Origin of the sequence: Solirubrobacter soli DSM 22325 (assembly GCF_000423665.1) — a bacterium.
Lineage (GTDB): Bacteria > Actinomycetota > Thermoleophilia > Solirubrobacterales > Solirubrobacteraceae > Solirubrobacter > Solirubrobacter soli.
Genome location: NZ_AUIK01000016.1, coordinates 1 through 222,349 on the forward strand (window position 1 = coordinate 1; position 222,349 = coordinate 222,349).

At 71.5% G+C, this 222,349-nt stretch carries 221 protein-coding genes, 1 tRNA gene and 3 pseudogenes (1 of these 225 cut by a window edge); 119 read left to right on the forward strand and 106 right to left on the reverse strand.

Translation table 11 applies throughout. The features are described 5' to 3' along the window. Both G569_RS0112015 and G569_RS65930 read left to right on the forward strand, forming a co-directional pair. Window positions 1-810, forward strand: a pseudogene (locus tag G569_RS0112015) (hypothetical protein); the annotation flags it as partial. Further along, a complete protein-coding gene (locus G569_RS65930) occupies window positions 807-2,099 on the forward strand; it encodes a transglycosylase SLT domain-containing protein (protein WP_053226238.1) in 1,293 nt (430 codons plus the stop codon). The pseudogene G569_RS0112015 and the gene G569_RS65930, both read left to right, overlap by 4 nt. Here G569_RS65930 and G569_RS0112025 read toward each other — a convergent pair. After that, complete coding sequence (locus G569_RS0112025; RefSeq protein WP_028063599.1) at window positions 2,092-3,285, reverse strand: aminotransferase-like domain-containing protein; 1,194 nt, start codon at window positions 3,283-3,285, stop codon at window positions 2,092-2,094. The genes G569_RS65930 and G569_RS0112025 overlap by 8 nt on opposite strands. Window positions 3,286-3,544: 259 nt before the next feature. On the opposite strand from G569_RS0112025, the gene G569_RS0112030 reads away from it, so the two are divergent. The 5 genes and pseudogenes from G569_RS0112030 to G569_RS65245 all read left to right on the forward strand — a co-directional run. After that, window positions 3,545-4,333, forward strand: a complete 789-nt coding sequence (locus tag G569_RS0112030) for a thermonuclease family protein (RefSeq protein WP_028063600.1) — start codon at window positions 3,545-3,547, stop codon at window positions 4,331-4,333. 161 nt (window positions 4,334-4,494) lie between these two features. Further along, on the forward strand, window positions 4,495-6,582 hold the full coding sequence (locus G569_RS47685; RefSeq protein ID WP_157591979.1) for a M14 family zinc carboxypeptidase: 2,088 nt from the start codon (window positions 4,495-4,497) through the stop codon (window positions 6,580-6,582). Window positions 6,583-6,698: 116 nt separating this feature from the next. Then, a complete protein-coding gene (locus G569_RS0112040; RefSeq protein WP_157591980.1) occupies window positions 6,699-7,103 on the forward strand; it encodes a hypothetical protein in 405 nt (134 codons plus the stop codon). Further along, on the forward strand, window positions 7,100-8,323 hold the full coding sequence (locus G569_RS57785) for a hypothetical protein (protein ID WP_053226240.1): 1,224 nt from the start codon (window positions 7,100-7,102) through the stop codon (window positions 8,321-8,323). The genes G569_RS0112040 and G569_RS57785 overlap by 4 nt, the downstream gene beginning before the upstream one ends. A gap of 140 nt (window positions 8,324-8,463) precedes the next feature. Further along, window positions 8,464-9,696, forward strand: a pseudogene (locus G569_RS65245) (MFS transporter); the annotation flags it as partial. 151 nt (window positions 9,697-9,847) lie between these two features. On the opposite strand, the gene G569_RS0112055 reads toward G569_RS65245, so the two are convergent. Genes G569_RS0112055 through G569_RS0112065 form a run of 3 tightly spaced genes read right to left on the reverse strand, consistent with a single transcriptional unit; the run spans window position 9,848 to window position 12,741 of the window. Beyond that, window positions 9,848-10,765, reverse strand: coding sequence for a VOC family protein (locus G569_RS0112055; RefSeq protein WP_028063603.1), 918 nt, complete (start codon window positions 10,763-10,765; stop codon window positions 9,848-9,850). Beyond that, window positions 10,762-11,778, reverse strand: a complete 1,017-nt coding sequence (locus G569_RS47695) for a threonine aldolase family protein (protein WP_037496216.1) — start codon at window positions 11,776-11,778, stop codon at window positions 10,762-10,764. Before G569_RS47695 ends, G569_RS0112055 begins: the two co-directional genes overlap by 4 nt. A gap of 24 nt (window positions 11,779-11,802) precedes the next feature. Further along, complete coding sequence (locus tag G569_RS0112065; RefSeq protein ID WP_169542129.1) at window positions 11,803-12,741, reverse strand: glycosyl hydrolase; 939 nt, start codon at window positions 12,739-12,741, stop codon at window positions 11,803-11,805. A 70-nt stretch (window positions 12,742-12,811) separates the two neighbouring features. Between G569_RS0112065 and uvrC the strand changes: the two genes are divergently transcribed. Together uvrC and rapZ are read left to right on the forward strand one after the other, a co-directional pair. Beyond that, window positions 12,812-14,707, forward strand: coding sequence for an excinuclease ABC subunit UvrC (gene uvrC / locus G569_RS47700; protein WP_053226241.1), 1,896 nt, complete (start codon window positions 12,812-12,814; stop codon window positions 14,705-14,707). A 3-nt stretch (window positions 14,708-14,710) separates the two neighbouring features. Next, window positions 14,711-15,634, forward strand: coding sequence for an RNase adapter RapZ (gene rapZ, locus G569_RS47705; protein ID WP_053226242.1), 924 nt, complete (start codon window positions 14,711-14,713; stop codon window positions 15,632-15,634). Here rapZ and G569_RS0112080 read toward each other — a convergent pair. Together G569_RS0112080 and G569_RS0112085 are read right to left on the reverse strand one after the other, a co-directional pair. Further along, window positions 15,624-16,910 (reverse strand): DUF1254 domain-containing protein, encoded by a 1,287-nt coding sequence (locus G569_RS0112080; RefSeq protein ID WP_028063605.1) that lies wholly within the window; start codon window positions 16,908-16,910, stop codon window positions 15,624-15,626. The two genes, rapZ and G569_RS0112080, sit on opposite strands and share 11 nt — an antisense overlap. A gap of 34 nt (window positions 16,911-16,944) precedes the next feature. Beyond that, window positions 16,945-17,463, reverse strand: a complete 519-nt coding sequence (locus G569_RS0112085; protein ID WP_028063606.1) for a TetR/AcrR family transcriptional regulator — start codon at window positions 17,461-17,463, stop codon at window positions 16,945-16,947. A gap of 31 nt (window positions 17,464-17,494) precedes the next feature. On the opposite strand from G569_RS0112085, the gene G569_RS0112090 reads away from it, so the two are divergent. The 10 genes from G569_RS0112090 to G569_RS0112135 all read left to right on the forward strand — a co-directional run bounded on the left by G569_RS0112090 (window position 17,495) and on the right by G569_RS0112135 (window position 28,801). Beyond that, complete coding sequence (locus tag G569_RS0112090) at window positions 17,495-18,490, forward strand: medium chain dehydrogenase/reductase family protein (RefSeq protein WP_028063607.1); 996 nt, start codon at window positions 17,495-17,497, stop codon at window positions 18,488-18,490. Window positions 18,491-18,544: 54 nt separating this feature from the next. After that, window positions 18,545-19,564: a type I glyceraldehyde-3-phosphate dehydrogenase gene (gene gap, locus G569_RS0112095; protein WP_028063608.1), complete on the forward strand. Its 1,020-nt coding sequence runs from the start codon at window positions 18,545-18,547 to the stop codon at window positions 19,562-19,564. Then, window positions 19,551-20,681 carry a phosphoglycerate kinase gene (locus G569_RS0112100; RefSeq protein ID WP_028063609.1) on the forward strand — a complete coding sequence of 377 codons (1,131 nt, stop codon included), beginning with the start codon at window positions 19,551-19,553 and terminating at the stop codon, window positions 20,679-20,681. The genes gap and G569_RS0112100 overlap by 14 nt, the downstream gene beginning before the upstream one ends. Window positions 20,682-20,745: 64 nt before the next feature. Further along, window positions 20,746-21,507, forward strand: coding sequence for a triose-phosphate isomerase (gene tpiA / locus G569_RS0112105; RefSeq protein WP_028063610.1), 762 nt, complete (start codon window positions 20,746-20,748; stop codon window positions 21,505-21,507). Beyond that, window positions 21,504-22,949 (forward strand): 2,3-bisphosphoglycerate-independent phosphoglycerate mutase, encoded by a 1,446-nt coding sequence (gene gpmI / locus G569_RS0112110; RefSeq protein WP_028063611.1) that lies wholly within the window; start codon window positions 21,504-21,506, stop codon window positions 22,947-22,949. Before tpiA ends, gpmI begins: the two co-directional genes overlap by 4 nt. Window positions 22,950-23,029: 80 nt before the next feature. Then, complete coding sequence (gene fucP / locus G569_RS47710) at window positions 23,030-24,406, forward strand: L-fucose:H+ symporter permease (protein ID WP_053226243.1); 1,377 nt, start codon at window positions 23,030-23,032, stop codon at window positions 24,404-24,406. Next, window positions 24,403-25,689, forward strand: a complete 1,287-nt coding sequence (locus G569_RS47715) for an ABC transporter substrate-binding protein (protein ID WP_037496219.1) — start codon at window positions 24,403-24,405, stop codon at window positions 25,687-25,689. Before fucP ends, G569_RS47715 begins: the two co-directional genes overlap by 4 nt. Window positions 25,690-25,744: 55 nt before the next feature. Then, entirely contained in the window at window positions 25,745-26,218 is a 474-nt protein-coding gene (locus G569_RS0112125; RefSeq protein WP_028063612.1) for a MarR family winged helix-turn-helix transcriptional regulator, read from the forward strand. Between the two features lie 47 nt (window positions 26,219-26,265). After that, the gene (glf, locus tag G569_RS47720; protein WP_053226244.1) at window positions 26,266-27,378 is read left to right on the forward strand and encodes a UDP-galactopyranose mutase; all 1,113 of its coding nucleotides are present in this window, start codon (window positions 26,266-26,268) and stop codon (window positions 27,376-27,378) included. After that, window positions 27,371-28,801, forward strand: coding sequence for a glycosyltransferase (locus G569_RS0112135; RefSeq protein WP_157591981.1), 1,431 nt, complete (start codon window positions 27,371-27,373; stop codon window positions 28,799-28,801). Before glf ends, G569_RS0112135 begins: the two co-directional genes overlap by 8 nt. Window positions 28,802-28,852: 51 nt before the next feature. Here G569_RS0112135 and G569_RS0112140 read toward each other — a convergent pair whose 3' ends face one another. Beyond that, window positions 28,853-29,386: a COG4315 family predicted lipoprotein gene (locus G569_RS0112140; RefSeq protein ID WP_028063614.1), complete on the reverse strand. Its 534-nt coding sequence runs from the start codon at window positions 29,384-29,386 to the stop codon at window positions 28,853-28,855. Window positions 29,387-29,571: 185 nt separating this feature from the next. Here G569_RS0112140 and G569_RS0112145 point away from each other — a divergent pair, with 185 nt between their 5' ends. The 3 genes from G569_RS0112145 to G569_RS57790 all read left to right on the forward strand — a co-directional run bounded on the left by G569_RS0112145 (window position 29,572) and on the right by G569_RS57790 (window position 32,228). Further along, on the forward strand, window positions 29,572-30,054 hold the full coding sequence (locus tag G569_RS0112145; RefSeq protein ID WP_028063615.1) for an Hsp20/alpha crystallin family protein: 483 nt from the start codon (window positions 29,572-29,574) through the stop codon (window positions 30,052-30,054). Window positions 30,055-30,153: 99 nt separating this feature from the next. Further along, the gene (tgt, locus tag G569_RS0112150) at window positions 30,154-31,365 is read left to right on the forward strand and encodes a tRNA guanosine(34) transglycosylase Tgt (protein WP_053226245.1); all 1,212 of its coding nucleotides are present in this window, start codon (window positions 30,154-30,156) and stop codon (window positions 31,363-31,365) included. After that, the gene (locus G569_RS57790) at window positions 31,338-32,228 is read left to right on the forward strand and encodes a class I SAM-dependent methyltransferase (protein ID WP_053226246.1); all 891 of its coding nucleotides are present in this window, start codon (window positions 31,338-31,340) and stop codon (window positions 32,226-32,228) included. Before tgt ends, G569_RS57790 begins: the two co-directional genes overlap by 28 nt. Window positions 32,229-32,243: 15 nt before the next feature. Here the strand turns inward: G569_RS57790 and G569_RS47730 are convergent, their stop codons facing one another. The 3 genes from G569_RS47730 to G569_RS0112170 are packed head-to-tail and all read right to left on the reverse strand — an operon-like array spanning window position 32,244 to window position 34,664. After that, window positions 32,244-33,437 (reverse strand): protein kinase domain-containing protein, encoded by a 1,194-nt coding sequence (locus G569_RS47730; RefSeq protein ID WP_053226247.1) that lies wholly within the window; start codon window positions 33,435-33,437, stop codon window positions 32,244-32,246. After that, window positions 33,437-33,919, reverse strand: a complete 483-nt coding sequence (locus tag G569_RS0112165) for a hypothetical protein (protein WP_157591982.1) — start codon at window positions 33,917-33,919, stop codon at window positions 33,437-33,439. The genes G569_RS47730 and G569_RS0112165 overlap by 1 nt, the downstream gene beginning before the upstream one ends. Before the next feature lie 13 nt (window positions 33,920-33,932). Then, window positions 33,933-34,664, reverse strand: coding sequence for a metallophosphoesterase family protein (locus tag G569_RS0112170; protein WP_028063618.1), 732 nt, complete (start codon window positions 34,662-34,664; stop codon window positions 33,933-33,935). Window positions 34,665-34,681: 17 nt separating this feature from the next. Here G569_RS0112170 and G569_RS0112175 point away from each other — a divergent pair, with 17 nt between their 5' ends. Then, window positions 34,682-35,863, forward strand: coding sequence for a M48 family metallopeptidase (locus tag G569_RS0112175; RefSeq protein WP_053226248.1), 1,182 nt, complete (start codon window positions 34,682-34,684; stop codon window positions 35,861-35,863). Here G569_RS0112175 and G569_RS0112180 read toward each other — a convergent pair. Continuing rightward, complete coding sequence (locus G569_RS0112180; protein WP_028063620.1) at window positions 35,850-36,140, reverse strand: DUF3467 domain-containing protein; 291 nt, start codon at window positions 36,138-36,140, stop codon at window positions 35,850-35,852. The two genes, G569_RS0112175 and G569_RS0112180, sit on opposite strands and share 14 nt — an antisense overlap. A gap of 20 nt (window positions 36,141-36,160) precedes the next feature. On the opposite strand from G569_RS0112180, the gene G569_RS0112185 reads away from it, so the two are divergent. The 5 genes from G569_RS0112185 to G569_RS57800 are packed head-to-tail and all read left to right on the forward strand — an operon-like array spanning window position 36,161 to window position 41,077. Further along, complete coding sequence (locus tag G569_RS0112185) at window positions 36,161-36,568, forward strand: 23S rRNA (pseudouridine(1915)-N(3))-methyltransferase RlmH (protein WP_028063621.1); 408 nt, start codon at window positions 36,161-36,163, stop codon at window positions 36,566-36,568. A gap of 8 nt (window positions 36,569-36,576) precedes the next feature. Further along, on the forward strand, window positions 36,577-37,770 hold the full coding sequence (locus tag G569_RS57795) for a calcium-binding protein (RefSeq protein WP_053226249.1): 1,194 nt from the start codon (window positions 36,577-36,579) through the stop codon (window positions 37,768-37,770). Between the two features lie 2 nt (window positions 37,771-37,772). After that, window positions 37,773-39,386 (forward strand): arginine--tRNA ligase, encoded by a 1,614-nt coding sequence (gene argS, locus G569_RS0112195; RefSeq protein WP_053226250.1) that lies wholly within the window; start codon window positions 37,773-37,775, stop codon window positions 39,384-39,386. Then, window positions 39,387-39,707: a hypothetical protein gene (locus tag G569_RS0112200; protein WP_028063623.1), complete on the forward strand. Its 321-nt coding sequence runs from the start codon at window positions 39,387-39,389 to the stop codon at window positions 39,705-39,707. Beyond that, on the forward strand, window positions 39,704-41,077 hold the full coding sequence (locus G569_RS57800; RefSeq protein ID WP_053226251.1) for a hypothetical protein: 1,374 nt from the start codon (window positions 39,704-39,706) through the stop codon (window positions 41,075-41,077). The genes G569_RS0112200 and G569_RS57800 overlap by 4 nt, the downstream gene beginning before the upstream one ends. Here the strand turns inward: G569_RS57800 and G569_RS47745 are convergent. Genes G569_RS47745 through G569_RS47750 form a run of 3 tightly spaced genes read right to left on the reverse strand, consistent with a single transcriptional unit; the run spans window position 41,064 to window position 42,792 of the window. Then, window positions 41,064-41,798: a cytochrome c biogenesis CcdA family protein gene (locus G569_RS47745; RefSeq protein ID WP_053226252.1), complete on the reverse strand. Its 735-nt coding sequence runs from the start codon at window positions 41,796-41,798 to the stop codon at window positions 41,064-41,066. The two genes, G569_RS57800 and G569_RS47745, sit on opposite strands and share 14 nt — an antisense overlap. 8 nt (window positions 41,799-41,806) lie before the next feature. After that, window positions 41,807-42,256, reverse strand: a complete 450-nt coding sequence (locus tag G569_RS0112215; RefSeq protein ID WP_028063624.1) for a cytochrome c-type biogenesis protein — start codon at window positions 42,254-42,256, stop codon at window positions 41,807-41,809. Further along, the gene (locus G569_RS47750; RefSeq protein ID WP_053226253.1) at window positions 42,253-42,792 is read right to left on the reverse strand and encodes a TlpA family protein disulfide reductase; all 540 of its coding nucleotides are present in this window, start codon (window positions 42,790-42,792) and stop codon (window positions 42,253-42,255) included. Before G569_RS47750 ends, G569_RS0112215 begins: the two co-directional genes overlap by 4 nt. A 45-nt stretch (window positions 42,793-42,837) precedes the next feature. Here G569_RS47750 and G569_RS0112225 point away from each other — a divergent pair. Further along, window positions 42,838-42,909: transfer RNA gene (locus tag G569_RS0112225), tRNA-Gly, on the forward strand. A gap of 27 nt (window positions 42,910-42,936) precedes the next feature. On the opposite strand, the gene rsgA is transcribed toward G569_RS0112225, so the two are convergent. Both rsgA and G569_RS0112235 read right to left on the reverse strand, forming a co-directional pair. Then, a complete protein-coding gene (gene rsgA / locus G569_RS47755) occupies window positions 42,937-43,863 on the reverse strand; it encodes a ribosome small subunit-dependent GTPase A (protein ID WP_084284802.1) in 927 nt (308 codons plus the stop codon). Between the two features lie 149 nt (window positions 43,864-44,012). Next, window positions 44,013-44,324, reverse strand: a complete 312-nt coding sequence (locus tag G569_RS0112235; RefSeq protein ID WP_028063625.1) for an MTH1187 family thiamine-binding protein — start codon at window positions 44,322-44,324, stop codon at window positions 44,013-44,015. Between the two features lie 110 nt (window positions 44,325-44,434). Here G569_RS0112235 and G569_RS0112240 point away from each other — a divergent pair, with 110 nt between their 5' ends. Next, window positions 44,435-45,286 (forward strand): flagellin N-terminal helical domain-containing protein, encoded by an 852-nt coding sequence (locus G569_RS0112240; protein WP_028063626.1) that lies wholly within the window; start codon window positions 44,435-44,437, stop codon window positions 45,284-45,286. Here the strand turns inward: G569_RS0112240 and G569_RS47760 are convergent. Both G569_RS47760 and G569_RS0112250 read right to left on the reverse strand, forming a co-directional pair. Further along, the gene (locus G569_RS47760) at window positions 45,283-46,374 is read right to left on the reverse strand and encodes a CapA family protein (RefSeq protein WP_157591984.1); all 1,092 of its coding nucleotides are present in this window, start codon (window positions 46,372-46,374) and stop codon (window positions 45,283-45,285) included. The genes G569_RS0112240 and G569_RS47760 overlap by 4 nt on opposite strands. An 87-nt stretch (window positions 46,375-46,461) precedes the next feature. Beyond that, window positions 46,462-46,692, reverse strand: coding sequence for a hypothetical protein (locus tag G569_RS0112250; protein WP_028063627.1), 231 nt, complete (start codon window positions 46,690-46,692; stop codon window positions 46,462-46,464). A gap of 100 nt (window positions 46,693-46,792) precedes the next feature. Between G569_RS0112250 and G569_RS47765 the strand changes: the two genes are divergently transcribed. The 5 genes from G569_RS47765 (at window position 46,793) to G569_RS47770 (ending at window position 51,691) form a co-directional block, all read left to right on the forward strand. Beyond that, window positions 46,793-47,197 carry a cytochrome c maturation protein CcmE domain-containing protein gene (locus G569_RS47765; protein ID WP_084284805.1) on the forward strand — a complete coding sequence of 135 codons (405 nt, stop codon included), beginning with the start codon at window positions 46,793-46,795 and terminating at the stop codon, window positions 47,195-47,197. Window positions 47,198-47,241: 44 nt separating this feature from the next. After that, window positions 47,242-49,434: a heme lyase CcmF/NrfE family subunit gene (locus G569_RS0112260; RefSeq protein ID WP_028063628.1), complete on the forward strand. Its 2,193-nt coding sequence runs from the start codon at window positions 47,242-47,244 to the stop codon at window positions 49,432-49,434. Next, the gene (locus tag G569_RS0112265; protein ID WP_028063629.1) at window positions 49,434-49,724 is read left to right on the forward strand and encodes a hypothetical protein; all 291 of its coding nucleotides are present in this window, start codon (window positions 49,434-49,436) and stop codon (window positions 49,722-49,724) included. Before G569_RS0112260 ends, G569_RS0112265 begins: the two co-directional genes overlap by 1 nt. A gap of 8 nt (window positions 49,725-49,732) precedes the next feature. Further along, window positions 49,733-49,957, forward strand: coding sequence for a preprotein translocase subunit SecG (gene secG / locus G569_RS0112270; protein ID WP_028063630.1), 225 nt, complete (start codon window positions 49,733-49,735; stop codon window positions 49,955-49,957). A 309-nt stretch (window positions 49,958-50,266) separates the two neighbouring features. Further along, window positions 50,267-51,691 carry a sensor domain-containing protein gene (locus G569_RS47770; RefSeq protein ID WP_053226256.1) on the forward strand — a complete coding sequence of 475 codons (1,425 nt, stop codon included), beginning with the start codon at window positions 50,267-50,269 and terminating at the stop codon, window positions 51,689-51,691. On the opposite strand, the gene G569_RS47775 is transcribed toward G569_RS47770, so the two are convergent. Next, complete coding sequence (locus tag G569_RS47775; RefSeq protein WP_053226257.1) at window positions 51,642-52,286, reverse strand: SDR family NAD(P)-dependent oxidoreductase; 645 nt, start codon at window positions 52,284-52,286, stop codon at window positions 51,642-51,644. The genes G569_RS47770 and G569_RS47775 overlap by 50 nt on opposite strands. A gap of 11 nt (window positions 52,287-52,297) precedes the next feature. Next, complete coding sequence (locus G569_RS63780) at window positions 52,298-52,519, reverse strand: hypothetical protein (protein ID WP_028063631.1); 222 nt, start codon at window positions 52,517-52,519, stop codon at window positions 52,298-52,300. 46 nt (window positions 52,520-52,565) lie between these two features. Here G569_RS63780 and G569_RS0112290 point away from each other — a divergent pair, with 46 nt between their 5' ends. Next, window positions 52,566-53,357 carry an SDR family NAD(P)-dependent oxidoreductase gene (locus G569_RS0112290; protein WP_028063632.1) on the forward strand — a complete coding sequence of 264 codons (792 nt, stop codon included), beginning with the start codon at window positions 52,566-52,568 and terminating at the stop codon, window positions 53,355-53,357. A gap of 44 nt (window positions 53,358-53,401) precedes the next feature. Here the strand turns inward: G569_RS0112290 and G569_RS0112295 are convergent, their stop codons facing one another. The 4 genes from G569_RS0112295 to hppD form a co-directional block, all read right to left on the reverse strand. Beyond that, window positions 53,402-54,337, reverse strand: a complete 936-nt coding sequence (locus G569_RS0112295; protein ID WP_028063633.1) for a dehydroquinate synthase/iron-containing alcohol dehydrogenase family protein — start codon at window positions 54,335-54,337, stop codon at window positions 53,402-53,404. 145 nt (window positions 54,338-54,482) lie between these two features. Beyond that, window positions 54,483-55,664, reverse strand: coding sequence for a homogentisate 1,2-dioxygenase (locus G569_RS0112300; protein ID WP_028063634.1), 1,182 nt, complete (start codon window positions 55,662-55,664; stop codon window positions 54,483-54,485). Further along, a complete protein-coding gene (locus tag G569_RS0112305) occupies window positions 55,664-56,527 on the reverse strand; it encodes a serpin family protein (RefSeq protein ID WP_028063635.1) in 864 nt (287 codons plus the stop codon). The genes G569_RS0112300 and G569_RS0112305 overlap by 1 nt, the downstream gene beginning before the upstream one ends. Before the next feature lie 6 nt (window positions 56,528-56,533). Next, window positions 56,534-57,652, reverse strand: a complete 1,119-nt coding sequence (gene hppD, locus G569_RS0112310) for a 4-hydroxyphenylpyruvate dioxygenase (RefSeq protein ID WP_053226258.1) — start codon at window positions 57,650-57,652, stop codon at window positions 56,534-56,536. Between the two features lie 18 nt (window positions 57,653-57,670). Here hppD and G569_RS0112315 point away from each other — a divergent pair, with 18 nt between their 5' ends. Next, window positions 57,671-58,168: an Lrp/AsnC family transcriptional regulator gene (locus G569_RS0112315; RefSeq protein ID WP_053226259.1), complete on the forward strand. Its 498-nt coding sequence runs from the start codon at window positions 57,671-57,673 to the stop codon at window positions 58,166-58,168. Window positions 58,169-58,240: 72 nt separating this feature from the next. Then, window positions 58,241-59,179, forward strand: a complete 939-nt coding sequence (locus G569_RS47780; protein WP_064750334.1) for an acyl-CoA desaturase — start codon at window positions 58,241-58,243, stop codon at window positions 59,177-59,179. Here the strand turns inward: G569_RS47780 and G569_RS47785 are convergent. After that, the gene (locus G569_RS47785) at window positions 59,176-60,024 is read right to left on the reverse strand and encodes a TIGR03619 family F420-dependent LLM class oxidoreductase (protein ID WP_053226260.1); all 849 of its coding nucleotides are present in this window, start codon (window positions 60,022-60,024) and stop codon (window positions 59,176-59,178) included. The genes G569_RS47780 and G569_RS47785 overlap by 4 nt on opposite strands. Window positions 60,025-60,089: 65 nt before the next feature. Here G569_RS47785 and G569_RS62485 point away from each other — a divergent pair, with 65 nt between their 5' ends. Then, a complete protein-coding gene (locus G569_RS62485; RefSeq protein ID WP_157591985.1) occupies window positions 60,090-60,245 on the forward strand; it encodes a hypothetical protein in 156 nt (51 codons plus the stop codon). On the opposite strand, the gene G569_RS0112335 is transcribed toward G569_RS62485, so the two are convergent. Continuing rightward, on the reverse strand, window positions 60,242-61,174 hold the full coding sequence (locus tag G569_RS0112335; protein ID WP_064750335.1) for an EamA family transporter: 933 nt from the start codon (window positions 61,172-61,174) through the stop codon (window positions 60,242-60,244). The two genes, G569_RS62485 and G569_RS0112335, sit on opposite strands and share 4 nt — an antisense overlap. Continuing rightward, a complete protein-coding gene (locus G569_RS0112340) occupies window positions 61,171-61,473 on the reverse strand; it encodes a GNAT family N-acetyltransferase (RefSeq protein WP_157591986.1) in 303 nt (100 codons plus the stop codon). The genes G569_RS0112335 and G569_RS0112340 overlap by 4 nt, the downstream gene beginning before the upstream one ends. 62 nt (window positions 61,474-61,535) lie before the next feature. Between G569_RS0112340 and G569_RS47790 the strand changes: the two genes are divergently transcribed. Beyond that, window positions 61,536-62,465: a LysR family transcriptional regulator gene (locus G569_RS47790; protein WP_064750336.1), complete on the forward strand. Its 930-nt coding sequence runs from the start codon at window positions 61,536-61,538 to the stop codon at window positions 62,463-62,465. A gap of 77 nt (window positions 62,466-62,542) precedes the next feature. Further along, window positions 62,543-63,967 (forward strand): choice-of-anchor D domain-containing protein, encoded by a 1,425-nt coding sequence (locus G569_RS65935; protein WP_053226262.1) that lies wholly within the window; start codon window positions 62,543-62,545, stop codon window positions 63,965-63,967. On the opposite strand, the gene G569_RS0112355 is transcribed toward G569_RS65935, so the two are convergent. Then, window positions 63,954-64,916 (reverse strand): D-2-hydroxyacid dehydrogenase family protein, encoded by a 963-nt coding sequence (locus G569_RS0112355; protein WP_028063640.1) that lies wholly within the window; start codon window positions 64,914-64,916, stop codon window positions 63,954-63,956. The two genes, G569_RS65935 and G569_RS0112355, sit on opposite strands and share 14 nt — an antisense overlap. Before the next feature lie 131 nt (window positions 64,917-65,047). On the opposite strand from G569_RS0112355, the gene G569_RS47800 reads away from it, so the two are divergent. Further along, a complete protein-coding gene (locus G569_RS47800; protein ID WP_064750337.1) occupies window positions 65,048-67,243 on the forward strand; it encodes a M64 family metallopeptidase in 2,196 nt (731 codons plus the stop codon). On the opposite strand, the gene G569_RS0112365 is transcribed toward G569_RS47800, so the two are convergent. Both G569_RS0112365 and G569_RS57810 read right to left on the reverse strand, forming a co-directional pair. Beyond that, window positions 67,218-67,871, reverse strand: coding sequence for a response regulator (locus G569_RS0112365; protein ID WP_211232973.1), 654 nt, complete (start codon window positions 67,869-67,871; stop codon window positions 67,218-67,220). The genes G569_RS47800 and G569_RS0112365 overlap by 26 nt on opposite strands. Next, a complete protein-coding gene (locus tag G569_RS57810; protein ID WP_084284818.1) occupies window positions 67,868-68,974 on the reverse strand; it encodes a sensor histidine kinase in 1,107 nt (368 codons plus the stop codon). The genes G569_RS0112365 and G569_RS57810 overlap by 4 nt, the downstream gene beginning before the upstream one ends. A 133-nt stretch (window positions 68,975-69,107) precedes the next feature. Between G569_RS57810 and G569_RS0112375 the strand changes: the two genes are divergently transcribed. From G569_RS0112375 to G569_RS47810, 3 genes are read left to right on the forward strand one after another with little or no spacing between them, the layout of a single operon-like run. Further along, window positions 69,108-70,022 carry an ABC transporter ATP-binding protein gene (locus G569_RS0112375; RefSeq protein WP_037496389.1) on the forward strand — a complete coding sequence of 305 codons (915 nt, stop codon included), beginning with the start codon at window positions 69,108-69,110 and terminating at the stop codon, window positions 70,020-70,022. Continuing rightward, window positions 70,019-70,798, forward strand: coding sequence for an ABC transporter permease (locus G569_RS0112380; protein ID WP_028063643.1), 780 nt, complete (start codon window positions 70,019-70,021; stop codon window positions 70,796-70,798). The genes G569_RS0112375 and G569_RS0112380 overlap by 4 nt, the downstream gene beginning before the upstream one ends. 11 nt (window positions 70,799-70,809) lie before the next feature. Beyond that, a complete protein-coding gene (locus G569_RS47810) occupies window positions 70,810-72,408 on the forward strand; it encodes a glycoside hydrolase family 13 protein (protein WP_037496227.1) in 1,599 nt (532 codons plus the stop codon). Here the strand turns inward: G569_RS47810 and G569_RS0112390 are convergent. Continuing rightward, complete coding sequence (locus G569_RS0112390) at window positions 72,350-73,621, reverse strand: uracil-xanthine permease family protein (protein ID WP_028063644.1); 1,272 nt, start codon at window positions 73,619-73,621, stop codon at window positions 72,350-72,352. The genes G569_RS47810 and G569_RS0112390 overlap by 59 nt on opposite strands. Window positions 73,622-73,723: 102 nt before the next feature. Here G569_RS0112390 and G569_RS0112395 point away from each other — a divergent pair, with 102 nt between their 5' ends. The 6 genes from G569_RS0112395 (at window position 73,724) to G569_RS0112420 (ending at window position 78,950) form a co-directional block, all read left to right on the forward strand. Continuing rightward, a complete protein-coding gene (locus tag G569_RS0112395; RefSeq protein WP_064750338.1) occupies window positions 73,724-74,668 on the forward strand; it encodes a D-isomer specific 2-hydroxyacid dehydrogenase family protein in 945 nt (314 codons plus the stop codon). Then, a complete protein-coding gene (gene vanA, locus G569_RS0112400; protein WP_028063646.1) occupies window positions 74,661-75,647 on the forward strand; it encodes a D-alanine--(R)-lactate ligase in 987 nt (328 codons plus the stop codon). The genes G569_RS0112395 and vanA overlap by 8 nt, the downstream gene beginning before the upstream one ends. Then, window positions 75,644-76,252 carry a D-Ala-D-Ala dipeptidase VanX gene (gene vanX, locus G569_RS0112405; RefSeq protein ID WP_028063647.1) on the forward strand — a complete coding sequence of 203 codons (609 nt, stop codon included), beginning with the start codon at window positions 75,644-75,646 and terminating at the stop codon, window positions 76,250-76,252. Before vanA ends, vanX begins: the two co-directional genes overlap by 4 nt. Further along, window positions 76,233-77,534 carry a UDP-N-acetylmuramoyl-tripeptide--D-alanyl-D-alanine ligase gene (locus tag G569_RS0112410; RefSeq protein ID WP_028063648.1) on the forward strand — a complete coding sequence of 434 codons (1,302 nt, stop codon included), beginning with the start codon at window positions 76,233-76,235 and terminating at the stop codon, window positions 77,532-77,534. The genes vanX and G569_RS0112410 overlap by 20 nt, the downstream gene beginning before the upstream one ends. A gap of 38 nt (window positions 77,535-77,572) precedes the next feature. Further along, the gene (locus tag G569_RS0112415) at window positions 77,573-78,112 is read left to right on the forward strand and encodes a LytR C-terminal domain-containing protein (RefSeq protein WP_028063649.1); all 540 of its coding nucleotides are present in this window, start codon (window positions 77,573-77,575) and stop codon (window positions 78,110-78,112) included. Window positions 78,113-78,179: 67 nt separating this feature from the next. Then, the gene (locus tag G569_RS0112420; RefSeq protein ID WP_028063650.1) at window positions 78,180-78,950 is read left to right on the forward strand and encodes a phytanoyl-CoA dioxygenase family protein; all 771 of its coding nucleotides are present in this window, start codon (window positions 78,180-78,182) and stop codon (window positions 78,948-78,950) included. A gap of 6 nt (window positions 78,951-78,956) precedes the next feature. Here G569_RS0112420 and G569_RS65940 read toward each other — a convergent pair whose 3' ends face one another. Next, window positions 78,957-81,890, reverse strand: coding sequence for a helix-turn-helix transcriptional regulator (locus tag G569_RS65940; protein WP_037496230.1), 2,934 nt, complete (start codon window positions 81,888-81,890; stop codon window positions 78,957-78,959). Between the two features lie 114 nt (window positions 81,891-82,004). On the opposite strand from G569_RS65940, the gene G569_RS0112430 reads away from it, so the two are divergent. Continuing rightward, on the forward strand, window positions 82,005-82,649 hold the full coding sequence (locus G569_RS0112430) for a hypothetical protein (RefSeq protein ID WP_211232974.1): 645 nt from the start codon (window positions 82,005-82,007) through the stop codon (window positions 82,647-82,649). Here the strand turns inward: G569_RS0112430 and G569_RS0112435 are convergent. Beyond that, on the reverse strand, window positions 82,630-83,736 hold the full coding sequence (locus G569_RS0112435; protein WP_084284820.1) for an acyltransferase family protein: 1,107 nt from the start codon (window positions 83,734-83,736) through the stop codon (window positions 82,630-82,632). The genes G569_RS0112430 and G569_RS0112435 overlap by 20 nt on opposite strands. Window positions 83,737-83,752: 16 nt before the next feature. Here G569_RS0112435 and G569_RS0112440 point away from each other — a divergent pair, with 16 nt between their 5' ends. Genes G569_RS0112440 through G569_RS0112450 form a run of 3 tightly spaced genes read left to right on the forward strand, consistent with a single transcriptional unit; the run spans window position 83,753 to window position 87,397 of the window. Next, window positions 83,753-85,792, forward strand: coding sequence for a RecQ family ATP-dependent DNA helicase (locus G569_RS0112440; protein ID WP_028063653.1), 2,040 nt, complete (start codon window positions 83,753-83,755; stop codon window positions 85,790-85,792). A 27-nt stretch (window positions 85,793-85,819) separates the two neighbouring features. Next, the gene (locus G569_RS0112445) at window positions 85,820-86,461 is read left to right on the forward strand and encodes a cobalamin B12-binding domain-containing protein (RefSeq protein ID WP_028063654.1); all 642 of its coding nucleotides are present in this window, start codon (window positions 85,820-85,822) and stop codon (window positions 86,459-86,461) included. 15 nt (window positions 86,462-86,476) lie between these two features. Beyond that, on the forward strand, window positions 86,477-87,397 hold the full coding sequence (locus G569_RS0112450; protein ID WP_028063655.1) for a PfkB family carbohydrate kinase: 921 nt from the start codon (window positions 86,477-86,479) through the stop codon (window positions 87,395-87,397). Here the strand turns inward: G569_RS0112450 and G569_RS47820 are convergent. Next, complete coding sequence (locus G569_RS47820; protein ID WP_037496235.1) at window positions 87,374-88,828, reverse strand: MFS transporter; 1,455 nt, start codon at window positions 88,826-88,828, stop codon at window positions 87,374-87,376. The genes G569_RS0112450 and G569_RS47820 overlap by 24 nt on opposite strands. A 59-nt stretch (window positions 88,829-88,887) precedes the next feature. Here G569_RS47820 and G569_RS0112460 point away from each other — a divergent pair, with 59 nt between their 5' ends. Continuing rightward, window positions 88,888-89,313: a MarR family winged helix-turn-helix transcriptional regulator gene (locus G569_RS0112460; protein WP_028063656.1), complete on the forward strand. Its 426-nt coding sequence runs from the start codon at window positions 88,888-88,890 to the stop codon at window positions 89,311-89,313. On the opposite strand, the gene G569_RS62495 is transcribed toward G569_RS0112460, so the two are convergent. From G569_RS62495 to G569_RS0112475, 3 genes are all read right to left on the reverse strand, one after another. Next, window positions 89,303-89,449: a hypothetical protein gene (locus tag G569_RS62495; RefSeq protein ID WP_157591987.1), complete on the reverse strand. Its 147-nt coding sequence runs from the start codon at window positions 89,447-89,449 to the stop codon at window positions 89,303-89,305. The genes G569_RS0112460 and G569_RS62495 overlap by 11 nt on opposite strands. Before the next feature lie 124 nt (window positions 89,450-89,573). After that, window positions 89,574-90,353 (reverse strand): mycofactocin-coupled SDR family oxidoreductase, encoded by a 780-nt coding sequence (locus G569_RS0112470; RefSeq protein WP_028063657.1) that lies wholly within the window; start codon window positions 90,351-90,353, stop codon window positions 89,574-89,576. Beyond that, window positions 90,350-90,871: a carboxymuconolactone decarboxylase family protein gene (locus G569_RS0112475; RefSeq protein WP_028063658.1), complete on the reverse strand. Its 522-nt coding sequence runs from the start codon at window positions 90,869-90,871 to the stop codon at window positions 90,350-90,352. The genes G569_RS0112470 and G569_RS0112475 overlap by 4 nt, the downstream gene beginning before the upstream one ends. Window positions 90,872-90,894: 23 nt before the next feature. Between G569_RS0112475 and G569_RS0112480 the strand changes: the two genes are divergently transcribed. The 3 genes from G569_RS0112480 to G569_RS0112490 all read left to right on the forward strand — a co-directional run bounded on the left by G569_RS0112480 (window position 90,895) and on the right by G569_RS0112490 (window position 93,630). Next, entirely contained in the window at window positions 90,895-91,608 is a 714-nt protein-coding gene (locus tag G569_RS0112480; protein WP_157591988.1) for a protein kinase family protein, read from the forward strand. Between the two features lie 87 nt (window positions 91,609-91,695). After that, a complete protein-coding gene (locus G569_RS0112485; protein WP_028063660.1) occupies window positions 91,696-92,457 on the forward strand; it encodes a CpsB/CapC family capsule biosynthesis tyrosine phosphatase in 762 nt (253 codons plus the stop codon). A 39-nt stretch (window positions 92,458-92,496) separates the two neighbouring features. Next, the gene (locus G569_RS0112490; protein ID WP_028063661.1) at window positions 92,497-93,630 is read left to right on the forward strand and encodes a PucR family transcriptional regulator; all 1,134 of its coding nucleotides are present in this window, start codon (window positions 92,497-92,499) and stop codon (window positions 93,628-93,630) included. A gap of 108 nt (window positions 93,631-93,738) precedes the next feature. On the opposite strand, the gene G569_RS0112495 is transcribed toward G569_RS0112490, so the two are convergent. The 7 genes from G569_RS0112495 to G569_RS47840 are packed head-to-tail and all read right to left on the reverse strand — an operon-like array spanning window position 93,739 to window position 101,682. Continuing rightward, window positions 93,739-94,164: a methyl-accepting chemotaxis protein gene (locus G569_RS0112495; RefSeq protein ID WP_028063662.1), complete on the reverse strand. Its 426-nt coding sequence runs from the start codon at window positions 94,162-94,164 to the stop codon at window positions 93,739-93,741. Between the two features lie 45 nt (window positions 94,165-94,209). After that, complete coding sequence (locus G569_RS47825; protein WP_053226265.1) at window positions 94,210-95,181, reverse strand: NAD-dependent epimerase/dehydratase family protein; 972 nt, start codon at window positions 95,179-95,181, stop codon at window positions 94,210-94,212. Next, window positions 95,174-96,841, reverse strand: coding sequence for an ABC transporter ATP-binding protein (locus G569_RS47830; protein ID WP_053226266.1), 1,668 nt, complete (start codon window positions 96,839-96,841; stop codon window positions 95,174-95,176). The genes G569_RS47825 and G569_RS47830 overlap by 8 nt, the downstream gene beginning before the upstream one ends. Continuing rightward, window positions 96,838-97,908, reverse strand: a complete 1,071-nt coding sequence (locus tag G569_RS47835; RefSeq protein ID WP_053226267.1) for a glycosyltransferase family protein — start codon at window positions 97,906-97,908, stop codon at window positions 96,838-96,840. The genes G569_RS47830 and G569_RS47835 overlap by 4 nt, the downstream gene beginning before the upstream one ends. After that, entirely contained in the window at window positions 97,905-98,873 is a 969-nt protein-coding gene (locus tag G569_RS0112515) for an aminoglycoside phosphotransferase family protein (protein ID WP_028063663.1), read from the reverse strand. Before G569_RS0112515 ends, G569_RS47835 begins: the two co-directional genes overlap by 4 nt. Continuing rightward, window positions 98,870-100,387, reverse strand: a complete 1,518-nt coding sequence (locus G569_RS0112520; RefSeq protein ID WP_028063664.1) for a heparinase II/III family protein — start codon at window positions 100,385-100,387, stop codon at window positions 98,870-98,872. The genes G569_RS0112515 and G569_RS0112520 overlap by 4 nt, the downstream gene beginning before the upstream one ends. Window positions 100,388-100,407: 20 nt before the next feature. After that, on the reverse strand, window positions 100,408-101,682 hold the full coding sequence (locus G569_RS47840; RefSeq protein ID WP_053226268.1) for a glycosyltransferase family 4 protein: 1,275 nt from the start codon (window positions 101,680-101,682) through the stop codon (window positions 100,408-100,410). Window positions 101,683-101,732: 50 nt separating this feature from the next. On the opposite strand from G569_RS47840, the gene G569_RS47845 reads away from it, so the two are divergent. After that, complete coding sequence (locus G569_RS47845) at window positions 101,733-102,407, forward strand: polysaccharide deacetylase family protein (protein ID WP_053226269.1); 675 nt, start codon at window positions 101,733-101,735, stop codon at window positions 102,405-102,407. 150 nt (window positions 102,408-102,557) lie between these two features. Here G569_RS47845 and G569_RS47850 read toward each other — a convergent pair whose 3' ends face one another. Further along, a complete protein-coding gene (locus G569_RS47850) occupies window positions 102,558-103,316 on the reverse strand; it encodes a gamma-glutamyl-gamma-aminobutyrate hydrolase family protein (protein ID WP_053226270.1) in 759 nt (252 codons plus the stop codon). A gap of 164 nt (window positions 103,317-103,480) precedes the next feature. Here G569_RS47850 and G569_RS0112545 point away from each other — a divergent pair, with 164 nt between their 5' ends. Beyond that, window positions 103,481-104,023 (forward strand): response regulator, encoded by a 543-nt coding sequence (locus G569_RS0112545; protein WP_028063665.1) that lies wholly within the window; start codon window positions 103,481-103,483, stop codon window positions 104,021-104,023. Here G569_RS0112545 and G569_RS0112550 read toward each other — a convergent pair. Together G569_RS0112550 and G569_RS0112555 are read right to left on the reverse strand one after the other, a co-directional pair. Beyond that, window positions 104,007-104,465, reverse strand: coding sequence for a GNAT family N-acetyltransferase (locus G569_RS0112550; protein WP_028063666.1), 459 nt, complete (start codon window positions 104,463-104,465; stop codon window positions 104,007-104,009). The two genes, G569_RS0112545 and G569_RS0112550, sit on opposite strands and share 17 nt — an antisense overlap. Then, window positions 104,462-104,914: an Lrp/AsnC family transcriptional regulator gene (locus G569_RS0112555; protein ID WP_028063667.1), complete on the reverse strand. Its 453-nt coding sequence runs from the start codon at window positions 104,912-104,914 to the stop codon at window positions 104,462-104,464. Before G569_RS0112555 ends, G569_RS0112550 begins: the two co-directional genes overlap by 4 nt. Window positions 104,915-104,996: 82 nt before the next feature. Between G569_RS0112555 and G569_RS47855 the strand changes: the two genes are divergently transcribed. Continuing rightward, on the forward strand, window positions 104,997-105,695 hold the full coding sequence (locus tag G569_RS47855) for an AzlC family ABC transporter permease (RefSeq protein ID WP_053226330.1): 699 nt from the start codon (window positions 104,997-104,999) through the stop codon (window positions 105,693-105,695). Further along, window positions 105,695-105,982 (forward strand): AzlD domain-containing protein, encoded by a 288-nt coding sequence (locus tag G569_RS0112565; RefSeq protein ID WP_037496240.1) that lies wholly within the window; start codon window positions 105,695-105,697, stop codon window positions 105,980-105,982. The genes G569_RS47855 and G569_RS0112565 overlap by 1 nt, the downstream gene beginning before the upstream one ends. On the opposite strand, the gene G569_RS57815 is transcribed toward G569_RS0112565, so the two are convergent. Beyond that, the gene (locus tag G569_RS57815; protein ID WP_169542130.1) at window positions 105,966-106,718 is read right to left on the reverse strand and encodes an alpha/beta fold hydrolase; all 753 of its coding nucleotides are present in this window, start codon (window positions 106,716-106,718) and stop codon (window positions 105,966-105,968) included. The two genes, G569_RS0112565 and G569_RS57815, sit on opposite strands and share 17 nt — an antisense overlap. 35 nt (window positions 106,719-106,753) lie before the next feature. Between G569_RS57815 and G569_RS0112575 the strand changes: the two genes are divergently transcribed. After that, window positions 106,754-107,482: a penicillin-insensitive murein endopeptidase gene (locus tag G569_RS0112575; protein ID WP_028063670.1), complete on the forward strand. Its 729-nt coding sequence runs from the start codon at window positions 106,754-106,756 to the stop codon at window positions 107,480-107,482. Here the strand turns inward: G569_RS0112575 and G569_RS0112580 are convergent. Then, window positions 107,479-108,948, reverse strand: coding sequence for a glycosyltransferase family 39 protein (locus tag G569_RS0112580; RefSeq protein ID WP_028063671.1), 1,470 nt, complete (start codon window positions 108,946-108,948; stop codon window positions 107,479-107,481). The two genes, G569_RS0112575 and G569_RS0112580, sit on opposite strands and share 4 nt — an antisense overlap. Window positions 108,949-108,999: 51 nt before the next feature. After that, window positions 109,000-109,896 carry a mechanosensitive ion channel family protein gene (locus G569_RS0112585; RefSeq protein WP_028063672.1) on the reverse strand — a complete coding sequence of 299 codons (897 nt, stop codon included), beginning with the start codon at window positions 109,894-109,896 and terminating at the stop codon, window positions 109,000-109,002. A gap of 72 nt (window positions 109,897-109,968) precedes the next feature. Between G569_RS0112585 and G569_RS57820 the strand changes: the two genes are divergently transcribed. From G569_RS57820 to G569_RS47875, 5 genes are read left to right on the forward strand one after another with little or no spacing between them, the layout of a single operon-like run. Then, a complete protein-coding gene (locus G569_RS57820; protein WP_053226271.1) occupies window positions 109,969-111,099 on the forward strand; it encodes a trypsin-like serine peptidase in 1,131 nt (376 codons plus the stop codon). Between the two features lie 59 nt (window positions 111,100-111,158). Next, window positions 111,159-111,413, forward strand: a complete 255-nt coding sequence (locus G569_RS47870) for a hypothetical protein (protein ID WP_053226272.1) — start codon at window positions 111,159-111,161, stop codon at window positions 111,411-111,413. Between the two features lie 9 nt (window positions 111,414-111,422). Next, window positions 111,423-114,065, forward strand: a complete 2,643-nt coding sequence (locus tag G569_RS0112600; protein WP_028063673.1) for an ATP-binding protein — start codon at window positions 111,423-111,425, stop codon at window positions 114,063-114,065. A gap of 38 nt (window positions 114,066-114,103) precedes the next feature. Then, a complete protein-coding gene (locus G569_RS0112605) occupies window positions 114,104-114,706 on the forward strand; it encodes an alpha/beta hydrolase (protein ID WP_028063674.1) in 603 nt (200 codons plus the stop codon). Continuing rightward, window positions 114,694-116,838, forward strand: a complete 2,145-nt coding sequence (locus tag G569_RS47875) for an alpha-1,6-glucosidase domain-containing protein (RefSeq protein ID WP_053226273.1) — start codon at window positions 114,694-114,696, stop codon at window positions 116,836-116,838. The genes G569_RS0112605 and G569_RS47875 overlap by 13 nt, the downstream gene beginning before the upstream one ends. On the opposite strand, the gene G569_RS0112615 is transcribed toward G569_RS47875, so the two are convergent. After that, window positions 116,798-117,709 (reverse strand): glycoside hydrolase family protein, encoded by a 912-nt coding sequence (locus tag G569_RS0112615; RefSeq protein ID WP_028063675.1) that lies wholly within the window; start codon window positions 117,707-117,709, stop codon window positions 116,798-116,800. The two genes, G569_RS47875 and G569_RS0112615, sit on opposite strands and share 41 nt — an antisense overlap. Before the next feature lie 17 nt (window positions 117,710-117,726). Here G569_RS0112615 and G569_RS47880 point away from each other — a divergent pair, with 17 nt between their 5' ends. Beyond that, a complete protein-coding gene (locus G569_RS47880) occupies window positions 117,727-118,572 on the forward strand; it encodes a hypothetical protein (RefSeq protein ID WP_157591991.1) in 846 nt (281 codons plus the stop codon). Here G569_RS47880 and G569_RS0112625 read toward each other — a convergent pair. Continuing rightward, entirely contained in the window at window positions 118,559-120,319 is a 1,761-nt protein-coding gene (locus G569_RS0112625; protein ID WP_084284832.1) for a hypothetical protein, read from the reverse strand. The genes G569_RS47880 and G569_RS0112625 overlap by 14 nt on opposite strands. Before the next feature lie 41 nt (window positions 120,320-120,360). Here G569_RS0112625 and G569_RS65945 point away from each other — a divergent pair, with 41 nt between their 5' ends. Further along, window positions 120,361-121,863 (forward strand): hypothetical protein, encoded by a 1,503-nt coding sequence (locus tag G569_RS65945; RefSeq protein ID WP_157591992.1) that lies wholly within the window; start codon window positions 120,361-120,363, stop codon window positions 121,861-121,863. On the opposite strand, the gene G569_RS62500 is transcribed toward G569_RS65945, so the two are convergent. Next, entirely contained in the window at window positions 121,845-122,000 is a 156-nt protein-coding gene (locus G569_RS62500) for a hypothetical protein (RefSeq protein WP_157591993.1), read from the reverse strand. The two genes, G569_RS65945 and G569_RS62500, sit on opposite strands and share 19 nt — an antisense overlap. Before the next feature lie 91 nt (window positions 122,001-122,091). Then, window positions 122,092-124,269: an MMPL family transporter gene (locus G569_RS0112640; RefSeq protein ID WP_028063678.1), complete on the reverse strand. Its 2,178-nt coding sequence runs from the start codon at window positions 124,267-124,269 to the stop codon at window positions 122,092-122,094. A gap of 157 nt (window positions 124,270-124,426) precedes the next feature. Between G569_RS0112640 and G569_RS62505 the strand changes: the two genes are divergently transcribed. The 4 genes from G569_RS62505 to G569_RS57825 all read left to right on the forward strand — a co-directional run bounded on the left by G569_RS62505 (window position 124,427) and on the right by G569_RS57825 (window position 128,558). Further along, window positions 124,427-125,488: a DivIVA domain-containing protein gene (locus tag G569_RS62505; protein WP_028063679.1), complete on the forward strand. Its 1,062-nt coding sequence runs from the start codon at window positions 124,427-124,429 to the stop codon at window positions 125,486-125,488. Window positions 125,489-125,552: 64 nt separating this feature from the next. Then, window positions 125,553-126,038 (forward strand): GNAT family N-acetyltransferase, encoded by a 486-nt coding sequence (locus tag G569_RS0112650; RefSeq protein ID WP_028063680.1) that lies wholly within the window; start codon window positions 125,553-125,555, stop codon window positions 126,036-126,038. 40 nt (window positions 126,039-126,078) lie between these two features. After that, complete coding sequence (locus G569_RS0112655) at window positions 126,079-126,345, forward strand: anti-sigma factor family protein (RefSeq protein ID WP_157591995.1); 267 nt, start codon at window positions 126,079-126,081, stop codon at window positions 126,343-126,345. A gap of 110 nt (window positions 126,346-126,455) precedes the next feature. Further along, window positions 126,456-128,558 (forward strand): chorismate-binding protein, encoded by a 2,103-nt coding sequence (locus G569_RS57825; RefSeq protein WP_084284836.1) that lies wholly within the window; start codon window positions 126,456-126,458, stop codon window positions 128,556-128,558. On the opposite strand, the gene G569_RS0112665 is transcribed toward G569_RS57825, so the two are convergent. Next, entirely contained in the window at window positions 128,458-128,949 is a 492-nt protein-coding gene (locus tag G569_RS0112665; RefSeq protein ID WP_028063682.1) for a methyltransferase family protein, read from the reverse strand. The two genes, G569_RS57825 and G569_RS0112665, sit on opposite strands and share 101 nt — an antisense overlap. After that, on the reverse strand, window positions 128,946-129,308 hold the full coding sequence (locus tag G569_RS0112670; RefSeq protein WP_028063683.1) for a nuclear transport factor 2 family protein: 363 nt from the start codon (window positions 129,306-129,308) through the stop codon (window positions 128,946-128,948). The genes G569_RS0112665 and G569_RS0112670 overlap by 4 nt, the downstream gene beginning before the upstream one ends. A gap of 50 nt (window positions 129,309-129,358) precedes the next feature. Here G569_RS0112670 and G569_RS0112675 point away from each other — a divergent pair, with 50 nt between their 5' ends. After that, window positions 129,359-130,078, forward strand: coding sequence for a helix-turn-helix domain-containing protein (locus G569_RS0112675; RefSeq protein WP_053226276.1), 720 nt, complete (start codon window positions 129,359-129,361; stop codon window positions 130,076-130,078). On the opposite strand, the gene G569_RS0112680 is transcribed toward G569_RS0112675, so the two are convergent. Further along, on the reverse strand, window positions 130,060-130,359 hold the full coding sequence (locus G569_RS0112680) for an ArsR/SmtB family transcription factor (RefSeq protein ID WP_028063685.1): 300 nt from the start codon (window positions 130,357-130,359) through the stop codon (window positions 130,060-130,062). The genes G569_RS0112675 and G569_RS0112680 overlap by 19 nt on opposite strands. A 5-nt stretch (window positions 130,360-130,364) precedes the next feature. Continuing rightward, window positions 130,365-131,627 carry an NAD(P)/FAD-dependent oxidoreductase gene (locus G569_RS47890; protein WP_037496245.1) on the reverse strand — a complete coding sequence of 421 codons (1,263 nt, stop codon included), beginning with the start codon at window positions 131,625-131,627 and terminating at the stop codon, window positions 130,365-130,367. Window positions 131,628-131,644: 17 nt separating this feature from the next. On the opposite strand from G569_RS47890, the gene G569_RS47895 reads away from it, so the two are divergent. After that, window positions 131,645-132,181, forward strand: coding sequence for a DoxX family protein (locus G569_RS47895; protein WP_037496248.1), 537 nt, complete (start codon window positions 131,645-131,647; stop codon window positions 132,179-132,181). On the opposite strand, the gene G569_RS0112695 is transcribed toward G569_RS47895, so the two are convergent. The 4 genes from G569_RS0112695 to G569_RS47905 all read right to left on the reverse strand — a co-directional run bounded on the left by G569_RS0112695 (window position 132,159) and on the right by G569_RS47905 (window position 135,801). Then, window positions 132,159-133,151: a substrate-binding domain-containing protein gene (locus G569_RS0112695; protein WP_028063686.1), complete on the reverse strand. Its 993-nt coding sequence runs from the start codon at window positions 133,149-133,151 to the stop codon at window positions 132,159-132,161. The genes G569_RS47895 and G569_RS0112695 overlap by 23 nt on opposite strands. Continuing rightward, the gene (locus G569_RS57830) at window positions 133,148-134,656 is read right to left on the reverse strand and encodes a sensor histidine kinase (RefSeq protein WP_053226277.1); all 1,509 of its coding nucleotides are present in this window, start codon (window positions 134,654-134,656) and stop codon (window positions 133,148-133,150) included. Before G569_RS57830 ends, G569_RS0112695 begins: the two co-directional genes overlap by 4 nt. Further along, a complete protein-coding gene (locus G569_RS0112705; RefSeq protein WP_084284837.1) occupies window positions 134,653-135,366 on the reverse strand; it encodes a DUF4097 family beta strand repeat-containing protein in 714 nt (237 codons plus the stop codon). The genes G569_RS57830 and G569_RS0112705 overlap by 4 nt, the downstream gene beginning before the upstream one ends. A gap of 114 nt (window positions 135,367-135,480) precedes the next feature. Continuing rightward, on the reverse strand, window positions 135,481-135,801 hold the full coding sequence (locus tag G569_RS47905; protein ID WP_037496251.1) for a hypothetical protein: 321 nt from the start codon (window positions 135,799-135,801) through the stop codon (window positions 135,481-135,483). An 83-nt stretch (window positions 135,802-135,884) separates the two neighbouring features. Between G569_RS47905 and G569_RS0112715 the strand changes: the two genes are divergently transcribed. The 6 genes from G569_RS0112715 (at window position 135,885) to G569_RS0112740 (ending at window position 141,986) form a co-directional block, all read left to right on the forward strand. After that, window positions 135,885-136,613 (forward strand): SDR family oxidoreductase, encoded by a 729-nt coding sequence (locus tag G569_RS0112715; protein WP_028063688.1) that lies wholly within the window; start codon window positions 135,885-135,887, stop codon window positions 136,611-136,613. Window positions 136,614-136,629: 16 nt separating this feature from the next. After that, window positions 136,630-139,296, forward strand: coding sequence for a helix-turn-helix transcriptional regulator (locus G569_RS65950; RefSeq protein WP_028063689.1), 2,667 nt, complete (start codon window positions 136,630-136,632; stop codon window positions 139,294-139,296). A gap of 146 nt (window positions 139,297-139,442) precedes the next feature. After that, complete coding sequence (locus G569_RS65955; protein WP_306765008.1) at window positions 139,443-139,568, forward strand: hypothetical protein; 126 nt, start codon at window positions 139,443-139,445, stop codon at window positions 139,566-139,568. Between the two features lie 75 nt (window positions 139,569-139,643). Then, window positions 139,644-140,507, forward strand: coding sequence for a hypothetical protein (locus G569_RS0112730; RefSeq protein WP_157591996.1), 864 nt, complete (start codon window positions 139,644-139,646; stop codon window positions 140,505-140,507). A 100-nt stretch (window positions 140,508-140,607) separates the two neighbouring features. Then, window positions 140,608-141,540, forward strand: a complete 933-nt coding sequence (locus G569_RS0112735) for a zinc-binding dehydrogenase (protein WP_028063691.1) — start codon at window positions 140,608-140,610, stop codon at window positions 141,538-141,540. Between the two features lie 2 nt (window positions 141,541-141,542). Further along, window positions 141,543-141,986: a YdeI/OmpD-associated family protein gene (locus G569_RS0112740; protein WP_064750339.1), complete on the forward strand. Its 444-nt coding sequence runs from the start codon at window positions 141,543-141,545 to the stop codon at window positions 141,984-141,986. On the opposite strand, the gene G569_RS47910 is transcribed toward G569_RS0112740, so the two are convergent. Next, complete coding sequence (locus G569_RS47910; RefSeq protein ID WP_053226279.1) at window positions 141,970-142,368, reverse strand: NUDIX domain-containing protein; 399 nt, start codon at window positions 142,366-142,368, stop codon at window positions 141,970-141,972. The genes G569_RS0112740 and G569_RS47910 overlap by 17 nt on opposite strands. Window positions 142,369-142,468: 100 nt before the next feature. On the opposite strand from G569_RS47910, the gene G569_RS0112750 reads away from it, so the two are divergent. Beyond that, a complete protein-coding gene (locus tag G569_RS0112750) occupies window positions 142,469-143,467 on the forward strand; it encodes an NADP-dependent oxidoreductase (protein WP_028063693.1) in 999 nt (332 codons plus the stop codon). Here G569_RS0112750 and G569_RS47915 read toward each other — a convergent pair. Further along, on the reverse strand, window positions 143,414-145,465 hold the full coding sequence (locus G569_RS47915; protein ID WP_037496432.1) for a molybdopterin-containing oxidoreductase family protein: 2,052 nt from the start codon (window positions 145,463-145,465) through the stop codon (window positions 143,414-143,416). The genes G569_RS0112750 and G569_RS47915 overlap by 54 nt on opposite strands. 28 nt (window positions 145,466-145,493) lie before the next feature. Between G569_RS47915 and G569_RS0112760 the strand changes: the two genes are divergently transcribed. After that, window positions 145,494-145,808, forward strand: a complete 315-nt coding sequence (locus G569_RS0112760; protein ID WP_157591997.1) for a hypothetical protein — start codon at window positions 145,494-145,496, stop codon at window positions 145,806-145,808. Here G569_RS0112760 and G569_RS0112765 read toward each other — a convergent pair. Beyond that, window positions 145,778-146,152 (reverse strand): hypothetical protein, encoded by a 375-nt coding sequence (locus G569_RS0112765; protein WP_028063695.1) that lies wholly within the window; start codon window positions 146,150-146,152, stop codon window positions 145,778-145,780. The two genes, G569_RS0112760 and G569_RS0112765, sit on opposite strands and share 31 nt — an antisense overlap. Window positions 146,153-146,185: 33 nt before the next feature. Then, entirely contained in the window at window positions 146,186-147,067 is an 882-nt protein-coding gene (locus G569_RS0112770; protein ID WP_028063696.1) for a type IV toxin-antitoxin system AbiEi family antitoxin domain-containing protein, read from the reverse strand. A 111-nt stretch (window positions 147,068-147,178) separates the two neighbouring features. Here G569_RS0112770 and G569_RS47920 point away from each other — a divergent pair, with 111 nt between their 5' ends. Then, complete coding sequence (locus G569_RS47920) at window positions 147,179-148,063, forward strand: aminotransferase class IV (RefSeq protein ID WP_053226280.1); 885 nt, start codon at window positions 147,179-147,181, stop codon at window positions 148,061-148,063. Next, window positions 148,060-149,175 (forward strand): hypothetical protein, encoded by a 1,116-nt coding sequence (locus tag G569_RS0112780; RefSeq protein WP_028063697.1) that lies wholly within the window; start codon window positions 148,060-148,062, stop codon window positions 149,173-149,175. Before G569_RS47920 ends, G569_RS0112780 begins: the two co-directional genes overlap by 4 nt. On the opposite strand, the gene G569_RS0112785 is transcribed toward G569_RS0112780, so the two are convergent. Continuing rightward, window positions 149,172-149,936 (reverse strand): pyrroline-5-carboxylate reductase, encoded by a 765-nt coding sequence (locus G569_RS0112785; protein ID WP_028063698.1) that lies wholly within the window; start codon window positions 149,934-149,936, stop codon window positions 149,172-149,174. The two genes, G569_RS0112780 and G569_RS0112785, sit on opposite strands and share 4 nt — an antisense overlap. Next, window positions 149,933-150,388: a MarR family winged helix-turn-helix transcriptional regulator gene (locus tag G569_RS47925; protein ID WP_037496254.1), complete on the reverse strand. Its 456-nt coding sequence runs from the start codon at window positions 150,386-150,388 to the stop codon at window positions 149,933-149,935. Before G569_RS47925 ends, G569_RS0112785 begins: the two co-directional genes overlap by 4 nt. Before the next feature lie 61 nt (window positions 150,389-150,449). Between G569_RS47925 and G569_RS0112795 the strand changes: the two genes are divergently transcribed. Next, window positions 150,450-151,436: an LLM class flavin-dependent oxidoreductase gene (locus G569_RS0112795; RefSeq protein ID WP_028063699.1), complete on the forward strand. Its 987-nt coding sequence runs from the start codon at window positions 150,450-150,452 to the stop codon at window positions 151,434-151,436. Here the strand turns inward: G569_RS0112795 and G569_RS0112800 are convergent. Genes G569_RS0112800 through G569_RS0112810 form a run of 3 tightly spaced genes read right to left on the reverse strand, consistent with a single transcriptional unit; the run spans window position 151,423 to window position 153,845 of the window. After that, window positions 151,423-152,430, reverse strand: coding sequence for a hypothetical protein (locus G569_RS0112800; RefSeq protein WP_028063700.1), 1,008 nt, complete (start codon window positions 152,428-152,430; stop codon window positions 151,423-151,425). The two genes, G569_RS0112795 and G569_RS0112800, sit on opposite strands and share 14 nt — an antisense overlap. Before the next feature lie 50 nt (window positions 152,431-152,480). Next, the gene (locus tag G569_RS0112805; RefSeq protein ID WP_028063701.1) at window positions 152,481-152,882 is read right to left on the reverse strand and encodes a hypothetical protein; all 402 of its coding nucleotides are present in this window, start codon (window positions 152,880-152,882) and stop codon (window positions 152,481-152,483) included. Between the two features lie 48 nt (window positions 152,883-152,930). Beyond that, window positions 152,931-153,845, reverse strand: coding sequence for an alpha/beta fold hydrolase (locus G569_RS0112810; RefSeq protein ID WP_053226331.1), 915 nt, complete (start codon window positions 153,843-153,845; stop codon window positions 152,931-152,933). Window positions 153,846-153,896: 51 nt separating this feature from the next. On the opposite strand from G569_RS0112810, the gene G569_RS47930 reads away from it, so the two are divergent. Continuing rightward, entirely contained in the window at window positions 153,897-154,289 is a 393-nt protein-coding gene (locus G569_RS47930) for an NUDIX hydrolase (protein ID WP_211232976.1), read from the forward strand. On the opposite strand, the gene G569_RS65960 is transcribed toward G569_RS47930, so the two are convergent. Genes G569_RS65960 through G569_RS0112835 form a run of 4 tightly spaced genes read right to left on the reverse strand, consistent with a single transcriptional unit; the run spans window position 154,280 to window position 157,196 of the window. Next, window positions 154,280-154,867 (reverse strand): sugar O-acetyltransferase, encoded by a 588-nt coding sequence (locus G569_RS65960; protein WP_028063703.1) that lies wholly within the window; start codon window positions 154,865-154,867, stop codon window positions 154,280-154,282. The two genes, G569_RS47930 and G569_RS65960, sit on opposite strands and share 10 nt — an antisense overlap. Before the next feature lie 9 nt (window positions 154,868-154,876). Next, the gene (locus G569_RS0112825; RefSeq protein WP_028063704.1) at window positions 154,877-155,935 is read right to left on the reverse strand and encodes an ABC transporter permease; all 1,059 of its coding nucleotides are present in this window, start codon (window positions 155,933-155,935) and stop codon (window positions 154,877-154,879) included. Further along, window positions 155,932-156,807: an ABC transporter ATP-binding protein gene (locus G569_RS0112830; RefSeq protein WP_028063705.1), complete on the reverse strand. Its 876-nt coding sequence runs from the start codon at window positions 156,805-156,807 to the stop codon at window positions 155,932-155,934. The genes G569_RS0112825 and G569_RS0112830 overlap by 4 nt, the downstream gene beginning before the upstream one ends. After that, window positions 156,804-157,196 carry a GntR family transcriptional regulator gene (locus tag G569_RS0112835; RefSeq protein WP_028063706.1) on the reverse strand — a complete coding sequence of 131 codons (393 nt, stop codon included), beginning with the start codon at window positions 157,194-157,196 and terminating at the stop codon, window positions 156,804-156,806. The genes G569_RS0112830 and G569_RS0112835 overlap by 4 nt, the downstream gene beginning before the upstream one ends. Window positions 157,197-157,259: 63 nt before the next feature. Here G569_RS0112835 and G569_RS0112840 point away from each other — a divergent pair, with 63 nt between their 5' ends. Genes G569_RS0112840 through G569_RS0112870 form a run of 7 tightly spaced genes read left to right on the forward strand, consistent with a single transcriptional unit; the run spans window position 157,260 to window position 166,469 of the window. Further along, entirely contained in the window at window positions 157,260-158,552 is a 1,293-nt protein-coding gene (locus G569_RS0112840; RefSeq protein WP_028063707.1) for a hypothetical protein, read from the forward strand. A gap of 28 nt (window positions 158,553-158,580) precedes the next feature. After that, window positions 158,581-159,495 carry a hypothetical protein gene (locus G569_RS57835; RefSeq protein ID WP_053226281.1) on the forward strand — a complete coding sequence of 305 codons (915 nt, stop codon included), beginning with the start codon at window positions 158,581-158,583 and terminating at the stop codon, window positions 159,493-159,495. Continuing rightward, window positions 159,492-161,261, forward strand: coding sequence for an ATP-binding protein (locus tag G569_RS47940; protein WP_037496256.1), 1,770 nt, complete (start codon window positions 159,492-159,494; stop codon window positions 161,259-161,261). The genes G569_RS57835 and G569_RS47940 overlap by 4 nt, the downstream gene beginning before the upstream one ends. A gap of 15 nt (window positions 161,262-161,276) precedes the next feature. Then, on the forward strand, window positions 161,277-162,485 hold the full coding sequence (locus G569_RS62510) for an exonuclease SbcCD subunit D (protein ID WP_169542131.1): 1,209 nt from the start codon (window positions 161,277-161,279) through the stop codon (window positions 162,483-162,485). Further along, window positions 162,482-165,808, forward strand: a complete 3,327-nt coding sequence (locus G569_RS47945; RefSeq protein WP_037496258.1) for an AAA family ATPase — start codon at window positions 162,482-162,484, stop codon at window positions 165,806-165,808. The genes G569_RS62510 and G569_RS47945 overlap by 4 nt, the downstream gene beginning before the upstream one ends. A 17-nt stretch (window positions 165,809-165,825) precedes the next feature. Next, on the forward strand, window positions 165,826-166,119 hold the full coding sequence (locus G569_RS47950) for an ArsR/SmtB family transcription factor (protein ID WP_037496260.1): 294 nt from the start codon (window positions 165,826-165,828) through the stop codon (window positions 166,117-166,119). Continuing rightward, complete coding sequence (locus tag G569_RS0112870; RefSeq protein WP_028063709.1) at window positions 166,116-166,469, forward strand: VOC family protein; 354 nt, start codon at window positions 166,116-166,118, stop codon at window positions 166,467-166,469. Before G569_RS47950 ends, G569_RS0112870 begins: the two co-directional genes overlap by 4 nt. Here G569_RS0112870 and G569_RS47955 read toward each other — a convergent pair. Both G569_RS47955 and G569_RS57840 read right to left on the reverse strand, forming a co-directional pair. Next, window positions 166,466-167,971: a M1 family metallopeptidase gene (locus G569_RS47955; RefSeq protein WP_169542132.1), complete on the reverse strand. Its 1,506-nt coding sequence runs from the start codon at window positions 167,969-167,971 to the stop codon at window positions 166,466-166,468. The genes G569_RS0112870 and G569_RS47955 overlap by 4 nt on opposite strands. Before the next feature lie 159 nt (window positions 167,972-168,130). Continuing rightward, a complete protein-coding gene (locus G569_RS57840) occupies window positions 168,131-169,078 on the reverse strand; it encodes a GGDEF domain-containing protein (protein WP_053226282.1) in 948 nt (315 codons plus the stop codon). Between the two features lie 158 nt (window positions 169,079-169,236). Between G569_RS57840 and G569_RS57845 the strand changes: the two genes are divergently transcribed. From G569_RS57845 to G569_RS0112900, 5 genes and pseudogenes are all read left to right on the forward strand, one after another. Beyond that, window positions 169,237-171,009 (forward strand): esterase-like activity of phytase family protein, encoded by a 1,773-nt coding sequence (locus tag G569_RS57845; protein ID WP_084284852.1) that lies wholly within the window; start codon window positions 169,237-169,239, stop codon window positions 171,007-171,009. 52 nt (window positions 171,010-171,061) lie between these two features. After that, complete coding sequence (locus G569_RS0112890) at window positions 171,062-171,691, forward strand: hypothetical protein (protein ID WP_028063710.1); 630 nt, start codon at window positions 171,062-171,064, stop codon at window positions 171,689-171,691. Window positions 171,692-171,722: 31 nt separating this feature from the next. Beyond that, window positions 171,723-171,860 (forward strand): annotated as a pseudogene (locus tag G569_RS66330) (FG-GAP repeat domain-containing protein); the annotation flags it as partial. Window positions 171,861-172,126: 266 nt separating this feature from the next. Beyond that, window positions 172,127-172,573 (forward strand): FG-GAP repeat domain-containing protein, encoded by a 447-nt coding sequence (locus G569_RS0112895; RefSeq protein WP_028063711.1) that lies wholly within the window; start codon window positions 172,127-172,129, stop codon window positions 172,571-172,573. Then, window positions 172,570-173,220: a response regulator transcription factor gene (locus G569_RS0112900; protein WP_028063712.1), complete on the forward strand. Its 651-nt coding sequence runs from the start codon at window positions 172,570-172,572 to the stop codon at window positions 173,218-173,220. Before G569_RS0112895 ends, G569_RS0112900 begins: the two co-directional genes overlap by 4 nt. On the opposite strand, the gene G569_RS0112905 is transcribed toward G569_RS0112900, so the two are convergent. Then, entirely contained in the window at window positions 173,195-174,196 is a 1,002-nt protein-coding gene (locus G569_RS0112905) for a sensor histidine kinase (RefSeq protein WP_028063713.1), read from the reverse strand. The two genes, G569_RS0112900 and G569_RS0112905, sit on opposite strands and share 26 nt — an antisense overlap. Before the next feature lie 28 nt (window positions 174,197-174,224). Between G569_RS0112905 and G569_RS0112910 the strand changes: the two genes are divergently transcribed. Continuing rightward, window positions 174,225-174,482, forward strand: a complete 258-nt coding sequence (locus G569_RS0112910; protein WP_028063714.1) for a hypothetical protein — start codon at window positions 174,225-174,227, stop codon at window positions 174,480-174,482. Here the strand turns inward: G569_RS0112910 and G569_RS57850 are convergent. Genes G569_RS57850 through G569_RS0112945 form a run of 7 tightly spaced genes read right to left on the reverse strand, consistent with a single transcriptional unit; the run spans window position 174,479 to window position 179,348 of the window. Continuing rightward, a complete protein-coding gene (locus G569_RS57850; RefSeq protein ID WP_053226284.1) occupies window positions 174,479-175,252 on the reverse strand; it encodes a class I SAM-dependent DNA methyltransferase in 774 nt (257 codons plus the stop codon). The genes G569_RS0112910 and G569_RS57850 overlap by 4 nt on opposite strands. A 40-nt stretch (window positions 175,253-175,292) precedes the next feature. Beyond that, window positions 175,293-175,661, reverse strand: coding sequence for a hypothetical protein (locus G569_RS0112920; protein WP_028063715.1), 369 nt, complete (start codon window positions 175,659-175,661; stop codon window positions 175,293-175,295). Between the two features lie 19 nt (window positions 175,662-175,680). Continuing rightward, window positions 175,681-176,175, reverse strand: coding sequence for a methylated-DNA--[protein]-cysteine S-methyltransferase (locus tag G569_RS0112925; protein WP_028063716.1), 495 nt, complete (start codon window positions 176,173-176,175; stop codon window positions 175,681-175,683). Window positions 176,176-176,191: 16 nt separating this feature from the next. Continuing rightward, the gene (locus G569_RS0112930) at window positions 176,192-177,130 is read right to left on the reverse strand and encodes a VWA domain-containing protein (RefSeq protein ID WP_028063717.1); all 939 of its coding nucleotides are present in this window, start codon (window positions 177,128-177,130) and stop codon (window positions 176,192-176,194) included. Continuing rightward, window positions 177,127-178,080, reverse strand: coding sequence for a DUF58 domain-containing protein (locus tag G569_RS47975; RefSeq protein WP_084284857.1), 954 nt, complete (start codon window positions 178,078-178,080; stop codon window positions 177,127-177,129). The genes G569_RS0112930 and G569_RS47975 overlap by 4 nt, the downstream gene beginning before the upstream one ends. Beyond that, entirely contained in the window at window positions 178,081-179,091 is a 1,011-nt protein-coding gene (locus G569_RS47980) for an AAA family ATPase (RefSeq protein ID WP_053226285.1), read from the reverse strand. After that, complete coding sequence (locus tag G569_RS0112945) at window positions 179,091-179,348, reverse strand: hypothetical protein (protein ID WP_028063718.1); 258 nt, start codon at window positions 179,346-179,348, stop codon at window positions 179,091-179,093. The genes G569_RS47980 and G569_RS0112945 overlap by 1 nt, the downstream gene beginning before the upstream one ends. Before the next feature lie 84 nt (window positions 179,349-179,432). On the opposite strand from G569_RS0112945, the gene G569_RS0112950 reads away from it, so the two are divergent. Beyond that, window positions 179,433-180,086: a response regulator transcription factor gene (locus G569_RS0112950; protein ID WP_028063719.1), complete on the forward strand. Its 654-nt coding sequence runs from the start codon at window positions 179,433-179,435 to the stop codon at window positions 180,084-180,086. Then, complete coding sequence (locus tag G569_RS47985; protein ID WP_157591999.1) at window positions 180,083-180,988, forward strand: sensor histidine kinase; 906 nt, start codon at window positions 180,083-180,085, stop codon at window positions 180,986-180,988. Before G569_RS0112950 ends, G569_RS47985 begins: the two co-directional genes overlap by 4 nt. On the opposite strand, the gene G569_RS0112960 is transcribed toward G569_RS47985, so the two are convergent. Both G569_RS0112960 and G569_RS0112965 read right to left on the reverse strand, forming a co-directional pair. After that, window positions 180,969-181,394: a GNAT family N-acetyltransferase gene (locus G569_RS0112960; protein WP_211232977.1), complete on the reverse strand. Its 426-nt coding sequence runs from the start codon at window positions 181,392-181,394 to the stop codon at window positions 180,969-180,971. The genes G569_RS47985 and G569_RS0112960 overlap by 20 nt on opposite strands. Further along, window positions 181,382-182,140, reverse strand: a complete 759-nt coding sequence (locus G569_RS0112965) for a class I SAM-dependent methyltransferase (protein WP_028063721.1) — start codon at window positions 182,138-182,140, stop codon at window positions 181,382-181,384. Before G569_RS0112965 ends, G569_RS0112960 begins: the two co-directional genes overlap by 13 nt. 112 nt (window positions 182,141-182,252) lie before the next feature. Here G569_RS0112965 and G569_RS47990 point away from each other — a divergent pair, with 112 nt between their 5' ends. After that, a complete protein-coding gene (locus G569_RS47990) occupies window positions 182,253-183,920 on the forward strand; it encodes an LVIVD repeat-containing protein (protein ID WP_371683464.1) in 1,668 nt (555 codons plus the stop codon). A gap of 37 nt (window positions 183,921-183,957) precedes the next feature. Here G569_RS47990 and G569_RS0112975 read toward each other — a convergent pair whose 3' ends face one another. The 4 genes from G569_RS0112975 to G569_RS0112990 all read right to left on the reverse strand — a co-directional run bounded on the left by G569_RS0112975 (window position 183,958) and on the right by G569_RS0112990 (window position 187,447). Further along, window positions 183,958-184,977: a WD40/YVTN/BNR-like repeat-containing protein gene (locus G569_RS0112975; RefSeq protein ID WP_371683465.1), complete on the reverse strand. Its 1,020-nt coding sequence runs from the start codon at window positions 184,975-184,977 to the stop codon at window positions 183,958-183,960. Between the two features lie 73 nt (window positions 184,978-185,050). Further along, window positions 185,051-186,061: a YihY/virulence factor BrkB family protein gene (locus tag G569_RS0112980; protein ID WP_028063723.1), complete on the reverse strand. Its 1,011-nt coding sequence runs from the start codon at window positions 186,059-186,061 to the stop codon at window positions 185,051-185,053. Beyond that, window positions 186,061-186,447 carry a hypothetical protein gene (locus G569_RS0112985; protein WP_028063724.1) on the reverse strand — a complete coding sequence of 129 codons (387 nt, stop codon included), beginning with the start codon at window positions 186,445-186,447 and terminating at the stop codon, window positions 186,061-186,063. Before G569_RS0112985 ends, G569_RS0112980 begins: the two co-directional genes overlap by 1 nt. A gap of 148 nt (window positions 186,448-186,595) precedes the next feature. Beyond that, a complete protein-coding gene (locus G569_RS0112990) occupies window positions 186,596-187,447 on the reverse strand; it encodes a sugar phosphate isomerase/epimerase family protein (protein WP_028063725.1) in 852 nt (283 codons plus the stop codon). A gap of 66 nt (window positions 187,448-187,513) precedes the next feature. Between G569_RS0112990 and G569_RS47995 the strand changes: the two genes are divergently transcribed. Next, on the forward strand, window positions 187,514-188,491 hold the full coding sequence (locus tag G569_RS47995; protein ID WP_037496271.1) for an AraC family transcriptional regulator: 978 nt from the start codon (window positions 187,514-187,516) through the stop codon (window positions 188,489-188,491). Here the strand turns inward: G569_RS47995 and G569_RS0113000 are convergent. The 3 genes from G569_RS0113000 to G569_RS48000 form a co-directional block, all read right to left on the reverse strand. Next, window positions 188,488-189,126 (reverse strand): class I SAM-dependent methyltransferase, encoded by a 639-nt coding sequence (locus tag G569_RS0113000; protein WP_028063726.1) that lies wholly within the window; start codon window positions 189,124-189,126, stop codon window positions 188,488-188,490. The genes G569_RS47995 and G569_RS0113000 overlap by 4 nt on opposite strands. Before the next feature lie 74 nt (window positions 189,127-189,200). Next, complete coding sequence (locus G569_RS65290; protein ID WP_245602478.1) at window positions 189,201-190,232, reverse strand: alpha/beta fold hydrolase; 1,032 nt, start codon at window positions 190,230-190,232, stop codon at window positions 189,201-189,203. 70 nt (window positions 190,233-190,302) lie between these two features. Then, window positions 190,303-194,178 (reverse strand): immunoglobulin-like domain-containing protein, encoded by a 3,876-nt coding sequence (locus G569_RS48000; RefSeq protein ID WP_053226288.1) that lies wholly within the window; start codon window positions 194,176-194,178, stop codon window positions 190,303-190,305. A gap of 172 nt (window positions 194,179-194,350) precedes the next feature. Here G569_RS48000 and G569_RS48005 point away from each other — a divergent pair, with 172 nt between their 5' ends. The 5 genes from G569_RS48005 (at window position 194,351) to G569_RS48010 (ending at window position 203,502) form a co-directional block, all read left to right on the forward strand. Then, on the forward strand, window positions 194,351-198,352 hold the full coding sequence (locus tag G569_RS48005; RefSeq protein WP_064750340.1) for a glycoside hydrolase family 3 C-terminal domain-containing protein: 4,002 nt from the start codon (window positions 194,351-194,353) through the stop codon (window positions 198,350-198,352). Window positions 198,353-198,435: 83 nt separating this feature from the next. Next, window positions 198,436-200,451 (forward strand): hydantoinase/oxoprolinase family protein, encoded by a 2,016-nt coding sequence (locus tag G569_RS0113020; protein ID WP_028063728.1) that lies wholly within the window; start codon window positions 198,436-198,438, stop codon window positions 200,449-200,451. Next, window positions 200,451-202,400 carry a hydantoinase B/oxoprolinase family protein gene (locus tag G569_RS0113025; protein ID WP_028063729.1) on the forward strand — a complete coding sequence of 650 codons (1,950 nt, stop codon included), beginning with the start codon at window positions 200,451-200,453 and terminating at the stop codon, window positions 202,398-202,400. The genes G569_RS0113020 and G569_RS0113025 overlap by 1 nt, the downstream gene beginning before the upstream one ends. A 118-nt stretch (window positions 202,401-202,518) precedes the next feature. Continuing rightward, window positions 202,519-202,938: a hypothetical protein gene (locus G569_RS0113030; RefSeq protein WP_028063730.1), complete on the forward strand. Its 420-nt coding sequence runs from the start codon at window positions 202,519-202,521 to the stop codon at window positions 202,936-202,938. 144 nt (window positions 202,939-203,082) lie between these two features. Then, window positions 203,083-203,502 carry a hypothetical protein gene (locus G569_RS48010; protein ID WP_053226289.1) on the forward strand — a complete coding sequence of 140 codons (420 nt, stop codon included), beginning with the start codon at window positions 203,083-203,085 and terminating at the stop codon, window positions 203,500-203,502. A gap of 3 nt (window positions 203,503-203,505) precedes the next feature. Here the strand turns inward: G569_RS48010 and G569_RS0113040 are convergent, their stop codons facing one another. Beyond that, entirely contained in the window at window positions 203,506-203,976 is a 471-nt protein-coding gene (locus tag G569_RS0113040; RefSeq protein ID WP_028063731.1) for a hypothetical protein, read from the reverse strand. 181 nt (window positions 203,977-204,157) lie between these two features. Between G569_RS0113040 and G569_RS0113045 the strand changes: the two genes are divergently transcribed. Beyond that, the gene (locus G569_RS0113045) at window positions 204,158-205,777 is read left to right on the forward strand and encodes a pentapeptide repeat-containing protein (protein ID WP_157592001.1); all 1,620 of its coding nucleotides are present in this window, start codon (window positions 204,158-204,160) and stop codon (window positions 205,775-205,777) included. A 6-nt stretch (window positions 205,778-205,783) separates the two neighbouring features. On the opposite strand, the gene G569_RS48015 is transcribed toward G569_RS0113045, so the two are convergent. The 4 genes from G569_RS48015 to G569_RS0113065 form a co-directional block, all read right to left on the reverse strand. Beyond that, window positions 205,784-206,359, reverse strand: a complete 576-nt coding sequence (locus G569_RS48015; protein WP_053226290.1) for an HD-GYP domain-containing protein — start codon at window positions 206,357-206,359, stop codon at window positions 205,784-205,786. A gap of 39 nt (window positions 206,360-206,398) precedes the next feature. Then, window positions 206,399-208,837 carry a S8 family peptidase gene (locus G569_RS48020; RefSeq protein WP_053226291.1) on the reverse strand — a complete coding sequence of 813 codons (2,439 nt, stop codon included), beginning with the start codon at window positions 208,835-208,837 and terminating at the stop codon, window positions 206,399-206,401. A 78-nt stretch (window positions 208,838-208,915) separates the two neighbouring features. Then, window positions 208,916-210,274, reverse strand: coding sequence for an SH3 domain-containing protein (locus G569_RS0113060; RefSeq protein WP_028063733.1), 1,359 nt, complete (start codon window positions 210,272-210,274; stop codon window positions 208,916-208,918). Between the two features lie 10 nt (window positions 210,275-210,284). Next, window positions 210,285-210,941, reverse strand: coding sequence for a TetR/AcrR family transcriptional regulator (locus tag G569_RS0113065; RefSeq protein WP_028063734.1), 657 nt, complete (start codon window positions 210,939-210,941; stop codon window positions 210,285-210,287). A 55-nt stretch (window positions 210,942-210,996) separates the two neighbouring features. Between G569_RS0113065 and G569_RS48025 the strand changes: the two genes are divergently transcribed. Next, a complete protein-coding gene (locus G569_RS48025) occupies window positions 210,997-213,015 on the forward strand; it encodes an MMPL family transporter (RefSeq protein ID WP_064750341.1) in 2,019 nt (672 codons plus the stop codon). Here the strand turns inward: G569_RS48025 and G569_RS48030 are convergent. Then, window positions 212,974-213,411: an HIRAN domain-containing protein gene (locus tag G569_RS48030; protein WP_037496279.1), complete on the reverse strand. Its 438-nt coding sequence runs from the start codon at window positions 213,409-213,411 to the stop codon at window positions 212,974-212,976. The genes G569_RS48025 and G569_RS48030 overlap by 42 nt on opposite strands. A 20-nt stretch (window positions 213,412-213,431) precedes the next feature. On the opposite strand from G569_RS48030, the gene G569_RS0113080 reads away from it, so the two are divergent. Then, complete coding sequence (locus G569_RS0113080) at window positions 213,432-213,617, forward strand: hypothetical protein (protein WP_028063735.1); 186 nt, start codon at window positions 213,432-213,434, stop codon at window positions 213,615-213,617. 6 nt (window positions 213,618-213,623) lie between these two features. Here G569_RS0113080 and G569_RS0113085 read toward each other — a convergent pair whose 3' ends face one another. The 3 genes from G569_RS0113085 to G569_RS48035 are packed head-to-tail and all read right to left on the reverse strand — an operon-like array spanning window position 213,624 to window position 215,986. Beyond that, a complete protein-coding gene (locus tag G569_RS0113085; RefSeq protein WP_028063736.1) occupies window positions 213,624-213,842 on the reverse strand; it encodes a hypothetical protein in 219 nt (72 codons plus the stop codon). Between the two features lie 34 nt (window positions 213,843-213,876). Then, entirely contained in the window at window positions 213,877-214,803 is a 927-nt protein-coding gene (locus tag G569_RS0113090) for a VWA domain-containing protein (RefSeq protein WP_028063737.1), read from the reverse strand. A 37-nt stretch (window positions 214,804-214,840) separates the two neighbouring features. Then, entirely contained in the window at window positions 214,841-215,986 is a 1,146-nt protein-coding gene (locus G569_RS48035) for a S1C family serine protease (RefSeq protein ID WP_053226293.1), read from the reverse strand. Between the two features lie 117 nt (window positions 215,987-216,103). Between G569_RS48035 and G569_RS63785 the strand changes: the two genes are divergently transcribed. The 4 genes from G569_RS63785 to G569_RS0113120 all read left to right on the forward strand — a co-directional run bounded on the left by G569_RS63785 (window position 216,104) and on the right by G569_RS0113120 (window position 220,032). Next, window positions 216,104-216,910 (forward strand): sigma-70 family RNA polymerase sigma factor, encoded by an 807-nt coding sequence (locus G569_RS63785; RefSeq protein ID WP_169542135.1) that lies wholly within the window; start codon window positions 216,104-216,106, stop codon window positions 216,908-216,910. 935 nt (window positions 216,911-217,845) lie between these two features. Next, complete coding sequence (locus G569_RS0113110) at window positions 217,846-218,907, forward strand: PucR family transcriptional regulator (RefSeq protein ID WP_028063738.1); 1,062 nt, start codon at window positions 217,846-217,848, stop codon at window positions 218,905-218,907. A 12-nt stretch (window positions 218,908-218,919) separates the two neighbouring features. Next, on the forward strand, window positions 218,920-219,318 hold the full coding sequence (locus G569_RS0113115) for a PPOX class F420-dependent oxidoreductase (protein ID WP_028063739.1): 399 nt from the start codon (window positions 218,920-218,922) through the stop codon (window positions 219,316-219,318). Window positions 219,319-219,387: 69 nt separating this feature from the next. Next, window positions 219,388-220,032, forward strand: coding sequence for a glycoside hydrolase family 16 protein (locus G569_RS0113120; protein WP_028063740.1), 645 nt, complete (start codon window positions 219,388-219,390; stop codon window positions 220,030-220,032). On the opposite strand, the gene G569_RS0113125 is transcribed toward G569_RS0113120, so the two are convergent. The 3 genes from G569_RS0113125 to idi are packed head-to-tail and all read right to left on the reverse strand — an operon-like array spanning window position 220,033 to window position 221,767. Further along, window positions 220,033-220,500, reverse strand: a complete 468-nt coding sequence (locus tag G569_RS0113125; protein WP_028063741.1) for a hypothetical protein — start codon at window positions 220,498-220,500, stop codon at window positions 220,033-220,035. A gap of 56 nt (window positions 220,501-220,556) precedes the next feature. Continuing rightward, complete coding sequence (locus G569_RS48050) at window positions 220,557-221,252, reverse strand: cupin domain-containing protein (RefSeq protein WP_037496292.1); 696 nt, start codon at window positions 221,250-221,252, stop codon at window positions 220,557-220,559. Continuing rightward, the gene (gene idi / locus G569_RS48055) at window positions 221,243-221,767 is read right to left on the reverse strand and encodes an isopentenyl-diphosphate Delta-isomerase (RefSeq protein ID WP_053226295.1); all 525 of its coding nucleotides are present in this window, start codon (window positions 221,765-221,767) and stop codon (window positions 221,243-221,245) included. Before idi ends, G569_RS48050 begins: the two co-directional genes overlap by 10 nt. A gap of 95 nt (window positions 221,768-221,862) precedes the next feature. Here idi and G569_RS48060 point away from each other — a divergent pair, with 95 nt between their 5' ends. Beyond that, window positions 221,863-222,349 carry the beginning of an LVIVD repeat-containing protein gene (locus tag G569_RS48060; RefSeq protein WP_157592002.1) on the forward strand. The gene runs 1,088 nt beyond the window's last position, so only the first 487 of its 1,575 coding nucleotides appear in the window; its start codon is at window positions 221,863-221,865; the stop codon falls past the right edge of the window.

Sequence of the window (222,349 nt, forward strand, 5' to 3'; positions counted from 1 at the left end):
GCGCCCGCGGCGCCGCGCGGTTCGTCGGGCGCGCCCGCGCCGGCAGCGCCGCGTGACCCGTCCGCGCTCTCGCCGGGCCCGCGGCGCGGTTCGTCCGGCGCGCCCGCGCCGGCGGCCCCGCGCGGTTCGTCCGGCGCGCCCTCGCGGGCCCCACGCCGCGGGTCGTCCGGTGCGCCCACGCCCGCGGCGCCGCACGGCTCGTCCGGCGTGCCCGCGCCGGCGGCCCCGCGCGGCTCGGCCGCCCCGCGCGACCTCCCCGCCACCATCACCTCGGCGGCCGTCCTCGGGAGAGCGGGGGAGGTGGAGCCGGTCGCGGCGGCGCTCGCGCTCGCGCTGCGGCGGGAGACGCGGGCGAAGGCGGCGGCGGTGGCGCTCGTCGGCGCCGAGCCGCCGGTCGTCGAGGGCGCGAGCTCGGCTCCCGCGGCTCGCAGGCTGGCTGCGCGGCTCGAGGCGCACGGGCACGAGCCGCAGGTGCGCGGGCGGATCGCGTGGGTCGCGCTCGAGGCGGCTGACGCGCAGTTCGCGGCGGTCGTGCGTCAGGTGACCGTGATCGGCGCGCCCGCGGTGCTGGCCGTCGCCGCTGCGCGGACCACCGCGGTCGACGAGGCGCTCAATGAGCAGGACCTGCTGATCCTCATCACGACCGACCCGGAGGGCGCGCTCGCGCAACTGGCCGTCGCAGGCCTCACGGACGTCCCGATCCTCGCCGCCCGGCCGTTGCGCCGCGGCCCGGCGCGCTCGCTCGCGCGCGCCGGAGTCCGCGCAGCGCGGCCGATCCGCCAGCTCCTCACGCCGGAGGTTGCCCGATGACCCAACGCCACAACGACTCGCGCGGTCAGGCGGCGATCCTCGTCATCGGGGGCCTCGCGGGCCTGCTGATCGCGACGGTGATCATCGGCGCGGTCGCCCGCGCGGTGGGGAAGGAGGCGGCGGCGCAGCGGGCGGCCGACCTCGCCGCGGTCGCAGCCGCGCGGGTCATGCACGACAACTACGGCCGCCTGTTCGAGCCGGCGTTCATCCGCCGGCGCCCGAACCCGAACCACCTCGAGAAGGCGGAGTACCTCGAACTCGGCCGCACCGCTGCCGGGAACGTCGCCGAAGCCAACGGCGCCGCCCACACGACGGTCAGCTTCCCCGACGAGGCCACGATCGCCCCGGTGCGCGTGCGGGTGGCGATCCGCGCCAGGCTGCACAAGAGCACGAGCGTCGACGTGATCGCCGAGGCCGAGCTCGGCCCCGCCGACGAGCTCACGTTCGACAACGGCGGCGGCTACGACGGCCCGCTCGCGACCCGCCAGGGCGAGCGGATGCGCCCGGACGTCGCGCTCGCGTTCGACCGCATGGACGCCGCGGCGCGAAGAGACGGCATCACCCTCGTGATCAACAGCGGCTACCGCTCGGACGCCGAGCAGGCCGTCCTGTGGGCCCGCAACCCCGATCCGAAGATGGTCGCCCGTCCCGGGCAGTCCCTGCACCGCAACGGCACGGAGCTCGACCTCGGCCCACCGTCCGCGTACGCCTGGCTCGCCGCCAACGCGCCGCGCTTCCACTTCCTGAAGCGATACGAGTGGGAGCCATGGCACTTCGGATTCACGCTGAATCCGGGATCGAGCCCGAAAGGCCAGGCCGACGGTAGAGCCGATGTCTCGCACGGCGCCGTCCCGGGCTTCGTTCCCGCCGAGTACGCGCCGATGCTGCGCAGCGCGGCGATCCGGTGGAACGTCTCGGCGAAGCTGCTCGCCGCGCAGATCTACGCCGAGTCGACGTTCAACCCGTTCGCGGTCTCGAAGGCGGGGGCGCAGGGCATCGCGCAGTTCATGCCCGAGACCGCGCGCGGGATGGGGCTCGATGACCCGTTCGATCCGGAGCAGGCGATCGACGCCCAGGCACACCTGATGCGCGATCTCCTCAGGCAGTTCGGCTCGGTGCCGCTCGCGCTCGCCGCCTACAACGCGGGCCCCGCACCGGTCCAACGCTGCGGGTGCGTGCCGAACAACGGCGAGTCGCCGGGCTACGTCGCCCGCATCCTCGGGCTGATGGGCGGCGCCGGCGTCCCGATCGCCACCGGCAACTACCTGGAGGTGCGCCTTGTCAAGTGAACGCCATCGCCGACGCGATCACGCCCGCGAGGCGGCGGCCCGCCTCGCCCAGGTCGTCCTCGTTCAGGCTCGAGTACGACAGCCGCATCTCGCTGCGTCCCTGGTCGCCCACGTAGAACGCGCTGCCCGGCACGTACGCGACCTGTGCGGCGGTCGCCGCGGCGCGCAGCTCGAGCACGTCCAACCCGTCCGGCACGGACAGCCACGTGAACATCCCGCCGGTCGGCCGGCTCCACTCGACGCCCTCCGGCATCGAAGAAGACAGCGCGGCCGACAGCGCCGCCCAGTGCGAGGAATACAACGCCTGCGCCCGTGCGACACCCGCGTCGAAGTGGCCCGCGCGGCCGTATTCCTCGACCATGCGCTGCCCGAGCGCGCCCGCGCACTGATCCGTGTTCTGCTTGGCGTCGGCGAGCGGAGCGACGAGCGCGGCGGGCCCGAGCGCCCACCCCATCCGGAACCCGGGCGAGAAGACCTTGGAGAACGTCCCCGCCTGCAACACGACATCGGGGCCGAGCGACCACAGCGTGGGCAGGGAGGAGCCGTCGAAGGAGAGCTCGCGGTAGGCGACGTCCTCGAAGATCAGGACCCCGTAGCGGCGACACACGTCCACCAGCGCCGACCGGCGAGCCAAGGAGAGCGTCCGCCCCGACGGGTTCTGGTACTCGGGGATCACGTAGACGAACTTCGGCCGGTAGCCGCCCGCGAAGCGCGCTTCGAGCTCGTCGACGAGCATCCCCTCCTCGTCCATTCCGATCCCGGTCAGCACCGCCTCGTAGCCGGTGAAAGCGAGGATCGCGCCGAGATAGGTCGGCGCCTCGATCGCGACGCCGTCGCCCGGCTCGAGCATGGTCCGGCACAGGAGGTCGATGCACTCCATCCCGCCCGAGGTGACGATCAGCTCGTCCTCGGCGGGAGCGACGCCCTGCGTCGAGGCGACCCGCGAGCGCAGGTACTCACGCGTCGACGGCAGCCCCGCCGAAGGCCCGTACTGGAGCGCGACGCCGGGGTCGGAGGCGATCACGCGCGCGGCGATCTCCCCGAGCACCTCGGTCTGGAACGTCGCGACGTTCGGGAACCCGCCGGTCATCGCCAGCACGCCGGGCCCGGGCCCGGAGAGGATCGCGGCGAGCTCCGCGCCGCCGCGGTTGCGGGCCCGTTCAGCGAAGCGCGAAGTCCAGTCCATGACACACATCTTGAACCGTCGCGGCCGTGCTTCCAGGCGCCAGATCGTCAGATTTCACCCCTCAGCGGCCGGATTTCACCCCCAGGAGTGATGGATCCCGTCACAAATCCAGGCGATGATGCAACTACAAGGAAGAGGCTGACCACCTCTCCTCGCTTGGCCCCCGGGCAGTTCCCTCCTCCTCGACACCCGCCGGCCGGAGCACCTGTAGGGCCGCCGCGTCTGACCAGCGCGGCGGCCCTCTCTTTCCCTGAGGACCATGCGCGCCCTGCTCACCCTCCTGACCGCGACCGCCGCCCTCGGCCTGGCGGACAGCGCGGGAGCGGCCACGGTGGCGAAGGTGATCGACGGCGACACCGTCGCGCTCAAGGACGGCCGCAAGGTCGACCTGCTGGGCGTCACGGTCCCCTCCTGTTACGCGAGCCAGGCGCGCGCGAAGCTTCGGCAACTGCTGCCCGCGAGGGCCAAGGTGCGCGTGCAGAGCGACCCCGGGCATCCCGGCCGCTACGTGTTCCGCGGCAGGACGCTCGTCAACGCGGAACTGATCCGCGCGGGCGCGGCCCAGGCGGCCGCCACCGATCTCAAGCAGGCCGCGAAGCTCACGGCCGCCGAGACCGCGGCGAAGTCCGCCGCGCGCGGCCTCTGGACGACGTGCGCGCCGGCGCCCACGCCCACGCCCACGCCGACCCCGGCGCCGCCGGCACCCGATCCGAAGCAGCGCGCACTCGCGGACCTCCGCGGCCGCGACTTCATTCACATCACGACGACGACCTTCAGCTCCTCGGAGAGCCACCTGAACCTGTGCTCGGACGGCTCGTACGTGGAGGACGTCTCGACCTACAGCGACTTCGGCGGCAGCACGTCAGGCCGCTATACGGGCCGCTGGGAGGTCGTGAGCGCGACCTACGACGCCACCGGCGCTCGCGCGACCGTGCGCCGCGACAACGACGACGGGACCACCGGCTGGGTCGAGTTCACGGCCACGGCCACCCAGGTCACGGTCAACGGCAATGTCGTGAGCGTGCAGCCGAGCAGCACCTGCACCTGACCACGCCGACCCGCGGCGCGGGTGGCGGAGCGGTGAGGCGCGGCGGAGCGCTGAGACACATCCACGGCCGGGCGTTTTCATTTCGGCCACACCTTCCCTAGCGTCCATTGCTGCCGGCTCGGCAGTCAGGAGGGGACTTGACACGAGGGGGGAAGGGTTCAGTGCAACACGGCCGATGGAGGCTCGCCGCGAGCCTTGCGTGCGTCGCGGCGTTCGCCGCGCCAGCCGCCGCGGAGGCGAAGACGACGCTGGTGGAGGTGCATTCGACCTCGCACGCGGTGCTCAACCAGTTGGAGTCGCTGGGGCTCGACGTCACGTACGAGGGCGACAAGCGGACCGAGCTGATGTTGCACGGCCCGGAGGACGTGCAGATCCTCAAGGACACGGGGCTCGCGTACGACGTGCTGATGGAGGACATGGACGGCGCGAACGACGCGCGGTTGAAGTCCGAGGAGGACCACCAGACGCGGGTGGACAAGGGCATCGCGCCGCTGTCGACGCTGCCCACGGGCCGCGTCGCCTATCGCGATCTGGCGACGATCAACGCGGAGCTGCAGCAGCTCGCGACCACGTACCCGGACAAGGTCAAGCTCTTCACGCTCAACAAGACGTCGCTGCTGGGCAAGACGATCTACGGCGTCGAGGTGTCCACGAACGTCGCGCAGAACGTGGGCAAGCCGACGTTCCTGCTCACCGGCGCCCACCACGCGCGCGAGTGGCCGACGGCCGAGTTCACGATGGAGTTCATCTGGGACCTGCTGCTCAACTACGGAAATGACGTCGACGCGAAGACGCTGCTCGACACCGGCAAGTTGATCGCGGTCCCGGTCGTCAACGTCGACGGCTACGACCTCAGCCGCAGCCTGCAGAACGAGCAGAAGCGCAAGAACTGCCGGATCACCTCCGGCGTGATCCCGACGCTGGCCGACTGCACGGCGTCCGCGAACGTCAACCGCGGCATCGATCTCAACCGCAACTACCTCCCGTTCTGGGGCGGGCCGGGCTCGAGCACCAGCGCGACCGCGTCCAACACGCGCGGTGAGGCGCCGGCGTCGGAGCCCGAGATCCAGGGCATGATCGACCTCCTCAACCGCAACCCGGCGACGGTGGCGATCAACAACCACACGCCCGACCAGCGTCTGCTGCGCGCGCCGTCGAGCTCGAACGAGCCGGACGTCCTGGCCGACCAGACCGCCTACCAGGGCCTGCTCGACCGGCTCTCCAAGAACCTCCCGGGCTGGCCCGCCGGCCCGTGGACCGACGTCTACTACGAGGCGTCCTCCACCGCCGAGCAGCAGGCCTACTACGCGTACGGGGCGTTCGGCTTCACGCCCGAGGCGACGCCCGGCTTCAGCGGCAATCAGACGTTCCACCCGCCGTACCAGAACGTGATCGACAACTACCTGGGCACGGGCACCCGCTACGCGGGCCAGACGATGCGCGGCCTCTACTACGACGCGTTCAAGGCCGCGACCGAGCCGAACCTCCACAGCGTCATCGCCGGCACGGCGCCGGCGGGGGCGAAGCTCACGCTCACCAAGACGTACAGCCTCGACAGCTCGCTGACGGTCTTCACCACGGGCCAGCCGGCGGAGGTCCGCGCGTTCCCGAACGGGATCAACGCGTCGATCATCGTTCCGGCCACGGGCAAGTTCGAGTGGCACGTCAACCCGTCGCTGCGGCCGAGCCAGTACACGGACCAGTTCGTCGACGAGTCCTACACGCTGACCTGCACCGCGCCGGACGGGACGGTGCTCGAGACGACCACGGTCAAGATCGCCCGCGGCCAGCTCGTCAACCGCAGCCTGTGCACGCAGGGCGGCGTCGGCGGCAGCGTCCCGAGCACGCTCGCGCTGACGCTCGGCGCACCCGCGAGCTTCGGCGCCTTCACGCCCGGCATCGCCAAGGAGTACGACGCGGGCGCGACGGCGACGACGACCAGCACCGCGGGCAACGCGCTGCTGACGGTCGCCGACCCGGACGGCACCAACACGGGCAAGCTCGTCAATGGCGCGTTCGCGCTCGCCACGACGCTGCGCGCGGCGGCCACGAGCCCCGCCGGCACGGGCGCGCCGCTCGCCCCGGTGGGCGGCTCGGCCAGCCCGACCTCCCTGCTGACCTACACCGGCCCGGTCAGCAACGACCCGGTTGCCGTGGCCTTCAAGCAGGCCATCGGCGCCAACGATGCCCTGCGGACAGGGACGTACAGCAAGACGCTGACGTTCACGCTCTCCACCACGAACCCGTAGGGAGCACGTCCGCACCGATCACCCGCCGGCTCTCATGTCGGCGGGTGATCGGTCAGGCACGCGACCAACGGGGAGGAAAGGAGAGCGCGACCCCCGGCTACGCTGACCTTGGTCACTTGTCCGAGTCCTTGATGTCATCGCCGCGCCGACTGCTCCTGCTCGGCGTAGTCGTCGCTGCCGGCGCGCTCTTCTACTCGGTGCTCGAGCGCCGGGACAGCGCGCCGCGCGCCGCCACGGGCGGGAACTTCGGGCTGTGCTCGAAGCAGAGGGGTGACACCGCGCGCAACTGCTACCAGCGCGAGGTCGGGCGCGAGCTCGCGGTGGTCGGCTCGGCGGCGATCACGTTGGTCGCGCCGTCGGACTCCTCCGGCCAGGTGACGTTCACCTCCGCGGACGCCGAGGCCGCGCAGCAGCAGCCGCTGCTCTGCGACCTGCACACCCGCGTCGGCGTCACCGATCAGCAGGTTCCGTCGTGGCTCGGCTGGACGGAGCCGCTGGCGGAGGCGGCCCCCGTCTCATGAACCGCAAGACGCTGCTGGCCGGGCTGGGCACGGTCGTCGTGCTCGTCGCGGTCGGCCTCGCCGTCATCCTGGCGACCGGCGGCGGCTCCGGTGACGCGAACCCGCGCGCCGCCGAGCGCACCGCCGCGTCGGCCGAGGCCGAGCAGGCCACCGGCGACCTGAACACCTGCGCCGGTCTGATCCAGGACGAGGGCCGCGCGTGCTACTCCCGCGAGCTGGCGAAGATCGTCAACGACGCCGCGGACCCGCTCGCGGCCGTCGAGGGGATCACCGCCGCGGCCTACGCCGACAAGTCCGGCTTCCTGCTCGCCAACTGCCACGGGATCATGCACACGGTCGCTCGCGAGTACGCGCTGCGCACCCACCTGACGCTCGCGAAGCTGATGGACAACCTGCCCGCGACGAACGACCCGGGCTGCTCGGCCGGCTACGCCCACGGCCTGGTCACCGCGGTCGCGCCGCAGATCGAGCAGGCCGGCCCGAAGGTCGCGCTCACCTTGTGCGAGAAGGCCGCGACGCGCTACCAGCGCTACTCGTGCGTGCATGGCTTCGGGCACGCGTTCATGCGGCTCAACAACGACAACATCGCGCCCGCGCTGCAGATGTGCGAGCAGCTCGGCTCAGGCGCGGCGCCGGATTGCTCGCAGGGCGTCTACCACGACTACTGGTTCGCCGTGAACGGCCTCGACGCGACCAGCAAGCCGAAAGAGGTGACCAAGGACCCGCGCGAGCTGTGCGGCGCGCAGCCCACGCAGTTCGTGCGCACGTGCTGGTACCGGGCGTTCGTCGAGACCCAGCAGGGCCGGCGCGTCCAGCAGCCCGCTGACTTCGAGGATCTCTGCGGCGGACTCGAGGGCCTCCAGCGCCAGGCGTGCGTGACCGGCGCGAGCGTGATCGGCCCGCCCGACCCGCGCAACCAGCTGATCGTCTGCAACGCGCTCGAGGCCGACACGGACATCGCCGCCTGCATCCGCGGCACCAAGGTCCAGAACCTCCTGCAGTTCCCGGACAGCATGAAGGTCGACCTGATCAAGGACTGCAAGATCTTCAAGGGCTCGATGGCGGAGACGTGCTACCGCTGGCTGGGCAAGACGCTCGGCGTGGTCAGCGACGGCAAGCTGCTCGAGTACGGGTGTCCCGAGCTCCCGAAGGGCGCCGCGCGCAAGGCCTGCGCGGCGGGCGTGAAGAGCATGAACGGCCCGCTGGTGACATTCAGTTAAAGGCGATGCAGCCCCTCCGCCCCACCCCGATCATCCGACCTTAACGCGCCACATCCGGGCGCGGCGGCGTGGGCGACCGTCGGCGCGCCGAGCCGCGCGGCCGCGGTATCTGACCTGTCCCGGCGGCGCTCCATGCTGGAGTGTCCGTCATCCGGCTCACGCGCGACGCGCTCGCGACGCGCGACCTCCGCAGGCTCCAACTCGCCTCCCTCGCCGCGGGCGTCGGCGGGTGGGCGTTCATGGTCGCGCTCGCCGTCCACGCCTATGCGGTCGGCGGCGCCGCCGCGGTCGGCCTCGCCGCGCTCGTGCGGATGGCGCCCGCCGGCCTCGCGGCGCCGCTGACGGGCCTCGCGGCCGACCGCTTCCCGCGCCGCGACGTCCTGCTCGCGGCGACCGCCGTCCGCGCCGTGCTGCTGTGCGCCGCGGCGCTCGCGGTGGCCGCGGACGCCCCGTTCGCGCTTCTCCTCGTGCTCGCGACGCTGTTCACGGTCGCCGCGACCGCCCACAAGCCCGCCCAGGCCGCCCTGCTCCCGCACCTGACGCCGAGCCCGACCCGCCAGGCCGCGGCCAACGCCCTCTGGACCGCGATCGACAACGGCGCCTTCGTCGCGGGAGCGATCGCGGGCGGCGTCCTCGTGGCCGCGCTGGGCACGGCCCCGGCGTTCGCGGCCGCGGCGCTGGCGTTCGCGCTGGCGACGCTCGCGCTCGCACGGGTGGGAACGCGCGGCGAGGCGCGGGTGGGCGCGGGCGGCGAGGCGGTGCCGGGCGGCGCGCGGCCGGCGGCGAGCGGCGAGGTGCGCGTTGGCGCGGACGGCGAGGCCGTGCGTGGCGGCGCGCGCGGCGAGGCGCGGGTGGGCGCGGGCGGCGAGGCGGTGCGGGGCGGCGCGCGGCCGGCGGCGAGCGGCGAGCCCGCGCGGCGCGGGGCGGTCGCGCGGGGCGTGGCGGGGGCCGCCGTCGCCGGGGCGCTCGGCGGCGTGCGGATCGTCGCCCGCGACCGGCGGTTGCGGCTGCTCGTCGGCGTGCTCTCGGCGTCCACGTTCGTCGAGGGGATGGTCGACGTGCTCGTGGTCGTCACCGCGCTCGAGCTCGTCGGGCTCGGGGACGCGGGGGTCGGGTGGTTGAACGCGGCGTGGGGGATCGGTGGGCTCGTCGGGGGCGCCGCGACGATGAAGCTGATCGCGCACCAGCAGCTGCGCCTCGCCCTGCCCGCGGGTGGTCTCCTGATCGGCGCGCCGCTGCTCGCGCTGGCGGCGCTGCGGTACACGGCGATCGCGCTCGTCGCGTTCACGATCCTCGGCGTCGGCTACGCGCTCACGGAGTCGTCGGGCATCACGCTGCTCCAGCGCCTCGCCCACGACCGCGTCCGGGCGCGGGCGTTCGGGGTCGTGGAGAGCTCCTACTGGCTGACGACCGGGGCGGGAGCGATGGTCGCGCCCGCGATCGTGGCGCTGGCGGGTCCGCGGGCGGCGCTCGCGCTCGTCGGCTCGGCGCTGCCGCTCATCGTCCTGACCCGCTACGCGGCGCTCAGCCGACTGGCGCCGGTCGCCACTGCCGCACGTCCGGCAGCGGTGTCAGGACCGGCTCGACCTGAGCGCGGACATGCTCGAAGTCCGGCGGGAGCGCCAGGTGCTCTCCCAGCGACTCAGCCGGCTCGTCCGTCGTGAAGCCGGGGCCGAGGGTGGCGAGCTCGTACAGCACGCCGCCCGGCTCGCGGAAGTAGACCGAGCGGAAGTAGAAGCGGTCGATCACGGGGGTGATGGAGCGGCCGGCCTCGACGATCCGCTCGCGCCACGCGACGTGCTCGTCCATCTGCGCCGCCCAGGCGATGTGGTGGACGGTGCCCGCGCCGCCCACGCCGCGGCCGGCGCCGTCCGACAGATGGATCAGCGAACCGCGCCGCGCGCCGCGCACCTCGAACGTCGAGCCCTCGCCGACCGCGCCCATGACGGACGTCAGAAGCGCCGCCGACCGCCCGACGTTCGGCACCTGCGCGTACACGGCGTGGAAGCCCTGCAGGGCGTGCTCGTCAGGGATCTCGGTGGAGCGGGCGCGCAGCGGCTCGTCGGGGACGTCGACCTCGACCAGCTCGTGCTCCAGCCCTTCGGGATCGCTGAACCGCAGGGCGCCGTCGACCGATTCGACGGCGACCCCCTCGCTCCCGAGCCGGTCGGCCCAGAACTCGACCGACGCGACCCGGTGGGCGATGCGGCACACCATCCCCGCGCCCGCCTTGCCCGGCCGTGCGTTCGGATACTCGAAGAACGTCAGGTCCGAGCCCGCCGAGCCGTGCTCGTCGGCGTAGAACAGGTGGTAGACGGTCGGGTCGTCCTGGTTGACGGTCCGCTTGACCAGCCGCAGGCCGAGCACCCGCACGTAGAAGTCCACGTTGCGGGGCGCGTCGCCGGTGATGGCGGTGATGTGGTGGAGGCCTTCGAGCTTCACAGGGCGTTGCGGACGGCTTCTACAGCACGTTCTATCCCATCCGCGTCCACATCCAAATGGGTGACGGCTCTGATCTGACGCTGACCGACTACCCCCATCCGCACACCGTCACGCTCGATCCGTTCACAGACCCCATCGGGATCGTCGACTTCGAAGATCACGATGTTGGTCTCGACCTCGTCCGGGTCCAGCGTCACGCCCTCCACGTCGGCGAGGCCACGGGCCAACGCCGCCGCGTTCTCGTGGTCGACCGCGAGCCGCTCGACGTTGTGGTCGAGCGCGTAGAGCGCGCCCGCGGCGACGATCCCCGCCTGCCGCATCGCCCCGCCGAGCATCTGCTTGTAGCGCCAGGCCTCCTCGATCAGGTCGCCCGAGCCGGCGAGGCACGCCCCCAGCGGCGCGCCCAGCCCCTTCGTGAAGTCCAGCCACGCGGTGTCGAACCCGCGGGTCATCTCGGCGGCCGGCACGCCTGAGGCGACGACCGCGTTCATCAGCCGCGCCCCGTCCATGTGCAGCCGCAGCGAGAACTCCTTGCCGGCCTCGACGACATCGCGCAGCAGCTCCAGCGGCCACACCCGCCCACCGGCCATGTTCGTCGTCTGCTCGACGCTGACCAGCCGCGACCGCGGGGAGTAGCGGTCGGGGTAGCGGATCGCGCCCCGCACGTCATCGCCGGAGAACATGCCGCGAGGCGTGTCCAGCGGCTGCATCATCGCGCCGGCGAACGCGGCGGGCCCGCCGGCCTCGGCGATGATCGGGTGCGCGGTCCGGTGCAGGATCGCCTCGTCGCCGCCCGGCCGGATGTGCAGCCGGAACGCGATCTCGTTGCACATCGTCCCGGAGGGGAGGAAGACGGCCGCCTCGAAGCCCAGCAGCGAAGCGACCCGCGAGCACAGCGCGGTGACCTGCGGGTCCTCGAAGCGCTGCTCGTCGCCCACCTCGGCCTCCGCCATCGCGCGACGCATGGCGGAGGACGGGCGGGTCTGCGTGTCTGAGTAGAGGTTTACGAACATAAAGGGGTCAGGCCCCTTTAAGTTCTACTTCAGACGGTGCTTCGCGAACTTCGCGAACTGTGTGAACGCCGGGCGCGGGGAACCGTCGGGGTTCACGAGGCCGGAGTCGAACGTGCCGTCGGGCTCGCCCCACCAGCGGTAGACGTAGATCCGCGTGACCTTGGACTTGTAGCCGCGGCGGGTCGAGTCGTACTTGTCGGCGAGCTGGAACATGTACTTCGTCGCCGACGCGGCGCGCGAGGGCGACGTCTTGAAGCCCGAGGTCAGGAACGTCGTGATGCCGCCCGTCTCGGTGAGCCAGACCTGGCCCGGGACGGTCTTCAAGACGTTCGTCAGACCCTTGGACTGGTGCCGGTTGACGTCCTTGTAGTTGTGCAGGCCCCAGATCCGGGCCTTGTTGTGCGAGTAGCGGATGAAGCTCTTCAGCCACGTCTTGACGTTGCTCTGGTCGAGCACGTCGGCGCCGAGGATCGTGCAGCCCTTGCAGTTCGCGCGCAGGGCCGCGTAGTAGTCGGCGGCGCGCTTCGGGTTCTTGGAGGTCGGCTGGGAGAGGTGGTTGGCCTCGTTCCAGGGCGCGTAGGTCTTCACCCACGGGAACGCGGTCTTGAACTTCTTGAAGGCCGTCGTGTAGGCCGCCTTGGAAGGAGCGCGGCATGCGCTCGACTTCGAGTACTTGCCGCCGGAGTAGCAGCCACGGCGCGCCGTGAACATCACGAGCACCTCCTGCTTGTGCGCCCGGGCGGCGTTCATGAAGCCCGTGACCTCGGCGGTCCCGTCCCCCTTGTAGAAGTCCCACGGGACGATGTAGCGGACACGCTTGAGCTTGAGGCCCTGCCACAGCGGCTGGTCGAAGGTAGCTGCGCTCTGCTCGGAGAGCCCGACCCGGTAGTTCGCCGAGGCGGGAGCACACAGGACGAGGGCCGCGATCGCGGCCAACAGCAACGTCATTGTCTTTCGGTGCATTCCTCTCGGAACCACTGACCCGGACGTGAGTTGCGCTCCGGTGCGAGTTCTAACCTCGTACTGACCCGCCATGGCGATCGACGCACCCCCCGCAGAGCAGCGCCTCCAACGACTCCGGGAACAGCGTCGCGCGCTCCCGGATCAGCCTGGCGTCTACCTGTTCCGCGACGCCCGGGGGCGGGTCGTCTACGTGGGCAAGGCGAAGTCGCTCAAGAAGCGCATCGCCAGTCACTTCTCCAACCCGACGGTCTACGGGACGACCGCGCTGACGGAGGAGATCGACCACATCGAGTACCTCGTCGTGGTCACCGAGTCCGAGGCGCTGCTGACCGAGCAGAACTTCATCAAGCAGTACAAGCCGAAGTTCAACATCCGGCTGCGCGACGACAAGTCGTACCCCTACATCGCCATCAGCCTCGACGAGGACTTCCCACGCGTCTACTTCACGCGGGAGAAGCACAAGCGGGGACGCGCCTACTTCGGCCCCTATAGCTCCGCCAAACGTGTCCGCGGCACGCTCGACCTGTTGGGCAAGATCTTCCTGTTCCGCTCGTGCGAGGGCCCGGAGCCGGGCCGCCACTCGGGCTCGCCCTGCCTGGACTACTTCATCAAGCGCTGCGGAGCGCCGTGCGTGGGCTACGTCAGCAAGGAGGAGTACCGCGAGGGGATCGACGGCGTCGTGTCGTTCCTCTCCGGTCGCTTCAAGCAGATCGAGCGCGACCTCGAGCGCAGGATGTACTTCTCGGCCGGCGAGCGCGACTACGAGCAGGCGACGGTCGAGCGCAACCGCCTCCAGGCCGTCAAATCGCTGCTCGAGCGCCAGCGGGTCGCCGAAGGCGGTTCCGGGACCTACGACGCGGTCGCCGTGGCCGTGGAGGGCACCGAGGCCAACGCGCAGGTCTTCCAGGTGCGCGACGGCGTCCTCAGCGACCGCCAGTCGTTCTACCTGGAGAACCAGGCTGAGCAGGACCCCGCGATCGTCGCCGAGGAGTTCATGCTCCAGTACTACGCGAGCGCGCTCTCGATCCCGCCGCTGATCGTCGTCCAGGGCACGATGGCCGAGGGCTCGGCGCTCGACGTGCTCGGCGCGCTGCTGGCCGAGCGGCGCGACGGCGCGGTCGAGATCCGCGCCTCCGAGCGCGGCGGCAAGCGCCGCATCCTCGACCTCGCGGAACGCAACGCGCGGCTCGCGCTCGACCAGGAGAAGCTCAAGTCCGAGCGCCGGCGTCAGCAGCGGGTGGACGCGCTGAGCGGCCTCCAGAGCGCGCTCGGCCTCGACGCGCTGCCGGTGCGGATCGAGTGCTTCGACATCTCCCACGTCGGCGGCACGCACACCGTCGCGTCGATGGTGGTCTTCGAGGGCGGGGCGCCGAAGAAGTCCGATTACAGGCGTTTCACCATCCGCGAGGTCGATACCGGCGATGATTTCGCGGCGATGGCGGAGGTCTTGACGCGCCGCTACGCGCAATTCGAGCGTCAGGCGGAGCGCTCACCGTACGACTCCGAGCGCGATGCGTCGTTCGCCGCGCTGCCGAACCTGGTGATCATCGACGGCGGCAAGGGCCAGCTCGGCGCGGGCCTGAGCCCGCTGCAGGGCTTCCGCGACCGCGGCGTCGCCGTCGTCTCGCTGGCGAAGCGGATCGAGGAGGTCTTCCTCCCCGGCAACCCGACACCGGTCGTGATGGCGCACGACACGCCGGAGCTGCAGCTCGTCCAGCGCGTCCGCGACGAGGCGCACCGCTTCGCCATCACCCACCACCGGATCCGCCGCGACAAGGCGATGACGGAGTCGATCATGGACGAGCTGCCCGGCATCGGCCCGGCGCGCAAGCGCGCGCTGCTCAAGCACTTCGGCTCACCCGACGCGGTGCTGCAGGCGACGCGTGAGCAGCTGGAGAACGTGCCAGGGTTCCCGCAGAAGGTCGCGCGCGATCTCTTCAACCACCTCAACCGGACGGGGCGATAACCAGTGGGCAACGCGGTCCGCGACGCGGACACGAACGGCCGGGGCTCGAACCTCGAGGACCTCGTCGTCATCTCGGGACTCAGCGGCGCCGGGAAGTCCAGCGCGATGAACGTCTTCGAGGACGCGGGGTACTTCTGCGTCGACAACCTGCCGGCGGAGATGATCCGCTCGCTGTCGGAGCTGTTCATGCACGAGGGCTCGAAGGTCGAGCTCGCGGCGGTCGTGTGCGACTCGCGCGGCGGCGAGTACCTGGCGGCGCTGGCGGGCGTGATCGACCAGCTGGCGTCCGTCGGCGTCGTCCACCGCGTCGTCTTCCTCACCGCCGACGAGGAGGCGCTCGTCAACCGCTACAAGGAGACCCGCCGACGGCATCCGCTCTCGCCCCACGGCAGCGTGCTCGACGGCATCCGCGCCGAGCAGGAGCTGCTGGCGCCCGTGCGCCAGCGGGCGGACATCGTGATCGACACGTCAGGCCTCTCAGCGGCCGCGCTGCGCCGCAAGGTCGCCGACGAGCTGCTCGAGCCCGCGCAGCCCGGCAAGCTCGCGGTCACGTTCACGTCGTTCGGCCACAAGCACGGGCCGCCGCGCGACGCCGACCTCGCCTTCGACGTCCGCTTCCTGCCGAACCCGCACTACGACCCCGATCTGCGCCCGCTGACCGGGTTCGACCAGCGGATCGTCGACTACGTCGGCCGCGACGGGCGGCTCGAGGTCTTCTACTCGCACCTGATCCCGCTGCTGGAGTTCGTGCTCCCGCAGTACGTGGCCGAGGGCAAGGCGCACCTGATGGTCGCGATCGGCTGCACCGGCGGGCGGCATCGCAGCGTCGCCATCACCGAGCACCTGGCGAAGCTCTTCCGCAACCGCGACGAGTACTTCGTCGAGGTCGCGCACCGCGACGTCGACCGGCTGCCGATCAGGCGCTGACCCGCGTGATCGGGGGGAGCGCGTAGCTCCCGTCGAACACGGACGCCTGCGGCTGGTACATGCGCAGGATCGGGCGAAAGCGACCCGACGGCGCCGGGAGCCAGTTCGCCGGGTCCTCGGGCTCGTCGTGCTGGATCGTCAGCGTCAGCGACCCGTCCGCGCCGTAGCGCAGGCCGGGCGTGCGATCGCCGATCGAGTAGCGGCCGAGCGGGTTCTCGACGAGGTAGAAGTCCGGCAGCGAGTACATCGTCACCGACCAGAACGCGTCGACGGGCGGCTGGGTGTCGAACCGCAGCTCGTAGCGCCGGTCGCCTTCGAGCAACTCGCCCGCCGCGTCCTTGTAGGTCATCGAGTACGCGGCCTCGTACGCGTGGTTGCCCCACAGCCCGCCGCGCGCCGCGAGCGTCCGCACGAGATAGCGCGCCGGGCCGGCGATCTTCCACTCGGGGGCGTCGATCGCGCCGACCTCGAAGAAGTCGAGGTTGTAGTCGAACATGTGGTTGTTCACGTGCCAGCCGGTGTCGGCGTCACCGGCGTGCTCGAGCGCGGTCTCCATCTGCTCGCGGCCCGCGGCCAGGCCGGCGGCGAGCTCGGCGTCGGGCGCGGTGTACGGCGAGGTCTCGTCGAGCAGGCCGATCGCGGCGAAACGCTGCTGATACTCGATGTCGCGCGGCGCCGGCGGGAACGCTCGCATCCAGACGCGCAGCCGCTCGAGGAAGCGCAGCTCGTGCGGGACGTCTTCGGCCTGCGGCAGGCCGCGACCCGGCGCGGTGGGCGTGAGCGTCAGCCCGGACTGGAGCGCGCGCACGGCCGGGAGGTCGTCCTCGCCCGCGACCGCCCAGCGGCCGACGATCGAGGCGACCGTCGTCGGGCAGTGGATCACGGTCTCCTCCGCCTCGCCCGCCCAATCGGGCGCGACGAGCAGGTACGACCCCGCCTTGGTGCCGGTGGCGCGGTGCCCGACGTACGCGAAGTTGTTCGTCCAGGCGTCGACGAACTGCAGCACGTAGTAGCGGCCGTCGGCGTCCGGGACCTCGAGGCGGACCGGGCCGCCGCTGACGTCGACCTGCGCGATCGAGTAGATCGTGTCGTTGTTGATCGACACGAACGTGTCGTCCGGCCCGGCGAGCGCGCCGGCGTGCCCGAAGACGTTGAACGGGGTGGGGGGAACGCTGCCCATCCCGTTCTTCGTGAAGCGGTCGACCTCCTCCAGGTCGAAGACGAGCGGGAAGCCGTAGATGAACGCCTCGGCGGCGAGGTCGGTGCGCGTGCTCATCCCACCAGCCTGTTGCGCCACGGCCCCGCCGACATCACCCGAAGCGGATGGTCGCCGCGTAGAGCGCCTCCGGGTCCAGCCCCATCGAGGCGAAGTTCCCTTCGATCTCGAGGCTCACGTGGCCGTGCATGCGCGACCACATGACCACCGCGCGCTCCGGGTCGGGCTCGACCTTCAGCAGCAGGTCCATGCTGCGCTGCGCGGCCGCGACCAGCGCGGGCTGGTGGGCGTCGTAGCCGGGGAACGGGGCGGCGAAGAGGAGCCGGTACCGATGCGGCTGGGCGAGCGCCCACTGTCTATACGCGGGCGCGAGTGACTGTGCGTTCGTGAGCGCGTCGGCCAGGTCGTTGTACGCGTCGAGCACGAGCTCGGTCATCAGCGCGTCGCGGTTGCGGAAGTAGCGATACAGCGCAGGGCCGGAGACGCCGAGCTCGCGCGCGATCGCGTTCAGCGCGACCGCCGACGGGCCGCCCGCCTCCAGTTGCGCCGATGCGACGCGCTTTACGGCTGCCCGTACTGTGTCGGCGCGTGCGCTCGTTAGAGTCTCTAACATCAGTTAGAGCTTATAACGCAGAGGGGATGACATGCAAGCACGAGAGATCGAACTGCCTGGGATCGGCGAGCCGGAGACGCTCCGGCTGCGGACCCGCGAGCTGGGTGAGCCAGGACCGGGGCAGGCCGTCGTGCGGGTCGAGGCGACGGGCGTCTCGTTCGCCGAGCAGCAGATGCGGCGCGGCAAGTACTACGACCAGCCGAACTTCCCGTTCGTGCCGGGCTACGACCTCGTCGGGGTGGATGAGGCCACGGGCGCGCGGGTGGCGGCGCTGACGAAGGTCGGCGGCTGGGCGGACCACGTGATCCTCGACCGCGCGGACCTCGTCCCGGTGCCGGAGGGTCTCGATCCCGAGGCGGTCGAGACCGTGATCGTCAACGGCGTCACGGCCTTCCGGATGCTGCACCGCAGCGCGAAGGTCAGGCGCGGGCAGACGATCGTCGTGCTGGGCGCCGCCGGCGGCGTCGGCTCCGTGCTCGTGCAGCTCGCGCGACACGCGGGCATCCACGTGATCGGGACCGCGGGGCCGAAGCAGCAGGAGTGGCTGCGCGAACTCGGCGCGACGCCGATCGACCACCGCTCCGAGGACGTCCCGGCGCGCGTGCGCGCGCTGGCGCCGGAGGGCGTCGCGGCCGTCTTCGACCACGTCGGCGGGCCGGGCATCGCGGACTCGTGGCGGATGCTCGCGCGCGGCGGGACGCTCGTCTCCTACGGGACGCTGGCGACCAAGGACATCCCCGGAAACCCGCAGGTTCCGGTGCTCAAGCTGCTCGCGAAGCTGGCGGTTTGGCAGATGCTGCCAAACGGTCGCCGGGCGACGTTCTTCAACCTGTGGAAGGGCGCCCGCTTCCGGCGCGAGCGTTTCCGCGCGCAGTTGCGGGAGGACCTCGGCCGGGTGCTGGCGCTGCTGCAGGAGGGCGCGATCCGGCCGCAGATCGCCGCGCGCTTCGAGCTCGAGCAGGCCGCAGAGGCGCTCCGCTTCGCCGAGGCCGGTGGCAATGCGGGGAAGGTTTTGATCCTCCCCTGAAGACGTTCGGTAGCCTCACCCACCGTTTTCTCAAAACGGGAAAGGGTTCGAGACATGGCTGTACGCGTCGGGATCAACGGCTTCGGCCGGATCGGCCGCAACGTCTTCCGCGCCGCATATGCGCAGGGTGCGGACGTCGAGATCGTTGCCGTCAACGACATCACGGATGCCGGCACGCTTGGCCATCTGCTCAAGTACGACTCGGTATTCGGCCGGTTCCCGGGCACGGTCGAGGTGGGCGAAGGCGCGCTGATCGTCAACGGGACCGAGATCAAGGTGCTCGCCGAGCGCGACCCGGCCAACCTGCCGTGGGGCGAGTTGGGCGTCGACGTCGTGATCGAGTCGACCGGCTTCTTCACCAAGCGGGCGGACGCCGCCAAGCACCTCGAGGGCGGCGCCAAGAAGGTCATCATCTCCGCCCCGGCCACCGAGCCGGACGCGACCGTGGTCCTGGGCGTGAACTTCGACGAGGTCTACGACCCGGAGAAGCACGACGTCATCTCCAACGCGTCCTGCACGACGAACTGCCTCGCGCCGGTCGCCAAGGTCCTCAACGACCTGGTCGGCATCGAGAAGGGCCTGATGACGACGATCCACGCCTACACGGCGGATCAGCGCCTCCAGGACGCACCCCACAAGGACCTGCGTCGCGCTCGCGCCGCCGCGGTCAACCTGGTCCCGGCGTCGACCGGCGCCGCCAAGGCGATCGGCCTCGTCATCCCGGAGCTCAACGGCAAGCTCAACGGCTTCGCGGTGCGCGCCCCCGTCCCGACCGGCTCCGTCGTCGACCTGACGATCGTCGCCGGCCGCGACACCTCCAAGGAGGAGATCAACGAGGCCGTCAAGGCCGCCGCGGCGACCGACGGCTTCAAGGGCATCCTCGCCTACACCGAGGACCCGATCGTGTCCTCGGACATCGTCCAGGACCCGCACTCCTCGATCTTCGACTCCCAGCTGACCTCGGTCCTCGAGGGCAACCTGGTGAAGATCGTGACCTGGTACGACAACGAGTGGGGCTACTCGAACCGCTGCGTGGATCTCGCGCAGAAGGTGCTGGTGCGTGCGCACGCTTGATGATCTGAGCGTCGAAGGGAAGCGCGTCCTCGTCCGGGTGGACTTCAACGTCCCCCTGGACGAGGCCCGCAACATCACCGACGACGCTCGCATCCGGGCTGCGCTGCCGACCTTGACGGAGCTGCGCTCGAAAGGGGCGAGCGGGCTGGTCCTGCTCGCCCACCTGGGGCGCCCCAAGGGCCGTGACGAGAAGTTCTCGCTCAAGCCCGCGGCGGACCGCCTGGCGGAGCTCCTGGGCGTCGAGGTGACGCTCGCGCCCGACCTCGACGACGTGCCGGAGAGCGACGTCGTGATGGTCGAGAACGTGCGCTTCTTCGAGGGCGAGACCAGGAACGACGCGGCGCTGGCCGAGCGCTACGCCAAGCTCGCCGACGTCTACGTCAACGACGCGTTCGGCGCCGCCCACCGGGCGCACGCGTCGACCGAAGGCGTGGCGCACCTGCTGCCGAGCGCGGCCGGGCGCCTGCTCGAGCGCGAGGTCACGACCCTCAACGGCATCCTGTCCAACCCCGCGCGTCCGCTCGTCGCGGTCGTCGGGGGCGCGAAGGTGACGGACAAGATCGGCGTGCTGGAGGCCTTCCTGGAGAAGGCCGACACGGTGCTGATCGGCGGCGCGATGTGCTTCCCGTTCTTCAAGGCCCAGGGCCACGAGGTCGGGTCGTCGCTGTGTGAGGAGGCGGGGCTGGAACCGGCGAAGCAGCTGCTCGGGAACCCCAAGCTCGAGCTGCCGTCGGATCTCGTCGCCGGACGTGCGTTCTCCGCCGACACCGAGGTGTCGGTGCTCGACGGGATCGACGTCGCCGAGGGCTGGATGGGCCTCGATGTGGGCGAGGGCACCGCGCAGCGCTACAGCGCGACGATCGCGGCGGCGGGCACGGTGTTCTGGAACGGGCCGATGGGCGCGTTCGAGCTGGCCCCGTTCGCCGCGGGGACGAAGGCGGTGGCCGAGGCGATGGCCGCGACGTCGGCGACCACCGTCGTCGGCGGCGGCGACTCCGCCGCGGCGCTCGCGCAGTTCGGCCTCGCCGACAAGGTCACGCATCTCTCGACGGGCGGCGGCGCGTCGCTCGAGCTGATCGAGGGCAAGTCCCTGCCGGGCGTGGAGGCCCTCTCATGAGGAGCCTGGCAACCGGTTGCTTCGGAACAACTCGCAGGTTTCAGGCATCCCGGGGGTGGATCGGATGAGCCATCGCAGACCTTTCATCGCCGGCAACTGGAAGATGAACGGCACGATCGCCGAGGCGGAGGAGCTCATCCAGGCGCTCCTCCCGCGGGTCGGTGCGGTCGAGGACGTCGACGTCGTCGTCGCGACCCCGTTCCTCGCGCTCCAGGCGGTCGTGGACTCCGCCCGCGGCTCCGCGGTCGCGGTCTACGCGCAGAACATGCACGAGAAGGACTCGGGCGCGTTCACGGGCGAGGTGTCGGCGCCGATGCTCGCCGAGGTCGACGTCCAGGGCGTGATCCTCGGGCACTCCGAGCGTCGCCAGTTCTTCGGCGAGACCGACAAGGCGCTGCAGCAGAAGGTCCCGCGTGCGCTCGAGGCGGGCCTGATCCCGATCCTCTGCGTCGGCGAGACCGAGGAGGAGCGCGAGCGCGGCGACACCGAGCGCAAGCTCCGCCACCAGGTCCAGGAAGGCCTCGAGAAGGTCCCGAAGGACCGGCTGCACGAGGTCGTCGTGGCCTACGAGCCGATCTGGGCGATCGGCACCGGCCTGACCGCGACGCCCGAGATGGCGCAGGACGCCTGCGGGTTCGTCCGCGCGCTCGTGCAGGGCTTCGACAAGGAGGCCGGGAACGCCGTGCGCATCCTCTACGGTGGCTCGATGAAGGCCGACAACGCGCCGGAGCTGCTCTCCCAGCCCGACATCGACGGCGGCCTGATCGGCGGTGCTTCTTTGGACGCTGAGTCGTTCGCGGCAATTGTGGAGGCTGCACGCGCATGAGCGTTCCCGCGGTCACGCTGATCGTGCTCGACGGCTGGGGCATCGCTCCGGACGGGCCGGGCAACGCGGTGTCGCTGGCGAGCACGCCGGTGTTCGACGAGCTGTGGGCGAAGCACCCGCACACGCAGCTGATCGCGATGGGGCCGAGCGTCGGCCTGCCCGAGGGGCAGATGGGCAACTCGGAGGTCGGGCACCTGAACTTGGGGGCCGGCGCGATCGTCCCCCAGGACCTGGCGCGGATCGACGCCGCGGTGCGGGACGGCTCGCTCGCGCAGAACGAGGTGCTGCGGGCGGCGATCGACGGTGCCGAGCGCGTGCACCTGATCGGGCTCGTCTCCGACGGCGGCGTGCACTCCTCCGATCGCCACCTGAAGGCGCTCGTCGAGCTGGTCGGCGACAAGGGGATCGTGCACGCGTTCACCGACGGCCGCGACACCTCGCCGACGGGCGGCGCCGGTTATCTCGCCGAGCTCGAGTCGTGGGGCGCGCGCGTCGGGTCCGTGATCGGCCGCTACTACGCGATGGATCGCGACAAGCGCTGGGAGCGGATCGAGAAGGCGATGGACCTGCTCGTCGAGGGCAAGGCCCCGTATCACGCGGCCACCGCCGAGCAGGCCGCCCGCGACGCCTACGAGCGCGGCGAGACCGACGAGTTCATCGAGCCGACGCTGGTCGGCGAGGACGCGCGGATCCGCCCCGGCGACTCCGTGCTCGCCTTCAACTTCCGGCCCGACCGGATGCGCGAGATCACCGAGAAGCTCGCGCCGCTGGTCGCCCGCTACACGACCCTCGCCGAGTACGACGAGGACTGGACGTATCCGGTCGTGTTCCCGCCCAAGCGCCCGGCGCTGACGATCGCCGAGGTCATCGCGCGTCGCGGGCTGGGTCAGCTGCACGTCGCCGAGACCGAGAAGTACCCGCACGTGACGTACTTCTTCAACGGCGGCGAGGAGCACCCGTACGAGGGCGAGGTGCGCGAGCTCGTGCCGTCGCCGCGCGACGTCCCGACGTACGACCACAAGCCCGAGATGAGCGCGCGCGAGGCGACCGACGCCTTCGTGAAGCACTTCTCCGCCGAGCGGCCGGCGTTCAGCATCATCAACTTCGCCAACCCGGACATGGTCGGCCACACCGGTGTGATCCCGGCGGCGGTGAAAGCGGTCGAGACCGTCGACGAGTGCCTGGGCCGCGTCGTCGAGGCCGTGCACGCCGTCGGCGGCGCCTGCATCGTGACCGCCGACCACGGCAACTGCGATCACATGCTCAACGAGGACGGCTCGCCGAACACGGCGCACTCGCTGAACCCGGTGCCGTTCATCGTCACCAACGGGGCCGAGTCGCTCGACGGCGAAGGCATTCTCGCCGACGTGGCGCCGACGGCGCTCGAGCTGCTCGGGATCGAGCAGCCGCCCGAGATGACCGGGCGCTCGCTGCTCGGTTGACGTCATGAAGATTTCCGCGCCGCCTGTCAGACGTCCGCGGAGAACGGGTAGGGCACGTCTGTTACGAGAGGGCGTGCGCCATGAGCAGTATCGCCAAGGACTCCGTGAAGGAGGCCGAGAGCACCAAGAGTGAGCCACTGGTCGGGAAGGGCATGCTCGTGCTCTTCATCGCCCTCATCTCCTGCTTCACCGCGTGGGGCGTGGCGCAGGACCTGACGACCCCGATGGTCGCGGGGTTCAAGCGCATCTTCGACATGAGCACGTTGCAGGCGTCGCTCGTGCAGCTCGCGTACTTCGGCGCCTACTTCCTGCTCGCGCTGCCGGCGGCGTTCATCAACCAGCGCTTCGGCTACAAGGCGGGCATCCTCACCGGGCTCGCGCTGGCCGCGCTCGGCGCGTTCCTGTTCTACCCGGCGAGCAAGATCATGACCTACGAGGCGTTCCTGGTCGCCCTGTTCGCGATGGCCGCGGGCTGTTCGATCCTCGAGACCTCGGCGAACCCGTACGTGATGTCGCTCGGGTCGCCGGCGACGGCGACGCGGCGCCTCAATCTCGCCCAGGCGTTCAATCCGGTCGGGACGAACATCGGCGTGCTGCTCGCGTCGGCGTTGATCCTGCCCAAGCTCTCCGACCCGGTCGACGTCTCCTCGCTCACGCCGGCCCAGTTGCACACGATCCGCGCGGGCGAGCTCGGCGCGGTGATGGGCCCGTATCTCGGCCTGGCCTTCGTCTTGAGCCTGATCGCCGTCGCGATCGCCAGTCAGAAGGCGCCCAAGATCATCGAGGAGTTCCCGGACACCGGCACCCACGCGGGTGGCACCGGCAAGCTCTTCGGCGTGCTGTGGAGCAGGAAGCGCTACCGCTACGGCGTCGTCGCGCAGTTCTTCAACGTGGCGGCGCAGGTGTGCACGTGGACGTACCTGATCCAGTACGTCGAGCAGGCCCTCGGAGGGAGCCTGGAGAAGGGCGGCGCGTTCCTGCAGGCGAGCCTGCTCGTCTTCCTCTTCTCGCGGTTTCTGATGACGTGGGTGATCGGCCGCGTACGCGCCACCATCGTGCTCGCGATGCTGGCGTTCCTCGCGGTCGGTCTGTGCGTGTTCGCCATGGCGAGCCCGAACCTGGCGGGCGTGCTCGCGGTGGTCGGCCTGTCGTTCTGCCTCTCCCTGATGTTCCCGACGATCTACGGCGTCGCCCTCGAAGGCCTTGGACCGGCGACGAAGTTCGGCGCGGCCGGCCTCGTGATGGCGATCGTGGGCGGCGCGATCATGCCGCTGGTGCAGGGCGCTCTCGTGGACGCCACGAGCGCGGCCATCTCGTTCATCGTGCCGGCGTTCTGCTTCGCCGTCGTCGGTCTGTACGCGCTCTACGACCTGCGCACCGACCCGAACGTGAGCGGCGGCGTCCCGGTCCCGGTGCCGCGCCCGGCGGCTCCCGCACCCGTGGGCGGCGCGGCATGACCGGCCGCCGCCGAGCGGCCGCGGCCGTGGCGGCGCTCGCCCTCGCGCTGACCGCCTGCGGTGATGACGCCCCGACCAGCGCCACGACGAGCACGAAGCAGCTCGAGGTCGTGTCCTGGTGGACGTCCGGGTCCGAGGCGGCCGCGCTCGACACGCTCTTCACCGCGTTCCGTGACAGCGCTCCGGGGGTCGACGCGATCAACGGCGCGGTTCCCGGCGGCGCGGGGTCCAACGCGATCGTGGCACTCGCCAAGCGACTTCAGAAGAGCGATCCGCCTGACGTCTGGCAGACGTTCGCCGGCAAGTCCGTCCAGGAGTACGCGCGGCGCGGCCAGGTCCGGAGTCTCGCGTCCGTGTTCAGCAGCGAGGAGCTGCCGGCGCGGATGCATCCGGCGATCCTCGCGTCCGTCAAGCGCAAGGGCCGGCCGTACGGCGTGCCGACCGGCGCGCATCGCAGCAACGTCCTGTGGTTCAACCGGCAGGCGCTCGAACGGGCGGGGGTCGCGCCCCCGGCGAACGGGTACACGCTCGCCGCCTTCCTCGCCGACCTGGCCAAGGTCAAGGCGTCCGGCGGGGTGCCGCTCTGCCTCGGTGGGCGTGACCCGTTCACCACGGTCGAGTTGTTCGAGAACACCTTGTTGAGCTCGATCGGCGTCGGGGGCTGGCGGGACATGGTCGATGACAAGCTCGACTGGCGCGGCAACCGGGTGCAGGCGGCGCTGCGCAGCTTCGGCACGATGCTCGGCTACGCCGATCCTCAGGCCGGCGGTCTGACCTGGGACCAGGCGACGAAGAAGCTCGCCGGCGGCGGCTGCGCGTTCGAGTCGATGAACGATTCCGCGTTCGGCGAGTTGATCGCGGCGGGGGCGAAGGAGGGCGAGACGTTCGGTGCGACAGGGTTCCCCGGCACCGACAAGACCTTCCTCGCGGTCATCGACGTGTTCGTCGCGGCGACGAAGGCGAAGAACGCCAAGAACGCGCTCACGTTCCTCGGCGGGATCAGCGAGCCATCCACCCAACTCGCCTTCAACCAGGCCAAGGGCTCGATCCCCGTCGTTCGCGACGTCGACGTCGCGTCGCTTCCGGCCTACCAGCGCGCGTCGTCGGGGGCGTTGTGGAGCTCGCCGGTCCTGCTGTCGGTCGCTCACGGCGAGGCGATGAGCCCCGAGTTCCAGGAGGGCTTCTACGACGCGGTTTCCACGTATGTGCGAACCCGTGACACGGAGTCGTTCGCCGACGACCTCGAGGACGCCGTCACGAGGGACCGGATCCCGCAGCGCTGAAGGCCCTTTTCGGGTCCTGTTGTTCGCGCAACTACCAGCCGCTAATATGAGCGGCATGGCAACGCCCGATACCACTGTGAACCTCACGGCCGAGGAGCTCGCCGCGTGGCGAGGCCTGCTGCGCGTGCACACAGCCCTGGTCAAGGCGCTCGACGCGGAGCTCGCCGCCGCGCACGATCTTCCGCTGTCCTCGTATGAGGTCCTGATCACGCTCGAGTCCGCTCCCGGGCGCAAGCGCCGGATGGCCGAGCTGGCCGACTCCGTGCTGCTCTCGCGCTCGGGCATGACGCGGCTCGTCGACCGGCTCGCCAAGGAAGAGCTGCTCGAGCGCGACCTCTGCACCGACGACGGCCGCGGCTGCTACGCGGTGCTGACCGAGAAGGGCGCCGAGCTGCTCGCGACCGCGCGGCCGACGCACCTCGACGGGGTCCGCGAGCGGTTCCTCCGGCACTTCTCGCAGGACGAGCTCGTGATGCTCGCGGGCATGTGGGAACGCGTCCTCCCGGGCGCCGCCGCCACGCCTGAATGAGCTGACGCTCATCAAGGTTGCCGCGCGATTGCCCGATGTGAAAGGGCGTGAGCGCCTTTGACGTCCTGGTGGTGGGTGCCGGCTTCGCCGGCGCCGTGATGGCCGAGCGCAGCGCCGCGCGCGGCCTGCGCGTCCTGGTGATCGACCGCCGCTCCCACATCGCGGGCAACGCCTACGACGAGCGCGACGAGCACGGCGTGCTGATCCACCGCTACGGGCCGCACATCTTCCACACGAACGCCGAGAAGGTCTTCGACTACCTGTCCCGGTTCACCGACTGGCGGCCGTACGAGCACCGCGTGCTGGCGGACGTCGAGGGGCGGCACGTGCCGATGCCGATCAACCGCTCGACGCTGAACGCGCTCTACGGGGCGGGATTGCGCGACGAGGCTTCCGCGCAGGCGTTCCTCGACGCGCGGGCGGAGCCGCGGGCGCGGGTGGAGACCTCCGAGGACGCGGTCGTGGCGAAGGTGGGACGCGAGCTCTACGAGACGCTGTTCCGCGGGTACACGCGCAAGCAGTGGGGGCTCGACCCGTCGCAGCTGCACGCGCAGGTCTGCGCGCGGATCCCGGTGCGGGTCAACGACGACGACCGCTACTTCGGCGACACCTTCCAGTACATGCCGGCCGACGGCTACACGGCGCTCTTCGAGCGGCTGCTCGACCACCCGCGGATCGAGGTGCGCTGCGGGGTGGAGTTCGCTTCCGTGGACGACTCGTACGACCACCTGGTCTGGACCGGGCCGATCGACGAGTACTTCGGGCACTGCTTCGGCGCGCTGCCCTACCGGTCGCTGCGGTTCGAGACGGCGTCTCACGACACGCCGGGCGGAGCGCTCGTGCAGCCGGTCGCGGTGATCAACCATCCCGCCGAGTCGGTGCCGTACACGCGGGTCACCGAGTACCGGCACCTGACCGGCCAGGTCGCGGACGTCTCGACGCTGCACTACGAGTACCCGAGCGCGGTCGGCGATCCCTACTACCCGGTGCCGCGGCCCGAGAACCGGGCGCTCTACAACCGGTATGCCGCGTTGGCGGCTCGCGAGAAGGGCATCACGTTCGTGGGGCGTCTGGCGCGCTACCAGTACCTGAACATGGACCAGGTCGTGGCGCAGGCGCTGGCCGCCTCGGCGGCCTTGTCGAGCCTCACGCGTGTGTGAGCCGTTCGTCAGCGCCTTGATGGCGGCCTACAACGCCGAGGCGTTCGTGGGCGAGGCGCTGGAGAGCGCGCTGGCGCAGGACTGGCCCGCGGATCGGCTCGAGGTCGTCGTCTGCGATGACGGGTCGACCGACGGGACGGCCGCTGTGGTGCGGGGCTATGAGACGCGCTTTCCGGGGCGGGTGCGGCTGATCCGGCAGGCCAACGGTGGGCCGTGCGCGGCGGTCAACACGGCGCTGGCGGCCGCGCGGGGCGAATGGCTCGGGCTGCTGGATGCCGACGACGCGTGGCCGGTCGACAAGCTGCGGGTGCAGGGTGCCGTGTTGGCGTCGCGGCCGTCCGTCGGGCTCGTCTACGGCGACATGCGCGTGGTCGACGCGGCCGGCGACGTGATCCAGGAGTCCTGGCTCGCCGACGAGCCGGTGATCCCCCGCGGGCCGAGCGCGGTCGGCGAGCTGCTCGCCGGCAACGTGGCCACGGCGTCGTCGCTGCTGATGCGCCGCTCCGTCGTGTCGCCGATCCCGGCCGAGATCCCCTACACCGACTGGTGGTTCGCCGCCCGCGCCGCGCTCCTCGGCGAGATCGAGTACGTGGCCGAGCCGCGAACGCTGTACCGCTTCCACGGCGGCAACATCACGCTGGGCGTCGAGGGCGCCGCGAAGGTCCGCGAGCTGCGCAAGGCGCTCACGTTCGTCCGCTGGTTCCTGCGCCGGATGCCCGCGGGCGCGGCGTCGCCCCGCGGTCTGGCGACGGCCTGGTCGTACTTCGAGCACTGCGAACGCGAGCTGGCCGCGGTTGACGAGAACCCGTGGGACGCCGCGGCGGAGACGCCGGGTGAGCCGGTTTCGTCTGGCGAGGCCAGACGAAACCGGCGCACCTCGAGTGGCGTCCCCGCGGGCGGCGAGGTCGCGCCCCTTGCGGGCGACGCGGCCACGCCCCTCGCCGGCGCCCGGCGCGGCGTCGTGGCGGCGGGCGGCGCGCCCCTTGCGAGCGACGCGGCGCGGCTCGCCGCGCTCGTGCGGGCCGCCGCCGGCGACCCCTCGTCGCGCGCCGCACGCGACGACCTCGCCGTGGCGCTCGCCGCCGCGTTGCCGGCCGAGGCCGCCGCGTTGGCCGGCGCGGGGCCGAAGGTCGCGGTCGCGTACGCCGGCGAGCTCGTCGCCGACCCCGCGCTCCTCGCGGCGTGGGCGCGGGAGTTGCGGGGCGTGCCCGGCGTCACGCTCGCGGTCGTCACGCCGCCGGAGGCGACGGATGCGCTCGCCGCCGCGGCGGCTGCGCTGCCCGACGAGCTCGACGTCGTCGCGGTCGGCGCGGTCGACCGCGACGTCGTCAGCGCGATCGTCAGCGAGCGGCCGCGCGTCGAGCCGCCGGCGCCGTGGTTCGGCGCCGACGCGCTGGCGCGGCTCGCTGCCGCCTGGGCCTGAGGAGGGGGTGGTCTACGAAACGCCCCTGTGCAGGGGCGTTTCGTCACACACCTAGTGGTCGATGGCGGCGCCGTCCGCCGCGACCGGCCACCACTTCGCGCCGAAGCCGTCGCTGCCCTTGCCGTTGACGTCGCCGGCGGCCTGGTCGCCGGAGAAGTAGTAGACCGGGTGGCCGGCGTAGGTGACGCCGGTCGAGCCGTCGGCGCGCTTGCTCGTGCCGAGGAGGCTCGCGTCGACGCCGGAGCCCGCCTCGGGCTTGACGTTCGTCGTCAGCGGCGGCCAGGCCTGGGCGCAGGCGCCGTCGCAGGCGCTCTGGTCGCCTTGATCGGCCTCCCACACGTACAGCGTGCGGCCGGTCGCGTCGACGAGCCGGCCGTCGGCGATCGAGAGCTTCGCGGCGATGCCGGTCTTGGACTCGGCGCCCGGCTTCTCCTCGGTCTTGGACGTCCCGTAGTCGTAGCCGTACGGGTCCGACTTCTTCGCGGAGGCGGGCGAGCTGGTCGTGGCCGAGTCGTCTGAGCCGCATCCGGCCACGACCAGCGTGGCGGCGAGGGCGGCGAGGGCGGATGCGGTTCGGAGCTTCATGCCCCGTTAGACGCCGGCACCTGCCCGTTTCATTCCCCTCAACGCAACCCACAGGCGCATCGGGTGACGGTCGCAGATCAATCATCTCGCTCGTCATGTCGAACTCGAGACTTGACAATGAACGACTTAGATCTCATACTGCTTTGCAACGCAGTATTCATCACCGCAACACCAGGAGGATTAACATGGCCATCGTGCGCTGGGAGCCGCTTCGCGAGTTCGCGACGCTGCAGAACGAGATGAACCGCCTGTTCGGCAGCGTGTTCGACACGCCGCCGCAGGGCAACGGCGGCACGCTGCGCCGCTGGATGCCGGCGATGGATCTCATCGAGACCGGCGACCACTTCGTGCTGCGCGCCGACCTCCCCGGCCTGTCTGAGGAGGACGTCAACATCGAGGTCGAGGAGCGCGTGCTCACGATCTCCGGCGAGCGCAAGGCCGAGCACGCGGAGAACAAAGACGGCTACCACCGCGTCGAGCGCGCCTTCGGCTCGTTCTCGCGGTCGCTGACGCTGCCCGAGGGCGTGAACGCCGAGGCCGTCGCGGCGACCTTCGATCGCGGCGTGCTCGAGGTGCGCATCCCGAAGCCCGAGCAGCGCAAGCCGCGCAAGATCTCGATCGGCGTCGGCGGCCAGCCGAAGACGATCGACGCCGAGAGCTCCAACTAGCTCGGTCACACACTTGGGCGCGCGGTGGCATGGACGCGCGCCCAGGGATTTCCGTGGGGCGGCTCCGGTCGCCCCGCGGTCGTTCTAACCTCGGGCGCCGTGTTCTCGATCCGCACGCGCGATCCCGGCTCCTACGCCCGCACCGGCACCCTGAAGCTCGCCCACGGCGACGTGCGCACGCCCGCGTTCGTGCCGTTGGCGACCAAGGCCGTGGTCAAGACGCTCGAGGTCCGCGAGGCCGCTGACCTGGGCTTCGACATGGTCCTCGGGAACACGTTCCACCTGTTCCTCACGCCCGGCCAGGACCTGATCAAGCAGCTGGGCGGCCTGCACCGCTTCCAGCGCTGGGACCGGCCGATCATCACCGACTCGGGCGGGTTCCAGGTCTTCTCGATGGGTCACGGGACCGTGGCCGACGAGATCAAGGGCCGCGCCGCCCAGTTCTCGGGCGAGCGCTCGGGCGCGATCCTGGCGATCGAGGAAGAGGGCGTGCGCTTCCGTTCCTACCTCGACGGCTCGACCAAGTTCATGGGCCCGGAGACCTCGATGGAGGTCCAGGCCGCGCTCGGGTCCGACATCGCGCTGGTCTTCGACGAGTGCACCCCGTTCCACGCGGATCGCGAGTACACGGCGCGCTCGACCGAGCGCACCCACCGCTGGCTCGACCGCTGCATCGCCTGGCACGAGCAGCACGGCCCCGAAGGGCAACTGGTCTACGGCATCGTCCAGGGCGGGACCGACGAGGAGCTGCGCCGCTGGTCGGCGCAGGAGGTCGCCGCGCGCGAGGCGCTGGGCGGGATCGCGATCGGCGGCACGCTCGGCGAGAACAAGGACCAGATGTTCGAGGTCGTCGAGTGGACGATCGAGGAGCTGCCGGAGGCCAAGCCGCGCCACCTGCTCGGCATCGGCGAGGTCGACGACCTCGTCCGCGGCGTCGAGCTCGGCATCGACACCTTCGACTGCGCGATGCCGACCCGCATCGGCCGCCACGGCATGGCGCTCGTCCCCGACCCGGAGCGCCGCTGGCGCGTCGACCTCGCCAAGGCCAAGTGGCGCCTCGCCGACGAGCCGCTGCTCGAAGGCTGCCCCTGCCCCGCCTGCGAGCACGGGTACTCCCGCGCCTACATCCACTACCTCTTCAAGGCGAAGGAGCAGACCGCGATGCGCCTGCTCACGATCCACAACCTCGCCTACCTCCAGCGCCTGATGGCCGAACTGCGCGCCGCGATCGACGAGGACCGCCTGGCGGCCGCGGCGAAGGCGGTGCGCGAAGGCGCGGCGCCGTGGGAGATGGCGGCGGCCAGCGCGTGACCGCGGGCGGCGACGCGCGCGGGGCGGGTGGCGAGGCCGCGGCGGTGGGTGGCGAGGCCGCGGCGGTGGGTGGCGAGGCCGCGGCGGTGGGTGGCGAGGCCGCCGCGTTCAAGGCGTTCGAGCGCGACGGGTGGTCGGCTCGCGCGGGGACGTACGACGCGCTGATGGCGCGCGCGACCGCCTTCGCGATCGAGCCGCTGCTCGACGCCGCGCACATCGGGCCGGGCGTCAAGGTGCTCGACGTCGGGTGCGGGCTCGGGACGCTCGCCGCGGCCGCGGCCGCGCGTGGGGCGACGGTCACCGGCGCCGACCTCGCCGCCGGCATGCTCTCCGAGGCCCGCCGGCGTCACCCGCAGGTCGAGTTCGTGCTCGCTGACGCGGAGGCGCTGCCGTTCGCCGACGGCGCCTTCGACGTCGCGATCGCCGCGTTCCTCGTCAACCACCTCCCGCACCCGGAGAAGGCCGCGGCGGAGCTCAAGCGGGTCGCCCGCCACGTCGCGATCGCGATGTGGGGTCCGGAGGAGGAGGTCGGCATCCTCGGCCTGCCCGCCCGCGCCGCCCGCGACCTCGACGCCGCCATCCCGCCAGGTCCGGACTCGCTGCGCTTCACCGACGCCGACGCGCTCGCAGCGCTGATCGACGGCACCGTCACCGAGCTCACGCCCACCCTGCACGTCGACGACCTCGACCAGCTGTGGGACGGCGTCCGCGGCGGCACCGTCCGCACCGCCGCCCGCCTCGCCGCCGCCACGCCCGAGCAACGCGCCGCCGTCCGCGCCCACCTCGAAGAACTCGCCGAGCGGCACCGCGCCCCGTCGGGCGGTTACGCCCTCCCGACGACGATCCGCATCGCCCGAACCTAAAGGGGTCAGGCCCCTTTATCTGGTGTTCTGGTCGACCAGGTCCTTGAAGGACTGCACGGCGTCGTCGACGGAGCCGCCGACGTTCTCGTTGAGCTGGACCTGCTTGTTGCTGTTGGAGTTGACGGCCTGGTAGGCGATCACGCCCGCGATCACCACCACGACGACGAACGCCAGCGCGATCCACTTGCCGGAGCCGCCCCGCTTGGGCGGCGGCGGCTGCCTCCGCGACGGCGCTTGGCGGCGGGGCGGGGGCGTGTCCTCGACCATCGGCGTCAGCGGACGGCGCGGGCGGACGCCGGTGCCGCTGCTCGTGGGCGGGAGCATGCGAGTGGCGTCGTCGCCGCCCAGCGCGCGGGTGGCGTCGAGGTCCTCGGTCCCGCCGACGCCCGCGAGGCCGTCGCGCAGCGCGTCCTCCATCTCGGCGGCGTCCGCGTAGCGGCGCGCCGGGTCCTTCGCCAGCGCTCGCGCGACCGCGGCGGCCAGGGTGACCGGGACGTCGCGCACCTCGTCGGAGAGGCGCGGCGGCGGGCCGGACTCCTGCAGGCGGGCGAGATCGGTCAGCGACGCGGCCTCATAGGGGAGGTGGCCGGACATCAGTTGGTAGCTCACAACGCCGAGCGCGTACATGTCCGATGAGGGGCCGGCCTTCTCGCCACGCGCCTGCTCGGGCGACAGGTAGGCCGCGGTGCCGAGCACCGAGCCGACCTTGGTGATGTCGGACTGCTCGGCGGCCTTGGCGATGCCGAAGTCGGCGAGCTTGACCACGCCGTCGGTGTTGACCATCAGGTTGCCGGGCTTGACGTCGCGGTGGACGACGCCGTTGCGGTGGGCGTAATCCAACCCGCGGCAGGCCTGGGTGAGGATCTCGACCGCGTCGCGCGGGGACATCGGCCCGTTGTCGCGCAGCAGCTCGGCGCACGAGTGCCCGTCGACGTACTCCATGACGATGAACTGGCGGCCGCTGCGCGCGTCGGAGCCGAAGTCGAAGACCTGCACGATGTTCGGGTGCACGAGCCGGGCCGCGGCCAGCGCCTCGCGGCGGAAGCGCGAGACGAAGCTCGCGTCCTCGGCCAGGTGCTCGGCGAGCAGCTTGACGGCGACGTTGCGCTCCAACCGCGTGTCGAAAGCGAGCTGGACCGTGGCCATGCCGCCCACGCCGAGACGGCGCTCGAGCCGGTAGCGATCGGCGAAGAGCTGCTCCGTGGCCATCACTGACCCTCCGGCGTCGTGGTCGGTGCCGGCGACTCGGTGGGCGCCTCCGTCGGCGCTTCCGTGGGCGCCTCGGTCGCGGTGGCGGTCGCCGTCGCGGTGGCGGTCGGCGTCGCGGTCTCCGTCGGCGTCGCGGACTCCGTCGCGGTGGCCGTCGGCGTCTCGGTCTGGGTCGCCTCGGGCGTCGGCGTCTCCTCGGCCTGGCAGTCCTCGACGATCCGGGCCTGGATCCGGTCCAGCCACTCCTCGAGGTTGCGCTTGAGCTTCGCGTCGACCGCGCGCGGCAGCTGGTCGATCTGGCGCCGGATGGAGCGGATCTGGGCGCGGGCCTCGCTGCGGTCGGCGTTGCCACACGCAGCCTGGATCTTGTCCGCGGTCTCCGCCAGGGCCTGAGCGTTGCTCTGAGGGATCAGATCGGGGTTGGACGATCCACAGCCCGCCAGCACAGCGACGACCAGGACCAAAACGGGCAGGCGTCTCATCAAAGGAGCCAGGTTACTGCCCGTACTGGAGGCGTTCCGCGAGCGAGTCCGGCAGGCGGGCGGCGCGGATCGCGGCCTGGGCGCCCGCGATGTCGTACTCGGCGCGCATGTACGTGCAGGTCTGGCGCTCGGTGTCGAGCATCAGCCAGGCGGCCCGCGAATCGCCGTCGCGCGGCTGCCCGGTCGACCCCGGGTTGACCAGCCAGTCGCCTTGTGTGAGATCGAGCTCAGTTCCCGCCCGCTGGGTCGACCCGGCCGCCGGGAAGCCCTCCGGGCGGTGGAACGAGAGCGCGACGTGGGAGTGGCCGATGAACGAGACCCGGAACGGGGTCGCGTCGAAGCACAGCTCGGCCGTCAACCCGGAGAGCACGTACTCCCAGATCGGGTCGCGCGGGGAGGCGTGGAAGAGCCCGAACCCCTCGGCCTCGCCCGCGGGCTGCAGGCCGAGCAGGATCTCGCGGGTCTCGTCGGAGATCACCTCCTGCGTCCACCGCGCGGCGAGCGCCGCGCCGCGCGAGAAGTCCTCCAGCGACAACACCTCGACGACGGCGAGGTCGTGGTTGCCGGCGAGGCAGATCGAGCAGTGCTCGGAGGCCAGCGCGACGCACGCGTCGGGCTCCGCGCCGTACCCCACGAGGTCGCCGAGGCACCACAGCTCGTCGGCACCCGCCTCGCGCGCAGCGTCGATGACCGCCTGGAAGGCGTGGCGGTTTCCGTGGATGTCTGTGCAGATGGCGACCTGCATGGCGTAGCGTCTATTCGGTGCCGCGTCGGCTCCGCCTGCCTGCCGCAATCGTCACCGCGCTGGTCGTCGCGGAAGCGGCGGTGCTGCTCCTGCGGCCAAAGGAGCGGTACCCGGTTCAGCAGGTGGAGGCGCGAGCCTACTTCAGCACGGCCGAGCTTGAGCGCGCCACGAGCTTCCGCTCGGGACAGCTGTGGCTCTACGGCGCCCGGACCGCGCTGGAGCTGGCGATCCTGATCGTCGCGGTGCGGCTCGCGCCCAGCGACCGCCGTCGCCCGGTGTTGACCGGCGCCGCCACCGCCGCAGCGATCACGCTGGCCTCCACCGCCGTCGCGTTGCCCGTCCGCGCGGCGAGCCGCGAGCGGGCCAAGCACGTCGGCCTGGTCACCCAGTCCTGGGGCGGGTGGGCGGTCGACGTGGCCAAGGGCGCCGCGATCGGCGCCACGATGTCCGCCGCGGGCGGCGCGCTGCTCGTGGTCGGCATGCGCCGCTTCGGGCGCGACTGGTGGGCGCCCGGCGCCGCCGCCGTGGCCGGCTTCGCGCTCGTCTTCACCTACCTCGGCCCGGTCGTCCTGGACCCGGTCTTCAACAAGTTCACGCCGCTCCCCGCGGGATCGACCCGCAGCGACGTGCTGGAGCTGGCGGACAAGGCGGGCGTCGACGTGGGCGAGGTCTACGAGATCGACGCCTCCCGCCGCACCACCGCGGCCAACGCCTACGTGACCGGCATCGGCCACACCAAGCGAGTCGTGCTCTACGACACGCTGCTCAAGGACTTCACGCCCGCCGAGACCCGGCTCGTGGTCGCCCACGAGCTCGGCCACGTCCACTACCGCGACGTCCCGCACGGCCTGCTGTGGCTCGCGCTCGTCGCCCCGTTCGGGACCTTCGCCGTCGCACGCCTGTCGGAGAGGATCACCCGCCCGGACGCGACCGCGGTCCCCGCCGTCGCGCTCTCATTGGCGCTGATCGCCCCCGCGATCACGACGATCAGCAACCAGCTGTCGCGCGCCGTCGAGCGGCGCGCCGACGCGTTCGCGCTCGACCTCACCGGCGAGCCGGACGCGATGGTCGGCTTCGAACGCCGGATCACGCTGCAGAACGTCGGCGACCCCGACCCGCCGCGCTGGCAGGAGATCCTGCTCGGCACCCACCCGCCCACCATGGAGCGGATCGGCCAAGCGCTGGCTAGTCGCCGTTGACCTCGGGGAGGCGGCGGATGCCTTCAGTTGTCCGCCACTTCGACCAGTTGTCGTCCATCGCGTCCATCAGCTCCCGCATCGCCTGCGGGGACATCGAGACGCGGGTCACGACCACGCCCGGCACCTCGTCGTCCTCCACCTCGTGGTCCACGCGCGAGAACGTCAGCGTGAACTCGTAGTCGGAGTGCGAGACCGTCGCGAAGTTCGCGTACACGCCGGCCATGACCTCCGGCGTGGTGTGGAGGTTGAAGTGGCGCTCGCGGTCGCCTGAGTCCATCCCGCCTAGCATCCCACACCGTGCGGTACAGCGTGGTCGCAGTCGGTAAAGCCAAGCCGCCGTACCTCGACGATCTCCAGCACTACGCCAAGTTGCTGTCGCGCTACGCCCGCGTGGACGTCATCGAGGTAGCGGACGACGCGGCTCTGCAACGCCGGATTCCGGAGCGTTCGTACGTCTGCCTGCTCGACAGTCGAGGAACGTCCTACACGTCGGAGGCGTTTGCCACCTGGCTGGAAAGCAGGAGACAGGCGGGACGGGACGTATGCTTCGCGCTCGGTGGCGCGTTCGGCACCGGTCTCGTCAACCCCGACCACACACTCTCATTCGGACCAGCCACCCTTCCCCATATGCTCGCGCGCGTCGTGCTGCTCGAGCAGCTCTACCGCGCCCACAAGATCTTGGCCGGCGAGCCCTACCACCACTAGTCGCGCTCTTGATCGTCGCGCCCGCCGCCCAGGCGGGGACGCTGTCGTTCAAGTCCTTCGACAATGAGGACGGTCCTCCGACCCGCTTCTGGGTCTACGAGGCCAACGCCGGCGAGCAGAACGTCGTCACGGTGCAGCGCGCCGACGGCGGGTTCCGGTTCATCGACACCGGCGCCCTGACCGCGGGCTGCAACCGCGAGAGCGCGGCCGGGGTGCTCTGCACGCCGTCCGAGCCCGTGACCGTCCGCACCCGCGACGGTGACGACACGATCACTGGCGACGGCGCCGTGATGGACCTCGCGCTCGGCGGCGCCGGCAACGACCGCCTGACGGCGCTCGGCACGGCTCCGGTCGAGTTCCACGGCGACGCGGGCGACGACACGATCGCCGGCGGGCCGGGCAACGACTCGCTCCAGGGCAACACCGGGCTCGACCACGTCTCAGGCGGCGCGGGCGACGACATCGTCTACGAGATCGACGACGACACGCCGGAGACGGCCGACGACGTCCTCGACGGCGGCCCCGGCAACGACACGATCAGCTACCACGGCCGCAACGACGGCGTGATGGTCGATCTCGCGGCCGGCAAGGGCGGCGAGCGCGGCGAGGGCGACCTGCTCACCGGGTTCGAGAACGTCGACGGCTCGCGGATGCGCGACACGCTGCGCGGGAACGACGGCCCGAACGAGCTGACCGGGATCGGCGACAACGGCGACGTCCTCGACGGCCGCGGCGGCAAGGACATCCTGCTCGGCGGCGACGGCGACGACGAGCTCTCCGGGGGCGCCGGCAACGACGTCCTCCGGGGCGGGCGCGGCGACGACCGCTACGACGGTGGCGCGGGCGACGACGAGTTCCAGCTCAACGGCGCGCAGGACCCTGACGTGGTCTGCGGTGCCGGCGACGACACCGTCGTCATCACCAACAACCGCGGCGCGCGTCTGCACGCGGACTGCGAGCGTGTGAAGACGTTCGACGCCAAGCTGCGCATCCGCCGCAGCTCGTCGGCCGTGCGCATCTCGGTCACGTTCGGCTCCAAGTCGCCGTGCCGGTTGCAGATCAACGACAAGACGGTGTCCAAGCGTGGTGGGGCGGCTGTCCTGCCGGCGAAGGTCAAGCGCGTCACCGTCCATCCCAGCACCCGCTGCAGCGGCCCGCTGGGCACCACCCGTTCGATCACGGGGTTCCGGCTAACGTCATAGCCGTGCACCCGATCGACGAGCTGCGGGCGGCCGTCGAGGCGGCCGCCGGCGACCTGCGCAACGGCCATGAGCGGCCGAAGGCGCGCGCGAGCCTGGAGCGGCCGAAGAAGGCCGGCTTCGGCGACTACTCGACGAACGCGGCAATGCTCCTGGCCCCGGCGCTGGGAGCCCAGCCGCGGGAGATCGCCGAGCAGCTCGGAGCGAAGTTGACAGAGCGGCTGGGGCCCGCGATCGACCGTGTCGAGGTCGCGGGTCCGGGCTTCCTCAACGTCTTCCTCACCGACCACTGGTACGCCGACGCGGCTCGGCAGATCGTCGACGCGGGGGACGGCTGGGGCAAGGGGACGCCCGAACACCCCGAAACGGTGATCGTGGAGTTCGTCTCGGCCAACCCGACCGGCCCGCTGACCGCGGCGTCCGGGCGCCACGCCGCCTACGGCGACGCGCTGGCGCGGCTGCTCGAGCTCAGCGGCAACGCCGTCACCCGCGAGTACTACTTCAACAACGCGGGCTCGCAGGTGAGCAAGCTCGGCGCGTCCGTGCGCGCCCGCGCCCGGCACGAACCGGTCCCCGAGGACGGCTACCAGGGCGACTACGTGGGGGAGCTCGCCAAGCAGATCGACGGCGCGGCCGAGAAGGACGCGGAGGAGCTCGGCGTCCTGGCGAGCGCGCTGATCATGGACGGCATCCGCGCGACCCTGCACGACTACCGGGTCGACTTCGACTCCTACTTCCTCGAGGGCTCGCTGTACGAAGGCGACCCGTCACCGATCGAGCAGGCGTTCGCGGTCCTGGCCGAGCAAGGCCACTCCTATGAGTCCGAGGGTGCGCTGTGGATGCGCACGAGCGCGTACGGGGACGACAAGGACCGCGTGCTGCAGCGCTCGACCGGCGCGCCCACCTACTTCGCGGCCGACGTCGCGTACCACGAGAACAAGGTCCAGCGCGGCTACGACCGCCTGATCGACGTGCTCGGCGCCGACCACCATGGCTACATCGGGCGCATGAAGGGCGTGATGGAGGCGCTCGGGCACGAGCCCGACCGGCTCGAGATCCCGATCCTGCAGTTCGTGCACGTGGTCGAGGGCGGCGAGAAGGCGAAGATGTCCAAGCGCCGCGGGGACTTCGTCACGCTCGACGAGTTGATCGCCACGATCGGCGTCGACGCCACGCGCTGGTTCATGGTCTCGCGCTCGCACGAGTCGACGATCGACCTCGACCTCGAGCTGGCGGCCAAGCAGGACGCCGAGAACCCCGTCTACTACGTCCAGTACGCGCATGCGCGGATCGCGTCGATCCTGCGCCAGCTGCCGCCGGACGCGTCGGGCGAGTTCGGCGCCGTCGTGCTCAACGCCTCGGAGCGTGAGCTGGTCCGCAAGTTGCTCGCGTTCCCCGGCGAAGTGCGTGAGGCGACCGAGCGGCGCGCGCCGCACCGGATCGCCGGCTATGCGCTCGAGCTCGCGCAGACGTTCACCGCCTTCTACCGCGACTCGCCTGTGCTCAAGGAGCCCGACGCCGACCTGCGCGAGCTGCGGATCGCGCTCTGCAAGGCGTCCCAATCAACCCTCGCCGCCGCGCTCGGGCTGCTCGGCGTCTCCGCCCCGGAGGCCATGTAGATGCCGCTCGACAGCTCGTCCTCTGTCACCGTCGGTGCCCGGATCCCCGAGCCGTACGTCCATCTGGACAACCGCGGCCTGATCCTCTGCAACGGACCGCGCTGCGTGTGCGTGGCCGGCGCGCAGCTGCGCATGGTCGCGGAGACGTTCGAGATCATCGCCGACGAGAAGCGCGCCACGCGCACGTCCGGCCCACACCTGGTCGGCGGCTATGTCGTGGGCGACAAGGTCACGCTGTATGCCGGCACGACCGACGATCTCGCCTCGGTCACGCTGAGCCGTATCGACTTCGACGAGTTGCGTGTAGCGTTGGCTCGATGAAGCGCACGCTGCTCGGAGCCCTGTTCGCGTTGCTGATCGTGGCGGCGCCGGCGCGGGCCGACGAGCAGCTGTTGACGCTCTACTCGCCGCCGATCGACTCCGAGCCGTTCGTGCACAAGTCGACGACGGTCGAGCTCAAGCCGGACGGCAAGGAGGCGCCGAGCGTGCCCGGCTACGTGCTCGGCTTCCAGGAGCAGGCGCTCGTGGACTCCAAGGACCCGGACGCCAAGCCGCTGCCGGTGAACAAGATGATGGTCCACCACTTCCTCTATTACACGCGGGGAAGGGTCGATCCCGGCCCGGGCGGCTGCCTCGGCGGCGACTTCCTCGGCGGGCGCGGGGAGGAGCACCCGAACGGGCGCTTCGACGCGCTCTACCCGCCCGCCCAGCGCGCGCTCTACGGCATCCACAACGCCACGCCGGAGGGGACGGCGCCCGGGTGGTCGCTGACGGCGATGGTGATGAACCACTACAAGCAGACCAAGCGCTTCTACGTGCGCACGCGGGTCTGGTACACGACCGAGCCGCGCACGCAGCTCTACCCGGTCTCGATCGGCAACTGCAGCCACCTCGCCAACGGCATGGCCTACGACGTGCCGGGCGGCGGGAAGCCCGGCTCGGAGTACGTCGACCGCTCGCGGTGGACCGCGCCCTTCGGCGCGCGGATCCTCGGCGGCGCCTCCCACCACCACGGCGGCGCGACGCACCAGACGCTCTCGAGCGTGACCTGCGGGCGCACGCTGATGGACGCGAAGGCCTACTACGGCGCGCCGGACCATCCCTACAACACGATCCGCCCGGTCCTGCACGAGCCCGGGCCGATCGCCAACGGCTCGTTCAGCACGGCGCAGGGGATCCCGATCGCGGCGGGGGAGACCCTCGAGCGCGCGGCGTACCACTCCGACGTCGAGCTCCACGTGGCCGCGATGGGCTTCTGGGTGCTGCACCTCGTGCGCGACGACTCGCTGACCGCCTGCGCGCCGATGCCCACCGACCTCCACGAGGTCACGGTGCCGCCGAAGTACGACCACCAGGCGCCCTACGTCTATGACCGGGTCGTCCCGCAGCTGGACACGCCCACCGGCCGCTGGCAGCCGTTCACGGGCCGCCCCGTCGCGGTCGGCGACCGCTGGTTCAAGAAGCCGCGGATGACCGCCAAGGTCGGCCAGCGGATCACCTGGAGCTTCACCGGCGCCGAGCCGCACAGCGTCACCGTCGCCAACGGCCCGCGCGGGTTCTCGTCCAACTATCTCGGCCAGTTCGGCGGGACGTACTCGTTCACGCCGACCGTGCCCGGCACCTACCGCCTCACCTGTCTGATCCACCCGACCACGATGGCGCAGACGCTGCGGGTGACTAAACGCTCTTGAAGAAGTTCAGGCCCAGGCCGTCGAGCCAGTCCTGAGCCTTGATGTTGAGCTGCTGCAGCTCGCCGGTGAAGAGCATCAGGCCCATGACGATCAGGATCATCCCCGAGACCGCGGTGATGATCATGTAGTGATTGCGCAGCCAGCGGAACGCGGTCGTCATGCGGGTGAACGCGACCGCGGTCAGCAGGAACGGGATCGCCAGACCGAGCGAGTAGAAGGCGAGCAGGACGCCGCCCTTGCCGACGGTGTCCTGCGTGGCGGCGGCGCTGAGGATCGAGCCGAGCGTCGGGCCGATGCACGGCGTCCAGGCGACCGCGAACGCCGCCCCGGCGACGAGCGGACCGCCTGAGCCCGCGCGGCTGATCAGCGCGTCGGGCCGCCATTCCTTGTTCAGGATCGGGATGAACGGCGTCAGCAGGAAGAAGACGCCGAGCCCGATGATCACCAGGCCGGCGAGCTTGTCGAGCGTTCCCTTCTCGCTCTGCAGCGTCGAGCCGAGACCGGTCGCGGTCATGCCGAGCGCGACGAACACCACGGTGAACGAGAGGCAGAAGACGATCGCCGGGAGCAGGATCTTCGCCAGGCTGCGGTCGCCGGACTTCATGTCGGCGATCGACAGGCCGGAGACCGCGCTCAGGTAGCCCGGCACGAGCGGCAGCACGCAGGGCGAGATGAAGCTCACGAAACCGACGGCAAACGCCGCGATGACGGTGGTGTCCACTCCGTTAGTCACCGGTTCTGCAACTCCGCGTCCAGGCGCCTGGCATCCTCGGCGCTCAATTCAGGGGGTGGTTCGGCCTCCATTGTCTCGCCGGGCGAGTTCCGGCGCCATCGTGTTAGCGCTACTCCGATGCCGGCCGCCGCGAGCACGACGAGCACGATCGGGACGATCCACAGCGCGGCGTTGAACCCGTCCGCCTCGGGCTGGGCGAGCACCTCCTCGCCGTACTCGTCGACCAGCGCGGCCTTGATCTGCGCCTTGTCCTTGCCCGCCGCGATCTGCGCGCGGATGAACGCCCGCTCCTGCTGGGCGACCGGCGAGCTCGAGACCGAGAGCACGGTCCCGCACTCGACGCACATCACCTCGTCCTCGATGTCCGGCAGGCTCGCCCGCTGGGCCGCGCCGGCAGGGGCGGCGACGACGAGGGTCAACGCGAGCGCGACGAGCAGCCGTCTCATGCCTGCTCCGCCAGGAGCTTCGGCAGATGCTGGTCGAGCCACGCCTGCGTGACCGGCATCCGCTGCAGCGCCGCGACGCGCCCCTTGCGGTCGATCAGGAACGTCTCCGGATAGCCCGTGACCCCGAACTCGCGCCCGTAGGAGCGGTCCTTGTCCCGCAGGCTCGGGAACGTCGCCTTGCGCTCCTTGAGGAAGTCGAGCGCGTTCGTCGACGCGTCCTGCGTGTCGAGGCCGAGCACGACGCCGCCCTTGGCCTCGATCGCCTCATGCGTCTTCTGGAGGAGCGGGACCTCCTCGCGGCACGGGTCGCACCACGACGCCCACACGTTGAGCACCACGACCTTGCCCTTGTAGTCGGCGAGCGACCCGCTGCCGGTCTTCTGCAGCCAGGGCAGCGCACTGACCGGCGCGGCGGGGCGCTTCCCCTTGGCCACGGCGTCGTCGAGCGTCGTGTCGGAGTGCTTGGCCACCAGCCCGTACGCCAGCAGCCCGACGAGCGCCGCGGCGGCGATGGTGACCGGCCAGAAGATCCGCATACCTACGCGGCAAGGGTATCCGCGTCCGTTACACTCCCGACCTCCGCGGGCGTTGTCCAATGGCTAAGACGTTGGCTTCCCAAGCCAAAGATGGGGGTTCGATTCCCCTCGCCCGCTTGAAGATGAGGTCGGGGTCCGGCCTCATCAGCTTCGCTTGGCACGTGCTCGCTGTCCGCGTGCGATCTCGCGCCCCCACGCCTCGCGGGCACGGGACGCGGCGCGGCGGTCCTCGACCCACGCGAGCTCGCGTTGGAGCTTGCGCCACGCCGCGATCCGCTCCGGGTCCAGCGCGTCGCGGACAGCGCACCCGGGCTCGGTGTCGTGGGCGCAGTCCGGGAAGCGGCACTGCCGGGCGAGGTCGTCGACGTCGGCGAACGACTCGCCCGTGCCGTCCCACAGGCCCGCGATCCGGATGCCCGGGGTGTCGACCAGGTGGGCGCCGTTCGGGAGCGTCAGCAGTTCGCGGGTCACCGTGGTGTGGCGGCCGCGGCGGTCGGAGGCGCGTACCTCGCCCGTCTTCTGACGCTCCTCGCCGAGCAGGGCGTTGACCAGCGTCGACTTGCCGGTGCCGGAGGCGCCGAGCAGGACCGCGGTCGTGCCCGGCGTGAGCAGATGGCGCAGGATGCCCATGCCCTCCCCGGTGACCGCTGAGACGGCGACGGCGTCCACCACCCCGAGCCGGCGACCCAGGCGCGTGGCCGCGACCTGCGCCTGCTCGTCGAGGTCGGCCTTGGTCAGCGCGAGCGCGACCTGGACGCCGCCGCTCGCCGCGAGCGCGGCGAACCGCTCCAGGCGCCGGGCCTTGGGGTCCGGGAGCGGCTCGGTGACGATCGCCAGGTCGACGTTGGCGGCCAACACCTGGCCGGCCATGACATCGCCGGGCGCCCGGCGGACGATCGTGCCGCGGCGCGGCTCGATCGCCGCGATCGCGCCGCCGTCGTCGAGCACGACGACGTCGCCGGTGATCGGCGGCTCGGTCAGCCTCCCGCGGGCCGGGACGAGCTGAGGGTCTTCGTTGTCACCCGCGACCAGCCAGAGGCCGCGGTACTGCGCGAGCACACGTGCGTGCAACTTGGGTTCTCCACATCACTGAAAAAAGGGACACGACGACTGGGAGCGGGCACCGGGCGCGTCGGCCCGGGACCCGATCAGCGGGTCGTGGCGGTGATGTGAAGCGAGCGCTGCATGAACCCGGAACGGTACAGCAGGCGGGGGTGCGGTTATCCCCCGTCTTGCAGCAGCCGCTGGACCGAGGCGACCTTGTCCTCGAGCGTCTGGTCCTTGTCACGCCGCTCGTCGAGCTTGAGGACGGTGTACACGCGCGGGATGCCGAGCTCGAACGGCACGGCGTGCAGCTCGCCCACGAGCGCGAGGATGTCGGCGGTCGAGCCCTCCAGCGACGTGCCCATGGCGTGCATGACGTAGTGGACGCGGTCCTGCTCGGCCAGCCGGCGTTGGATCGCGGCGATGTACTCCGACGCGCTCGCGTCGGCGCGCCCGAGGGAGATGACGGTCAGATCGGCGGTGGCCATGCGAATTGACCTTAAAGGCTCGGCCGCGCCGGCCGAGTACCCCGCTTGAGTCGACACGGAGTCGGCTCGACATATTGGCCACCCGACCCGATCAAGCAAGGAGCAAGATCATGGGCCTTCGTATTCAGAACAACGTTGAGGCGTTCAACACGCATCGCCAGCTGACCACGACGTCGACCGCTGCGTCGAAGTCCATGGAGAAGCTCTCGTCCGGCTACCGCATCAACCGCGCGGCCGACGACGCCGCCGGCCTTGCCATCTCCGAGAAGATGCGCGGCCAGATCGGTGGCCTCGCCCAGGCGCAGCGCAACGCGCAGGACGGCATCTCGCTCGTCCAGACGGCGGAAGGCGCGCTGACCGAGGTCCACTCGATGCTGCAGCGCGTCCGTGACCTCAAGGTCCAGTACAACAACGGGACCAACAGCAACGACGACAAGGTCGCCATCGCGGCCGAGGTCGCGCAGATCGCGTCCGAGGTCTCGGACATCGTCAGCGACACCAAGTTCAACGGCACGGCGGTCTTCGGCCCGGGCCAGACGTTCTCGTTCCAGGTCGGCGCCAACGACGGCGAGACGATCTCCACGAGCGCGACGACCTTCGCCAGCGGCGTCGGCAGCGGCGGCCTCAGCAACCTGACCGGCATCACCGGCGCGAGCGGCGCCTCGGCGGCGCTCAACAGCGGCGGCGCGCTCGGCGGCCTGTCGGACATCGACAACGCGATCAAGAACGTCTCCAAGGTCCGCGCCGACCTCGGCGCGATCCAGAACCGTCTTGAGCATCGCCTGAACAACCTGGCCACCTACCAGGAGAACCTGACCGCCTCCGAGTCGCGCATCCGCGACGTGGACATGGCGGCCGAGATGACCAAGTTCACCAAGCTCAACATCCTCCAGCAGGCCGGCACGAGCATGCTCTCGCAGGCCAACCAGGCCCCGCAGGGCGTCCTGGCGCTGCTGCGTTAGCGCTTCACCGGCGTGACGAGCCCGGAGCGATCGAACTTCAGATCGCTCTTCGGGAAGTCGCTCCGGCTCAATGAACGCATCAACTTGACGGCGCCGCGTCCCCGGTCAGCGTGGGGGACGCCGGCGCCGTCGAGCTTGTAGGAGGAGATCCGGGCCGCGTAGAAGCGCCCGGCCGGGCCGAGCGCGACCGTGATCAGCGCGCTCAGCGAGCTGCGCCCGCCGGTGCCGAAGTTGTGCCAGCCCGCGAGGTTGCCGAGCGAGTAGGCGACCAGGCGGTTCTTGTAGAGCTCCAGCCCGCGCAGGACGTGCGGGCCCGAGCCGAGCACGAGGTCGGCGCCCGCGTCGATCGCCGTGTGGGCGAAGTGGCGGCTGTCGCCGCGGTACTCGCCGAACGCGGTCTCCGCTCCGCGCGGGACGTGCTGCTTGTCCGCCCCCTCGGCCCCGGCGTGCAAGAACGCGACCACGATGTCCGCCTGCTGGGCGGCGCTCTGGATCCGGGCGCGGACCGCGTCGTCGTCGCCCATCGGGTTCGTCCAGCTGTAGGTCGAGAAGCCGAGGAACGCCACGCGGGTGCCTTTGCGCTCGAGGATCTTCAGCTCGCCCGGCGCGCCGGTGGCCTGGACCTTCGCCTTGGTCAGCGCGTCGCGGGTCGAGCGCCAGCCGACCGCGCCGAAGTCGAACGCGTGGTTGTTGGCGTGGTTGACGATGTCGACGCCGGCGCGCCGCAGCGTGCGCGCGTTGCCCGGCGGGGCCTGGAACGCGAAGCAGTTCTCCGCTCCCGCGCCGCACTTGGACGCGCCGCCCGGCCCGAACGTCCCCTCGTAGTTGACCGCGCCGATGTACGCGCTCTTGAGGACCTTCGCCCCGGCGGCGAGCAGCGCGCGACCGCCGTTGGGCGGGTTGCCGTAGCTCGAGCCGAGCGTGACGTCCCCACCCCACGCGATCGAGACGGGCTGCGGGTCGCGCTTGGCCGGCGCGGCGACGGCGACCTCGGAGACCGGCGACTCACCGGCGCTTGACGACGCCAGCGAGGCGGCGACGAGCAAGAGCACCGCCACGGCGGTCCGTGTGGTGCCGATGAGACGCATCCACGCCACATTCGTGGCGAGGGTGAGGGTGTCCTGCCTCCGAAGGTCGGATGATCGGGGTGGGGCGGAGGGGCTGCCCCGCCTTCGTTACCAGGCTTGGTGTGTGCCGCAGTGAGGACAGCCGACCGACGTCGTGACCGCGGCCTTGAAGACGTAGCCGCACGCGCACGAGTACAGGGCGGCGTCCTGGCTGACATTCGCGCGCTGGTTGCGCTCGCGGGTGCCGACCGCGGCGTACCGCGCCCGGCGCGCCAGGATGGCGGGCCGGCGGGTGCGGGGGGTCTGGCGCTTGAGTGTCAGCGGGCGGGCTAAGTGCATTGTCTCACCCTGGTTAACGACCGATTTCGCAGAAGGTTTCAGAACTCGATGTTGAGAGTCGTTAGCGGCGTTCTCAGACGGGTCGCGCCATACTCCGTGTGTGGACCCGTCCCGCAAGCGCACGATTCGCTTCGTTGTGGCGCTGAGCGCGGCCGTGCTGTTGGCCGGCGCGCTCGCCTACACGAGCTTCTCAGCCTCCACCGAGGCCCGCCAGCCGTCCGAGCTCGCCTCCGCCACCGCGACCCCCGGCAAGAAGTACCAGTTGGTCGGGAAGGTCGTCGCCGGCTACAAGCAGGATGGCGACACGACGTACTTCAACGTCCGCGACCGCAACGGCAAGGCGTCCGTGCCGGTCACGTACAAGGGCAACCTGCCGGATCCGTTCCGAGCCGACCGCGAGATCGTGGTCGACGTGGTCAAGCAGGGCGACGTCTACGTGGGCCAGGCCGGCTCGCTCGTGACGAAGTGCCCGTCGAAGTTCACAGCCGACAAGACGAGCACTTAACGGCGATGCAGCCCCTCCGCCCCACCCCGATCATCCGACCCTAAGTGCTGGTCGCCGGCCAAGCCTGCCTGATCGTCGCCTTCGCCGCTGCGCTCTACGGCATCGCGGCCTCGCTGTATGGTGCGCACGCGCGCAGGCGCGAGTACGTCGCGTCCGGGCGCCGGGCGATGTACGCGATGGCGGGCTCGACCGCGGTCGCGTTCGCGACGCTCGAGGTGGCGTTCGCGCGCTCTGACTTCGACTTCGCGACCGTCGCGTCGCACTCCTCGACGACGACGCCGCTCTTCTACCGGCTGACCGCGATGTGGTCCTCGCAGGAGGGCTCGCTCCTGCTGTGGCTGTTCCTGCTCGGCACGTGGTCGTCGCTGATCCTCTATCTCACGCGCCACCGGCTGCGGGTGCTCGCGCCGTACGCGCAGGCCGTGCTGCTCGGGTTCGGCGCGTTCTTCGGCGCGCTGCTGGTGTTCGCCGAGACGCCGTTCGCGAAGTCGCCGATGCCGGTGAGCGAGGGCGCGGGGCTGAACCCGCTGCTGCGCGACCCGGGGATGATGATCCACCCACCCATGCTCTACAGCGGGTACACGCTGTTCGCGGTCCCGTTCGCGTTCGCGGTGGCGGCGCTGGTCACGCGCCGGCTCGACGCCGAGTGGATCCGCTCGACGCGCCCGTTCACGCTCGCGGCGTGGTGTGCCCTCGGGTTCGGGATCGTGCTCGGCGCGCGCTGGTCCTACCACGAGCTCGACTGGGGCGGCTACTGGATGTGGGACCCGGTGGAGAACGCGTCGCTGATGCCGTGGCTGACGGCGACCGCGTTCCTGCACTCGGTGATGATCCAGGAGCGGCGCGGGATGCTGCGGATCTGGAACGTCTCGCTGGTCCTGAGCACCGGCGTGCTGGCGATCCTCGGCACGTTCCTCGTGCGCTCCGGCGTCCTGAACTCGATCCACGCGTTCGGGGCCTCGACGCTCGGCGTGCCGTTCCTGGCGCTGATCGCGGCGATGATCGCCGGGTCGATCTACCTCGTCTACAGCCGCGCGAACACGCTGCGCTCCGAGCACCGGCTGGACTCGCTGCTCAGCCGCGAGGCGATCTTCCTGCTCAACAACCTGCTGCTGGTCGCGCTCTGCTTCGTCGTCTTCTGGGGGACGTTCTTCCCGCTGATCGCCGAGGCCGTGACCGGCCGCCAGCGCAACATCGGCCCGCCGGTCTATGAGCAGTTCGTCGTGCCGCTGGCGCTGATGCTCGTCCTGGCCACCGGCATCGGGCCCGTGATCGCGTGGCGGCGGGCGACCGCGACGAACCTGAAGCGCAACCTCCTCAAGCCGGCGCTCGTGGGCGTGGCGGTCGTGATCGCCCTGGTCGCGCTCGGCGTGACGAAGTCGTGGACCGCGCTGACGATGTTCGGCCTCGCCGCGTTCGTGCTCGCGGGGATCGTGCAGGAGTTCTGGCGCGGCGTCCGGGCGCGGCGGGCGACCTCGCGCGAGCCGGTGCCGCTGGCGTTCGTGTCGCTGGTGCGGCGCAACCGCCGGCGCTACGGCGGCTACTTCGTGCACGTGGGGATCATCACGCTGTTCGTCGGCGTGGCGGCATCGTCGAGCTTCAAGAACGTCCAGGACGTGGCGCTCCAGCCCGGCCAGTCCAAGCGGATGGGCGACTACACGATCAAGTACGAGAAGCCGATCGCGGAGCTGCACGCCGCTTCCAACGGGCGGCTCGAGCGGATCGCGCTCGGCGCGCAGCTCAGCGTGTCGAAGAATGGCTCCAAGCCGAAGCCGCTGCGCACGTCGAAGGACTACTTCCCGTCGCAGGACTCGACCCTCGGCCCGGTCTCGCGCTTCTTCGACGGCGAGTCGACCACCGAGGTCGGCCTCGACGCGAGCCTGCACAACGACGTCTGGGCCGCCGTCGCGCCCGACATCGCCAAGATCCGCCCGCGCATCGACGAAGGCGACCGCCTGTTCGACAAGGCCGCCGACGACCTCACCGCCGAGCAGTCCAACGAGTTCCTCGGGCTGGCGCTGACGGGGCTGGCCAGGAGCTACGCGCAGAACCCGCCGCCCGCGCGCTTCCGCTTCGAGATCAACCCGATGGTGTCGTGGATCTGGATCGGCGGGCTGATCGTGCTCTTCGGCGGCATCATCGCCGGCTGGCCGTCGAAGCGCGGGACGAGCCGCACCGTGCGCGCCCGCTACGCCGCCCGGGTGGGCGCCGAGGTGCGCGAACAGGTCCCGGTCTAGTGGAGTTCGCCCTCATCCTGCTGGTGGTGGCGGGAGCCGTGCTGCTCGTCACGGGACCGCTGCGCGAGACCGCCCGCGGCGCCGACGAGACGCTCGAGGCCGAGTTCGCCGAGCTCGACGCGGCCAAGGAGGCCAAATACCGCGAGATCCGTGACGCCGAGCTCGACTACAAGACCGGCAAGCTCTCCGACCATGATTGGCGCTCGCTCGACCGCACCCTTCGCGCCGAGGCCGTTGAGCTACTCAAACGGCTGGATCAGATTCAAGAGCGGGTCGAGCCGCTACCCTAAGCCGCCGCATGCTCAACACGATCCTCAGCGTCCTGCAGGTGCCGATCTCGGTCGGCGTGATCTTCCTGGTGCTCCTGCACTCGGGCAAGGACGCGGGGATGTCCGGCGCGTTCGGGGTCGGCGTCGCCGGCGGCTCCGCGGGCGGCTCGCTGATGGAGCGCAACCTGGATCGCTGGACGATCGTGTTCGCGATTCTCTTCGCGGCGAACACCATCGCCATCCTTAAGACGTAGGGCCTGCTGACGAATACCGGTGCGTCCGCTGCGGCACATCCGCAGCGCCTCGCGCCACCCGCGCTGCTCACGGCCCAGAGGGCCGCATCGCGAGCGCGGCCGTCACGAGCCACTGGCGGCTGCACCACATCGGCCGGACCGACCATTCGCCAACAGACCCTAGAGCCAGCCGTACCCGGCTGACGCGTCGGTCGCGCTAGTTTCGGGCGCATACTCGGCGCAGCGACTGCGAGCTCCCCCGCACCTGTCCTGCGCGCGTTCGTCGCGTGGGCGACCGATGGATCCTCCTGGCGGCGGATCCTCTACCTCGTGCTGGCGCTGCCGCTGAGCACGTTCTACTCGGTGGTGATCTTCTCCGGCCTGTCGGTCGGGCTGGGCGTGGCGATCCTGACGCTCGGGCTGCCGCTGGTGCTGATGATGGGGTTCTGGCGCTGGATGGCGCGCTTCGAGCGCTGGCTGTGCGGGCGGCTGCTCGGCGTGGAACTGCCGTCGCCCTACCGGGTCTCGCACGAGCGCGGGTGGTTCGCGCGGCTGCTGGCGCGGACGGCGGACGTGGCGACCTGGAAGGACCTCGCGTACCTGATGGCGCACCTGCCGCTCGCGGTCATCGACCTGATCGCCGTGCTCGTGCTGCTGCTGCCGCCCTTCGCGCTGATCCTCGCGCCGTTCACGGGCGAGGTGGAGAACTTCGCGGTCGCGCTCGCCCTGCTGCCGGCGGGGCTCGTGCTGCTGCCGATCGCGGTTCGTGCGCTGGCCGCGTTCGCGGGTGTCCACGCCGCGGTCGCCCGGGCGCTGTTGACCACCGGCCGCGAGTCCGAGCTCAACGCGCGGGTCGTGGACCTGCGGACGTCGCAGGCGCGCATCATCGCCGCGGCCGACGCCGAGCGGCGGCGGCTCGAACGCGACCTGCACGACGGGGCGCAGCAGCGGCTCGTTGCGGTCGCGTTGAACCTGCGGGTGGCGAGCGAGCGGCTCAAGCGCGGCGACGACGCGCTCGACCTCGTCTCGCAGGCGGGCGACGAGGCGCAGCGCGCGATCGGCGAACTGCGCGACCTCGCGCGCGGGATCCATCCCGCCGTGCTCACCGAGCGCGGGCTCGGGCCGGCGTTGCGTGACGTGGCGGGACGCTCGCCGGTGCCGGTGACGGTGATCGACGAGCTCGACGAGCGCTTCCCGCCGACGGTCGAGGCGACCGCGTACTTCGTGGTCTCCGAGGCGCTGACGAACGTGGCCAAGTACGCGGAGGCGTCGCTGGCGACGGTCGTCGTGGGCCTGGACGGCGACCGGCTGGTGATCGAGATCTCCGACGACGGGCGCGGCGGCGCCGACCCGGAGGCGGGCAGCGGGCTGCGCGGGCTCGGCGACCGGATCGCGGCGCTCGACGGCACGCTCGACGTCGACAGCCCGGTCGGGCAGGGGACCCGCGTGCGTGCTTCGCTGCTGGTCGCCGAGCGGCGCGAGGAGGAACGCGGCGTCGTGCTCGACGAGCGCGCGGCGGCGATCCTGCGCCTGCGCCGGCGGCGCGGCCTGGTGACGCACGCGGCGGTCTTCGGCGTCTTCCAGATCGCGATGATCGCGATCTGGGCGCTCACCGGCCGGGGCGAGTTCTGGCCGGGGTGGACGATCCTGCTGTGGGGCGTCGCGCTCGCGCTTCACGCGTCGCTGGCGATCCTGCGTCAGCCGATCACGGACTCCGCTGTCTTCCGCGCCACAGCACGACCACCTGGTGGTTGAGCGTCTCGTCGGCGATCAGCCGCATGACCGCGTCGACGACCGTGTCGAGCGGGATCGCCGGCGGTGCCGCGGCGCGCTCCTGCGGGGTCATCGCCGCGAGCTCCCGCTCCGCCCGCTCGGTCAGGATCCAGCCGGGTGAGACGCAGTTGATCCGCACGCCGGGCGGCGGCTCGTAGGCGGTCGTGAAGCGGATCAGCCCGGCTTTGGCGATCGCGTACTCGGGGAACGCGTGCCGGGTCGTCTCGTGGCCCGCCGAGGACGCGATGTTGACGATCGTCTTCGTGCCGCGCTCGAGCGCGAACTGGGTGGCGAGCAGCGGGCCGCGGAGGTTGAGGTCGAGTTTGGCCTCCCACCCCGGTTCTGGGTAGTGCGGTGGCCAATGGCCGCCACCCGCGTTGTTGACCAGGATGTCGACCCCGGCGAACAGCCGCGGGTCCGGGTCGGCGGCGTCGAGCTTCACGAAGCGCCCGATGTCGCCGCGCTCGAGGTCGGCGACGATCACGTGGGCGCCTTCGGCGTCGAGCCGGTGCGCGATGGCACGGCCGGTGCCTGCGGCGCCGCCGGTGATGAGCGCGGTGCGACCGGCGACCTCCACCGCGTTCGAGCCTAGCGTTGGGTCAGCGACTGTTCGAGTGCTTCGGCGGTGCGCGCGATCTGGCGCGCGACGTGGCTGTGGTGGTCTTCCGTCTCCGCTGCGAGCGCGGTCGCGAGCGTGCGGATCAACCAGAGTGGTGTGCGCAGCGGCTCGTCAACCTGGCCCACCGGCGGCCATGCCCAAGAGCGCGCGTCCTGTTCCCCGAGAACGTGCGACATGTTGAACAGGGTCATCGACCGCTCGACCCAGAACTAAACCGCAAATACGGAAAGTGGTGCGATGCAGATCGATCTGTCCGGAAAGAGCGCGTTCATCAGTGGATCCACGCAGGGCATCGGGCGTGCGATCGCGGCTCGCCTGGCCTCGTGCGGGGCGATCGTCCATGTCAACGGACGCGACCCGGCGCGGGTGGACGCCGTGGTCTCGGAGCTGCGCGGCGAGGTGCCGGGCGCGCGCTTGGAGGCGGCTGCCGCGGACGTCGCCACCGCCGAGGGCGCCGCGGCACTGTTCGAGGCGCTCCCGTCCGTCGACATCCTGATCAACAACCTCGGGATCTTCGGCCCGGTGCCGCTGCTCGAGGTCGACGACGCGCTCTGGCAGCGCTACTGGGACGTCAACGTGATGTCGGGAGTGCGGTTGACCCGTCACTACATCGCGGGGATGCGCACGCGAGGATGGGGGCGCGTGCAGTTCATGGCCTCGGACTCGGCGGTGGTGATCCCGGAGGAGATGGTCCACTACGGCGTGACCAAGACCGCGCTGCTCGGCGTCTCGCGCGGGTTCGCGAAGGTCGTCGCGGGGAGCGGCGTGACCGTCAACGCGGTGATCGCCGGGCCGACGCACACCGAGGGCGTGGAGGACTTCGTCTACGAGCTCGTGGGTGAGAAGCCGTGGGAGGAGGCGTCGGCGCAGTTCGTGCGCGAGCACCGGCCGACCTCGTTGATCGGCCGCCTGATCGAGCCCGTCGAGATCGCCAACCTGTGCGCCTACCTGGCGAGCGACCTCGCGTCGGCGACCACCGGCGGCGCCATGCGCGTCGACGGCGGCTTCGTCGACAACATCGTCCTCTGAGTGGTCGCGAAAGCACCCCAGCGGTGCGTTTGCGACCACGGGCGTCACATCGCCGCGTCGTAAAGCGCGGCGATCTCGTCGCGATCGGCCGCCGGTGGCGTGTTGGCGAGCTGCGGCCTCGCCGCGGCGGCGTCCGCGGCGTCGCCGAGGCGGGCCGTGTCGAGGCCGAGCGCGGAGAGACCGGGCGCGCCCGCGAGCGCGCCGAGCCGGCGGGCGAGGGCGACGAGGTTCGCGGCCACGGCGGGTGACGACGCGGCGTCGCGCGCCGATGCGGCGCCGCCGTGCGCCGGCGGCCCGCTCTCGCCGGTCGCCACCGCGGCGTCGAGCGCGGCGATCGCCGCCGGCGCGCGGCGTGCGAGCGCGGCGGTCGTGTGCGGCAGAACCACCGCGTTCGCCTGGCCGTGGCCGGCGCCGAGGACGCGGACGAGGGTCTGGGCGAGCACGTGGTGGAGGCCGAGGCCGGTGGAGTCGATCACGTAGCCGCCGAGGAGTGCGCCGAGCGCGAGCGCCTCGCGGTCGGGCGCGTCGCCGGACCACCCCGCGGCGATCAGCCGGGCGGCCTCGTGGGCGGCCAAGGTCGCGACCGGGTTCGCGCGCACCGTGCACGGTCCTTCGACGGCGTGGCCGAGCGCGTTGGCCGAGCTCGCGGCCAGCTCGTTCACCGGCTGCGAGGCGGCGAGCGCCGCGTCGAACACCACGACGGCCGCGCGAACCCGCGGGGTCGCGTCGTCCACGCCGGTCGCGTGCCGGTGGCCGGCGGTCAGCTCCGCGCCGGACAGCGTGGTCGGCACGGCCATCGCGCGCACCTCGCCGCCGGGCGCGACGTTGCCTGGTGCCACGCCCGCGCGAGCCGCCGCGGCCAATGCCTTCGCGACGTCGACCACGCGCCCGCCGCCCAGCGCGACCAGCCGATCGCCGCTGACCGTGTCGAGCAGTCCGCCCGCCAGGTCGTGCACCTGGCCGCGGCCGACCTCGTGCACGGTGCCCGCGGCCGCCGCGATGTGCGGCGCGGCGGCTGCCGCACGAGGCGTCGTCAGCAGCGTGAAGCCGGGCCCGCCGAGCCACGCGACGGCGTCATCGGCAGGCCCGAAGTGGATCGTCCGCTCGCCGTCGACCCAGGTGAAGCTATGCGCGGACAGAGTCTTCGTACCAGCTGTAGGCGTAGGACGGGTCGTCGAGGTCGCGGGACAAGGCCGTGAGCTTAAGCGGGCGGAACGTGTCGCACATCACCGCCAGCTCGTCGGTGCGCGTCATCCCCAGCGTCTTCTCGACCGTGCCCGGCTGCGGGCCGTGCGGGAGCCCGCTCGGATGCAGCGTGAACGATCCGATCTCGACGCCCTTGCGCGCGGCGTAGTCGCCGTCGACGTAGTACATGACCTCTTCGCTCTGCACGTTGGAGTGGTGGTACGGCAGGACGACCGCCTGCGGGTCCCAGTCGAGCATCCGCGGGCAGAACGAGCAGATCACGAAGTTCGGGCCCTGGAAGGTCTGGTGCGCGGGCGGCGGCTGGTGCAGGCGGCCGGCCTTGGGCTCGAAGTCGGCGATGTTGAACGTGTACGGGTAGACGTAGCCGTCCCAGCCGACGACGTCGAGCGGGTTGTAGTCGAGCACGTAGTCCTGGTAGCCGCCGCGCACGCGCACCTTGACCGTGTGCTCGCCGCGATCGCGGTGGGTGACGAGCTCCGTCGGCGGGTGGAAGTCGCGCTGTGAGAACGGCGCGTGCTCGAGCAGCTGGCCGTAGCGGTTGCGGTAGCGGTTCGGGGTCTCGATCTCGCCCGGCGTGTAGAAGGTCAGCCAGCGCTGGGGCTCGTCGAAACGGAACCGGTAGGTCGTCCCGCGCGGGATCACGACGTAGTCGTGCTTGCGGTAGGACAGCGAGCCGAAGACGGTCTCGACGACGCCGCTTCCCTCGTGGACGAAGATGACCTCGTCGCCCTCGCCGTCGCGGTAGAAGTAGTCCGCCTCGCGCTCGGGCACGCAGATGCCGATCTCGACGTCGTTGTTGTACTGCAGGACGCGCCGGCCGAGGACGGCGTCGCCTTCCGGCTGCATCTCGCGCGTGTGCGTGAGCCGGTGCACGTGGGTGTCGGGCACCCACTCCTCGAGCTCGATCTTCTCGAACTCGCCGACGTCCTTCACGCGGCAGGGGGAGAACAGGTGGTAGAGGATCGACTCGTTGCCGGAGAACCCCTCGAATCCCATGACCTCCTCGACCAGCAACGGGGCGGTGCCGTTCGCGGACGAGTCCGGGTCGCGGTACTGGACGTGGCGCTTGGCCGGGATGCGGCCCAGGCTGTGGTAGCGCATCAGTCGCTCCTCTCCGTGGGGTTCAGCACGCGGCCGCAGAACAGGATCGTCCCGGTCGGCGCGTGCTCGACCGCCCACGTGAACGGGCGGTCGAAGACTAGGTGGAATTCGGGTTGCCGGAACGCGACCGCGCGGGCGGTGACGGCGGTGGTCGCGGCTGCGCGGGTGCCGGCTTCGTCGACGTCGACCCGCGCCCGCTGCACGACGCGCCCGAGGGACTTGCGGCCTGGGCCGGCGATCAGCTCGTCGAGGTCCTCGCCCGGCCGGAACGCCGGGCCGAGACCAAGCGCGATCAGCAGCTCGGACAGCTCGAGCGACGACGTGGTGCTGAAGCGCGGGAGCTCGACGACCCCGTAGCCCTCGGACCAGCGCTCCGGCGCATCGCCCATCCTCGCCACGAAGCGCAGGTCGCCGTCGCGATACGGGAGCCGGACCGCGTCCTCGGTGTACTCGAACGTCCCGTCGACGCGCATCAGGCGCTCGCCGCGGGTGAACGGGAAGACCCACTTCGCGTCCAGGTACTCGGCGTCGGTGAGGACGAACACCTCGTCGTCGCCGAGCTCGTCGAGGATGCGGGGGATCATGCCGCGGGTCTTCTCGTCCGACCAGGCGTTGATGCGGGCGAGGTCGAGCGGGCCGGCGTCGAGCTTCAGCGCCGGCCCGGGCATGTAGCCCTTGCCGAGCCAGACCGCCTGCGCGGACAGGATCCCGTCGACCTCGGGCACGGGGTCGAGCTTCGAGAGCGCTTCGCGCGTCTCCCCGGTCGCGCCCTCGCGGATCGTGGAGAGAGCCCGCGCGAGACCGTAGGGCGAGACGACGACCTCGCCTTGGAGGCGCTCCAGCAGCGCGGGCCCGAGATCCATAAGTCCCTACAGATTGCCGCGCAAGGCCTGCTCGCGCTCGATCGCCTCGAACAGCGCCTTGAAGTTGCCGTCGCCGAAGCCGCGGGCGCCGTGGCGCTCGATGACCTCGAGAAAGACCGTCGGCCGGTCGCCGATCGGCTTCGTGAAGATCTGCAGCAGGTAGCCCTCGTCGTCGCGGTCGACGAGGATGCCGAGGCGCTTGAGGTCCTCGAAGTCCTCGGCGATCTCGCCCACGCGGTCCGGCGCCTCGTCGTAGTAGGTGTCGGGCGTGTTGAGGAACTGGATGCCGCGCTCCTGCAGCTGCTCGACGGTCTTGACGATGTCGCGCGTCGCGACCGCGATGTGCTGCGCGCCCGCGCCGCCGTAGTACTCGAGGTACTCGTCGATCTGCGACTTGCGCTTGCCCTCGGCCGGCTCGTTGAGCGGGAACTTCACGCGCCCGTTGCCGTTGGTGACGACCTTCGACATCAGCGCGGAGTACTCGGTCGAGATGTCCTCGTCGGAGAAGTGCAGCATCTCGCGCATCCCGAAGACGTCCTCGTAGTACTTGACCCACTCGTCCATGTGGCCGAGCTCGACGTTGCCGACGATGTGGTCGATCGCGAGCAGGCCGGCGTCGCCTGAGTCGATGTCGCGCGCCGCGTACCCGGGCAGGAAGGCGCCCTTGTAATTCGAGCGATCGATGAACGTGTGCAGCGTGTCGCCGTACGTCTTGATCGACGCGCGGCGCAGCGTGCCGTGGTCGTCCGAGACGTCACGCGGCTCCTCGACGCCGACGGCCCCGCGGGTCGTCGCCTCGCGGTAGGCGTGGTCGACGTCCGGCACGCCCAGCGCGATCACCTTCACGCCGTCGCCGTGAGCGGCGACGTGCGCGCCGATCTCGTGGCCGGGCACGAGCGCGCCGGTCAGGACGATCCGGATCCGCCCCTGCTCGAGCACGTGCGAGGCGCGGTCGCGCACGCCGGTCTCCAGGCCCGCATACGCCACCTCCTTGAAGCCCAGCGCGCGGACCCAATAACTGGCGGCCTGCAGCGCGTTGCCGACGTAGAACTCGACGTGGTCGATGCCGTGCAGCGGCATGAAGTCTTCAGTCGTGGACGGGGCGACGATCGGCTGCGTGCTCATGGAGTTCATGATCCGCCGATGTGGCGTGGCGGACAATGCCGATCCGTTGCTTGCGCCACCCGTTATGGTGCGCGCGTGGACGATATCGACCGGCAGATCGTTGCGCTGTTGCGACAGGACGCACGACGCTCCTTCCAGAGCATCGGGCTGAGGGTCTCGCTGAGCGCGCCGGCCGTCAAGCGGCGCGTCGACCGGCTCGAGGCGGACGGCGTGATCCGTGGCTACACCGCGCGCGTCGACCCCGGGCGCTTCGGCTGGAACACGCACGCGCTGGTCGCGATGTACTGCGAAGGGCGGATGGCGGCGTCCGAGGTCCGCGACGCGGTCGAGCGCCATCCGGAGGTCGAAGCCGCCTATACGGTGGCGGGCGAGGCGAGCGCGGTCGTGCACGTGCGGGCGCGTGACACGTCCCACCTGGAGGAGACGCTCGAGCGCATCCGCGACCACCCGGGCGTCACGCGAACGCAGACTCAGATCGTCCTCTCGACGCTGTTCGAGCGTCCTTTTGAGGAGTAGCTACAAAAATGAGTACACAATCGTTGGCCTCGCCCTAAGAAGCACCCTCTGCTTGTGGGTAGGCTGCAAGCCATGACCCGCCTCGAGCGCCGTGTGAACATGGCGGCAGTCTTTCTGCCCTTCATCGTCGTGGCCATCGCCATCCCGTTCCTGTGGGGCGACTGGCTCGACTGGTCGGACGTCGTCGTCTTCACGATCATGTACCTGCTGTCCGGATTCGGCGTGACCGTCGGCTTCCACCGGCTGCTGACCCACCGCTCCTTCAAGACGCACAAGTTCACCGAGTACGTCTTCGCGTACCTCGGGATGCTCGCGGTCGAGGGCCCCGTGATCGACTGGGTGGCCGACCACCGCAAGCACCACGCGCACACGGACGTCGAAGGCGACCCGCACTCCCCGCACGTCGGCCACGGCGACGGCCTCAAGGGCGCGATCAAGGGCCTCTGGCACGCGCACGTCGGCTGGCTGTGGGAGACCCACGGCGAGGCGAGCGCCCGCCGCTACGCCAAGGACCTCGCCGAGGACCGCACGATGCGTGCGCTCAACCGCAAGTTCCCGTGGATCGTGGTCGGCTCGCTGCTGATCCCGGCGGCGCTCGGCGGCCTGCTCAGCATGAGCTGGCACGGCGCGCTCACCGGCCTCATCTGGGGCGGCTTCGCGCGCATCTTCTTCGTGCACCACGTGACCTGGTCGGTCAACTCGGTGTGCCACTTCTTCGGCACCCGCCGCTTCGAGATCGAAGACAAGTCGACCAACGTCTTCTGGCTGGCGATCCCGTCCTTCGGCGAGAGCTGGCACCACAACCACCACACGTTCCCCCGCTCGGCCAAGCACGGCCTGAAGTGGTGGGAGATCGACCCGTCGGCGATGATGATCGGGCTCCTCAAGCGCGTCGGCCTCGCCTGGGACGTCGTGACGATCACCCCCGAGCGTCAGGCCCAGAAGCTCGCGGGCGCGCCGAAGCCCGCCGCGCCGGCCGAAGAAGAGAAGGTCCCCGAGCCGGTCGGCTAGCTGGGAAGCAGTTCGCCGAGCGTTCGGATCGAGCGCTCGGTGATCGGGCTGGCGACGACGATCACCTCGTCGGCGCCGGCCTCGCCCAGCTCGGCGATGTGGGCGGCGAAACGCGATTGCTCGACGGCGTCCATCCCTTCGGGGCGGCGCTCGACCGGGAGGCCGTCGAGCTGGACCAGCATGCAGACGCTCCGCGAGACGGTGTCCGGGATGCCGATCTCCTCGATCAGCTTCGCCAGGCCCTCGGGCTCGTTGCCGTAGTCGTCCCACCACGTGTTCCACGCCTGGACGTGGGGGAGGGTGATGCCGAGCGTCCGCTTGCCGTTGGAGCCGATCATGATCGGCGTCTGGCGGGCGGGCTTGGGCAGCAGGACGACGTCGTCGGCGCGGTGGTAGGTGCCGTCGAGCGTCACCCGCTCGCCGCGCAGGAGCCCGCTGATGATCGCGAAGGCCTCCTCGAAGCGCGAGACCCGGCGGTCGTACGGGATGCCGAACGCGTCGAACTCGCGCCGGTTCCAGCCCGAGCCGATCCCGAGCACGAAGCGCCCGCCGCTGACCTCGTCGATCGTCGACGCCATCTTGGCCAGCACCGCCGGCGGGTGGAAGCCCGCGCACGCGACGAGCGGGCCGAGCCGCACCCTGGTGGTCGCCGCGGCCAGCGCGCTCAGCAGCGTCCACGCCTCCCAGGGCGCGCACTCCGCATGCTTGTTGCGCGCGTCGTAGAGCAGGTGGTCGCCGATCCACAGCGACTCGAACCCGACCTCCTCGGCCGCCCGCGCCATCGCCAGGTACTCGGGCCAGCGCACCTCGCGCTCGACCTCGGGGAGTTGAATGCCGATCTTCATGTCGCGCGCAAGTTAAAGGGGTCAGGCCCCTTTAGGTTTTGTGGGGCGGTGCCGATACACGTCCCGTGACTCCTCCGACGCCACCCGCGCCGCCCGTGACCCCCGGCGGCCGCCAGATCGACGCTCAGCCGTGGGGCCATCGCTACTGGGACGGCCTGGCGCGCGACGCCGGCAAGACCAGCGTGCCGCCGCCGCTCGCGCCCAAGCCGCGCCCGGTCTAGGTCTTCGACGGCGCTTCGGCGCGCACGACGAGCGCGACGCTCGCGACGATGATCCCTGCGCCGATCAGGGTGGTCGCCGTGATGCCCTCGTCGAGGATCAGCCAGCCGAGCGCGATCGCGACGACGGGGTTCACGTACGCGTACGTCGAGACCTTCGAGATCGGCGCGTTCTGCAGCAGCCACGCGTAACACGTGAAGGCGAGCAGCGAGCCGAAGGTGATCAGGTAGATCAGGCCGAAGATCGAGCGGCCGGAGAACGCCTCGAAGTGCACGTCGCCGACCTCGCCGCCGATCAGGCCGCACGAGAACACGGCGATACCGCCCAGCAGCGACTGCCAGGCGGTCGAGACCAGCGGGTCGCGGGGGAGCGAGATGCGCGGCGAGGCGAACGAGCCGACCGCCCACATCAACGCCGCGCCAACGCACGCGAGCAGGCCGATCAGCGTCGCCTCACCCGACGGGTGCAGCAGCAGGACCAGGCCGCCGAAGCCGACCAGCACGGCGCCGATCGACCGCCACGCGATCCGCTCGCCGGTCGCCCGGCGCAGCAGGATCACCCACAACGGGATCGAGGCCACCAGGAGGGCGGCCAGGCCGGACGGGACGGTCTTCTCGGCGACGGAGATGACGGCGTTGGCGCCGGGCAGCATCAGCCCGACGAAGCCGGCCGACAGCAGCTCGGCGCGGGTGGGCTTCCACACCGACGCCCCGCTTCGGAACGCGAGGATCGGCAGCAGGATCAGCCCGACGCAGATGAAGCGCGTGCCCGCGCCCAGCAGCGGCGGGATCGTCTCCACCATGAGGGCGATCGCCAGGTAGGTCGACCCCCAGACGATGTAGACGATCCAGAGCGCCGTCCAGATCTTCCAAGGAGGTGCGGCCTCCGCCCGCGCAGGGACGGCGCTGACGGAGGCCTCCAACGCGCTCACGAGTTCCGGAGCCTCCGCGCGCGATAGGCCAGCAGGTCGACCACGTCCGCCGTGTGGCGGAACGGGTCGGCGACGCGCGCGCCCGTGTCGACCGACAGCGCCGCCACCACCTCGTCGCCGGACTCGGCGATGAGCAGCTCACCAGCGGGGACTTCGCTGGAATCCAGCTCGGCGAGGCGTCGCAGGGCGGGGCCGTCGGAGCCACGGGCGGATCGGATCACGACGGTTGGATGAATGTTGGCGAGAGCGGACATGGTGTGCTCCTCTAACGGAGTTGGAGAACAGAACGTGAGATCCATGTTCGGCATTCCCGGCCATCAGTTCAAATGACCTTTCGCTGGGCGTGGTATAAGGAGTTCTGATGCTTGACGTGCGCCGTATGCGGGTGCTCCGCGAGGTCGCTGTGCGCGGGTCGTTCAGCGCCGCCGCCGAGTCGCTCTCCTTCACCCAGTCCGCGATCTCGCAGCAGATCGCCGCGCTCGAGCGCGAGGCCGGCTGCACGTTGGTGCAGAGGAACGCGCGGGGAATCCGGTTGACCGAGGCGGGTGAGGCGCTCGTGCGCCACGCGGACGCCATCCTCGCCCGCCTGTCTGAGGCTGAAGCTGAGCTTGAGGCTATCGCCGGTTTGCGCGGCGGGCGGCTGCGCATGGCGTCCTTCGAGTCCGCGGCGGCGACGCTGATGCCGCTGGCGATCGCGTCCTTCCGCGCCGAGCATCCGGACGTCGAGCTCTCGATGCTGATGATGGAGCCCGAGGACTCCGCCCCGCTGCTGAAGGCGGGCGAGCTGGACCTCGCGCTCGGCTTCGACGCCCGCATCCGCGGCGAGGTCGACGGCGTCACCCGCCACCACCTGATCACCGACCCGATGTTCATCGCGATGCCGGCCGACCACCCGCACGCCCATCGGCGCAACCTGCGTCTCGCCGATCTCGCCGACGACCCCTGGATCGCGGGCACCACCGACTGCGAGTGCAACCGGCTGATCAACCGCGCGTGCGCGATCGCCGGGTTCGAACCCCGGATCGCCTTCCAGACCGACGACTACACCGCGATGCAGGGCTTCGTCGCCGCGGGCGTGGGCGTGTCGATGATCGCCGAGCTCGGCCTGACGAGCATCCGCGACGACATCGTCGTCCGCTCGCTCGGCCGCGAGACCCCGGTCCGCGAGGTGTTCGCGATGACCGCCACCGACGCCCACCGCACCCCCTCGACGCAGGTGATGCTCGACATCCTCATGGCCGTCGCGTCGCGTTACGAGAGCCGCCGCCCCCGGCTGCAGCTCGTCGGCTGAGCCGGAAGACGGAATTTTGCGCCGTGCGGCGCGTCCTCGGTTAGCGTCACGCCCCCCCGACCTGGAGGAGCCCGGCGTTGCACGCCGCCGCCCGCCGTGTCTGCTTCGCGCTCGCGATGAGCGCCGCCTTTGCCGTCGCCGGTCCCGCCCACGCGGACACGACCACGTTCGTGTTCACCGGGACCGAGCGGCTGTTCCCCGTTCCCACAGGCGTGACCTCGGTGCACGTGGTGGCGATCGGCGCGCGCGGCGCGAGCACCGTGGCGGGGCCAGGGGGACAGGGCGCGCGGGTCACCGCTGATCTGCCGGTCACGCCGGGCACGATGCTGTTCGTCAACGTCGGCGGCTCCAATGGATTCAACGGCGGCGGCGCGGGCGGCTCGACCGGGGGCGCCGTCGGCGGCGGGGCGAGCGACGTGCGGTTGGTGTCGCGCTCGGGGACGGCGGCGCTCGGCTCACGGCTGATCGTCGCGGCCGGCGGTGGCGGCGCCGGTGGCCTCAACGGCGGCGCCGGCGGGAACGCGGACGCGGTCGGCGCGGACGCGGGCGTCGCGGGCATCCTCGGCGGCGGGGCCGGGAACGCGCTCGGCGTGGGCGCGGGCGGGTCGGGCGGCGCGTCGGGGGCGAGCGGCTCGCCCGGGTTCGCCGGGTCGGGAGGCCCGGGCGGCGGGACCGGCCAGTCCTTCGGCGGCGGTGGCGGTGGCGGCGGGTACTTCGGCGGCGGTGGCGGTGGAGGCGGCATCGGCAACGTCGGCGGCGTCGGCGCTCCCTTCGGCGGCGGGGGCGGCGGGGGCGGCAGCTTCGTCACGCCCGGCGTGCCGGCCACGTTCACGACGACGACCGCCGACCCGTCGATCACGATCACCTTCAACGCGCCGGCGCTGACGGCCCCGGGCCCGGTCGCGTTCCCGGCCGACCAGTTCGTCGGGACGCTGAGCGCGCCGCAGCCGGTGACGATCCACAACGGCGGCGGCGCGCCGCTCGAGCTCGACGGCGCGTCCGCGACCGGCGACTTCCTCGTCGACGCGGGTGCGTGCATGGCGGCGATCGCCCCGGGCGCGAGCTGCACCGCGCTGGTGCGGTTCGCGCCGACGGCGGCCGGCCGCCGCACCGGCGAACTGACGCTCACCTCCAACGATCCGGCCGGTCCGACGGAGGTCGCGCTGTCCGGGGTCGGCGTCCTCACCCCCGCCGCCGAGCCGGGCGCGCCCAGCGCGAAGGGCGACCCCGGCGCCAAGGGCGACCCCGGTCAGCAGGGCGCGCCGGGCAAGGACGCGCAGTTGCCGGTCGTGACCTGCACGACGAAGCGCAAGAAGACGACGTGCACCACGACGTTCGCGGCCGGCACGAAGGTCACGCTGTTCCGCAACGGCCGCCTCGCCGCGAGCGGCACCGTCTCGCGCGGGAAGCTCAAGCTGAGCAAGCGCGTCGCGGCGGGCACCTACGCGCTGCGGGCGGTGCGCGGCGCGCGCGAGCAGCGGATCGTGGTCAGCGTGAGGTGACCACGTTGATCGGCGCCCCGGCCGCGAAGGCGTTGATCTGGTCGAACACATCCGCGAACTGCAGGTCCCACTCCTCATGCGTGACGTAGCCGATGTGGGGCGTGCAGAGGACGTTCTCCAGGGCCAACAGCGGGTCGGCCGGGTCCCGCAGCGGCTCCGTCTCGAACACGTCGACGGCGGCCATTCCCGGGCGGCCGGCGCGGAGCGCGGCGACCAGCGCGCCGGGCTCGATCAGGCCGGCACGACTCGTGTTGACCAGGAGCGCGCTCGGCTTCATCAGGTCCAGATCGGAGCGCGTGACGATGCCGCGCGTGGCGGCGAGGAGCCGCATGTGCAGCGACAGCACGTCGCAACCCGCGAAGAAGTCCTCCTTGGTCGGGGCCACGTCGAGACCGTCGGCGTGCGCTCGCTCGCGCGACTCCGTGCGCGCCCACACCACCGTCCGCATCCCGAACGCCGCCCCGTAACCGGCCACGACCTTCGCGATCCGTCCGTAGCCGTAGAGACCGAGCGTCCTGCCGCGCAGCGAGCGGCCGACACCGGCCTGCCACTCGCCCGCCCGGCATGAGGCGACCTGCCGGGGAAGATCGCGCATCGCGGCGAGCACCAGCGCCCAGGTCAGTTCCGCGGTCGAGTACGAGGGCGTGCCGGCGTGCAGGTCCGAGCAGACGGTGACCCCGAGCCGGTCGCACGCGTCGATGTCGATGTGCGGGAAGACGCTGCGCTGGCTGATCAGCCGCAGGTCCGGAAGGCGCTCGAGCAGCGGCGCGCGGATCTCCGTGCGCTCGCGGATCAGCACGAGCGCATCGAAGCCCTGCAGGCGCTCGGCCAGCACGTCGGTGTCCTGGACGTGGTCGGTGAAGACCGTGACCTCGTGACCGTCCAGCCGCGCGAAGCACGGCAGAGCTCGCAGCGTGTCGAACCAGTCGTCGAGGATCGCGACCCTCACGCCACGAATGGTCTCATCGAGGCTGGTCAGGACGCTTTCGACAGCTGAACGGAGACCGGACGCCGCCGCCCGGTTAACTTCCGCCCCGTTCCGGACCAGGGTCTAGAGGGGGTTTCATGAGGGTTGCCAGGATGGCGTTGCTCGTCGTCGCGGCGGTGGTCGCGACGGCCGCGCCGGCGAGCGCACAGACGATCCCGCCGACGGGGGTGGGAAGCGCGACGGTCGTGCCGCTGCAGGTCACGGGGCCGCCGGCGAACCGGTTCAACCTCGTGATCGCCGGCGACGGCTACACCGAGGCCGAGCAGGACAAGTTCATGCAGCAGGTCGACAAGCACCTGAACATCATGTGGTCGATCGAGCCGTACAAGTCCTACCGGAACTACATCAACGTCTACGCGATCAAGATCATCTCCGGTGAGTCGGGGATCAGCTGCGACAACCAGCTGACCTCGCCGCGGAGGACGACGCCGCTGAGCATGGCGTTCTGGGGCGGGTGCAGCGCGAGCAGCGTGCAGCGGCTCGTCACCGTCAACAACTCCGCGCTGGCGCGCTACACGGCGCTCGCGCCGGGCGTGTCGCAGCGGCTCGCGATCGGCAACAGCGACACCTACGGCGGCGCCGGCGGGACGAACGCCACGGCGACCGGCGGCAACTCGATGTCAGCGCTGATCAGCCCGCACGAGATCGGCCACTCGCTGGGCGGCCTGCAGGACGAGTACGACTACTACACGCGCGGCGTGCTCGGCGGCTGCTACACGGGCGGCGAGCCGAGCTCGGTCCATCACACGCTGCTGACGATCGACCAGATGCTCGCCCAGCAGAAGAAGTGGTGGCGCTGGATCGGCGAGCCGAGCGAGGCGGGCGGCCTGATCGGCCGCTACGAGGGCGGCATGTACTTCGACAAGTGCATCTGGCGCCCGAGCCAGCACTCGATCATGAAGACGCTCGGCTACTACTACGACCAGGTCTCCCGCGAGGTCATGACGCAGAAGATCTCGGCGAAGGTCAAGCTCGTCGATGCCTCGACGCCGACGACCACGCCGGTCGGCAACACCGACACGCTGTGGATCGACACCCAGCACCCGGTCGACCATCAGCTCAACGTCACCTGGTCGCTGGACGGAACCGTCATCCCCAACACCGCCAACCTGCGCAACCTGAAGCTCTCCGGGCTCGCCACGGGCACGCACACCGTCACGGCGAAGGTGAGCGACCCGACCACGTTCGTCCGCGACCCCGCGATCCAGAACGGCACCGCGCTGACGCAGACGCTGACCTGGAACGTCAAGGACTCGGCGAACGCGCCAGGAGCGGCCGAGCCGGCGACGATCACCGGCGGCACGCAGAACGAGCGCCCCGTGGGTCGCAACGACGTCGTCTACGTCGCCACGAACCATCCGGCCGACGGCAGCGTCGCGTCGATCACCTGGAAGCTCGACGGCACCACGGTGCCGAACGCGGGTGACGGCCGCTTCATCAACCTGTCGGCGCTGAACCTCACCGGCGCACACACGCTGACAGCGACCGTCGGCGACACGACCCGCACCTGGACCGTCGACGGGACCGACGCGGTGACGACGTTCACGGTCTCGACCCCGAAGGCGGTCGTCTCGGCTCCCGGCGCCGACATCCCCGAGTACATCTTCGAAGGCCCGTTCTCGATGAAGCTCGCGGCGACCGATGACAAGCCGGGCTATGTCGTGCCCGAGTACCGGGTCGACGGCGACGGCTGGCAGAACTTCTACGGCTGGCCGACCGATGCCAACGCGCCGATGCAGTTCTCCAACACCGGCACCGACATCGACGCGCTCAACTACGGCAAGCTCGCCTACGGCAAGCACGTGATCGAGTACCGGGCGATCGACGCCGCGGGCAACATCGCGGCGGCCAAGAAGTTCGTGGCCACGTACCTCGACCCCGAGAAGAGCGAGGTCGCGCCCGCCGGCGGCACTGTCGGAGCGACGCTCTCGCTGACCCTCGGCGCGACGCCGCCCACGTTCGGCGCCTTCACGCCGGGCATCACGAAGGACTACACGGCGTCCATGGCCGCCGACGTGATCTCGTCCGCCGGCGACGCCGCGCTCAGCGTGAGCGACCCCGGCAAGCTGATGAACGGGACCTTCGCGCTGAACTCGCCGCTGCAGGTGAGCGCGACGTCCCAGCTCGGCACCGCCGGGACGGGCACGACGCTTCTCACCTACTCCGGCCCGGTCAGCCACGATCCGGTGACCGTGGCCTTCAAGCAGCACATCGACGCGAGCGACCCGCTGCGCACGGGCGCCTACTCGAAGACGCTGACCTTCACCCTGTCGACGACGAACCCGTGATGCCGTTGGCGTACGCGTAAACGACGGCCTGCGCGCGATCGCGGGCGCCGATCTTGGCGAAGATGTGGTTGACGTGGCTCTTCACCGTCGCCGCGCTCACCACCAGGCGCTCCGCGATCTCCGCGTTCGTCAGACCCCCGGCGATCAGCTGCAGCACCTCGACCTCGCGCGGGGTGAGGTCGTCGGGGGCGTCCGCCGGGGTCGGCTCGGCGGGCGCGCTGACGGCGGCGAGCACGTGGTGCTGGATCGCGGGATCGAGGGCGGCCTCGCCGCGGGCGACGGCTTCGACGGCGGCCTTGATCTCCTCCGCGCCCGCGTCCTTGGTCAGGTAGCCGCGGGCGCCGGCGCGCAGCGCGCCGAGGACGGAGGCGTCGTCGGCGTAGGTGGTCAGCGCGATCGCCGAGGTGCCGCGCGCGGCGAGGCGGCGGATCGCCTCGATGCCGTCCATCCGCGGCATCCGCAGATCCATCAGGACGACGTCGGGGTTGTGCTCGGCGGCGAGTTTCAAAGCCTCCTCGCCATCGGCGGCGGTGGCGACGAGCTCGATGCCGGGCAGGAGCCCGACGAGCATCCCGAGGCCCTCGCGGACCACGGTCTGGTCGTCGGCGAGCAGGACGCGGATGTTCACGCTGGAAGCCACAGCTCGACCCGGAAGCCGTCGTCGGTGGGACCGGCGTTCAGGCGGCCGCCGAGCAGCTCGGCGCGCTCCCGCATGCCGGTCAGCCCGTAGCCGCGCCCGCCGATCACCGGGGCCGCCTTCCCATGGTCCTGGACGGTCAGCGTGGTGCCGTCGTCCTCGTAGACGAGCTTGAGCTCGACACGGTCCGACGCGGAATGGCGGCGCACGTTGGTCAGGGCCTCCTGGGCGGTGCGATAGAGGGCGAGGCGAGCTTCGGAAGAGGCTTCGCGCGGGGTGCCGGTGACGGTGAAGGTCGCGCCCGGGAACGTGCCGGCGAGGTCCTCGAGCGCGGGAAGGTCGTCGCCGCGCAGGGCGCTGATCGCCTGGCGCGCCTCGGTGAGACCCGAGACCGCCAGATGGTGCGCGCGCTCGAGGCCGTTGATCACCGCGGGGTCGGCGTCGCGGTCGCGGGCCAGCAACCGCGTGCCTTCCAGCTGCAGGGCAAGGGCGCTCAGAGAGTGGGCGAGCACGTCGTGCAGCTCGCGCGCGACCCGCTGGCGCTCGCCCAGCGCCGCGGACTGCGCGTGCGCGGCGCGGGACGCCTCGAGCTCCTTGTTGCGCATCGCGAGCCGCCGGATCAGCCGCATGATCAGGAACCACGGCAGCACGCTGAACAGGAGCCCGGCGATGTTGCCGGGGTTCTCGTGCTTGAGCAGCATGACCGCGACGATCCCGGCGACGGTGCCGCCGCAGATCACGATCGCGCTGTCGCGGCTGAGCCGGATGCCGCCGATCGCCATCACGAAGTACACGCCCGCGTAGCCCGCGCTGTCGGGCTGAATGGCGGCGAAGGCCACCGAGGCGATGCCGACCAGGCTGAGACCGATGAAGCGCGACCCCTCGAACCACTGCGTCCGCTTCATCGCGAGCACCAGCCCGGTGACCAGGAGAGCGTCGATGGCGATCACCAGCGGTCCGTCGCCGGTCAAGCCCGGCTCCGGGGGCGTGAAGAACGTCGAGATCACCACGACCGCGATCGCCACGAACCCGAGTGCGCGCAGCGCCTTGGGCGGGCCCTCCATCGAGGGCGGGGACATATCGCGGAAGTCCATGCCGCACACGGTAGATCGCGGTCACGCGCCCTTCATGGGCGCGGGGGTGGAACCGTCTCCACCCACGGGTTGAGACGCAGGTTCGACCCGGGCGCCGATGACGGGGAGGCACCGGATCCCGATGCTTGTGACCATGACGATCGATGCAAACGACGCCGTCCGGGTTCGCGGGCTCCGCAAGAGCTACGGGGACCTGACCGCCCTCGACGGCGTGGATCTGACGGTGGCCCGCGGCGAGGTGCTCGCGCTGCTCGGCCCCAACGGCGCCGGCAAGACGACGATGGTCGAGATCCTCGAAGGTCACCGCAAGGCCGACGCCGGCCACGTGTCCGTGCTCGGGTACGACCCGGGCAAGCGCGAGCGCGGGTTCCGCGAGCGGATCGGCATCGTGCTCCAGGAGGCCGGGCTGGACCCGACGATCAAGGTGCGCGAGGCGATCGAGCTCTACGGCGCCGCGTACGCGCACCCGCGCTCCGCTGACGAACTGCTCGACCTCGTCGGGCTCGGCGACCGCGGTGACTATCGCGCGGCCGACCTCTCCGGCGGCCAGCGCCGGCGCCTGGACCTCGCGCTCGGCCTGGTCGGCGACCCCGACCTGATCTTCCTCGACGAGCCGACGACGGGCTTCGACCCGGCCGCGCGCCGCCAATCATGGGAGACGATCGCGAACCTGCGCACGCTCGGCAAGTCGATCCTGCTGACCACGCACTACATGGAAGAGGCGCAGTACCTCGCCGACCGCGTGGTCGTCCTCGCCAAGGGCCAGATCGTGGCCGAGGGCACGCCGGACGAGCTCGGCAGCGCCGATGCCACCACCGTCGTCAGCTTCCGCGAGCCGGCGTACCACGAGACGCTCCCGCTCCCCGAGGGCGCGACCGTCCACCGCGGCACCGTGAGCTTCCGCACCACGACCCCCACCGCCGACCTGGCGCCCGTGCTCGAGTGGGCGGCGACCCGTGGCATGGAGCTCGAACACCTGACCGTCGCACGTCCCACGCTCGAGGACGTCTATCTCGACCTCACCGCTTCCGAGGAGGTGGCCGCATGACCGCTATCGCCGCTGAACTGCCGCTGGCCGGCAAGTGGGTCGCCGGCCGCGTCCGGATGACCCTGCGCAACCCCCGCGCGCTCGTCTTCACGTTCGCGTTCCCGCTGATCCTGATCGTGCTCTTCAGCGCGCTGAACGGGAACGCGGAGGTGGACGCGTACGGCGAGAAGATCCGCTTCGCCCAGTTCTACACGCCCGCGATCGCGATCTTCAGCCTCGTCACCGCGTGCTACACGACCCTGATCCTGGGCATCGCGACCGCGCGTGACCAGGGGCTGCTCAAGCGCGTCCGCGGCACTCCGCTGCCGATGGGTATCTACCTCGGCTCGTGGGTGACCGGCGCGATGCTCACCGGCATCAGCGCGATCCTGCTCCTGTTCCTGGTCGCGATCCCGGCCTTCGGCGTCGACGTGTACGCCAGGACGCTCCCCGCCGCGATCGTCACCCTGGTGCTCGGCGCCGCGTGCCTGTCCTCACTCGGCGTCGCGGTCGCGTCGCTGGTCAAGAGCGCCGATCAGGCGATGCCTGTGGCGCAGCTGACCTTCCTGCCGGTCTCGTTCATCTCCGGCATCTGGTTCCCGCTCGACGGCGCGCCCGACTGGCTGGTGCATGTCGCGCACTTCTTCCCGCTCTACCACATCGTCAACTCGTTCGGGGGGGCCTTCGCGCCCGGGACCACCGGCAGCGGCTTCAACGGCTCCGACCTCAGCGCGCTGCTGATCTGGACGGCCGTCGGCCTGTTCGTGGCGGTGCGCCGCTTCCGCTGGGAGCCGTAGTCTCCGGCGGCATGAGTTGGTTCAGGAGTGCGGTCGTCTACCAGATCTACCCGCGGTCGTTCGCGGACTCCGACGGTGACGGGATCGGTGATCTGGGCGGCATAGCCGCGCACTTGGACCACTTGGCGGAGCTCGGGGTCGACGTCCTGTGGCTGTCGCCGGTGTATCCCTCGCCGCAGGACGACGCGGGCTACGACATCAGCGACTACCAGGACATCGAGCCGGTGTTCGGGACGCTCGCGCAGTTCGACGAGCTGCTGGCGGGCGTCCATGCGCGCGGGATGAAGCTGATCATGGACCTCGTCGTCAACCACACGTCCGACGAGCATCCGTGGTTCGTGGAGTCTCGCGCGTCGATCGACTCGCCGAAGCGCGACTGGTACTGGTGGCGCTCCTCGGTCCCGAACGACTGGCGCTCGTTCTTCTCCGGGCCGGCGTGGGAGCTCGACCCCGCCACGGGCGAGTACTACCTGCACCTCTTCTCGCGCAAGCAGCCGGATCTGAACTGGGAGAACCCGGAGGTCCGCGCGGCGATCTACGAGATGATGCGCTGGTGGCTGGACCGGGGCGTCGACGGCTTCCGGATGGACGTCATCAACCTGATCTCCAAGCCGCCGGGGCTGCCGTCCGGGAACTCGTTCTCGCTCAACGCGCACGGGCCGCGGCTCCACGAGTTCCTGCAGGAGATGCACCGCGAGGTCTTCGCCGGGCGGGACGGGCTGCTGACGGTGGGCGAGATGCCCGGCGTGACCTTGGAGGAGGCACAGCTCTTCACCGATCCGGCACGGGAGGAGCTCGACATGGTCTTCCAGTTCGAGCACGTCCAGCTCGACCAGGGGCCGACCTCGAAGTGGGATCTGCGGCCGTTCCGGTTGCGTGATCTCAAGCGCTCGTTCGGCCGCTGGCAGACCGGCCTGCTCGAGACCGGCTGGAACTCGCTCTACTGGAACAACCACGATCAGCCGCGGGTGGTGTCGCGGTTCGGCGACGACGGTGAACATCGCGTCGCCGCGGCGAAGATGCTCGGCACCGTCCTGCACCTGCATCGCGGAACGCCGTACGTCTACCAGGGCGAGGAGCTCGGGATGACGAACGCGCCGTGGGCGACGATCGACGACTTCCGTGACATCGAGTCCTTGAACCACTATCGCGAGGCGATCGCGGAGGGTGCTTCGGCGGAGGACGTGCTGTCGGCGCTGCGCACGATGGGCCGCGACAACGCGCGCACGCCGGTGCAATGGACGGCGGGGCGGTTTGGGGGCTTCACGACCGGCGAGCCGTGGCTGCCGGTGAACCCGAACCACACCACGATCAACGCCGAGGCGGAGCGGGCGAACCCCGACTCGGTCTTCCACCACTACCGGCGGCTGATCGCGCTGCGGCACGCGCTGCCGGTCATCGCCGACGGCGACTTCACGATGCTGCTCCCGGATGACGAGCGCGTCTACGCCTTCACGCGTTCGCTGAACGACGTGTCGCTGCTCGTGCTGGGGAACTTCAGCGGCGACCCGGTCCTGGTGGCGCTGCCCGGGTGGGACGACGCTCGCGCCGTCATCGGGTCTCCGGGTCTGTGGCTGGGGCCGTGGGAGGGGAAGGCTTTGTTGCGCTGACGGCGCGCAGGACCTGGTAGACGACGATCGCGCCGAACGTGCCGAGCGCGATCCCACCGAAGGTGTAGTCGCCCCAGTTGAGCGTGTAGTCGCCGGCGCCGACCACGAGCGCGACGCCCGCGGTGGTGAGGTTGACCGGGTCCCGGAAGTCGACCCGGTTCTGGACCCAGATCCGCGCGCCGAGCACGGCGATCAACCCGAACAGCACGGTCACGGCGCCGCCGAGGACGCCGACCGGGATCGCGGAGATGACCGCGCCGAACTTGGGGAACAGGGACAGGCCGATCGCGATGGCGCCGGCGATGATGTAGGCGAGCGTCGAGTAGACGCGGGTGAGGCCCATCACGCCGATGTTCTCGGCGTAGGTCGTGGTACCCGAGCCGCCGAACGCGCCGGCGAGGGTCGTCGCCGCGCCGTCGGCCATGATCGAACGGCCGATCAGCGGGTCCAGGTCGTGGTCGGTCATCGCCGACACGGCTTTGACGTGGGCGGCGTTCTCGGCGATCAGCACGATCACCACCGCGGGGACGATCAGCAGGATCGCGTGGCCGTCGAACGTGGGCGTGGTCAGGTCCGGGAGCCCGAACCAGTCGGCCTTGTGGACGTTGGTCCAGTCGACCTTGCCGAGGATCGCGGCGAAGACGTAGCCCGCGGCGACGCCGAGGAAGACGGAGAGCTGCCCGGCCAGGCCGCGAAGACCCACGGTGGCGAGCAGGATCGCGGCCAGCGTGAAGAGTGCGATGCCCGCCTGTTGGCTGAACTCGGTCTTCGCGACCGGCGCGAGATTGAGCCCGATGACGGCGACGATCGCGCCGGTCACGACGGGTGGCAGCAGGAACTCGACGACGCGGTAGCCCGCGCGGTCGATCAACAGGCCGAGCAGCGCCAGCACGACGCCGGAGACGAGGATGCCGCCGAGCGCGGCGGGGATCCCGCCATCGGCCTTGGCCGCGAGCACCGGCGCGATGAACGCGAAGCTCGACCCCGTGTAGGACGGGACCTTGTTGCCGGTGATGAGGACGAACAGCAGCGTGCCGATGCCGCTGAACAGCAGCGTCGTCGTGACCGGGAAGCCGGTGAGCACCGGCACCAGCGCGGTCGAGCCGAACATCGCCAGCACGTGCTGCGCACCGAGCCCGAGCATCGCCGGCGTCGCCAGGCGCTCGTCCGGCGCGATGACCTGCCCTTCGCCACCCTCCCGCAGCGTCCACATGCGGGTGAAGCTACTCCGGGGGGCAGACGGCGTGGCGGCATATCGCCGGTGTATCGAAAAGCGGATACGCGCCGACAACACCCCGCTGTCTTGGATGCAGCCATGATGGGGATCACGGTCTATGGATGCGGACAGGACGAGGCCGCCTTGTTCCGCGAGCTGGCGCCGCGCCTCGGCGTCGTCCCGACGATCACCGCGGCTGCGGTTTCTGAAGGCAACATCGGGCTTGCGGCAGGAAACCGCTGCATCAGCATCGGTCATAAGACGCAGGTCACGAACCCGACCCTGCGTGCGCTCGGCGAAGCCGGTGTGACGTACATCTCCACGCGAAGCGTCGGCGACGACCACATCGACGCCGGGTACGCGGAGAGCCTGGGCATCTCCGTCGAGACGGTCGCCTACTCACCGGACAGCGTGGCCGACTACACGCTGATGCTGATGTTGATGATGGTGCGCCATGCCCGATCGGTCATCAGGCGTGCCGACGTTCATGACTACAGGCTCAACGAGGTGCGCGGGAAAGAGCTTCGCGACCTGACGATCGGCGTGATCGGGACAGGACGCATCGGCGGCGCGGTCGTCGAGCGGCTGCGGGGATTCGGCTGCCGGACACTCGCCCATGACACCCGGCCCAACACCGCTGCCGACTACGTCACGCTCGGCGCGCTGCTCGAGCACAGTGACATCGTCACGCTCCATACGCCACTGACGTCCGAGACCCACCATCTCCTCGATCGCCGCCGTATCGAGCAGATGAAGCACGGGGCGGTGATCGTCAATACCGGGCGCGGCGCGCTCGTCGACACGGAGTCGCTCGTCCGCGCCTTGGAGAGCGGCACGCTGGGCGGCGCGGCACTGGACGTCCTCGAAGGCGAGGAAGGGATCTTCTACGCCGACCGCAGCGGCGCGCCGATCGAGAGCGAGCTGTTGCTGCGGCTGCACCAGCTGCCGAACGTGCTGATCAGTCCGCACACCGCCTACTACACGGACCACGCCTTGAGCGACACCGTCGAGCGTTCCCTGACCAACTGCCTGAACCATGGATAGGTTGAAGGTCGGGATCATCTTCGGCGGCTGTTCGGAAGAGCATCCGATCTCCGTCAAGTCGGCGCAAGAGGTCGCACGACACCTCGACACCGCCAAGTACGAGCCGTTCTACGTCCGGATCACGACGAGCGGCGCCTGGATGCTCAGTGACGGCCGCCCGGCGGTCCTCTCGCCGGATCGGAGCGACCCCGGACTGCTGGTGCTGGAGCAGGGGCGCTACGAGACGATCAGGTTGGACGTGGTGCTGCCGATCCTGCACGGCAAGCTCGGCGAGGACGGAGGCATCCAAGGGTTGCTCGAGCTCTCCGGCATCCCGTATGCGGGCTGTGACATCCAGAGCTCTGCCCTGTGCATGGACAAGTCCCTGACGTACACGGTCGCCCGAGCCGCGGGCATCGCGACGCCGAGGTTCTGGAGCGACGACGTTGCTCTGAGCGAGCTCACCTATCCCGTCTTCGTGAAGCCCGCCCGCTCGGGATCCTCATTCGGCGTCAGCAAGGTCTCCCGCGCGGAAGATCTTCAGAGCGCCGTCCGAACCGCACGAGCGTACGACTCGAAGGTGCTGATCGAGGAGGCGGTCATCGGCAGCGAAGTCGGCTGTGCCGTCTTGGGGAACGGGCCGGAGCTGCTCGTCGGTGAGGTCGACCAGATCGCGCTGTCGCACGGCTTCTTCAGGATCCATCTCGAGGACGAGCCCGAACGCGGTTCCGAGAACGCGACGGTGCTCGTTCCCGCCGACATCTCCCAAGCGGCGCGTTCGCTCGTCCAGGAGACCGCAAAGGCCATCTATCGCGCGCTGGGATGCCGCGGGCTCGCGCGGGTGGACATGTTCTTCACCGAGGACGGGACGGTCGTGCTCAACGAGGTCAACACGTTGCCCGGCCTGACGTCCTATAGCCGGTACCCGCGGATGATGGCCGCCGCCGGAGTGCCTCTGGGCGAGGTGATCGACCGCATGGTCTCGCTGGCACTGACATGAACAGCGACTTCGTCTTCGTCGATGAGCTCGTGTCCGGAGTGCGCTGGGACGCGAAGTACGCGACATGGGACAACTTCACCGGCAAGCCGGTGGACGGGTACGGGGCGAACCGCATCGTCGGCGCACGGTCGTTGTGCGCGGCGTTGGAGGACGCGCGAGAAGCGGCCGCATCGCTCGGCTTCGGCCTGCTGCTGTGGGATGGGTATCGCCCGCAGCGCGCGGTGGACTGCTTCCTCCGCTGGTCCAAGCAGCCGGAGAACGGTCGCACGAAGCTGCGGCACTACCCGCGCATCGACCGGACCGAGATGGTCGAGAAGGGCTACGTCGCCGCGAGGTCCGGCCACAGCCGGGGCAGCAGCGTGGACCTGACGCTCTTTCACCTCGCCACAGGCGAGCTCGCCTCGATGGGCGGCGACCACGACCTGATGGACCCGATCTCCCACCACGAGGCAGCCGGCATCACGCGGATCCAGGCGAGAAACCGCCGGCACCTCCGTTCTGTCATGGACGCGTGTGGCTTCAACTCCTACGAGTGCGAGTGGTGGCACTACACGCTCAAAGACGAGCCCTATCCGGACACCTACTTTGATTTTCCCATCGTCTGAGCTGGCGGCCCATCTGGACGGTGAGCTGGTCGGGCCCGACGTCGGCATCGAAGGGGCGAGCATCGACTCGAGGACGATCCGGCCCGGGCAGCTCTACGTTCCCATCGTCGCCGAGCGCGACGGCCACGCCTTCATCGGAGCAGCGCTCGAGGCCGGCGCGCCGGCCTACCTCACCGCGCGGGAGCCGGTCGGCGGGACGGCCATCCGTGTCCGTGACACCGCCGCCGCGCTGCTGCGCCTCGGACGGTTGGCCCGCGGTCGCGTCGGCGGCGCGATCGGCATCACCGGGTCGGTGGGCAAGACCACCACCAAGGACCTCCTGGCCGGCTGTCTGGCGTCGACGTTCCCCACCGCCGCGAGCGAGCGTTCCTTCAATAACGAGCTGGGCCTCCCGCTGACGCTGCTCAACGCGCCGGAGGCCGCGCGCTGGGTGGTCCTCGAGATGGGGTTCCGACGCGTGGGTGACATCGAGCGGCTGGCCGCCGTCGCACGTCCTGAGGTCGGCATCGTCACCAGTGTCCACAAGGCGCACGTGGCGTCGTTGGGCGACCTCGACGGCGTCGCCCGCGCCAAGGGCGAGCTCGTGGCCGCGTTGCCGGCATCCGGTCTCGCGGTCTTGAACCTCGATGACCCCCGGGTCCGGGACATGGCGCCGCTGAGCGCCTGCGACGTGCTCGGGTACTCGATCGGTGGCGCCGCCGACGTGCGGGCCTGCGACATCACCCTCGACCGTGACCTGCGCGCGCGGTTCCGTCTGTCGTCGCCATGGGGTGGGACCGATGTCCGGCTCGCGTTGCACGGCGTGCAGCAGATCCCGAACGCGCTGGCGGCGGCGACGGCCGCGCTGTGGTGTGGGGTCTCGCTCGACGCCGTCGCCGCGGCATTGGCGACAAGCCAGGGCTCGCCCTGGCGGATGGACGTCCAACGCGTGCCCGGCGGCCCTGTCCTGGTCGTCGATTGCTACAACGCGGTCCCCGCGTCGGCCGAGGCGGCCGTCCGTTCACTGGCGGCGTTGCCGGGCGACCGCAAGCTGGCACTGCTCGGGGTGATGGCCGAGCTCGGAGACGAGAGCGAGGGCGAGCATCGCCGGATCGCCCGCGTGGCGGAGGAGCTCGGGATCGATGTGGTGGGCTATGGGACCGGCCTCTATGGCGAGGCGCATGTGACGGGCCTCGACGAGGCGGTCGCTCTGTTGCGCACGATGGGCCCGGGCGACGCGGCGCTGGTCAAGGGCAGCCGCGTGGCTCGGCTCGAAGAGGTGGTGGACGCATACCGGCGGTAGTCCAGGCGATCGGCGCCGTCGCAGGCGCGGCCACGCTCGTGGGCCTGGTCGCGCTCTCGACCCTCCATGTCTCGCACGCGCGTGACGTGCAGCGGCTGCGTGAGTGGGCTGGTCGGGCGGATCGCACCCGCCCGTGGCACCGCCGGATCGGCGCACGTCATGTCGCGGTCGTTGTCGTCGCTCTGCTCGTCCTCGGCGGGCTCCGGGCGACCGGCGGCGGGGACACGTCCGGCAACCCGCACCCGCGCAAGCCCGACACGCCGAAACCCAAGCACGCCCCCGTCAAGCCCGGCAAGGTCACCGTCGCCGTCCTCAACGGCACGACGGTGCCCGGTCTGGCGGCGTCGCTGCGCGACCGGCTCGTCGCCGCCGGGTTCAGGCGGGGCGCGATCGACGTCTACTCGGACCAGCAGCTGTCCGAGTCGGTCGTCCAGTACGCGCCCGGGCGCCAGGCCGAGGCGAAGGCCGTCGGCCGCAAGCTCTCGATCAGCCGGCGTGAGCCCATCACCGCCGACAGTCGCGCGATCGCCGGGGCCGCGACCGTGATCGTGATCGCCGGCGCCGACAAGGCGCCGTAGGCGCATATCCCCGACGTATCGGAAACCACATACGTGCCGGCAACGCCGCATCGCCTTGACTGCGGGCATGAGCTACAGCACGCCTCAAGCCAAGACCGTGGCCGACGAAGGCTGGTCCCTGGTCGGAGTCCTCGACAGGCCCCTCGCTCGTCGGCTGCTTCGGGCGGTCGACGAGGTGGCTGCCCGATCGACCGACGGGCACCTTCACCAGCTGTCAGGCCTGGCGCAGCATCCCGAGCTGGCAGCCGTCGTCGACTGGCCGCCCCTCTTGGCGCTGGCGGTCGAGCTTCTCTCGCCCAACGTCTACATCAACCACTCGCACCTGGACGTCCACCCGCCGCACCCGCCCACCGGCGCCCACCGCTGGCATCGTGACAACGGCCTGATGGGTCGGGACATGCGGCTGCTCTGGCGGGACCAGCCCCGGGTGACCCTGAAGGTCGCCGTCTACCTCACCGATGTGGCATCGCCGGATGACGGCGCGCTGGAAGTGGTGCCTCGCAGCCATGTCGACACGAAGTCGCGGTATCCGACCGAGGAACAGTCCGCCGGCGTGCCCATCCTCGGCCCCGCGGGCACGGTCGTGGTCTTCGACGCCCGGCTCTGGCATCGGCGGCGGGACAACGTCGGCACTCGCGTCCGGCGCGCCATGTTCATGGCTTACAGCTACCGGTGGCTGACGTCGCGCGACATTCCGTTCGAGGACGTCCCCGAATGGGCGGGCCTGCCTCCGATCCGCCGTCAGCTGCTCGGTGACAAGACGGTCGACCCGTTCTACTGGGCCTCCGGCGAGCTCCCGCTCGATCCCCGTTCCACGGGCTTGCAGGAGGCGGCGTGACGCGGGTCAGACGTCGCCGCGCTCGCGGCCCACGGCCTCGGCGACCTCCGCCCGCGATCGCACCCCGAGCTTCCCGAACAGCCGGCTCATGTGGCTCTCGACCGTCTTCTCCGAGAGGAACAGCTCGCCCGCGATCTCCTTGTTCGTCCGGCCCGCCGCGACCAGGTCGGCGACCTCGCGCTCGCGGCCGGAGAGGCTGTCGAGCCCCTCGCCGCCGCTGGAACGGCGGCGTCGCGCACCGGTCTTCACGCCGCGCCGCCGCAGCTCGCGCGCGGCCTCGTCCCGGAGCCGCACGGCGCCGCAGGCGGCGAGGTCGGACTCGGCCCGCTCGAGCAGCCCCGCGTCGTCCGCCGCACGCCCGGCGAGCATTCGCGCCCGCGCCGCCTGGATGATCGCTCCGACGCTGTCGGCGAGCTCCGCCGCGGCCAAGGCCGGCTCGGACGACGCGTCGAGCTCGGCACGCGCGCACAGCACGGATGCTTCCGCGTAGGGGAGGCCGAGGCCCTCCGCGGCCGCTTCGCCCCGCGCCACCCACTCCGCGGCCGCGGCGGGGCGCTCCAGGGCGAGCTCGGCGCGGGCGAGGATCGCATAGAGCCAGGCGCGGCGGCCGGGCTCGACGCCCGCGAACTCGGGCGCGCCGCCCGCGCTCATCGCGGTCAAGCAGCCCTCGGGCTCCCCGGCCTCCAGTTGGGCGGCCGCGACGTGGACGCGGGTGGCTCCGGACAAGACGCTCTCGTCGAGTCCGTCGAGCAGCGCCATCGCCTCCGCGCCGGCGGAGCGGGCGCGGCCGAGCTCGCCGCGCAGCGCGCTCACCCACGCGTCGGCGGTCAGCGCGAAGCAGAGCATCTGGCGGTTGCCCCACAGGCGTGCGCCCTCGACGGCGGCGTCGGCGGCGTCGGCGGCCTCGCTCAGCCGGCCGCGGACCTCGAGCGCGTGGGCGAGCCCGATCGTCATCGGGATCACGAACTGGCCCTGCCCGGAGGCGCGGCTGACGGCGATGCCGCGGCGGAAGTGGCGGATCGCGTCGTCGTAGCGCTCGCAGAAGAACTCGCCGAACCCGAGGTAGTAGGCGGCGTCGAGGCGGCCGGAGAGCGCGCCGTCGTCGAGCGCGTCGAAGCGGTTGGACGCCTCCTCGCGCAGCGCCTGCGCGTCGGCGATCTGGCCGAGCCCGATCGCGCCGAAGCACTCCAGCGCGAGCGCGACCGCGGCGAACGGGGCGGCGTCGATCGACCGTGCCGTCGCCTGCGCGCGCTGCGCCCACTCGCGCACGGCGGCGAAGTCCGAGTCGTAGAGCGCGTCCGCCGCCAGCTCGACCTCGAGGTCGGCCGCCGCCCACGCGGCCTCGCCGAGCTCGTCCAGGGCTTGGAGCAGCCGCGCGTGCGCCGCCGCGTGGCGGCCGAGCAGGTTCTCGCACATCGCGCAGCCCGCCACGAGCCGGGCGCGCACGGGCGCGAGCTCCGGCCCGACGAGGTTCAGCCCGTCGTCCAACGCCTCCAGGGCCGCCTCGAGCCGCCCCGTCGCCGCCAGCGCCTGCGCGAGGCCGACGAGCAGCTCGAGCCGGCGCGGCATCGTCTCGGGCGTCTGCGGGAGCAGCCGCAGCGCCGCGCCGAAGCGGTCGGCGGCGGTCGCGGGAGCGCGCGCGGCGGCGTGTCTGCCGGCCTCGATCAGCACCTCGAGCGCCTCGTCGTCACCGGGGCGCGCGCAGCGTTCGAGGTGGTGCGCGCGGGCGGCGAGCGACCCACCCCGCGCGGCCAGCGCGTCCGCCGCGCGCTGGTGCGCGGCGATCCGCCACCCGTCGGCCGCGGACTCGTAGATCGCGGTCCGCACGAGCGGATGCCGGAACCGGAACCGCCGCGGCACGTCGGTGGCGGCGAGCAATCCGCCGGCGAGCAGCTCGTCGAGCGCGGCGAGCGCGGCCCGCTCGTCGCCGAGCGCCGGCGCCGCTGCGCCGGCCGCGCCCGCGCCCCCGCCCGCCGCTGCGCCACCACCGCCCAGTGCCGCGCCGCCGCCCGCCTCTTCCAGCCCGGCGGCCGCGGCCGCGAGGTCGATGTCGACCGGGTCACCCGCGACCGCGGCGCCCTGCGCGAGCAGGCGCGCGGCGTCGCTCAACGCGGCCACCTCCTGCTCCAGCGACCGGGCGACCGCCCGCGGCACGCCCGCGCCCGCGGGCTCGGCGGCGACCGAGCGACCCGCGGCGTGCTGGCGGGCGAGCTGCTGGAGGAAGAACGGGTTCCCGCCGCCCGCCTCGTAGATCTCGCCGCGGATGGGGCCTGGGATGTCGTTGCCGAGCAGGGTCTCGGCGTCGGCGAACGACAACGCGCCGAGCGAGCGTTCAATCACCGAGCCGTCGCGCTCGGCGGTCGCCAAGGCGGTCGCGAGCAGTGGGCGCACCGGGGCGGGCCGGAACGCCAGCGCCAGCCCGACGCGTCCGCGCGGCGGCCGGCGCAGCAGGTGGGCGACGAGCTCCAAGGACGCGTCGTCGGCCCAATGCAGGTCGTCGAGCACGACCACGATCGGCTGGACCTGCGCGAGCGCCTCGAGCAGCGTCCGCACCGCGCGGTGCGTGCGATAGCGCTCATCCTGCAGGCCCGCGGGGATCCGGCCGACGGCGGGCAGCACCGCGGCCAGCTCGGGCAGCTGGTCGCCGACCAACCGCTCGAGGCGGTCGACGCCGAGGAACTCCGCGTGCTCGGCGAGCGCGTCCTCCCACACGCAGAACGGGAGCTCGCGTTCGAGCTCGGACGCGCGGCCCGACAGCACCAGCGCGCCCGCGGCGTCCGCGCGGGTCTGCAGCTCGTCGAGCAGGCGCGTCTTGCCGATCCCGCCCTCGCCGCTGAACGCCAGCACCGCGCCGCGCCGTGCGCCGAGCTCTTCGAGTGCGGCGTCCACGGCCGCGAGCTCAGCGCGCCGACCGAGCAGCGTTCCGTTAGAGGCGGCCATGAAGGGTACGCGCCAACTTTAACCCCGCCGAGGCATCCGTTTGTGGCTTTCGTGCGGAGTAGGACCTGGACACCTCCTCTCAACCCCCTCCCGGAAGGAAGGCACGAGATGCATATGAAGACCCTGACGGCACTGGCCGCGACCGCTGCCCTTGCCCTCGGTACAGCAGCGTGCGGCGGTTCCGACGAACCCGCCACCACAACCAAGCCCGCCGCGACCCCGGTGGCGCAGATCCCCACGCTCACCGGCAAGGACACGGCGGTCACGCTCGACAAGGGCTTCGTCACGGCGCTCGGCCAGCTCAAGCTGACCCCGGCGCCGATCGGCTCCGCCCAGATCAGCAAGGCCGGCGTCGCGTCGTTCCCGATCACCGGCGGGAACGTGACCTACTACACGCCTGGCACCGAGTCGCCGTACGTGCAGGGCGAGATCGACCACGCCGGCTCAGGCCTGAGCCTCACCGGCGGCGGCAAGACGGTCGAGCTGACCGACTTCGAGGTCGATCCGGGCAAGTCCGTCCTCACCGGCAAGGTGACCGTCGACGGCAAGGTCGCGGCCGAGTCCGCGCCGCTGTTCTTCCTCGACGGCCGCACGCTCAAGCCGCTGGAGACCAACGACAACGGCACCGCGGTGCTCGAGGGCACGACCGTCAAGCTCAAGCAGGAGGCGGCGGACCTGCTCAATCAGACGTTCGGCACCGACGCGCTCAAGGCGGGCTTCGTCATCGGCATCGCCAAGATCACCGTGAATACGGCGTAGACGTCGCGGGCTCGGCGGGCGCGGGCGGGCGTTTCGGGGCGAGCGCCCGCCCGCTCCAGGCGATCGCGGGCTTCTCGATCAGGAACCACGAAGCGATCGCCAGCGCGAACGTGAACGGCAGCACCCACGCGATCGCGGGCAGGAACCGCTCCGGGAATCGGTCGTGGAGCTGCAGCGCGTACATCACGGGCATGTGCCACAGGTACACCCCGAAGCTCAGCGTGCCGAGCACCCGCAGCGGCGGACTCGACAGCAGCCGCCCGGGGCGAGCCGCGATCCCCCACACGATCGCGGCGAACCCGAGCGACCCCGGCAGGTCCGCGATCGCGTGCCCTGCGACGCCCGTCCCGCCCCCGCTGTGCCAGACCGCGTTGGCCACAACCGCCGCTGTACCGCCAAAAACAACGAAAGCCACCTTAAATCGCCCCAGGCCGGCTTTAGGTTTGACAGTTGCGGCGAGGATGCCCGCGGCGAACGCGCCGAGGTAGGACGGGAGCGTCCAGGTGGCCTCCGGCGGCCAGGCGTGGATCGTCCCGATCGTCGTGTAGGCCAGGCCGGCGAGGATCAGCGCGACGCAGACGAGCCACTGGCGTTTCGCGCGCAGCAGCGCGAGGCCGATCAGCGGCAGCACGACGTAGAAGCTCACTTCGATGTGCAGCGACCAGAGCGGCGGGTCGAGCTGGTTGCGCGTCTCCGGGAAGATGTTGGCGACGAAGAGCAGGAACTTCGGGAGGTCGTGCAGGTCGATGTCGCGGCCGTGGCCGGACCCGTGGATGAGCAGCAGCGTGCCAACCACCGCGGCCCAGTAGGCGGGCGCGATGCGGGCGAAGCGGCGCACCGCGTAGCGGCCCAGAGATGGCGCGCGACCGCGGATCCACGGTTGCGCCAGCAGGAATCCGGACAGGACGAAGAACAGCTCGACCGCGATCCGCAGCTCGCCGATCACACGGTCGAGCACGTCCGTGCGGCCGGGCGCGGGGAAGTTCGCGTCGGTGTACATCCACACGTGCAGCACGACGACGGCCAGGGCGGCGAGGCCGCGCAAGCCATCGAGAGCGTGTAAGCGGGGGCGAGAAGTCCGAGCCATTCCCTACAACCAACGTATGAGCCGACCTGAAGAGCTCCTGAAGCGCCTGGCAGGCCCCGATGCCGAATTCCGCGAGCATCAACGCGAGGCGATCTTGGATCTCGTCGAGGACCGTGCTCGAGTCCTGTGTGTCCAGCGGACCGGTTGGGGCAAGTCCGCTGTCTACTTCGTTGCCACTTCGCTGCTTCGCGAAACCGGCGCCGGCCCGGCGCTGATCGTCTCGCCGCTGCTGGCGCTGATGCGCAACCAGATCGAGGCGGCGCAAAAGCTCGGCATCCGCGCCCACACGATCAACTCGACCAACCGCGACGCGTGGGCCGAAGTCCGTCAACTGCTCGAGACGGACGCCGTCGACCTGTTGCTGATCAGCCCTGAGCGCCTCAACAACCCGCAATTCCGCGACACGATGCTGCCGCTGTTCGCCGAGCGCGTCGGCCTCCTCGTGATCGACGAGGCGCACTGCATCTCCGACTGGGGCCACGACTTCCGCCCCGACTACCGGCGCATCCAGGACATGCTCGCCCGGTTGCCCGAGGGCGTCGCCGTCCTCTGCACGACCGCGACCGCGAACGACCGCGTGGTGGCGGACATCTCCGACCAGCTCCAGCTCGGGGGAGCGGAGCTGCGCACCTATCGCGGCGAGCTCTCCCGCGCCTCCCTGCGCCTGGAGGTCGTCGAGCTGCCCGCCCAGGCCGACCGCCTCGCCTGGCTCGCCACCCACCTCCCGAGCCTCCCGGGCAGCGGGATCGTCTACACGCTCACCAAGCGCGACGCCGACACCGTGGCCGAGTGGCTCAACGCCCACGGCGTCCCCGCCGAGGCCTACTCGGGCGAGGTCGACACCGAACGCCGCATCGGCACCGAGGAGCGCCTGCTCCGCAACGAGCTCAAGGCGGTCGTGGCGACGAGCGCCCTCGGCATGGGCTACGACAAGCCCGACCTCGGCTTCGTGGTGCACTACCAGGCGCCCGGCAGCGTCATCGCGTACTACCAGCAGGTCGGCCGCGCCGGCCGTGCGATCGACCGCGCCGACGTCGTCCTGCTCAGAGGCCGCGAGGACCGCCGTATCCAGGACTTCTTCATCGAGCAGGCGTTCCCGCCGAAGGACCGCGTCGACCGCGTGCTCGAGGCGCTCGACGACGACGGCGCCACCACGAACGAGCTGATGGGCGCGGTCAACCTCGGCAAGGGGCGCATCGAGGCGATGCTGAAGGTGCTCGACGTCGAGGGCGCGGTCACCCGCGAAGGGACGAAATGGCTCAGAGTCCCGGGCGCGGACTGGCACTACGACGGCGACCGCTACGCCAACGTGACGAAGCTCCGCCGCCACGAGCAGGAGGCGATGGCGGCGTTCGGCGCCGACGGGCGCTGCCTGATGCGCGCGCTCCGCGAAGAGCTCGACGACCCCGACCCGCAGGACTGCGGCGTCTGCGCGGTCTGCACCGCACCCAAGTTCGATGGCCCGCTCGACCCGTCACTCGTCCGCGACGCCGCGCTGAGCCTGCGCTCGCGACCCCTGATCCTCGACGTGAAGAAGATGGCGCCCGACCCCGAGGGCAAGATGCGCAAGCTCGGCGAGGACGTCCGCGCCGAGGAAGGCCGCGCGCTCGCCCGCCTCGGCGACGGCGGGTGGGACCCGCTCGTACAACAGGGTCGGCGCGAGGGCCGCTTCGACGACGAGCTGGTCGCGGCCGCCGCCGAGGCGGTGCGCAGCTGGCGTGCGCCGGTCCAGTGGGTCACCGCGGTGCCGTCGCAGCGCAGCGGGCCGCTCGTCCCGGAGTTCGCGCAGCGGCTCGCCGACGCGCTCGACCTCCCGTTCCAGCCGACCCTCGAACGCGTCCGCGACAACCCGCCGCAACGCGAGATGACCAACTCGGTCCAGCAGGTGGCGAACGTGCGCGGCGCGTTCGCCGTGGTCACGACGCCGCCGGAAAGGGCGTGCCTGCTGGTGGACGACGTCCGCTTCAGCGGCTGGACCCTGGCGATGGTCGCCGGCCAGCTCCGCCGCAAGGGCTCTGGGCCTGTGTACCCCCTTGTTCTCGCCAGCGCGTATTAGTAGAAACGGCGTGTGGTCGGATCCGCTGTGCTCCGGCTCCGCCGGTGCTTCACCCGCGCGCTGCTCGCGGGGGACCCGGATGCGGCCGAACGCGCGGTGCGCGAGGCGATGGACGGCGGCCTCAGCGCGGCGCAGATCGACATCGAGCTGATCGCGCCCGCGCTGTTCATCGTCGGCGAGAAGTGGGCGCTGGGCGAGATCTCGATCGCCGACGAGCACCTCGCTTCCGAGATCGCGCTCCGCGTCCTGGCGCTCCAGCGGGAGGCGCAGCGCAATCGCCGCCGCCGCGGGCGCCGCCGGGTCCTGCTGCTCGCGCCCGAGGGGGAGCGCCATGTCATCGGGCTCAACATGGCCACCGACCTCCTCGACGCCGCCGGCTATGACACGCGCCTGCTCGGCGCGGACGTCCCGCTCGCGGACGTCGCGATGGCCGTCACCCGCCACCACGCGGACATCGTCGCGCTGACGGCGACGATGGCCGACAGCGTCGAGCGCATCGACGCCGCGATGGACTACCTGCGCCACGTCCACCCGCGCGTGTCGATCGTGATCGGCGGCAGCGCGGTCACATTCGAGCTCGGCGCGACCTGGAGCGCCTCGGTCTGCCCGGACGTCTCGAGCGTCGTCGACGTGGTCGACGCGCTGGTCCACCACGCCCCGCTCAACTGAGTAGGGTTCGCCGCCATGACGGTGGTCGTCGGAGGAGAGGCCCTGGTCGATCTCGTGCCGCACCAGGCGGGTGAGCTGCGCGCGCACGCGGGCGGCGGTCCTTACAACACGGCGCGCACGCTGGGCCGGCTCGACCAGGACGTGCACTTCCTCGGCTGCCTCTCCGACGACGGGTTCGGCGCGCTCCTGCGCGGCCAGTTGGCCGAGGACGGCGTCCGGCTGGACACGGTGGTCGAGACGCCGCTGCCGACGACGCTCGCGCTCGCCGAGCTCGACGACAAGGGCGCCGCCACCTACCGCTTCTACACCGAGGGGACGAGCGCCCCCGCGCTCGAGCCGGACGCCGCGCTGCGCGCGCTCCCCGAGACGGTTGACTTCCTGCACGTCGGCACCCTCGGGCTCGTGATGGAGCCGACGGCGCTCGCGTTGCAGGCGGTCGTCGAGGCGGTCGCCGACCGCGCGCTGATCATGGTCGACCCGAACTGCCGGCCGACGTTCATCCCCGACCGCGGGACCTACCGCCGCAGCCTCGCGGCGACGTTCGCCTACGCGCACGTCGTCAAGGTCTCAAACGACGACCTCGAGTACCTCGAGCCCGGCGCGGACACGGTGGCCGCGGCGCGCTCGCTGCTCGAGGACGGGCCGACCGTCGCGCTCGTCACGCTCGGCGGCGACGGCGCGCTGGTCGTGACCGCGGACGCCGAGATGGTCGTGGCCGCGCCGAAGGTCGACGTCGTCGACACGATCGGCGCCGGCGACGCCTTCGGCGGCGGCTTCATCGCCTACTGGCGGATGAAGGGCCTGGACCGCGACGCCCTCGATGACGCGAAGGCGGTGCGGGCGGCGACGACCTTTGCCTGCGTCGTCGCCGCACGCACGTGCGAGCGGGCGGGCGCGAACCCGCCGCGGCTCTCAGACCTCGACGGCGACCTCTGAGCCGGGCGCGAGCCGCGTCCGCGGCATCCGCAGGACCGTCACAGCGAGCACGACGCCGACGGCGACCGCCGCGGCGGCCAGCTCGAATCCGAGGTGGTAGCCGCCCGTGAGGGCGCCGGCGGTGCTCACGCCGTCGGCGGTCAGCGAGCTGGTGCGCTCCGCCGCCAGCGTGCCGAGGACCGCGATGCCGAGCGCGCCGGCGAGCTGCATCGAGACGTTGACGATGCCCGACCCGAGGCCGGCGTCGGCCTCCGGCACGCCGCTCATGGCGATCGTCATCAGCGGCAGCATCGCCGTCCCCATGCCGAGGCCCATCAGGGCGTACGGCACGAAGAGCTCGGGGAAGTAGGACGCGTTCTCGCCGGCGCGGGTCAGCAACAGCAGCGCGACGACGACGATCGACATCCCGACGACGACGGTCCGCTCCGGCCCGATCTTGGCCATCACGCGGGCGGTGGTGCCGAGCGACAGCGCGCCGACGGTCAGCGTCATCGGCAGGAACGCCAGGCCGGTGTCCCAGGCGCCGTAGCCGAGCACGTGCTCGACGTAGAGCGTCCCGAGCACCCACGAGCCGAACATGCCGATCACGAGGAAGCCGCGGACGACGCTGCCGCCGATCAGCGTGCGGATCCGCAGCAGGCGGGCGGGGAGGATCGGGTTCTCGATCCGCGACTCCCAGACCGCGAAGGCGGCGAGCAGGATCGCGGCGGCGCCGGCGAAGCCGAGCGTGTGCGGCGAGCCCCAGCCGTGGTCGGCCGCGGTCACGATCGAGTAGACGGCGATCATCATCGCGGTCGTGACCAGGATCGAGCCCGTGGCATCGATGCCGCCCTTGAAGCCGAGGCCCGGGCGGCTCTCGATCAGCCGCGCGCCGAGCGCGAGCACGGCCACACCGATCGGGAGGTTCACGTAGAAGATCCAATGCCAGTCGACGGACTGGACGAGCGCGCCGCCGAGCAGCAGGCCGAGCGACCCGCCGGAGGTGACGACGAACATGTAGGCGCCCATCGCCCTCACGCGCTCGTCGGGGCGCGGGAAGTCGGTGACGATGAGGGCGAGGATCACCGAGGTGGCGATCGCACCGCCGAGGCCCTGGAGGAAGCGCGCGGCGATCAGCAGCAGCTGGCTGTCGGCGAGGCCGCAGAGGGCGGAGGCGATGGTGAAGAGCGTGACGCCGGCGAGGAAGACCCGCTTGCGACCGACCAGGTCGCCAAGCCGTCCGGCCATCAGGAGGAAGCTCCCGTAGGAGATCAAGTAGGCGCCGACCACCCACGTGAGGTCGGCTTGAGAGAAGCGCAGATCGCGCTGGATGACGGGCAAGGCGACGTTGACGATCGTCATGTCGACGACCATCATCAGCTGCCCAAGGCAGACCACGACCAACGCCATCCACTTGCGCCGTGAGGCGCTCTGGGGAGTATGGATAGTCACTGGACTAGTGACTATATTGCTTCCATGACGATCCCGCAACCGCTATTATCTGGACCGACATGTCCGCTTCTTCGCCAGGCTCGATCGTTTTGCTGACGCGCCTGTCGCGCTTGGTCTACAAGCGTGCGACGGAGGACGTCCTCGGCATGCGGCTGAAGGCGTACGTGACGCTGTCCAACCTGCGCGAAGGCCCGCGTGGGCAGCAGGATCTGTGCGTGTCGATGCATCTGGACCCGAACAACTGCGTCCTGATGCTCAACGACCTCGAGGATCTCGGCTACGTCATGCGCACGCGCGATCCCGCGGACCGGCGCCGGCACATCGTGAAGATGACGCCCGCCGGCCACAAGGCGATGCTCGCGGCCGAACAGGCGATGGAGTCCTTGGAGGACGACGTCCTCGGCGCCCTCTCGATCGAGGAGCGCGAGGTGCTGCGTTCGATGCTCGACCGCGCGTTGGCGGCCGAGCCTTCACTCACGCCGTGAGGCGGGGACGCTCACAGGCGTCCTCGTAACAGACCTCCGGGTAGTGGTCGGAGGCGCCGGTGTGGAAGTGGGGCGTCGGCTCGGTGTACGGGCCGTCGCCCAACGTGCGCTTGAGCGCGTTGAGGAGCTTGGTCATGGGGAGTTCCTTGGGGAGGAGAGGAAGAACCTACGCCCGTTCTATCGGCAGGGCGTGCCGAGATAGTAACAAGCTTGTGACAGTGCAAATGCCTGCTAACAATCGATAAACCTCGGAGTTCCGACTATCGGGTTAGCAACCCCGCGTCGATCACGAGCTCGGTGCCCGTCAAATAGCGCGCCTTGTCGCTGACCAGGAAGCGCACGGCCTCGGCGACGTCGCTCGTCTCCACCCACGGGACCGGGAGCAGGTTGCCGGCGCTGGCCTCGGCGATCTCCTTCGGCGTCTTTCCCTCCATCTCGGCCAGGCCGTCGTTGAGCGGGGTGTCGACGCCGGTCGGGTGGATCGAGACGACGCGGATGCCGTACGGCGCGAGCTCGATCGCCCATGACTTCGTCAGCCCGGTCAGGCCCCACTTGGAGGCCGCGTAGTGGCTGAGGCGGCCCATTCCGCGCAGGCCCGCGATCGAGGAGTTGTTGACGATCACGCCTCGCTTCGCCTCGATCATGTGCGGGATCACGTGGCGGGCGACGATCCACGGGCCTTTGAGGTTGATGTCGATCATCGCGTCCCAGGCGTCCTCGGTGAGCTCGTGGGCAAGGCCGTAGGCGCAGATGCCGGCGTTGTTGAAGAGGACGTCGATGCGGCCGAAGTGCTCGTGGGCCTCCTTCACGGCTTTGGCGACCGCGTCGTCGTCACGCACGTCGGCGACGAACGTCAGGCACTCCGTGGCGACCTCGTCGCGGAGCGATTCGAGCTCCTCGGTCGATCCCATCCGGTAGCTCGGGTACTCGAGCGGCTTGCCGACGTCGAGCGCGACGATGTCGTAGCCGTCCTCGGCCAGCGCGAGCGCGGCGGCGCGGCCCTGGCCGTGGGCGGCGCCGGTGATCAGGGCGACCGTCATGCCGCGTACGTCTGCAGGTAGCCGTCGAGGTCGACTTTGAGCGCGTCGTTGAAGACGTTGGTGGCGACCATGATCGCCCCGAACGCGGTCAGCGTGACGATCTGGGCGGTGTCCAGGCGCTCGGAGAGCCTGGCGTACAGCGCGTCGTCGACCGAGTGCGGGTCAGTGCCCAGACGCCGGCCGAAATCGACGATCAGCTCGTCGAAGGAGTCCAGCTGGAGCTCGCCGGGATCCTCGCCCGCGTCGATGATCAGCCGGCGGAAGAACGTCGAGCAGATCAGGCAGTCGCTGGCGGTCGAGATCGCGTGGCAGAACAGCCAGGTGCGCCGCTGGCCGAGGAACGGCTCGACCTGATCGTGCAGCGGATACCAGGTCAGCAGGGCGTCGAGCGCGACGGGCGAATGCGCCAGCGTCCACTTCATGTTCGTCATGCGGCTGCCGGAGGCCAGATGGGCCGCGGCGATGTCCTGAGAGGCGGGTGGAGCAGACGATTCGTCGACCGGACTGATGCGAGCCATCCGAAGATCCTATGGTTGGCACCGTGCAACCCGGGGGCGAGTTCGGCGGCTACCGGATCGAGGCCGTCGAACGAGAGGATGCGAACGTCGCGGTGCTGCGCGCCACCGAGCGCGAGGGTCGCACGGTTTCCTTGTACGTCGCGGGCGCGCCGCCGGGGTCGTTGGCGACGGTGCGCTTCCTCGAGCGCGCCCACCGGCTGGGCGGCGTGGACCACCCGCACCTGCTCGGCGTGTACGACACGCGCACGCTCGAAGGCCGCGCGGTCGCGGTCGCCGAGGCGCCGGAGGGGCGGCGCCTGGACGAGGTCCTCGCCGACGGGCGGCTCGGGCCGGCGTCGGCGATGCGGATCGCCCGCCAGGTCGCGTCCGCGGTCGACGCCCTCGAGGAGGCGGGTGCGCCGCCGCCGCCGCTCACCGCCGAGCGGATCTGGGTCGACGCGCACGGCGACGCGCAGTTGGACGGGCTCGACGCGCACCTCGGGGTCGCCCTGCCCGCCGCGTCCTCCTCGGCCGCGCTCGCCCACCTGGTCGGCGACATGATCTCGAGCACCGGCGACGACCTCGAGCTCGTCCTGACGCGCGCGCTGGAGGGGGCGTATCTGTCCGCGGGACAGTTCGCCGACGACCTGCGGCGGGTCGAGAGCGGCACCGCGCGGCGGCGTCGCGACACCGCGCTGACGATCACCGCCTGCGCCACGTTGGCGCTGGTGATCGTGCTGCTCGTCGCCTTTGCGTGATCGCGGTCACAGTGCGCGATTAGCAGATGTTTTGATGACGTGAAGGTGGGCGGGTCGCGAAGCGGACGGCTGTTACCACTTAGGGGAGTGACCTACGTCGATCTCCACTCTCATCTCCTCCCCGGCCTCGATGACGGGGCCGAGACGATGGAGGAGACCCGGCACTTCGCCCGGCGGCTGCACGCCGAGGGCGTGCTCGACATCGCCTGCACCCCGCACATCAAGCGCGCGCACTTCCCGCGCATCGACATCGCCGAGCTGGCCGGCCGCCGTGAGGCCGCGCAGCGCGCGATCGAAGAGGACGGGATCGCCGTCCGGCTGCACCCCGGCGGCGAGCTCGCCGACGAGGACGCGCTGGAGCTGGCCGAGCACGAGCTCGCGCTGATCGCCCAGGGACCGAAGCACGCGCCGTGGCTCCTCCTCGAATGCCCCTTCGAGGGCCTCGACCACGTCTTCGACGCCGCCGTCGCCCGGCTCACCGGCCTCGGCTACGGGCTCCTGCTCGCCCACCCGGAGCGGGTGCGGGGGCCGCTGGACCGGCTCGATCCGCACATCGAGAACGGCGCGCTGCTGCAGGTCAACGTGTCATCGCTGCTTGGCGAGCACGGCCCGCAGGCGCGCGACACCGGGGCCCGCCTCGTCCGTCAGGGCCGCGCGTTCTGCCTCGCCGGCGATACGCACCCGGGTACGCGCGAAAGTACGCTCCCGCTCGGATATCGCGCCCTGGTGCGGGCCGGCGCGAGCGAGATCCAGGCCCGGCGGCTGACCGAGTCCAACCCGCGTTTCCTGCTGCGCGAGGGCATTTCGCACCTCGCGGTGGCGCTGCCCAGCGCCGACCAGTTGCGTTAACGACTAAGGTCGGTTCCACGTCATGAGGACGAGGAACCGGTGGACCGGGGTCTCCAGGAGATCGTCGACGCGCTGAGCCTCAGTCTCGGCCGACCGGTGCTGATCGACGACGCCGAATTGCGCCCGCTGGCCTACAGCACGCAGTTCGGCGAACTCGACGACGTCCGGACGGCGAGCATCCTCGGCCGGCATGCGCCCGACGAGGCTCGCGTGGCGTTGTTCGACGAAGGCATCCGAACGGCGGCCGGGCCCGTGCACATCCCCGCCCGGCCGGACATCGGGTTGAAGGCCCGTGTCTGCATTCCCCTGGTCGGGAGCGGGCGGCGGCTCGGCTACCTGTGGCTGTTCGAGGAGCCGGCGGTGACCGAGGCCGAGCTGCGGCTCGCCCGCGCCGCCGCCGCGGAGGCCGCCGCGCTCGTCGGCCCCGACGCCGATGCTCAGCTCCTGCGGCGCCGCCACGAGCAGCAGCTCGTCGTCTCCCTGCTCAGCGCCGATCCGCGGCAGATCGACACGGCGGCGACCGCTTTGGAGGCTGAGCACTACCTGCCGCTGCGGCCGGTGTGCGTGTGGGTGGCCGCGCCGGCCGGTCCGGCGGGGGACGAGTGGAGCGCCGAAGCGCTTGATCGCCTTCGAGCGAGGCTGGCCGCCAAGCAGGCGATCTGCGCCGAGTTCGAAGGCCGGCTCGTCTGCCTCGCCGGCGCGCGCGGTCTGGCCGGCAACGCGGTCATGGAGGCGCTCGCCGTCCTCACCTCACCGCGCGCGCTGGTGGGTCAGGGCGAGTCGGTCGAGGACCTGCGCGAGGTCCCCACGTCGTACCGCCGTGCCCTGGCAGCACTTCGTGTGGCCGCGCATGCCGAGTCCGGCACCGCGAGCTGGGACGCGCTCGGCGTCGAGCGCGTCGTCACCGCGCTCCCGGACGCCGCCCTCGAGGACCTCCCGGACGGCCTCCGCCGCCTCCTCGCGGGCGATCAGGCCCTCGTCAACACCCTCGAGGCCTACCTCGACCACGCCGGCGACGTCAAACGCACGGCGGCAGCGCTCTCCCTCCACCGCGGCGGCCTCTACTACCGCCTCCGCCGGATCGAGGAGGTCGCAGGCGTCAACCTGCACGACGGCGAAGACCGCCTCCTCTGCCACCTCGCACTCCGCCTCGCCCGCCTAGCCCAACCTTAACCCCACCTAAGTTGCCTGACCCTTTAGGTAGCATTTAGGTATGTTCACGGCGCAGAGCCGTGCGCGAAGCTAAAGCGAAGATAAGGTGCCAGGCACTTTAGGTGGGGTTTAGACGCAGGGTTGGATGCGGGTGAGGAGGCCGTCGAGTTGGGCGGTGACGCGGCGGAGGGCCTCGGCGGAGGAGGAGATCTCGGTCGGGCCGCCGCGGCCGGCGACCTCGGCGACGGCGTGGGCGACCGCGCTCATGCAGCTCTGCATGCCCGCGACGGCGACGGCGGCCTCGCCGAGTTGTTCCTCGGTCGGGTGGGAGGACTCGAGCTCGCCGACCAGCCACGCGACCTCACCGGCGGCGACGCCGGCACCGACCGCGAGGCGGCAGACCTGCTCGACGACGAAGCTCACCTTGCCGAGCGAGTCCGCGCGGGCGGCCTCCATCGCGGCTTCCAGCGCCAGCCGGTTGCTCTGTTCGGAGAGCGCGACGATCGAGGCGACGAGGTGTTCGGGGCGATTGGGATTTGGGCTGAAGCGGGGCACACCCCGGGTATCGGACGGCCAACTCAAGCCGGGGTGCGGCGCACGTCAAGAAGCGCTCAAGGAGTGCACCCGCGGCTCCTCGCGCGATCGCACCCACGCCAGCTCGGCCGCGAGCCCGTCCCGCAGCGACGTCGACGGCGAGAAGCCGAGCTCCGCCTCCGCCCGTGACGTGTCCGCGCCCGTGTCCTGCACGTCGCCGGACTCACGCTCGCCGTAGCGGACGTCGAGCGGCCGGCCGGCGACCCCCGCGAGCACCTCCAGCGCGCACCGCAGCGACGTGCGGTTCCCGCCCCCGACGTTGTACACGCGACCAGGCGCGGTCGACGCGTGCCCCGCCGCCCGCGTCGCGGCGACGATGTCCCCCACGAACGTGAAGTCGCGCGTCTGGCGCCCGTCGCCGAAGACCTCGATCGCGCGCCCCTCGACGACCGCCTGGCAGAACCGCCGGAACGCCATGTCCGGCCGCTGGCGCGGGCCGTAGACGCTGAAGTAGCGCAGGGCGACGGTGTCGACGTCGTGCTCGGTCCCGTAGAGCACGCACAGGTGCTCCGCCGCGAGCTTGGTCACGCCGTAGGGCGACAGCGGCCGCGGCGTCGCGTCCTCGCGCGTGGGCAGCGCGAGCGCGTCGCCGTAGACGCTGCTCGACGAGGCGTAGACGAACCGCACACCGGTCCCGCGCGCGGCCTCGAGCAACCGTTGCGTGGCCTTGACGTTGTGGTGCGTGTAGCGGTCGAACCGCGGGCCCCAACTCGCCCGCACGCCCGGCTCGCCCGCGAGGTGGAAGACGACGTCGGCGCCGTCGAGCAGCGCGTCGGCGTCGACCTCCACGAGGTCCGCGGTGAGCAGACGGAACCGCTCGTGCTCACCCGCCCGCGCGAGGTTCGCGAACTTGTCGCGCCGCGGGTAGTTGTCGTTGAAGCAGTCGACGCCGAGGACGTCGTAACCGTCCTCGAGCAGCGCTTCGGTCAGGTGGCTTCCGATGAAGCCCGCGCAGCCGGTCACCACTGCACTAGCCAACGTTGACCTCCGTCTGGACGATCCGTCCGTGATCGAGTTCGATGATCTGGTCCGCGGTGCGAGCGAGCCGCGGCGAGTGCGTGATCAACAGGACGGTCCGGCCGCGCATGAGGCGGTCGAGGCCCTTGAGCACCAGGTCTTCGCTGTCGGCGTCCAGGGCCGTTGTGGGCTCGTCGAGAATGATCACGGGCGGATTGCGCAGCAGCGTACGGGCGATCCCGATCCGCTGCCGCTGTCCGCCGGACAAGCCCGTCCCCTGAGGGCCGAGCTCGGTGTCGTAGCCGTCCGGGAGTGACCGGATGAACTCGTGGGCGGCGGCGGCCTCGGCGGCCGCGACGACGTCCGTGTCGGTGGCTTCGGTGCCGTAGGCGATGTTCTCGCGGACGCTGCCGGAGAACAGCACCGTGTCCTGCAGGACGACGGCGATCTGCTCACGCAGCCACGCGAGCGAGCAGTCCTTCACGTCGCGCCCGTCCAGCGACACAGAACCCGCCGTCGGGTCGTAGAAGCGGGCGACGAGCGCGGAGAGCGTGGACTTGCCGGCGCCCGACGCGCCCGTGAGCGCGAGCCGGCGGCCCGCGGGAATCACGACGCTGACGCGGTCCAGCGCCGGCCGCTCACCCGCGTAGGCGAACGTGACGTCGCGCAGCTCGATCTCCCCTCGGGCGCGCGGGCCGTGGTAGGTGCCGTCCTCGAGCACCTCGTCGGTGCACAGGATCTCCGCGATGCGGTCGGCCCGCGCGAGCGCGGCGGTCAGCTTGGCGGCCTCGCGGGCGAAGGAGCGCATCGGGCTCGACGCCTTGCGGGTGTAGCTGACGAAGATGATCAGGTCGCCCGCGCTCAGCTCCCCCTTGCTGACGCGGAGCACGCCGAAGACGGTCACGAGCGCGGTGGCGAGCGCGCGCAGCACCCCGACCGTGCCATCGAAGCGCGCCTGCAGCCGCGCGACCTCCACGCCGACGCCCATCCGCTGCTCGCTCTTGTCGCGAATGCGTTCCGCCTCCAGGTCCTCGGCGCCGAACGCCTTGACGACCTGCATCGCGCTGAGCGTCTCGCTCGCCACGCTCGCGAGGTCGCCCTCGTGGTTGCGCTGCGCGCGGGCGCGATCGCGGACCTTGCGGCGGAAGACGAAGCTGACGGCGACCAGCAGCGGCGCGGTGAACAGGCTGAAGAGCGCCAGCACGGGGTCGATGATCAGCAGCACGACCGTCATCCCGAACGCCAGCAGGGCGGACTGGAGCATCTCGCCGAGCGTGTCGCTGAACAGCTCGCCCATGTCATTGACGTCCTCGGTCACGCGGGTGAGCAGGTCGCCCTTATGCGTGCGCTGGTGGAAGGCGAGGCTGAGCCGCTGCAGGTGGTCGTAGACCGCGATCCGCAGCTCGTGGGTGATGCGCTCGCCGGCGCTCTGCAGCCACAGGTTGGAGAAGTACGTGGCGGCGGACTCCGCGACCGCGATGCCGAGGATCAGCGCGCCGATCGCGGCGAGGTAGCCGGGGTCGACGTCGAACGGTGCCGTGCGGTCGCCGATGATGTGGTCGACGATCAGCGCGATCGGCCACGGCTTGGCCAGCTCGGCGAGCGCGAGCACGAGCGTGCCGAACGACGCGCCGAGCAGTGCCCGCCACTGCCTGAGGACGTAGGGGCGCAGGACGCTCACAGCAGCTCCGCGGTCGCGCGCGCGCCGTCGAGGTCGAGCGCCGCGGGCTTCGGCCGGAAGCGCAGCAGGGTGTCGATGTCACCGTTGATGTGCGTCGCCACCTTGAGCACGCCGAGCTGCTCGAGTCGCATCGCCCGCCGCGTCTGCTCGTCCTCCTCGGGCGTGGCATAGGGGACGACGAGCGCGGGAACCCGGGTGCGCAGCAGGTCGAGCGCGGTGTTGTACCCGCACTGGCTGATGCTGGCCTTGGCCCGGCTGAGCTCCTGCGCGAGGTCGGGGACGGAGCGGACGAGCTCGACGTTGGGTGGCGCGATCGCCTCCAGCGCCTCGTAGTCGGCCTGTGGCATCAACGGGCCGGCGATGGCCCGCATCGGGCGGCCGTCGGACGCCTCGATCGCCTCTTCGAGCAGCGGCCTTCCCACCCGCCCGCCGCCGGCGGAGACGACGATGTGCTCGCCGCGGCGAGGCTGCGGGTCACCGCTGCGCGCGACGAAACCGGTGTACGCGACCGGGACGTTGAGCTCGACGCTCGGCCGGAAGGTCTCCTCCAGGCGGGCGAAGCGCGGGTCGCAGTGGACGAGGATCAGGTCCAGGTGGGCGTTGGCGAGGCGGGCGGCGCGGTCGTCGTGCTCCTGTTGGTTCGCGCGGGTGGAGACGAGGATGTCCCGCAGGCTGCACGCGGTCCGGGCCCCGAGCGCCCTCGCCCGCTCGAGCAGCGGCACGATCTCGCGGGCGAACTTCGCGCGACCGAACGGGAACAGCTCGACCAGCACCACGTCGGGGCGGAGGTCGTCGAGCGCGGTCGTGATGCGCGCGTTGCGCACCTCCCACGCGTGGTCGGTCGTGTAGCGCGGGTCGCCGCTCCCGAACGTCCCGCCGTTCACGCCCAGCGGGGGCAGCGCGACGATCTCGACCCCACGCGGCGGCTCGATCCCCTCGGGCGGGTCGCCGCCGGTGAGCAGGACGACGCGGAAGCGCTCCGCCAGCGCCTCGGTCAACGCGTAGCTGCGCATCAGGTGACCGAGGCCGACGCTGTGCTGGCAGTAGAAGAGCAGTGTGGGTCTCATGCGTCGAGCAGTTGGGGGAGGCGTTTCAGGAGCTGCGGGCGGTAGCGGCTGATCGCCGGCAGCGCGACCCGCGCGAGGATCGAAGCGGCGGTATGCCAGCGCAGGGCTTCGGGCGGGTCGCCGTAGCCGCGCAGCAGGGGTTCCGGCGGGACCCCGCCGGCGATCAGCTGCCCGAGATCCGCGGCGGCCGGCCCGACGCTCAGGTCCTCGAGGTCCAGCAGCGCGACGGTCCCGTCGGGCTGCAGCACCGCGTTGCGCAGATTGGCGTCGCCGTGGATCAGCACCGGCTCGCACGCGGGAACGTGCGCGAGCAGACGCTCGAGGAGCCGGTTCGCCGCGTCCGCGGCATCGGGCCGCACCCGCCCGATCACCTCGGCCGCCGTGACGAGCCGCCCGGGATCGAGCCGGGCGAAGCGAGGCACCGAATCTAAAGCCGGCCTGCTCCCGTTTAGGTTGCGTAGAGCTTCGCCGAGCGCGACAAGCGCGTCGTAGGGCGCGAACGCGGGCCTCGAACCTAAAGGCGGCCTGGGGGGATTTAGGTTGTCGAGGCGGACGCCTGCGAGCGGCTCGAGCAGCAGCGCGTCCTTGGTTGACGCGAGCACGTGTGGGGTGCGGACGGTGTCGAGTGCCGGCCAGGGTGCAGCGTCGCGCTGCACCCTGGCGTAGGCGACCACGCGTCCCGACGGGTCGCGGCACTCGAACGTGGCGGATTGCTCGGCCGCCCACGCGACGAGACGGGGGGTCGTTGTCTCGTCGAGCAGGCGGTCGATCGCCGCCAGGTCCAGCTTGCGGTCGTGGGGGAAGGGGAAGTGGGCGATGTCCCCGCTGCCGTCGGTGCGGGCGGCGACCCACTCGTCGGCGTGCCGATGGACGACCCGCAGGCTCTCACCCACCCGGTACTTCACGTACACGGGGTCGCCGCGCAGGAGCTCGTCACGACGGGGAACCGCGGGGTCGAAGATCATCGCCGCGTCACCCGCTCGCCGAGCACGATCGTGTCGCCACCCACACGCGCGACGTCACCGTCGACCTCCAGCACCCGCAGGTCCGGCGCCAGCAGCGTGACGAACCGCGCGGTCTCCCCGACCGCGACCGCGCTCACGACCGGCGCCGCCTCGCGGCTCCCGTAACGCGGCGAGATCCAGCCGTCCTCCAGCGCCACGCTGCGCGCGCCCTTGACGTGCAGCGTGAACGAGCTGTGCTTGGGCGCGAGGTGCCAGCGCAGGTCGTAGCGATGCCGGACCGAGCCGGTCAGCACGTCCTCGATCAGCCAGTACGCGCCGTCGACGAAGATCACCCGCCGCCGGTGGACCGCCTCGTACACCGGGGACACCACCTCGCCGTACAGGACATCGAGGCCGTCGCGCACGTCGCGGCCGAGGAACGTCGCCTCGGCGCTCGGCAGCGAGGAGCGCGAGCGGGCGTACGGGGTCTGGTCGTGCCCGTCGACGCACACCGTGTTGTGGGCGGCGGTGCCACGGAACCAGTGGCGGAGGTTGGGCGAGCCCTCGGCGTAGGTGAAGCGGCCGGGGTCGAGCACGAGCGCCCGCTCGCCCGCCCACGCCTCGACGCTCAGCGCGTCGTAGTGGCCGTGGCCGCCGTCCCCCAACGGGCCGCAGTCGAAGATCAGGAACCGTTCGCCCGCGCGCTGGATGAAGTAACCGCCCGCGACGAAGCTCGTCCGGTCGCCGGCCGGCCCGAGCAGCCGTTCGGCGAGCTGCAGCAGCTCGGAGTAGTCGCCCGTGTCGCTGTCCGAAAGCGCGGGGATCGTCCCGTCCGGGCGGCGCATGTGGTGCGCGAAGTCGCGGGCGCGGGCGAGACGCTCGTCGAACGCCGCGCTGAAGGGGATCCCGAACCGGCGACCGTTCTCCCGCGCGCCGACGAACGAGCGGAGGGCGATCATGTGGTAGTGCGTGCTGCGCTCGCGGTGCACGCCGTCCTCGCCGAAGTCGGCGAGCAGGTTGGCGTGCAGTTCGGCGACGGCGAAGTCGGTGTCGTCCCCCAGCGCGAGCGCGGTGATCAGCAGCGCGTAGAGCTCGAGCGTGCGGTGGTTGCGCTCGGCGGTGAGCGTGTTCCGCACATGGCGCGCCTGCTCGCGCACCGACTCGACCAGCTCGGGACCGATCGTCGTCTCGGGCAGCCGCTGCCACGCGTAGATCCAGTTCAGCACCCGTCGCGCCGTCACCTCCGACGGGTCGTGCTCGGGCGCGACCTGGAGGATGAAGCTCGCCACCAGACGCTCCCACGCGACGAGGTAGCGGCGGTCGCCGGTCGCGCGGAACGCGTCAGCCAGGTCGAGCCCGTAATAGAACTTGACCCAGTCCAGGCGCCATTCCTCGTCGGGCGGGAGCGGCGCGCGGTCCAGCCAATCGGGCTCGAGACCCAGCTCGCGGGTCTCCCCGTGGAAGCTGAAGACGCCGCACGCGACGGCATCGGCCAACGCCCGATCGCGGTGCTCGTGCTCGTTGACGCAGAGCACCGGACGGGGGCGGACGGCAATCACAATGCCTCCCGGAAGAGCTCGGCGAGCGAGCGGGCCAGGCGGTCGCCGTCGAAGCGCGCAGCCACCGTCTCGCGCGCGTTGTCAACCAGGCGGCGCGTCAGCTCGGGGTCGTCGTGCAGCCGCAGCAGCGCGTCCGCGAGCGCCCGCGGATCGTCCGGCTCCACCAGCAGGCCGTTGACCTCGTGCTCGACCAGCTCGGGGATGCCGGAGACGGCGGTCGCGACGACCGGCGCGCCCGCCGCCATCGCCTCGACGAGCACGTTGGGGATGCCGTCGCGGTCCGACGGCAGCAGCCGGCACGGCATGCACAACACGCCCGCGCGGCGGTACTCGTCCAGCAACTCGGCCGGTCCCAACGGGCCGGGCAACGCGACCGTCGAACCCAGCTCGGCGATCTTCCGCCGCAGCGCGTCCCCGTCCTTGTCGTCCTGGCCGACGATCAGCGCGTCGAACGCGACGCCACGCTCCTCCAGGACCGCGCACGCGTCGACCATCACGTCGAACCCCTTCTTGGCCACGAGCCGCCCGACCCCGAGGATGCGCAGCCGGCCGTTGCGCGCCGTTGCCGGACCGTCGTCGATCAGCCGCGTGAGGTCGGCGGAGAGGCCGTGGTAGATCAGGTGGACGCGAGCCCGCGGCGCGATCGCCCGCAGATGCGCGACGTTCGCCTCCGTGCACGTGACCACGAAGCGCGCGGCGAGCAGCTTGCGCCGCAGCCAGCCCTTCGGGTTCAGCTCGGGCGCGTAGATGTCCCGCGCGTGGCCCGTGAACGAGAACGGCAGGCCCGTGATGCACGCCGCGAGCCACGTGATCGTCGTCGTCCCGTGTGCGAAGTGCGCGTGCAGGTGGCGGACGTCCGGATCGAGCGCGTCCGCGAGCGTGATCGCCTGGATCAGCTCCTTGACGTAGATCTTGCGCGGACCGCTCCAGCGACCCCGGCGATCGCGGAACGCCTGCCCGAACGCGATCCTGAACGCCCGCGCCACCCCGTGCGGCCGCCGCCGCGCGCACCGCCGCAGCGCGGGCAAGAACGCGCGGATGTCGCGGTACCGCCACAGGTGCAGCGGGTTCGTCAGCCCCACCGGGTCCGGCAGATGGACCGGTTCCGCCTCGATCGCGTCGAGGACGGGGTGGTCGTGCCCCTCCTCACGCGCCTCGACCGGTTTGATCACATACAGGCGCAGCGGCACGCCCGCCCGCTCGACCCGGTGGATCTCGGACGCGATGAACGTCTCGGAGACCCGCGGGAACCCCATCAGGATGTACGCCACGGACCCGCTCACACTTTGGCGACAAGTCCACCGGCCCCAACGTCACGCTCTTGAGGAACCTTTTACTTTCGCTCGATGAAACCGCTCAGCCGGTCGACGTCTTCTTCCGCGACGACGACGCCGGCTGGGAGGACGAGCGTCTCCTCGAGCTGATCGCCCGCTTCGCGGAACACGGCCTGCCGCTCGACCTCGCGGTCATCCCCGCCGCGGTCACGCCGGGCCTCGCGGAACGGCTCGCGAGCACGCACGCCGGCCTGCACCAGCACGGCTACGCCCACACGAACCACCAGGTCGAGGGGCGCAAGTGCGAGTTCGGCCCCGCGCGCGGCTACGACGCGCAGCACGCCGACATCGCCGCCGGCCGACAGCGCCTGAGCGAGTTGCTCGGCGACCGCCTCGACCCGTTCTTCACGCCGCCGTGGAACCGCTGCACGCACGACACCGGCCGCGCGCTGGTCGACCTCGGCTTCACGCTGCTCTCGCGCGAGCACCGCGCCGAGCCGCTCGGCCTGCTCCGCGAGCTGCCGGTCCGCCTGGACGTGGCGCGCCTGGAACCGGAGGAGCTCGACGCGCGGTTCGCAACCCACGTGCGCGGTGGCGGGCCCGTCGGCGTGATGTTCCACCACGCCGTGATGGAACCGGACGACATGGCGCGGGCGAGCGAGCTGCTCTCCCTGCTCGCGCGCCACGAGCGCGTCAACGCGCGCTCGATGCGCGACTTCTAGCGCTTGGCGAGCGCCGCGCGGACGCGCGGGATATCCGCGACGCTGCGGGCGCGGAGGGGAGCGAGCTTGATGACGCCTTCGGCGATGAGCTGATTGATCTCGGTGTTGGACATGCCCACAGAGACGTCCCGCCGGACGCCAGTATTCCGCTCAGGCGACGAGGCGCAGCGGCGCGGCGACCGGGCTCGATGCCGCGACCAGCTCGCGCAGCAGCGGCGCGTGCTCGGCACGGTGGGTGAGCAGCTCCGCGTGCCACTGGACGCCCAGGCAGAAGCGCAGGTCGGGGTCGAAGAGCGCCTCGATCGTCCCGTCCGGCGCGTGGGCGCAGGGCACGAGTCCCTTGCCGACGACGTTGACGGCCTGATGGTGGAACGTGTTGACGTCGAGCTCGTGACGCTGGGTGATGCGGTGCAGCGGCGAGCCGGCCAGAACCGACACGGGGTGCGCGACCTCGTACGGCGGGAGGGTCTGGAGGTGCTCGAGCTCGGTGCGGTCGGGCAGGTGCTGGTGCAGCGTGCCGCCGCGGGAGACGTTGAGCGCCTGCATGCCGCGGCAGATCGCGAGCTGGGGGAGGTCGCGCGCGGTCGCTTCGTCCAGCAATGCGCGCTCGTACTCGTCGCTGAGGTGGTCGACCTCGGGACCGAGCTCCGGGTGCGGGTCGCGGCCGTAAGTGACAGGGTCGAGGTCCGGCCCGCCGGCGAAGAGCAGCCCGTCGAGGCGGTCGACGAGCAGGGCGACGTCGTCCACGTATCCGTGTGCGGGCAGGACGACCGCGATCCCGCCCGCCTCCTGCACCGCCTGCGTGTAGCTCAGCCGCAGCGACAGGCGCGGGGGCGTGCGGTCGCGCGCGGAGCGGTCCGGTGCCGGCGCCCACGCGGGCTCGGGTTCCGAGCGGACCTCGTGGGTCACGATTCCGATCAGTGGGGGGCGCGCGGGGACGATGAGGAGATGATGCGCGGGAATGCGTCCCTGATACAGACGGGCAACCGGCCTCCTTCGGGGGGAAGGCCCTACGTGCACCCACCGGCAGCCTCGTGCGTAACGGGCGCTGCCGCCTCGCAGACTGGAGTGCGATGACCCGAATCGCCGTCCTTGACCGTCACCCGGCCGTCCGCGCCGGACTGAGCGCGCTCTTCGACGCCCAGCCGGGGCTCGTTCCGGCGGGCTGTGTCAGCGAGGCGCGCGACTTGCTGGCCCTGCTGTATCGCTCCGACCCTGACGTCCTGATCGTCGACCGGCTCGACGTGGTCCGCCGCGCGAAGACCGAGGCGCCGCGCACGCGGATCCTCCTCTATGTCGCCGACCCGGCGCCGGAGTTCCTGCTGGCGGCCGAGGTCGCGGGCGCGGACGGCGTCATCGACAAGGCTGCCGACACACACGAGCTGCTGCGCGCCGTGCGGGGCGAGCGGGTGCTGCCGCCCGTCGGGCTGCGCGAGCAGGCGCGCGCCGCGGCGCGGCTGGACCCGCGTGACCGGCCGATCTTCGCGATGCGCCTCGCCGGCACCGCGCCGCGTGACATCGCCAACGTGGTCGGGATGACGGTCGCCGCGCTCAACGCCCGCGTGCAGGCGATCGTCGCCCAGCTCGCGACCCCGCGCGCTACAGCGTTCGCCTGAAGATCAGGATCCCGTCCTCCTCGCGGTCGGGTGCGAACCCGACCGCCTCGTACATGCGCCGCGCCTCGTTGTCGGGGAAGACACCCACCTCCAACACGGCGAACCCGTGCGTGCTCGCCCACTCCGCGCACGCGTCGCACAACGCCCGCGCGGCGCCGCGGCCGCGGCCTTCGGGCGCGACCCACATCGCGTTGAGCACCGCGGTGCCGTCGTCGTCGCGGGCGAGCGCCATCCCGAGCCAGCGCTCGCCCTCGCGGGCGATGTACATGCGCTGCACCTCGCCCGCGTCGGAGAGGGCCGCCCGCGACGTCCACCACTCCTCCGGCAGCGTCAACTCGCGCTCGTAGGTGCTGCTGAACCCCTGCGGGTCCTCTTGGAGCGCGCGCAGCCGCAGCGCCTTCATGCGCTCGGCGTCGCCGGCGCGGACGTGGTCGATGATCACAGTGGGAGCCTCCCGCCCGCCTTGAGCGTCTTCATCGTGAACTGCGACGTCATCCGCGCGAGCCCCGGCAGATCGGCGAACGTGTTGATCAGGAAGTGCTCGTACGCCTCCGCGTCGGCGACCGCGACGCGGATCAGGTAGTCCGGCTCGCCGAACATCCGCTGCGCCTCGATCACCTCCTCGAGCGGGATCAGCGCGGCCTCGAACGCCTCGATCGTCTCCCGGTTGCGGAGCATCAGCGTCGTGTGGACGGTGACCTGGTAGCCGCGGCCGACCGCGGGCGGGTCGATCACGGCGTGGTAGCCGGCGATCGCCCCGGTCTGCTCGAGGTTGCGCACGCGACGCAGCGTGGCGGACGGGCTCAACCGCACGCGCTCGGCCAGTTCGACGTTCGACAGCCGCCCGTCCTCCTGCAGGTGGGACAGAATTGCGCGGTCGACGGAATCCATGGCAGGAAATGCTAACTCCGGCGGCGAGGACGCCGCAAGTTCGCGGGAAATGCCGCATACATCGCTCTAGTCTGCGGTGACGATGAGGCCGATCGTCCGAGATTCGCTGGGAGTGGGTGTCGCCGTCGGTGCGCTCGGCCTGTCGTTCGGCGCGCTGGCCGTCGCGTCCGGCCTGTCCGTGCCCCAGGCGTGCGCGCTGTCGCTGCTGATGTTCACCGGCGCGTCCCAGTTCGCGTTCGTCGGGCTGATCGGCGGCGGGCTGGGCGCGGCGGTCGCGACCGCGCTGCTGCTCGGCGCCCGCAACTCGCTCTACGGCCTGCGGTTGGCGCCGTATCTGAAGCCGCGCGGTCTGGCCGCCCACTTCGTGATCGACGAGAGCGCCGCGATGTCCGTCCGCGACACCGCTGCCGACACCCGCCTCGGCTTCTGGTCGGCCGGCGTCGCCGTCTTCGGCTTCTGGAACCTCGCGACCCTGATCGGCGCCCTCGCGGGCAACGCGATCTCCGACCCGAGCACGTTCGGCCTCGACGCCGCCGCCCCGGCGGCCTTCCTCGCGCTGCTCGCGCCGCGCCTGAAGGAGCGCGAACCGCAGGCGATCGCCGGCCTGGCCGCGGTGGCCGCGCTCGTGTCGGTGCCGCTCGTCCCGGCGGGGACGCCGGTGCTGGTCGCGGCCGTGGTGGCGGTGGTGGCAGCGCTGGTGCCGCGCGGCGAGATCGCGCGGGGTGAGGCGGCGCGCGGCGAGATCGCCGCGCCGGCGGACCCGGCACCCGGGAGCGCGTGATGTGGGGCGCGATCCTCGTCGCCGCCGCGGGCTGTTATGCGCTCAAGGTCGCGGGGCTCTCGGTGCCGCAGCGGGTGCTCGACGGCGCGCGGGTGCAGCGGATCGCGCTGCTGCTCCCGGTCGCGTTGCTGGCGGCGCTCGTGTCCGTCCAGACGTTCGGGGAGGGGCTCGACGCGCGTGCGGCGGGCCTCGCGGCGGCGGTCGTCGCGCTGCTCCTGCGCGCGCCGTTCCTCGTGGTCGTGGCCTCGGCGGCCGTGACGACGGCGCTGCTCAGACTCGCGCTGTGACGAGCGCGAGGTAGTCGGCGCGGTGGGCGCGCTCGTCGTGGATCGAGTGGCCCGCGCCGGCGAAGCGCACGACCTCGACGTTCGGGTGAGACGTCGCGAACTGCACCTGATGCTCCACGGTGAACGCCGGATGCAACCCCGCGGCGACGATCGTCATCGGCACGGTGACCGGGGCGTCCACATCGGTCGCGGTCAGCAGCGTCCCGTCGATCACCGTGTCGAGCACGGTCTCGTCGAGGTGCAGGAGCGAGTAGGCACGGGCGGCGGTCGCGTCCGGCAGGGCGGCGTCGGCATCGGGCTCCGCGGCCAAGCGCTCGAATGCGACCGCCTCGCAGATGCCCTCGGCCTGCCATGCCGCCGCGATCGACCGGAGGTGGCGGAAGTGGGGGATGGCGCCGTTGCCGGCGTGACCTTCGGGCGAGCCGGCGAGCAGCGGCGGGTCCTCGAGCACGGCGCCGAGCACGAGCTCCGGCACCTGCTGTGCCGCGCACCAGGCGGCGACGCCACCGAGCGAGTGTCCGACGACGAACGCGGGTCCGACGGAGCGAAGGACCTCTACGACGTCGGCCGCGTAGTCGGAGATGAGATAGGAGCCCGGCGTGCGCGGCGCGTCGCCGTGCCCGCGGAAGTCGAGGCGTACGACCTCGTGGCCCGCAACGGCCGCCGGCAACCAGTCATATGTCCGACGGCTGCCCGCGACCCCGTGCAGGAAAACCACCGGAGCGAGATAGTTCACTGCCGCAACATATCCACTCTCGCAACAATGAGGCCATGCGCTACGTCGTGCTCGCGCTCGCGGCGCTGCTGGTCGTCGTCGCCGTCGCCTTCGCGCAGGACCCCGGGACCTCGCCGCAGCCCACGGCTCCGGAACCCACGACGACCCCGAACATCCCGCCCCCGGCCGACACGCCGGTGCCGACGGCGACGGAGACCCCGGTCGACCCCGGCGTCCCGCCCGACTTCGCCGCGATCCAGTGGCATGACTCCAAGGCACTCGGCAAGCCCGCACGGAAGGGCCGGCTCGAGGACGGCACGCTGCTTCCGGAGCTCGGTGAGGACTTCTTCACGTGGGATCCGGTATACGACCGCATCCCCAATCGCGAGTGGCGACGCTGGGGCACGGACCGTCTGATCCGCACGATCCTCACCGTGATCCACCAATACCGCACCGATCGCGACAGCGCTCAGCGCGTCGGGATCATGGACCTGTCACGCCCGCACGGCGGCAAGTTCGGCAAGAACTTCGGCGGGCTCGGCCACGCCAGCCACCAGAACGGGCTCGACGCGGACATCCTCTACCCGCGCAAGGACGGGACCGAGGCGCGCGCCACCAAGCCCGGCCAGGTCGATCGCAAGCTCGCGCAGGACCTCGTCGACCGCTTCGTCGCCGCCGGCGCCGTGAAGGTCTTCGTCGGCCCGCATCTGAACCTGAAGGGGCCGAAGAACGTCGTCGTGCCGCTGATCTACCACGACGACCACCTGCACGTCCGGATTCGCTAACGGACCTCGTAGAGCTCCGCGGTGACGGTGTTCTTGGGCAGCGCGATCGTCGAGACGCCGCCGATCTTGCGCAGCCGCGGCGACGTGGCCAGCGCCGCGCTCCACTCGCGTGTGCGCACCCGCACCGCCCGCGCCCACTTCGACTGCGACACCCGCGCACCCGCCTCGGGCGTGATGATCAGCACCCGCTGCCCGCGGTCCATCCGCCCGATCGCCGGCAGTAGCTCCGTCTCCGCCTGCCCGGCGCGCATCCGCGCGAGACCGTCGCGCCAGTCGGTCTGCCGCGGGTCCATGACGAGCCCGATCGGCGTCCGGTAGACCACGCCCTCGGGCAGGTAGCGGTACAGCGCGGGCACCTGCTCGGGCTGCGTCGCGACGACCAGGTCGCCGGCGCGGATCTGCGGCGCGACCGACGTCGACACCGTCCGCACGTTGGACTTGATCGGCGGCGGCCCGCTCATCAGCCAGACGACTGCGACGCCGGCCAGGGCGACGAACGACCACCGCGCCCCGCGTGAGACGACCGACGCAAGCGCCAGCAGCACCGGCCCGAGCACGACCGCGAGGTAGCGCGTCGCCCACGCCGGCTGGATCTGCGAGCACACCCAGGCCATCGAGACCGTGAGCACCGCGATCCCCGCGAGCACCCGCACGGCTTGGTCGACCGGCGGCCGGCGCCGCAGCGCGAAGAACACCGCGACGATCAGCAGCGGCAGCGACAGGTAGCCGAACAGCCCGCCCGGGAAGCCGAGCAGCGCCAGCGGCGACGGCCGTTCCGCCCACGGCGCGGCCGTGTGCGCCGCCTGCGACAACACGGATGGCAGCCACGGCGCGTACAGCACGGCCAGGACCAGGGCGAGCCGCGCCCCGTCAGCGCCCGCGACCGTCCCGCGCCGCCACATCAGCACCCACGCGATCCCCATCGCGGCGGCCAGGAACAGGCCCCAGGTATGGGTGTAGAGCAGCAGCGCCAGCCACACGCCCAGCCACGCGACGTGTGTGCGCTCGCCGCGCACGAAGGCCAGCGCGAAGGACGCCGACGCCAGCACCGAGAGCAGGACGACGAGCGAGTACATCCGCGTCTCCTGCGCGTAGTACGTCAGGAACGGCGCGCCCGCCGCGCCCGCCGCGGCGACGTAGCCCGCGCGCCGGTCGAAGACCCGCGATCCCGCCCACAACGACGCCGGGATCGCCAGCAGCGCGAACACCAGCGAGAGCGCGCGCGTGGCCTCCTCGCCGTCGCCGAACCCGAGCATCCACAGGTGCAGCAGCACGTAGTAGAGCGGGGGATTGCCGTCCTGCCCGAGGATCCGGGGGATGTCCGAGAGCGGGTGCGAGGCGATCCCGACCGCGATCCCCTCGTCGATCCAGTACCCCGTCGACAGCGCGCCGGTCCGCAGCAGCAGCGACGCCGCCATCAGCAGCGCGAGTGCGATCAGGGGGCCGGTGCTGACGCGACGGGTCACGGGGTCAGTGTGCCCCGTTCACAACCCGGCAACCCGGACGCTGAACGTCTCCTAACCGGCGGCGGTCTTGTGCCAGACGGTCTGCTGCGGGAAGGGGATCTCGATCCCCTCGCGCTCGAAGGCGACCTTCAGCTGTGCGCGGAGCTCGCGCGAGACCCGGTACTGCTGGGACGGGCGGGTCTTGACCACGAGGCGGATCATCACGCCGTGCGCGCCCAGCGCCTCGACGCCCCAGACCTCGGGCTCGTCGAGCACGTCGGTGTCGTTCGCGGCGACCTCGTGGGCGACGGCGGCGATCACGGCCTTCGCGTGGTCGAGGTCGGTCTCGTAGGCGACCTCGACGTCGATCAGCGCGCGCGACCAGTGCTGGGACTGGTTGCCGACGCGGCGGATCTCGCCGTTGGGGACGTGCCAGACGGTGCCGTCGACCGACCGCAGGCGGGTGGTGCGCAGCGAGACCGCCTCGACGGTGCCGGACGTCTCGCCGTCGAGATTGACGATGTCACCGACGCCGAACTGGTCCTCGATCAGGATGAAGACGCCCGACAGGAAGTCCTTGACCAGCGACTGGGAGCCGAAGCCGAGCGCGACGCCGATGATCCCGGCGCCCGCGAGCAGCGGCCCGAGCTCGATGCCGACCTCGCCGAGGATCATGAACAGCGCGACCGCGTAGATCACGAAGGTGAGCAGGGACCGGAGCACGGAGGCGAGCGCCTCGATCCGCTGCTCGGCGCGCAGCGAGTGCTCCGTCGTGGCCAGCAGGGCGTCGGGCGTGGCCGCGCGCAGCGAGCCCAGCCGCTCCTGCACCGCGCCCGATTGGAGGGTCCGTAGCGCGCGCTTCATCCCCTTGCGGGCGACCCGGTTGGCGATGAACGCCAGGACCAGGATGACGAGGATCTTGAGCGGCTTGTCGACGAGGAACTCGACGATTTCTGTCGTCTCAGGCATCGCCGGCTCACCCTAGCGAGTGAACATTTTCACCCCTGGTATCAGCCTGAGAAGTGCCCGCTCTGTCCGGGCATGCTCAACAACCTCCCCACCCGGCGCATCGGCCTCACGGCCCTCGCGCTGCTCGCTCTCGCTCCCTCCGTGGCGATGGCGCAGCCGCACGCGAAGGCCGCGCAGGTCGCCGACCGCACCAGCGCCGGTGCCGAGAACGCGATCACCAAGGAAGCCTGGGCCGCCGGCCAGAAGCTCTACGGCGAGAAGGCCACGGCCGACGAGGCGCTGAGCGCCTACTGGACCCCCGCCCGCATGCGCGCCGCCACGGACGTCGACTCCGCGCCGTTCCTGGAGGAGGCCTACAAGCGCTACCAGGCACTCGACGCCGACCGTCAGCAGCAGGCGAAGATCAACGAGGACAAGGGCATCAAGCCGCCCGAGCAGGGTCCTGAGCTGCTCGTCAAGCCGGACTTCGACGGCACCGCCAAGACGACCGCCAAGGCCGCCGCGTTCAACCCGAACCTCTCCTCCAGCCACCTGACCGCCCGCACCAACGGCAAGGTCTTCTTCACCCTCAACGGCTCGAACTTCCAGTGCTCGGGCGCGATCGTCAACTCCGAGGGCAAGGACACCGTCTGGACCGCCGGCCACTGCGTCAACGCCGGTCAGACCAACGGCGCCTGGGCGACCAACTGGACCTTCGTCCCCGCCTATGACGACGACCTCGCCAACCCGCGCCCGTGGGGCACGTGGAGCGCCAACCAGCTCTGGACCAAGACGGCGTGGAAGAACAACGCCGACTTCGCCGAGGACATGGGCGTCGCGATCATGAACACCAAGAACGGCCAGCACATCGTCAACGCGCACGGCGGCAACGGCTTCCGCGCGAACATCGGCAAGAACGTCTTCGAGAACGCGTTCGGCTACCCGGCCGAGTCCCCGTTCGACGGCGGCAACCTGATGCGCTGCTGGGGCACCTCGTCGCCCGAGTGGAGCTTCCTCTTCTGGAGCTCGGACACGATCAAGATCCCGTGCGACATGACCCGCGGCTCCTCCGGCGGCCCGTGGCTGAACGGCTATGACGGCCAGCTCGGCTACATCAACGGCGTCAACAGCCGCATCGACCAGATCGTCGGGCCGACGATCATGCTCTCGCCGTACTTCGACGACTCGGCGGTGTCCCTATACAACACCACGCGCTTCCTCTAGGGATCGTCGCTCTGCTCCTCGCGGGATGCGCTTCCAGCTCCCCTCCAGCATCCCGCGAGGTGCCGTTCAAGCTGGTCGGGACCGAGGGCCGCACGTTGCGGCTCACGGTCCAGGCCGGCGGGGCGCCGTGCGACGGCGTCCGGAAGGTCGCCGTGCGCGAGACGCCATCGACGGTGACCGTCACCGTCACCACCGGCGCTGAGCCCCACGCGAAGTGTGGGCCCGGCGTCGTCGCCATGATCGGGACCCTTCCGGTCGAGGCGAGGCTGAAGTCACCACTCGGTACCCGCAGGCTCATCGACGGCGCGCCATGATTGCGTGCGATGACCCTCGTCGGCCGAGCGCGGGAGCTCCGGCGCCTGCATGACCTGCAGTCCGTGCTGCCCCAGCGCGGCGGCGCGTTGCTGCTGCGCGGGGAGCCGGGGATCGGCAAGTCGGCGCTCCTCTCGGCCGCCGCCGCGTCCGCCGCGGCGCGCGGTCTGCGGGTCCTGCGGGCGACCGGCGTGCAGTCCGAGGCCCGACTCCCCTTCGCGGGGCTGCACCAGCTCCTGTTCCCGGTCATCGACCACCTCGAGACGCTCGGCCCGCCGCAGCGTCACGCGGTCCTCGCCGCGTTCGGCATGACCGACCGCGAGCCGCCGGACCTGTTCCTGATCGCGCTGGCCACGCTGAACGTGCTCAGCGAGGTCGCGACCGACGCGCCCGTGGTCATCGTCGCCGAGGACGCACACTGGCTCGACCGCTCGTCGCTCGAGGTGCTCGCCTTCGTCGCCCGCCGCCTCGAGTCCGAGCCCATCCTCATCCTCGGCGCGATCCGCGACGGCTTCGACGGCGGCGGCTTTCCCGAGGTGCGGATCGAAGGCCTCGACGAAGCCGCCTCGGCGGAGCTGCTGGACTCGGTTGCGCCAGGTTTGGAGCCCGCGATGCGCGCCCGCCTGCTGGCCGAGGCGGCGGGCAACCCGCTCGCGCTCGTCGAGCTGCCGCTCGCGAGCGCCCAGCTGCGCCCCGGCACGCTGCTCCCCGCGTGGCTGCCGCTCACCGCGCGGCTCGAGCACGCGTTCGCCGCGCAGGTGGGGGAGCTGCCGGAGGGGACGCGCCGGCTGCTGCTGGTGGCGGCCTTGAACGACGGCGCGTCCTTGAGCGAAGCCCTGACCGCCGACAAAAACGTTCTCGGTGCATTGGAGCCCGCGATCGCGGCGAAGCTGGTCAGCGTCGAGGCGGATGAGCTGCGCTTCCGGCACCCGCTCGTGCGCTCGGCGATCCGCCAGGCCGCGAGCGTGCAGGAGCGCCACGCGGCCCACGCCGCGCTCGCCGCGGTCGTCGATCTCGACCGGCGCGTGTGGCACCGCGCCGCGTCCGTCGTCGGCCCGGACGAGACGACCGCCGCCGAGCTCGAGTGGACCGCCGCGGCGGCCGAGCGGCGCGGGTCGCTCTCGGTCGCGGTCTCCGCGTTCACCCGCGCGGCTGAGCTCTCCGACCATCCGGCGCGGCGGGGCGCGCGGCTCCTGCGCGCCGCCGAGCTGGCGTTCGAGCTCGGGCGCTCCGACGTCGTCGTCGGGCTGCTGCGCGACGCCGAGCCGCTCGAGCTGAGCCCCGGCGAACGCACCCGCCTCGCCTGGCTGCGCGAGCTGTTCGCGACCCAGCTGTGGTCGGGGACGGCGCGGACGGCGGCGCTGATCGGGATCGCCGATCGGATGCGGATCGAGGGCGACCCGGAGCGGGCGCTGCGGTGGCTGCGCAACGTCGCGTTCCGCTGCTGGTGGTCGTATCCGGACGAGGACGCGGAGGCGCTGGTGCTCCAGGCCGCCGCGCGGATGCCGGTGGCGCCCGATCACCCCGAGCTGATCGACACGCTCGCGCTCGCCGCGCCCGTCGAGCGCGGGCGGGAGGTGATCGCCGCGCTCGCCCGCCGCCCGCTCGCGGGTGACGCCGACGCGGCGTTCTCCCTCGGCGACGCGTCGACCGCGGTCGGCGCGTTCTCGGCCGAGCTGATCGCCGAGGCGATCACGGGCCTGCGGGCGCAGGGGCGCGTGTCGAAGCTCACGCAGGCGCTGGTCAGCCAGGCGTGGGCGAGCCTGTTCCTCGGCAGCTGGGATGTCGGGCTGCACGCCGCGGAGGAGGCGGTCGGGCTGGCGGGGGAGACGCGGCAGCCGCGCCTCGCGGTCGCGGCGGCGTTGGCCGGCGCGTCGCTGCGGGCGCTGCGCGGCGAGGACGGCGCGGACGCGGCAGCCGACGACGCCGAGCGGGTCCTGCTGCCGATGGGCGCGTCGCCGCTGCTCTCGCTCGCGCAGCTCACGCGCGGGATCGGCGCGCTCGGCGAGGGGCGCCATGCGGACGCGTTCGCGGCACTGCGGCGGATCTACGAGCCGGGCGACGTCGCGCACCACCGGTTCATCGGGTGGTGGGCGTTCGTCGACCACGTGGACGCCGCGATCCACAGCGACCGCCACGGCGAGGCGCGTGCGCTGGTCGCTCGGTTCGAGCCGGTACTGGAGCAGACCGGCGCGCCGCTGCTCGCGGCGGGGATGACGTACGCCCGCGCGGTGCTGTCCGACGAGGAGGCGCTGTTCGCCGTGCCGGTCGACGGCCACCCGCTGATCCGCGCGCGGCTGCTGCTCGCGTACGGCGCATGGCTGAGGCGGCGACGGCGGCTCGCAGACTCGCGGGGGCCGCTGCGGGCGGCGCGCGAGGCGTTCGACGCGCTCGGCGCGGTCCGGTGGGGCGAGCGGGCGCGGCAGGAGCTGCGGGCGTCGGGCGAGACGTCGCGGCGGCGGACCCCTGACGCGTGGGACGAGCTGACGCCGCAGGAGCTGCAGATCGCGCAGATGGCGGCGGCCGGGTTGACCAACCGCGAGATCGGCGAGCGGCTGTACCTCTCGCACCGCACGATCGGCAGCCACCTGTACCGGATCTTCCCCAAGCTCGGCGTCACGTCACGGGCCGAGTTGCGCGACGCAGTCGGCTGACGCAATCGAGCGGGGGTCAGCTTTCATACGGTCGCCGTGTGGCCACCATCGTCCTCGTCCACGGACTCTGGCTGACCCCGCTCTCCTGGGAGCACTGGATCGCGCGCTACGAGCGGGCGGGGCATCACGTGCTGGCGCCCGCGTATCCAGGTCTCGAGCGGCCGGTCGGAGAGCTGCGGGCTGACCCTTCCCCGATCGCGGCGCTCACGCCGGACGCTGTCTTCGCCCGTCTGCAGGCGCTCGTGCGCCGGCTCGATCGCCCGATCGTCATCGGTCACTGCTTCGGCGGCGTCCTCGCGCGGGCGCTCGCGCGCGACGCGGCGTCCGCGGTCGCGTTGCACGCGTTGCCGGCGGCCGGAGCGGGCACCCCGGGAACCGTGTCGCTCTCCCGCGAGCAGTTCCGCTACGCGCTGGCCAACTTCGACGGCGCGGACGCCCTGTATGACCGCTACGTCATCCCGGCGCCGGGGACGTGGTCGTGGGAGGCGCCCGCGGGCCGCGCCTTCGAGGTCACGGGCTCGGAGGACAACCTGACCCCGCTCACCGGCGACGCGGTCGTGATGCCCGGCCGCACCCACCTGACCATCCTGCAGCCGGGCTGGGAGGCGGTGGCCGACAAGGTGCTCGAGTGGGCGGCCTGAACGCCCTCTGGGTGCGCGAACGCAAGATCGAGCGCACCGGCCGGGGCGCCACGCTGCACACCGAGCTCGGCTCCTGGCCCCTCCGCCGCGGCGTCGTCCCTTCCGAAGTCCCGGTCCGAGAGGTCCTGAAAGGCCGCCTACGCGTCGACGACCGCGAGGTCCAGATCGCGGGCGTCCTCGACGACCTCTACGACGCGAGCTCCGCACAACTCGGCGTGACCTGGCACCGCGGCGTGCCGACCGTCGCCGTATGGGCGCCGACCGCGCGCAAAGTCGCGCTGCGCCTAAAGGGGCCTGACCCCTTTATGTCCGGGCCGCTCCGAGGTGGCCCCGACGGCGTGAACATAAAGGGGCCTGACCCCTTAATGATGGGGCGGGGCGAGGACGGGGTGTGGCGGGTGAGCGGGGACGCGTCGTGGCGGGACGCCGAGTACGCGTTCGAGGTCACGGTGTACGCGCCGAGTGTGGACGCGGTGGTCACGAACGTCGTCACCGACCCCTATTCGGTGGCGGTGACGCTGGACTCGACCCGGTCGGTGCTCGCTGAGCTGCCGCCGCCCGGCGAGTGGCCGAAGCCGCCGCCGCTCGACCGGCCGGCCGCGATCTACGAGCTGCATGTGCGCGACTTCTCGATCTCCGACCACACCGTTCCGCCCGAGCACCGTGGGACGTATCTCGCGTTCACGCACGCGGAGAGCGACGGGATGCGCCACCTGCGGGCGCTGGCCGAGGCCGGGATGACCCACGTGCACCTGCTGCCGTGCCATGACATCGCGACGCTGAACGCCGACCGCTCCACCCACCTCGAGCCCGGCCCGCTCGACCATCTGCCGCCCGCCTCGTCCGAGCAGCAGCGCCGGATCGGGAAGATCCGCGACAAGGACGGCTTCAACTGGGGCTATGACCCGCTGCACTACTCCACGCCCGAGGGCTCCTACGCGGTCCACGACCGCACGGCCGAGTTCCGGGCGATGGTCCGCGCTCTCAATGGCATCGGCCTGCGCGTGGTGCTCGACGTCGTCTACAACCACACGCCCGCCGCCGGGCAGGACGCGCGCGCCGTGCTGGATCGGATCGTCCCCGGCTACTACCACCGGCTCGCCCCCAACGGGTGGGTCGAGAGCTCGACCTGCTGCGCGAACACGGCCTCCGAGCACCGGATGATGGAGAAGCTGATGCTCGACTCGCTGGACACGTGGGTGCGCGAGTACCGCGTCGACGGGTTCCGCTTCGACCTGATGGGCCACCACACGAAGGCGAACCTGCTCAAAGTGCGCGAGCGGCACAGCGACCTCCTGCTCTACGGCGAGGGGTGGAGCTTCGGCGAGGTCGCCGACGACCGGCTGTTCGTCGCGGCGAGCCAGCGCAACATGATCGGCACGGGCATCGCGACGTTCGGCGACGGGCTCCGCGACGCCGTGCGCGAGGGGTTCGCGATCGGTCGTTTCGCGACGGCGCAGGAGGAGGTCATGCGCGGGCTCGCGTCCGGGGCGGACGAGATCGCCTACGTCGATGCCCACGACAACGAGACGCTGTTCGACGTCCTCGCGCTGAACCTCCCACGAGCCACCACGATGGACGACCGCGTGCGCATGAACACGCTCGCGCTGGCGACGGTCACGCTGAGCCAGAGCCCGTGCTTCTGGCACGCCGGCACCGAGCTGCTGCGTTCCAAGTCCCTGGACCGCAACTCCTACGACTCGGGCGACTGGTTCAACCGGATCGACTGGACGGCGACGGACTCCGCCTTCGGCTCCGGGCTCCCGCCCGCGTGGGACAACAAGGCGCGCTGGAAGCACCTGCGCCCGCTCCTCAAAGATCCGAGGCTCAAGCCCGAGCCCCACCACATCCGCACCGCCCGCGACCGCGCGCTCGAGCTGTTGCGCATCCGTGCGTCGTCGCCGCTCTTCGGCGCCGCCGACGTCACGTTCGCGCCCGGCGCGCCCGGCGTGATCGTGATGGTGCTGTCGAGCACGATCGTCGTCGTGTTCAACGCGACCGCGCACGCCACGACCCAGACCGCCGACGCCCGCGCCACCCGCCTGCACCCCGCCCACGGCGAGCGCGACGCCCGCTACGAAGGCGGCGCCTTCACGGTGCCGGCACGCACCGTCGCAGTGTTCCTCCCCTGAGCTCGACCGCGATCGGGTCGACGACCGCGAACTCGTCGCCCTCGATGAACCCCAGTAGCGCCCACGAGCCATCGCGGTGCTGGACGAGCTGCGCGGCGAACAGCATCGGCTCGTCCTCGAACGGGCGCGCCGAGCCGACGTCCCACGGACCGAGCGGCGAGTCGCCGAGCACGTACCACGCGCAGTAGGGCCGCGGCTCGGCCTGCTCATCCGGGTGACAGGTGAACAGCAGCAGCCACTGCCCGTCGACGCAGCGCACCTGGGCGACCTCGAGCTGGCCGAACTGGCTCGGCTCGGTCAGCGGCGGCGCCAGGCGCCAATGGACCATGTCGTCGCTGCGCGCGTGGGCGAGGACCCCGTCCCGGAGGCGCTCGGAAGCAGGGTCGCGCGCAGTGATCAGCATGTGCCACTCCGCGCCCACCCGGAAGACGAACGGATCGCGCCACGTCTCGCTCGAGCCGTCGGGCTCCATCCGGTAGTGACACGGGTCCGGCGAGACCAGCTCCCCCGCCACCCGCCGCCAGGTCATCAGGTCATCGGACTCCGCGACCCCGATCCGCTGATCCCGGACGCCGCGTCCCTCGCGGTTCAAGGCCGTGTAGTAGAGGCGCCAGATCCCGTCGTCACCGCGCGCGACCGAACCCGTCCACAGCGCGAGGTCGTCGAACCCCGACCGTGCGGCCACCAGCGCGTCGTCGTGCACGTCCCAGTCGACGAGGTCGAGCGAGCTCGCGTGCCCGATCCGCGCCGACTCGTGGCGCAGGTGGGGATCGCCGAGCGCGCGCGGCGCCCGCAGCGAGAACAGGTGGTGGCGCTCGCCGTCGTCGGCGAGCCAGCTATCCCAGATCCAGTCCGCCCGCGAGCTCAGCACGAGGGAGAATGATGCCGGTGGACGGGCATCTCAGGCGCATCGAACGCGCGGCGGGCGTGCCAGGACTCGCCGAGGCGCTGGGCAAGCTCGCCCCGACCGACCTGCAGTCGCTGCTCCTGCACGTCTTCCGCGAGCAGGCCGCGCGCCGCGACCCGCGGGCGGTGCTCGGGCAATACGAGCGCGACGCGAGCGTCGCCGCCGGCCGGGACGTGCACGCGCTCGAGACCCGGGCGTTCGCGGCGGCGCGCGCGTTCGAGCCGGTCGCGCTCGCCCCGGTCAGCCCGCTCGGCCTCAACGGCGTGCTCGGCGGGATCGACCAGAACAACGTCGCCTCGACGATCCGGATGACCGAGGTGCTCGCCGACCCGACCGCCGCGCTCGCGCTCGAGGCGGCGGTCCGGAGACGCGCGCGGCCGGACGAGACCGTGCGGTTGTGCGCCGCCTGCCGCGTCCTGCGCCTGCAGCCAGTCCCGCCCGACCCGGGCTTCACACAGCACTTCGCGCTGTTCGCGCTCGTCACCGCGGGCCGCGCGCAGCCGTCGCACGGCTTCGAGATCGAGGCGCTGCGCGAGCACGTCGGGATCTACCGCACGCTCCTGGCCGACCACGACCCGGTCGTGCGGCTGACCGACGTCCCGCCGCGGGCGCTGAACGGGATCCCCGGCGCGATCGAGGACCCCGACCGCACGCGCGCCCGCGGCTACTACGCGGGCGCGCTGCTGGACATCAGCGTCGGCGATCTCGGCATCGTCGACGGTGGGCTGACCGACTGGACGCAGCGGCTGCTGTCGAACCGCAAGGAACGGCTGTTCACGAGCGGCATCGGCCTCGGGCTGCTGGCGGAACGCTTCAGCGCAGCGTGATCTTCACCTCGGCGCGCGTGCTGCCGGACGTGATCTGCAGGGTGTAGCGGCCCTTGCGCACCGTCCCGCGCAGGTTCACCTTGCTCTTCCCGGAGCCGTGGGCGACCGTCTTGCCCGCCTTGACGAGACGCAGCGAGACCTTCTGCCTGGTGGTGCAGCTGACCTTGTTGCGCTTCTTGCCGGTGAGCTTGCAGGAGACGCTGATCTTGCCCGCCGCGGCGCCCTTGTCGCCCTTCGGTCCGGCGGGACCCTGCGGGCCGGCGGCGCCCGGGGAGCCGAGCGCGGTCGGGCCGGTGTCGCCCTTCTCACCAGCAGGGCCGGCCGGACCGGCGGGACCCTGCGGGCCCACGACCGCGGGGGGAAGGTCGGCGCGCGTCAGCGCGGCCTCGTCGTCGTTGCCGTTGGCGGCCCCGCGGTAGCCCGCGGCGACGACCTTGGTGCCGTTGGCGACCGTCGTCGAGCCGAAGTAGGAGTCCGCGGTGCCGCCGAGATCCTGCCGCAGCGCCTGTTGCACGGCCTTGCCGTTGGCGTCCACCACGAGGATCAGGCCGTCCACGTCGGTGTTGTCGGCGTTCGCGGTGCTGCCTGAGGCGACCAGACGACCGTCAGGCAACGAGGTCAGGTCGCGGGCGCGGTCGGCGCCGTTGACGCGGTTGTACGTGAACAGGCCGTCGTCGCCGAACGTGCGATCCCACACGCCGGCAGCGGTGAAGCGGTAGAGGACGACGTCGATGCCGGCGGCGGGCGTCGTCGAGCGGCTGCCGTAGCCGGCCAGCACGTAGTTGTCGCCCTGCTGCACGAGGTCGTAGGACTCGGCCAGACCGGGAGCGGGGCCGCCGACCTCACCGGTGGCGACGCCGCCGGTGCCGAACGTCGCGTCGGTCGTGCCGTTGGCGTTGAAGCGGTAGATGAAGGGGCGCGTCTGGCCGCCGATGCCGGTGCCGTAGGACGTCTGGACGATCTTGCCGTCGGCCTGCAGGATGCCCTGGCGCGGGTTCTCGGAGACGCCGGCGTTGCGGGTGGTCGCGACGCCGTTGGTGCCGAAGGCCGGGTCCGGGTCGCCGTTGGTCAGCAGCTGCACGGCGACGATGTCGCGGTCGGTGCGGGCCGGCTCGCCGCTGTCGATGCCCTTGGAGGCGGTGATGATGATCCTGTCGCCGCGCAGCAGCAGGCCGTACGCCTGGTCGCCGTTGATCGTGTTGCCCGCGCCGACCCCGTTGGAGAGGTCGATGCGCTTGACGCCGCCGATGCCGAACGTGGCGTCCGGCGTGCCATTGGCGCTGAAACGCGCGACGTAGATGTCGATGTCGCGGCTATCCGGCTTGGCCGCGGCGGTGGGGGTCTCGGCCTGGCCCGCGACGACGATCTTGCCGTCGGCCTGGACGGCCACGCCGCGGGCGATCTCGGCCGCGCCCGTGGGGGCATTGCCCGCCGGCGGCGCGGCGAACGGCCCGGTCACGACGTTGACGACCGCCTTGCCCTGGTCGCCGAAGCTCGTCACCAGCTCGCCGTTGGCGTCCACGCGGGTGAGGACGAACGCGCGATCGGTGCCCGCCGCGGTCGTGTAGCCGACGTTGTAGGTGCCGCCACCAGGCGCCCGTGTGGCGTTCTGATACCGGTCGCCCAACGGCGACAGCGACGTGAAGACCGTTCCGTTGATCCCGAACGTGTCATCGAATCCGGCCTGCGCGCTCGGCGTGAGCGCGAGGAGCGCGCCGACCGCCACGACCCCGGCGAGTGTTCTCATCTGTCCTCCATCCGAAGAATGTCGTTAACCTACCTTGACAGATGAAATTAGGTGCGTCTATCACGCTGGTGCTCGTCCTCGCGCTTGCCGCTCCGGCGAGTGCCGCGACGACGCCGAACTCCTGCCGCTACTCGTACGACACGCTCTACCGGGACATGCCGGTCCAGCTCTCCGGCGCCGCGCCGGACGTCGCGAGCGCCGTTCCCGGCGACACGATCCACACCGCCCAGGGCACGGCCGGCGTCGAGCTTCCGTCGTACCTGGCCTCGTTCGGCTATGCCGTCGGGCTGCTCCACGAGGGCCGCAACGACATCCCGGTCAAGGTCTGGATCGCGGTCCGCGCGACCAACACCGCGGAACGCGTTCAGGTCGTCGGCCCGATCGCGGTGACCGCCACGACGGTGATCACCGTCGACCCCGCGGACGACAACCGCTTCCTCAGCGCGGCCCCGTTCGCGTACACGACCCCCGTCGTCCCGGCACTCACGTGGACCGCGGCGGGCGGTGACGTCGTCGTCTCGCAAGCCCACGCGGGCAGCATCACGACGCAGCTGCCGGTCGGCACCAACGGCGCGCTGCGCACCGTCACCGGCAGCGCGGTCATCGACGCCCAGTTCGCCGGCGGCGCGTCGATCTACATGGACTGCCGGCCGGGGAGGACGACCGGGATCGAGTTCGACTTCGCCGGGCCGAGCTACGAGCCTGGACCGGCGACACCGGTCGCCACCGTGGCTGGGCCGAAGAACCTGATGTGCATCCGCCCCGACAAGACGCTCGTCCCGGTCCGCGGCCTGCTCCACGTGGACGGTGCGCCGGCGGAGTTCACGGTCGGGACGCCGTACGTGCTGCCGCCGGCGACGCTCGAGACCGACACCGCGGCTGGTGCCTGGTCGGCGCTCGTCGCGGCGAGCAACACGGCCGAGCGGACCCAGTTCGTCAACGGTGACGGGCCGACGACGTGGACCCCGACCGGGGAAGGCCCGATCGAGTTCCGGCTGGCGCCGCCGATCGACGTGGCGAGCGGGAGCGTCCTCGTCGGCGACGGGCTCAAGTGCGTGCCGGGGGCGCTCAGCCAGGACCTCGCGTTCACCTACAACCTCGACACGCCCGTGTTCGCGAGGGCGGTGGACAGCGCGAAGCCCGCGCCTTCGGTCACGCCGACGCCGACGCCGGTCGCGACGGTCGCCCCGACCCCGACACCCACCCCGACCCCGCGGTTCAAGGCCCCGGCGGGGGAGGTCGCCTCGACGAGGCTGACCTCGCGCGGCGGGAAGGTCGAGCTGCGCATCCGCTGCCCGTCCGGGTCAGCGACCTGTCGCGGCAAGATCACCGTCGAGACGATCAGCAAGCCCAAGCGGGCGCTGACGACGCGCGCGAGCTACACGATCGCGCCGGGCAGGCAGCGCACGATCACGCTCAAGCTGAGCCAGGCCGGACGCGACGCGGTCAAGCGGCAGCGATCCGTCAAGGTACGCGTCACGATCGCGACCGGCGCGGGCGTCACGGCCACGCGCAGGGTCACGCTTCAGCGGCGGGGGTCGTAGTCGTTGTTGACAACGTCGATCAGCGCGCGGATCGTCGGGGACAGCTTGGCCTGTTCGTTCAGGCCGGCCATCCCCGCGCCTCTGGAGGCGGCGATCTGACGCTGGTAGACGGTGAGCATTGTCTTGGCACTGGGCATGTGTTCGACAAAGTAGACCGCGCGAACGGGTTGGTTACATACAAACGGCCCGCCTTTTGGGCGGGCCGTTTGTGCATTCGGTCGAGTTGGGCTAGGCGGCGGACGGCGCCGGGCGCAGGCGCGGGGCGCGCTGCTTGCCGGTGGAGCCACCCTCGTGGTCGAGCTCCGGAATCCACTGCAGCCAGCGCGGCAGGTACCAGTTCCAGTCGCCGAGCAGCTTCATCGTGGCCGGCAGCAGGACGCCGCGGATGATCGTCGCGTCGACGAAGATCGCGAACGCCAGGCCGACGCCCATCTGCTTCATGTCGAGCGAGCTCTGCGTCGCGAAGTCGGCGAAGACGACGACCATGATGATCGCGGCGGCCGTGATCGTGCCGGCGGTCGACTTGATGCCGTGCGCGACCGCCTTCTCCGTGGTCATGCCCTTCTTGAAGGCCTCCCGGACCCGGCTGAGGATGAACACGTGGTAGTCCATCGACAGGCCGAACAGGATCACGAACAGGAAGAGCGGGAGCCAGCTGGTGACGGCGCCGTTTGACTCGAAGCCGAGCAGCTTCTCGCCGTGGCCGTCCTGGAAGACCAGCTTCAGCAGGCCGTAGGAGGCGCCCACCGACAGCAGGTTGAGCACGATCGCCTTCACCGGGATCACGATCGAGCGGAAGGAGAAGAGCATCAGCAGGAACGCCAGCCCGAGCACGAAGGCGAACACGATCGGGGTCTTGCTCTTCATCACCGAGTTGAAGTCGGCGGTGGCCGCGGCCTCGCCGGTCACGGCGGTGGTGACGCCGTCGACGCCCTTGAAGGCGGCCGGCACGGTGGTCTCGCGCAGGCGCTCGGTGCCCTTCATCGCGGCGTCGTTCACGCCGCTGCCCGGGAGGCCGACGTTGACGATGGCGACGGTGTGGTTCGGGTTGACCTCGACGTTGGCCGGGTCGAGCTTGGCGATCGCGGCCTGGACCGGCTTGGCGTCGACGTCGGAGGCCTTCACGACGACCATCGCGTAGTTGGCCTCGCTCGGGAACGCCTTCTGGACCTTCAGGTACGTCTGGACGATCGGCTGCGACTTGGCCTCGGACTCGATGCCCGGGAGCTTGGTCTGCATGTGCAGGGCGGGAGCGGCGAGCGCCAGGAGGGCACCGCCGGCGAGGACGATGGCGACGATCGGGTGGCGCATGACGCGGTCGGTCAGCGCGCCCCAGATGCGGGACTCGCGGGCCTGCTCGGAGCGGCGGCCGAGGAACGGCAGGCGGCCCTTGTTGAGCTTGTCGCCGAGGCCGGCGACGACGGCGGGCAGCACGGTGAGCGAGCCGACGACGGCGACCGCGACCACGATCATCGTCGAGATGCCGATGCTCATGAACGTCGTGTTGCCGGTGAGCAGCATGCCGGACATCGCGGCGATCACGGTCAGGCCGGAGAGCAGGACGGCGCGACCCGAGGTCGCGGCGGCGATGTCGACCGCGTCGATCTTGTCGTGGCCCTTGGCGCGCTCCTCACGAACGCGGCGGATGTAGAACAGCGAGTAGTCGACGCCCACCGCGAGGCCGATGAGCATGATCGCGGCCTGCGCCACGTCGTTGATCGGCATCAGGTGGCTGGCGATGGCGACCAGGCCGCCGGTGCCGAAGACGGCGGTCAGCGCGAGCAGCAGCGGGACGGACGCGGCGACGAGCGCGCCGAACGCGAGGAACAGGATCAGCAGCGTGGACCCGAGGGTCATCGTCATCGAGCGACCCTCTTCCTTGTCGCTCTTCTCGTTGATCGCCTTGTTGAAGGAGGCGTCGCCGTACTGCTCGATGTCGAGCGCCTGGTGGCGCTTGGCGACGGCGGCGGTGGCGTCGAGGACGGGTCCGACGCGCGTGTCGGCGGTCTCAGGATCACCCTTGAGGTCGAACTGGACGAGCGCGGAGTGCTTGTCCTTGGAGATCTGCGCCTCGGTGACGTTGGTGACGACCTTCTGCTTCGCGACGGTCTTGCTCACGTCGGCGATGGCGGCCTTGAAGGCGGGGTCGGTGACCGTGGCGCGCTTGCTCTGGATGAGCACCATCTCGCCCGACTTCTCCGGGAAGCCGGCCTTGTCGACGATCTCCATCGCGGTGCGGCTCTCGCCGTCGGCCTGCGTGGACTGCGCCGGGTCCTTCTGGCCGATCGACTGGCCGACCATGAAGATGATGACGATGGCGGCGAGCCATCCGAAAATCGCGGTCTTGCGGTGGCGGGCACTCCAGTGCCCTGCCCGGGCAGCGATGCCCTTGGGCTTGGGGGTCAAAGCGTTTCCTCTCCAGGGGGGGTCTTGGTCTGAGGAGAAGAATCGGTTCTTGCAGACGTCTTTTCCGCCGGGCTGCCTGGCGTTTCGGGGGTCCGATGAGACCCCCATAGGGGGTGGGGCTTTCCCCACCGTGACGGTGTGGTCATCATCTTTGGGGATGGCACCGAGCGGGGAGTCCCACTCGATCTTCGTGGTCCAGCAGACGTTTCGCACCGTGCGGCGCGGCTATGACCCCGACGAGGTCGACCGCCACCTGGAGCTGGTCGCCGAGATGTTCCGGTCCAGCCGCGACCTGCAGGCGCGGCGTGACCTCGAGCGGCGCGAGGGCGAGCTGCAGCGAGAAGCGGACGCGACGCGGCTGGAGGCCGAGGCGACGCTCGAGGGCGCACGGCTGAAGGCGGCCGCGGACACCGCCGCGGCGGCGTCGGCCTTGGATGCCGCGCGGGCTGAGGCGGAACGAATCGTGGCGGCGGCGCGGGCTGAGGGCGAGACGGCGCGTGCGGAGGCGGCGCGGGCGGGCGAGGCGGCGGGCCGGACCGAGGCCGCCCGGCTGGTCGCCGCGGCCGAGGAGGACGCGCAGGCGGCGCGGGCACGGGCCGACGGCGCCGACGCCGAGCGCGCCGCGATCCTGGCCGACGCGCTCGCGGAGCGCGAGTCGGCCGCGGCGGCGCGAGCGCGCGAGGTCACGGCCGGCCGCGAGGAGGGCGAGGCGCTGCTGGCGGCCGCCCGCGAGGCCGCCGCCCGTGTCGACGCCGAGCGCGAAGCCGTGCTGGCGCAGGCGCGCGCGGAGGCGGCCGCGCTGCTCGACGACGCGCGCGAGCGCGGCGAGCGCCTTCTGGCGCAGGCGCGCGATGAGGCGGCGGGCGCGACCGCGGAGCGGCGGCGCGTGCTCGACGAAGCCCGCGACCGCGCGGAGCGACTTATCGCCGACGCACGCGAGGAGGCGGCGAGGGTGCGCGACGACGCTACCGCGCTGCTCGCGGAGGCACGTGGCGCGGTCGAGGCTGCGCGGGGCGAGCGCGCCGCGATCCTCGCCGAGCACCACCGCGACGCCGCGCGGGAGCGGGACGCGCTGATCGCCGACGCCGAGCGCGAGGCCGCCGAGCACGGCGCGCGGGCGCGCGAGGCCGCGGAGGCCGAGCTCGCGAGCTACGTCGCGCGGCGGCGGCGCGAGGCCGATCGCCTCGCCGAGGCCGCGCGCAAGGAGCGCTACGGGTGACGCCGCGCCGCCGCGTGGCGCGCGCCGGCATCGCGCATCGCCGGGCCGCCGCGGAGGCGCGCGCGTGACGGTCCTGCGCGGGCCGCGCGTGACGCTACGGCCGCAGGTCCCCGAAGACGTCCCGGTCCTCAACGAGATCGTGCGGATGCCGGGCGTGGCCGAGATCTGGGGACCGGACCCGGAGATGGACGACCAGGACGCGTTCACGATCTTCGTCGACGGGGAGGTCGCCGGCTGGCTCGGGTGGTACGAGGAGACCGAGGCGATGTACCGCCATGGCGGGCTCGACATCTTCCTCGCGCCGCGCTTCCAGGACCGCGGCTACGGGCGCGAGGCGCTGCGGCTCGGCGCGAAGTGGCTGATCGAGGAGCGCGGGCACCACCGGTTGATCATCGACCCGGCGGCGAGCAACGCGCGCGCCATCGCGACCTATAGCGCGATCGGCTTCAAGCCCGTGGGCGTCATGCGCGCCTACGAGATGGGTCCCGACGGGACCTGGCATGACGGGCTGCTGATGGACATGCTCGCGGAGGAGTTCATCCCCGATTGAGGCGTGCGCGTAATGCCGAAGGGGTTACGGAGACATTACGGTGGAGGCGCTGACTGTGATCGATCCCCACGACATGATGTGCAACGAACTCGTCGAGGTGCTCACCGAGTACCTCGACGAAACCCTGGGCGCCCACGACCGTGCCCGCTTGGACGCGCACCTCGCGGTCTGCGACGACTGCCGGGCGTACCTGGAGGAGTTCAAGGCGACGATTGCGCTCGCCGACCGCGCAGAACCGCCGGAAATGTCATCGGAATTGCGAAACAATCTCCTCCGAGCGTTCCGCGCTCATGACTTTCGCATCTGAATGCGCAATTCTTAGGGAGTCGCTGCGCTCCGGCTGTCCCCGGTTTGGAGCTCTCAGGCGATCACGGACTGCGCACCCGCCGGCGATCCACTGGATGACAACCCTCGAACATGGGGTCGCCGGCGGAGTCCGTCTGTAACGCTGGACGCCTGATCGTCGAACTCGACTGCTCCCTCCCGCCCGAGCGGGTATTGCTCGCGCTCCGCGACGAGCCGTGGCCGTTCGCGCTCACCGGCCGCTGGGCCGGCGGCGGCGCGATCGTCGGCTGCGCCCCGCGCACGCTGCTCGCCCCAGGCGACGACCCGTTCGCCCGCCTCGAGGACCTTCCCGAGGCCCGCGGGGACGCCGTGGTCGGCGGCGGCTGGTTCGGCTGGCTCGGCTACGGCCTCGGCGCGCTCGTCGAGGACCTGCCGGAGCGCCCGGAGCGCCCGGTCCCACTTCCCGACGCCCACCTCGCCTTCTACGACCACGTCCTGAGGATGGACGCGGACGGGAAGTGGTTCTTCGAGGCCCTCGACGGGCCGGACGAGGCCGCGGGCGGCGTGGCGGCGGCCGGCGTGGCGGCGGCCGGCGAGGCGGCGGGCGGCGAGGCGGCGGGCGGCGAGGCGGCGGGCGGCGTGGCGGCGGGCGGCGTGGCGGCGGGCGGCGAGGCGGCGGGCGGCGAGGCCGCGGGCGGCGTGGCGGCGGCCGGCGAGGCGGCGGGCGGCGAGGCGGCGGGCGGCGAGGCGGCGGGCGGCGAGGCCGCGGACGACCCGCGGCTCGCGCGGCTGCGCGCGCTGTTGGCGGCGGCGCCGCCCGTGCACGCGCCGGCGCCCACCGCGTTCTCGTGGCGCGCCCCCGGCGGCGCCGCCCACATGGACGCGGTCGCGGACTGCGTCGAGCGGATCGCCGCCGGCGAGATCTTCCAGGCCAACCTCTGCCTGCGCCTCGAGGCCGAGCACGACGGGAGCGTCGCCGACCTGTTCGCCCACGCGATGCCGCGGCTCGAGCCCGCCTACGCGGCCTGCTTCGTCACGCCGTGGGGCGGGATCGCGAGCCTCTCGCCCGAGCTCTTCCTGCGGCGCGAGGGGCGGAACGTCACGACCGGCCCGATCAAGGGCACCGCCCCGCGGGACCCCGCCGCGCTCGCCCGCTCGGAGAAGGACCGCGCCGAGCACGTGATGATCGTCGACCTGATGCGCAACGACCTCGGGCGGGTCGCGTCCTACGGGACGGTCGAGGCGCCCGTCGCGCCGGAGGCGCAACCGCACTCGGGCGTCTGGCACCTGGTGTCGGAGGTCCGCGCCCAGCTCGCGCCGGGCAACGGCGACGCCGCGCTGCTGCGGGCGACGTTCCCGCCCGGATCGGTCACGGGCGCGCCGAAGGTGCAGGCGATGAAGGTGATCGCCGCCCTGGAGGCGAGCGGACGCGAGGTCTACACGGGCGCGATCGGCTACGCGAGCCCGCACGCGGGCCTCGAGCTCAACGTCGCGATCCGCACCTTCGAAGCTCGCGGAAACCACCTCTGGCTCGGCGTCGGAGGCGGAATCGTGGCCGACTCTGACCCTGAAGCTGAGCTTGAGGAATGCCGTGTGAAGGCACGTCCGTTGCTCGACGCGATCGGCGGTTGGATCAGGCCTGACCCGTCACTGGGTGTCTTCGAGACATTGCTCGTCGAGGACGGCGTGGCGGTCAACAAGGAGGCACATCTCGCCCGGCTGGCCCGCAGCGTCGAGCGGCTGTACGGCGAGCGGCTGGAGCCCGTGACGCTGCCGCGCAGCCCTGGCGCCGTGCGGATCACCTACGTCCCCGGCCGCCCGTTGTCGGTCCAGTGGCGCCCGCTCACCCGCCGCCCCGTCCCGGTCGTGCTGACGCCCTACGTCGTTCCCGGCGGCCTCGGCGAGCACAAGTGGAACGACCGCCGCTACCTGCAGCAGCTCTCGAAGGACGGCACCACGCCGCTCCTGGTCGACACCGACGGCACGCTCCTCGAGGCCGCCTGGGCCGCGGTGCTGATCCGTCGCGACGGCGTCCTCTACACACCGCGAGAGGACGGCCGGATCCTGCCGAGCACCTCGCGACCCGACGCGATCCAGGCCGACCTCAACCTCGAGCCCGGCGACGAGCTCCTGCTCAGTTCCTCGCTGGCGGGAGTCGTGCCGGCCGTACTCGCGGATGCCAGCCCGGCACCGCTCGCCGGTACGCCTCGTACTCCGAGCCGAACTGCTCCCTGAGCGTCGGCTCCTCGTAGCCGCGCACGAACGCGTAGAACAGCGCCATCAGGAACAGCGCATAGCCCCACAGGACGTCCTGGCCGAGCAGGAGCGCCTGACCCATCACGCACGTGACGACCGCGACGTACATCGGGTTGCGGATCCAGCGGTAGAGCCCGCCGACGACGAGGTTCTGGGTCGGCGCGACCGGCGCGGGCGTGCCGATCCCTTCGCGCACGAAACGAGCGAAGGCGTGGATCAGCACGGCCGCGCCGCAGGCGACGAGCAGCACGCCGAGCGGCCACGCGCGTGACGGCTCGGCGTCCCAGTCGGTCAACAGCCACGGCATCACCCCCGCCACGACTCCCGGGGCCAGGGCGAAGAAGAGGGCGCTGCCGAGGGCTGGTCTCATGCCCCGTTCGTCTCGAGAAAGCCCGTGACGTTACGCAGGCGCCCGTCGGCCCCGACGGTGGCGAAGTCGGTGCCGGTGGCCACCGGCCCGCCGTCACCCACCAGCTGCCACGCGAAGCGCACGACGTCATTGTGCGCGTCCGGCCCGAACGACAGCTCGAAGCGATGGCCCGGGAACTGTTGCTGGGCGGCGCCGATCATGCCGGTGATGCCGTCGGTGCCCTCGCCCGACATCAGCGGGTCCAGGTAGCGGGCGTCGTCGGTGAAGGCCTGGGTGACGAGCTCGCGCCGGCGGGCGGTGTCGCCCTCGTTCCAGGAGGCGATGTAGGCGTCGACGACGGCGTTGATGGTGTTGGTCATGGTCAGTAAAGTGCCAGCAGTAGGTAACGAAGACAATTACCTCAGACGTAATGGGAATCGGCCCACTCCTCAAGACCTGGCGCACCAAGCGCCGCCTCAGCCAGCTCGACCTCGCGCTCGAGGCCGGCGTCTCCACGCGCCACCTGAGCTTCCTCGAGACCGGCCGCTCACGGCCCAGCGAGCAGATGGTCCTGCACCTCGCCGAGCAGCTCGAGGTGCCGTTGCGCGAGCGCAACCGGATGCTCCTCGCCGCCGGCTACGCGCCGGTCTATTCGCAGCGGAGCCTCGACGAGATCGGCCCGGTCAAGGACGCCCTCGACCAGCTCCTGCGCAGCCACGAGCCGTTCCCGGCGATCGTCGTCGACCGCGGCTGGAACGTCGTCGCCGCCAACGCGGCGATCCCGATGCTCACCGCGGGCGCGGCGGCGCACCTGCTCGAGCCGCCGATCAACGCCCTGCGGTTGACGCTGCACCCGGAGGGGATGGCGCCGCGGATCGAGAACCTCGGCGAGTGGCGCGCCCACCTGCTGCGCGACCTGGAGCTGCAGGTCGACCACGACGAGGCGCTGCTCGAAGAGCTCCGCGGATACCCCGGCCCCACCGGCGAGCCGGCGTCGCATGAGGTCTTCGTCCCGCTGAAGATCGACGGCCTGAGCTTCCTCAGCACCCGCACGACGTTCGCCACCGCCCTCGATGTCACCGTCTCCGAGCTGGCGATCGAGGCGTTCTTCCCGGCCGACGAGAAGACGGCTCAGGTGTTGTCGAGGTGATGCTCCAAGAGATCGAGCCGGTCCGCCCAGTAGCGGCGGTAGGGCGCGAGCCAGCGGTCGACCTCCGCCAGCGGCGCGGGATCGAGCCCGTACCAGCGCTTCTGCGCGTCGATCCGCACGCGCACCAGCCCGGCCTCGCGCAGCACCCGCAGGTGCTTGGACACGCCGGGCTGACTCAGCCCGAGATCCTCGACGAGCTCGTTCACCGACCGCTCGCGCTCGCGCAGCAGGTCGAGGATCCTCCGGCGGCTGCGGTCCGTGAGCACGTCGTAGACCTCCATAACCGCTAAGGCATATTACTCTCGCCGGTGATCAACCGGGTGCCGCGGCCGTGCGTCAGGAAGCTGAAGCCCCAGCGGATGAACACCAGCAGGCGGTTCTGGAACCCGACCAGGTAGAAGAGGTGGATCCCGAGCCACAGCGCCCAGGCCGGGAAGCCCCACGCCCGGATGTGCGGCGGCAGCTCGGCGACCGCGCGGCCGCGGCCGATCGTCGCCAGGTTGCCCTTGTCCTTGTACTTGAACGGGCCGACGTCCTTGCCGCGCAGGCGCCCCTTGATCAGCTTCGCGGCGTAGCGCCCCATCTGCATCGCCACCGGGGCGACGCCGGGCAGCGCCTGGGCGCCGCGAACCTGGACCATGTCGCCGATCGCGAACACCTCCGGGTGTCCGGGGAGCGTCAGGTCGGGCTCGACGAGCAGGCGCCCGATGCTGTCGGTCTCGGCGCCCGACGCTTCGCTCAGCATGGTCGACACGCCTGAGGCGAGCACGCCCGCGGCCCAGATCACCGTCGCCGAGCTGATGTGCTCGTCGCCGATCGTGACGCCGTCGGGCGTGATGTCGGTGACGAGCGCGTTGAGCTTCACCGTCACGCCCAGGTTGACCAGCGAGTGCTCGGCGCGCTTGGACAGCTTGGGCGGGAAGGCCGACAGCACGCGATCGCCGGCCTCGACCAGCAGCACCTTGGTCTTCGTGGTGTCGATGTTGCGGAAGTCACGACGCGTGTCGCGCGCGATCTCGGCGATCTGGCCCACCATCTCCACGCCGGTCGGCCCCGCGCCGACGGCCACGAACGTCAGCTGGCGGTCACGCTCGGCCTCGGTCTCGGCCAGCTCGGCCGCCTCGAACGCCCGGAGGATCTGCGCGCGGATGTGCAGCGCGCCCTCCAGCGACTTCAGCTCCGCCGCGTGCTCCTGCCACTGCGGGTGGCCGAAGTAGTTGTACTTCGAGCCCCCGCCGACGATCAGCGTGTCGTATTCGAGGGTCTCGTCGCCCGCCGGCGTCCGCAGGCTCACGTGCCGGGCGTCGAGGTCGAATCCCGTCGCCTCGGCCAGCATCACCTTCACGTTGTCCTCGCCGCGGAAGATGGCCCGCAACGGGTAACAGACCTCGCCGGCCGCGAGCGCCCCTGTCGCCACCTGGTAGGCCAGCGGCTGGAAGAGGTGGAAGTTGCGCCGGTCGACAAGCGTGATCTCCACGTCGCCGTTCTTGAGATGCAGTGCGGCCTGGAGCCCTCCGAAGCCGCCACCCACGATGACTACGCGATGCATTGGGGTAGAGACTATGCATGTCTTTCGGTATTGCGATCCTCCGCGCCGTCGTCGGCGGCCTCTTCATCGGCCACGGGCTCCAGAAGCTCCTCGGCAAGTTCGGCGGTCATGGCCTCGCGGGCACGGCCGGATTCTTCGAATCGCTCGGCCTGCGGCCGGGCAAGATGCACGCCACCGCGGCGGGCGCGGCCGAGGCGGGCGGCGGCGCGCTGCTGCTGGCGGGTGCCGCGACCCCGCTCGGCGCCGCGGCCGTGACCGGCACGATGACGGTGGCGATCAAGACCGTCCATGCCCCCAAGGGGCCGTGGGTGACCGAGGGCGGCTACGAGTACAACCTCGTCCTGATGGCCTCGGTGTTCGCGATCACCGCCGCTGGCCCGGGGGCGTTCGCGATCGACCGCCGCCAGTGGGGCACGGCGTGGGCGGTGGCGCAGCTGGCCGCGGGCGTCGGCGGCGGGCTGGCGATGGTGAAGTTCGCGCGGTCACAGCCGGAGCGCACGGGTCGCTTCACCCGCGAGGCCGAGCCGGCCGTCAGCGAATCGATCGCTCACTGAGCTCCAGCGCCTGGGCGGCGTTGTCGCGGGTCACGAAGTTCGGGCCCGTGGCGACGACGTCGTTCTGCGCGGGGAGGATGCCGTAGCGGGCGCGCAGCGCGAGCATCTCGATCGGGAGGTAGCCCTCCAGGTAGGGCTGTTGGTCCACGGCGAAGCCGATCCGCCCCGCCAGGACGGCCTTCAGCACGTCGGGGCCGAGGTCGAACGTGCCGATCTTGACCGACAGCCCCTCCAGGCCGCGCGCGGCGGCGAGGCCGCTGATCGAGTTGGTCGCCAGCACCCCGTCAGCCTGGGCCGAGGCGACGGAGCGGGCGATCAGGGCGGGGGCGTCGGGGTCCTCGTCGTCGACGAACATGCTGCGGGCACGACCGCCCGCCTCGCGCATCGCCTTGGCCATCCCGGCGCAGCGGGCCTTGGTGCCGTCGTTCTCGCGGTCCTGATTGAGGCACAGGGCGTTGCGGACGCCCGCGGCGGCGAGGCGCTTCCCGGCCTCGTAGCCGGCACGGCTCTCCACCTGCCCGACGTGGGCGAGCACGCCGAGCGAGCGGTACTCGTCGCTGCCGGAGTTGATCGAGACGACCGGGATGCCGGCGGCCACGGCGCGCCGGATCGCGGGCGCGAGCCCGGTGTTCGGGATCGAGACGACCAGCCCGTCGGGCTTGGTCGCGACCGCCTGGTCAATGAGCTCGCTCATCCGCGGCACGCTGAAGACGTCGGGGGACCTGTAGTCGACGAGGACGTCCAGGCGGCGCGCGGCGGAGTCGACGCCGTTGCGGATGATCGCCCAGAACTTGCTCGACGCGGGACCGTGGGTGACGACCGCGATCCGCACCGCGCCGTCGGTCACCGGCGCGCCCGGCGTGGGCGCGGTCGTGGAGGCGCCCCGGACCTGCACGGTCGGCTCGCGCACGACCTCGGTCCCGCCGCAACCGGCGAGCACGAGGCAGAACAGGACGATCAGGCGCTTCATTCGAGCACCGGAAGCCTCGCGCGCAGACGGGTCCCGTGTCCAGGGGGCGAGTCGATCTCGAGCGTCCCGCCCACCGCGGCGACGCGGTCCTGCAGGCCGCGGATGCCGCTGCCCGCGGAGGGATCGACGCCGCCGACACCGTCGTCGGCGACCTCGACGAGCAACTCCTCGCCCACGCGCCGCACTTGCACCGTGGCGCTCGACGCCTCCGCGTAGCGCGCCACGTTGGTCAGCGCCTCGGCGATCAGGAAGTAGGCGGCGGCCTCGATCGACGGCGGCAGCCGCTCCTCGACCTCGGCGTCCGCGGTGACCGGCACGGCCGCGCGGTCGGCCAGCGACTGGATCGCCGGCGCCAGGCCGCGATCGGTGAGGATCGCGGGGTGGATGCCGCGGGCGAGCTCGCGCAGCTCCGCGAGCGCGGTCGCCAGCCGGGCGGAGAGCTCGTCGATCTGCGGGTCCTTCAGCCGCGCCTTGAGCAGGCGCAGGTCGAGCGCGAGCGAGACGAGCTGCTGCTGCGCCCCGTCGTGCAGGTCGCGCTCGATCCGGCGGCGCGCGGCGTCGCCCGCCTCGATGATCCGCAGCCGCGACAGCCGCAGCTCCTCCACCCGCGCCTGCAGGTCGGCCTTCAGGCGCTCGTTGTCGATCGCCAGCGAGGCAGCCGCCGCGGCCGCCATCACGAGCTCGGGGCTGGTGTCGAGCGACGCGTCGTGGATGATCGCCGCGAGCCGGCGGCCGTCGCGGTCGACGGCCGTCCAGGCGCGCCCTGAACCGGGCTCCGGCAGCTCGACCGGGTGGCCGAGCTCGTCGACGAACGTCCGGCGGTCGGGCAGCCAGTAGACGATCGTCACGGTGCGGTCGCCGAGGCTCTCGGCCAGCATCTCGCGCACCGGCCCGCCCGGCGCCATGCGGGGGATCAGCAGCGCGTGCGAGCTCACGGCGAGCACGCGGTACAGGGTCTCCAGCGCCGCCAGCGCGAGCGCGCCGGTGGGGAGGGCGAGGAGCAGCAGGACCACGCCCAGCGTCGGCCCGAGCGTCCACGGGCCGACGTAGTCGACCTCCGGCGAGCCGGCGATGCCACCCACGCCCAGCTGCAGCATGAGCGCGAACAGGAACACCGGGATGAGCGCGACGACCACGATCGCGGCGAACAGGAAGGGCCGCAGCGCGAGGTGGGTGGCGGTGCGCCACAGCGTGCGGTCGCTGAGCAGGTAGAGCGAGCGCCGGATCGCGCCGCCGGCGCCGAGGACGGTGCGCGGGATCGGTGGGACCTGCGCGCCGAGCCAGCGGTTGGCCGCGCGACGATCCAGGCGTTCGAGCGCCCGGCAGAACGTCGCCGCGGCGAGCAGCAGCGGCAGCCCGATCCCGGCCACGCTCAGCGCGGCGCCGAGGGTCAGCGCGGCCACGGCGGGCAGGGCGAGGAGCGTCACCGGGAGCGTGACCGCCAGGTAGGCGATCGCGTGCCCGGCGCGGGCGAAGCGGCCGTCGAGCTCGAGGTCGGCGATCAACTCGTGCCCTCCACGGTGACGTCGCCGGAGGTCGAGAGCGCCTGGACGGAGTAGGGCGCGGAGTCGTCGTCGATGACGCCGCGCACGTGCTCGTCCCCGGACGCGCTCTCGGCGTCGATGTCATAGCGGCCGGCCAGCAGTGAGGCGGCGATGTCGCCCGATCCGGTCCGCAACGTGGTCTGCGGCGGTGCGCAGATCGCGGCGAGGGTGATCGCGCCTTCGCCGGCGCGGGCGTCGAGCGCGTTGCCGCAGTACCCGGCGATCTCGATCGCCCCGCTGCTCGTCGCGAGCTTGGCGGTTCCGCGGTAGCCGCGCAGCGTGACGTTCCCGCTCGTCGTGCGGATGTCGAGCGCGACGTTGTCGGGCACGACCACGCGGTAGGCGACCGCGCAGCGCGCCAGCATCGACGTCGGGCAGCGCGAGGTGACCTTGAAGACCCCGGCGCTCACGATCTTGGCGGTCCGGGGCACCCGCCCGAACGCGTATCGCTCGGTGCGCCTGACCTCGACCTCGTCGCGCTTGCCGCCGCCGACGATCGTGATGTCGCCGGCGTCGAGGTCGAACGCGAGGCTCTGCAGCGCGCCGGTCACGGGATAGGACACCACCCGGCGCTCGCGGCTCGCCAGGCCGCCGGTCACGAGCGCGACAAGACTGCCCACCACCAGGAGGGCCGAGATCGCCACGACACGGCCCCAGGGCGACAAGCGCATCGGCGCGCACCCTACCTACGGGCCTGGCTCGTGGCCAGGCCGAGCCTGGCCCACGTGGTCTATGGGCCAGGCCGTGCGGTTTCAGGCATCCCGTGGCGCCGCCGCTGACAGCTGTCAGATGGCGAAGCGCAGCGTGCGGCGGTGCGTGGAGCGGCGCTCGGCCTTGTGGAGCTGGCGGGCGCGCGCGCCCAGCAGGAGCACCGCGTCGGCGGAGGGACGGAGCGGGTCGGCGATCGCGTGGCCGTCCTCGAGCGAGAACGCGGCCCAGAGCTCGTTGCCCACCTCGGCGAGCAGCAGGTCGCCGCTGGGGACCGTGCTGGAGTCCAGGGCGGCCAGCCGCAGGACGGCGGCCGCATCCTCGTGACGGGCCTGGCGAATCCGCAGCGGAGCGTGGGTCACCGGGATCTCCTTGTGTCGTGTCAGCTGGTTGAACATGAGTTCATTCTCGTGCTGAGACGGACCCCTTACATCAGGCGGATGGTGCGGACTAAGGCCCCGGATCCCTTACTTTTCGCGGCATGATTGCTGTGGTCACGGGGGCCGGCTCAGGCATCGGCCGGGCGGCCGCTCAGGCGCTGCTCCGAGAAGGGTTCAGCGTCGTCGTCGCAGGGCGCCGCGAGGGGGCTCTGGCCGAGACGATCGCGGGCTTCGACGACGCGCTCGCGGTGCCGACGGACGTCACCTCGCCGGCCTCGGTGGACGCGCTCTTCGCGCGGGTCCTGGAGCGGTTCGGGCGGGTCGACCTGCTGTTCAACAACGCGGGGATGGGGGCGCCGGGCGGTGTCGGCGAGCTGGCCTTCGAGGACTGGCAGCGGGTGGTCGACACGAACCTCACCGGCACGTTCTTGTGCGCGCAGGCGGCCTTCCGGGCGATGGCGGCGCAGGAGCCGCGCGGCGGGCGGATCATCAACAACGGCTCGATCTCCGCCTCCACGCCGCGGCCGTTCGCGATCGCCTACAACGCGACCAAGCACGCCGTGACCGGGATCACGAAGTCGATCTCGCTGGAGGGGCGGGCGTTCGACATCGCCTGCGGGCAGATCGACATCGGCAACGCCTCGACCGAGATGACCGAGCGGATGAGCGGCGGCGTGCCACAGGCGGACGGCTCGCTGAAACCCGAGCCGACGATGGACGTGGAGAACGTCGCGCGGGCGATCCTCTACATGGCGTCACTCCCGCTCGACGCCAACGTCCAGTACATGACCGTGATGGCGACGAAGATGCCGTACGTGGGTCGCGGCTGAGGAAGATACTTGCCCGGTGGAGCACCGGGCCATCATCGGGCGCGAGGTGCCGCTGCGAACCCTCGACGAGGCGCTCGCGGCTCCACCGCGCGTCGTGCTCGTCTCCGGCGAGGCGGGGATCGGCAAGACGCGGCTGGTCGCGGAGGTCGAGGCGACCGCGGGGTGGCTGGTCCTGCACGGCGAATGCGTCGAGTTCGGGGGCGAGGAGCTCGCGTTCGCGCCGGTCGTCGCGGCGCTGCGGGATCTGCCCGCCGATTGGCTGGCCGACTGGCTCGACGGCCTCTCGTCGGAGGCTCGCGGCGCGCTGGCCGCGGTGTTGCCGCGCGAGACGCCGGGAGGCGGCGGTCCGGGCCGTGTGCTCGAGCTGGTCCTCGACCTGTTCACGGCGCTCGACCGCCCGGTCCTGCTGGTGCTGGAGGACATCCACTGGGCGGATCCCTCGACGCTCGCGCTGCTGGCCTTCCTCGCCCGCAACCTCCGCTCCCAGCGGATGGTCGTGCTCGCGACGTACCGGGTCGATGACGAGCTGCCGGCCGCCGTGCGGCGCCTGGTGGGGGAGCTGCGGCGGCGGCGCGCCGTCGTCGCGATCGAGTTGGCGCCGCTGACCCGCGACGACGTCGCCCGCCAGCTCGAGGCCATCGCGGGCGGGCCGGTGCCGGCAGCGTTGGCCGACGAGGTCCACGCGCGGGCGGGCGGCAATCCGTTCTTCGTGGAGGAGCTGTTCGCGGCCGATTCGGCAACGACGCTCGCCGAGGCCGTGCTGGCGCGGGTCGCTCGGCTCGATCAGGGCGCATTGTCGGCGCTCGCCGCAGCGGGCGGGCGCGCGTCCTTCGCGCTGCTCGAGGCGCTCGGCGTCGCGCCCGACGCGATCCGCGCCGCCGTCGACGCCGGCGTGCTCGTCCGTGAGCGCGAGGGGGTCGCGTTCCGGCACGGGCTGATCGGCGAGGTGGTGTACGAGCGGCTGCTGCCGAGCGAACGCGTCTCGCTGCACCGGGCGATCGCGGCCGAGCTCGACGATCCCGCGCAGCGCGCGCACCACTGCCAGCGGGCCGGCCTGCGGGCGGAGGCGCTGGAAGCGTCGATCGAGGCCGGGCGCCGCGCCGCGGCGGTGTTCGCGTACGCGGAGGCGGCGATGCACTTCGAGCGCGCGCTCCAGTTGGGGCCGCCGACCGTCGATCTGCTCGACCGCGCCGCGCAGGCGGCGCGCCACAGCGGCGATCCCGAGCGGGCGGTCGCGCGCTGCCGCGAGGCGCTCGCGCTCGAAGCCGAGCCGGGTCGGCGCGCACGGCTGTACGAGCGGCTCGGCGAGTACCAGTTCTGGGACGACTCGGCCGCGCTCGCGTGCTACGAGGAGGCGCTGCGGCTGGCGCCCGGCGATCCGCGGGTGCTGGCGGCCAAGGGCCACGCGCTGATGGGGCTGCGGCGCTGGGAGGAGTCCCGCGCCTGCTGCGAGGCCGCGCTCGACGCGGGCGCCGCGCCGCGGATCACGCTCGCGGTCGTGCTCACGTTCCTCGGTGACGCGGAGGCGGGTGAGGCGCACGCGCGCCGTGCGCTCGAGCTCGCGGCGTCGGGGGAGGAGACCGCCCGCGCGTACCTGCACCTCGGTGAGGTCCTGCGCGTGCGCGGGGACCACGCGGGCGCGCTGGCGGCGATGGTCGACGGCGAGCGCGAGGCCGCGCGGCTCGGGCTGCGCGGCTCCTTCGGGCACTTCATGTACGTCAACGGCGCCGACGACCTGCTGCGGCTGGGACGCTGGGACGAGGCCGCCACGCGGGTACGGGAGGCGGCGCGGATGGACCTCTCGCGGACCGCGAGGCCGTTGCGGCGCGGAATCGCCGGCCAGCTCTTCGTGGCGCGGGGCGAGCTCGAGGCGGCGCGGGCCGAACTCGACGCGGCCGCCGACGACGACCTGCCCGCCGAGTTCCGGACGCCGCTGGCGACGGCGCGGGCGATGCTCGCGCTCGCCGAGGGGAACCCGGTCGCCGCGGCGGTGCACGTCGACGGCGCGCTCGGGGGCGTCGAGGACCCGTTCTACACGGCGCCGCTGTACGCGCTGGGCGTGCGCGTCGAGGCCGAGCTGGCCGAGCGGGAGCGGGCTCACCGGCGGGCGCCGGGCTTCGAGCGCGCGCACGCGCTGCTCGCGCACCTGGAGGCGCTCGCGGGGCCGCCGGACTCCGTGGCGCACCTCGCGCTGGCGCGCGCCGAGGCCGCGCGGGTCGCCGGTTCGCCCGCGCCGGAGCTGTGGGAGCGGGCGGCGACGTTGTTCGACGCTCTGGCGGAGCCGTATCCAGCGGCGTACGCGCGGGTGCACGGCGCGGAGGCGACGCTGCTCGCGGGCGGCGCGAAGGCGGCCGCCGCGGAGGTCCTCGGCGCGGCGCGGGAGGTCGCGGAGTCCCTCGGGGCGGTCCCGCTGCGGGACGCCGCCGAGGCGCTCGCGCGGCGGGCGCGGCTGGACATGCGCGCGGCGCCGCCGGCCGCGGTGGACGAGGATCACGCGGGATTGACATCGCGCGAGGTCGAGGTCCTGCGGCTGCTGGCCGACGGGTTGACCAACCGCGAGATCGGCGAGCGGCTGTTCATCAGCTCCAAGACCGTCGGCGCGCACATGGCGCACATCTACGCCAAGCTCGGCGTGCACTCGCGCGTCGAGGCGGCTGGGCGTGCGCGACAGCTCGGGGTCTGAGCGATCCACCAAGGGCTGGATCGGCCTCACCCCATGGGGGCGGCAGGTGGGCACCTTGGGCGGGTCGTGAAGGGGCGTCCGCGAGAGGAACGTGCAGCGCGTCACCGGCGTTCACAAGGGACGCCGGACGATCAGGAAGGCCCCTCATGTCCTCCACCACGATCGGGCGTCTGTGCGCAGCCGCCGCGGTCTCGCTCGCCCTGTTCGTCGTCGCCACCGGCGCGACGCCCGCGGGCGCCCAGACGCACGCGAAGGTCCAGGCGCACGCATAAGTAGGGCGTTGCCGGCCGCGAAGATCGAGCGTTCGCCCGATGTGCGCCTGGGCGGGCGTCCATAGCGTCGCGACCATGCGCCCCTCTCTCCTCAGCCTCGCCGCCGCCGTCAGTGGCACGGCGGCGGCGCTGGTCTCCGCGGCGCCCGCACTGGGCGCCGACGCCATCTACGGCGGACCGACAAGGTCCGGTGCGCCGATCGTCGTCAAAGCCGACTCCAAGGCGCAACGCCTGAAGTCGGTCACGCTCTACTGGTCCGCCAAGTGCGGCGACGGAAGCTTCTTCGACGGCGGCGGGCAGCTGACGCCGGCCGTGCCGGTCGAAGGCTTCGCGCCCGGAAGGCGCGAGCTCGCCGTCTCCCGCAACGCGAAGGGCCGCTTCGAGGGCCAGCAGATGTACGCCCTGGACGGCGGAGCCAACATCGCCGTCATCCAGGTCAAGGTGGCCGGCAAGCTCGCCGCCAAGCGGGCCAGTGGCACGCTGTCGGCGATCATCAAGATCGCGGACAAGGCCACGAGCGCGGAGGTCACCTCCTGCCAGTTCGACACGTCCTGGGTCGCCACCCGCAAGCCGGGCACCATCTTCGCCGGCACGACGTCACAGGACCGCCCGATCGTCCTGAACACCTCCACCACGGTGGTCAACGACGTGATCACCGCCTGGTCCGCTCCGTGTGGCGGGGACGCCGGCTACTTCAGCGGCCCCGATCACTGGGGCGGATTCAAGATCAAGTCCACCGGCAGCTTCGGCAATCCCTTCAGCAACGACGCGACCGACCCGGACGGCACGAAGGTCCACTGGGACTACGCCGTCGCGGGCAAGGTGCGCCGCGCGGACGCGAAAGGCACCCTCCAGGTGAAGGTCACCACGACCGACCCGGCCGGCGCCGTCACGTCCTGCGACTCCGGGAACGTGACCTGGAAGGCCGCCACCGGCTGATGCGCCAATAAAAGGCCAAGGATGCGCCAAGCTCGCGTCGGCACAGTCCCGTCCGCGGCGGGCAGCTCCCCCCCGAGCCTGCCCGCCGCATACTCGTCGGATGTGGGCTTACGCGATCAGCGCTCCCGGCCGCTTGGAGCGCGTCGAGGTGGACCGGCCGTCGGCGGGTGAGGGCCGCGTGCTCGCGCGGCTGCTCGCGGGCGGCATCTGCGGCTCGGACCTGCCGTCGTTCATCGGCCGCCGCAACACGTTCGTCGACTTCTACGGCGAGCCCGGCTACCCGCTGCACGAGGTCGTCGGCGAGGTCGTGGGCGGCGCGCTGCCCGTGGGCACGCGGTTCGTCGGCTGGGCCGAGCACCATCTCGGCCTCGCCGAGTACTTCGTCGCGCGGGTCGACGCGATCACGCCGATCCCGGACTTCACCGACGTGCAGGCGACGGTCGTCCAGCCGCTCTGCACCGTGCTCCACCAGCTCGACCGGGCGGGTGACGTGCGTGGAGCGCGGGTGGCCGTGGTGGGCCAGGGGTCGATCGGGCTGCTGTTCTCGCACGCGTTGAAGGCGCGGGGCGCGGCGTGGGTGACGGGGGTGGACCGGGTGGATCGGTCGGACGTCTCTGCCGCCTTCGGGGTCGACGAGGCCGTCTGCGAGGACGCGGCGGCGTGGTCTTCGGTGAGCGGCGACGCATTCGACCTGGTCGTCGAGGCGGTCGGCCACCACGCGGGCCCGCTCGAGGCCGCCGTGACCGCGCTGGCACCCCACGGCACGGTGCTCGCGTTCGGCGTCCCGGACGAGAGCCACTACGCGTTCCCGTTCAGGACGTTCTTCCGCAAGCACGCGACGCTGATCGCGGGCGCGGCCACCGATCGCGCCAACGCCCTGGCGCGCGCCCACGCCTACCTGCTCGAGCACCGCGCGCTCCTGGACCCGTACGTCACCACCGTCGTCGGGGTCCACGAGGCGCAACGGGCCTTCGAAACCGCGCTCGTCCCGTCGGCGGGGCGGATCAAAGTCGTCCTTGATGGCAGCATGTAGCCGTGGCCGAGCGATTCACCGCCGTGCTCCACGAACGACACGTCGTCGTGCCGCTCGACGTCCGTGCACTGTGGGGCGAGGCACGCCCACCCGTCAAGGGGACCGTGAACGGCGTCGAGTACCGCTCGCGCCTCTCGGTCTACGGCGGCGAGACCATGCTCGGCCTCACGAACGCGTTCCGTGCGGAGGCGGGCATCGCGGCGGGTGACGAGGTCGAGGTGACGATGGAGCGCGACGACGCGCCGCGCGAGGTCGAGGTCCCGCCGGCGTTGGGGCGACGACTCGACGGCGATGACACCGCGCGCGCCGCCTTCGAGAAGCTCTCCTTCACCCACCGGCGCGAGTACGCGAACTGGATCGCCGAGGCCAAGAAGGAAGCGACGCGCGAACGGCGCGCCGGCAAGGCGATCGAGATGTTGCGCGAGGGCGTTAAGACACCAGGCTGAACGCGGCCTCGGCCGAGTCGGTCAGCTCGAGACCGTCGGGCGAGTCGACCCACATGTAGGCGTCGTGCTCGTCGGAGAGCGTGACCGTGCCGATCGCGCTGGTGATGTAGACGTGCTCACGGACGCGGCGGCCGCGCGGGGAGATCATCTCGCGGCAGGAGACGCGGCGGCCCTGGGCGAGCATCAGGCCGGTCTCTTCCTCGAGCTCGCGGGCGAGGGCCTTCATCACGCGCTCGCCGCGGTCGACCTTGCCGCCGGGGAGCTCCCACAGGCCGGGCATCGTGTCCCACGAGGCGCGGCGGACGAGCAGCACCTTGCCGTCGGACTCGACGATCGCGCGGGCGACCGAGAGGTCGATCCGGGTCTTCGTGAACGTCGGCATGCCTTGGTGATCGGCAGCGACGCTCTTGAGCCTGAGCGACCGATGGTCAGCGAATGTACTTGCGCGCCCGTCGCGGGCCGACCGGTTAGCGTGCAGGGCGATGACTTGGACCAGCCGCGAGATCCGGCTCGCTTCACGCCCGGTCGGCGAGCCCCAGCTGTCCGACTTCGAGCTCGCTGAGGTCGAGATCGGCGATCCGGACGACGGCGAGGTCGTCGTCCGCAACACGTTCATGTCGGTCGACCCGTACATGCGCGGGCGCATGAACGACGCGCCGTCCTATCAGCCGCCGTTCCAGCTCGGCGCGCCGCTGGAGGGCGCGGCGGTCGGGGAGGTCGTCGCGTCGCGCCACGAGCGCTTCGCCGAGGGCGACGTCGTGACCCACCAGCTCGGCTGGCGCGAGTACGCGAAGGTCTCGCGCGGCCTGCGGAAGGTCGCTGCGGAGGGCATCCGGCCGAGCGCCTTCCTCGGCGTGCTCGGCATGCCCGGCCTGACCGCCTACGTCGGGCTGCTCGACATCGCCGAACTGCGCGAGGACGACGTCGTGTTCGTCAGCGGCGCGGCGGGCGCGGTCGGCTCACTCGTCGGCCAGATCGCGAAGCTGCGCGGGCACACGGTGATCGGCTCGGCGGGCACCGCGGAGAAGGTCGCCTGGCTGCGGGAGATCGGCTTCGACGCCGCGTTCGACTACCACGACGGCGTGAAGGACCAGCTCAAGGCCGCCGCTCCGGACGGCATCGACGTCTACTTCGACAACGTCGGCGGCGAGCATCTGGAGGCCGCGATCAGCCGGCTGCACACCCACGGCCGCGTCGCCCTGTGCGGGATGATCTCCGCCTACAACGCGACCGAGCCGCCGGCCGCGCCGCGCAACCTCATCCAGGCCGTCGGCAAGCGCCTGACCCTGCGCGGCTTCATCATCCTCGACCACTTCGACCGGCTGCCGGCGTTCCTCGGCGAGATCGCCCCGGCCGTCGCCGCCGGCGAGATCAAGTTCCGCGAGACGATCGTCGAGGGTGGCGTCGACGCTGCCCCGCAGGCCTTCCTAGACCTGCTCCACGGGGCGAACGTCGGCAAGATGCTCGTAGCGGTCGGGTAGCAGCGCGCAGACCTCGACGCGGTTGTCGTGGAAGATCGCGCCGCCGGCCATGTCGGCGTCGCGCTCCTCGACGGTCGCGTTGACGTTCGCGCCGCCGCGGACGTGCTTGAGCCAGTAGCCCTTGGTCGAGGCGATCACGCCGGGCCGGACGCGGTCGGAGACCTCGACGTCGGCTTCGAACCCACCGCGCGCGTTGTGCACGTACGCGCGGTCGCCGGTGCACAGGCCGCGCTTGGACGCGTCCTCCGGATGGATCTCGATCCTCGGGCCGCCGGCCTTCTTCATCAGGTCCGGCTTGTTGGCGAACATCGAGTTCAGGAACCAGTGGCTCGCGGGGGCGATCAGCGCCAGTGGCGCGTCGCCGGTCTGGGCGGGCGGGACGTAGCCCGGGAGCGGGTCGTGGCCGTCCTCTCGGGCCGTCGTACTGAAGAACTCGAGCTTGCCCGAAGGGGTCGGGAAGCCGTCGGTGAAGGGGACGTAGGGCGTCGGGTAGTCCAGGCGCATCGAGCCGTGCTCGACCAGGTGGTCGTAGTCGTCGCCGAGCAGCGTGCGGGCCATCGACTCGTCGTCCTCGTAGAGCGCGGGCTCGGTCAGGCCCATCGCCTTGGTCAGCCGCCGGAACGTCTCGGTGGTCGAGAGCGCCTCGCCGGCGGGTGCGACCGCGGGCCGGTTGAGGTGCACATACATGTGCCCGTAACCGTCATTGACATCGAGATGCTCGGTCTGCATCGTCGCGGGGAGGACGATGTCGGCGTAGTCGACGGTGTCGGTCGGGAACTGCTCCATCACGACCGTGAACAGGTCCTCGCGCATGAGGCCTTGGCGGACGCGGTTGGAGTCCGGGTTGCTGCTCATCGGGTTGGCGCCGTAGATGACCAGTGCGTGGACGTCGTCCTGCGCCAGGTGCTTGCCCATCAGTGTCATCGAGAGCGTGCGGACGGGTTCGGTGAGCAGGTCGTCCCTGAAGATCTCGTGGATCGGCGGCGCGAATCGCCCGCTCGTGCTGTACGACGCGCCGCCGCCCGGGTACTGCCAGTCGCCGGTGACGCCGGGCAGCGCGTAGAGGAGCCTGAGCGCGTTGCCGCCGCCCGCGTGGCGCTGCATGCCCATCGTGCAGCGGATGCCGGTCGGGCGGGTGGTGGCGATCCGCTCGCCGAGCGCGACGATCGTCGCCTCGTCGATGCCGGTGATCTCGGCGGCTTGTGCGGGCGTGAAGTCGAGGATGCGCTCTTTGAACTCCGGCCAGCCGACCGTGTGCTTCGCCAGGTACTCGCGATCCTCGGCGCCGCGGCTGACGATCACGTTCAGCAGACCCAGCGCGAGCGCCGCGTCGGTGCCGGGGAGCGGCGCGATGTGCTCGTCCGCCTGCGCCGCCGTGCGCGTCCTCAACGGATCGATGGCGACGATGTGCGCGCCCTGCTTGCGCGCCTTGAGGATGAACTTCCACAGGTGGTGGCCGCTCGTGAGCGTGTTCGTGCCCCACAGCAGGATCAGCTTCGAGTGCTGGAACGTCTCCGGGTCCATCCCGGCCGCGGTGCCGGTGACGTAGGTCGCGCCCTGGCGGCCGGCGACGCTGCAGGCCGTCATGTCATGGCGCGAGGCGCCGAGCACGTTCCAGAGCCGCTGCCCCGCCCGCCCCTCGAGACCCTGCACGTACCCGAGCGTGCCCGTGCCCTGGAACGGCCAGATCGCCTCGCCACCGTGCTCGTCGATGGTGCGCCGGAGGTTGGTGGCGATCGTTTCGAGGGCCTCGTCCCAGCTGATCCGCTCGAACTTCCCCTCGCCCTTGGCGCCGACCCGCTTGAGCGGATGCAGGATGCGGTCCGGCGCTCGCGTGTGGTCGAGGTAGCCGTTGACCTTCGCGCACAACGCGCCCGCCGTGAACGGGTGCTCGCGGTTGCCCTTCAGGTTGACCGCACGCCCCTCGTCGTCGACCGTCACCACCCAGCTGCACCCATCAGGGCAGTCGAGCGGGCAGGCGCCGAAGACCTCGTGCATCCCCATCAGGCTACTTTGGCCCGTGGCCATGGACCTTCCTCCCCACGCCCGCGCAGTGCTGACCGGCCCGGACTTCGTCGCCCGCACCCTCGCCGTCCGCGAGCCCGACCCGCAGCGCGCCTGGATTCTCCGCCGCCCCCGGGCGGTCCGTCGTTCATTCGTCGAGACGGTGGTCGACGCGGGTGGCGACGAGGAGCGCTGGATGCTGCTCCAGGACGACGACACCCGCCAGTCCTATGTACGGGACGTGCTGCGGGGTGAGGATCTCCAGGCGAGTTGGCTGCTCGGCCAGGCTCGCGAGGTGCGCGAGTCCTACGTCGCCGAGGTGATCGACGCGCGGTAGCGCGGCCGGCCGAGCGTCGCCCGCAACGGCGGCGCCAGCAGGACCCCGAGGATCGCGAACTGCCACGCGAACAGGGCGAGCACCACGGACGCGTCCACGCCCACGCTTGAGAACTGCACGCCGCCGCGGGCGAACACGTACGCCGTGTACGCCTCCCACGCCAGCGCGATCAGGTAGATCACCCGCACCCGCGCGGCGACGCCCGCGACCAGCAGCACGTCGAAGGTGAGCTCTTCGAGCCCGCCGGTCCACATGCTGTCGGCGAGCGCCATCCACGCGAACCGGGTCGCGAGGAGGGCCGCCAGCAGGCCGACGCACAGATTGAAGCGAGGATTCCTGACCATTGCCGCGCCAGCGTAGGGGTCTCGCGCGCGCAGTCAAGTGTTCCTGGCCGATCGTCCGAGCGCAGCGGTCAGCGCTTGCAGGACCTTCTCAGGCCGGTGGTCGACGTCGGCCTCGGTGAACCGGATCACCGTGTAGCCCGCCGCGCGCAGGGCGGCGTCCTCGATGGCGTCGTCGACCCGCGTGCGGGCGCGGCGGTGACCGGGTCCGTCGATCTCGACGACGACCATCGGCCACGTGAAGTCGACCTCGAACCCGTTGACGTTCACGTTGTGTCGCGGCTGCGGGAGGCCGGCGCCGGCGATCAACTTGCGGAAGCGCTTCTCCAACCGGCTCCGCGAACCGGCGCTGCCGCTCAGGTGCAGGTCGATCGCGGCCTCGAGGACCTTGACGCCCCGGCGACCGTTGGCGCGGTCGAGCGCGGCGCGTGTCGCCGCCAGGTCGAACTTGCCCCAGTGGGCGGCCTCGTGGATGACGTGGGCGACGTCCTCGGCGTCTTCGTCGTCAGCCAGGTCGACCAGCGTTCGTGCGACCGTCGTGACCGGGATGCCGTTCACGACCGTGAGGTCGCGAGGATCGAGGTTCCGGCACGTGCGGACGCGGAGCCCCGGCTGCGTGCGGCGATGGCCTGGAACGATGATCTCCACCTCGCGAGGCGTTCGCTTCCCGACACCCAGGAGCACGGTGGCGCAGCGGCCGGCGAGTGCGGCGCCATGACCGCCCGCGAGCACCCCCGCCATCCACTCCCCCTCGCGCGACAGACGCGGATGGCCGTAGGCGTACACGCCGCGGTACTTCCGATGCAGGCGTCCGGAGCGCACCCATTTGGCGACGCCGGCCCGACTCAGCCCGAGTTGCGAGCTCTTGATCGCGCCGTGCTGTCTGGCGGCGATGGAGGGTGCTTCACGTTCGTTCACAGGGAGTGAACGTTCGTGCGTCACCCCCCGACGGATCTAGACGCGTTCGTGCCGAAAGACGCGCGGAACCGTTACAAAAGAGTGCACGCCCACGCTGAATGGAGAGCCCGAATGTCCTTCGACCCGTCCGGCCTGACCGCCTACGTCAACGGTGAGTTCGTCGATGCCACCAAGGCGTCGGTCTCGATCTTCGACCACGGCTTCCTCTACGGCGACGGCGTGTTCGAGGGGATGCGGGTGTTCGACGGCGGACTCTTCCGGGCGGAGCTGCACATGGCGCGGATCGCGCGGTCGGCGCGGACGATCGGGCTGACGGCGCCCGACGACCTGCTCGAGATCATCGGCGAGGTGGTGCGGCGGAGCGAGCTGCAGGACGCCCACGTGCGCCCGATCGTCGCGCGCGGCTTCGGCGGGCCCGGCATCGACCCGCGCAACTGCCCCGAACAGACCGTGATCGTGTCCGCGTACCCGTTCCCGCCGTTCCTCGGCGCCGACCCGATCAAGCTCTTCACCAGCGCTGTGGTCCGCAAGGCGCCGCGCTCGCTCGGCGCGCACGTCAAGTCGCTCAACTACCTCGACGCGATCGTCGCCAAGCAGCAGGCGGGCGAGCTGGGGATGCACGACGCGGTGATGCTCGACCACCTCGGCGCGGTCGCCGAGTGCACGGGGGCGAACCTCTTCATCGTCGTCGGCGACACCGTCGTCACGCCCACCACGCGGGCCGCGCTGCCGGGCATCACGCGCCGGACCGTGCTCGAGATCTGCGCCGAGGAGGGATTCGCCACCGAGGAGCGCGACGTCTGGCCCGCCGAGCTGCACTGCTGCGACGGCGCGTTCGTCTGCGGCTCCGGAGCGGGGATCGTCCCGATCGGGTCCTTCGACGGGCGCCCGGTCGTCCAGCCCGACCACCCGATCATCGCGCGCATCCAGGACGCCTACAAAGCGCGCACGCGTGCCGCCGCCTACCGGACGGAGCTCTACATTGCCGTCTCATGAGGTTCTTCGTCACGGTGCTGGCGCTCTTCGCGCTGCTCGCACCGCAGGCAGCAGCCGCCAAAAGCGGGCGAATCGAGACATTCGCCAAGCGCGACGCGCTCACCCACGGCATCGCGGGTGACGAGCGCTACGTCTTCGTCACCGAGCCAGGGATCGGCGTCCAGACCGCCGGCGCCCGCGTCGTCGCGCTCGACCGCGACACCGGGAAGGAGGTCGCCGCGTTCCCCGCGCCCGAAGGCGGCTTCAAACTCCCGTTCACGCTGCGCGTGCCGCGCTCCGGCCACCTGGTCGTCCTGGACAGCGGGGGGTTCCCGCCCGTCGGACCGCCCGTCGTCTACGACTACCGCTACAGCACCAAGCGCGGCGCGCTGAAGGCCACACTCACCCGCACGACGAGCTTCGCGGGCCTGCCGCTGGCGTTCGCCGAGGACGTCGAGGTGCTGCCGAACGGCGAGTACGTCGTCTCGGAGTCGATCTTCGGCGGCCTCTGGCTGATCGGCCGGGACGGCAAGATCCGCCGCGGCCTCGTCCCGGACGACGGGGCGCCGGCGCTGCCGGGCCTCGGGCCGTGCCAGTACACCGGCGGGCCGCTGATGGTCGGCGACCTCCCGTTCGCGGCGCCGAACGGCTTCCTGCCCGGCGCGGGCTCGCTCACGGTGCGTGGTCTCAACCTCTACCTCAGCTCGACATGTCACGGCGGCATTCAGCGCCTGCCGATCAGCGTGCTGCTCGATTCGGCCACGCCGGCGGCCGAGCGGGCGAAGAAGATCGTCGACGTCACGCCGAAGATCAACCCGATCGAGAGCCTCAAGGGGATCACCTTCAACCGCTGGGATCCGAAGGACCCGTGGATCTACTCGGGCGACCCGTTCAGCCTCAAGCTGATCCGCGTCAACTCGCTCACCGGCAAGCGCCAGGTCCTGAGTGACGACGCCCGGCTGTTCAACTTCACGGTCGGCGCGGCGTTCCTGCCGCCGAAGCGCCACGGTCAGAAGAACCCGCTCGTGACGACGTCCGACCAGGAGTACCGGTGGGCGCCGACCAACGCCGCGATCACGGCCGACGCGTTCCAGCTGCCGTTCATCATGGCCGAGTACTGGCCGAAGCGCTAAAGCGTCCGCAGACGGGTCAGCACGGCGTCGAGCGCGGTGCTGACCTCGTCATAGACCCCGGCCTCGGTGAGCGTGCGCTGGAAGTGCTCGTTGATGCCGCCCACGGTGGCGTGCTCGCGGGCGAGGTGCGCGAAGTCGTGGCTGGTCTCGACCGCGTCACCGAGGGCGGCGAACACGGCGGCGAGGTAGCGGCTGGCGTCGTCGGCCGCCACGCCCTGTCGGGTCAGCCACCCGCTGACGGTCCGCAGGAACTCGAAGTGGGCCGCCATCGTGGCGCTGGCGACCGCGAACCCGTCGTAGGCCTCGATGTCGGGGACCTCGACCGCGCTCCCGAGCCGGTCGAAGAGCGCCCTCGCGATCGGTTGCGGCGGATGGATGGGCGTCACGCCGGAGTGGCGGGCGACCGCGGGCAGCGGGATGCAGCGGCAGACATCGGTCGCGGGCGCGATCAGCCGCTCGAGCTCGTCGATCGAGATCCCCGCCATCACGCTGATCACGACGTGGTCGTCGCGGAAGCGCAGGTCGCTCACGACCGCGCGGGCGATCTGCGGGCGCACGCACAGCAGGACGACCGGCGCGGCGTCCAGCACGGCCTGGTTGTCGGCGGCGATCCCGACGTTCGCGTAGCGCTCCGCCAGCGCGGCGCTGATGTCCGCGCTGCGCGGCGACAGGGTCAGCGCCGGCGGGTCGTCGCTCTCGCTCAGCCCGACCACGATGGCCTCGGCGATCGCGCCGACGCCGACCAGTCCGTACGCACTCATACGAGGCGGGCGGGGGTCATCCGGTCCGCGAGACCGGTGAGGAGGTCCGCGGCATGCTCGAGGCCGTCGTCGTCGCAGCTGCCGAGCGCGGCGGCGAGCGCCTCCTGGCGAGCGGCGTGGATGCTCTGCAGCGCCTCGCGGCCGGCGGGCGCGATCGCGATGATCGAGACCCGCGCGTCGACGGCGTCGGTCGTGCGCTCGACCAATCCGTCCTGCTCGAGGCGCTGCAGGCGCGGCGTGATCGACGACGTGTGGACGCCTTGGCAGGTGGCGATGTCGGACACGCGCATGGCGCCACGGGCATCGAGATACTCGAGCAGCGACCAGGACGCCGGCGCCAGGTCGTGCCCGGAGCGCTGCGCCAGGTCGCCGAGCGTCTCGCGGTCGTTGAGCCAGCCGAGCAGGGAGACGAGCGCGCGTTCGAGGCGTTCGAGCGTCAGGGGATCGGGCACGCGCCGAGGGTACCGCAGGTAGATAGTTTGGACGTCCCAACTACCTGCTAGCGTGCCCGGCATGACGCTCTCCGTTCTCGACCTCGCTCCGATCGGCAAGCACGAGACCGCGCGCGACGCGCTCGAGGCGTCCGTCCGGCTGGCGCAGCGCGCCGAGGAGCTCGGCTACGAGCGGGTCTGGTACGCGGAGCACCACAACTTCGAGTCGATCGCGTCGTCGGCGACGTCGGTGGTCATCGCCCACGTCGCCGCGCACACGTCGAGGATCCGGCTCGGCGCCGGCGGCGTGATGCTCCCCAACCACGCGCCGCTGGTCATCGCCGAGCAGTTCGGCACGCTGGCGACGCTGCACCCGGACCGCATCGACCTGGGGCTGGGCCGCGCGCCCGGCACCAACCAGGCGACGATGCGGGCGCTGCGGCGCGACGCGACCGCGGCGGACACCTTCCCGCAGGACGTGCTCGAGCTCCAGGGCTATCTCAGCGGCGACACGAAGATCCCGACCGTGCACGCCATCCCCGGTCGCGGCACCAACGTCCCGCTCTACATCCTCGGCTCGTCGCTGTTCGGCGCGCAGCTGGCGGCGGCGCTCGGGCTGCCGTACGCGTTCGCGTCGCACTTCTCGCCGGGAGCGCTGCAGGCCGCGGTCCGCGTCTACCGCGAGCAGTTCCAGCCGTCCGCGCAGCTCGAGCGCCCGTACGTGATCGCCGCCGTCAACGTCCTCGCGTCGGACTCGGTCCAGGAGTCGACGCGGCAGCTCGAGGTGCGCCGCCGGATGCTCGTGCGCGCGTTGTTCAGCCGGCCGGGGCACACGTTCACCGACGATGAGGTCGAGGTCGTCCTGCACTCCCCGCAGGGCGCGCACATCGACCAGATGCTCACCTACACCGCCGCGGGCACGGCGGACGTCGTCAAGACCTACCTGGACGAGTTCCGCGCCCACGCGGACGCCGACGAGCTGATCCTCGCCCACCAGGGCGACAGCACCGAGGCGCGGCTGCGCTCGCTCGAGATCGTGGCCGAGACGGCCGCGGTCACGTCCAGCTGAGGTCCGCGGCCCAGGGCGTGACGCGCTGCTGCGGCGGCGCGTAGCGCGAGAGGCCGCCGTCGGTGGGGACGAACAGGCGTGCGAAGCGGTCGCGGCCGCAGCTCAGCGACTCCTCCTGGAAGCGCTCGGCGAGCGCGTGCACGACGGCGTCGGTCCCCGCGCGGGACGCGAACAGCGAGTCGACCTCGGGGCCGCGGGCGTCGCCGTAACGGGCGACGCGCTCGCGCGGCGAGTCCCCGAGCGTGAGGTCGCCGGCGACGTCCTCGTAGCCGATCGGCCCACGGAACGGCGGCGCGTGATGGCCGATCTCGCCCGCCGGGTCCGCGTGGTAGAGCTGGTGGTTGTTCAGGCACAGCGTGCCCGGCCCGATGTCGGTGTCGAGGTAGACGCCCCCGTAGGCGCCGACCGCGATCAGCCCGACCAGCCGTGCGAGATGGCGCACGTCGCCCTCCGCGAGCCACCGCGCCGCCCGGCGCTCGAGGTGCAGCGCCGGCCAATGCGTGTCGATCGCGATGACGTCGAGCCCGGCCGCCGCGAGCTCCGCGCGATCCTCACAGTCGCCGGTGGTCCAGAGGAACTGCCGCCACGGCGTGGCCGACTCGGCGCTCTCATTGACCACCGCCTGCATCTCGAGCAGGTTCGTCCATGCCTGCGAGGAGAGCGGTCCGCCCGCCCAGAAGCGATGCAGGTTGCGCTCGATCGCCAGCTCGCTCTCCTGCGGCGCGACGTGCTCGAACGCCCGCAGCGTCCCGAGCAGCTGGTCGACCTCGACCCACCCCTTCGGGTCCTTCACCCGCAGGTCGGCCATCACGAGCTGGATGTGCAGGTGGTCGCCCAGCACGAGCGCCGAGACGACCGACTCCTTGATCCCGTGCAGGTCGGCCGTGTCGAGCGTCGGGCCGAGCAGGCTCTTGACGGCGAGCGGCCGGCGCGCCGGGTGCGACGCACGGCGCTCCCGGCAGTGCTGCGAGACGAGGGCGGTGCGGGGCATCATGGCGGCGAAGTTACGGCCGGCCGCCCCGAGTGAGTATGTCCTTTTACGGGTTAGCCGACGAGGCGGAAGCGCACGGTGTTGGCGTCCTTGCCGTTGTGGCGGCACTGCGCCTGCACGTAGCCGGCCTTCTTCTCGTACGTGCACTTGTACTTGCCCACGATCCAGCGCGCGCCGTAGACGTCGATCTCGGCCGGCGGCTTGCCGTCGGCGGCGCCCCGCTGCGCCTCGGCGGCGGCCGCCTCGGCGACGAGGCAGCGCGGCGCGTAGCCGTCGGCGCGCGACTTGCGCATCTTGATCCGCAGCTGCTTGACCGCCGGGTTCTCGAGGTCCTTGACCAGCCAGTACTTCTTGCCGTCGCAGGCGTGGTAGCGGAGCTTGGCGGCCTCGCCGGTGGCGGGGGTGAGGGCGAGCGCCGCGACCACGGCGGCGAGGAACAGGCTGAGTCTGGGCACGGGCAGGACGCTAGATCCGCCGCCACCCACCCACAAGGGCCGAAGGACTCATCCGCCGAGTGGGACCAGCCAGTCGAGCAGCAGGCGGTTGACCTCCTCGGGGCGCTCCTGCTGCAGCCAGTGCCCGGCTCCCTCGAGCACGTGCTGGGAGACGAGCCCGGGCATCGTCTGCGGGTGCGCGGCGATCGCGTCCGCGAGCCAGGTCGCCGACGGGTCGAGCGAGCCGCCGATGTAGAGCGACGGCTGCGCGATCGTCGCGCCGTCGAGCGCGGCGAGGTCCTCCCAGTCGCGGTCGACGTTGCGGTAGCGGTTCAGCGCGCCGGTCAGGCCGGTGCGCTCGAACTCGCTCGCGTAGGCGTCGAGGTCGAACCATGGCGGGACGGGGGCGTCGCCGAAGCGGTCGCGCAGCCGCCCGCCCGGGGCGACCGTGAACGCGTTGGAGGTGACGAAGCCCCGCAGCCACCCACGCACGTCGGGCTCGATCTCGCGCTCGGCCCGCCCCGGCTCCTGGAAGTAGGAGACGTAGAACTCCTCGTCGCCGCCCGCCAGCGCGAACGCGTCGGTCGGCCGCATCCCGTTGCGCGGCGTGTACGGGACGCCGAGCAGGCCCACCGCCGTGAACACGCCGGGCTCCAGCAGCGCGCTGTTCGCCGCGATCGGCGAGCCCCAGTCATGGCCGACGATCGCGGCCGTCTGTGCCCCGAGCGCCCGCACGACGCCCACGTTGTCGGCGACGAGCTCGGTCATGCGGTAGGCGTCGACGGGTGCCGGCGCGGAGGAGCGGCCGTAGCCGCGGACGTCGATCGCGACGGCCCGGTAGCCGGCCGCGGCGAGCGCCGGCAGCTGGTGGCGCCACGCCGACCAGAGCTCCGGGAACCCGTGGACGAATAGGACCAGCGGGCCGGTTCCCGCCTCCGCAACGTGGATCTCGACCGTGTCCAACTGGACCATGTGGTGCTTCATCGCCACCGAGGCTGACGACCGCGCCGCGGCTCTGGCAAGGTGTTTGCCATCTTGGCAAGCGAACACGTACGGGCCGCCGGAGGCGTCGTTCTCCACCGCGGGAAGGTCTGCATCATCCACCGGCCGGACTACGAGGACTGGTCGCTCCCCAAGGGCAAGCTCGACGGCCGCGAGACGCACGAGCAGGCCGCGTTGCGCGAGGTGCACGAGGAGACCGGGCTGCGTTGCGCGCTCGGCGCGGAGCTCTCCTCACAGGAGTACACCGACCGCCAGGGGCGGCCGAAGACCGTCCGCTGGTGGGCGATGACGCTGCTCTCCGACGACGGCTTCAAGCCCCTGCACGAGGTCGACGACCGGCGCTGGGTCACGCCCGAGCAGGCCGAGCGGATCCTCATGTACGAGCACGACCGCGAGCTCGTGCGCGAGGCCGTCGCTCAGAGCTGAGGCACGTCGATCCGGTCCGCGTCGGAGATCTCCCGCACCACCCGGGCGGGGACGCCCATCGCGACCACGCCCGCGGGCAGGTCGCGGGTGACGACGGCGCCGGCGCCGACCACGGTGTCGTCGCCGATCGTGACGCCCGGGCAGAGGAGCACGCCCGAGCTCAGCCACACGTTGTCGCCCACCACGATCGGCTTCGCCGTCTCCCACCCGAGCCGCCGCACGTGCGGGTCGATCGGGTGGGTCGCGGTGATGAACTGGACGCGGCTGGCGACCTGGCACGCCTCGCCGATCGTGACCGGCGCGACGTCGAGCATCAGGCAGTCGTAGTTGAGGAACGTGCCCGCGCCGATGCTCACGCCGGTGCCGTACTCGAGCCGGAACGGCGGGCGGACGTGCACGCCCTCGCCGCACTCCTTCAGGAGCTCGCGCAGCAGCCGGTCGCGCAGGTCCTGCTCGGCGAACGCGCTCGCGTTGTAACGCTCGAGGATCTCCTGCGCGCGGCGGTACTCGGCGGTGAGGTCGTCGTCGGTGCCGATGTAGAGCTCACCGCGCGCGATCCGGTCCTTCATCTCACCCATGGCGAGAAGTTAGGCGATGCGCACCCGCAACCACCAGAAGGTGCCCGCCGCGAGCAGACCCGCGAGCGCGAGGAAGATCGCGGTCTCGGTCGCCTGCAGCGTCCAGTACTTGCTCGCCGGCATGAACGTGACGCGCTGCTTGTAGCCCTCCGCCGCCGCGCGTTTGAAGCACGCCTCCGAGCGCCCCTGCGGGATGCCGGGCGGCGGGCCGAAGCCGGCCTCGACCGCCTTGCCGGGGACGCAGCCGGCGAACCACGACGGCAGCTCGTCCTGGACCTTGCCGGTGCGGTCGAGCGTCTGGTTGGCGATCACCCACGCGCCCGGCTCGTCCACCTCGATCTGGATCTCCTTCACCGGGCCCAGCGGCCCCACGCTCGGGTCGCCCTGGATCATCAAGCCGACCAGGTTGTCGGCGGTGATGGTGCTGAGCGTGGAGCTCGGGCCGAGGTGCTCGCGCACGAGCGACGGCGTGAGGATCTGGACGACGACGAACACGGCCAGCGTGATCGCCATCGCGGGCACGGTCCGCCGCACCACGGTCCCGGCGGCGACGCCGAGCGTGAACGCGAACGCCGTGTAGCCGATCGGCGCGAGCCCGCGCGTGTCGAACATCGGCGAGGCGATCCGCGGCTGGCCGAGCATGCCCGGATTGTTCTGACCGGCGTTGACGGCGTCGTCGAGCGAGCCCGCCCACCAGGTCAGGGCCAGGCTCAGGACCGCGACGATCAGCAGCGCGGCGCCGCCCGTCACGAGCAGCTTCGTGGCCAGCCAGCGCGTCCGCGTCACCGACTGGTTCCAGACGAGCCGGTGCGTTCCGGCCTCGAGCTCGCGGGCGACGAGCGGGGCGCCCCAGAAGATGCCGATGATCGCCGGCAGGCAGAGCACCAGCATGGTGGCGATCGTGTACACCGTCACGAGGAACTGGTCGGCGGCGAACACGCGGATGAAGTCGTCGGTGAAGTCCGGCATGCTGCCGGCCGCGAGCGCGAGGAAAGCCAGCAGGGCCGCCGCCCCGCCGGCGACGACCAGGGTCTGCGAGCGCCCTTGGCGCCAGGTCAGCCAGATCATCGGACCGCCTCCAGTGTGCGGGAACGCGGGGCTTCGGACGTCCGGCTCATGTAGGCCAGCACCAGGTCCTCCAACGAGAGCTGCGTGACCGTCCACTGCGGGTCGTAGATCGGCGCGTCGGTGCGGACGATGTACGTGGACTGGCGATCCGTGTGGCTCTCGTCGATCACCTCGAACTCGTCCGGGAGCGTGTCCCGCCGCGGGCCGGTCAGGCGGTGGTGGGTCGCCTGCAGCTGGTCGAGGTCGCCGGCGAGCTGGACGCGCGAGGAGACGAGCACGACCAGGTAGTCGCAGACCCGCTCGAGGTCGGAGACGAGGTGCGAGGACAGCACGACCGAGAGCCGGTGCTCGACGACCGCCTCCATCAGGTCCTGGAGGAACTCGCGCCGGGCGAGCGGGTCGAGGCTCGCGACCGGCTCGTCGAGGATCAGCAGCTCCGGCCGCTTGGCGAGCCCCAGCGTGAGCGCGAGCTGCGCCCGCTGGCCGCCCGACAGCTTGCGCGCCTTCTGGTCCCGGTCCATGCCGAGGCGGTGCATGCGCGCCTGCGCGAGCTCGGCGTCCCACGCCGGGTTCAGCTGCGCGCCGAGCGTCAGGTGCTCGGCGACGCTGAGGCCGCCGTACGTCGGCGTGTCCTGCGCCACGAAGCCGACCCGCGGCATCCCGGAGCGCGGCGCCTCTCCCAGCACCTCGATCGCGCCGCCGCTCGGCGAGAGCATCCCCACGGCGAGGTTGAGCAACGTGCTCTTGCCGGCGCCGTTCGGGCCCACCAGACCGACCACCCGGCCGGCCGGCACCTCCAGCGTGCACTCGGCCAGCGCCGTGCGCCGCCCGTAGCTCTTCGTCAACGCGTCAGTGCGCAGGGCCAGGGTCATGCGACCTCCTGCCGTGAGGTGGAACGAAAGGTGGAGGAGAACAGGGCCTCGATGCTCTCGTCGTCGAGGCCGGCGAGACGCGCCTTGCTGAGCCAGCGCTCGAGGTCCTTGCGCAGGGGGCCGTGCGAGGCGAGCGTCGCGTCGGTCAGCGTCCGCATGACGAACGTGCCGACGCCGGGCCGCGCCGCGACGAGCCCGTCGCGCTCGAGCTCGCGGTAGGCCTTCAAGACGGTGTTGGGGTTGATCGCCAGCTCCGCCACGACCTCCTTGACCGTGGGGAGCTGATCGCCCTCGCGCAGCGTGCCGAGCCGCAGCGCGTGTCGTACCTGCCGCACCACCTGCAGGTACGGGGAGAGCCCGGAGGTCGTGTCGAGGTGGAATTGAATCATTGAACTAGGAAGATAGCACTATAGGTCAATAGGGTGACGCGTATCTCAGGTACAGATGTCGCCATGCGCAGACGCGTGCTCGTGATCGCAGCGGCGGTGCTCGTGGCCGTAGCGGTGCTCGTCGTCGTGCTCACGCGCGGCGGTGGTGAGGCGCCACGCCCGCCACGGCCGGCGCCGCCCGGGCTCGAGCCGCTGGCCTTCATGCCCGCGGGCGCCTCGGCCGTGCTGGACTTCGACACCCGCCAGGCCCCGGCCGCCTTCGCCGCGATCGGGCTGATCCCGGAGCTGCCGGGCTCGCCGCTCACCGCGAACCAGGTCCAGCGGCTGACCGGCGGGTGGATCTCGGTCGCTCTCTCGCGCGGGCAGCTGTGGATCGCGGCGCAGTCGCGTGCGGCGCCGCCCCGGCCGAGCGGCGGCGCGGTGGCGGGGACCCGCGCCGGGACCGTCGTCATCGCGCCCGACGCGGCCAGGCTGCAGGCGTCGCTCGCCGGTGCCGCCGCGGCCGCGCCCACCGCCCGGGCCGAGTACGACCGGCGCTTCACCGGGCTTCCCGCGTCGGGAGCGCGGGTCGCGTTCGACCCCGGCGCGGCGTTGGCGGCCCGTTCGCCCGAGGTCGCCCGCACCGTCTGGGGTCAATCGCTGCGCGAAGGCGCCGCGGTGCTCGTCGTCCGCGGCGACCGGATCACCCTTCCGTTCCAGGTCACCGCCGACCCGGTGAAGCCCGCAGACTTGCCGATCGCGACCGGAGCGGGTACGCCTCAGGCCGACGGTGAAGGTCCCGTGGTCGCCGCGGTCCGCTCACCGGCGCAGACGCTCGCCTTCCTGCGCGACGCGGGCCTGCTGCCGGCGCTCGACGTGCTCGGCCGCGCCCCTGGGTTCCTCCGCCCGGATGTGAACGACCTCGGCCCGCAGGCCACGATCGTCGCCTCCGACCAGGAGCACCTGACCGTGCGCACGACCCCGCCCGATCCCGGCGACTGGTCGAAGAAGCTCGACCGGCTGGACGCGCTCTCGGGGCTGATCCGGTTCACCGGGCTCGCCGACGTGCGGATCGACCGCGGCGGCGACGGCGTGTACACGATCGAGAACGACGGTGAGCTCGCGGGACGTGTCGGCGTGTACGGCCCGGTCGTCGTGTTCTCCACCGACCCCGGCGCGGACCTCGCCGCCGCCGCGCGCGCACCCGCGGCGCCGCCGGTGGATGGCGCGGCGGGAGCGCTGACCGTCCGGGTCGCGCAATCGCTGTTCGGCTCGCTGCTCCCCGCGCTCGCGCGCGGTCACGTCGGCGACGTGACGGGCTGGGCGCGGGCCGAGGTCTCCTCGGTGCGGGGCGAATTGGGCGTCCAGGTGCGATGACGTCCGGTCCGGTCTACAACCTCAAAGCGTGGGACTGCACTTCGAGGACTGGGCCGCCGCCTACGGGTCGCCGTATCTGATCGACGAGGACGCCGCGGGTGAGGACGCGGTGCTCGCCGAGCCGGCGGAGCCGTTCGCGCGCACGCCGCAGGTCGATCCGGTCGTGGAGCTCGCGTTCGTCGACGGCGTGCGGCGGATCGAGGGGCTGGTCTACCACCGGGATGCCTCCGGCGCCCTCGCGCGCGGCGTCGTGGGTGCGCATGCCAGCGGGGCGGTGATCGTCGACGGTGCCGCGCGGCCGGTCTTCCACCGCATCCAGACGCGGCGGCTGCTCGTGTTCGGCGCGGGCCATTCCGCGTCGCTCGCGTCGGTGCCCGGCTACCGCTGGGACTCCTTCTCGGTGCGCGAGTCCGACCCCGACGCCCCGGTGCGCAACCTTCAGGACCGGATGCGGATGGCTGAGGCGCGACTGGCGGAGGAGCTCGCTCTGGAGGGCTGGCTGACGCTCGTCGACGGGCCGATCTACAACGTCCGCACGCTCGACCAGCCGGTGCTCGGCTACATCAAGACCCACCTGCAGCGGCGGCTGCCGGTCGAGCTGCACGCGCGCGTGCCCGAGCTCGTCGCGGGCCAGCGCACGCCGCTGTTCCTCACCCGCCAGGCGTACTCGGCGTACGTGCGGATCGCCACCCCCGGCCCGCATGCGAGCCCGTGGGCGGGGATCGTGCGGATCGAGGTCCCGGAGTCGCGCGGGCTGGTCAAGGCGCAGGAGCGCGCCGACCAGGTCACGGTCACGCTGCCGCGCTTCGCGGGCGTCTCGTACAAGGACCCGCGCGCGCCGCAGAACCTGCTGCCGATCGGCGCGCTCGAGGCGCAGCTGCGCCACCGTCTCGGGCCCGCGGATCGCGCCTCGCGCGCTGTCAGGCTGTCGGTTGCGAGATGACCGACTCCAAGCGCATCGGCGCCGTCGACGGCTCGGTGGAAGCGGGCACGCGCCGCTTCCACGTGGTGCTCGACGACGACGCCACCGTCCAGCTCGACGACTTGATCGTCTGCACGCAGCGGCTGCCGGACGGCTCCGGCGAAGTGGCGCATTACGGGATCGTGGTCGAGCAGACGGGCGTGCTGGAGGGCGCGCAGTGGCCGTCGGACACGCGCCACGTGGTCGACGGGACGATGCCGGGCGAGACGGTGCGCCGCGCCGAGGTGCTGGTGCTGCGGACCGATCCGGAGCTGTGGCTCGCTCCGGCGCCGGGCGCGGTGGTCTACGCCGCTCGCGGCGAGGCGCGGGCGAAGGCGCTGTTCCTCGACCAGATGCGCAAGCCGCTCGCGGTCGGCCTCGACCAGTCGGGGGAGCCGGTGCACGCCGACTTCACGTTCATGAACGGCGAGCAGGGCGGGCACGTCTCGATCTCGGGGATCAGCGGCGTCGCGGCCAAGACCTCCTATGCGCTGTTCCTGCTGCACATGATCTTCGAGACGCGGGCGGGCCGCGGGCTGCTCGGGGCGCACGCGGCGTCGACGAAGGCGCTCGTGTTCAACGTCAAGGGCGAGGACCTGCTGCACCTCGACCGGCCGAACACGCTGTTCGGTTCGGGGGAGCGGGAGCGGTGGGCGCGGCTCGGGGTCGAGGAGCCGCGGCCGTTCGGCTCGGTGACCTTCCACGTGCCGCCGCTCGCGGGCGGCGACGAGCTCCAGGTCGTGCCCGACGCGACGTCGCGGCCGAGCCACGAGCTCAGCGTCTACGGCTGGACGCCCGAGGCGTTCATCCGGTCGGGGCTGCTGCGCTTCTGCTTCACGGAGACCGACGACCGCTCGACCCAGGTGGGGTTCGTCGAGCAGGTCGTGCGCACCCAGCTCGCGCGGCACGCGCACCCGCTGGAGAACGAGCCGGGCGCGGTGGTGATCACCGACGCGCCGCACACCGACTCGCGGACGTTCGAGCGGGTGGTCGCGCGGCGGCCGGACACGAAGCCCGCAGGCGCGGGGCGGGTCTTGCGCAACTGGTACGACCTGCTGGACCTGCTGGCGGACAAGCTCGACCCGGACTTCGGGAACACGGCGTGGACGGGCGCCACACAGGCGGGGACGCTAATGGCGTTCCAGCGGCGGCTGATGGCGCTCGGGCCGCGGCTCGGGCACCTCGTGCGCTGCGGGGTCGAGGCGCCCGAGCTGCGCACGAGCCTGACGGTCGTCGACATCCACTCGCTGCACGAGTCCGCGCAGCGCTTCGTCGTCGGCGCGCTGGTCTCGGCGGTGTTCGACGCCAAGCAGGGCACGGGGCGCGAGCCGCTGCGCTTCATCATGCTCGACGAGCTCAACAAGTACGCGCCGCGCGAGGGTCACGGACCGTTGAAGGATCTGTTCGTGGACATCGCCGAGCGCGGGCGCTCGCTCGGCGTCCTGCTGATCGGCTGCCAGCAGGCCGCGGGGCGGGTGGCCGAGCCGGTCGTGCGCCAGCCGGCGCTGAAGGTGGCGGGGCGGCTGGACGCGACCGAAGCCGCCGACTACCGGTACCTCACGCCCGAGCTGCGCGAGCGGGCGACGCGTTTCCTGCCCGGCACGATGGTGCTCGACCAGCCGCTCGTGCCCGCACCGCTGCCGATCCGCTTCCCGTTCCCGCCGTACGCGACCAACGTGTCCGACGCGGCCGGCGGTGAGGCGGAGCGGAAGGCCGCGGCGGATGCGTTCGAGCAGGCGGCGGGCTGAGCCTTGGCGCGGCTGTTGCACATCTCCGACTGGCATGTCGGGGCGTCGCTGTATCGCTGCGACCGGTCTTCTGACCATGCGGCGGTGCTCGCCGAGACGATCGCGCACGCCCGCGCTGCTCGTCCCGATCTGATCATCCACACGGGGGACGTGTTCGACGCGTTGCTCCCGGGGCACCGTGCGATGCGGGTGGCGATCGACGCGTTGACGTCGCTGGCCGAGGTCGCGCCGGTGATCGTGCTGGCGGGCAACCACGATCACCCGCGGCTGTTCGAGGTCTTCTCGACGCTGCGCGCGAGCGGTGGGCTGACGTTCGTGCCGCGGGTGCTGCCGCCGTCGCGGGGCGGGATCGTCGACGTGCCGGTGGCGGGCGGGGAGCGGGTGCGGGTGGCGCCGGTGCCGTTCATCCATCAGAACCGGTTCGTCGACTGGTTCGGCGACGATCGGGCAGTCCATGCGACGTACGCGGACAAGCTGCGAGCGATCAACCGCACGCTGGCCGACGGGCTGCTGGACGGCTACGACGCGTCGCGCGACGTGCTCGTGTACGCCGCGCACGTGCACGTCGCGGGGGCGCTGCTGGGCGGGTCCGAGCGGCGGGTGCACGTGACCGAGGAGTACGCGACCGGGCCGGAGTCGCTGCCCGCGGTCAGCTACGCGGCGCTCGGGCACATCCACAAGCCGCAGGACGTGACGGGCGCGGTCACCGCGGCGTACGCGGGCTCGCCGCTGGCGCTGGACTTCGGCGAGCGTGGCGAGGAGAAGTCGATCGTGCTGGCCACGTGCTCGCCCGGGCGGCCGGCGGTCCTGGAGCGGCTGCCGCTGAGCGGGGGACGCCCGTTGCGCGTGTTGCGGGGGTCGTTCGAGGATGTGCGCGCGGCGGCTGGGTCGGTCGGCGACGCGATCGTCCGGGTCGTGGTCGAGAGCGAAGACCCGATCGACGGGCTCGTCGACCACGTGCGGTCCCTGCTCCCGGAGGCGACGATCGTGGAGATCGTCGAGCAGGTCGCGAGCCGGCGGCTCGAGCCCGCGCATGCGATGGGTGAGGCCTTACGTGAGCGCACGTTGGACGAGCTGTTCGACGACTACCTGGCCGAGCGCGGCTCCAAGACCGCGCCGGCGGCGACGGTCAAGGCGCTGTGGACGGCGGTGCAGGACGAGCACGTCGCCGTCGAGGGGCTGGAGGAGCTGTTGACCTGCGCGTTGCCCGAGCCCGGCCCGTGAGGCCGCTCGAGCTCCGCCTGTCGGGCTTTCGCTCGTACCGCTCCGAGCGGGTCGTCTCGTTCCGCGATCTCGACCTCGTCGCGATCATCGGCGACACCGGCGCGGGCAAGTCGAGCCTTTTGGAGGCGATGACCTGGGCGCTGTACGGCGCGTCGACGTGGTCCAAGCGGGCGTCGAGCGAGCTGCTCGCGCACGGCGCGCGGCGGATGTCGGTGTCGCTCGAGTTCGAGGCGGCGGGCGGGGTGTGGCGCGTCGTGCGCGCGTACGGCTCCGCCAACACCGCGGTGCTCGAATGCCTCTCCGACCCGTCTGTGGCGAAGATCGACGGCGCCCGCCAGGTCGATCCCGAGATCGAGCGGCTGCTCGGCCTGCCCTACGACGTCTTCTGCTCCTGCGTGCTGCTGCCGCAGGGCAAGTTCGAGCGGCTGCTGAAGGCGACGCCCGGCCAGAAGACCGACGTGCTGAAGTCGATCCTGCGGCTCGAGTCGCTGGGGTTGATGCGAGAGCGCGCGGACGGGCTGGCGCGCCGGCTGGGCGATCGCGAGCGCGAGATGTTGACGGCCCGCGCGCGGTTCATGCCTTCGCCGCTCGCGATCGCCGAGGCCGCGGCCGAGCAGCTCGCCGCGCTGGAGCCCGAGCGTTCGCGGCTGTCGGCGCTGGCCGAGGAGGTCGCGCGGCTCGGCGCGTCCTCGCGGGAGCATCTCGAGCGCGCCCGCGCGGCCGAGACGGAGGCGGCGCGGCTGGTGATCCGCCGCGGCGATCGCTCGACGCAGCTGCACGCGCTGGCGCTCGCGGCGGCGGCGCTCGGTGACCAGGCGGACGCGGCCCGCCTCGCGCTCGCCGACGCCGAGCGCGTCCGCGACGACGCCGAGACCGCGTATCGCGCCGCGGTCGACGCGGGATTGGACGCGCCGTCACTGACCGCCGCCGCCGGACGGGTCACCGCCGCCCGCGCGGTGCTGCGCCGGTCCGATCAACTCGCGGCGCGGATCGCGGATGACGAGCGGGCGCTCACGGCGATCGGCGACGAGCTGGATGCGGCGCGGTCGGCGTCGTCGGTCGCCGAGGCGGCGTTGCGCGCGCACGACGAGACACGCGCCCGCGAGCAGGCGGAAGCGACGGCCGCGACCGATCGCGCGCGTGAGCTCGCCGACCACGCGAAGCGGGTGGGCGAGGCGGTCGACGCGCGCGACCGCGCTGCCGCGGCGCTCGCGACCGCTCGCGCGACGGCCGAGCGGTCCGCGGCCGCGCACGCGTCGGCCCGCCGAGCACTCGACGCCGCCCGCGTGGACCTTGACGCGGCGCTGGCCGCCCGCGAAGCGGCCCAACGCGCCCACGCGGTCGCCCACGTCGCCGCCGGCGCGGCCCCGGGCGACCCCTGCCCGGTCTGCGCCCGCGCCCTCCCGGACGAGTTCGAACCACCACTCGCCGCCGATCTCGCCGAGGCCGAGACCGCGGTCGGAGCGACCACGCGCGAGCACGACGCCGCGGCCGCGTCCGAACGCACGGCGGCCCTGTCCGCCGAACGCGACGCGACCGCCCAGCGCGCCGCCGAATCGACGCTGGCCACGACGACCGAAGCCGCCACCACGGCGCTCGCCGCGGCGGCGCCGGCAGTCGCCGCCGCGGGGTCGCGGGACGAGACGCCGGTGGCGGGCGCCGCCGCGGGGCCGCGGGACGAGCTGCCGGTGGCGGGCGGCGCCGCGGGGCTGCGGGACGAGGGCGGAGGCGCGGGCGGCGCCGTCACCTCGCCGCGCCACGAGGTCGGCGACCCCGCGCTCACGTTGTGGCGCGACGACGATGCCGGCGCGGCGCGGCCGCGCGAGGTCACGGCCGACGACGTGTCGCGCGCGGCCGAGGCCGCGGCGGGCGAGGCCGACGAGATCGCCGCGCGGGTTGCCGCGCTCGACGTCGCGCGGCCGGGGATCGAGCGCGCTCGCGCCGACGCGCAGCGCGGGGCGGCGGAGGTCGAGTCGCGCGCCAAGGCGCTCGACCGCGGGCTCGCCGAACGCCGCGCCGATCTCGAGCTCGCCGCCGCCGAGCTGGCGGACCACGTCGCCGCCCTGCCGGCCTTCTGCCGCGCAGCGTCCGCGGGCGGCCACCACGCGGCGGGCGGCGGCGACGCGGCGGGCGGCCACCGCGCGGCGGGCGGCGGCGACGCGGCGGGCGGCCACCGCGCGGCGGGCGGCGGCGACGCGGCGGGCGGCCACCACGCGGCGGGCGGCGGCGACGCGGCGGGCGGCCACCACGCGGCGGCCGGCGGCGACGTCGCCGCGCTCGACCTCGCCGACGCCGCGATCGCGGATCGGCTCGAGGCCGCGCGGGCACTCGAGGCCACGCGCGCGCAAGCGCAGCGGGCGGCGGGGGAGGCCGGGGAGGTGGTGCGGGCCTTCGAGTTGCGGCTCGAGCGCGAGATCGTCACCCCGGTCGCCGAGCATCGGGCGCACCTGCACGCGCTCTGCGGCGAGTTGCCCGGCGCCGCGGAGCCGGGGGCCGCCATGGCGGTGGACGCGCTGGCGGTCTACGCGAGCGAGCTCGAGCTCGAGATCGACGCGCGAGTGCGGGCGCTCACACGCGAGGTCGAGGAACATCGGGAGGCCGAGGTCGTCGAGCGCGTCGCGGCCGCGCAGCTGATCGAGGAGGGTGGCTTCGCAGAGCCCGCGGCGCTCGAGGAGCGGCTGGTGCTCGTGCGCGCGGAGGCGATCGCCGCCACCCGCGAGCACGAGGCGGCGCGGGCGCAGATCGAGCCCGCCGGCCGGCTCGACGACCTCCTCGCCAAGGCGACCGAGCTGCGGCTCGGCTTCGAGGCGCTGCGCGAGGCATTGGCCGACCGCGGCTTCGTGGGGTTCGTCGTCGCCCGCCGCCAGCGCGCGCTGCTCCAACACGCGTCGCGGGTCCTGCAGGACATCACCGGCCGCTACGCGTTCACGGACGACTTCCAGATCCTCGACAACGAGTCCGGGCTGCCGCGCTCGCCCGACACGCTGTCCGGCGGGGAGACGTTCATCGCGTCGCTCGCGCTCGCGCTCGGGCTGGTCGAGGTGGCTGACCGCTCCGGCGGCGACCTGCGCGCGCTGTTCCTCGACGAGGGCTTCGGGACCCTCGACGCGGCGATCCTCGACACCGCCCTCAACGCCCTCGAGCAGCGCGCCAAGGCGGGGCGGCTCATCGGCCTGATCAGCCACGTCCCGACGGTCGCCGAGCGGATCGACACCGTCCTCGAGGTCCGCTCGGACGTCGGCGGGTCGAGCGTCCACGTGCTCGGCCGCGAGGAGCGCGAGGACCGGGTCATGGAGGCGATCCAGGACACGCTGGACGCGTAAGCGTATGCTTACGCGTCATGCAGGTCTTCGCGGCGCTCTCGGACGCCACACGACGCGCGCTCGTCGCGCGCCTCGCCTACGGTCCCGCGACCGCGGGTCAGCTCGCCGAGCTGGCCGAGATGTCGCGGCCCGCCGTCTCGCAGCACATCCGCATCCTGCGTGAGGCGGGGGCGATCCGCGGTGAGCGCGACGGAAAGTTCATCTGGTACGAGCTGGAGGGCGCGGCGCTGATCGAGGCCGCGCACTGGCTGACCGAGCTGACCGACCGCTGGGCCGCAGCACCCACACGTCGAGTCAAGGAACGCGCATGACCGTCCCCGTCAGCTACGTCGAGCTCAACAGCCCCGACCTCGCCCGCACCACCCGCTTCTTCGAGGACGTGTTCGGGTGGGAGCCGCAGCCGTTCGCCGCCGCCGACTACCTGGTGGCGCCGCACGGCGACGCGCCCGGCGTCGACGCCGGCCTGCTCGCCTCACGCGACGGGGCGCCCCGCACCGTGCCGATCCTCCGCGTCGACTCGATCGACGCCGTCCGCGCGCGGCTCGAAGCCGCGGGCGGGACGGTCGTCGTGGAGCCCTTCGAGTTCCCCGGCGTGGGTCGGGGCTGCTACTGCACCGACCCCGCCGGGGTGCTCTTCGGGCTCCACGAGTACGAGCGCTAGCTCCTGCCGAAGAACCGCAGCGTCTGCGGCGCCGCGAGGCTCCGCGCGGTCGCGGCGGCGGGCGGGATGGCCGTCCAGTCGGGATGGCCGGGCATCGGTGGGATCGTGGTCCCGTAGACCCAGTCGTTGAGGAACTTCGTCAGGTTCTGGCCGGAGACCTTCGAGGCCAGCGCGATGAAGTCCTGAGTCGACGCGACGTCGTCGCGGTACCGCGACACCCACGCCCGCTCGACGCGCTGGAACGCTGCGTCACCGATCTGCTGGCGCAGCGCGTAGAGCACGAGCGCTCCGCCGTAGTAGACCTGGATGCTGAACAGCTGCGCCGCCTCGGGGCTCAGCGGCCGCCCCACCGGGCCGTCCTCGATGCGCCAGATGTCACCGAGCTGGTAGATGACGTGCATCAGGTCCGTGAAGTCGGCGATGCCGGTGTTCTCCTCGAGCTCCCCGCGCTCGGCGGCGAACGTGAACTGGTACCAGGACGCGTGGCCCTCGTTGAGCCAGAGGTCGTCCCACGAGTAGGGCGCGACGGAGTCGCCGAACCACATGTGCGCGAGCTCGTGGACCATCGTCGGCTCCCAGATGCCCACGCCGCCGAAGGTCCCGTCGAACCACAGCCGGTCATAGAGCGAGAGCGTCTGCGTCTCGAGCGCGAACCCGAGCGCGGCGTCGACGACGAGCGAGCCGTACATGTCGAACGGGTACTCGCCGACGCGCGCCTTCATCCAGTCGAGGTGGCCGATCTCGGTCGGCAGCTTGTCCGCCAGCAGCCCGTTGAGGCTCGGCGCGATCACGTCGCGGATCGGGATGCCGCCGTGGACGCCGCGATCGATCTCCTGGAAGTGCCCGACCGCGAGCTGGATCAGCTCCGTCGCCATCGGCTGGCGCTGGAGGTAGATGAAGTGCGTGCGCCCGCCCGACGTGCTCTTGTGCAACAGCACGCCGTTGGCGTACGCGCCCTCGCCGGCGGGCACGTCGAAGCGGATCGTGAACGAGGCCTTGTCGCGAGGATGGTCGTTGGACGGCAGGAACGCGTGCGTGCCGGCCGGCTGGCCCGCGGTCGCCGAGCCGTCGGGGGTGAAGAAGAACGGCGCGCCGAGCAGGTCGTTCGGGTCCGGCGCGGTCGGGTGCGCGGTGTAGTGCTGGACCTGCACGACGAACGGGAGCCCCTTCAGCAACGGCAGCCTCGGGGTGATCACGAGCTCCTCGCCATCGCGGGTGAACGTCGCCGGCAGGCCGTTGACGGTGACCTTGCCGACCGAGTCGCCGGAGAAGTCCAGGTCGAAGCGCGAGAGCGACTGTGTGGCGACCGCGAGGATCGTCACCGTGCCGTCGAGGCCCTGGGTCGGCGCGGACGTCGCGTAGCGCAGGTCGAGGTCGTAGTGCTGGACGTCGTAGCCGCCGTTGCCGAGCAGCGGGAAGAGCCGCTCGCCGATGCCGGGCGCGCCGGGCGAGGGTCGGTCGAACGCCTGCGCTGTGGTGGGGACTGCCAGCACAATCAGCACAGCGAGCGCGCCGATCCACCTCCTACGGCCGATTCCCGATCCTCGCCACGCTGAACTGGCCATTCCTCGACCCCCAGTCAGTACGTTGGTTCGAGGCGCCAGTCTCTCAGTGGGTGATCATCAACTGCAAGGTCCGTCACGCGGCCGGAGGTGCGCCGCTCAGGAGCGGGTGTAGCTCACGCGGTTGCGGCCGGCGTGCTTGGCGGCGTAGAGCGCGCGGTCGGCGGCGTCGAGCAGCGTGTGGGCGGTGCTGGGGGCGAGCGCCGAGGCCACGCCGGCGCTGATCGTCATCGGGATCTCGGCGTCGCCGTCCTCGATCGCCTCGCGCAGGCGCTCGGCGAACTCGAGCGTGGCCGTGCCGTCGGCGCCCGGCAGCACGATCACGAACTCCTCCCCGCCGACGCGGGCGACGATGTCCGCGCCGCGGGTCTGCTCGCACAGCATGGCGGCGAGCCACACCAGGGTGCGGTCGCCCGCCTGGTGGCCGTGCTCGTCGTTGATGCGCTTGAAGTGGTCGATGTCGACGGCGACCACGGAGAGCGGGCGCCCGTCGCGCTTGGAGCGCGCGAGCTCCACCGCGAACCGCTCCTCGAGGCCGCGCCGGTTGAGCAGGCCCGTGAGCGGGTCGATCCGCGACTCGCGCGTCAGCCGCGCCACCAGCCTCGCGTTGCGGGCGGCGAGCCCGCGGACGACGATCGCGATCACCGCCATCGAGGCGACCGGGTCGCACCAGTGGTCGAACGTCGCCCCCGGCTGGTACAGGACGACCGCCGTCTGGGCGATCGCGACCGTCAGGACGACCGCGACCGTCTCCCGGGTGCCGAAGAAGCTCGCGACGCACAGGACCGACCAGGCGTACATGACGTCGCCGTTGCCGGGCGGGCTGGTCGCGAGTGCGATCGCGATCAGCACGACGCCGATCGGGCCGAAGGCGAGCATCAGCACGCGACGGTCGAGCCGGCCGCCGAAGTTCCACAGCAGCGCGGCCGCGGCGAAGGAGATCAGGATCGGGATCGGCGAGCTCGTGGCCCTGCCCGCGACGATGCTCTCGATCGCGCCGACGGCCGCGGCACCCGCGTACATCGCCGCGCCCGACTTGGCGATCATCGCGGTGCTTGGTGGGAGAGGGTCAGTGCCTGATGGTCCCGGCATGTCCCGTGTATCGACGCGGTCGCTCAAGCGCCGGTCGGCGCTTCGTCAAGAAATGATCAAGTCGTTCACATGGCAATTACGACTCGCGTCCATGCGGGGGAGAGGATCGCGGGATGTCAAGGAGACTCCTCGTGGCGGTCACCGCGGCGCTCACCCTCGCGCCGACCGCCGCACACGCCGACGTGACCCCCGTCTTCGCGCTGCAGAGCAAGGGCACATGGAACGCTGCCCAGCCCCTTCTCGGGGGATCGGTCTACACGCCGCCCGTGGTCGAGGGCGGCTGGTCCGCCTTCGCGCCGATCGACGACAAGACCTTCTGGACCGTGAGCGACCGCGGCCCGAACGGCCAGCCGGCGGTCAACGGCGCGACGCGCCGCACGTTCCTCACGCCCGGCTTCACGCCGACGATCTACAAGGTCGGCATCAACGCCGACGGCTCGACGACGGTCCTGCAGCGGATCCCGCTGCACCTGAAGGCGGGCGCGGTGGACCCGGCCCGCGCCGCGGTCGGCGGCAACGCGAACGAGATCACGGGCCTGCCGCAGATCTCGACCGTCGATCAGGGCGTGGCCGCGGGCCTGCCGGCGGACACGGGCAGCTACCGGATCGCCGCCGCGCGCGACGAGGTCCCGTACGCCGCCGACGGCGTCACGCCGCTCGGCACCGACCCGTACGGCATCGACTCCGAGTCGATCGCGGTCGACCCGCGCGACGGCTCCTTCTGGCTGGGCGACGAGTACCGCCCGTCGCTCGTGCACGTCGCCGCCGACGGCACCGTCCTCAACCGGATCATCCCCGCGGGCGTGACGGTGCCGGGCGCAGACGAGAGCGTCGTCAAGACCAACAACGTCCTTCCGCGCGCCTGGGTCTTCCGCCGTCAGAACCGCGGCATGGAGGGCGGCACGCTCACCAAGGACGGCAAGACGCTGTTCGGCATGATCCAGTCCTCGCTGGTCACGCCCACCGGACAGGGCGACCAGCGCACGCTGCGCCTGGTGCGCTTCGACGTCACCGACCCGCTGAACCCGAAGCTGACGGGCGAGTTCATCTACCGCCTCGACACGCCCGCGCCGGGCTCCGGCCTCGCCCAGGGCGACATCTCGAACTCCGACATCTACGCGATCGACTCCAACCACCTGCTGGTCGACGAGCACGACAACGTGACCTCTGAGCCGGGCAAGGGCCAGAAGCAGGTCCAGCACATCGACCTGACCAACGCGACCGACATCTCCGGCGACGCCGCGGCCGACGGCGAGAACCCGCTGGTCGAGTCGACCAACGCCGCCGGCATCACCCCGGTCGCCAAGACCCTCTGGCTCGACTTGAACAAGTTCGGCTACGACCACGACAAGCCCGAGGGCATCGGCCTCTTCCCGAACGGCGACCTCGCCGTCCAGGACGACAACGACTTCGGCTTCAACCAGGCCAACGACCCGCAGAACGCGGGCGCCAGCGACCCGCCGTTCAAGGTCACCGCGTCGGGCAAGACGACCGAGCTCTGGCGCTTGGAGGCCACGAACATCGCGACCGGCGCGGTCGGCGGCTCGGTGCCCGCGACCCTCTCGCTGACGCTCGGCGCCAATGTCTCATTCGGCGCTTTCACGCCGGGCGTGACCAAGGACTACACGGCTTCGACGACCGCGAACGTGATCTCGTCCGCCGGCGACGCCGCGCTCACGGTCTCCGATCCGGGCAAGCTGATGAACGGCGCCTTCGCCTTGAACTCGCCGCTCGTCGTGGAGTTCAGCAAGGCGACGTGGTCCGCCCCCGTCTCCAACGACGCGGTGACGATCACGTTCAAGCAGCACATCGACGCGACCGACGCCCTGCGCACCGGCGCGTACTCGAAGACGCTCACGTTCACGCTCTCGACCACGAATCCGTAGTGGACGATCGTCCGGTGGTGCATTCGCCGGACGACGCGACAGTGAGGGCTCGATGTCCAATCGAGCCCTCAACTGGTCGATCGCCGTCATCGCGGTCGTCGTGACCCTCGGCGTCGTCAAGCTCACCTCGACGCAGGCGCGGACCCCGGCGAGGCCGCTGCCGTTCGAGTTCGACGCCGCCTTCCCGGCGGCCGACCGTGAATGGGTGCAGGCGGCGGTTCGCAAGACGCGGCCGGAGGCCGTGACGCTGATCGCAGCGGTCGCGCCGCGCACGCAGTTCGTCCCGACCGACGACAAGCTCGGCATGTGGGTCGGCATGGCCTTCCAGCGTCCGCCGTCGGGCTACGCGGTGCGGTTGAACCTCGCGCGCCTGGACGCCGACGCGAAGGACGCGCGCGACGCCGCCGTGGTGCACGAGCTCGGGCACGTCGTGGACATGGGGCTGATCTCCCCGCAGCTGGAGGCGCAGCTGCTCGCCGGCATTCCGAGTGGCGGCGGGAACTGCATGACCAGCCCTTGCGCCGACACCGAGCGGTTCGCGGAGACCTTCGCCAAGTGGGCGCTGCGCGATGACATCCCCGAGAAGGCGAGCTACGGCATCCCGTCGCCCGCGTCGCTGGAGGAGTGGGGCGCGCCGCTGGCCGACATGGCCGCGCGGCTCGAGGCGCAAGGCGCGTCCTGAGCGCGGGAAGCGCGCTTAGACTCGGTCGGCGATGAGGGCTTCATGGGTCTTGGCGGTCGCGCTCCTGCTGGGCGCGCGCACGACGCGGGTGCCGCAGGGAACCGCGGCGACCGCGATCGCCGTCGGCGACCTCGACCACGACGGGCGGGCCGACGTCGCGACGCTCTCGCCGACCGCGCTGACCCCTCACGCGCGACGCGGCCGGGGACTGGCAGACGACCGCACTGCCGGCCGCGGGTACCGGGGTCGCGATCGGCGACTTCAACGGCGACGGCTGGGGCGACCTCGCCGTGCGCGACACCGACGTCGTGCGCCTGTTCACCCGCGACCCGGCGGGCAGCGGCTATGGCCGGCTCAACGCGCTGACGCTGTGGGGCCGGAGCGTGCTTGTCGCCACCGACCACGGTTTCGTGCGGTTCAAGGCCAAGGCGGACGGTGGGAGCCGCCGGTCGGCTCCGGCGTCGGTGCGTTCAGCGCCGTGGCGGCTCCGCGCCTGCCAAGGGCATCGCCGTCGCCGACTTCGACGGCGACGGCCGCGAAGACGTGGCGACGCTCCTCCCCACCGCGGGAAAGGCGATGGTCGTGACCCGCCTCGCGTTCACCCCGCCGACGCTGTGCGGACGTCAGATGGCGAGGATCGCGCGTCGCTGCAGCATCGTGCCGCCGACGTTGGAGGTCACGCTCGAACAGCGCGAGCTGTCGTTCGGCGCCTTCACGCCCGGCGTCGCGAAGACCTACAGCAAGACGCTCGCCGCCACGGTCCGGAGCAGCGTGGACGCGGTGACGATCACGTTCGAGCAGCGCATCGGCGCGGACGAGATCCTGCACGCCGGGACGTACAGCGCCGCGGTCACGTTCACGGTCGCGGCGACCACGCCGTGAGGGCGGTCGTCGCCGACGACGAGCTGCTGCTCCGCGAGGGCGTCGCGCGGCTGCTGGATGAGGCGGGGATCGAGGTGGTCGCGCAGGCGGGCGACGCTCCGGACCTGCTGCGCAAGGTCGCGGCGCACAAGCCGGACGTCGCGATCGTCGACGTGCGGATGCCTCCGGACCTGACCGACGACGGCCTGCGGGCCGCGCTCGAGATCCGGCACCGGCAGCCGGACGTCGGTGTGGTGGTGCTCTCGCAGCATCTGGTCGAGCGGTTCGTCGCCGAGCTCGTGGGCGACGATCCGCACGGCGTCGGCTACCTGCTCAAGCACCGCGTCGCGGACCTGGGCTACTTCATCGAGGCGGTGCGGACCGTGGCCGCGGGCGGGACGGCGCTCGACCCCGAGGTGGTGGCGCGCATGCTCGGCCGCAAGCGAAAAGTCGACCCGCTCGACGCGCTGACGCCGCGTGAGCGCGAGGTGCTGCAGCTGATGGCGGAAGGGCTCTCCAACCAGGGGATCGCCGACCGCCTGGTGGTCGGCGCGCCCGCGGTCGAGAAGCACGTGACGGCGATCTTCTCCAAGCTCGACCTCGGCCATGACCGGTCCGAGTCGCGGCGCGTGCTCGCGGTGCTCACGCTGCTGCGAGCGGCAAACTAGCTCGCAGCGTCGTCCCGCGGCCGGCGACGATCTCGAAGCGACCGCCGAGCACCGCGACGCGATCGCGCAGGCCGCGCAGACCGGAGCCGTGGGCCTCGTCGGCGCCGCCGCGGCCGTCGTCGGCGACCTCGATGCGCAGCTCGTCGCCGCGGCGCTCGATCGTCACGTCGACCCCGCTCGCCCCCGCATGCTTGACCGCGTTGGTCAGCGCCTCGGCGACGAAGAAGTACGCGGCGGCCTCGACGGCGGGCGGGAAGCGTGCCTCGTCCACCCGCAGCGCGACGGGGATCGGCGCGCCCGCGGTCAGCTCCTCCAAGGCGGCGGCCAGGCCTCGGTCGGTGAGCACGAGCGGGTGGATGCCCGCCGCCAGCTCGCGCAGGTCGTCGATCGCGTGGCGGGCGTCGGCGGCCGCGCGCTGCAGCGCCTCGTCCGCGCGCTCGGGCGCGCGCCGCGCCTCCTCGATCCCCATCAGCGCCCGCACGAGCCGCTGCTGCGCGCCGTCGTGCAGATCGCGCCCGATCCGCCGCCGCTCCGCGTCCGTGGCCGCGACGATCCGCGCCCGCGAGGCGGCGACCTCGTCCGCGTCCAGGCGCTCGGTCAGGTCGCGGAAGACGACCACCGCGCCACGGCCGTCCGGGGTCTCCAGCGGCGCGGACGCGTAGCCGACGGGCAGCAGCGTGTCGTCGCGGCGGACGAACCAGTCGAGGTCGACGCGCACGGTCTCCCCGGTCACGCGCGGCGCGAGCAGCGGGCACTCGTCCTCCGGGAAGGGCGAGCCGTCCGGGTGGCGGGAGTGAATCGTCGCGTGGCTCGGGCGGCCGAGCAGGTCGGCTTCGGACGCGTAGCCGAGCAGCTCGACCGCGGCGGGGTTCGCGAAGCGCACCTCGCCGGCCGGGCCGACGACGTAGACGGCGTCCGCGAGGCTGGCCAGCAGCGCGTCGAGGAAGTCAGATCCGTGGGAAAACCCGATGGTCATGCGGCCCGGAGCGTTCGATCATAGGTGCATGCCCCTCCATCGACTCGGCGCCCTTCGCTACGGCCTGCCCGCGCTGCTGGTCGCGGTGGGCTTCTTCATCCTGTTCGCGGTCGACGACCCGATCCGCTGGGACGGCTGGGCGATGTGCGTCGGCTCGGGGCTCGCGATCCTGCTGCTCAACGTCCTCTTCCGCTACGGCGCGCAGGGCGACCGCGAGCGCGACGCGGAGGACGCGGCGCGCGAGTACCTCGCCCGCCACGGGCACTGGCCGGACGAAGAGCGCTAGGCGTCGGCGCGCGCCACGAACAGCGCGCGCGACCCAGGATCGTCGACCACGTCGAGCACGGTCAGGCCTGACGCGCGCGCCTGCCTGGCGATCTCGGCGACCGGCCAGTGACGCTGCTTGAGCCGGGCTGACGTCCGCTCCCACGCGGCCGGGCGGCGGCGGAACGCGTCCACGCGGGCCTCGACCACCGCGCCCGGGCCGATCTCCGGCGACGCCGTCCCGTGCCAGGCGATGAACCACTCGCCGCGGTCGGCGACCCAGTCGCCCGCGAAGCACGACCGGGTCAGCGCGAGCGTGTGCGCGTCGAAGATCGCCAGGCCGTCCGGCTCGAGCGAGCGCACGATACCGCGCAGGGCGGCGCGGAGCTCGTCGTGGTGCAGGAGGCAGTTGAACGCGCCGCCCAGGCACGTGACGAGGTCGTAGCGGCCGAGTTGCGGCAGCGCGCGCATGTCCGCCACCAGCATCGGTACCTGCGGGGCCTTGTTCGCCGCGCGGCGCACCATCGCGGGCGAGCTGTCGCACGCCACCACCGCGTACCCGCGGCCGAGCAGTGGGAGGAAGCTGCGGCCCGTGCCGCACGCGACGTCGAGCACCCGCCGTCCTCCCGCTCCGTGCCGGTGCGCGAGCTCCTCGACGACGTCGAGCCGCGCCTCGTCGTCGACCCCGGCCGTCAGCGCGTCGTAGACGGGCGCGAGGGTGTCGTAGGCGATGCGCGCCGCGTCGGAGCCGGCCGGCGCGATCCGGTTGGGGAAGGGGATGAGCGTGTCCATGCGCACCCGTATGAGCCACGGGCGCGAAACCTGTGACGCGTCAGCCGCCGCCACCGCCGACGATCGTGACGTGACCCGCGATGACGAAGAACACCGCGACGCCCAACGAGGCGAGGACGGTGAGCGTCCAGACAAGCCACATACGGCGGGTCACGACCGCGCTGCCGACGAACACGACCAGCGGGAGGCCGACCGTCACGGCCAGAAGCATCCCCGCGAGGAGGAACTCGGCCGGCCCGCTCGTCATCGCCGCCCAGCTCGAGTGCGTGCAGTAGCCGCTGTGGTCCTCGCTCCACGCGTTGCCGTACTGGGACGGGTCGCGATAGCAACCCCACATGTGGCCGAGCGCGAGGAACAACGAGGCGCCGAGCGCGGCCGGCCACGGAGCGAGGATGACGCGTCGCGTCATCCCATAGGTGTTCCCCGGATCAGGCGAACAGAGACGTCTGCGTGAAGCCGGGCGCGCACTCGATCTCGAGCATGCGCCGCTTGGTCTGGATGCCGCCGGGGGCGGAGAAGCCGTGCAGCGCGCCGTCGGCGGCGAGCACGCGGTGGCAGGGGATGACGATCGGGAACGGGTTCGACCCGAGCGCGGCGCCGACCGCGCGGGCAGCGCCGGGGTCGCCGATCTCGCGCGCGATCTCGCCGTAGGTCTTCGTCTCGCCCGGCCCGATCGCGCGGGTGGCGGCGTAGACGCGGCGGCGGAACTCGTCGACCTCGGCGTCATCGAGCGCGATGTCTGTCAGGTCGCGCTTCTCGCCGGCGAGCAGGGCGACGATGCCGGCCACGGCGTGCTCGATCTCGGGCGGGAGCTCGCGCCCGTCGTCCACGAGGCCGCGGCGGCCGGGCATCAGCACCTCGCTGATGCCCGCTTCGCTCCACTCGACACCGACCGGACCGAGTGCGGTGTCGAAGACGTGCATACGTCCACGGTAGTGGTTACGGAAGACGGCCCCGCCAGCGCAGCGACGTGAACGCGGCGCCGCCGAGGAGGAAGAGGCCGACGGCGGCAAAGCCGGCGCTGATCTCCTTCTTCTCCTTCTTGGTGCCGATCCGCGAGCCGAGCGTCTCGTAGACCTCGTCGAGCGCGTCGGAGTCCTCGGCGGTGAACGCCCGCCCACCGGACAGCGACGCGACCTGCGCGAGCGCCTCGGGGTCGGGGGCGACGTTGAGCACCTGGCCGCCCTGCTGGACGACGCCGTCGGCGGTGCCGAGCGCGACCGTGTAGATCGGGACGCCCAGCGTCTTGGCCTTCTGCGCGACGGTCGCCGGGTCCTGCCCGGTCTTGGAGGCGCCGTCGGAGAGCAGCACGATCGCCGCCGGCGGGCTCTTCTTGGCATCGCGCGTGCCGAGCGCGCTCAGCGCCGCGTCGAGCGCGTCGCCGGTCGCGGTCCCGCCGTCGGCCATGAGCGCGTTCAGCGTGGTGCGAACGGCGTCGCGGTCCTGCGTCGGACGGACCACGTTGTTCGGGCCATCGGAGTAGGAGACGAGGCCGACCTGCAGCGACTTCGGCACCTTGTTCAGGAACCGGTTCGCGGCGGCCTGGGCGGCGGCGAGGCGGGTGGGCGAGACGTCGTCGGCGTTCATCGAGCCCGACGTGTCGGTCACGAGCATCACGGACGCCTTCTCGACCGGGACCGCGATCGTCGCCTCCGGGCGGGCGAGCGCGGTGACCAGGCCGGCGAGGCTCAGCGCGAGCAGCGCGGGCGGGATGATCCGCCGCGCGCGACCCGTCTTCCCGACCACGGCGGAGAGGGTCGCCGTGGCCGGGAAGCGGATCACGTACTTGGCCGGGCGCCGCCGCGCCGCCCACAACGCCAGCAGCGCGAGCGGGATCGCGACGAGCCCGATCAGGAACAGCGGGGCCTGGAAGCTCAACGGAGGCTCCTTCCGAGCGCGCGCAGCCAATCGTCGTCGGTGGCGATCTCGACGTGCCGCGCGTGCGCGCGCCGCAGGTGGGACTTGAGGGTGTCGCGCCGTGCGAGCTCGGCCGCCGCGAACCGGCGCCTCAGCTCGGCACTCGACGAGTCGGCCTCGACCCGCTTGCCGGTCTCGGGATCGACGAGCACGAGATGCCCGGCGTCGGGCAGCTCGCCCTCGCGCCGGTCGACGACCTCGACGGCGAGGACGTCGTGGCGCAGCGCGAGCGACTGGAGCGCGCGGGCCCATTCGGGCCGCGCGCCCGGCGCGCGCTCCCCACGCGCGCCGGCGCCGGCGTCCGCACCCTCGCGGAAATCAGAGACGACGACGATCAGCCCCGGCCCGCGGGCGATGCGGCCGACGCGGCGCATGCCCTCGGCGAGCGCGTCGCCCTCCGGGACGTAGCCGTCGGGCGCCACGCCGGCGCCGAGGGCGCGACGCAGGGCGATCAGTTGGGCACGACCGCCGCGTGGGGCCAGTTGCCGCGGCTCGGGGGCGCCGCAGGTCAACAGCCCCACGCGGCCCGCGCGCCGCACGGCCAAGCGGCCGATCACGAGTGCGATGCCTTCCGCGACGTCGGACTTCAGGCGGTCGGCGGTGCCGAACGCCATCGACGCGCTGACATCGACGAGCAACCAGGTGGTGAGGGTTCTTTCCGGGACGTAGTCACGGACGTGGGGGTGGCCCGTCCGGGCGGTGGCGGCCGCGTCGATGCGCCGGACGTCGTCGCCGACCTGGTACGGGCGGATCTGGGCGAGCTCGGTACCCGTGCCCCGGCCCGCCGCGCGCCGTTCGCCGGGCAGAGCGCCGGACGCGCGACGGGCCAGGACGAGGTCGAGCGCCTCGACCAGCTCGCCCTGCATCGGGCCCGGGCCTTGGCGCCCGGGCGGGTCGGCGATCAGTGACATCTACGCGATGATCGGTTCGGTCTTCTCGGACGAGCGCACGCCGCCGACGGTGTCGAGGACGCGGTCGAGCAGGTCGTCGGCCTTCACGCCGTCGCCGAGCGCGTCGTAGGTCAGCACGAGGCGGTGACGCAGCACGTCGGCCGCGAGATCGGCGACGTCCTCGGCGACCGCATGGTTGCGGCCGCGCAGCAGCGCGAGCGCCTGGGCGGCCTGGACCATGCCGATCGGCCCGCGCGGGGAGGAGCCGAACTCGATCAGGCCCTCCAGCTCGTGCAGCCCGTACTTGCCGGGATGGCGGGTGGCATCGGTCAAAGCCACCGCGTACGCGATGACGTCGCGGTCCACGAACACGTCGCGGGCGATCTCGCGATAGCGCTCCAACGCGCCGATCGGCACGCGCTCGCGCACCTCGACCGGCTTGCCGATCGCGCGGCCGACGACGGCCGCCTCCTCGCCGACGCTCGGGTAGTCGACGATCAGCTTGAACAGGAAGCGGTCGACCTGGGCCTCGGGCAGCGGGTACGTGCCCTCGGACTCGATCGGGTTCTGCGTGGCGAGCACGAGGAACGGCTTCGGCAGCGGGTACGTCTGCCCCGCGATGGTCACCTGGCGCTCCTGCATGACCTCGAGCAGCGCGCTCTGCACCTTGGCGGGCGCGCGGTTGATCTCGTCGGCGAGCAGGAAGTTGCCGAAGACCGGGCCGAGCTCGGTGTCGAAGCGACCCGTGTCCGGCCGGTAGATGCGCGTGCCGACGAGGTCGGACGGCACGAGGTCCGGCGTGAACTGCACGCGCCGGAAGGTCCCGCCCAGCACGTCGGACAGCGTCTTGACGGTCAGCGTCTTGGCCAGGCCAGGAACGCCCTCGAGCAGCACGTGGCCGCCGGCCAGCAACGCCACGAGCAGCCGCTCGAGCATCGCGTCCTGGCCCACGATCACGCGCTTGAGCTCATACAGCGCGTCCTGCAGCCCGGCGCGCGGGTCCTCGATGATCTCGGTCCGGTCCTCGTGCATCAGAGCGTCGTGCCGGAGTTGTCGGGCGCGGTCGAGGGCGCGCTGGAGGAGCCCCCGCCGCCGTTGCCGTCGTGCTCCGGGCAGTCACCGCGGCCGCCACGGCCGCCGTCGTTGTCCGGGGCCGACTGGTCCGGCGTGGGCGTGGCCGACTGGACGGGCGTGTTCGGCGTGCTCGGCGCGTCCGTGGCTGCGAACGCCGCGGGCACGCCGATGGCGAGGGCGCCGCCGGCGGCGGCGAGGGCGAGGTACTTCTTCATGGCGACGAGCGTGCCGCCGGATTCGTCAGATCCGCATAAACAGCGTTGAGGGAGCCTTGAAGAGTCGTTCCTACGTTTCCTCTCATGCGCATCCTGGTCGCAGAGGACGAACCCCGTATCGCCGCCGCCGTCGCGCGCGGGCTGCGGCGCGAGGGCATGGCGGTCGACATCGCCCCCGACGGTGCCGCGGCGCTCTACAAGGCCCGTATCAACCCCTACGACGTGATCGTCCTCGACCGCGACCTGCCCGAGGTCCACGGCGACGACGTCTGCCGCACGCTCACCGCCGAGCAGCCGCGGACGAAGGTGCTGATGCTCACCGCGGCACGATCCACCGACGAGCTCGTCGCCGGCCTGTCGCTCGGCGCCGACGACTACCTGACCAAGCCGTTCCGCTTCGCCGAGCTGGTCGCGCGGCTGCGCGCCCTGGGCCGCCGGACGGGCGACGCGCGCCCGCCGGTGCTCGAGGCCGGCGACGTCGTCCTCGACCCCGCGAAACGCACCGCCACACGCGCAGGTCTCGACCTCGACCTGACGTTGAAGGAGTTCGCCGTCCTGCAGGCGCTGCTCGAGGCCCAGGGCGCCGTCGTGACGCCCGAGGAGCTGCTCGAGCGCGCGTGGGACGAGCAGCTCGACCCATTGAGCAACACCGTCCGCATGACGGTGATGACGCTGCGCCGCAAGCTCGGCGACCCGCCGATCATCCAGACGGTCCGCGGGAGCGGCTACCGCGTGTGATCCCGAACCTTCGCGTCCGCCTCACCGCGATCTACGGCGGCATCTTCGTCGTCTTCGTCGCGGTCCTGCTCTCGATCTCCTATTGGCTCATGGCACGCCACCTCGACCGCACGCTCGGCGTCGAGGGGGCGGCGACGGCGCTCGAGCAGCTGCGGCTCCAGTACCTCATGGCGCTGGCGGGCGCATCGCTGGTGGCCACGGCCCTCGGCTGGGCCCTTGCCGGCCGCGAGCTGGCCTCGATGCAGGCGGCGTTCGACGCGCGCGAGCGGTTCGTCGCCAACGCCTCGCATGAGCTGCGCTCGCCGCTGACCGTCATCCGCACCGAGGCGGACGTCACGCTCGCCGACCCCGACGCCACCGTCGAGGAGCTGCGATCGATGGGGTACGAGGTGCTGGGCGCCGCGGACGAGATGGAGGCGCTGCTCGACGGGCTGATGGTGCTCGCGCGGTCCGGCCGCGAATTGCCCAACCGCGAGTACGTCGACCTGGCCGCGGCGACCCACGCAGCGGCGCGTCGCGTGCGCGCCGGGGGCGTGCGCGTCCGGCTGGAGCTCGCCCCGGCGGGCGTCAGCGGCGAGCGACGCCTGCTCGAGCGCCTCGCGGGCAACCTGATCGAGAACGGCGTCCGCTACAACGCGCCCGGCGGCTTCGTCGCGGTGCGCACGTCCGCGGTCGAGGGCGGCGCGGTGCTGGACGTCGTCAACTCCGGCCCGGTGATCGACCCCGTGCTCGCCGCCCGGCTCGTCGAGCCGTTCGAGCGCGGCGGGCGGACAGGGCGTGGCGGCGCCGGCCTCGGGCTCTCGATCGTGCGCTCGGTCGCCGAGGCCCACGGCGGGCGGCTCGCTCTGACCCCGCGCGCCGAAGGCGGCCTCGCGGTGCGCGTCACGCTCCCGTCAGCTTGAGATAGATCAACGTGTGCCCGGGGACGGGCTCGCGGTGGGTCTCCTCGAAGCCGTGACGGCGGTACAGGCGCAGGTTCGCCTCGCTGCGGTCGCCGGTGAACAGCCACGTGCCGCCGCGCGCCATCGCCGCCTCGAGCAGCCGCGTTCCCAGCCCTTCGTGCTGGCGGTCGGGAGCGACCGCCAGCCGCGCGATCTCCCCGTCGGGCTTGATCCGCACGGTCCCGATGAGGCGGCCCGCGTCGCGGATGCCGAGCACGAGCACGTCGCCGGCGAGCACCGCGCGCACCTCGTCGAGCGTCTCGAACAGGGGTGGCAGGAACTGGTCGTAGAGCATCGCCTCGCCGACGTACGCCGCCCGCTGGATGGTCAGCACCTCGCCGGCGTCGTCCGCCGTCAGGACCTCCACGCCGCCACCCAGATCTCCTCGACGGGCCACCGATGCGCCCACTCGGGCGTCACCCACTCGTACTTCGTCTGCTGCGCGTCGTCAGGCGCGTAGAGCTCGTGCAGCGCGGTCACCGTGAACCCATGACGGGCGAGGGCGGCGATCCATTCCCCGTGGGCGAGGTGGAACTCGACGCCGTCCTCGTCGGGATAGGTGACGACCTTCAGCCCCCGCTGGTCGCGCACGAGCCGGTCCGACGCCGCGCCCACGTCGGGAGCGCACAGGGTGACCATGAGCGAGTTCGTCAGGAAGACGAGGTCGCCGCCGGGCCGGACCAGCCGCGCGGCTTCGGACAGCCAGGCGTCGGGCTCGCACCACAGGCACGCCCCATATTCGCTGATGATGACGTCGGCGCAGTCGCCGGGCAGCGGCACGTCCTCGGCGCTCGCGTGGTGCAGCGGGAACCGCAGATCGTGCTGCTCCTGCATCTTGCGCGCCGTGGCCAGCTGGTTCTCGGAGACGTCGATCCCGACCGGCCGCCCGCCCCGCCGCGCGACCCACGACGACACGTACCCGGTCCCGCACCCGAGCTCGACGACGTCCCTGCCGTCGACCTCGGGGAACGCCCCGACCTCCGCGTCCGGAACGCTCCAGATCCCCCAGTTGGGCTCGTCGGTCGCCCACTGGCGAGCCGCGAGCTCGATGTCACCCGCGGCGTTGGTGTTCCACATCTCGCGGTTCGCGCGAGCGTGCTCGGACAGGTCCATCGGGGAAGGATGTCACTCACGTTTGACACACCCCCGTCTCATGTAGCGTGGCCCCCGGATCGCAATCGGAGGGATGGGGGTCAACGTGCGGCGAACGCTGCTCAGCTTGCTGGTGCCCGCTGCGCTCTGCGCGGCGCCGGCCATGACGATGGCGGCGACGTCACCGCCACAGGACCGCGACTGGTGCGGGCAGGTGCCACCGACCTCGAGCTGGTCGGTCAAGAACGTCGACGTGCTCTGCCGTGTGGACACCGTTCGGCACACGTGGAACGCCGACGGGACGCTCGCGACCGACCCGGCGACGCCGTCGGGCTATCGCGAGACGCTCACGCAGGCGATCTCGATCAACTTCATCGACTACGGCAACCCGCGGCCCGGTCAGCCCGCCGCCGCGGCGACCCGCGATGTCATGTTCGTCGCCGGCCGCTTCGGCCTGAAGTCCTTTGACATCACCGACCCGAAGCATCCGAAGCTGCTCGACTGGCTCGGGGACGGCGTCGACGACCCGTACCTCGAGGACGGCAACCCGGGCAACGGCACACAGGCGCCGCGCAAGGGCACGCTCGACGACATGTGGGAGAACGAGGACATGGACGTCGACGCCGACCGGAAGCTCGTCTTCCTGTCGCGCGATCCGCGCGCCTACGGCGGCAGCACCGGCAATCCGGCGTCGCGGTCGGGCATCTACGTGATCGATGTCCGTCATCCCGAGAAGCTCGACCCGATCAGCTTCGCGGAGACGCCCACAGGCCACACGACCACCTGCGTGAACGACTGCAAGTGGGTGTGGACCGGCGGCCCCGCGCCGAACACCGACCAGCAGGCGCTGGGCTGGGCGGGCCGGCCGATCTTCGTCACCGACATGCGCGACCCGCGCAATCCGAAGGTCAACCCGGTGCCGGTCGACACCGCCCGCAACGACGGCGTGACCGACTATGCCCACGACGTCCAGGTCGACGACTCGGGCGTGGCGTGGGTCTCCGGCCGCGGCGGCGTGCGCGGCTACTGGACCAAGGGCCGCCACTTCGATCCCGTCCAGGGCGTTCACCGCGTCGCCACCGCGGACGACCCGGTGCCCTACGCGGGCGGCGGCATCCAGGAGGGCGTGTTCCCGGTCCGCAGCTCGTCGCGGTTCATCCACAACTCCGAGCGGCCGTCCGGCGCCGACGCGCCCGACGCGAAGTACGGCGACCTGATCTTCTCCACCGAGGAGGAGTTCGCGGGCGGCGCGTTCCCGAACGGCTGCGCCAACGACGGGCCGCTGTTCATCTCCTCGCTCGAGGGCAGCTACGGCGGCGAGGCCTGGCGCTCCACGCCGACCAGCAGGTTCCGGCTCAAGCCGGTCGCCACCTGGCATCCGTTCGGCAAGGAGGGCTCATCCACCTCGACGGACTGCTCCGCCCACTACTTCGAGATCAAGGACCGGATCCTCTCGATGTCGTTCTACAGCCAGGGCTCGCGGTTCCTGGACATCAGCGATCCGACGAACCCGACCGAGGTCGCGTACTTCCGCCCCGGCACCGGCACGTGGGCGACGTATCCGCACAAGGGCCTCTACTACTCCGCCGACCGCAACGGCGTCTACATCCTCAAGCTCAACGTCAAAGCGGGTCAGCTGAGCAAGTCCGTCGACACCAGCCAGCTGCGGGCGGCGGTGGCCGCCGACGCCGATAGCCCGGTCTCGCGGGTCACGTTCGCGGCGCCCGACGCCGCCGAGGAGGCCAGCGCGGCGCTCCAGCGGCCGGTCGGCGGCGTCTGCAGCCTGCCGCTGTACGAGTAGGGACACCACTCGGGGCGCCGGCTCCCGTGCCGGCGCCCTAGCGGGTGAGGACGGCGGACGCCCCCGCAGGGCCGCTCGCCCAGCACGTCTGCGGCACGCAGTCGACAGCGTCGTAGGCGGCGGTGTCGAACGGCTTCCACGAGCGGCCGCCGTCGAAGGTGATGTCAGACCCGGTCGGGCCGACCGCGATCAGGGTCGCGGGCGAGAACGCGACCCAGTCGACGCCGGAGCGATAGCCGGTGAGGTCGCCGCCCTGCGTCCAGGTGGTGCCGCCGTCGCGCGAGAAGCCGGAGGCTTTGGATCCGTTCGTCGGCGCGGTGAAGTCGCCGCCGACCATCACGCCCTCACGCGGGTTGCGGAACGCGAGCGAGAACACGCCGCCCGCCGGAGCGGCGGGGATCGGCGCGGCCGACACGGTCCACGTGACGCCGCCGTCGCGCGAGTGGAAGACGCGCGAGGCGCCGCCGCCGGTGGCGAACCAGGCGTCGCGGCCCCTCGTCACCAGGCACGTCCCGGACGCCGCGAACGCGAACTCGCCGTCCGCCGCCGCCGGCATGCCCGCGTTCGGGAGCACGTGCCACGTGCGGCCCCGGTCGTCGGTGGCGGCGATCCGGAACTTCCCGCCCACCGGGTCGCTCAGCGCCAACCCGCGCTTGCCGCCCGCGTAGAAGTCCATGCAGTCGTAGAACGCGGCGGGGTCGTCATTGACGAACGCGGTCGTCCAGGTGCGGCCGCCGTCGAAGGTCGTGTAGATGCGCGAGGCGTCGCCCTCGCCGATCGCCAGCACGCTCGCGCGCCAGGCGTCCTGCGCCTCGACGTCGCGGAACTGCAGCGCTCCGGCCCCTGGCGGCGACACGTTCTGCCACGTGCGCCCGCCGTCGACCGTGCGCAGCACCTCACCGGCCGTGCCGGCCAGCCAGACCACCCGCGGGCCGACGGCGTCGAGCCCGCGATGCTGCTGCGTCGATCCGGTCGCCACCGGCGCCCACTTCGGCAGCCGCGGCGGGTGCGCGCTCGCGGCCGACGGCACGACCAACGCGACCAGCACCAACAGCACACCCAACCGACCCACGGCAGCCTGCGTGCCCGCGCGCGCCCGCTCCTAAACGGGAACGCGAGCGAGCGCTCGGCTAGCGGTCCGGCTCTCCCGCCGACTCCGGCACGGGCGGCTCGAAGCCCACGTCGATGACCTCGAAGCCCTTGTGCTGCTCGCTGCCCGCGTAGGCCGCGTAGGCACGCTCGTCGGCGGCGGTCAGACGCACGTCGTCGGTGAACGGCGTCAGCAGCGCGCGCGGCCACAGGCGTCGCTGGGCGACGACGTTGACCTCGGCGGCGAGCACGGTGACCAGCGAGAGCACGTAGATCCACGCGATCAGGCCGAGGACGAGACCGAACACGCCATAGGCCTCGTTCGTACCGCGCAGCATGTGGGTCACCAGGTAGGTGCCGAGGATCTGCACGAGCTGCCAGCCGACACCGGCCACGACGGCGCCGACGCGCAGGTCGCGCGTGGGCACCTCGCGCGCCGTGAGCACGCGGAAGACGAGCATGAACTGGCCGATGTTGGCCACCAGGGCCAGCAGGATCACGACGATCGGCACGGCGCCGCCGATGTCGGCGCCGTAGGTGCCGGCACCGGTCGTCAGGCCCGCGAGCGCGGTGGTGACCAGGAGCCCGGCGCCCAGGACGGGCAGCAGGAGCAGGCTGCGCAGTCGGGCGGTGACCGGGTTCGGGCGCCGGTTGCGCGGGACCGCCCATGCGCGGTTGAAGGCGTTCTGGACCGCGCCGGCGACGCCCAAGCAGCCGTAGATCGTCAGCAGGACGCCGACGACGAGACCGGCACCGCTGCCCGACAGCGCGCGGACGTTGTCCCGCAACTGGCTGCCGATCACCGGGAACTGGGCGAGCGCGGAGTCCAGGAGGTCGGCCTGCAGCTTCGGATCGCCCTCGAGCACGAAGCCGAGGATGGTGACGAGCAACAGCAGCAGCGGGAACAGCGACAGGAACCCGTAGTAGGCGATCAGCGCCGCGAGGTACGAGCCCTGGTCGTCGGCGAACTTGTAGATGACCGCGAGCGGAAAGCCGAGCCAGCGCCGTTTGCGCTGGTAGCCGTCCAGCGCCTCGACGAGCCGGCCGGCCACTACAACCGGCGCGAGGACCAGAGCACGGCGGCCAGCGCGAGCGACACGATCGACGTCGCCAGGCCGATCAGCCACCCGGCCGAGCCTTGCGAGCTCATGATCGCGGCGACGACGACGGCGATCCCGACGATGCCGGCCGTGGCCACGACGCGCATCAGCGGTGCCTCGAGCGGCAGCCGCTTGCGGCGATTGGGGATCATCACGCCGGACGGCTCCGCGTGCGGTTCGCGGCGTTCTTCACGCGCCTGGCGGCGCGCTTCGCGCTCAGCGCCCGGATCGCTGCGCCGCGGCGGGGCGGGCGGCGCGTCGTGCTCGACACGCGCGGGTTCGGGGATGACGCCCGGGATCGGCGAGCGGGACGCTTCATCGGGGAGCTTGGTCGACATTCAGCGACCTTTCCGAGTGCTGGTCGCCGGTGGCGGCCGGGCCTCGTCAGGGGATGGCTCTTCGATCGCTGGAAGAAACGAAGTGGCCTTGTTCCATGGTGCTACCCACCAGCGGCGAACAGGAAGCAGCCGGGGCCGCTGTGGTTCGTTACCGAACGGCCGGGAGGTCGGCGGTCGTCCCCGGAAGCTCCCGCAGGAACGCGAGCGAACGCTCGGCCTGCTCGATCGTGCCGCACTCGACGCTGAGGACGAGGTCGCGTCCCGCCAGGATCGAGAGCACGCGCTCCCAGTCCACGACCCCGTCGCCACACGCGCACCCGACCGGCGTGCCCGTCACCATGCCGCGCTCGCGCTCGGCGTGTTCGATCGAGATGTCCTTGGCGTGCACGTGGCGGACGAGGTCCGTCACCGACTCCAGCGCCTCGTACGGGTCCTCAATGCCGGCCAGGAACGAGTTCCCGGTATCCCAGTTGATGCCGATCCGCGGCGACGGCACGAGCTCGACGATCCGCCGCAGGCCCGCAGCGGTCTTGGTGTAGACGCCGTGCGGTTCGATGCAGATGTCGACGCCGTGCCGGCGTGCCACCTGGTCGGCGCGGGTGAGCGTGTAGCGCATGATCTCGTGGGCGAAGCCGTCGTCGCCGTCGAGCCACGCCGGCCGCAGCATCTCGTCGGTGTTGACCCAGCGCGCGCCGAGCGCGTCGGCGAGCACGATCGCGCGGGTCAGACGCGGGATCGCCGCCTCGGGCTTCATCAGCGGGCTGTGCCCGGACAGCGACAGCACCGCCACCCCGTGACGCTCGCAGATGTCGCGCATCAGCAGCGGGTCCTCCTCCAGGGAGAACGAGTGGAAGTACCCGACCTCCGACAGCAGCTCCCACCCGGTGTGGACCATCGGCTCCACATAGCGGTACCCGAGCCCCGCGGCGATCTCGACGCCCTGCTCGAAGCTCTTGTCGGCCGAGCGGCAGAACTCCATGTTGAGTGCGATCGTGAACATGGCCCGCGACGCTAGGCGAGCATCCGCCACTTGTCGTCCGCGACCGCCCGCTGGTAGATATCGCACATGCGGCCGGCGACCTACACAGCCGCCCACGACGCCTACGCGGCCGACACCTGCGTGCCGCTGGAACGCGCCGTCGAGTGCGGCGAGTTGCAGATGTCCGCGCTCGCGCGCGGCACCTATCCCGGCACGCGCCTGCGGGCGCTGCCCGGGGTGCGCACGGTCGGGTTCTGGGACGCCGCGCGGCCACAGAGCTGGGGCCTGGACTGGCATCGCAACGAGGGGATCGAGCTGACCTGGCTCGAGTCCGGGACGCTCGCGTTCGCCACCGACACGCTCACGACGACGCTCAAACCCGGCGACCTCACGATCACCCGCCCGTGGCAGCGCCACCGGGTCGGCGCGCCCGATGTCACACCGGGGCGCCTGCACTGGCTGATCCTCGACGTGGGTGTCCGGCGTCCCGACCAGGCGTGGCGGTGGCCGGCGTGGCTCAAGCCCACCGCGGGCGAGCTCACCCGCCTGACCGAGCTCCTGCGCCACAACGAGCACCCGGTCTGGCCGGGCGACGGCGCCGTCGCCGACGCCTTCACGCGCCTCGGCGAAGCCGTGCTGGCCGAGCGCACGCGCTGGGTCGCAGATCCGCAGGCCGAGCTGCTGCTGGCCGTCGCCGAGCTGCTCGAGCGCCGGGTGCCGCCGCTGGACGCGTCCCTTTCGAGCGCGGAACGAACCGTCGCGCTCTTCCTCGAAGAGCTCGGACACCGCGTGGGGGAACCGTGGACGCTGGACGCGCTCGCCGCCGAGTGCGGCCTCAAGCGCACCCGCTTCACCCACTACTGCGAGCGCATCACGAACATGACGCCCTCCGAGTACCTGACGGCGGCGAGGGTCGACCGCGCCGCGCACCTGCTCACCCACACCGACGCGTCGATCACCGCGATCGCGCACGCCACGGGCTTCTCGTCGAGCCAGTACTTCGCGACCGTCTTCCGCCGCGTCCGCGGGTGCTCGCCGAGTGAGTACCGCGCCGCTTCGGGCTAGGCCACGGGACGCGCGTGGCCGATCGCGAGCGGCCGGACGATCGGTGGCATCGCCCGCCAGGTCGCTTCGGCCAGCTCCTCGAGCTCGAAGCCGCACGTGCGCATCAGCTCGACCGTCGGGCGGTCACACCGGCAGCCGCAGGCGAAGCGTCGCCACGGGTCGTGGAGGCGTCGCTGCCAGCGGGCGAGTCGCGGGGTGCTCGCCAGGACGTGTTCGAGGAACAACAGCCTGCCGCCCGGGCGCAGCACGCGCGCGATCTCCCGCAGCGACGACCGGGGGTCGTCGACCGTGCAGAGCACGAGGGTCGCGACGACGGTGTCGACCGAGGCATCGGCGAAGGGGAGCTGTTCGGCGGCGGCGCCGACGATCTCGGCCGGCGGGCCCGTGCGCCGCAGGCGGCGCGCGAGCCACCGGCGCATCGCGTCGTCCGGCTCGACGAGCAGCAGCTCGGTGACCGCGTCGGGGTAGTGGGGCAGGTTCAGGCCGGTGCCCGCTCCGAGCTCGACCACGCGACCGTGCGCGGCCGCGAGCAGCTCTCGCCGGCGCCGGCGCAGCCCCGCGAGCTCGCCGAGGGTGAGGACCGGGTCGTAGGCCGTGGCGAACAGCCGCTGCCAGCGGCCTGAAGCGGGAGACATGGCTCGAGCCTAGGTCGCCAACGGCGCGCCGGCATCGCCCACACCGGCCATCCTGAGGGCATGGCCGGTTCGGGTCACAGGAGGCCGAGCCTGGCCGCCTCGGCGACCGCGGCGGTGCGCGTGGAGCTCCCGAGCTTGGAGCGGATGTTCGCGACATGCCGGTGCACGGTGTGGGGGCTCAACACCAGGAGCTCGGCGATCTCCTTGTTGGACAGTCCGCGCGCGACGAGTGCGAGCACCTCCCGTTCGCGCGCCGAGAACAGCGCCGGCGATGTGTCCGCCGACGGGACCGGCAGCTCCGGCGTGAGCGCGCCGCGCAGCGCGCGCACGACCGAGTCGGCGTCGTCGAACCACGGGAAGTGGGCGTTGCCGGCCAGGGGGACGAACGTCGCGTGCGGCACCGCGGCCGCCAGCTCGCGCCCCAACCGATAGGGGATCGCCCGGTCGCCACGCCGGTGCACCACGAGCGTCGGCACGCGGAGGCGCTCCAGCTCGGCCCGGACGTCGAGCCGGTAGACGAGCTCCAGCCGCGCGGCCGCCGTCTCCCCGGTCGCGGCCTCCCGCTGGAAGCGCGCGAACCGCTCCTGCTCGTCGCGGTCGGCATCGCCGAGGAAGACGTCCGCGAGCAGCCGCGCGCCGAGGCCCCAGTGCGCCCGCACCGCGCCGAGGATCGCCTCGCGCACCTGGGCCGTGGCGATCTCGCTGCCGTCCGCGAACGTGCCGTAGAGGAGCAACCGCTCCACCCGCTCGGGCTGTCGCGCCGCGAACGCGATCGCGGCCGCCCCGCCGCCCGAGGCGCCCAGCAACGTCACCCGCTCGAACCCGACATGGTCGACGAGCGCCGTGAGCAGCGACACCTCGTGCTCGAGCGTCAGGTCGTCCTCGCGCACCGACCGGTCCGACAGGCCCGCGCCGAGCTGGTCGTAGCGAAGCAGGGTGAACCCTTCCGTGAGCGCTTCCCAGAACCGGACGACGCGTGGGTCGTGCCGCTCGAGCTCCAGGTGGCTGACCCACCACGCGGGTGCGACCAGGGGCGGGCCGGTGCCGCTCAGCTCGTACGCGACGCGCCGATCGCCGAAGGGGAGGAACCGGATCTCGCTGGCCACGCCACGCCTCATGATGACGATCCGCTCCGTGCGCGCCGGGCGATGCCCGGCGCGCACGCGACGATGCCGGCTAAGGCGTCGTCGTCGAGAGCGTCACGGTTACGGTGCCGGTGTAGACCCCGGTCCGCAGCGGCTCGGACGCGCCGATGGACTGGGTGAACGCGATCGGGAAGACGTCGTTGCTGACCGGTGCGGTCCACGCCGTCCTGGCGGGGGCGATCGCGACGGGCCGGGCGAGCCGGAACGCGCCGTTGGTCAACGTGACCGCGGACGTGCTCAGCGCAGCGTCACCGGCCGTCGATGTCACCGTCGCGGTCGTGGACGCCGTGTAGTCCTTCGCGACGCCCGGGGTGAACGCGCCGAAGGACACCGGCGAGCCGACGGCGAGCGACAGCGTGGGCGCGACGTTGCCGCCGACGGGTGTGTCCGCGCCGACCCGGGTGGCGAGGATCCTCGCCGGCTCGCTCTCCTGTGACGCGGTCAGGTACTCATGGCCGAGGTACTCAGCCGTGATCGCCTGCTCACCGCCACGCAGGGTTCCCGGGAGCACGACCGTTGCGGTCCCGCGGTCCGCCCATACGGTCTGCGACCAGCCGGGCGCGGAGAAGCGGACCCGGCCGCCGACCTCGTAGCCGTCGGCCGCGCGCACGGTCGCGGTCAGCGTGTCGCCCTCCTTGATCGTCGTCGCCGGGAGGGTGAGGTCGGTGGTGGTGGGCACGTCGGGGTTCGGGATCCCCTGGATCCGGTTCCACTCGCGCAGGGCGAGCGGTGTGACGGTCCCGTGGCGCACGGTGCCGGTGTTGGTGAACCGCGGCGTCTTGGCCGTCCACTTCGGGGCCTCGATGTCAGGGCTGCACGAGAGCTGGTAGCCGCCGCCGTTGGTGTAGCGGTCCGCCCAGAAGTAGAACTGCCCGGGGCAGGCGGTGTCGCCGGCGTTGGCCTTGAACACCAGCGGGCCTTCGTAGCCCTGGTTGGCGACCCACGTGCTCCGGCCGATCGAGGGGGCGACCGGCGTCCAGTTGGCGATGTTGGCATCGCGCAGGTTCGTGTTCTTCTCGGAGAACACATCCGACGCCGCGTTGCCGGCCTCGTTCTTGGTGAAGCGGTAGTACCAGTCGCCCACCTTGATCACCGTGGTGTCGATCCTGGACTGCGGATACGGGTTCTGCCACACGGCAGGCGGTGCGAACGTGCGGAAGTCGCGCGTGGTCGTGTACCACATCTGCTGGTTGCCCGGGTTGGTGCGGTTGACGGTGTCCTGCCACATCGCCTGGGCCCAGAACACGACGTAGGCGCCGATCGAGTCGTCCCAGTAGGCCTCTGGCGCGAAGGCGTTGCCGGCGCTGTCCGGGGCGACCTTGACGTGGCGTTGCGGGGACCAGTTGACCAGGTCGTGGGACTCGAAGACCTCGATGTACTGGCTGTCGTTGATCAGGTAGTCGCGGTTGCGGTTGAACCAGTTCAGGTCGGTGGCGATCATGTAGAACGTGTCGCCGTCGTGCGAGCGGATGATGAACGGGTCGCGCAGGCCCTGATCGCCGAGTTGTGACACGAGCGAAGGACGGCCTCCGCCCAGCCCGACCCAATCCAGAGCGCTGTTGCCCGTCGAGAGCCCGAAGCGAAGCTGCTCGCCGTCGGCCAGGCCCTCCCCGGTGAAGTAGCCGAGGAAGTAGCGCTCGGGGTCGAGCTTGCGCGACATGGCCTTCACCGTCGCGGCGAACGCCTTCGTCTGCGAGGCCGCGCCCTTGGTGACGGTCGCGGTCAGCGTGACCGCGACATCCGCACGCCCGTAGGCCGGCCGCGAGACCTCGCCGGTCGGCGTGATGCTGTCCGAGGCCTTCCAGGCGATCGTCGAGCCGAACTCGCCGGTGGCGGGCAGCGTGATGTTGCCGCGGATGTCATCGAGGCCGGCCAGCGTCAGATCGGCGGTGTCGCGGGCGACGGACTGGGCGGCGTCGAACTGCGCCGGCACCGTGACGGCGATCTCGCGGGTGGTGACCTCGAGGCCCTTCGTCAGATGTGCGGTCAACGTCGCGTGGGCCGCGGGCTGTCCGAGGGCCGGTCGCGTGATGACGCCGCTCGCGGTGACCACGGCGGGATCGGAGGTGCTCCAGACGATCCGCGAACCCGCCTTCGTCCCGACCGCCGGAAGCGCGATGTCGTCGACGATGGCGTCCGTCCGGCCGAGGTCGATCGCGGCGGCGTCGTCGCGAACGCCGGCGAGCCCCTGCGGCTCGGCGAGCGCGATCACCTCGTCGGGGGAGAGCGGGCGGTTGTAGACGCGGAAGTCGCGCAGGGTGCCGCGCAAGGCATAGTGAGCCGGCGCCTGCGAGCGGCCCAGGTAGTTGCAGTTCGTCCCAGCGGCGTTGACGGTCGGCGCGACCGTGACGTTGGTGTTGCGGCCGATCTCGACGCCGTCCTCGTACAGGACGCCGGTCCAGCTCGTCCCGTTGGCGTTGCGCTGCTGCGTGTAGGTCAGGTGCTTCCAGACGCCTTCCCGCAGCGCGTAGGTCATCGTCTTCTGCACGCTGGCGCCGGTGGTCGGCGTGGTCGCGGTCAGGCCAGTGCGCAGGCGCATCGTGTTCGAGCCGAAGATCGCGCCGCCATAGTCGCCGTTGGCCGCCGAGTCGCAGTTGGTCTTGCGGCCGAAGCTCCACAGCTGATGGTCGCCGACGTTGGCCGGGTCGATCCGGATGTCGTAGTCGACGCTCAGGTCGGTCATGTCGGCCGTGATGTTGTCCGGCAGGTCCACGTACGCCCCGCTGAGCGAGTCGGCGTAGGCGCTCGGGTTCAGCGTGAGCCCGGCCCCGGTCAGCGCGGCCTTGTCCGGGTTGACCAGGGTCGCGTTGCCCGCGGCGCCGGCGCCGCCCGAGTCGGCCAGCGTCGTCCCGCCGGTCTCATCGAGCTTGTAGCGGTGGACGAGCCCGGTCTCCAACTGCGCGGGCGGGATCGCGACCCGCTGCTTGACGGTGATCGGGAACGACTTGGTGTCGGTCAGCCCGCGGTGGGTGAGCGTCGCGGTCAAGGTCGCGTGCGCGTCCCCGCTGCCGACGGCCGGGCGGGTGACCGCGCCCTGGGCGGTGACCACCGTCGGGTCGCTGGTGCTCCACGTCACGCCAGGCGTGGACGGCAGCACGATGTCCTTGCTCACCGCGCTCGTGTCGCCCAGGTCCACGGAGGCTTTCAGCTCGGCCAGGTTGCCCGGGGCCGAGGCGTCCGACAATGCGCGGACCTCGCTCGCCGTGAGCTCCTTCGCGTATATCCGGACGTCCTTGATGGTGCCCCGGAACTGCTGGCCGCTCGCACTGCTCGAACGGCCGATGAACGCGATCGCCGACGTGATGTCAGACGGCTTGAGCGTCAGCATCGGGTTCGAGGACACGAGCGCGCCGTCCTCGTACAGCGACATCCGCCCGGGCGACAGCGCGTCCCCGCCCTTCACGACCACCGCCACGTGCTTGAAGGTGTTGGCCGGTAGGGCGACCGGCCCGCTCACCGTCTGCGTCACAGGGCTCGCGCCCGGCCCGGCGATCGATGCCTGGTGCGGCGTGGTCCCGGCTCCCGGAGTCGCGGTGAGCGAGCCGCCGTTGTCGGCCGTCCGGCCGAACGCGAACACGGGGCCTTGCGTCGTGGCGCTCGAGAGCCGGACGTCATAGGCGATCGTGACATCGCTCAGCCCCGCCAGCAGTCCGTCGGGCAGCCGGACCGCGGGTGCCGTGCCCCCGTTGCCTCCCGGCAGGGTCAGTCCGCGCCCACCGTTCCACACGGTGGCGGCGTTGCCGTTGACGACGCCGGCGTTCCGGCCGTTGCCGGAACGATCGTTGACGACGGTGCCCGCGGTCTCGTCGAACGGGTAGACGGCCACGAGGTCCTGCGCGGCGGCCGGAGCGGCGGTCGCCGCACCGAGCCCCGCGATCACGGCCCACGCCGCGGCGAAACGGAACATGATGAGAACTCTACGTCATTTCGTTGGATCGGACGCCGAATTCGGGGAGCGCAGATTTTTTCGTAAATAGGCGCTCATGAGGTCACTCTTAAGGTCTCATTCAGTTCAACTTTGACGTTATTAATCTTGCGCCTCGTCTTCGACTAGGGGGAGAGGTATGAGAAAACGTCGGGTGGTTGGAACCACCCTGGTCGGCTCGATCTGCGCGCTGGCGGCGATCTGCAGTTCGGCGGATGCCGCGCCGATCTACAAGGACCCGTCCTATTCGTTCAGCGAGCGTGCCGCGGACCTCGTGTCGCGGATGACGCTGGCGCAGAAGGCCTCACAGACCGACAGCAACACGTCGCCGGCGATCCCGAGCCTCGGGGTCCCGTCGTACGGCTGGTGGAACGAGGCGCTGCACGGCGTCGCCGAGCTGTCACAGACCAACAACGCGAACGCCGGGTTCCTGCAGAACACGACGTCGTATCCGATCAATCAGTCGCTCGCCGCGGCGTTCGACCCCGATCTCGAGTTCCAGATCGCGTCGAACATCTCCGACGAGGCGCGCGAGGTGATGCCGTCCAACAGCGAGAACCTCGACTTCTACTCGCCGACCATGAACATCGAGCGCGACCCACGCTGGGGCCGCAACGACGAGTCCTTCGGCGAGGATCCGCTGCTCGAGTCCAAGCTCGTCAGCCAGTTCGTGGACGGGATGGAGGGCAAGAACCAGAGCGGGCAGCCGTTGGCCGCCGGCGACGGGTTCCACAAGACCATCACCACGCTCAAGCACTACACCGCCAACAACAGCGAGGGCAACCGGCTCAACGGCGACTCGGTCGAGGACGCGCGGACGCTGCGCGAGTACGACACCAAGCCGTTCGGCGACGTCGTCCAGGCCGCGCATCCGGGCTCGATGATGAGCTCCTACAACAGCATCAACGGGACGCCGTCGCCCGCGAACCCGTTCCTCATGCACACGCTCGCGCGTGAGACGTTCGGTTTCGACGGCTACTTCACGTCGGACTGCGACGCGACCTACGAGATCACCAACGGCCACCACTTCCAGCCGCCGGGCTGGACGCGCCCGATCAACCCGATCGAGCGCAACGGCTACGCGATGTCCTCAGGCGAGGACCTCGACTGCAACACGGGCTACCACGACAACTACAACTACCTGAACTCGGTCCCGACGGACACCCAGCAGGGCATCAAGACCGAGACGGACACGTTCAACGTCAACGACCTCGACACGTCCGCGGTGCGCCTGTTCACGGCGCGCATGGAGACCGGCGAGTTCGACGACCCGCTGACCGTCCCGTGGGTCACGCAGGCCCGCACGCGCGTGCCGAGCTGGACCAACAACAACACCAACAACGCCGTCACCGAGACGCCCGCGCGGCTCGCGCTGGACCGCAAGGCCGCCGACGAGTCGCTCGTGCTGCTCAAGAACAGGAACAAGCTGCTGCCGCTGAAGGTGCCGAGCTCCGGCGCCTACAAGGTCGCGGTCATCGGCTACTTCGCCAACCCGTCGAGCATGTACCTGGGTGGCTACTCCAGCAGCCAAGGTGCGGCCGGCGTGGCCAACGAGGTCAACGGCTACAACGGCCTCAAGTCGGCGATCACCGCGATCGACCCCGACGCGACGGTGGACTACTACAAGGGCTTCACCGGCACGGGCACGCGGGCCAACCAGCTCACCACCATCGATCCCGCCGCGGTCGCCGCGGCGGCCAACTACGACGCGGTCATCGTCTACACGGGCACGGACTCCTCGGTCTCCAAGGAGGACCTGGACCGCACGACGCTGCAGCTCCCGGGCGCCCAGGGCCAGCTGATCCAGCAGGTCTCGGCCGTCAACCCGAACACGATCGCCTACATGGAGACCGTCGGCCCGATCGACGTCTCCCCGTTCGAGTCCACGACCCCGGCGATCGTCTACAGCTCCTACAACGGCATGCGCAAGGGCGAGGCGCTGGCCGACGTGCTGCTCGGCAAGTACGACCCGAGCGGTCACCTGCCGTCGACCTGGTACCTCAACGACGCGCAGATGCCGCCGGTGACGGACTACTCGATCCGCCCGAGCGCGACCAGCAACGGCCGCACCTATCAGTACTTCATCGGGCAGACCCGCTACCCGTTCGGGTACGGCCTCAGCTACACGACGTTCAAGTACTCCGGCCTGCAGCTCTCGGGCCATGCGCTGAGCGCCGACGACACGCTCAACGCGACCGTCACGGTCACCAACACGGGCAGCACGGCGGGCTCGGACACGGTCCAGCTCTACGTCAACCAGCCCAACGCCCCCGCCTCGGCGGAGCGGCCGATCAAGCGCCTCGAGGGCTTCCAGCGCGTGACGCTGGACCCGGGCGCGAGCACGACGATCACGATGCCGATCAAGGTCTCCGACCTCGCGTTCTGGGACCCGTCGGCGAACAAGTGGTCCGTCGACGACGGCACCTATGGGGTCCAGGTGGCCGACTCCGCGGCCGACGCCGACATCCAGCAGCAGGACACGTTCACGGTCTCCGGCGCGATCACGCCCAAGCCGAACGTGCTGACCACGCAGCCGGTGGTCGCGGGCGCCGACAAGGGCCGTGACATCCAGCAGCGCGTGTTCTTCACCGCGGGCCAGACGATCGACCCGCAGCCCACCGTGTCGATGAACGACGCGACGCTCTACGGCTACGAGACCCGCGGGCAGTCGACCGACTTCCCGGCGGGGATGACGTTCGACTACACCTCAAACCACCCGGGCGTGGTCTCGGTCGACGGCGCGGGCAAGCTGCGCACGGTCGCCGACGGCGTCGCCACGGTCACGGCCAAGGTGACCTACGGCGGCGTCACCAAGTCGACCAGCTTCGTCGTCGACGTCGTCTCGACGCTGAGCGACCTGACGCTCAACGGCGCACCGCTGTCGTCCTTCAACCCCGGCCGCCCCTTCGCGTCCGACACCTACAACTACGACGTCGTCCTGCCGGCGGGCAGCAGCGCGCCGGTCGTCGCCGGCACGTCCGCCGACCCGAACGCGACGGTGACCGTCACCCAGGCGAGCGGCGTTCCCGGCTCGGCCAAGGTGGTCGCCACCGGCGCCGACGGCACGCCGTACACGTACACGGTCAACTTCGCCTACCCGGCGCAGAGCGACGAGTTCAACGGCTCTTCACCAGGGCCGCAGTGGACCTGGGTCCGCAACGACCCTGCCGCGGAGAGCGAGTCCGGCGGCGCGTTGAACCTCACCGCGCAGACCGGCGACCTCAATGCCGCGACCAACACGGCGAAGAACCTGCTGCTGCAGCCCGCGCTCGGCGACTGGGCGGCCGAGACCAAGATGACCCTCAGCACCACGCCGCACACGGCCAACCAGCAATCGGGCCTGATCGTCTATCAGGACGACGACAACTACCTCAAGTTCGACTGGGAGTACACGGGGACGAGCGCGCAGCTGGTCGAGACGTCCGAGGACTTCTCGTTCACGCCCAACGCGCCCGAGACCGCGGCGTTCCCGACGGTCCTGCAGTCCCTGCCGACGGCGAACATCACCAGCGGCACGACGCTCTACCTGAAGATCGTCAAGAGCGGTCAGCGCTACCAGTCCTACTACTCGACGGACGGCTCGACGTGGACGCCGTTCTACGAGGTGGGCGCCAGCTTGACCAACACCAAGGTCGGGCTGTTCTCCTACAACCGCGCGGGCACGAGCACCGATCTCACGACGGCGTTCGACTACTTCCGCGTCGGCAACACCTCCGTCGCCACCGGTCCGGTCGGCGGCAGCGTCCCGCCCACGCTCGCGCTATCCCTCGGGGCGCCGGCGAGCTTCGGCGCGTTCACGCCCGGCGTGACGAAGGACTACACCAGCTCGATGACGGCGAACGTCGTCTCGACCGCCGGTGACGCGACCCTCTCCGTCGCCGACCCGGCCACCACCGCGACGGGCCATCTGGTCAATGGCGCGTTCTCGCTCCCCTCCCCGCTGCAGGCCTCGGCCACCAGCGCAGCCGGAGCCGGTGGTGCCGCGGCCCCGATCGGGGGCTCGTCGGACCCGCTCGCCCTCCTCAGCTATGCGGGCCCGGTCAGCAACGACCCGGTGAACATCTCGTTCGCGCAGCACATCGGCGCCAACGATGCGCTGCGAACGGGGAGCTACAGCAAGACGCTCACGTTCACCCTGTCGACCGATCAGCCGTAGGAGGGTTCCAGGCCGCGGGTGCGAGGATCGCACCCGCGGCCTGACCCGGCTTCGCGCGCGGCCATTCGGGGCAGGAACAGCGGATGGACCCGTCTCGCGTGGTCGCCGTCGATGTCGGCGGCACCTTCACCGACGTCTGCGTGCTCGACCAGGCCAGCGGCGAGCTCGCCGTGGCCAAGGTCGCCTCGACCGCCGATCCCATCGACGGGGTCATGGCCGGGGTCGAGCAGGCGGGCGTGGATCTCGCCAACACCGCGCTGTTCTGCCACGGCACGACGGTCGCCACGAACGCGCTGATCACCCGCAACCTGCCCAAGGCCGCGATGGTCTGCACGCGCGGGTTCCGCGACGTGGTGGAGATCGGCCGCGGCACCCGCGACGACCTCTGGGACGCCTACAAGGACAACGCCGAGCCGTACATCCGGCGGCGCGACCGGCTCGAGGTCACCGAGCGGATCGACCACCGCGGCGAGGTGGTGACCGAGCTCGACGAGGACGAGGCCCGCGAGGTCGCACGGATCCTCAAGCGGCGCGAGGTCGAGGCCGTCGCCGTGTGCTTCGTCAACGCGTACGCGAACGGCGACCACGAGCAGCGGATGGCGGAGATCCTGCGCGAGGCGCTGCCCGACGCCGCGATCTCCACCTCCTCCGGCGTCCTGCCCGAGCTGTTCGAGCACGAGCGCTTCTCGACCACGGTCGCCAACGCCGTGCTGTCGCCCTTGGTGACCGGCTACGTCGACCGGCTCCAGCACCGGCTCGCCGACGACGGCTATGACGGCGACCTGCTGATCCTGCACTCCGGCGGCGGCGTGATGACACCGGAGGCGGTGCAGGAGCTCGCCGTGCGCCTCGCCGCGTCCGGCATCGCGGCGGGCGCCGTGGCCGCCCGCTACACGGCCGCCATGTGCGGCTTCAAGAACGTCATCGGCGTCGACATGGGCGGGACGAGCACCGACATCAGCCTGGTCTACGACGGGACGCTGCGGACCACCAACGAGTGGTTCGTCGAGTACGGCCACCCGATCGTCTTCCCGTCGATCGAGGTGCTGACGATCGGGGCGGGCGGCGGGTCATTGGCGACGATCGACGCCGCCGGCTCGCTGCGCAACGGCCCGCAGTCGGCGGGCTCGGACCCCGGGCCCGCGGCGTACGCCAAAGGCGGGGAGGAGCCGACGAACACCGACGCGAACCTGGTCCTCGGCCGGCTCGGCGAGCAGCTCGTCGGCGGCGGGATGACGCTCGACAAGCAGGCCGCCGAGCAGGCCATCTCCTCGCGCGTCGCCGAGCCGCTGAACCTCGACCTGCACGAGGCGGCCGACGCGATCATCGCCGTCGCCAACGCGAACATGGCCGACGCGGTGCGGATCATCTCGCTGCAGCGCGGGTACGACCCGCGCGAGTTCGCGCTGGTCGTCTTCGGCGGCGCCGGGCCGCTGCACGGCGCGGCGCTCGCGAAGGAGCTCGGCGTGCCCACCGTCCTCGTCCCGCCCCGGCCGGGCACGTGGTCGGCGCTCGGCTGCCTGATGGTCGACATCCGCCACGACCTCTCGGAGATGTTCCTGCGGCCCGCGTCCGAGGCGGACGGGCAAGAGCTCGACGAGGCGTTCGAGCGTCTGGAGACCAAGGGGCGCGAGCTGCTCGCCTCCGAGGGCGTGACCGAGGACGGCGTGACGCTCGAGCGCTCGATCGCGATGCGCTACCTCGGTCAGTGGCGCTCGCTCGAGGTGGCGTTCGACGGCGACCTCGACGCGGCCGTCGAGCGTTTCCACACCGAGCACGAGCGCGAGTTCTCCTACCGCCGCGACGACGCGCCGGTCGAGCTCTACCGGCTCCAGCTCGTGGCCACCGGCGCCACCGAGGAGGTCCGGCTGCCCAAGCATGACCGCGGCGGCGACATGCCCGAGCCCGCGGAGACGCGCACGGTGTACTTCGACGGCGAACCGTCGGACACACCCGTCTACGAGCGGGAGAGCCTGCCGGCCGGAGCGACGTTCGAAGGCCCGGCGGTGATCGACCAGCTCGATACCACCACGCTCGTCCCGCCCGGAGTGAAGGCGGAGGTCGACGAGTGGCTGAACATCCGGATGGAGGTGCGCTGATGTCACTGGATGCCGTCACCTTCGAGGTGCTCAAGAACTCGTTCGTGACCGTCGTCGACGAGATGGCGGAGCAGATCCTGCGCACCTGCCACTCGTTCGTGATCTTCTCGCGCGACTTCAGCTGCGCCCTGCACGACGCGCGCGGCGACACGATCATGCAGGGCTCGCAGGACATCGCCGTCCACGTCGGCACGCTGCACCTGAAGGCCAAGGCCGTGCTCGAGGACTTCGAGGGCGACATCCACGAGGGCGACGTGTTCGCCGTCAACGACCCCTACCGAGGCGGCACGCACTTCCCCGACGTGTCATTGATCCGGCCGGTGTTCTCCGAGGGCGAGCTGATCGCGCTCGCGCAGGCCAACGGCCACTGGGCGGACGTGGGCGGGAGCGTTCCCGGATCGTTCGACGTCGGTGCGACCGACCACTTCGGCGAGGGCATCCGCATCCCGCCGATCCGCGTCGTCGACCGCGGCACGCCGAGAGACGACGTGATCGCGATGATCGCCTCCAACTCGCGCGCGCCGGGTGACATCGTCGGCGACTGCCACGCGCAGATCGAGGCCACGCGGGTGGCCGAGCAGGAGCTCTTCCGCCTGATCGACAAGTACGGCAAGCAGGATGTCGTCGCCGCGTTCGGCGAGGTCCAGGACTACGTCGAGCGGCTCACCCGCGCGCGCATCGCCGACCTCCCGGACGGCGTCTGGGAGACCACGGACCACGTCGACTTCGACCCCGCGGGCGACGAGGGCCTGGTCACGGTGCGGGTCAAGCTCACGATCAAGGGCGACACGATCGAGTACGACCTCAGCGGCTCGGATCCGGCGATCAAGAGCTTCCTCAACTCAGGCGCGGGCGTCGCGTTCAGCGGCGCGATCGCGTCCGCGAAGACGTTCCTGCCCGAGATCCCGCTCAACTCCGGCTTCTACCGCGCGATCCACGTCGACCCGGGTCCGGAGGGCACGATCGTCAACGCCGGCTGGCCCAATGCGGTCACCGGCAGCGTCTCCGGCGCCTACGAGAAGATCATGAACGCGGGCTTCGAGTTGTGGTCGCAGATCATGCCCGAGCGTGCGATGGCCTGTTGCTTCAACCTCGAGTACCTGCTGGTCGGCGGGCGCGACGCACGGCGCGAGGACCGCCCGTTCTTCATGTGGTACGACTGGATGGCGGGCGGCTGGGGCGGGCGCAACGGGCGCGACGGGCAGGACTGCACGTCGCCCGTGTTCGGCGTCGGCCTCGCGGTCCAGCCGTTCGAGGGCCAGGAGCGCCTGACGCCGGTGCTCACCGCGCAACACGAGATCATCCCCGACTCCGGCGGACCCGGGAAGCACCGCGGCGGCTGCGGCGTGCGCAAGGGCGGGACCCTCACCCAGGTCGACGCGGCGGTCATGTCCTACTGCTGCGACCGCGCCCGCAGCGTGACCTGGGGCATCGCCGGCGGCCTGCCGTCGCTCCCGCACGGCGTCTGGCTCAACCGCGGCTCCGACGAGGAGCGCTTCCTCGGCGCGAACTTCTCCGGCGTGCCGGTGAAGGAGGGCGATCGGTTCGAGCGGCCGAGCGCCGGTGGCGGCGGTCTGGGCGACCCGCTGGAGCGCGACCCCGCCGCCGTGCTGGAGGACGTCGCCGACGGCTACGTGACGATCCGCCGCGCCGCGCTCGACTACGGCGTCGTCGTCGAGGCGGTCGACGAAGAGCTGGCGGAATACCGCGTCGACGAGGACGCGACCTCCAAGCTGCGCGACGAGCAGCGCGGAGCCCGCGCCGCCCGCCTCGACGAGGACCCCGAGGACGTGGCGCGCCGCTTCCGCGACGGCGAGCTCGACGTGCTCGACCTCGTCCGCCACTACGGCGTGATCCTCGACTGGGGCAGCGGCGAGGTCCTGCCCCGCACCACGGAGCAGTACCGCGAGCTGCTCAAGCGCCGCAGCGCAGCGGGATGGAAGCGTTGACGCACTTGATGTGGAGGCTTAGATGGTAGCATAGTCGGTGGTTTACCGGGATGGTTTTAGGTTGTATCCAGGGTGCGTTTCGGGTAGTCTTCCTGGTATGAACCCCCCACTTCACCCGATGGAGGCAGCCATGTCCGCCCGAGATGCAGCCGGCCGAGGCGCTGGCCAGTGCGTCGCGAAGGCCGCCGGCGACCTCAGGCATACCCTGGGCCCGCGTTTGACTGCCTACGCGGTCGGTCTCCGGGATCCCGGAGACATCGACTCGTTCGCGCGCGCGGAGGCGCGCCCGCGCCGCGAGACGGCAGACCGCCTCTGTGACCTGCACTCGATCACGCAGCGACTCGTCGAGGGCAAGACGCCCGACACCGCGCGGGAATGGATGGTCTGCTCGAGTCCGCTCCTCGACGACCGAGCTCCGCTCGAGGTGCTGCATGAGCAGAGTCGCGCGCCCAGGCGATCGCTCGATGCGCCAGGGTGGGCGCTCGATGGCTTCCGCCGCGTGGAGGATGCGGCAAACGCGTACCTCGACGCGGCCTGAACAGGTCTCGGGTCTGATTCAAGACCCGAGACCCTTCCGACGATATAGGTAGTGACTACGGTGGTGTTCCCGGGGGCAATAGTGGTAGCGTTGCCGCTGAACAGCGCGACCGAGCCACAAACCGTTTCCGGAAGGGGTCCACCGATGACGATTGTTGAAGAGGCGTATCGGGCGTCTGTGACGAGTGCGATCGCGCAGATTGCCGAGCAGCTTCAAGCCACGCTGGGTCAGCGGCTCACGGCTTATGCCGTGGGCGTGCGGGACCCGAAAGCGATCGGAAAGTACGCGCGCGGAGCGATCGAGCCGCGCGAGGACACGGCGCAGCGCATGCGCGACCTGTTCCGCATCACACGCATCCTCGGCGAGGAGCGGCCCGAGATCGTGCGCGCCTGGATGATCGGGTCCAATCCGTTGCTCGATGATCGTGCGCCGATCGAGTTGTTGCACGAGGAGAACACGAAGCTCGTAAGCAGGGCTGCCGGCGTCGAGGCACAGTTCTCCAGCGCCGCGTTCCGCGCGGTGCACGAGGCAGTGGTCGATTGGGCGGAGGCCCAGATGGCGTAAGCGTTAGGTGAGCGTGATGCCGAGGCGTTCGGCGGCTCTGTGGAGGTCCCAGTCGGAGCCTCTGATGTGGGAGTCGTCGTACATCTCCAGCATCGCGACCGCGGTGCGATGGTTCCAGACGACGCGATAGTCCCAATGCAGAAAGCGGAGCTCGTGCCCGATCGGAGGGTCGGCGGCGCGGACCTTGAGCAACCGGGCGCCGATGCGGGCCTGATGGACGACGTGGGAATGGGTGATCCGCTGGAAGCGATGCGTCGCCGCGGCGCGCTGGAAGTAGGCGTCGCGTACGAAATGTAGTTCGAGCAGCTTGAACCCGTCGAAGATGTGGCTGCTGACCCAGCCTGAGTGCGCGACGACTCCGTCCTCGGGCTCGCTGTCGAGATACGCGTCGATGTCGTCATCGAGCCCAGCGCGCGGGCGGTATGGCGCGAGGCAGTGGCCGAACGCCGCTTCACGGCTCGTCGCGAGTTGCACCTCGCGGAAGCGTCGCCGTCGCGAGGGGTGCCTCGTGCCGATGGCGAACAGGCCATCGCTCGGGGTTACCTGAACGTGCGATTCTCGAACACCGGGCACCCGAAAAGGCTACAGTCGGACCACGCCCGTCGCGCGGGAACGTTCGAAAGGAAACGTCGTGCGCATCCGAGCAGTCGACATCATGGCGCAGGTTCTGCGGGATCCACCGCGCTTGCGGGACGTCACGCTCACCGACTGCGTGATCGAAGGTCCGCTCAACCTGGACGGCGTGCATTTCGCCGCAGGGGCCGAGTTCCAGGGCGTCGTCTTCGAAGGACCCGCGAGCTTCGCCGACGCGTTCTTCGAGCAGGGGGCGGGCTTCACAGAGGCGACGTTCGAGCGTGGGGCGAAGTTCGACAGAGCACGCTTCGACGAAGAGGCGCTTTTCCAGCGCATTACGGTAGGGCACCAAGGTGCAACTTTCCGGAGCGCGGAGTTCAGAAGCCTCGCGTACTTCGGCAACTCGATCTTTGAAGGCGCGGTCAACTTCACGGGCGCGGTGTTCGCGGTGGGCGGATCGTTCGGTCAGACGAGGTTCGGCTCGGATGCGTACTTCGACGGTGCGACCGGGACGACGATGGACTTCGCGCGTGCCCGGTTCCAGGGAGACGTCGCCAATTTCAACGAGTTCAGGGCCGAGCGGCTACGGCTGACGCGCGCCGTGTTCGCGGCGCAGGTCGAGGCGCGGCTCCATGTCGATGTCATCGTGCTGACCGGGGCTGCATTCTCGGCCGGCGCGTCGATCCGGTGCGCCGAGCGAGAGGAGGGCAGGACGCCGTCGCTCGGGCTGGAGCGGGCGCGGTTCGGCGCCTCGTCGTTCGTCGCGGGCGCGGGAGCGACGCGGCCCTTGCTCGAGTCGATGCGCTACGCGGACGCGTCCAACCTCACGCTGGCCGACATCACGCTTGCGAGCTGCCAGTTCCACGGCGCGCACAACCTCGATCAGCTCCGGCTCGAGGGCTCGGCCGCGTTCGTCGAGTCGCCGGCGGACTGGCGGGTCGAGCTGCCCTGGCCGTGGGCGCAGCACTGGACGCCCCGTCGCGTCCTCGCCGAGGAGGTCGCGTGGCGCGTGCGCCAGCCGGCGCGGCCGGGGAAGTGGCACCGCATCGTGCTGCGCTGGCCGGAACGGTTCCCGCTGCGCTGGCCGTCGTGGCAGTACACCCGCGACCCCGCCAAGCGCATGCGCTGGCCGGACTGGGGCGCGCCCGGAAAGGAGCCCGAGGACCCACTCACACCCGACGAGATCGGGACGATCTACCGGGCGCTGCGCAAGGGCCGCGAGGACCACAAGGACGAGCCGGGAGCCGCCGACTTCTACTACGGCGAGATGGAGATGCGCCGCTGGGGCTCCCGCAGCCGCAACGAGTCGCTGCTCGATCGCCTCGTCCTCTGGCTCTACTGGGTGACGTCGGGATACGCGCTGCGGGCGAGCCGCGCGTTCGTCACGCTGATCGTCGTCATCGTGGTCTTCGCGGCGCTGTTCGAGCTCGTCGGGTTCGCGAGTCAGGCGATCGCGCCGCGCGCCATCGGCGTGACCAACGGCCGGATCGTCTACGAGGACACGACGTTCCCGGAGCGCCCGCCGATCAACCAGGCGTTCCGGGCGCTGACCTACAGCGCGGCGACTGCCACCGCGGTCGCCGGCGCGCCCCCGCGGCGCCTGACAGCGATCGGCGAAGGGCTGCGGATCGTGCTGCGCGTGCTCGGGCCGCTGCTCCTCGCGCTCACGGCGGTGTCGATCCGCGGGCGCATCAAGCGCTGACGAGCGCTACGCGAGCGTGGCGATGAAGGCGTTGACCACGGTCGGGTCGAACTGCTTGCCCGAGCAGCGGGCGAGCTCGGCGAGCGCGACCGGGGTGGGGATCGTCGGGCGGTAGGCGCGCGGGGAGGTCATGGCGGCGAAGGCGTCGCAGACGGCGACGATCCGCGCGCCGATCGGGATCCGGTCGCCCGCCAGGCCGTCGGGGTAGCCCTCGCCGTCCCAGCGCTCGTGGCTGGAGCGGACGATCGCAGCGACCGGGCGCAGGCCCGGCGCCGCGGCCAGCATGCGCTCGCCGATCACGGTGTGGCGGCGCATCAGCGCCCACTCCTCCTCGTCGAGCGCGCTCGGCTTGGTGAGCATCGTCTCCGGGATCGCGAGCTTGCCGATGTCGTGCAGCTCGGCGGCGTAGCTGACCTCCTCCACGGCCTCCTCGCCGAGCCCGAGCTGCAGCGCGGTGGCACGCGCATGCTCGGCCAGCACGGGGATGTGCTCGACGAACTCGGGCTGCATCTCCCGCAACATCCGCAACAACAGGTCGCGCACCTGCGCCTTGCTGGGCGGCGCGTCCTCGATAAAGCTCACATGCCGGGGGATCGGCCGATCCCCCGGCAAATTGAGCGGCTACGGGTTCGTCGTCGACAGCGTGAACGTCAGCGTCTTCGCGTATGTCCCCGTACGGACCGGATCGCCGGCGCCGATCGCCTGCTTGAACGTCACCGGGACGACCTCGTTCGACGTCGGGGCGCTCCAGGTCTTGACGACGCCGAGGCCCTGCAGCGGCTGCGGCAGGGTGAACGCGCCGTTGACCAGGTGGCCCGTGGCGGTCGGGCTCGGGTCGGCGACGGTCAGCGTCGCGTCACCCGCGGTCGAGAGGACGGTCGCGGTCGTGGAGGCCGTGTACTCCTTGGCCACGCCGGGCGTGAAGGCGCCGAAGTTCGCCGGGGCGCCGAGCGTGAGCGCGAGCGTGGCGGGCACGGTGCCGCTGACGGTCGTGGTCGCGGCGACGAACACGCTCGCCTCGCCGCCCAGGTAGGAGACCCAGAGCCAGTAACCGCCCTGATTGATGTACGTCCCCTCGGGCAGGCCGGCGAAGGTGCCGGTGAGCGTCTTGCCTTTGACCAGCGTGAGCTTGGTGCCGGGCGTGAGCGGGCCCTGGATGTCGAGCGTCAGCGGGCCGCTCAGGACGACGTCGCCGTCGGCGCGCAGCGAGCCGTAGTCGGCGCTGCCGTGCAGGGTGATCTGTGTGCGCCCGGCGAGCCGGGCGTTGCCGCCGACGCGCGCGCCGTTCCCGGGCGCGAAGGTGCCGGCGGCGGTGACGTCGAGGTCGCCGCCGAGGCTGCCGGTGGCCGCGAGGGTGCCGCCGGCAACGGTGGTCGTACCGGTGTAGGTGTTGTTGCCGCTGAGGGTCAGCGTGCCCTCGCCCTGCTTGGTCAGGCTGCCGGTGTACACGCGCGCGTTGCGAGCGGCCTCGCGACGCGTGCCGGTCTCGTACTGGGTCCTGTCGACCTCGCCCGCGTTCGCGGGCAGGCCGTTCGTCCAGCCCTTGTCGGCCTTGGTCTGCGCCCACGCGGCCGCCTCGGCCTCATCCTCGCCCTTGCGGGCGCGGATCGCCACGTCGGAGATGTCGTTGGACCACGTGTCGCTGTAGCCCTGCGTGTCGAGCACGGTCGGGCCGAGCAACTGGCCCGGGCCCTTGAACGCGTCGCGCAGGTTCGGCGTGTGCCAGCCGTTGCGCGCGTCCGGCACCTGGACCGCCTTGCCGCGGTCCGGGTTCTGCACCGCGGGGTTGCCGATGGTGGCGTTCTGGCGGCCGTTCGTGAATAGCGTGTACAGCGCCTGCGTGTTGGTCATGTACGGGAAGCGCTTCATGATCAGCGCGAGCTCCGCGGCCGAGTGCGGGCCGGCCATCGAGGTGCCCGAGGCGCTCCCGTAGCGCGGCTGCGGCACGCCGTTGACCACCGTCACCACGGTCGAGTTGATGTTGCGGCTCGGTGCGGTCACGCACGACCACTTCGCCACGCCGCACTGATTGAACTCCTGGGTGCCGGGGACGAGGACGGACCCGTCGGCGTTCAACGTGCGCCCGGTGCCGGGGTTGATGCCCGACGTCGTGTACCAGCGGCCCTCGAGCTCGGGCATGTAGTACGGCGCGGCGCCGCGAGGCGTCGGGTTGACGTAGCCCGAGTTGCCGGCCGTGAACTGGATGATCGTGCCCGTACGGGCGACGTCGATCGCGCCGTTGAGCCAGTGCGACGTGTTGCCGTCCGGATCGGCGACGCCCTCCGGCAGGGACAGGTAGCGCCACGCGGTGTTGAGCCCGTAGCTCGACGGGTTTCCGGCGGCCGGTTCGAGCGGGCCGTAGTTCTCTGTGTTCGGCTGGCTGCCCCAGCTCGAGGTGATCAGGCGGATCGGCTTGCCGTCGGCCGTCGCCTGCGCGTTCACGGCTCGGTAGACGTTGCCGATGTAGGCGTTGTCCGGCTTCTGCGCGGCGGTCACGTTCGCCGGCCACTTGCCGTAGAGGACGCCGTCGGTCTTGCCCGTGTTGCCGACGTAGAGATCGGCGTTGAACGCCACACCGTGCATGTTCTCGGCCGGCGTCGTCTCGCCGACGCCGTCACGGCTGGCCCCGATGGTGCCGGTGACGTGCGTGCCGTGCAGGTCGTTGAACAGCTGGTTGTAGTAGCCGGACGTCGGGCCGGTGTCACCTCCCTGCGCGACGACCGCGTGGTAGCGGTCCCCCACCGCGTAGTTCGTCGCCTTGCTGCCGTGCTCGCGCATGTGGCCCTCGAAGGTCCCCGAGTCGACGACCCCGATGTTCATGCCGGTGCCCGAGTAGCCCGCCGCGTATGCGAACTCCGCGCTGATCGACAGCATCCCGTTGTCGCGCAGGAACTCCGGCGTGCGCCAGCTCGCCGGATCGCCCGCGCGGCCTGGATCGCCGTCGTAGGTCGTGATGGGCGGCGGCGCCGTCGACAACTGCGCCTGCGCCGGTCCCGCAACCGATGCCGTCAGCAGCGCAGCGAGCAGCGACGCGCGCACGCGCTTGTTGGCCAGAACCACAGCCCACCCCCCAACGTTCGAACTTCCCTCCGCCCTGGAATCAGTTCACGACTGCTTCACCTTGTCAAGCGGGAACCGTCACGTGCTGACACTGATGCGCTGGAGCTTGTACTTCTGCAGGAGCTTGGCCTGTTGGTCCTCTCCGAGCTCGGGGATCGACTCGATCTCCGCGAAGAACGCGCTGTCGCGAATGATCGAATAGGTCAGGACCTTTCCGCCGAAATCAAGCCCCTTGATGTAGGCGGTCGATGCGTCGCGCTCCTCCGCGGTGCCGACCTTGTTGCATTCGGCGAGCTTGAACGCCCCGCCGGCCTTGACCTTCGGCTCGCTGGTGAGCCGCTTGGCCTCGCCGACCCCGACCGCGATCGCGTCGCCCGTGTTTCCCGAGATGTGCAGGAATGAGGCGCCGAGGTCGTCGACGACCGTGACCGTGTGGCCGCCGTACTGGCAGCCGTCGAACAGGTACATGACCTGGTCGCCTGGGAACAGCGGCGCGGAGAACGCGGCCGAGCCCGAGACGGTGTTCGGGGCGCCGTTGACCTTCTGGAAGCCGATGTTGTTCAGGAACGCCTCGATCTTCACCGTCGGTGCGTAGCCCATCTCCTTCAGCGCGTTGACGATCGCGCTCGAGCTGGTCTGCGTGCACCAGTTCGGGTTCGGCTTGCCCTTGTCGTTGATGCCGCCGCCGAACTTGCCGACGCTGCCGAATCCGCCCTTGGCGGCGCTCGCCTGGTTGATCGAGCTGCGTCCGGCGTACTGGAACAGGTACTTGACGCTCGGCGGCAGGTCGCCGTGCCAGGCCTGCATGTAGAAGGTCAGGTAGTCGTCGAGGACCTGCTGCGCGTCCTCCTCCTCATTGGCCCAGGTGGTGACCATGGACAGCTTGAACTGGAGCTGGCGGAACCAGTCCGGCAGCGCGCCGCCGGAGCCGCTCGGCGCGGTGCCCTGTCCCCGCAGCGCCTTGCCGGCGAGATGCCCGGCGGCGTCCATGGCATCGCTCGCGGTCTTCGCCCGCGCGGCGAACTCGGCGTCCTTGGCCGCGGGCAACTCGTCGATCGCCGTCGCCAGCTCGCTGCTCTTGACGTAGCCCTTCTGACCATCGGCGATGACGCCGTAGTAGCCGGGCTCCTCGGAGGTCAGGTCGACGGTCTTGCCCTTGGCGAGCGTGCCGACCTTCTTGCTCGCGTCGTCCGGCGCCTCGAAGATGTCAGCGGACTCGGCCTCGGCGAGCGAGCCCTTGCCGGCGCCCTTGCGGATCGGCATCCGGCTCAGCCACGCCGTGCGCTGGTCGGTGAGCAGGCGGGTGACATGGCGGTTCCCGACCGTGCGCTGCATGCTCAGCACGACGTCCGGCGCGCCGGTCGGCACGACGGTGGCGATCGCCGGCGCGGGGGCAGCCGGCGTCGGGGCGAGTACGGGCTCGGCTGCCTCTTTCATGCGCGCGACCCTATCCGGTGGCGCGCAGCCGCTCCAACCCGTCGAGGATCAGCTCGAGGCCGAACTCGAACTCGGCGGTGAGGTTGTAGCCGCCGGCCCGCACGTGGATGTCGACCATCTCGGCGGTGTAGGGGAGCACGTCGGGGTCGACGAGGCGCATGACGCGGTCGGCGACCTCCGCGCTGATCGCCGCGTCGTCGAACGCCGGGAGCGACTGCTCCTGCAGGGCGAAGCCATAGATGAAGCTGTCCTGGATGGAGTAGGCGCGGGCGGTGTCGGAGACGGAGAAGCCGGCCTCGCGCAGGCAGCGCAGAACCGCTTCGTGCAGGCGGGCGCTCGACGGGCCGGGGCGCGCGCGGCCCTCCATCTGCCCGTTCGCCCAGGGGTGGCGGCGCAGCGCCTCGCGCGTGGTCGTCGCGCGGAGGCGCAGCGCGGTGCGCCACTCGACGCCGGGCTGCGGCGCCTCGATCTCGTCGAACACGAGGTCGATCAGGCCGTCGATCAGGTCGTCCTTGTTGGCGACGTGGTTGTAGAGCGACATCGCCTCCACGCCGAGCGCCTTGGCGAGCTTGCGCATGCTCAGCTCCTCGACGCCGTGCGCGTCGGCCAGTTTCAGGCCGGCTTGCAGCACCTTCTCGCGGTTGAGGGCGGGGCGCTTGACAGGCATACAGCGTAAGTGTACCTTACGCCGTAAGCTTACGCTGTAAGTCAAAGGAGCCATCATGAGATCCCTCGCACATTTCGTCTTCCGCCATCGATGGTTCGTGATCGGCGTCTGGGTCGTCCTGACGCTGGTCGGCGTCGTGACCTCCGGTCGCCTCGCGGACCGCTGGTACCAGAGCTCGGCGGTGCCGGGTGCCCCCGCGTACGAGACCGGGCAGCGGGCGCTCGCCGAGTTCGGCGCGGGCGTGCGCTCGCCCAACGTGGTCGTCGTCCACGGTGACGTCGCGTCCGTCGACGGCGCGTTGCAGCGCGCGGCCGCGTCGATGCCGGGCGCGCTTGCCGGCAAGACCTACTCGGCCGGGGACGACACCGCCTACGGGCTCGTCTACCCACCCGGCCAGGCGAGCTTCGACAAGCTGAGCGACGCGGAGCGGATGCGCGCCGCGGCCGCGGTCGGGCTCCCGGCGGGGACGTCCGTGAACGTCACCGGGCGCGACGCGCTCGACGAGGCGTCAAAGCAGGGGTCGACCGGTGGCGCGAGCGTGCTGGCGGAGGCGCTGATCGGCGGGCTCGGCGCGCTGGTCGTGCTGCTGTTTTTGTTCCGCACGCTGCCCGCGGTGCTGATGCCACTCGCAGTGGCGATCGCGGCGATCCTGAACACGTTCACGCTCGTGTGGGGGCTGACCCATGTGACCGACGTGTCGATCATCGTCCAGTTCCTGATCGCGCTGGTCGGGCTGGGGATCGCGATCGACTACGCGCTGCTGCTGGTCATGCGCTTCCGCGAGGAGTTGCGCGCCGGCCGCGACGTCGAGACCGCGTTGGAGCAGACCGTCGTGCACGCCGGGCGCTCGGTGATCGTCTCGGGCTCGACGGTGGCGATCGGCCTGCTGGCGATGGTCGCGCTGCCGCTCCCGCTGGTGCGCTCCATGGGCATCGGCGGCATGCTCATCCCCGCCGTGTCGGTGCTCGCGTCGCTGACGCTGCTGCCGGCGCTGCTCGCGGTGGTCGGGACGCGGATCGACTCCGTGCCGCTGCTGCCGCGGCGTGTGGGTTCACGTGACGGTGGAGCGTGGGTGCGCTGGTCGCGGTTCGTCGTGCGCCGGCCGGTGCGGGTCGCGTTGATCGGCGTCGTCGTGCTCGGCGTGCTGGGCGGGTTCGGCACGCAGCTGAACGCCAACGAGGCGCCGCTGGCGAAGTTCCCGGGCGTCGGGACCGCGATCGAGGGCCGCGACCAGCTGTCGGCCGCGGGCGTCACGCCGGGCGTCATGAAGCCGCTCGTGGTGCTGGGCGACGCGGCGCGGGTGGGTGGCGTCGAGGGTGTGGTGTCGGCGCGCGTGATCGCCACGCGGGGCCATGACTCGCTGATCGAGGCCTTCCCGGCCGTCGACGGCGGCGACCCCGCCGTGGCAGGCATCATCGACCGCGTCCGCGCCACCGGCGCCTCCGTCACCGGCCTCGCCGCGGTGGACCGCGACTTCCTCGACGTGCTGTCGAGCCGGATGCCGCTCGTGCTCGCGCTGGTGATGGGGCTGACGCTGATCCTGCTCGCGTTCGCGTTCCGCTCGATCGTGCTGCCGATCAAGGCCGTGCTGCTGAACCTCGTCTCGCTCGCCGCGGCCTTCGGCGTCGTTGTCATCGTGTTCCAGATGGGCCACGGCTCGGGCCTGTGGGACGTCGATGCCAGCGGCTCGGTCACGGCCTGGGTGCCGGTGATGATCTTCGCCTTCCTGTTCGGGCTCTCGATGGACTACGAGGTCTTCATGCTCAGCCGCATGCGCGAGGCCTACGACGAGACGGGCTCGACCGAGCGCGCCATCGAGCTCGGGCTCGCGCGGACCGGCAAGCTCGTCACCAGCGCCGCGCTGATCCTCGCGTTCGCGTTCCTCGTGCTCTCGACGAGCCCGGGCTATGAGATCAAGCCGCTGGCGATCGGGGTCGCCGCGGGCATCGTGCTCGACGCCACAGTGGTCCGCGCGCTGCTGGTCCCCGCGCTGATGCGGCTGATGGGCGACGCCAACTGGTGGACCCCGAAGCTACGCCGTGGGGCGCAACGTGAGGCGCTCAGCGTGCGCTAGCAGCATCGTGAGCCCGGTGCGCGGGTCCCGCGGAGTGGGGCGGAACTCCCGCAGCACGGCCGCCGACCACGTCGCGTCGATCCTCGGCGCGACGTCGCGCGGCACGTAGCCCACGGGCGCTCCCGAAGCGAGGTGGACGGCGACCGCGTTGGGGTCGTGCGGGTTCTCGGGCTCGGCGCGCAGGTGCAGCGCCGAGCCCGGCTGTGCTTCGTCCGAGGCGAGCGCGTCCGGCCGGTGCGTCGCGCCCGCGACGTGCGTGACGATCAGGCCCGCCGGCAGCGCGTCGCGGGCGAGGAAGCGTCCGGTCCCGTCAATCGGGTAGTACCCGGCGACCCACACCTCGCCGCCGTCGTCCGGGTACCAGTACCGCTCCTGGAATGCGACGTCGACCTCCACCGACCTAATGGTGACCCGTCATGCAGATCCATGAACATCTCGGCCACGCCAGCCTCGCCGGCTGGCGCAAGACCGTCGCCGACGTCGTTGCCCCGCGCCTGCCGATCGACGACGACACGGCGCGCACGATCATCGGCCTCGGCTTCTTCGCGATGTCCGTCTACTACGTGGGCGCGACGGTCGCGAAGGCCCTGCGACGCCGCTGACCCGCGCTAGACCTCGGGGCCGCCGTGGTGGCGGCCCCCGCCGTCGTGGCGGTCGCAGTCGCGGCCGCGCCGGTCGTTCACGCTCTCAGTCGTCGTCGCCGGGGCGGGGGTCGCCGCCGCGAGCTTGAGCTCGTCGTCGACGGACGTGATCCCGTGAAACGACGCTCCGAGGAGCGCCGCTCCGGCGGCAAGCGTGGCGAGGAACCCGACCCTGCGGTAAAGCATGGGCCTCAGTCAAGCGTGGGTTTCTGAAGGTTTCTCAAAGCAAACGCCTGAACCACCTAAGGGAGAGGCCGCCGCCGAGGAGGAGCAGGATGGCGGCGCCGCCCGCGAAGCCGGCAGTGACCTCGCGCGGCTCCTTCTTCATCGCGACCTCGGAGCCGAGCTTCTTGTAGACGGCGCTGAGCGCGTCGGTGTCGGCGGCCGTGAAGGCCTCGCCCCCGGAGCGGGAAGCGATCTGCTCGAGCGTGGAAGTGTCGGGCGGGACGGCGTCGCCGTTGGGCAGGGTGCCCGAGGCGGTGCCGAGCGCGACGGTGTAGATCGGGATCTTCAGCTTCTTGGCCTGGTCGGCGACCGGGAGGGGGTCGCGGCCGTGGGTCTCCTTGCCGTCGGACAGCAGGACGATCGCGCCCGGAGCCTTCTTGCCCGCAGTCTGGATCATCTGCAGCGAGGCGGCGAGCGCGTCGCCGGTGGCGGTGCCGCCGCTCGGCTTCATCGCCTCCTTCAATGCCTCACGCAGCACGGCGCGGTCGGTGGTCGGGGACTGGACGGCCTCGGCGACGTTGTCGAAGACGACCCCGCCGACCCGCACCCGCTTCGGGACCTTGTCGAGGAAGGCCTCGCCGGCGTCGAGGGCGGCGGTCAGGCGCGAGGGCGCGACGTCGGTCGCCGCCATCGAGCCGGAGTGGTCCATGGCGAGCACGATCGTCGCCTGCTCGGCGGGAACGGCGACGCTCACCTGCGGCCGCGCCAACGCGCCGATCAGGGCGGCGATCGCCAGCCATGCGAGCGCGAGCGGGAAGTGGCGGCGCCAGCCCGGCCGGCGCGGCACGACGCTCGCCGACGTCGCGGGCGCGGCGAAGGCGGCCGCGGCACGGCGGCGGCGCTTCTCCGCACCCACATACGCCCACGCCAGGAACGGCAGCAGCGCGAGACCGAGCAGGAGCCAAGGGGACTGGAACGTCATCGGGGAGCCTCCGCGTCGCCGAGGGAGCTGCGGCGCATCATGGCGTCGCGTTCGCCGGGCGCTCGGCGAGGGTCACGTTCACCGTCTGCGCGGAGCCGCCGCGCGTCACCTTGACGGCCACGGACTCGCCGGGGCGCTTGTCCTGGATCGCCGCGGCGACGTCGTCCGGCGAAGCGACCTTCTTGCCGCCCACCGACGTGATCACGTCACCGACCTGCAAGCCGGCGCTCGCGGCGGGCCCGCCGGCGCTCACGGCCGCGACCGTGACCTTGCCGGAGTCCCCGGACGTCGACACGCCCAGGTACGCGCGCTTGATCGTCTCACCGCGCTCGAGCCGCGGGATCACGTCGCGGACGGTGTTGGACGGGACCGCGAAGCCGATCCCCACGCTGCCGCCCGACTGCGACGCGATCTGCGAGTTGACGCCGATGACGCGGCCGGAGGCGTCGAGCAGCGGACCGCCCGAGTTGCCCGGGTTGATCGGGGCGTCGGTCTGGATCACGGAGTCGATCTGGAAGCCGTCCGGCGCCTGGATGTGACGGCCGGTCCCGGAGACGATGCCCGCGGTGGTCGTCTGGGAGAGCCCGAACGGCGAACCGATCGCCACCGCGAGCTGGCCGGTCTTGACGGCGCTCGAGTCGGCCAGCGCCAGCGGCTTCAGCGTCCGCGAGGTCGAGACCTTCACGACCGCGAGGTCCGAGGAGCGATCGACGCCCGCCACGCGGCCGGAGACCGTGTCGTCGTCGGCGAACTGCACCTGCACCGTCGATTCGGAACCGACGACGTGGGCGTTGGTGACGATCGTGCCGTCGGCCTTGACGACGAAGCCCGTCCCCGACCCGTCCGAGGTCTTGATCGACACGACGGAGTTGCGCGCGGCGGCGTAGATCGCCGCGACGTCCCCGGTCTGCTTGGCGCCGACCAGCGCGGGGCCGGGAGCGACCGCGGCGGTCTTCGTCCCGTCGTCGCCCACCCACCCGAGAGCGAACGCGCCGCCACCCACGAGCACCGCGGACACGAGCCCGCCGGCCAGCGCGGACGTGAAGCGCCCGCTGCGGCGGGGCGGTACGGAGGGCGGCAGCGGTGGCAGCGGTTCGGTACGAGCCTCCACGACGGGCTCGTGCGGGCGGGCCCGGCGACCGTCGGTGGGATCGCCGTCGAGCCAGAGCAGGGGATCGGTCATATGCACCGAGACTGAAAGGCGCACCGTCAGATCCGCATAAGCCCCGAACCGCCGCTTACGTCGCATTTATACGTCGCACGGGGCTGCCTTGAGAAACCGAAACCAGGGTGCTTGCTCATGGCCGACGAGCTCACCCCGTTCCTCCAGCAGATCGCCCGCACGCCGCTGCTCACGCCCGCTGAAGAGCTTCGGCTCTCACGCCTGGTCGAGAAGGGCGACCTCAAGGCCAAGGAGCGGATGATCGAAGCCAACCTGCGCCTCGTCGTGCACGTCGCCAAGCGCTTCCAGCACGCCGGGCACGGCCTCACCTTCGCCGACCTGATCCAGGAAGGGACGCTCGGCCTCGTCCGCGCGGTCGAGAAGTTCGACCACCGCAAGGGCTTCCGCTTCAGCACCTACGCGACGATCTGGATCCGCCAGGCGATCGGCCGCGCGATCGGTGACAAGGGCCGTGCGATCCGCATTCCCGAGCAGGTGGGCCAGCGCCTGCGGGCGCTGGAGCGCGAGGAGCGCAAGCTCGCCGCCGAGCTGGGCCGCGACCCGCTGCCGTCCGAGCTCGCCGAGGCGACCGAGGCGACGCTCCCGGAGGTCATCGAGCTGCAGCAGCTGCGCCGCTCGACGATCTCGCTCGACGAGCCCGTGGGCTCCGACGACGACGGCGCGAGCCTCGGCGACCTGCTGCCCGATCAGAGTGTCTACGACCCCGACGTCGCGCTCCTCGCCGAGGACGTGCACAAGGCGCTCGCGCATCTTCCGGCGCGCGAACGGCGGGTGATCGAGACCCGCTACGGCCTCTCGGGCGCGAAGCCGTCGACGCCGTCCGAGACCGCCAAGGCCCTACGCCTCAGACCGCGTGACATCCGCCACCTCGAGGAGCTGGCGCTCAGGCGCCTGCGCGCCGCGCCGGAGCTCGCCGCGGCGTAGCTGAGGGCGACGCCGGCGAGACCCCACAGCGCCAGTGTCGCCAGCGGGGCGAAGAGCGAGGCCGCCGGGAAGTACACGGCGTCGCGGAACGCGGTCACGCCCGCGCCGACCGGCAGCGCCTGGCCGATCTCGCGCCAGAAGCCGGGCAGCAGCTCGGGCGCCGCGAGGCCGCCCGAGGACGGGTTGCCGAGCACGACGAAGAGCAGGATCGCGATGCCGGTCCCGGCGATCCCGAGCCACGCCTGCAGCGCGGTGGTGACCGCGCCGACGCTCGTCACGACCAGGGCGCCGAGGAGTGCAAGTCCGAGCCACGGACCGCCGAGCGGCAACGCCATCAGCGCGCCGCCGAGCCCCACGAGCAGGCCGACGACGCTCAGCGCGCCGAGCCGCAGCGCGACCCGGCCGCGCGTGCCGAACGTCATCCCGAACAGCGTCGCGCCGAGATAGCCCGCGATGACCCACCCGATCACGGTGTAGGTGCCGATCAGGCCGCGGTTGTCGCCGCCGGCGAGTGCGTGGGTGGTCGCGAGCTGGGCCTTGCCGGGCAGGACCTCCTGCTCGAGGAGCGTGGCGATGGCCGAGGACGCCGCGGGGGCGGTGGTGAGCGTCAGGTCGCCGTTCGCGACGGTCAGCGCGCCGTACGCCTCGCGGCGGTCGATCGCGCGCAGCGGGTCATCGGTGCGGACGACCGCGATCGCGGGCGAGCGGTCGAGCTCGGTCGCGACGTTCGCGGGCACGTCGCGTCCGACCGCGAGTGGCACCTCGTGCGGGGTCGGGTCGTGCAGTGCAGCGGAGTAGGAGGCGATGAACGCGAGCGAGACGGTGACGATCGCGAGGCTGACGAGGATGATCTTGCGCATACCCACAGGGTCGACCCGGCGAGGGCGTGCATCGTCGGCAAGCGCGCCGAACCTCAGGGTCGTAAGTTGTGCACCGTGCACAACGACGTTCTGCGCCGGATCATCGAGCGGATCTCGCTCGACGACCTCGCGGCCGGTCTGCAGCGCCGGCTCGAGGAGCTGCCCGCGTTCCGCGACTTCGAGTCCGACCAGACCGCGGCCGTCCTACGGTCCAACGTCGACCAGTTCGTGCGCTGGCTGCTCGACGGCACGCCACCCGACGTGGAGCAGCTCGAAGGCCCGATCCGCGCCCGCCTGAGCGAGGGCATGACGATGGAGGACGGGCTGCTGATCTACCGCACCGCCGCGCAGGCGGGCTGGGACGCGCTCGTCGCCGCCGCCGACGACGACGAGCGCCTCGCGCTGCTCAGCGGCGCCGACGTCCTGTTCGGCTACATGAACGCGGTCACCGACGTCTTCCACCGAGCGGGCGTCCCGACCGCCGAGCAACGCGCCCACGAGCAGCTCGAACGCGCGCTCGCGAGCGACGGAGCGTTCACGCCGTTCGTCGCGGTGCTGGAGGACGGCGGCGCGGGCGGGCATGCCGCGCTCGCCGCCGAGCTGCGCCGGGAGGGGGCGATCGCGGTCGCCGAAGGCGCGCGGACGGCGGGCCTGCTGCGGGGCGACGTGACGTGGCCGGCCGCCGCACTGGTCGCGCTGGGGGAGCCGCGCGGCGGCGGGGCGGAGCCCGCGGGATGCCTCGCCGCGGCGGCCCCGTCGGACGGCCGCGGCGCGGGGCCGGAGCCCGCGGGCGGCCTCGCCGCGGCGCTCGACGAGCTCCGCGCGCTCGCGGACATCGCCCGCGGGCGGCGCGGCATCGTCCGCCCCGCCGAGTACCTCCCCGAACTGCTGCTGCACGCGTCGCCGCGCTACGCCCGCGCGCTCGTCGAGCGCGTCTACGGCCCGCTGACCGACGAGCTCGCGCGCACACTCCAAGCGCTCGTCGAGCACGGCTTCGACAAGTCCGCCGCGGCCGCCGCGCTGCCGGTCCATCGCAACACGCTCAACTACCGCGTCGCCCGGATCGAGGAGCGCACGGGGCTCGATCTGAACGCGCCAAGGGATCGCGGTCTCGCCTGGCTGGCGAGCCTCGCCTGATAAGACCTGGCCATGGCCCAACTCAGCGATCTCACCGAGCTGCTCTCCAAGCCCAACCACGCCGTCCTCGCGACGATCAACGCGGACGGCTCCGTCCACAGCACGATCATCTGGATCGACGTCGAGGGCGAGAACGTCACGTTCAACAGCGCCCGCGGCCGCGTGTGGCCGACGAACCTCGCCCGCGAGCCGCGCGCGACGCTGACGCTCCTCAACCAGGAGAACCCGTACGAGTACGCCGTGATCACGGGCTCCGCGGTCGAGGTCGACGCGGGCGAGGAAGCCGACAAGCAGATGGACGTCCTCGCGCAGAAGTACATCAACCAGGACACCTACCCGTGGCGCTCGCCCGGCGAGGTGCGGGTCAAGTTCCACCTCGCGCCGTCGAAGATCCGCCACGTCAAGGCCTGATTGGACGACCTTTCGATCAAGTTCCCCGATGCCGCGGCAGGCCAGGCATGAGCGCCGAAACAGAGCGTCATGCCTCGTCTCCTGCTCGCGGTGTTGATCGCGATGCTCGTCGTTCCCGGCGCCGCCCAAGCCGCCTTCACCGATCCCTTCGACACGCTTGACGCGCAACGGTGGGCGGTCGGCGAGCACCAGCTCGGCCGGAGCACGCTGACCGCGGCGAACGTGACGGTGGCGAACGGCGCGCTCGGGCTCGCGCTCCCGGGTGGGACGACCGACGGCGGCGAGATCCGCAGCACCGCGACCTTCGCCTCCGGCACGGCCACCGCCCGGCTGCAGGCGCCGAACGCCCCGAGCTCGATCACCGGCTTCTTCCTCTACGCGCCGCCCGACTATGCGTCGGAGATCGACATCGAGCTCTACAACGACCCGCGCGGCCTCGTCATGTTCACCACCTACGCCGGCGGCCGCCAGACCCACACCGAGACCCGCTCACTCGGCTTCGACCCTACGACCGCCCTTCATGACTACGAGATCGCCTGGGGCAAGGGCAAGGTCACGTTCCGCGTCGACGGCGTCGCCCTGCGCACGTGGTCGACGGGCGTCCCGAAGGCGCCGATGAACCTCTTCGCCAACGCGTGGTTCCCGGCGTGGCTCGACGGGCTCGCCCCAGTCGACAGCCGCACCGCGCTCTTCGACGAGATCCGCATGCGCTGATCAGCAGACGACGATCAGGTGGAAGGACGGGCGCAGCGGCGTGAAGAACGACCCCTTCTCGTCGCGCACGAAGACCGTGACGATCCGCGGATTGCTCGCGCGGCTCTGGACGTCCAGGAACACCGGTGACAGGTTGCCGGCGCGCCGGGTCTGGCCGGGCGTTGCGCTGTAGACGCATTGCGACACGTCCTGCTGGAAGCCGACGTCGTAGATCACGCCGCCGCCGACCTGATCGATCTTGCGCGTCAGCGACTGGTCGACGCCGACCGACTGCGCGCTGGAGACGGTGCCGTCGGGGTCGACAGCGGCGGTGAAGATCGGGTTGCTCAGCTTCCGGTTGGTGACCACCCGGTCGGCGAGTTGGCTGGAGCTGCGGATCAGGATGCCCTGGGCGACGGCGGTGCCGCCGGTCGCGACGATCAGGGCCAGGACCGCGACTATCAGTGCGGCGGAGGGACGTCGATTCATGGCAGATACCACGCTGCCGCCGACGTCCCGATTCCCGCGGTACCCCCCGCCGCTCCCTACACCGTGGGCGCGGTGACGTTCAGGAAGAGCCCGTCGACCGCGTGCTCGTGGCCGGCGGGCACCTGCACCCACGAGCCCGCGGGGGCGAAGACCTCCTCCGCGCCGTGGGTGAGGACGAGGTCGCCCTCGAGCGCGAAGTAGCTCGCGAGGCCGTGGACGCGGCGCGGCTCGGTCGCGCCGCGCTCGCGGGTGACGCGCAGCACGGCGAGGTCGGCCAGCAGCGTCACGCCCTCGGCGATCTCCTCACCGGTCGCGACGTGGGCCTCGTCGATCGAGCGGCCGCCGTCGGCGGGCGGGTCGTGCTGGTCGTAGGCGAGCGGATCGCCGTCGCGGATCGAGCGCATGTAGTCCGCGAAGCGGCTGCCCGGCGCGTGGAAGTTCAGGTAGCGCATGTCGGTGTCACTCGCGTTGCGGAAGCCGTGCACGACGTCCGGCGGCACCCACGCGAGCGAGCCGGAGGTCACCGGCACCTGGCGGTCCTCGGCGCCGAGGCGCACCGTCAGCTCGCCCTCCAACACGTAGAAGAAGTCCGTGTGATGGTGGTGCACGTGCAGGTCCGCGCCCTCCATCCCCGGACCGAAACGCGACAACGTCGCGTGTACCGGATCGCGGTCGGACAGGATCTCCACCCGCCGCCCCGGTTTGTCGCCGACGACCTCGCCCCCGCCGGGCGGAATCACAGTCAGGCCCATTGGGCGGAGACTACGGGTTCCGCGATCCGCCACGCGGGCGGGAACCAGGCGGTGAAGTCCTCCGGGCGTTCGTCAAGCCAGCGGGACAGTTCGTCGAGCGCGATAAAGCGCCATTCGACGACCTCGTCCGGGTTCGGGACCGGGTTGTCGGCGACGGTCGTGACCAGCAGGTGGTCGAGCTCGTTCTCGACAAGATCCTTGATCTCCGCGCGGTAGCGGTAGACGCCCGCGGGCTGCAACTCGCCGCAGGTCATCCCGAGCTCCTCGAAGAGCCGTCGGCGCGCGGCGTCCGGGACGCTCTCGCCCGGCCGGGGATGGCCGCAGGCGGTGTTGGTCCACAGCCCGCCGGAGTGATATTTGGACAGTGCGCGGCGCTGGAGCAGCAGCTCGCCGGCCGCGTTGAAGGCGAAGACGGAGAACGCGCGATGCAGCGTTCCCGCACGGTGGACGGCCAGCTTCTCGCCCTCGCCCAGGGCGGCGTCCGCCTCGTCGATGAGCACCACGTTCTCGATCACGGCGAGAGACGCTATCCATTCCGGATTCTCATACGACGCTCATTTTGTCGTATGGTCCCGCCTCTACACCGTTTTCCGACCTGAGGGGGAAGGAAGTGAGGGGAACGCGAGCCTTGGTACTCGGGGCGCTGTTCGCTGTGGCGCTGCCGGCGGGGGCACAGGCGGCCGACCCGCCGCCCGGCGCGGCGATCTCGTCGAATCTGGAGTACGTGGCGCGGATCGCCGAGGCGAACGGGATCACCGAGGGCAAGTTCGACGAGGTGCGCGGGAAGGACGTCCTGGTCATCACCGGGCGTTTCGGCTTCAAGACGTACGACGTGGAGGACCCGGCGAAGCCGAAGCTCCTCGACGAGTTCATCCCGGCCGACCTGGCCGCGGGTGGCTACTGGCAGAACGAGGACATGGAGCTCGACACCAAGCGCAAGCTGATCATCGGCGCGCTCGATCCTCGCCACACCGACAACCCGGTGGGCGCGTGCCCGGCGGGCGGGAGCACGGCGAACCCGAACTGCCGCAGCGGGTTCTACGTCATCTCCTACGCGAACCCGTCGGACATGAAGCAGATCGGGAACTTCGTCCCGC

What these genes read in the sequence shown, in the direction of transcription:
- G569_RS65930 (WP_053226238.1), top strand. Translation starts at nt 807, where the DNA reads ATGACCCAACGCCACAACGACTCGCGCGGTCAGGCGGCGATCCTCGTC.
- G569_RS0112025 (WP_028063599.1), bottom strand. Translation starts at nt 3,285, where the DNA reads ATGGACTGGACTTCGCGCTTCGCTGAACGGGCCCGCAACCGCGGCGGC.
- G569_RS0112030 (WP_028063600.1), top strand. Translation starts at nt 3,545, where the DNA reads ATGCGCGCCCTGCTCACCCTCCTGACCGCGACCGCCGCCCTCGGCCTG.
- G569_RS57785 (WP_053226240.1), top strand. Translation starts at nt 7,100, where the DNA reads ATGAACCGCAAGACGCTGCTGGCCGGGCTGGGCACGGTCGTCGTGCTC.
- G569_RS47695 (WP_037496216.1), bottom strand. Translation starts at nt 11,778, where the DNA reads ATGTTCGTAAACCTCTACTCAGACACGCAGACCCGCCCGTCCTCCGCC.
- G569_RS0112065 (WP_169542129.1), bottom strand. Translation starts at nt 12,741, where the DNA reads ATGCACCGAAAGACAATGACGTTGCTGTTGGCCGCGATCGCGGCCCTC.
- uvrC (WP_053226241.1), top strand. Translation starts at nt 12,812, where the DNA reads ATGGCGATCGACGCACCCCCCGCAGAGCAGCGCCTCCAACGACTCCGG.
- G569_RS0112080 (WP_028063605.1), bottom strand. Translation starts at nt 16,910, where the DNA reads ATGAGCACGCGCACCGACCTCGCCGCCGAGGCGTTCATCTACGGCTTC.
- G569_RS0112085 (WP_028063606.1), bottom strand. Translation starts at nt 17,463, where the DNA reads ATGTTAGAGACTCTAACGAGCGCACGCGCCGACACAGTACGGGCAGCC.
- G569_RS0112090 (WP_028063607.1), top strand. Translation starts at nt 17,495, where the DNA reads ATGCAAGCACGAGAGATCGAACTGCCTGGGATCGGCGAGCCGGAGACG.
- gap (WP_028063608.1), top strand. Translation starts at nt 18,545, where the DNA reads ATGGCTGTACGCGTCGGGATCAACGGCTTCGGCCGGATCGGCCGCAAC.
- tpiA (WP_028063610.1), top strand. Translation starts at nt 20,746, where the DNA reads ATGAGCCATCGCAGACCTTTCATCGCCGGCAACTGGAAGATGAACGGC.
- gpmI (WP_028063611.1), top strand. Translation starts at nt 21,504, where the DNA reads ATGAGCGTTCCCGCGGTCACGCTGATCGTGCTCGACGGCTGGGGCATC.
- fucP (WP_053226243.1), top strand. Translation starts at nt 23,030, where the DNA reads ATGAGCAGTATCGCCAAGGACTCCGTGAAGGAGGCCGAGAGCACCAAG.
- G569_RS47715 (WP_037496219.1), top strand. Translation starts at nt 24,403, where the DNA reads ATGACCGGCCGCCGCCGAGCGGCCGCGGCCGTGGCGGCGCTCGCCCTC.
- G569_RS0112125 (WP_028063612.1), top strand. Translation starts at nt 25,745, where the DNA reads ATGGCAACGCCCGATACCACTGTGAACCTCACGGCCGAGGAGCTCGCC.
- G569_RS0112140 (WP_028063614.1), bottom strand. Translation starts at nt 29,386, where the DNA reads ATGAAGCTCCGAACCGCATCCGCCCTCGCCGCCCTCGCCGCCACGCTG.
- G569_RS0112145 (WP_028063615.1), top strand. Translation starts at nt 29,572, where the DNA reads ATGGCCATCGTGCGCTGGGAGCCGCTTCGCGAGTTCGCGACGCTGCAG.
- G569_RS47730 (WP_053226247.1), bottom strand. Translation starts at nt 33,437, where the DNA reads ATGGCCACGGAGCAGCTCTTCGCCGATCGCTACCGGCTCGAGCGCCGT.
- G569_RS0112165 (WP_157591982.1), bottom strand. Translation starts at nt 33,919, where the DNA reads ATGAGACGCCTGCCCGTTTTGGTCCTGGTCGTCGCTGTGCTGGCGGGC.
- G569_RS0112170 (WP_028063618.1), bottom strand. Translation starts at nt 34,664, where the DNA reads ATGCAGGTCGCCATCTGCACAGACATCCACGGAAACCGCCACGCCTTC.
- G569_RS0112180 (WP_028063620.1), bottom strand. Translation starts at nt 36,140, where the DNA reads ATGGACTCAGGCGACCGCGAGCGCCACTTCAACCTCCACACCACGCCG.
- G569_RS0112200 (WP_028063623.1), top strand. Translation starts at nt 39,387, where the DNA reads ATGCCGCTCGACAGCTCGTCCTCTGTCACCGTCGGTGCCCGGATCCCC.
- G569_RS57800 (WP_053226251.1), top strand. Translation starts at nt 39,704, where the DNA reads ATGAAGCGCACGCTGCTCGGAGCCCTGTTCGCGTTGCTGATCGTGGCG.
- G569_RS0112215 (WP_028063624.1), bottom strand. Translation starts at nt 42,256, where the DNA reads ATGAGACGGCTGCTCGTCGCGCTCGCGTTGACCCTCGTCGTCGCCGCC.
- G569_RS47750 (WP_053226253.1), bottom strand. Translation starts at nt 42,792, where the DNA reads ATGCGGATCTTCTGGCCGGTCACCATCGCCGCCGCGGCGCTCGTCGGG.
- G569_RS0112235 (WP_028063625.1), bottom strand. Translation starts at nt 44,324, where the DNA reads ATGGCCACCGCCGATCTGACCGTCATCTCCCTCGGGCGCGCCGACGCG.
- G569_RS0112240 (WP_028063626.1), top strand. Translation starts at nt 44,435, where the DNA reads ATGGGCCTTCGTATTCAGAACAACGTTGAGGCGTTCAACACGCATCGC.
- G569_RS47760 (WP_157591984.1), bottom strand. Translation starts at nt 46,374, where the DNA reads ATGCGTCTCATCGGCACCACACGGACCGCCGTGGCGGTGCTCTTGCTC.
- G569_RS0112250 (WP_028063627.1), bottom strand. Translation starts at nt 46,692, where the DNA reads ATGCACTTAGCCCGCCCGCTGACACTCAAGCGCCAGACCCCCCGCACC.
- secG (WP_028063630.1), top strand. Translation starts at nt 49,733, where the DNA reads ATGCTCAACACGATCCTCAGCGTCCTGCAGGTGCCGATCTCGGTCGGC.
- G569_RS63780 (WP_028063631.1), bottom strand. Translation starts at nt 52,519, where the DNA reads ATGACCCTGTTCAACATGTCGCACGTTCTCGGGGAACAGGACGCGCGC.
- G569_RS0112290 (WP_028063632.1), top strand. Translation starts at nt 52,566, where the DNA reads ATGCAGATCGATCTGTCCGGAAAGAGCGCGTTCATCAGTGGATCCACG.
- G569_RS0112300 (WP_028063634.1), bottom strand. Translation starts at nt 55,664, where the DNA reads ATGCGCTACCACAGCCTGGGCCGCATCCCGGCCAAGCGCCACGTCCAG.
- G569_RS0112305 (WP_028063635.1), bottom strand. Translation starts at nt 56,527, where the DNA reads ATGGATCTCGGGCCCGCGCTGCTGGAGCGCCTCCAAGGCGAGGTCGTC.
- hppD (WP_053226258.1), bottom strand. Translation starts at nt 57,652, where the DNA reads ATGAGCACGCAGCCGATCGTCGCCCCGTCCACGACTGAAGACTTCATG.
- G569_RS0112315 (WP_053226259.1), top strand. Translation starts at nt 57,671, where the DNA reads ATGTGGCGTGGCGGACAATGCCGATCCGTTGCTTGCGCCACCCGTTAT.
- G569_RS47780 (WP_064750334.1), top strand. Translation starts at nt 58,241, where the DNA reads ATGACCCGCCTCGAGCGCCGTGTGAACATGGCGGCAGTCTTTCTGCCC.
- G569_RS47785 (WP_053226260.1), bottom strand. Translation starts at nt 60,024, where the DNA reads ATGAAGATCGGCATTCAACTCCCCGAGGTCGAGCGCGAGGTGCGCTGG.
- G569_RS0112340 (WP_157591986.1), bottom strand. Translation starts at nt 61,473, where the DNA reads ATGGATCTCACGTTCTGTTCTCCAACTCCGTTAGAGGAGCACACCATG.
- G569_RS47790 (WP_064750336.1), top strand. Translation starts at nt 61,536, where the DNA reads ATGCTTGACGTGCGCCGTATGCGGGTGCTCCGCGAGGTCGCTGTGCGC.
- G569_RS47800 (WP_064750337.1), top strand. Translation starts at nt 65,048, where the DNA reads ATGGCGTTGCTCGTCGTCGCGGCGGTGGTCGCGACGGCCGCGCCGGCG.
- G569_RS57810 (WP_084284818.1), bottom strand. Translation starts at nt 68,974, where the DNA reads ATGGACTTCCGCGATATGTCCCCGCCCTCGATGGAGGGCCCGCCCAAG.
- G569_RS0112375 (WP_037496389.1), top strand. Translation starts at nt 69,108, where the DNA reads ATGACGATCGATGCAAACGACGCCGTCCGGGTTCGCGGGCTCCGCAAG.
- G569_RS0112380 (WP_028063643.1), top strand. Translation starts at nt 70,019, where the DNA reads ATGACCGCTATCGCCGCTGAACTGCCGCTGGCCGGCAAGTGGGTCGCC.
- G569_RS47810 (WP_037496227.1), top strand. Translation starts at nt 70,810, where the DNA reads ATGAGTTGGTTCAGGAGTGCGGTCGTCTACCAGATCTACCCGCGGTCG.
- G569_RS0112390 (WP_028063644.1), bottom strand. Translation starts at nt 73,621, where the DNA reads ATGTGGACGCTGCGGGAGGGTGGCGAAGGGCAGGTCATCGCGCCGGAC.
- G569_RS0112395 (WP_064750338.1), top strand. Translation starts at nt 73,724, where the DNA reads ATGATGGGGATCACGGTCTATGGATGCGGACAGGACGAGGCCGCCTTG.
- vanA (WP_028063646.1), top strand. Translation starts at nt 74,661, where the DNA reads ATGGATAGGTTGAAGGTCGGGATCATCTTCGGCGGCTGTTCGGAAGAG.
- vanX (WP_028063647.1), top strand. Translation starts at nt 75,644, where the DNA reads ATGAACAGCGACTTCGTCTTCGTCGATGAGCTCGTGTCCGGAGTGCGC.
- G569_RS0112420 (WP_028063650.1), top strand. Translation starts at nt 78,180, where the DNA reads ATGAGCTACAGCACGCCTCAAGCCAAGACCGTGGCCGACGAAGGCTGG.
- G569_RS65940 (WP_037496230.1), bottom strand. Translation starts at nt 81,890, where the DNA reads ATGGCCGCCTCTAACGGAACGCTGCTCGGTCGGCGCGCTGAGCTCGCG.
- G569_RS0112430 (WP_211232974.1), top strand. Translation starts at nt 82,005, where the DNA reads ATGAAGACCCTGACGGCACTGGCCGCGACCGCTGCCCTTGCCCTCGGT.
- G569_RS0112435 (WP_084284820.1), bottom strand. Translation starts at nt 83,736, where the DNA reads ATGGCTCGGACTTCTCGCCCCCGCTTACACGCTCTCGATGGCTTGCGC.
- G569_RS0112440 (WP_028063653.1), top strand. Translation starts at nt 83,753, where the DNA reads ATGAGCCGACCTGAAGAGCTCCTGAAGCGCCTGGCAGGCCCCGATGCC.
- G569_RS0112450 (WP_028063655.1), top strand. Translation starts at nt 86,477, where the DNA reads ATGACGGTGGTCGTCGGAGGAGAGGCCCTGGTCGATCTCGTGCCGCAC.
- G569_RS0112460 (WP_028063656.1), top strand. Translation starts at nt 88,888, where the DNA reads ATGTCCGCTTCTTCGCCAGGCTCGATCGTTTTGCTGACGCGCCTGTCG.
- G569_RS62495 (WP_157591987.1), bottom strand. Translation starts at nt 89,449, where the DNA reads ATGACCAAGCTCCTCAACGCGCTCAAGCGCACGTTGGGCGACGGCCCG.
- G569_RS0112470 (WP_028063657.1), bottom strand. Translation starts at nt 90,353, where the DNA reads ATGACGGTCGCCCTGATCACCGGCGCCGCCCACGGCCAGGGCCGCGCC.
- G569_RS0112475 (WP_028063658.1), bottom strand. Translation starts at nt 90,871, where the DNA reads ATGGCTCGCATCAGTCCGGTCGACGAATCGTCTGCTCCACCCGCCTCT.
- G569_RS47835 (WP_053226267.1), bottom strand. Translation starts at nt 97,908, where the DNA reads ATGAGACCCACACTGCTCTTCTACTGCCAGCACAGCGTCGGCCTCGGT.
- G569_RS0112515 (WP_028063663.1), bottom strand. Translation starts at nt 98,873, where the DNA reads ATGATCTTCGACCCCGCGGTTCCCCGTCGTGACGAGCTCCTGCGCGGC.
- G569_RS0112545 (WP_028063665.1), top strand. Translation starts at nt 103,481, where the DNA reads ATGACCCGAATCGCCGTCCTTGACCGTCACCCGGCCGTCCGCGCCGGA.
- G569_RS0112555 (WP_028063667.1), bottom strand. Translation starts at nt 104,914, where the DNA reads ATGGATTCCGTCGACCGCGCAATTCTGTCCCACCTGCAGGAGGACGGG.
- G569_RS47855 (WP_053226330.1), top strand. Translation starts at nt 104,997, where the DNA reads ATGAGGCCGATCGTCCGAGATTCGCTGGGAGTGGGTGTCGCCGTCGGT.
- G569_RS0112565 (WP_037496240.1), top strand. Translation starts at nt 105,695, where the DNA reads ATGTGGGGCGCGATCCTCGTCGCCGCCGCGGGCTGTTATGCGCTCAAG.
- G569_RS0112575 (WP_028063670.1), top strand. Translation starts at nt 106,754, where the DNA reads ATGCGCTACGTCGTGCTCGCGCTCGCGGCGCTGCTGGTCGTCGTCGCC.
- G569_RS0112585 (WP_028063672.1), bottom strand. Translation starts at nt 109,896, where the DNA reads ATGCCTGAGACGACAGAAATCGTCGAGTTCCTCGTCGACAAGCCGCTC.
- G569_RS57820 (WP_053226271.1), top strand. Translation starts at nt 109,969, where the DNA reads ATGCTCAACAACCTCCCCACCCGGCGCATCGGCCTCACGGCCCTCGCG.
- G569_RS0112600 (WP_028063673.1), top strand. Translation starts at nt 111,423, where the DNA reads ATGACCCTCGTCGGCCGAGCGCGGGAGCTCCGGCGCCTGCATGACCTG.
- G569_RS0112625 (WP_084284832.1), bottom strand. Translation starts at nt 120,319, where the DNA reads ATGAGAACACTCGCCGGGGTCGTGGCGGTCGGCGCGCTCCTCGCGCTC.
- G569_RS65945 (WP_157591992.1), top strand. Translation starts at nt 120,361, where the DNA reads ATGAAATTAGGTGCGTCTATCACGCTGGTGCTCGTCCTCGCGCTTGCC.
- G569_RS62500 (WP_157591993.1), bottom strand. Translation starts at nt 122,000, where the DNA reads ATGCCCAGTGCCAAGACAATGCTCACCGTCTACCAGCGTCAGATCGCC.
- G569_RS62505 (WP_028063679.1), top strand. Translation starts at nt 124,427, where the DNA reads ATGGCACCGAGCGGGGAGTCCCACTCGATCTTCGTGGTCCAGCAGACG.
- G569_RS57825 (WP_084284836.1), top strand. Translation starts at nt 126,456, where the DNA reads ATGGGGTCGCCGGCGGAGTCCGTCTGTAACGCTGGACGCCTGATCGTC.
- G569_RS0112665 (WP_028063682.1), bottom strand. Translation starts at nt 128,949, where the DNA reads ATGAGACCAGCCCTCGGCAGCGCCCTCTTCTTCGCCCTGGCCCCGGGA.
- G569_RS0112670 (WP_028063683.1), bottom strand. Translation starts at nt 129,308, where the DNA reads ATGACCAACACCATCAACGCCGTCGTCGACGCCTACATCGCCTCCTGG.
- G569_RS0112675 (WP_053226276.1), top strand. Translation starts at nt 129,359, where the DNA reads ATGGGAATCGGCCCACTCCTCAAGACCTGGCGCACCAAGCGCCGCCTC.
- G569_RS0112680 (WP_028063685.1), bottom strand. Translation starts at nt 130,359, where the DNA reads ATGGAGGTCTACGACGTGCTCACGGACCGCAGCCGCCGGAGGATCCTC.
- G569_RS47890 (WP_037496245.1), bottom strand. Translation starts at nt 131,627, where the DNA reads ATGCATCGCGTAGTCATCGTGGGTGGCGGCTTCGGAGGGCTCCAGGCC.
- G569_RS47895 (WP_037496248.1), top strand. Translation starts at nt 131,645, where the DNA reads ATGTCTTTCGGTATTGCGATCCTCCGCGCCGTCGTCGGCGGCCTCTTC.
- G569_RS0112695 (WP_028063686.1), bottom strand. Translation starts at nt 133,151, where the DNA reads ATGAAGCGCCTGATCGTCCTGTTCTGCCTCGTGCTCGCCGGTTGCGGC.
- G569_RS0112705 (WP_084284837.1), bottom strand. Translation starts at nt 135,366, where the DNA reads ATGCGCTTGTCGCCCTGGGGCCGTGTCGTGGCGATCTCGGCCCTCCTG.
- G569_RS47905 (WP_037496251.1), bottom strand. Translation starts at nt 135,801, where the DNA reads ATGTTCAACCAGCTGACACGACACAAGGAGATCCCGGTGACCCACGCT.
- G569_RS0112715 (WP_028063688.1), top strand. Translation starts at nt 135,885, where the DNA reads ATGATTGCTGTGGTCACGGGGGCCGGCTCAGGCATCGGCCGGGCGGCC.
- G569_RS65955 (WP_306765008.1), top strand. Translation starts at nt 139,443, where the DNA reads ATGTCCTCCACCACGATCGGGCGTCTGTGCGCAGCCGCCGCGGTCTCG.
- G569_RS0112730 (WP_157591996.1), top strand. Translation starts at nt 139,644, where the DNA reads ATGCGCCCCTCTCTCCTCAGCCTCGCCGCCGCCGTCAGTGGCACGGCG.
- G569_RS0112735 (WP_028063691.1), top strand. Translation starts at nt 140,608, where the DNA reads ATGTGGGCTTACGCGATCAGCGCTCCCGGCCGCTTGGAGCGCGTCGAG.
- G569_RS47910 (WP_053226279.1), bottom strand. Translation starts at nt 142,368, where the DNA reads ATGCCGACGTTCACGAAGACCCGGATCGACCTCTCGGTCGCCCGCGCG.
- G569_RS0112750 (WP_028063693.1), top strand. Translation starts at nt 142,469, where the DNA reads ATGACTTGGACCAGCCGCGAGATCCGGCTCGCTTCACGCCCGGTCGGC.
- G569_RS47915 (WP_037496432.1), bottom strand. Translation starts at nt 145,465, where the DNA reads ATGCACGAGGTCTTCGGCGCCTGCCCGCTCGACTGCCCTGATGGGTGC.
- G569_RS0112760 (WP_157591997.1), top strand. Translation starts at nt 145,494, where the DNA reads ATGGACCTTCCTCCCCACGCCCGCGCAGTGCTGACCGGCCCGGACTTC.
- G569_RS0112765 (WP_028063695.1), bottom strand. Translation starts at nt 146,152, where the DNA reads ATGGTCAGGAATCCTCGCTTCAATCTGTGCGTCGGCCTGCTGGCGGCC.
- G569_RS47920 (WP_053226280.1), top strand. Translation starts at nt 147,179, where the DNA reads ATGTCCTTCGACCCGTCCGGCCTGACCGCCTACGTCAACGGTGAGTTC.
- G569_RS0112780 (WP_028063697.1), top strand. Translation starts at nt 148,060, where the DNA reads ATGAGGTTCTTCGTCACGGTGCTGGCGCTCTTCGCGCTGCTCGCACCG.
- G569_RS0112785 (WP_028063698.1), bottom strand. Translation starts at nt 149,936, where the DNA reads ATGAGTGCGTACGGACTGGTCGGCGTCGGCGCGATCGCCGAGGCCATC.
- G569_RS0112795 (WP_028063699.1), top strand. Translation starts at nt 150,450, where the DNA reads ATGACGCTCTCCGTTCTCGACCTCGCTCCGATCGGCAAGCACGAGACC.
- G569_RS0112800 (WP_028063700.1), bottom strand. Translation starts at nt 152,430, where the DNA reads ATGATGCCCCGCACCGCCCTCGTCTCGCAGCACTGCCGGGAGCGCCGT.
- G569_RS0112810 (WP_053226331.1), bottom strand. Translation starts at nt 153,845, where the DNA reads ATGAAGCACCACATGGTCCAGTTGGACACGGTCGAGATCCACGTTGCG.
- G569_RS65960 (WP_028063703.1), bottom strand. Translation starts at nt 154,867, where the DNA reads ATGGGTGAGATGAAGGACCGGATCGCGCGCGGTGAGCTCTACATCGGC.
- G569_RS0112825 (WP_028063704.1), bottom strand. Translation starts at nt 155,935, where the DNA reads ATGATCTGGCTGACCTGGCGCCAAGGGCGCTCGCAGACCCTGGTCGTC.
- G569_RS0112830 (WP_028063705.1), bottom strand. Translation starts at nt 156,807, where the DNA reads ATGACCCTGGCCCTGCGCACTGACGCGTTGACGAAGAGCTACGGGCGG.
- G569_RS0112835 (WP_028063706.1), bottom strand. Translation starts at nt 157,196, where the DNA reads ATGATTCAATTCCACCTCGACACGACCTCCGGGCTCTCCCCGTACCTG.
- G569_RS0112840 (WP_028063707.1), top strand. Translation starts at nt 157,260, where the DNA reads ATGCGCAGACGCGTGCTCGTGATCGCAGCGGCGGTGCTCGTGGCCGTA.
- G569_RS47940 (WP_037496256.1), top strand. Translation starts at nt 159,492, where the DNA reads ATGACCGACTCCAAGCGCATCGGCGCCGTCGACGGCTCGGTGGAAGCG.
- G569_RS47950 (WP_037496260.1), top strand. Translation starts at nt 165,826, where the DNA reads ATGCAGGTCTTCGCGGCGCTCTCGGACGCCACACGACGCGCGCTCGTC.
- G569_RS0112870 (WP_028063709.1), top strand. Translation starts at nt 166,116, where the DNA reads ATGACCGTCCCCGTCAGCTACGTCGAGCTCAACAGCCCCGACCTCGCC.
- G569_RS57840 (WP_053226282.1), bottom strand. Translation starts at nt 169,078, where the DNA reads ATGATCGCCAAGTCGGGCGCGGCGATGTACGCGGGTGCCGCGGCCGTC.
- G569_RS57845 (WP_084284852.1), top strand. Translation starts at nt 169,237, where the DNA reads ATGTCAAGGAGACTCCTCGTGGCGGTCACCGCGGCGCTCACCCTCGCG.
- G569_RS0112890 (WP_028063710.1), top strand. Translation starts at nt 171,062, where the DNA reads ATGTCCAATCGAGCCCTCAACTGGTCGATCGCCGTCATCGCGGTCGTC.
- G569_RS0112905 (WP_028063713.1), bottom strand. Translation starts at nt 174,196, where the DNA reads ATGACCATCGGGTTTTCCCACGGATCTGACTTCCTCGACGCGCTGCTG.
- G569_RS0112910 (WP_028063714.1), top strand. Translation starts at nt 174,225, where the DNA reads ATGCCCCTCCATCGACTCGGCGCCCTTCGCTACGGCCTGCCCGCGCTG.
- G569_RS57850 (WP_053226284.1), bottom strand. Translation starts at nt 175,252, where the DNA reads ATGGACACGCTCATCCCCTTCCCCAACCGGATCGCGCCGGCCGGCTCC.
- G569_RS0112920 (WP_028063715.1), bottom strand. Translation starts at nt 175,661, where the DNA reads ATGACGCGACGCGTCATCCTCGCTCCGTGGCCGGCCGCGCTCGGCGCC.
- G569_RS0112925 (WP_028063716.1), bottom strand. Translation starts at nt 176,175, where the DNA reads ATGCACGTCTTCGACACCGCACTCGGTCCGGTCGGTGTCGAGTGGAGC.
- G569_RS47975 (WP_084284857.1), bottom strand. Translation starts at nt 178,080, where the DNA reads ATGTCACTGATCGCCGACCCGCCCGGGCGCCAAGGCCCGGGCCCGATG.
- G569_RS47980 (WP_053226285.1), bottom strand. Translation starts at nt 179,091, where the DNA reads ATGCACGAGGACCGGACCGAGATCATCGAGGACCCGCGCGCCGGGCTG.
- G569_RS0112945 (WP_028063718.1), bottom strand. Translation starts at nt 179,348, where the DNA reads ATGAAGAAGTACCTCGCCCTCGCCGCCGCCGGCGGCGCCCTCGCCATC.
- G569_RS0112950 (WP_028063719.1), top strand. Translation starts at nt 179,433, where the DNA reads ATGCGCATCCTGGTCGCAGAGGACGAACCCCGTATCGCCGCCGCCGTC.
- G569_RS0112965 (WP_028063721.1), bottom strand. Translation starts at nt 182,140, where the DNA reads ATGGACCTGTCCGAGCACGCTCGCGCGAACCGCGAGATGTGGAACACC.
- G569_RS0112985 (WP_028063724.1), bottom strand. Translation starts at nt 186,447, where the DNA reads ATGTCGACCAAGCTCCCCGATGAAGCGTCCCGCTCGCCGATCCCGGGC.
- G569_RS0112990 (WP_028063725.1), bottom strand. Translation starts at nt 187,447, where the DNA reads ATGTTCACGATCGCACTCAACATGGAGTTCTGCCGCTCGGCCGACAAG.
- G569_RS47995 (WP_037496271.1), top strand. Translation starts at nt 187,514, where the DNA reads ATGCGGCCGGCGACCTACACAGCCGCCCACGACGCCTACGCGGCCGAC.
- G569_RS0113000 (WP_028063726.1), bottom strand. Translation starts at nt 189,126, where the DNA reads ATGTCTCCCGCTTCAGGCCGCTGGCAGCGGCTGTTCGCCACGGCCTAC.
- G569_RS48000 (WP_053226288.1), bottom strand. Translation starts at nt 194,178, where the DNA reads ATGTTCCGTTTCGCCGCGGCGTGGGCCGTGATCGCGGGGCTCGGTGCG.
- G569_RS0113020 (WP_028063728.1), top strand. Translation starts at nt 198,436, where the DNA reads ATGGACCCGTCTCGCGTGGTCGCCGTCGATGTCGGCGGCACCTTCACC.
- G569_RS0113025 (WP_028063729.1), top strand. Translation starts at nt 200,451, where the DNA reads ATGTCACTGGATGCCGTCACCTTCGAGGTGCTCAAGAACTCGTTCGTG.
- G569_RS0113030 (WP_028063730.1), top strand. Translation starts at nt 202,519, where the DNA reads ATGGAGGCAGCCATGTCCGCCCGAGATGCAGCCGGCCGAGGCGCTGGC.
- G569_RS48010 (WP_053226289.1), top strand. Translation starts at nt 203,083, where the DNA reads ATGACGATTGTTGAAGAGGCGTATCGGGCGTCTGTGACGAGTGCGATC.
- G569_RS0113045 (WP_157592001.1), top strand. Translation starts at nt 204,158, where the DNA reads ATGGCGCAGGTTCTGCGGGATCCACCGCGCTTGCGGGACGTCACGCTC.
- G569_RS0113060 (WP_028063733.1), bottom strand. Translation starts at nt 210,274, where the DNA reads ATGAAAGAGGCAGCCGAGCCCGTACTCGCCCCGACGCCGGCTGCCCCC.
- G569_RS0113065 (WP_028063734.1), bottom strand. Translation starts at nt 210,941, where the DNA reads ATGCCTGTCAAGCGCCCCGCCCTCAACCGCGAGAAGGTGCTGCAAGCC.
- G569_RS48025 (WP_064750341.1), top strand. Translation starts at nt 210,997, where the DNA reads ATGAGATCCCTCGCACATTTCGTCTTCCGCCATCGATGGTTCGTGATC.
- G569_RS0113080 (WP_028063735.1), top strand. Translation starts at nt 213,432, where the DNA reads ATGCAGATCCATGAACATCTCGGCCACGCCAGCCTCGCCGGCTGGCGC.
- G569_RS0113085 (WP_028063736.1), bottom strand. Translation starts at nt 213,842, where the DNA reads ATGCTTTACCGCAGGGTCGGGTTCCTCGCCACGCTTGCCGCCGGAGCG.
- G569_RS0113090 (WP_028063737.1), bottom strand. Translation starts at nt 214,803, where the DNA reads ATGACGTTCCAGTCCCCTTGGCTCCTGCTCGGTCTCGCGCTGCTGCCG.
- G569_RS48035 (WP_053226293.1), bottom strand. Translation starts at nt 215,986, where the DNA reads ATGACCGATCCCCTGCTCTGGCTCGACGGCGATCCCACCGACGGTCGC.
- G569_RS63785 (WP_169542135.1), top strand. Translation starts at nt 216,104, where the DNA reads ATGGCCGACGAGCTCACCCCGTTCCTCCAGCAGATCGCCCGCACGCCG.
- G569_RS0113115 (WP_028063739.1), top strand. Translation starts at nt 218,920, where the DNA reads ATGGCCCAACTCAGCGATCTCACCGAGCTGCTCTCCAAGCCCAACCAC.
- G569_RS0113120 (WP_028063740.1), top strand. Translation starts at nt 219,388, where the DNA reads ATGCCTCGTCTCCTGCTCGCGGTGTTGATCGCGATGCTCGTCGTTCCC.
- G569_RS0113125 (WP_028063741.1), bottom strand. Translation starts at nt 220,500, where the DNA reads ATGAATCGACGTCCCTCCGCCGCACTGATAGTCGCGGTCCTGGCCCTG.
- G569_RS48050 (WP_037496292.1), bottom strand. Translation starts at nt 221,252, where the DNA reads ATGGGCCTGACTGTGATTCCGCCCGGCGGGGGCGAGGTCGTCGGCGAC.